Origin of the sequence: Dactylosporangium vinaceum, from assembly GCF_019904175.1 — a bacterium.
Classification (GTDB): domain Bacteria; phylum Actinomycetota; class Actinomycetes; order Mycobacteriales; family Micromonosporaceae; genus Dactylosporangium; species Dactylosporangium vinaceum.
In genome coordinates, this window is record NZ_CP061913.1 from 9303925 (window position 1) to 9531926 (window position 228002).

Annotated in this window: 208 protein-coding genes, 3 rRNA genes, 3 pseudogenes and 1 riboswitch (2 of these 215 only partly in view); of the genes and pseudogenes, 55 read left to right on the top strand and 159 right to left on the bottom strand. The window is 71.9% G+C overall.

What is annotated here, in order from left to right; genetic code table 11:
* The 4 genes from Dvina_RS41550 to paaI form a co-directional block, all read left to right on the top strand.
* On the top strand, positions 1 to 264 hold the end of the coding sequence (locus tag Dvina_RS41550) for a helix-turn-helix transcriptional regulator (protein ID WP_223095736.1). 576 nt of this gene lie to the left of the window's left edge; the window shows 264 of its 840 coding nt (coding positions 577-840); its start codon lies off the left edge, out of view; it ends in the stop codon at positions 262 to 264.
* Positions 265 to 371: 107 nt separating this feature from the next.
* Positions 372 to 2078, top strand: a complete 1707-nt coding sequence (gene pyrG, locus Dvina_RS41555) for a CTP synthase (RefSeq protein ID WP_223095738.1) — start codon at positions 372 to 374, stop codon at positions 2076 to 2078.
* Positions 2075 to 2665, top strand: coding sequence for an NUDIX domain-containing protein (locus Dvina_RS41560; protein WP_223095740.1), 591 nt, complete (start codon positions 2075 to 2077; stop codon positions 2663 to 2665). Before pyrG ends, Dvina_RS41560 begins: the two co-directional genes overlap by 4 nt.
* Entirely contained in the window at positions 2662 to 3087 is a 426-nt protein-coding gene (gene paaI / locus Dvina_RS41565; protein WP_223095742.1) for a hydroxyphenylacetyl-CoA thioesterase PaaI, read from the top strand. Before Dvina_RS41560 ends, paaI begins: the two co-directional genes overlap by 4 nt.
* Here paaI and Dvina_RS41570 read toward each other — a convergent pair.
* Complete coding sequence (locus Dvina_RS41570; RefSeq protein ID WP_223095745.1) at positions 3077 to 3832, bottom strand: AraC family transcriptional regulator; 756 nt, start codon at positions 3830 to 3832, stop codon at positions 3077 to 3079. The two genes, paaI and Dvina_RS41570, sit on opposite strands and share 11 nt — an antisense overlap.
* Positions 3833 to 3886: 54 nt before the next feature.
* On the opposite strand from Dvina_RS41570, the gene Dvina_RS41575 reads away from it, so the two are divergent.
* Complete coding sequence (locus tag Dvina_RS41575) at positions 3887 to 4852, top strand: zinc-binding dehydrogenase (RefSeq protein ID WP_223095747.1); 966 nt, start codon at positions 3887 to 3889, stop codon at positions 4850 to 4852.
* A 23-nt stretch (positions 4853 to 4875) separates the two neighbouring features.
* On the opposite strand, the gene Dvina_RS41580 is transcribed toward Dvina_RS41575, so the two are convergent.
* Both Dvina_RS41580 and Dvina_RS41585 read right to left on the bottom strand, forming a co-directional pair.
* Entirely contained in the window at positions 4876 to 5526 is a 651-nt protein-coding gene (locus tag Dvina_RS41580) for a response regulator transcription factor (RefSeq protein ID WP_380031264.1), read from the bottom strand.
* A 15-nt stretch (positions 5527 to 5541) separates the two neighbouring features.
* Positions 5542 to 6750: a sensor histidine kinase gene (locus Dvina_RS41585; RefSeq protein WP_223095751.1), complete on the bottom strand. Its 1209-nt coding sequence runs from the start codon at positions 6748 to 6750 to the stop codon at positions 5542 to 5544.
* Between the two features lie 132 nt (positions 6751 to 6882).
* Here Dvina_RS41585 and Dvina_RS41590 point away from each other — a divergent pair, with 132 nt between their 5' ends.
* Together Dvina_RS41590 and Dvina_RS41595 are read left to right on the top strand one after the other, a co-directional pair.
* The gene (locus Dvina_RS41590; RefSeq protein ID WP_223095753.1) at positions 6883 to 7617 is read left to right on the top strand and encodes an ABC transporter ATP-binding protein; all 735 of its coding nucleotides are present in this window, start codon (positions 6883 to 6885) and stop codon (positions 7615 to 7617) included.
* Positions 7614 to 9011: an FtsX-like permease family protein gene (locus Dvina_RS41595; RefSeq protein WP_223095755.1), complete on the top strand. Its 1398-nt coding sequence runs from the start codon at positions 7614 to 7616 to the stop codon at positions 9009 to 9011. The genes Dvina_RS41590 and Dvina_RS41595 overlap by 4 nt, the downstream gene beginning before the upstream one ends.
* A gap of 43 nt (positions 9012 to 9054) precedes the next feature.
* Here the strand turns inward: Dvina_RS41595 and Dvina_RS41600 are convergent, their stop codons facing one another.
* The 6 genes from Dvina_RS41600 to steA are packed head-to-tail and all read right to left on the bottom strand — an operon-like array spanning position 9055 to position 16811.
* Positions 9055 to 11190: a hypothetical protein gene (locus tag Dvina_RS41600; RefSeq protein WP_223095757.1), complete on the bottom strand. Its 2136-nt coding sequence runs from the start codon at positions 11188 to 11190 to the stop codon at positions 9055 to 9057.
* On the bottom strand, positions 11190 to 12278 hold the full coding sequence (locus Dvina_RS41605; RefSeq protein WP_223106004.1) for a glycosyltransferase family 4 protein: 1089 nt from the start codon (positions 12276 to 12278) through the stop codon (positions 11190 to 11192). Before Dvina_RS41605 ends, Dvina_RS41600 begins: the two co-directional genes overlap by 1 nt.
* Positions 12279 to 12280: 2 nt before the next feature.
* On the bottom strand, positions 12281 to 13858 hold the full coding sequence (murJ, locus tag Dvina_RS41610) for a murein biosynthesis integral membrane protein MurJ (RefSeq protein ID WP_223095759.1): 1578 nt from the start codon (positions 13856 to 13858) through the stop codon (positions 12281 to 12283).
* Positions 13855 to 14685 carry a hypothetical protein gene (locus Dvina_RS41615; protein WP_223095761.1) on the bottom strand — a complete coding sequence of 277 codons (831 nt, stop codon included), beginning with the start codon at positions 14683 to 14685 and terminating at the stop codon, positions 13855 to 13857. The genes murJ and Dvina_RS41615 overlap by 4 nt, the downstream gene beginning before the upstream one ends.
* The gene (locus Dvina_RS41620) at positions 14675 to 15622 is read right to left on the bottom strand and encodes a copper transporter (protein ID WP_223095763.1); all 948 of its coding nucleotides are present in this window, start codon (positions 15620 to 15622) and stop codon (positions 14675 to 14677) included. Before Dvina_RS41620 ends, Dvina_RS41615 begins: the two co-directional genes overlap by 11 nt.
* Before the next feature lie 16 nt (positions 15623 to 15638).
* The gene (steA, locus tag Dvina_RS41625; RefSeq protein ID WP_223095765.1) at positions 15639 to 16811 is read right to left on the bottom strand and encodes a putative cytokinetic ring protein SteA; all 1173 of its coding nucleotides are present in this window, start codon (positions 16809 to 16811) and stop codon (positions 15639 to 15641) included.
* A 200-nt stretch (positions 16812 to 17011) separates the two neighbouring features.
* Between steA and Dvina_RS41630 the strand changes: the two genes are divergently transcribed.
* Positions 17012 to 17230 (top strand): PASTA domain-containing protein, encoded by a 219-nt coding sequence (locus Dvina_RS41630; RefSeq protein ID WP_223095767.1) that lies wholly within the window; start codon positions 17012 to 17014, stop codon positions 17228 to 17230.
* Positions 17231 to 17457: 227 nt separating this feature from the next.
* Here Dvina_RS41630 and recN read toward each other — a convergent pair whose 3' ends face one another.
* Genes recN through Dvina_RS41650 form a run of 5 tightly spaced genes read right to left on the bottom strand, consistent with a single transcriptional unit; the run spans position 17458 to position 21754 of the window.
* Positions 17458 to 19215: a DNA repair protein RecN gene (gene recN / locus Dvina_RS41635; protein WP_223095769.1), complete on the bottom strand. Its 1758-nt coding sequence runs from the start codon at positions 19213 to 19215 to the stop codon at positions 17458 to 17460.
* Between the two features lie 38 nt (positions 19216 to 19253).
* Positions 19254 to 20147, bottom strand: a complete 894-nt coding sequence (locus Dvina_RS41640; protein WP_246655655.1) for an NAD kinase — start codon at positions 20145 to 20147, stop codon at positions 19254 to 19256.
* The gene (locus Dvina_RS41645; protein ID WP_223095773.1) at positions 20144 to 20959 is read right to left on the bottom strand and encodes a TlyA family RNA methyltransferase; all 816 of its coding nucleotides are present in this window, start codon (positions 20957 to 20959) and stop codon (positions 20144 to 20146) included. Before Dvina_RS41645 ends, Dvina_RS41640 begins: the two co-directional genes overlap by 4 nt.
* A 25-nt stretch (positions 20960 to 20984) precedes the next feature.
* Entirely contained in the window at positions 20985 to 21119 is a 135-nt protein-coding gene (locus tag Dvina_RS55415; protein WP_261960438.1) for a hypothetical protein, read from the bottom strand.
* Positions 21120 to 21175: 56 nt separating this feature from the next.
* On the bottom strand, positions 21176 to 21754 hold the full coding sequence (locus Dvina_RS41650; protein WP_223095775.1) for a hypothetical protein: 579 nt from the start codon (positions 21752 to 21754) through the stop codon (positions 21176 to 21178).
* 111 nt (positions 21755 to 21865) lie between these two features.
* Here Dvina_RS41650 and Dvina_RS41655 point away from each other — a divergent pair, with 111 nt between their 5' ends.
* Positions 21866 to 22207, top strand: coding sequence for an SCP2 sterol-binding domain-containing protein (locus Dvina_RS41655; protein WP_223095777.1), 342 nt, complete (start codon positions 21866 to 21868; stop codon positions 22205 to 22207).
* Between the two features lie 135 nt (positions 22208 to 22342).
* On the opposite strand, the gene Dvina_RS41660 is transcribed toward Dvina_RS41655, so the two are convergent.
* The 7 genes from Dvina_RS41660 to tyrS form a co-directional block, all read right to left on the bottom strand.
* Positions 22343 to 23344: an HAD-IIA family hydrolase gene (locus tag Dvina_RS41660; protein ID WP_223095779.1), complete on the bottom strand. Its 1002-nt coding sequence runs from the start codon at positions 23342 to 23344 to the stop codon at positions 22343 to 22345.
* The gene (locus Dvina_RS41665; RefSeq protein WP_246655656.1) at positions 23341 to 24669 is read right to left on the bottom strand and encodes a tetratricopeptide repeat protein; all 1329 of its coding nucleotides are present in this window, start codon (positions 24667 to 24669) and stop codon (positions 23341 to 23343) included. Before Dvina_RS41665 ends, Dvina_RS41660 begins: the two co-directional genes overlap by 4 nt.
* The gene (locus Dvina_RS41670; protein WP_223095781.1) at positions 24612 to 25847 is read right to left on the bottom strand and encodes a hypothetical protein; all 1236 of its coding nucleotides are present in this window, start codon (positions 25845 to 25847) and stop codon (positions 24612 to 24614) included. Before Dvina_RS41670 ends, Dvina_RS41665 begins: the two co-directional genes overlap by 58 nt.
* 785 nt (positions 25848 to 26632) lie before the next feature.
* Positions 26633 to 26749, bottom strand: a 5S ribosomal RNA gene (rrf, locus tag Dvina_RS41675).
* 120 nt (positions 26750 to 26869) lie between these two features.
* Positions 26870 to 29980 (bottom strand): 23S ribosomal RNA (locus tag Dvina_RS41680).
* 366 nt (positions 29981 to 30346) lie between these two features.
* Positions 30347 to 31861 (bottom strand): 16S ribosomal RNA (locus Dvina_RS41685).
* The 16S, 23S and 5S rRNA genes sit together here, the layout of an rRNA operon.
* A gap of 679 nt (positions 31862 to 32540) precedes the next feature.
* A complete protein-coding gene (tyrS, locus tag Dvina_RS41690) occupies positions 32541 to 33809 on the bottom strand; it encodes a tyrosine--tRNA ligase (protein WP_223095783.1) in 1269 nt (422 codons plus the stop codon).
* 97 nt (positions 33810 to 33906) lie between these two features.
* On the opposite strand from tyrS, the gene Dvina_RS41695 reads away from it, so the two are divergent.
* The 3 genes from Dvina_RS41695 (at position 33907) to Dvina_RS41705 (ending at position 37134) form a co-directional block, all read left to right on the top strand.
* A complete protein-coding gene (locus Dvina_RS41695) occupies positions 33907 to 34215 on the top strand; it encodes an antibiotic biosynthesis monooxygenase family protein (RefSeq protein ID WP_223095785.1) in 309 nt (102 codons plus the stop codon).
* 185 nt (positions 34216 to 34400) lie between these two features.
* Positions 34401 to 35804 (top strand): class I SAM-dependent methyltransferase, encoded by a 1404-nt coding sequence (locus tag Dvina_RS41700; RefSeq protein ID WP_246655657.1) that lies wholly within the window; start codon positions 34401 to 34403, stop codon positions 35802 to 35804.
* Between the two features lie 400 nt (positions 35805 to 36204).
* The gene (locus tag Dvina_RS41705) at positions 36205 to 37134 is read left to right on the top strand and encodes an NADP-dependent oxidoreductase (RefSeq protein WP_223095789.1); all 930 of its coding nucleotides are present in this window, start codon (positions 36205 to 36207) and stop codon (positions 37132 to 37134) included.
* A 368-nt stretch (positions 37135 to 37502) separates the two neighbouring features.
* Here Dvina_RS41705 and Dvina_RS41710 read toward each other — a convergent pair whose 3' ends face one another.
* Both Dvina_RS41710 and Dvina_RS41715 read right to left on the bottom strand, forming a co-directional pair.
* Complete coding sequence (locus tag Dvina_RS41710) at positions 37503 to 38264, bottom strand: SGNH/GDSL hydrolase family protein (RefSeq protein ID WP_246655658.1); 762 nt, start codon at positions 38262 to 38264, stop codon at positions 37503 to 37505.
* Positions 38265 to 38284: 20 nt separating this feature from the next.
* Positions 38285 to 38659: a winged helix-turn-helix transcriptional regulator gene (locus tag Dvina_RS41715; RefSeq protein ID WP_223095793.1), complete on the bottom strand. Its 375-nt coding sequence runs from the start codon at positions 38657 to 38659 to the stop codon at positions 38285 to 38287.
* 103 nt (positions 38660 to 38762) lie between these two features.
* On the opposite strand from Dvina_RS41715, the gene Dvina_RS41720 reads away from it, so the two are divergent.
* The gene (locus tag Dvina_RS41720; RefSeq protein ID WP_223095795.1) at positions 38763 to 39392 is read left to right on the top strand and encodes an NAD(P)-dependent oxidoreductase; all 630 of its coding nucleotides are present in this window, start codon (positions 38763 to 38765) and stop codon (positions 39390 to 39392) included.
* Here the strand turns inward: Dvina_RS41720 and Dvina_RS41725 are convergent.
* The 5 genes from Dvina_RS41725 to Dvina_RS41745 all read right to left on the bottom strand — a co-directional run bounded on the left by Dvina_RS41725 (position 39377) and on the right by Dvina_RS41745 (position 43188).
* Positions 39377 to 40132, bottom strand: coding sequence for an ABC transporter permease (locus Dvina_RS41725; protein WP_223095797.1), 756 nt, complete (start codon positions 40130 to 40132; stop codon positions 39377 to 39379). The genes Dvina_RS41720 and Dvina_RS41725 overlap by 16 nt on opposite strands.
* Before the next feature lie 85 nt (positions 40133 to 40217).
* The gene (locus tag Dvina_RS41730; protein WP_223095799.1) at positions 40218 to 41144 is read right to left on the bottom strand and encodes an ABC transporter ATP-binding protein; all 927 of its coding nucleotides are present in this window, start codon (positions 41142 to 41144) and stop codon (positions 40218 to 40220) included.
* A 141-nt stretch (positions 41145 to 41285) separates the two neighbouring features.
* Positions 41286 to 41888, bottom strand: coding sequence for a PadR family transcriptional regulator (locus Dvina_RS41735; RefSeq protein WP_223095801.1), 603 nt, complete (start codon positions 41886 to 41888; stop codon positions 41286 to 41288).
* Positions 41889 to 41962: 74 nt separating this feature from the next.
* Positions 41963 to 42568: a hypothetical protein gene (locus tag Dvina_RS41740; protein ID WP_223095803.1), complete on the bottom strand. Its 606-nt coding sequence runs from the start codon at positions 42566 to 42568 to the stop codon at positions 41963 to 41965.
* An 86-nt stretch (positions 42569 to 42654) separates the two neighbouring features.
* Entirely contained in the window at positions 42655 to 43188 is a 534-nt protein-coding gene (locus Dvina_RS41745) for a hypothetical protein (protein ID WP_223095808.1), read from the bottom strand.
* Between the two features lie 100 nt (positions 43189 to 43288).
* Between Dvina_RS41745 and Dvina_RS41750 the strand changes: the two genes are divergently transcribed.
* From Dvina_RS41750 to recQ, 3 genes are all read left to right on the top strand, one after another.
* Positions 43289 to 44272 (top strand): hypothetical protein, encoded by a 984-nt coding sequence (locus Dvina_RS41750; RefSeq protein ID WP_223095810.1) that lies wholly within the window; start codon positions 43289 to 43291, stop codon positions 44270 to 44272.
* Positions 44273 to 44330: 58 nt separating this feature from the next.
* Positions 44331 to 44687 carry a YciI family protein gene (locus Dvina_RS41755; protein ID WP_223095812.1) on the top strand — a complete coding sequence of 119 codons (357 nt, stop codon included), beginning with the start codon at positions 44331 to 44333 and terminating at the stop codon, positions 44685 to 44687.
* 86 nt (positions 44688 to 44773) lie between these two features.
* A complete protein-coding gene (gene recQ / locus Dvina_RS41760) occupies positions 44774 to 46597 on the top strand; it encodes a DNA helicase RecQ (RefSeq protein WP_223095814.1) in 1824 nt (607 codons plus the stop codon).
* Positions 46598 to 47878: 1281 nt separating this feature from the next.
* Here recQ and Dvina_RS41765 read toward each other — a convergent pair.
* From Dvina_RS41765 to Dvina_RS41780, 4 genes are all read right to left on the bottom strand, one after another.
* The gene (locus Dvina_RS41765) at positions 47879 to 48850 is read right to left on the bottom strand and encodes a DUF1152 domain-containing protein (RefSeq protein ID WP_246655659.1); all 972 of its coding nucleotides are present in this window, start codon (positions 48848 to 48850) and stop codon (positions 47879 to 47881) included.
* 24 nt (positions 48851 to 48874) lie between these two features.
* Positions 48875 to 49330, bottom strand: a complete 456-nt coding sequence (locus Dvina_RS41770) for a cupin domain-containing protein (RefSeq protein ID WP_223095817.1) — start codon at positions 49328 to 49330, stop codon at positions 48875 to 48877.
* A 15-nt stretch (positions 49331 to 49345) separates the two neighbouring features.
* Positions 49346 to 50479: a L,D-transpeptidase gene (locus Dvina_RS41775; protein ID WP_223095819.1), complete on the bottom strand. Its 1134-nt coding sequence runs from the start codon at positions 50477 to 50479 to the stop codon at positions 49346 to 49348.
* A gap of 61 nt (positions 50480 to 50540) precedes the next feature.
* Entirely contained in the window at positions 50541 to 51242 is a 702-nt protein-coding gene (locus Dvina_RS41780) for a hypothetical protein (RefSeq protein ID WP_223095821.1), read from the bottom strand.
* Between the two features lie 132 nt (positions 51243 to 51374).
* Between Dvina_RS41780 and Dvina_RS41785 the strand changes: the two genes are divergently transcribed.
* Positions 51375 to 52121 carry a C39 family peptidase gene (locus Dvina_RS41785; RefSeq protein ID WP_223095823.1) on the top strand — a complete coding sequence of 249 codons (747 nt, stop codon included), beginning with the start codon at positions 51375 to 51377 and terminating at the stop codon, positions 52119 to 52121.
* Here the strand turns inward: Dvina_RS41785 and Dvina_RS41790 are convergent.
* Positions 52101 to 54155: a transglycosylase domain-containing protein gene (locus Dvina_RS41790; RefSeq protein WP_223095825.1), complete on the bottom strand. Its 2055-nt coding sequence runs from the start codon at positions 54153 to 54155 to the stop codon at positions 52101 to 52103. The genes Dvina_RS41785 and Dvina_RS41790 overlap by 21 nt on opposite strands.
* 115 nt (positions 54156 to 54270) lie before the next feature.
* Here Dvina_RS41790 and asnB point away from each other — a divergent pair, with 115 nt between their 5' ends.
* Positions 54271 to 56154 carry an asparagine synthase (glutamine-hydrolyzing) gene (gene asnB / locus Dvina_RS41795; protein WP_223095827.1) on the top strand — a complete coding sequence of 628 codons (1884 nt, stop codon included), beginning with the start codon at positions 54271 to 54273 and terminating at the stop codon, positions 56152 to 56154.
* 22 nt (positions 56155 to 56176) lie between these two features.
* Here asnB and Dvina_RS41800 read toward each other — a convergent pair whose 3' ends face one another.
* From Dvina_RS41800 to Dvina_RS41830, 7 genes are read right to left on the bottom strand one after another with little or no spacing between them, the layout of a single operon-like run.
* Entirely contained in the window at positions 56177 to 56764 is a 588-nt protein-coding gene (locus Dvina_RS41800) for a DNA-3-methyladenine glycosylase (RefSeq protein WP_223095829.1), read from the bottom strand.
* Positions 56761 to 57417 (bottom strand): TetR/AcrR family transcriptional regulator, encoded by a 657-nt coding sequence (locus Dvina_RS41805; RefSeq protein WP_223095831.1) that lies wholly within the window; start codon positions 57415 to 57417, stop codon positions 56761 to 56763. The genes Dvina_RS41800 and Dvina_RS41805 overlap by 4 nt, the downstream gene beginning before the upstream one ends.
* Before the next feature lie 7 nt (positions 57418 to 57424).
* Entirely contained in the window at positions 57425 to 58957 is a 1533-nt protein-coding gene (locus Dvina_RS41810) for an MFS transporter (protein ID WP_223095833.1), read from the bottom strand.
* Between the two features lie 49 nt (positions 58958 to 59006).
* Positions 59007 to 60131: an o-succinylbenzoate synthase gene (menC, locus tag Dvina_RS41815; protein WP_246655660.1), complete on the bottom strand. Its 1125-nt coding sequence runs from the start codon at positions 60129 to 60131 to the stop codon at positions 59007 to 59009.
* Positions 60128 to 60949 carry a GNAT family N-acetyltransferase gene (locus Dvina_RS41820; RefSeq protein ID WP_223095835.1) on the bottom strand — a complete coding sequence of 274 codons (822 nt, stop codon included), beginning with the start codon at positions 60947 to 60949 and terminating at the stop codon, positions 60128 to 60130. Before Dvina_RS41820 ends, menC begins: the two co-directional genes overlap by 4 nt.
* Complete coding sequence (locus Dvina_RS41825; protein WP_246655661.1) at positions 60949 to 62016, bottom strand: M20 family metallopeptidase; 1068 nt, start codon at positions 62014 to 62016, stop codon at positions 60949 to 60951. Before Dvina_RS41825 ends, Dvina_RS41820 begins: the two co-directional genes overlap by 1 nt.
* Positions 62017 to 62063: 47 nt before the next feature.
* Entirely contained in the window at positions 62064 to 64775 is a 2712-nt protein-coding gene (locus Dvina_RS41830) for an AfsR/SARP family transcriptional regulator (protein ID WP_425516575.1), read from the bottom strand.
* On the opposite strand from Dvina_RS41830, the gene Dvina_RS54850 reads away from it, so the two are divergent.
* From Dvina_RS54850 to Dvina_RS41840, 3 genes are all read left to right on the top strand, one after another.
* On the top strand, positions 64698 to 64880 hold the full coding sequence (locus Dvina_RS54850) for a hypothetical protein (RefSeq protein ID WP_246655663.1): 183 nt from the start codon (positions 64698 to 64700) through the stop codon (positions 64878 to 64880). The genes Dvina_RS41830 and Dvina_RS54850 overlap by 78 nt on opposite strands.
* A 92-nt stretch (positions 64881 to 64972) precedes the next feature.
* Positions 64973 to 65344 carry a PH domain-containing protein gene (locus Dvina_RS41835; protein WP_223095841.1) on the top strand — a complete coding sequence of 124 codons (372 nt, stop codon included), beginning with the start codon at positions 64973 to 64975 and terminating at the stop codon, positions 65342 to 65344.
* Positions 65345 to 65419: 75 nt separating this feature from the next.
* Positions 65420 to 65599 carry a DUF4236 domain-containing protein gene (locus tag Dvina_RS41840; protein ID WP_223095843.1) on the top strand — a complete coding sequence of 60 codons (180 nt, stop codon included), beginning with the start codon at positions 65420 to 65422 and terminating at the stop codon, positions 65597 to 65599.
* A 193-nt stretch (positions 65600 to 65792) separates the two neighbouring features.
* Here Dvina_RS41840 and Dvina_RS41845 read toward each other — a convergent pair whose 3' ends face one another.
* Positions 65793 to 66236, bottom strand: a complete 444-nt coding sequence (locus Dvina_RS41845) for a hypothetical protein (protein ID WP_246655664.1) — start codon at positions 66234 to 66236, stop codon at positions 65793 to 65795.
* Between the two features lie 141 nt (positions 66237 to 66377).
* Here Dvina_RS41845 and Dvina_RS41850 point away from each other — a divergent pair, with 141 nt between their 5' ends.
* The 3 genes from Dvina_RS41850 to Dvina_RS41860 are packed head-to-tail and all read left to right on the top strand — an operon-like array spanning position 66378 to position 68319.
* Positions 66378 to 66746, top strand: coding sequence for a GntR family transcriptional regulator (locus Dvina_RS41850; RefSeq protein ID WP_223095847.1), 369 nt, complete (start codon positions 66378 to 66380; stop codon positions 66744 to 66746).
* Positions 66743 to 67624 carry an ABC transporter ATP-binding protein gene (locus Dvina_RS41855; RefSeq protein WP_223095849.1) on the top strand — a complete coding sequence of 294 codons (882 nt, stop codon included), beginning with the start codon at positions 66743 to 66745 and terminating at the stop codon, positions 67622 to 67624. The genes Dvina_RS41850 and Dvina_RS41855 overlap by 4 nt, the downstream gene beginning before the upstream one ends.
* The gene (locus Dvina_RS41860; RefSeq protein WP_223095851.1) at positions 67621 to 68319 is read left to right on the top strand and encodes a hypothetical protein; all 699 of its coding nucleotides are present in this window, start codon (positions 67621 to 67623) and stop codon (positions 68317 to 68319) included. The genes Dvina_RS41855 and Dvina_RS41860 overlap by 4 nt, the downstream gene beginning before the upstream one ends.
* Here the strand turns inward: Dvina_RS41860 and Dvina_RS41865 are convergent, their stop codons facing one another.
* The 10 genes from Dvina_RS41865 to Dvina_RS41910 form a co-directional block, all read right to left on the bottom strand.
* Positions 68320 to 69225 carry an NADP-dependent oxidoreductase gene (locus Dvina_RS41865; protein ID WP_223095853.1) on the bottom strand — a complete coding sequence of 302 codons (906 nt, stop codon included), beginning with the start codon at positions 69223 to 69225 and terminating at the stop codon, positions 68320 to 68322. It lies immediately after the preceding gene.
* Positions 69226 to 69274: 49 nt separating this feature from the next.
* Positions 69275 to 70705 (bottom strand): argininosuccinate lyase, encoded by a 1431-nt coding sequence (gene argH / locus Dvina_RS41870; RefSeq protein ID WP_246655665.1) that lies wholly within the window; start codon positions 70703 to 70705, stop codon positions 69275 to 69277.
* 38 nt (positions 70706 to 70743) lie between these two features.
* Positions 70744 to 71235: an arginine repressor gene (gene argR, locus Dvina_RS41875; protein WP_223095855.1), complete on the bottom strand. Its 492-nt coding sequence runs from the start codon at positions 71233 to 71235 to the stop codon at positions 70744 to 70746.
* Complete coding sequence (argF, locus tag Dvina_RS41880) at positions 71232 to 72140, bottom strand: ornithine carbamoyltransferase (RefSeq protein ID WP_223095857.1); 909 nt, start codon at positions 72138 to 72140, stop codon at positions 71232 to 71234. Before argF ends, argR begins: the two co-directional genes overlap by 4 nt.
* Positions 72137 to 73312, bottom strand: coding sequence for an acetylornithine transaminase (locus Dvina_RS41885; RefSeq protein WP_223095859.1), 1176 nt, complete (start codon positions 73310 to 73312; stop codon positions 72137 to 72139). Before Dvina_RS41885 ends, argF begins: the two co-directional genes overlap by 4 nt.
* Positions 73309 to 74205, bottom strand: coding sequence for an acetylglutamate kinase (argB, locus tag Dvina_RS41890; RefSeq protein WP_380028843.1), 897 nt, complete (start codon positions 74203 to 74205; stop codon positions 73309 to 73311). The genes Dvina_RS41885 and argB overlap by 4 nt, the downstream gene beginning before the upstream one ends.
* 245 nt (positions 74206 to 74450) lie before the next feature.
* Positions 74451 to 75626 carry a bifunctional glutamate N-acetyltransferase/amino-acid acetyltransferase ArgJ gene (argJ, locus tag Dvina_RS41895; RefSeq protein ID WP_223095861.1) on the bottom strand — a complete coding sequence of 392 codons (1176 nt, stop codon included), beginning with the start codon at positions 75624 to 75626 and terminating at the stop codon, positions 74451 to 74453.
* Positions 75623 to 76627, bottom strand: coding sequence for an N-acetyl-gamma-glutamyl-phosphate reductase (argC, locus tag Dvina_RS41900; protein WP_223095863.1), 1005 nt, complete (start codon positions 76625 to 76627; stop codon positions 75623 to 75625). Before argC ends, argJ begins: the two co-directional genes overlap by 4 nt.
* 45 nt (positions 76628 to 76672) lie before the next feature.
* Positions 76673 to 78079 carry a hydrolase gene (locus tag Dvina_RS41905; protein WP_246655666.1) on the bottom strand — a complete coding sequence of 469 codons (1407 nt, stop codon included), beginning with the start codon at positions 78077 to 78079 and terminating at the stop codon, positions 76673 to 76675.
* Positions 78080 to 78137: 58 nt separating this feature from the next.
* On the bottom strand, positions 78138 to 78569 hold the full coding sequence (locus tag Dvina_RS41910; RefSeq protein WP_281428418.1) for an organic hydroperoxide resistance protein: 432 nt from the start codon (positions 78567 to 78569) through the stop codon (positions 78138 to 78140).
* Between the two features lie 107 nt (positions 78570 to 78676).
* Between Dvina_RS41910 and Dvina_RS41915 the strand changes: the two genes are divergently transcribed.
* Positions 78677 to 79621 (top strand): AraC family transcriptional regulator, encoded by a 945-nt coding sequence (locus Dvina_RS41915; protein WP_223095868.1) that lies wholly within the window; start codon positions 78677 to 78679, stop codon positions 79619 to 79621.
* On the opposite strand, the gene Dvina_RS41920 is transcribed toward Dvina_RS41915, so the two are convergent.
* The 16 genes from Dvina_RS41920 to Dvina_RS41995 form a co-directional block, all read right to left on the bottom strand.
* A complete protein-coding gene (locus Dvina_RS41920) occupies positions 79572 to 82289 on the bottom strand; it encodes an AAA family ATPase (protein WP_223095870.1) in 2718 nt (905 codons plus the stop codon). The genes Dvina_RS41915 and Dvina_RS41920 overlap by 50 nt on opposite strands.
* Before the next feature lie 86 nt (positions 82290 to 82375).
* Positions 82376 to 83581 (bottom strand): hypothetical protein, encoded by a 1206-nt coding sequence (locus Dvina_RS41925; protein WP_223095872.1) that lies wholly within the window; start codon positions 83579 to 83581, stop codon positions 82376 to 82378.
* Positions 83582 to 83729: 148 nt separating this feature from the next.
* Positions 83730 to 84755: an NAD-dependent epimerase/dehydratase family protein gene (locus Dvina_RS41930; protein WP_246655667.1), complete on the bottom strand. Its 1026-nt coding sequence runs from the start codon at positions 84753 to 84755 to the stop codon at positions 83730 to 83732.
* Between the two features lie 9 nt (positions 84756 to 84764).
* On the bottom strand, positions 84765 to 85562 hold the full coding sequence (locus Dvina_RS41935) for a glycosyltransferase family 2 protein (protein WP_246655668.1): 798 nt from the start codon (positions 85560 to 85562) through the stop codon (positions 84765 to 84767).
* Positions 85559 to 86770, bottom strand: a complete 1212-nt coding sequence (locus tag Dvina_RS41940) for a nucleotide sugar dehydrogenase (protein ID WP_246655669.1) — start codon at positions 86768 to 86770, stop codon at positions 85559 to 85561. The genes Dvina_RS41935 and Dvina_RS41940 overlap by 4 nt, the downstream gene beginning before the upstream one ends.
* 174 nt (positions 86771 to 86944) lie before the next feature.
* Positions 86945 to 89419, bottom strand: coding sequence for a phenylalanine--tRNA ligase subunit beta (pheT, locus tag Dvina_RS41945; protein ID WP_223095874.1), 2475 nt, complete (start codon positions 89417 to 89419; stop codon positions 86945 to 86947).
* A gap of 1 nt (position 89420) precedes the next feature.
* Complete coding sequence (pheS, locus tag Dvina_RS41950) at positions 89421 to 90506, bottom strand: phenylalanine--tRNA ligase subunit alpha (protein ID WP_223095876.1); 1086 nt, start codon at positions 90504 to 90506, stop codon at positions 89421 to 89423.
* Positions 90507 to 90634: 128 nt separating this feature from the next.
* The gene (locus tag Dvina_RS41955; RefSeq protein ID WP_380028850.1) at positions 90635 to 91432 is read right to left on the bottom strand and encodes a TrmH family RNA methyltransferase; all 798 of its coding nucleotides are present in this window, start codon (positions 91430 to 91432) and stop codon (positions 90635 to 90637) included.
* A complete protein-coding gene (rplT, locus tag Dvina_RS41960) occupies positions 91419 to 91781 on the bottom strand; it encodes a 50S ribosomal protein L20 (protein ID WP_223095878.1) in 363 nt (120 codons plus the stop codon). Before rplT ends, Dvina_RS41955 begins: the two co-directional genes overlap by 14 nt.
* A 93-nt stretch (positions 91782 to 91874) precedes the next feature.
* Positions 91875 to 92069 carry a 50S ribosomal protein L35 gene (gene rpmI, locus Dvina_RS41965; protein ID WP_223095879.1) on the bottom strand — a complete coding sequence of 65 codons (195 nt, stop codon included), beginning with the start codon at positions 92067 to 92069 and terminating at the stop codon, positions 91875 to 91877.
* A gap of 221 nt (positions 92070 to 92290) precedes the next feature.
* Positions 92291 to 92890 (bottom strand): translation initiation factor IF-3, encoded by a 600-nt coding sequence (gene infC, locus Dvina_RS41970; protein WP_306425233.1) that lies wholly within the window; start codon positions 92888 to 92890, stop codon positions 92291 to 92293.
* 245 nt (positions 92891 to 93135) lie between these two features.
* Complete coding sequence (locus Dvina_RS41975) at positions 93136 to 93612, bottom strand: PH domain-containing protein (RefSeq protein WP_223106013.1); 477 nt, start codon at positions 93610 to 93612, stop codon at positions 93136 to 93138.
* Between the two features lie 25 nt (positions 93613 to 93637).
* A complete protein-coding gene (hisG, locus tag Dvina_RS41980) occupies positions 93638 to 94489 on the bottom strand; it encodes an ATP phosphoribosyltransferase (RefSeq protein WP_223095881.1) in 852 nt (283 codons plus the stop codon).
* 45 nt (positions 94490 to 94534) lie between these two features.
* The gene (locus Dvina_RS41985) at positions 94535 to 94798 is read right to left on the bottom strand and encodes a phosphoribosyl-ATP diphosphatase (protein ID WP_223095882.1); all 264 of its coding nucleotides are present in this window, start codon (positions 94796 to 94798) and stop codon (positions 94535 to 94537) included.
* Positions 94799 to 94863: 65 nt separating this feature from the next.
* Positions 94864 to 95850 carry a Gmad2 immunoglobulin-like domain-containing protein gene (locus tag Dvina_RS41990; RefSeq protein WP_223095883.1) on the bottom strand — a complete coding sequence of 329 codons (987 nt, stop codon included), beginning with the start codon at positions 95848 to 95850 and terminating at the stop codon, positions 94864 to 94866.
* A 61-nt stretch (positions 95851 to 95911) separates the two neighbouring features.
* Positions 95912 to 96472 (bottom strand): SigE family RNA polymerase sigma factor, encoded by a 561-nt coding sequence (locus Dvina_RS41995; RefSeq protein WP_223095885.1) that lies wholly within the window; start codon positions 96470 to 96472, stop codon positions 95912 to 95914.
* Between the two features lie 107 nt (positions 96473 to 96579).
* Here Dvina_RS41995 and Dvina_RS42000 point away from each other — a divergent pair, with 107 nt between their 5' ends.
* Positions 96580 to 97059: a hypothetical protein gene (locus tag Dvina_RS42000; RefSeq protein WP_246655670.1), complete on the top strand. Its 480-nt coding sequence runs from the start codon at positions 96580 to 96582 to the stop codon at positions 97057 to 97059.
* A 1-nt stretch (position 97060) separates the two neighbouring features.
* On the opposite strand, the gene ribH is transcribed toward Dvina_RS42000, so the two are convergent.
* From ribH to rpe, 7 genes are all read right to left on the bottom strand, one after another.
* Positions 97061 to 97537: a 6,7-dimethyl-8-ribityllumazine synthase gene (ribH, locus tag Dvina_RS42005; RefSeq protein WP_223095888.1), complete on the bottom strand. Its 477-nt coding sequence runs from the start codon at positions 97535 to 97537 to the stop codon at positions 97061 to 97063.
* On the bottom strand, positions 97537 to 98877 hold the full coding sequence (locus Dvina_RS42010; RefSeq protein ID WP_223095889.1) for a bifunctional 3,4-dihydroxy-2-butanone-4-phosphate synthase/GTP cyclohydrolase II: 1341 nt from the start codon (positions 98875 to 98877) through the stop codon (positions 97537 to 97539). The genes ribH and Dvina_RS42010 overlap by 1 nt, the downstream gene beginning before the upstream one ends.
* Positions 98874 to 99473 (bottom strand): riboflavin synthase, encoded by a 600-nt coding sequence (locus tag Dvina_RS42015; RefSeq protein ID WP_223095891.1) that lies wholly within the window; start codon positions 99471 to 99473, stop codon positions 98874 to 98876. Before Dvina_RS42015 ends, Dvina_RS42010 begins: the two co-directional genes overlap by 4 nt.
* A gap of 3 nt (positions 99474 to 99476) precedes the next feature.
* Positions 99477 to 100511 (bottom strand): bifunctional diaminohydroxyphosphoribosylaminopyrimidine deaminase/5-amino-6-(5-phosphoribosylamino)uracil reductase RibD, encoded by a 1035-nt coding sequence (gene ribD / locus Dvina_RS42020; RefSeq protein WP_223095893.1) that lies wholly within the window; start codon positions 100509 to 100511, stop codon positions 99477 to 99479.
* A gap of 121 nt (positions 100512 to 100632) precedes the next feature.
* A riboswitch (FMN riboswitch) is annotated at positions 100633 to 100780 on the bottom strand.
* A 216-nt stretch (positions 100781 to 100996) separates the two neighbouring features.
* Positions 100997 to 101881, bottom strand: coding sequence for a DUF4142 domain-containing protein (locus Dvina_RS42025; RefSeq protein ID WP_223095895.1), 885 nt, complete (start codon positions 101879 to 101881; stop codon positions 100997 to 100999).
* Between the two features lie 150 nt (positions 101882 to 102031).
* Entirely contained in the window at positions 102032 to 102982 is a 951-nt protein-coding gene (locus tag Dvina_RS42030) for a GGDEF domain-containing response regulator (RefSeq protein ID WP_246655671.1), read from the bottom strand.
* Between the two features lie 36 nt (positions 102983 to 103018).
* Complete coding sequence (gene rpe / locus Dvina_RS42035) at positions 103019 to 103678, bottom strand: ribulose-phosphate 3-epimerase (RefSeq protein ID WP_223095897.1); 660 nt, start codon at positions 103676 to 103678, stop codon at positions 103019 to 103021.
* Positions 103679 to 103833: 155 nt separating this feature from the next.
* Between rpe and Dvina_RS42040 the strand changes: the two genes are divergently transcribed.
* A complete protein-coding gene (locus Dvina_RS42040; RefSeq protein ID WP_223095899.1) occupies positions 103834 to 104379 on the top strand; it encodes a hemerythrin domain-containing protein in 546 nt (181 codons plus the stop codon).
* Here the strand turns inward: Dvina_RS42040 and Dvina_RS42045 are convergent.
* From Dvina_RS42045 to def, 3 genes are read right to left on the bottom strand one after another with little or no spacing between them, the layout of a single operon-like run.
* Complete coding sequence (locus Dvina_RS42045) at positions 104376 to 105866, bottom strand: RsmB/NOP family class I SAM-dependent RNA methyltransferase (RefSeq protein WP_223095901.1); 1491 nt, start codon at positions 105864 to 105866, stop codon at positions 104376 to 104378. The two genes, Dvina_RS42040 and Dvina_RS42045, sit on opposite strands and share 4 nt — an antisense overlap.
* On the bottom strand, positions 105821 to 106768 hold the full coding sequence (gene fmt / locus Dvina_RS42050; protein ID WP_223095903.1) for a methionyl-tRNA formyltransferase: 948 nt from the start codon (positions 106766 to 106768) through the stop codon (positions 105821 to 105823). Before fmt ends, Dvina_RS42045 begins: the two co-directional genes overlap by 46 nt.
* On the bottom strand, positions 106765 to 107313 hold the full coding sequence (gene def, locus Dvina_RS42055; RefSeq protein ID WP_223095905.1) for a peptide deformylase: 549 nt from the start codon (positions 107311 to 107313) through the stop codon (positions 106765 to 106767). The genes fmt and def overlap by 4 nt, the downstream gene beginning before the upstream one ends.
* A gap of 64 nt (positions 107314 to 107377) precedes the next feature.
* Between def and Dvina_RS42060 the strand changes: the two genes are divergently transcribed.
* Both Dvina_RS42060 and Dvina_RS42065 read left to right on the top strand, forming a co-directional pair.
* Positions 107378 to 109102 (top strand): ABC transporter ATP-binding protein, encoded by a 1725-nt coding sequence (locus tag Dvina_RS42060; protein ID WP_246655673.1) that lies wholly within the window; start codon positions 107378 to 107380, stop codon positions 109100 to 109102.
* Between the two features lie 319 nt (positions 109103 to 109421).
* A complete protein-coding gene (locus tag Dvina_RS42065; RefSeq protein ID WP_223095907.1) occupies positions 109422 to 110012 on the top strand; it encodes a P-loop nucleotide/nucleoside kinase family protein in 591 nt (196 codons plus the stop codon).
* Here the strand turns inward: Dvina_RS42065 and Dvina_RS42070 are convergent.
* From Dvina_RS42070 to pyrR, 12 genes are all read right to left on the bottom strand, one after another.
* Complete coding sequence (locus Dvina_RS42070; protein ID WP_223095911.1) at positions 109953 to 111857, bottom strand: primosomal protein N'; 1905 nt, start codon at positions 111855 to 111857, stop codon at positions 109953 to 109955. The genes Dvina_RS42065 and Dvina_RS42070 overlap by 60 nt on opposite strands.
* Positions 111858 to 112155: 298 nt before the next feature.
* On the bottom strand, positions 112156 to 113349 hold the full coding sequence (gene metK, locus Dvina_RS42075; protein ID WP_223095913.1) for a methionine adenosyltransferase: 1194 nt from the start codon (positions 113347 to 113349) through the stop codon (positions 112156 to 112158).
* A 128-nt stretch (positions 113350 to 113477) separates the two neighbouring features.
* A complete protein-coding gene (coaBC, locus tag Dvina_RS42080; RefSeq protein ID WP_223095915.1) occupies positions 113478 to 114701 on the bottom strand; it encodes a bifunctional phosphopantothenoylcysteine decarboxylase/phosphopantothenate--cysteine ligase CoaBC in 1224 nt (407 codons plus the stop codon).
* Between the two features lie 4 nt (positions 114702 to 114705).
* Entirely contained in the window at positions 114706 to 114975 is a 270-nt protein-coding gene (gene rpoZ / locus Dvina_RS42085) for a DNA-directed RNA polymerase subunit omega (protein ID WP_223095917.1), read from the bottom strand.
* A 184-nt stretch (positions 114976 to 115159) separates the two neighbouring features.
* On the bottom strand, positions 115160 to 115480 hold the full coding sequence (gene mihF / locus Dvina_RS42090; protein ID WP_190253177.1) for an integration host factor, actinobacterial type: 321 nt from the start codon (positions 115478 to 115480) through the stop codon (positions 115160 to 115162).
* A gap of 119 nt (positions 115481 to 115599) precedes the next feature.
* Positions 115600 to 116406, bottom strand: coding sequence for an orotidine-5'-phosphate decarboxylase (pyrF, locus tag Dvina_RS42095; RefSeq protein WP_246656656.1), 807 nt, complete (start codon positions 116404 to 116406; stop codon positions 115600 to 115602).
* A gap of 83 nt (positions 116407 to 116489) precedes the next feature.
* A complete protein-coding gene (locus tag Dvina_RS42100; RefSeq protein ID WP_223095921.1) occupies positions 116490 to 117488 on the bottom strand; it encodes a quinone-dependent dihydroorotate dehydrogenase in 999 nt (332 codons plus the stop codon).
* Positions 117485 to 120787 (bottom strand): carbamoyl-phosphate synthase large subunit, encoded by a 3303-nt coding sequence (carB, locus tag Dvina_RS42105; RefSeq protein WP_223095923.1) that lies wholly within the window; start codon positions 120785 to 120787, stop codon positions 117485 to 117487. The genes Dvina_RS42100 and carB overlap by 4 nt, the downstream gene beginning before the upstream one ends.
* Positions 120780 to 121892, bottom strand: a complete 1113-nt coding sequence (gene carA / locus Dvina_RS42110; RefSeq protein ID WP_223095926.1) for a glutamine-hydrolyzing carbamoyl-phosphate synthase small subunit — start codon at positions 121890 to 121892, stop codon at positions 120780 to 120782. Before carA ends, carB begins: the two co-directional genes overlap by 8 nt.
* Positions 121889 to 123118, bottom strand: coding sequence for a dihydroorotase (locus Dvina_RS42115; protein WP_223095928.1), 1230 nt, complete (start codon positions 123116 to 123118; stop codon positions 121889 to 121891). The genes carA and Dvina_RS42115 overlap by 4 nt, the downstream gene beginning before the upstream one ends.
* The gene (locus Dvina_RS42120; protein ID WP_223095930.1) at positions 123115 to 124029 is read right to left on the bottom strand and encodes an aspartate carbamoyltransferase catalytic subunit; all 915 of its coding nucleotides are present in this window, start codon (positions 124027 to 124029) and stop codon (positions 123115 to 123117) included. The genes Dvina_RS42115 and Dvina_RS42120 overlap by 4 nt, the downstream gene beginning before the upstream one ends.
* The gene (pyrR, locus tag Dvina_RS42125) at positions 124026 to 124595 is read right to left on the bottom strand and encodes a bifunctional pyr operon transcriptional regulator/uracil phosphoribosyltransferase PyrR (RefSeq protein WP_379993053.1); all 570 of its coding nucleotides are present in this window, start codon (positions 124593 to 124595) and stop codon (positions 124026 to 124028) included. Before pyrR ends, Dvina_RS42120 begins: the two co-directional genes overlap by 4 nt.
* 191 nt (positions 124596 to 124786) lie before the next feature.
* Between pyrR and bldD the strand changes: the two genes are divergently transcribed.
* A complete protein-coding gene (gene bldD / locus Dvina_RS42130; RefSeq protein ID WP_033356835.1) occupies positions 124787 to 125275 on the top strand; it encodes a transcriptional regulator BldD in 489 nt (162 codons plus the stop codon).
* 42 nt (positions 125276 to 125317) lie between these two features.
* On the opposite strand, the gene nusB is transcribed toward bldD, so the two are convergent.
* Positions 125318 to 125725 carry a transcription antitermination factor NusB gene (gene nusB, locus Dvina_RS42135; RefSeq protein WP_223106016.1) on the bottom strand — a complete coding sequence of 136 codons (408 nt, stop codon included), beginning with the start codon at positions 125723 to 125725 and terminating at the stop codon, positions 125318 to 125320.
* Between the two features lie 174 nt (positions 125726 to 125899).
* Complete coding sequence (gene efp / locus Dvina_RS42140; protein ID WP_223095932.1) at positions 125900 to 126457, bottom strand: elongation factor P; 558 nt, start codon at positions 126455 to 126457, stop codon at positions 125900 to 125902.
* Positions 126458 to 126645: 188 nt separating this feature from the next.
* Here efp and mptB point away from each other — a divergent pair, with 188 nt between their 5' ends.
* Complete coding sequence (gene mptB / locus Dvina_RS42145; RefSeq protein ID WP_223095934.1) at positions 126646 to 128004, top strand: polyprenol phosphomannose-dependent alpha 1,6 mannosyltransferase MptB; 1359 nt, start codon at positions 126646 to 126648, stop codon at positions 128002 to 128004.
* 90 nt (positions 128005 to 128094) lie between these two features.
* Here mptB and aroB read toward each other — a convergent pair whose 3' ends face one another.
* From aroB to Dvina_RS42225, 16 genes and pseudogenes are all read right to left on the bottom strand, one after another.
* A complete protein-coding gene (aroB, locus tag Dvina_RS42150) occupies positions 128095 to 129153 on the bottom strand; it encodes a 3-dehydroquinate synthase (protein WP_223095937.1) in 1059 nt (352 codons plus the stop codon).
* A complete protein-coding gene (locus tag Dvina_RS42155; protein WP_223095941.1) occupies positions 129150 to 129647 on the bottom strand; it encodes a shikimate kinase in 498 nt (165 codons plus the stop codon). Before Dvina_RS42155 ends, aroB begins: the two co-directional genes overlap by 4 nt.
* On the bottom strand, positions 129644 to 130822 hold the full coding sequence (gene aroC, locus Dvina_RS42160) for a chorismate synthase (protein ID WP_223095943.1): 1179 nt from the start codon (positions 130820 to 130822) through the stop codon (positions 129644 to 129646). The genes Dvina_RS42155 and aroC overlap by 4 nt, the downstream gene beginning before the upstream one ends.
* A gap of 69 nt (positions 130823 to 130891) precedes the next feature.
* On the bottom strand, positions 130892 to 131680 hold the full coding sequence (locus tag Dvina_RS42165) for a shikimate dehydrogenase (protein ID WP_223095945.1): 789 nt from the start codon (positions 131678 to 131680) through the stop codon (positions 130892 to 130894).
* Positions 131681 to 132877 carry an endolytic transglycosylase MltG gene (gene mltG, locus Dvina_RS42170; protein ID WP_223095947.1) on the bottom strand — a complete coding sequence of 399 codons (1197 nt, stop codon included), beginning with the start codon at positions 132875 to 132877 and terminating at the stop codon, positions 131681 to 131683.
* A 22-nt stretch (positions 132878 to 132899) separates the two neighbouring features.
* Positions 132900 to 133367, bottom strand: a complete 468-nt coding sequence (gene ruvX / locus Dvina_RS42175; protein WP_223095949.1) for a Holliday junction resolvase RuvX — start codon at positions 133365 to 133367, stop codon at positions 132900 to 132902.
* A gap of 271 nt (positions 133368 to 133638) precedes the next feature.
* Positions 133639 to 134043: a DDE-type integrase/transposase/recombinase gene (locus Dvina_RS42180; protein WP_223095951.1), complete on the bottom strand. Its 405-nt coding sequence runs from the start codon at positions 134041 to 134043 to the stop codon at positions 133639 to 133641.
* Between the two features lie 283 nt (positions 134044 to 134326).
* Positions 134327 to 134785, bottom strand: a pseudogene (locus tag Dvina_RS55855) (transposase); the annotation flags it as partial.
* Between the two features lie 159 nt (positions 134786 to 134944).
* On the bottom strand, positions 134945 to 137605 hold the full coding sequence (alaS, locus tag Dvina_RS42190; RefSeq protein ID WP_223095987.1) for an alanine--tRNA ligase: 2661 nt from the start codon (positions 137603 to 137605) through the stop codon (positions 134945 to 134947).
* Complete coding sequence (locus tag Dvina_RS42195) at positions 137602 to 137868, bottom strand: DUF6167 family protein (protein ID WP_223095989.1); 267 nt, start codon at positions 137866 to 137868, stop codon at positions 137602 to 137604. The genes alaS and Dvina_RS42195 overlap by 4 nt, the downstream gene beginning before the upstream one ends.
* Positions 137869 to 137924: 56 nt before the next feature.
* Positions 137925 to 138371 carry a DUF948 domain-containing protein gene (locus Dvina_RS42200; protein WP_223106017.1) on the bottom strand — a complete coding sequence of 149 codons (447 nt, stop codon included), beginning with the start codon at positions 138369 to 138371 and terminating at the stop codon, positions 137925 to 137927.
* 119 nt (positions 138372 to 138490) lie between these two features.
* Complete coding sequence (locus Dvina_RS42205) at positions 138491 to 139249, bottom strand: hypothetical protein (RefSeq protein ID WP_223096010.1); 759 nt, start codon at positions 139247 to 139249, stop codon at positions 138491 to 138493.
* Positions 139250 to 141201: 1952 nt separating this feature from the next.
* Positions 141202 to 142623, bottom strand: a complete 1422-nt coding sequence (locus Dvina_RS42210; protein WP_343217198.1) for a replication-associated recombination protein A — start codon at positions 142621 to 142623, stop codon at positions 141202 to 141204.
* Between the two features lie 44 nt (positions 142624 to 142667).
* Positions 142668 to 144497, bottom strand: coding sequence for an aspartate--tRNA ligase (gene aspS, locus Dvina_RS42215; RefSeq protein WP_223096014.1), 1830 nt, complete (start codon positions 144495 to 144497; stop codon positions 142668 to 142670).
* Positions 144498 to 144538: 41 nt separating this feature from the next.
* The gene (gene hisS / locus Dvina_RS42220; protein ID WP_223096016.1) at positions 144539 to 145864 is read right to left on the bottom strand and encodes a histidine--tRNA ligase; all 1326 of its coding nucleotides are present in this window, start codon (positions 145862 to 145864) and stop codon (positions 144539 to 144541) included.
* A 6-nt stretch (positions 145865 to 145870) separates the two neighbouring features.
* Positions 145871 to 146569: an MBL fold metallo-hydrolase gene (locus tag Dvina_RS42225; protein WP_223096028.1), complete on the bottom strand. Its 699-nt coding sequence runs from the start codon at positions 146567 to 146569 to the stop codon at positions 145871 to 145873.
* Positions 146570 to 146735: 166 nt separating this feature from the next.
* Here Dvina_RS42225 and Dvina_RS42230 point away from each other — a divergent pair, with 166 nt between their 5' ends.
* Complete coding sequence (locus Dvina_RS42230) at positions 146736 to 147647, top strand: peptidylprolyl isomerase (RefSeq protein WP_223096030.1); 912 nt, start codon at positions 146736 to 146738, stop codon at positions 147645 to 147647.
* Positions 147648 to 147702: 55 nt separating this feature from the next.
* Complete coding sequence (locus tag Dvina_RS42235) at positions 147703 to 148575, top strand: peptidylprolyl isomerase (RefSeq protein WP_223096032.1); 873 nt, start codon at positions 147703 to 147705, stop codon at positions 148573 to 148575.
* Positions 148576 to 148657: 82 nt separating this feature from the next.
* On the opposite strand, the pseudogene Dvina_RS42240 reads toward Dvina_RS42235, so the two are convergent.
* From Dvina_RS42240 to ruvC, 8 genes and pseudogenes are all read right to left on the bottom strand, one after another.
* Positions 148658 to 150913 (bottom strand): annotated as a pseudogene (locus Dvina_RS42240) (RelA/SpoT family protein); the annotation flags it as partial.
* A gap of 370 nt (positions 150914 to 151283) precedes the next feature.
* Positions 151284 to 151808 (bottom strand): adenine phosphoribosyltransferase, encoded by a 525-nt coding sequence (locus tag Dvina_RS42245; RefSeq protein ID WP_246655674.1) that lies wholly within the window; start codon positions 151806 to 151808, stop codon positions 151284 to 151286.
* Between the two features lie 72 nt (positions 151809 to 151880).
* Positions 151881 to 153053 (bottom strand): protein translocase subunit SecF, encoded by a 1173-nt coding sequence (gene secF, locus Dvina_RS42250; protein WP_223096038.1) that lies wholly within the window; start codon positions 153051 to 153053, stop codon positions 151881 to 151883.
* 2 nt (positions 153054 to 153055) lie between these two features.
* Complete coding sequence (gene secD / locus Dvina_RS42255; RefSeq protein WP_223096040.1) at positions 153056 to 154897, bottom strand: protein translocase subunit SecD; 1842 nt, start codon at positions 154895 to 154897, stop codon at positions 153056 to 153058.
* 91 nt (positions 154898 to 154988) lie between these two features.
* A complete protein-coding gene (gene yajC / locus Dvina_RS42260; RefSeq protein ID WP_246655675.1) occupies positions 154989 to 155336 on the bottom strand; it encodes a preprotein translocase subunit YajC in 348 nt (115 codons plus the stop codon).
* Positions 155337 to 155442: 106 nt separating this feature from the next.
* Positions 155443 to 156501, bottom strand: coding sequence for a Holliday junction branch migration DNA helicase RuvB (gene ruvB, locus Dvina_RS42265; RefSeq protein WP_223096042.1), 1059 nt, complete (start codon positions 156499 to 156501; stop codon positions 155443 to 155445).
* A gap of 245 nt (positions 156502 to 156746) precedes the next feature.
* Entirely contained in the window at positions 156747 to 157349 is a 603-nt protein-coding gene (gene ruvA / locus Dvina_RS42270) for a Holliday junction branch migration protein RuvA (RefSeq protein WP_223096044.1), read from the bottom strand.
* Entirely contained in the window at positions 157346 to 157858 is a 513-nt protein-coding gene (gene ruvC / locus Dvina_RS42275) for a crossover junction endodeoxyribonuclease RuvC (protein ID WP_223096046.1), read from the bottom strand. Before ruvC ends, ruvA begins: the two co-directional genes overlap by 4 nt.
* Before the next feature lie 140 nt (positions 157859 to 157998).
* Here ruvC and Dvina_RS42280 point away from each other — a divergent pair, with 140 nt between their 5' ends.
* Entirely contained in the window at positions 157999 to 158760 is a 762-nt protein-coding gene (locus Dvina_RS42280) for a 3-hydroxybutyrate dehydrogenase (protein WP_223096048.1), read from the top strand.
* An 11-nt stretch (positions 158761 to 158771) separates the two neighbouring features.
* Positions 158772 to 160694, top strand: coding sequence for a helix-turn-helix domain-containing protein (locus tag Dvina_RS42285; RefSeq protein ID WP_223106019.1), 1923 nt, complete (start codon positions 158772 to 158774; stop codon positions 160692 to 160694).
* A gap of 95 nt (positions 160695 to 160789) precedes the next feature.
* Here Dvina_RS42285 and Dvina_RS42290 read toward each other — a convergent pair whose 3' ends face one another.
* The 10 genes from Dvina_RS42290 to Dvina_RS42335 form a co-directional block, all read right to left on the bottom strand.
* Complete coding sequence (locus Dvina_RS42290; protein WP_343217063.1) at positions 160790 to 161401, bottom strand: TetR/AcrR family transcriptional regulator; 612 nt, start codon at positions 161399 to 161401, stop codon at positions 160790 to 160792.
* A gap of 60 nt (positions 161402 to 161461) precedes the next feature.
* Positions 161462 to 163069, bottom strand: coding sequence for an MFS transporter (locus Dvina_RS42295; protein ID WP_246655676.1), 1608 nt, complete (start codon positions 163067 to 163069; stop codon positions 161462 to 161464).
* A gap of 187 nt (positions 163070 to 163256) precedes the next feature.
* Positions 163257 to 164279 carry a branched-chain amino acid ABC transporter permease gene (locus Dvina_RS42300; RefSeq protein ID WP_223096062.1) on the bottom strand — a complete coding sequence of 341 codons (1023 nt, stop codon included), beginning with the start codon at positions 164277 to 164279 and terminating at the stop codon, positions 163257 to 163259.
* Positions 164276 to 165163: a branched-chain amino acid ABC transporter permease gene (locus Dvina_RS42305; RefSeq protein ID WP_223096064.1), complete on the bottom strand. Its 888-nt coding sequence runs from the start codon at positions 165161 to 165163 to the stop codon at positions 164276 to 164278. The genes Dvina_RS42300 and Dvina_RS42305 overlap by 4 nt, the downstream gene beginning before the upstream one ends.
* Before the next feature lie 85 nt (positions 165164 to 165248).
* Entirely contained in the window at positions 165249 to 165968 is a 720-nt protein-coding gene (locus Dvina_RS42310; RefSeq protein ID WP_223096066.1) for an ABC transporter ATP-binding protein, read from the bottom strand.
* Complete coding sequence (locus tag Dvina_RS42315; RefSeq protein ID WP_223106021.1) at positions 165965 to 166708, bottom strand: ABC transporter ATP-binding protein; 744 nt, start codon at positions 166706 to 166708, stop codon at positions 165965 to 165967. The genes Dvina_RS42310 and Dvina_RS42315 overlap by 4 nt, the downstream gene beginning before the upstream one ends.
* A 64-nt stretch (positions 166709 to 166772) precedes the next feature.
* Entirely contained in the window at positions 166773 to 167984 is a 1212-nt protein-coding gene (locus Dvina_RS42320; RefSeq protein ID WP_246655677.1) for a substrate-binding domain-containing protein, read from the bottom strand.
* 100 nt (positions 167985 to 168084) lie between these two features.
* On the bottom strand, positions 168085 to 169008 hold the full coding sequence (locus tag Dvina_RS42325) for an alpha/beta hydrolase family protein (RefSeq protein WP_223096068.1): 924 nt from the start codon (positions 169006 to 169008) through the stop codon (positions 168085 to 168087).
* Positions 169009 to 169061: 53 nt separating this feature from the next.
* Positions 169062 to 170273: a glycoside hydrolase family 5 protein gene (locus Dvina_RS42330; protein ID WP_223096081.1), complete on the bottom strand. Its 1212-nt coding sequence runs from the start codon at positions 170271 to 170273 to the stop codon at positions 169062 to 169064.
* A gap of 241 nt (positions 170274 to 170514) precedes the next feature.
* Positions 170515 to 171102, bottom strand: coding sequence for a TetR/AcrR family transcriptional regulator (locus tag Dvina_RS42335; RefSeq protein ID WP_223096094.1), 588 nt, complete (start codon positions 171100 to 171102; stop codon positions 170515 to 170517).
* Positions 171103 to 171188: 86 nt separating this feature from the next.
* Between Dvina_RS42335 and Dvina_RS42340 the strand changes: the two genes are divergently transcribed.
* Positions 171189 to 172559, top strand: coding sequence for an MDR family MFS transporter (locus tag Dvina_RS42340; protein ID WP_223096096.1), 1371 nt, complete (start codon positions 171189 to 171191; stop codon positions 172557 to 172559).
* On the opposite strand, the gene Dvina_RS42345 is transcribed toward Dvina_RS42340, so the two are convergent.
* From Dvina_RS42345 to Dvina_RS55860, 6 genes and pseudogenes are all read right to left on the bottom strand, one after another.
* Entirely contained in the window at positions 172556 to 173209 is a 654-nt protein-coding gene (locus Dvina_RS42345; protein WP_223096098.1) for a response regulator, read from the bottom strand. The two genes, Dvina_RS42340 and Dvina_RS42345, sit on opposite strands and share 4 nt — an antisense overlap.
* Complete coding sequence (locus tag Dvina_RS42350; RefSeq protein ID WP_223096100.1) at positions 173206 to 174222, bottom strand: sensor histidine kinase; 1017 nt, start codon at positions 174220 to 174222, stop codon at positions 173206 to 173208. The genes Dvina_RS42345 and Dvina_RS42350 overlap by 4 nt, the downstream gene beginning before the upstream one ends.
* 5 nt (positions 174223 to 174227) lie before the next feature.
* Positions 174228 to 175697, bottom strand: coding sequence for a hypothetical protein (locus tag Dvina_RS42355; RefSeq protein WP_223096102.1), 1470 nt, complete (start codon positions 175695 to 175697; stop codon positions 174228 to 174230).
* Between the two features lie 14 nt (positions 175698 to 175711).
* Complete coding sequence (locus Dvina_RS42360) at positions 175712 to 177331, bottom strand: glycosyltransferase family 39 protein (RefSeq protein WP_223096104.1); 1620 nt, start codon at positions 177329 to 177331, stop codon at positions 175712 to 175714.
* Positions 177321 to 178622: a glycosyltransferase gene (locus Dvina_RS42365; protein ID WP_246655678.1), complete on the bottom strand. Its 1302-nt coding sequence runs from the start codon at positions 178620 to 178622 to the stop codon at positions 177321 to 177323. The genes Dvina_RS42360 and Dvina_RS42365 overlap by 11 nt, the downstream gene beginning before the upstream one ends.
* Before the next feature lie 61 nt (positions 178623 to 178683).
* Positions 178684 to 179205 (bottom strand): annotated as a pseudogene (locus tag Dvina_RS55860) (GtrA family protein); the annotation flags it as partial.
* On the opposite strand from Dvina_RS55860, the gene Dvina_RS42375 reads away from it, so the two are divergent.
* From Dvina_RS42375 to Dvina_RS42395, 5 genes are read left to right on the top strand one after another with little or no spacing between them, the layout of a single operon-like run.
* On the top strand, positions 179168 to 179809 hold the full coding sequence (locus Dvina_RS42375) for a response regulator (RefSeq protein WP_223096111.1): 642 nt from the start codon (positions 179168 to 179170) through the stop codon (positions 179807 to 179809). The pseudogene Dvina_RS55860 and the gene Dvina_RS42375 overlap by 38 nt on opposite strands.
* Positions 179806 to 180591, top strand: coding sequence for a sensor histidine kinase (locus Dvina_RS42380; RefSeq protein ID WP_223096113.1), 786 nt, complete (start codon positions 179806 to 179808; stop codon positions 180589 to 180591). Before Dvina_RS42375 ends, Dvina_RS42380 begins: the two co-directional genes overlap by 4 nt.
* Before the next feature lie 34 nt (positions 180592 to 180625).
* A complete protein-coding gene (locus Dvina_RS42385) occupies positions 180626 to 182197 on the top strand; it encodes an FAD-dependent oxidoreductase (protein WP_223096114.1) in 1572 nt (523 codons plus the stop codon).
* Positions 182194 to 183324, top strand: a complete 1131-nt coding sequence (locus Dvina_RS42390) for a cytochrome P450 (protein ID WP_223096116.1) — start codon at positions 182194 to 182196, stop codon at positions 183322 to 183324. Before Dvina_RS42385 ends, Dvina_RS42390 begins: the two co-directional genes overlap by 4 nt.
* Before the next feature lie 31 nt (positions 183325 to 183355).
* Positions 183356 to 184051, top strand: a complete 696-nt coding sequence (locus tag Dvina_RS42395) for a Clp protease N-terminal domain-containing protein (RefSeq protein ID WP_223096118.1) — start codon at positions 183356 to 183358, stop codon at positions 184049 to 184051.
* Positions 184052 to 184065: 14 nt separating this feature from the next.
* On the opposite strand, the gene Dvina_RS42400 is transcribed toward Dvina_RS42395, so the two are convergent.
* The gene (locus Dvina_RS42400) at positions 184066 to 184677 is read right to left on the bottom strand and encodes a class I SAM-dependent methyltransferase (protein WP_246655679.1); all 612 of its coding nucleotides are present in this window, start codon (positions 184675 to 184677) and stop codon (positions 184066 to 184068) included.
* 129 nt (positions 184678 to 184806) lie between these two features.
* Here Dvina_RS42400 and Dvina_RS42405 point away from each other — a divergent pair, with 129 nt between their 5' ends.
* Positions 184807 to 185751: an AraC family transcriptional regulator gene (locus Dvina_RS42405; protein ID WP_223106023.1), complete on the top strand. Its 945-nt coding sequence runs from the start codon at positions 184807 to 184809 to the stop codon at positions 185749 to 185751.
* Here the strand turns inward: Dvina_RS42405 and Dvina_RS42410 are convergent.
* The 7 genes from Dvina_RS42410 to pgsA form a co-directional block, all read right to left on the bottom strand.
* Positions 185729 to 186484, bottom strand: coding sequence for a YebC/PmpR family DNA-binding transcriptional regulator (locus tag Dvina_RS42410; RefSeq protein ID WP_223096122.1), 756 nt, complete (start codon positions 186482 to 186484; stop codon positions 185729 to 185731). The two genes, Dvina_RS42405 and Dvina_RS42410, sit on opposite strands and share 23 nt — an antisense overlap.
* Before the next feature lie 2 nt (positions 186485 to 186486).
* The gene (gene pdxT, locus Dvina_RS42415) at positions 186487 to 187098 is read right to left on the bottom strand and encodes a pyridoxal 5'-phosphate synthase glutaminase subunit PdxT (protein ID WP_223096124.1); all 612 of its coding nucleotides are present in this window, start codon (positions 187096 to 187098) and stop codon (positions 186487 to 186489) included.
* A gap of 4 nt (positions 187099 to 187102) precedes the next feature.
* Positions 187103 to 187951 (bottom strand): pyridoxal 5'-phosphate synthase lyase subunit PdxS, encoded by an 849-nt coding sequence (gene pdxS, locus Dvina_RS42420; RefSeq protein WP_246656658.1) that lies wholly within the window; start codon positions 187949 to 187951, stop codon positions 187103 to 187105.
* A gap of 160 nt (positions 187952 to 188111) precedes the next feature.
* Positions 188112 to 188591: a hypothetical protein gene (locus tag Dvina_RS42425; protein WP_223096138.1), complete on the bottom strand. Its 480-nt coding sequence runs from the start codon at positions 188589 to 188591 to the stop codon at positions 188112 to 188114.
* Positions 188592 to 188601: 10 nt separating this feature from the next.
* Positions 188602 to 189729: a glycosyltransferase family 4 protein gene (locus Dvina_RS42430; protein WP_223096140.1), complete on the bottom strand. Its 1128-nt coding sequence runs from the start codon at positions 189727 to 189729 to the stop codon at positions 188602 to 188604.
* An 11-nt stretch (positions 189730 to 189740) separates the two neighbouring features.
* On the bottom strand, positions 189741 to 190661 hold the full coding sequence (locus Dvina_RS42435) for a phosphatidylinositol mannoside acyltransferase (RefSeq protein WP_223096142.1): 921 nt from the start codon (positions 190659 to 190661) through the stop codon (positions 189741 to 189743).
* On the bottom strand, positions 190658 to 191287 hold the full coding sequence (pgsA, locus tag Dvina_RS42440) for a phosphatidylinositol phosphate synthase (RefSeq protein WP_223096144.1): 630 nt from the start codon (positions 191285 to 191287) through the stop codon (positions 190658 to 190660). Before pgsA ends, Dvina_RS42435 begins: the two co-directional genes overlap by 4 nt.
* A gap of 190 nt (positions 191288 to 191477) precedes the next feature.
* Between pgsA and Dvina_RS42445 the strand changes: the two genes are divergently transcribed.
* A complete protein-coding gene (locus tag Dvina_RS42445) occupies positions 191478 to 193640 on the top strand; it encodes an elongation factor G-like protein EF-G2 (RefSeq protein ID WP_223096146.1) in 2163 nt (720 codons plus the stop codon).
* 52 nt (positions 193641 to 193692) lie between these two features.
* Here the strand turns inward: Dvina_RS42445 and Dvina_RS42450 are convergent, their stop codons facing one another.
* The 4 genes from Dvina_RS42450 to Dvina_RS42465 form a co-directional block, all read right to left on the bottom strand.
* Entirely contained in the window at positions 193693 to 194880 is a 1188-nt protein-coding gene (locus tag Dvina_RS42450; protein WP_223106024.1) for a cytochrome P450, read from the bottom strand.
* A gap of 194 nt (positions 194881 to 195074) precedes the next feature.
* Entirely contained in the window at positions 195075 to 196109 is a 1035-nt protein-coding gene (locus tag Dvina_RS42455; protein ID WP_223096148.1) for a DUF695 domain-containing protein, read from the bottom strand.
* A 60-nt stretch (positions 196110 to 196169) separates the two neighbouring features.
* A complete protein-coding gene (locus Dvina_RS42460) occupies positions 196170 to 198131 on the bottom strand; it encodes an acyltransferase family protein (RefSeq protein WP_223096150.1) in 1962 nt (653 codons plus the stop codon).
* 286 nt (positions 198132 to 198417) lie between these two features.
* Complete coding sequence (locus Dvina_RS42465; protein ID WP_223096152.1) at positions 198418 to 198687, bottom strand: TfoX/Sxy family protein; 270 nt, start codon at positions 198685 to 198687, stop codon at positions 198418 to 198420.
* 11 nt (positions 198688 to 198698) lie between these two features.
* On the opposite strand from Dvina_RS42465, the gene Dvina_RS42470 reads away from it, so the two are divergent.
* From Dvina_RS42470 to Dvina_RS42480, 3 genes are read left to right on the top strand one after another with little or no spacing between them, the layout of a single operon-like run.
* Complete coding sequence (locus tag Dvina_RS42470) at positions 198699 to 199280, top strand: phosphoesterase PA-phosphatase (protein WP_223096154.1); 582 nt, start codon at positions 198699 to 198701, stop codon at positions 199278 to 199280.
* A 53-nt stretch (positions 199281 to 199333) separates the two neighbouring features.
* Positions 199334 to 201460 carry a threonine--tRNA ligase gene (thrS, locus tag Dvina_RS42475; protein WP_223096162.1) on the top strand — a complete coding sequence of 709 codons (2127 nt, stop codon included), beginning with the start codon at positions 199334 to 199336 and terminating at the stop codon, positions 201458 to 201460.
* 50 nt (positions 201461 to 201510) lie between these two features.
* Positions 201511 to 201993, top strand: a complete 483-nt coding sequence (locus Dvina_RS42480; protein WP_223106025.1) for an HIT family protein — start codon at positions 201511 to 201513, stop codon at positions 201991 to 201993.
* Positions 201994 to 202169: 176 nt separating this feature from the next.
* On the opposite strand, the gene Dvina_RS42485 is transcribed toward Dvina_RS42480, so the two are convergent.
* A complete protein-coding gene (locus Dvina_RS42485; RefSeq protein WP_223096164.1) occupies positions 202170 to 204698 on the bottom strand; it encodes a VIT domain-containing protein in 2529 nt (842 codons plus the stop codon).
* The gene (locus tag Dvina_RS42490; RefSeq protein ID WP_223096166.1) at positions 204695 to 205330 is read right to left on the bottom strand and encodes a MerR family transcriptional regulator; all 636 of its coding nucleotides are present in this window, start codon (positions 205328 to 205330) and stop codon (positions 204695 to 204697) included. Before Dvina_RS42490 ends, Dvina_RS42485 begins: the two co-directional genes overlap by 4 nt.
* A 60-nt stretch (positions 205331 to 205390) precedes the next feature.
* On the opposite strand from Dvina_RS42490, the gene Dvina_RS42495 reads away from it, so the two are divergent.
* Positions 205391 to 205945 (top strand): cysteine hydrolase family protein, encoded by a 555-nt coding sequence (locus Dvina_RS42495; RefSeq protein ID WP_223096168.1) that lies wholly within the window; start codon positions 205391 to 205393, stop codon positions 205943 to 205945.
* Positions 205946 to 206122: 177 nt separating this feature from the next.
* Here Dvina_RS42495 and Dvina_RS42500 read toward each other — a convergent pair whose 3' ends face one another.
* Both Dvina_RS42500 and Dvina_RS42505 read right to left on the bottom strand, forming a co-directional pair.
* Entirely contained in the window at positions 206123 to 207472 is a 1350-nt protein-coding gene (locus tag Dvina_RS42500; protein ID WP_223096170.1) for a sensor histidine kinase, read from the bottom strand.
* A 28-nt stretch (positions 207473 to 207500) separates the two neighbouring features.
* Positions 207501 to 208157, bottom strand: a complete 657-nt coding sequence (locus tag Dvina_RS42505) for a response regulator transcription factor (RefSeq protein WP_223096172.1) — start codon at positions 208155 to 208157, stop codon at positions 207501 to 207503.
* A 98-nt stretch (positions 208158 to 208255) separates the two neighbouring features.
* Here Dvina_RS42505 and Dvina_RS42510 point away from each other — a divergent pair, with 98 nt between their 5' ends.
* On the top strand, positions 208256 to 209386 hold the full coding sequence (locus Dvina_RS42510; protein ID WP_223096174.1) for a LolA family protein: 1131 nt from the start codon (positions 208256 to 208258) through the stop codon (positions 209384 to 209386).
* Positions 209387 to 209405: 19 nt separating this feature from the next.
* Here the strand turns inward: Dvina_RS42510 and Dvina_RS42515 are convergent, their stop codons facing one another.
* The gene (locus tag Dvina_RS42515; protein WP_223096185.1) at positions 209406 to 210245 is read right to left on the bottom strand and encodes an MHYT domain-containing protein; all 840 of its coding nucleotides are present in this window, start codon (positions 210243 to 210245) and stop codon (positions 209406 to 209408) included.
* An 85-nt stretch (positions 210246 to 210330) separates the two neighbouring features.
* On the opposite strand from Dvina_RS42515, the gene Dvina_RS42520 reads away from it, so the two are divergent.
* Positions 210331 to 210531, top strand: a complete 201-nt coding sequence (locus Dvina_RS42520; RefSeq protein ID WP_223096187.1) for a hypothetical protein — start codon at positions 210331 to 210333, stop codon at positions 210529 to 210531.
* Between the two features lie 2 nt (positions 210532 to 210533).
* On the opposite strand, the gene Dvina_RS42525 is transcribed toward Dvina_RS42520, so the two are convergent.
* Positions 210534 to 210710: a hypothetical protein gene (locus Dvina_RS42525; protein WP_223106257.1), complete on the bottom strand. Its 177-nt coding sequence runs from the start codon at positions 210708 to 210710 to the stop codon at positions 210534 to 210536.
* 47 nt (positions 210711 to 210757) lie between these two features.
* Between Dvina_RS42525 and Dvina_RS42530 the strand changes: the two genes are divergently transcribed.
* Both Dvina_RS42530 and Dvina_RS42535 read left to right on the top strand, forming a co-directional pair.
* A complete protein-coding gene (locus Dvina_RS42530) occupies positions 210758 to 211846 on the top strand; it encodes a DNA glycosylase AlkZ-like family protein (protein ID WP_223096189.1) in 1089 nt (362 codons plus the stop codon).
* 36 nt (positions 211847 to 211882) lie between these two features.
* Complete coding sequence (locus Dvina_RS42535; protein WP_223096191.1) at positions 211883 to 213580, top strand: CocE/NonD family hydrolase; 1698 nt, start codon at positions 211883 to 211885, stop codon at positions 213578 to 213580.
* A 426-nt stretch (positions 213581 to 214006) separates the two neighbouring features.
* Here Dvina_RS42535 and Dvina_RS42540 read toward each other — a convergent pair whose 3' ends face one another.
* Together Dvina_RS42540 and Dvina_RS42545 are read right to left on the bottom strand one after the other, a co-directional pair.
* Positions 214007 to 215569 (bottom strand): DUF6745 domain-containing protein, encoded by a 1563-nt coding sequence (locus tag Dvina_RS42540; RefSeq protein WP_223096193.1) that lies wholly within the window; start codon positions 215567 to 215569, stop codon positions 214007 to 214009.
* A gap of 127 nt (positions 215570 to 215696) precedes the next feature.
* Complete coding sequence (locus tag Dvina_RS42545; RefSeq protein ID WP_246655681.1) at positions 215697 to 216095, bottom strand: hypothetical protein; 399 nt, start codon at positions 216093 to 216095, stop codon at positions 215697 to 215699.
* Between the two features lie 263 nt (positions 216096 to 216358).
* On the opposite strand from Dvina_RS42545, the gene Dvina_RS42550 reads away from it, so the two are divergent.
* Positions 216359 to 217375, top strand: coding sequence for a TerC family protein (locus Dvina_RS42550; protein WP_223096195.1), 1017 nt, complete (start codon positions 216359 to 216361; stop codon positions 217373 to 217375).
* 82 nt (positions 217376 to 217457) lie between these two features.
* Positions 217458 to 218450, top strand: coding sequence for a terpene synthase family protein (locus Dvina_RS42555; protein ID WP_223096197.1), 993 nt, complete (start codon positions 217458 to 217460; stop codon positions 218448 to 218450).
* A 36-nt stretch (positions 218451 to 218486) separates the two neighbouring features.
* On the opposite strand, the gene typA is transcribed toward Dvina_RS42555, so the two are convergent.
* Positions 218487 to 220349, bottom strand: a complete 1863-nt coding sequence (gene typA, locus Dvina_RS42560; RefSeq protein WP_223096199.1) for a translational GTPase TypA — start codon at positions 220347 to 220349, stop codon at positions 218487 to 218489.
* Positions 220350 to 220447: 98 nt separating this feature from the next.
* On the opposite strand from typA, the gene Dvina_RS42565 reads away from it, so the two are divergent.
* Positions 220448 to 221353, top strand: a complete 906-nt coding sequence (locus tag Dvina_RS42565; RefSeq protein WP_246656659.1) for a lytic transglycosylase domain-containing protein — start codon at positions 220448 to 220450, stop codon at positions 221351 to 221353.
* Positions 221354 to 221420: 67 nt separating this feature from the next.
* On the opposite strand, the gene Dvina_RS42570 is transcribed toward Dvina_RS42565, so the two are convergent.
* The gene (locus Dvina_RS42570; RefSeq protein ID WP_223096204.1) at positions 221421 to 221756 is read right to left on the bottom strand and encodes a hypothetical protein; all 336 of its coding nucleotides are present in this window, start codon (positions 221754 to 221756) and stop codon (positions 221421 to 221423) included.
* A gap of 37 nt (positions 221757 to 221793) precedes the next feature.
* On the opposite strand from Dvina_RS42570, the gene Dvina_RS42575 reads away from it, so the two are divergent.
* On the top strand, positions 221794 to 222345 hold the full coding sequence (locus tag Dvina_RS42575; RefSeq protein WP_246655682.1) for a TIGR03086 family metal-binding protein: 552 nt from the start codon (positions 221794 to 221796) through the stop codon (positions 222343 to 222345).
* Here Dvina_RS42575 and Dvina_RS42580 read toward each other — a convergent pair.
* The 6 genes in view from Dvina_RS42580 to Dvina_RS42605 are tightly spaced (at most 16 nt apart) and all read right to left on the bottom strand, a layout consistent with a single transcriptional unit that may run on beyond the window.
* Positions 222323 to 223189 carry an STM4011 family radical SAM protein gene (locus Dvina_RS42580; RefSeq protein ID WP_223096208.1) on the bottom strand — a complete coding sequence of 289 codons (867 nt, stop codon included), beginning with the start codon at positions 223187 to 223189 and terminating at the stop codon, positions 222323 to 222325. The two genes, Dvina_RS42575 and Dvina_RS42580, sit on opposite strands and share 23 nt — an antisense overlap.
* 16 nt (positions 223190 to 223205) lie before the next feature.
* Positions 223206 to 224528: an STM4012 family radical SAM protein gene (locus Dvina_RS42585; RefSeq protein ID WP_223096210.1), complete on the bottom strand. Its 1323-nt coding sequence runs from the start codon at positions 224526 to 224528 to the stop codon at positions 223206 to 223208.
* A complete protein-coding gene (locus tag Dvina_RS42590) occupies positions 224522 to 225316 on the bottom strand; it encodes an STM4013/SEN3800 family hydrolase (RefSeq protein ID WP_223096212.1) in 795 nt (264 codons plus the stop codon). Before Dvina_RS42590 ends, Dvina_RS42585 begins: the two co-directional genes overlap by 7 nt.
* Positions 225313 to 226365 (bottom strand): STM4014 family protein, encoded by a 1053-nt coding sequence (locus Dvina_RS42595; RefSeq protein ID WP_223096214.1) that lies wholly within the window; start codon positions 226363 to 226365, stop codon positions 225313 to 225315. Before Dvina_RS42595 ends, Dvina_RS42590 begins: the two co-directional genes overlap by 4 nt.
* Positions 226362 to 227312, bottom strand: coding sequence for an STM4015 family protein (locus tag Dvina_RS42600; RefSeq protein WP_223096216.1), 951 nt, complete (start codon positions 227310 to 227312; stop codon positions 226362 to 226364). The genes Dvina_RS42595 and Dvina_RS42600 overlap by 4 nt, the downstream gene beginning before the upstream one ends.
* An 11-nt stretch (positions 227313 to 227323) precedes the next feature.
* A protein-coding gene (locus tag Dvina_RS42605; RefSeq protein ID WP_246655683.1) for an AAA family ATPase crosses the window boundary here: on the bottom strand, positions 227324 to 228002 show its 3' portion. It continues 401 nt past the right edge of the window; 679 of the gene's 1080 nt are visible here — the last part of the coding sequence; its start codon lies beyond the right edge, outside the window; the stop codon is at positions 227324 to 227326.

The window sequence follows — 228002 nt, forward strand, 5'->3', positions numbered from 1 at the left end:
CGGGCCGCCGCGCTCGTCGCCGCGCTCGAGGCCGTGAGCAGCGAGTTCGTCACACTCTGGGCGGCGCACGACGTCGGGCTCGGCTACAGCGACCGCAAGCGCATCCAGCATCCCGAGGCCGGGGTCCTCCAGCTGTACTGCCAGACGCTCGTCGACCCCGCGAACGCCCACGTCCTGCTGGTGTTCACCGCCGCGCCCGGCAGCGAGAGTGCCGAGCGGCTGGAACTACTCAGCGTGGTCGGACAGGTCCGCTCGGACGTGTGACCGGTGTGACGTGCGGTGCGCCGTCGGCACCGCCGTTTACCTGGTGTTAGGCTGAACTCCCGTGGATCGCTGACTCGGCAGCGTGACGGACCCCACGGGAGCAGGCTTTGTCCTCATCAGCACGGACCGGTGTCAGCCGGCAGGCTAAGCACATCTTCGTCACCGGGGGCGTCGCCTCCTCGCTCGGCAAGGGCCTTACCGGCTCCAGCCTGGGCAGTCTTCTCAGCGCACGGGGTCTGCGGGTCGTCATGCAGAAGCTCGACCCCTACCTGAACGTCGACCCCGGCACCATGAACCCGTTCCAGCACGGCGAGGTGTTCGTCACCGACGACGGCGCCGAAACCGACCTGGACATCGGGCACTACGAGCGCTTCCTCGACCAGGACCTCTCGCGCAACGCGAACGTGACGACGGGTCAGATCTACTCGACGGTCATCGCCAAGGAGCGGCGCGGGGAGTACCTCGGCGACACCGTCCAGGTCATCCCGCACATCACCAACGAGATCAAGGCCCGCATCCGGGCCATGTCCGAGCCCAGCGGCGACGACGCGGCCCCCGACGTGGTCATCACCGAGGTCGGCGGGACGGTCGGCGACATCGAGTCGCTGCCCTTCCTGGAGGCCATCCGGCAGGTCCGCCACGACATCGGGCGGGACAACTGCTTCTTCCTGCACGTGTCGCTGGTGCCCTACCTGGCGCCGAGCGGCGAGCTCAAGACCAAGCCGACCCAGCACTCGGTGGCCGCCCTGCGCAGCATCGGCATCCAGCCCGACGCGCTCGTGTGCCGCTCCGACCGGGAGATCCCGGAGAAGACCAAGAACAAGCTGGCTCTGTACTGTGACGTCGACGCGGAAGCGGTCGTCTCCGCCCCCGACGCGCCCTCGATCTACGACATCCCGCGCGTGCTGCACGAGGAGGGCCTGGACGCGTACGTCGTGCGGCGCCTGGGCCTGTCCTTCCGGGACGTGGCCTGGAAGAAGTGGGACGACCTCCTGGACCGGGTGCACCACCCGCGCCAGACGGTCACCGTGGCGATCGTCGGCAAGTACGTCGACCTGCCGGACGCGTACCTCTCGGTCACCGAGGCCGTGCGCGCCGCCGGCTTCGCGCACCGGGCCCGCGTCGAGATCCGCTGGGTCCCCAGCGACGCCTGCACCACCCCGGCCGGTGCCGCCCAGGCCCTGGCCGGCGTCGACGGTGTCGTGATCCCGGGCGGCTTCGGCGTCCGGGGCATCGAGGGCAAGATCGGCGCGGCGCAGTACACCCGTGAGCGGGGCATCCCCACCCTCGGGCTGTGCCTCGGGCTGCAGTGCATGACCATCGAGGTGCTGCGGCACGTCGCCGGCATCGCCGGCGCGAACTCGGTCGAGTTCGACGCCGAGGCGAGCGAGCCGGTGATCTCGACGATGGCCGACCAGCACGACATCGTGGCCGGCAAGGGCGACCTGGGCGGCACCATGCGGCTGGGGGCGTACCCGGCGGTCCTGACCCCCGGCACCCTCACCGCCGACGCCTACGGCACCACCGAGGTCTCGGAGCGCCACCGCCACCGCTACGAGGTCAACAACGCCTACCGCGACGCGATGACCGGGGCCGGCCTGCAGATCTCCGGCACCTCCCCGGACGGCCGGCTCGTCGAGTTCGTCGAGCTGGACCGCGAGCAGCACCCGTTCTTCGTGGCCACCCAGGCCCACCCGGAGCTCAAGAGCCGCCCGACCCGGGCCCACCCCCTGTTCGCCGCCTTCGTCGGTGCCGCGGTCACCTACAACGCCGCCGACCGCCTCCCCGTCGAGCTGGAGACCGTTGACGCATGAGCAGTACATATGAGGTTCGCTCGCACACCGAGCGCTTACGCAACCGCGTCTTCTCGGTCGTCACCGACGCCGTGGAGATGCCCGGCGGCGAGGTCGTGGACCGCGACTACATGGTCCACATCGGCGCCGTCGGTGTGGTCGCCCTGGACGGCGAGGGCCGGGTGGCGCTGATCCGCCAATACCGCCCGGCCGTCCGCCAGGTCCTGTGGGAGCTCCCGGCCGGCCTGATCGACGTCCCCGGCGAGCCCCTGGTCGACGCGGCCGCGCGCGAGCTGGCCGAGGAGGCCGACCTGGTCGCGGCCCGCTGGGACCTGCTCGCCGAGGTCCACACCACCCCGGGCTGCTCCAACGAGAAGATCCGCCTCTTCCTGGCCCGCGAGCTCGCCCCGAAGCCCGACGGCGACGCCTACGAGCGCACCCACGAGGAGGCCGACCTCGAGGTCCACTGGGTCGCCCTCGACGACGCGGTGGCGATGGCGCTCAGCGGTGAGATCACCAACGCCGCCTGCGTCATCGGCGTCCTCGCCGCCGCGCAGGCCCGCTCGCGCGACTGGAGCAGCCTGCGCCCGGCCGCCGACGCCGAATGACGCCGCAGGAGCTGGCCGAGGCGTGTGCCTCCCGGCTGTACGCCGGGGACACCGCCACTCAGTCCCTGGGCATCACCATCGACGGTGTCGCCCCGGGCCGCGCCTCGGCGACGATGACGGTGACGGCGGCCATGCTCAACGGGCACGCGATAGGCCACGGCGGCTACGTCTTCCTCCTGGCCGACACCGCGTTCGCGTTCGCGTGCAACACGTACGACCGGGTCACCGTGGCGGCCGGCGCGGACGTGTCGTTCCTGGAGCCGGCCCGGGCGGGCGACGAGCTGACGGCCACGGCGGTGGAGCGCTCCCGCCGCGGCCGCTCCGGCCTCTACGACGTCACCGTCCGCCGCCGCGACGACACGGTCCTGGCCGAGTTCCGCGGCCGCTCGCGCAGCTCCGAACGGCCGATCATCACGGCGTGAACCGGCGCCTGTGCCGGCCCGGGGTGGTGCCCACGACGGCGGCGAACGCCGCGATGAAGCCGCTCGGGTTCGCCCACCCACACGCGTGGGCGACCCGGGTGGTGTCGTGCCCCTCGGCCAGCAGCACCAGGGCGTGGGCGATGCGCAGCTGGCTGCGCCACTCGTAGAACGTCAGCCCGAGCTCGCTCGCGAACAGCCGGCTCAGCGTGCGGGCGCTGGCCCCGACCCGATGGCCGAGCACGGTCAGCGAGCTGGTGTCGGCCGGGTCGGCGTCGAGGATCCGGGCGACGGCCCGCAGCCGGTCGTCGTGCGGCTCGGGCAGGTGGATCGGGTGCTCGTCGGCCGTGCGCAGCTCGTCGACGAGGACCCGGTGCAGCCGGCCGCGGGCGCCCCGGTCGAGCTCGCGCGGCCCGGTGAGGGCGAGCAGCACCTCGCGGGCCAGTCCCGAGGCGAGGAACACCGCCGGCCGGTCGGGTGCCCGCCGGGCCAGTGCGGCCGGGAGGAAGACGATCCGCATGTCGGTCTCGCCGTGGGCTCGGTGGTGGTGGGTGGAGTGGGCGGGTACCCAGGCGATGCGGTTCGCCGGCACGATCCAGGTGCCGCTCTCGGTGTGCACCGACAGCACGCCGCTTGCCGCGTACACGAGGTGGCCGCGCGGGTGCGCGTGCGCCGCGCTGGCCCCGCCGGAGGGCCACAGGTGCACACCGCCGGACGGCCAGATCCGCGATTGGCGGGCTACGGGCACAAGCTGGCATCGTAACGGTGGAACGCCACCCCGCCCATGGCATTTCGTTGGGGCATGCCTGAGAACATGCGAGCAGTGATCTGCGTGCGGCCCGGCGGCCCCGAGGTCCTGGAGCTGCACACCGTGCCGGTCCCGGCGGTCCGGGACGGCTGGAGCCTGGTGAAGGTGATGGCCGCGGGCCTCAACCGCTCGGAGCTGCGCACCCGGCAGGGCCACTCACCGAGCGTCGTCTTCCCCCGCGTCCTGGGCATCGAGTGCGTCGGCGTCGTGGCCGCCACCTCCGACCCCGCCCGGCCGGCCGGTGCCGCGGTCGCCGCCGTCATGGGCGAGATGGGCCGCGCCTTCGACGGCGGCTACGCCGAATACGCCCTGCTCCCGGACGACCTGCTGATGCCGATCCGCACCAGCCTGCCCTGGACCACGCTTGCCGCGCTGCCGGAGACATTCCTGACCGCCCAGGGCGCGCTCGACACCCTGGGCCTGTCACCGGGCGCGCGCCTGCTCATCCGCGGCGGCACGTCCTCGGTCGGCCTGGCCGCCACCACCATCGCCCACGCCGACGGCATCGAGGTCGCCGCCACCACCCGCCGCCCCGGCAAGGCGGCCGCACTGACCGGGGCGGGCGCCGACCACGTCCTCATCGACGACGGCGGTGCGCTGCGCCCGCCGTGGACGCCGACACACGTCCTGGACCTCGTGGGCGCGCGCACGGCGGTGGAGTCGCTGCACCTGGTCGCCCGCGGCGGCACGGTCTGCGTGGCCGGCTCCCTGAGCGGCTGGCTCGTCCCCGGCTTCGAACCCATCGCCATGATCCCCGCCGGCACCCGGCTGACCGCGTTCCACAGCGACGAGGCGAAAGGGACGGCCGGCGCGGCGGTACTGCAACGCGTCATCGACAACGTGGAGTCGGGGCGCTACCGCCCGAACATCGACTCCATCTACCCCCTGGCCGAAGCCGCCGCCGCGCACCACCACATGGAAACCGACCGGGCCACCGGCAAGGTCGTCCTGCATCCCTAGCCGCACTTCGTGCGAGACCGTCCCTAGCCTTCGGGGGCGGTGGAGCGCAGGTAGGTGAGGACGGCCAGGACGCGGCGGTTGCCGTCCTCGGGCTGGACGCCGAGCTTCACGAAGATGTTGCCGATGTGCTTGACCACGGCGCCGTCCGAGATGTGCAGGGCGGCGGCGATCTGCTGATTGGTGTCGCCGGCGGCCATGCGGGCCAGCACCTCGCGCTCGCGGGTGCTCAGGCTCGCCAGGGTGCCGGGCCGGCCGGCGATGGAGCGCTGGATCACCTTCGGGTCGATGACGACCCCGCCGCCGGCGACGAGCTCCAGGGAGTGCATGAAGTCGGCGACCCGCCCGACCCGGTCCTTCAGCAGATAGCCGACGCCGCCGGCGGCCGGCTCGTGCAGCAGCCGGGTCGCGTAGGAGTCGCCGAGGAACTGCGACAGCATCAGGATGCCGACCGCCGGGTGCCGGGAGCGGATCGCCAGGGCGGCCCGGAAGCCGTCGTCGGTGTTGTCGGGCGGCATGCGGATGTCGGTGATCACCACGTCGGGCGGCGCGGCGTCGACGGCCCGCAGGAGCCGCGGGGCGTCGTCCACGGCAGTGACCGCGTGCCCGAACCGCTCGACGAGCGCGGTCAGGCCCTCCCGCATCAGGGCCGTGTCCTCGGCGATGACCACACGCATGCCGCCCATTGTGGATCACGGACCGACCGGCACCTCGATCCGGATCGTGGTCGGGCCGCCGGCCGGGCTGTCGACTGTCAGCTCGCCGCCGAGGAGGGCGGCCCGTTCCCGCATGCCCAGGATTCCGGTGCCGCGGCCGTCCTCGGCTCCCCCGCGCCCGTTGTCGGTGACGGTCATCGTGAGCCGCGCACCGGCGGTCGCCACGCGCAGCGCCAGCCGGGTCGCGGCGGCGTGCTTGAGGGCGTTCGTCACCGCTTCGCTGGCCACGAAGTACAGCGACGACTCCACGGCGGCCGGCAGGCGCGCGACCCCGCCGGTGTCCACCGTCACCGCGATCGGCAGGCGCGCGCCGAGCTCGTGCAGCGCCGCGCCCAGCCCGTCGTCGACGAGGGTCCGCGGGCGCAGGCCGTGCACGGTGTCGCGCAGTGCGTCGAGAGCCAGCTCGGCCTCGGTGCGGGCGGCGTCGAGGCCGGCGAGCGCCGACTCGAGCTCGGCCCCGGCCGGGAGGGCGTCGCGCAGGTCGAGCTCGAGCAGGCCCAGCCGGAGGCTCACCACGCCGAGGTGCCGCTGGACGCCGTCGTGCAGGTCGCGCTCGATGCGCTGCCGTTCCCGCTCGAACCGGTCGAGCTCGGCGATCCGGGCCCGGGCGAGGTTCACCACCTGGGTCTGCAGCTCCTCCAGGCGCGGGGAGAGCAGCGTCGTGGCCAGCGCGGCCTGGGCACAGGCCAGCAGCACCCACCCGTAGGCCAGGCCCACCAGCGCGGCCAGGCCGGCCAGCGTGACCGCGGCCGCGCCGAGCCAGCCGGTGACCACGAGCGTGTCGGTGATCCGGACCGGCCGCCCGGCCGCGGCGAGCAGTGGCGTGGCGGCCGCGGTGAACGCGGCCGAGAACGCGAGGACCAGGACGAGCAGTGACATGAGCCCCGGCACGGCCTGGGCCAGCGCGAACCCGATCTCGCGCCACAGCAGCGGCGACCACAGCCCGCGCCGGCTCGGGCCCTGCGGGATTCGTCGGGCACCGGCGAGTACCACCAGACGCCGTTCCATGGCGGCCAGCACCGTCGCCCAGGCGGGGAACGTCAGCAGCAGCGGCAGGAACACCAGGCTGATCCAGACCACCATCGAGCTCACGAGCGTGTACAGCAGGCAGGTCCAGGGCCAGCGGCTGCGCAGGAGCCGCAGCGGCGAGCCCCGCAGCGCCGACCAGGCGCGGACGTGGGACATGAGCGCCAACGCTACGGGCCGCCGACCGGCGCCGACATGGCGGAACCGGGGGCAACGCGGTGGGGTTTTCCCTACGCCGGACGGCACCTCGCCGTAGTGCCCGCAGCCGCGGCATCCGGTGCGATGGGACGCATGACACCACCGGCGATCGAGGTCGAGGCGTTGGCCAAGACCTTCGGCAACATTCCTGTTCTGCGCGGCATCACGGCCGCGATCCCGGCCGGCGCGATGACAGCGATCGTCGGCCCCAGCGGCTGCGGCAAGTCGACGATGCTGTTCTGCCTGGCCGGGCTGGAGCGGCCCACCGACGGCCGGGTCACGGTGCTCGGCCACGACCTGTCGCGGCTCTCGGCCCGGGCGGTGGCCCGCCTCTACCGCGACCGCATCGGCTTCGTCTTCCAGACCTACAACCTCATCCCGTCGCTCTCGGCCCGCGAGAACGTGGTGCTGCCGCGCCGGCTGGCCGGTGGCCGGGTCGACCTGGCCGCGGCCGATGCGCTGCTGGCCGAGATGGGGCTGGGCGACCGGCAGCGGGTCGGTGCCGCGCTGCTGTCCAGCGGCGAGCAGCAGCGGGTGGCGCTGGCCCGGGTGCTCGCGACCGACGCCGGCCTGGTGTTCGCCGACGAGCCGACCGGCGCGCTCGACACGCACACCGCGGCCGTCGTGCTGGGCCGCCTGCGCACGCTGGCCGACGGCTCGAAGACGGTCGTCATGGTCACCCACGACCTCGACGCGGCAAGCCTGGCCGATCACGTCCTGGTCATGCGCGACGGCCGGCTGCCGGCCACGCTGAGCGGCCCGTCGGCCGACGAGATCCGCCGGGCGATGGTCCCGGGCGGCGCGCCGCTCGTGCGGGGCTCGCGATGATCCGCCTCGCCGTCGCCGAGCTGCGCGCCGACTGGCGCCTCTGGATCGGCCCGCTGATGGTCACCGCCATGGCCGCCGCCCTCATCGCGGTCGCCGCCGGGCACTGGTGGGCCGTCGACACGCCGGCGGTGGCCGCGGCCGCCGCGAAGGCGGGCACCACCGTCGGCGAGGTGCGCGCGGCCGCCTACATCCTCTACGTGTGCACCGCGCTCGCGGCGGTGGTCGTGCTCGGCACGGTCAGCTCGGCGACCATCGACGCGATGCGCGTGCGGATCGCCCGGTGGCGGCTCACCGGTGCGCTGCCGCTGCAGGTCGGGCTGGTCATCCTGCTGCACGTCGGCGCGCTCGGCGTCGTCGGGACGGCGGCCGGGTTCGCCGTCGCGCTCGTCGCGACCGAGCCGGTCGTCAACCTGCTCGTCGAGACGGCCACCGGCGCGCCGGCCCACGTGGACGCGGTGCCGGGGCTCCCCGTGCTCGGGTTCACCCTGGCCCTGACCGTCGCCGTCGGCCTCCTCGGCGCCGTCGGCCCGGCGCGCCGGGCGGCCCGGGTGCCGGCCGTCGAGGCGGTGCGGGCACCGGCGCCGACCCGGCACGGCATGAGCACCGGCCGCTGGGTCCTCACCGGGCTGGGCCTGCTCACCGTGGGCGGGATGATCGCCGCGTCCGTCGGGGTCGACAGCGCCCTGCACGGCGACCCCGAGCTGATCAACGCGGGCGCGAGCATCGCCGTCAACCTCGGGGTGGCCGTCGCCGTCACGATCGCGCTCGCCGCTCCGGCCGGGCTGTCGCTGATGATCCGGGTGTGGAGCGCGCTGGTGCCGGCCCGCCTGTCGACGCCCTGGTTCCTGGCCCGGCACTCGGCCGCGCACCGGATCACCCACAGCACCGCGGCGGTGATCCCGCTCATGATCGGCGCCAGCCTCTACGGGATCATGTTCGGCATCGCCGGCACGTTCCAGGCGGCGATCACGGCGAGCGGGTCCCCGGGCGAGATCAACACATTCGACACCTACCTGATGCTCACGCCGCTGGCGCTGCTCACCGCCGTCGGCAGCGTGGCCGTCGTCCTGCTCAACGCCCCGGCCCGGCGCCGGGAGTTCGCGGTGCTGCGGGCGGCCGGCGCGACGCCGCGGAGCATGCTGCTGATGGCCGCGTACGAGGCGGTGCTCTACGCCCTGACCGCGATGATCCTGGCCGCGGTGAGCGCCGTCGCCGCGGTCCTGGCCATCGCCGGCTCGCTGCGGGCCGCCGGCCTGCCGTTCACGCCCACCGTCGACGCCCGCCAGGCCCTCGTCCTGTGCGGTGCGACGCTCGTCGCGATGACGGTGGCGATCACGATCCCGGCCGTCTCCGCCGTCCGCGGCGGTGCGCGGGAGGCCCTCGCACCGCAGTGACAGCCGCGGCCGGCGAGCGGCGCGAGGGCCACCACGCCGCCGATCAGCTCTCCAGCGTCTCCTCGGCCACGCGGGGGGCCGGGGTGCGGTCGTCGGCGTGCTCCAGGACCCGCAGGCAGGACAGCACCACCAGCGGCAGGGCCGTGGCCAGGGCGGCGCCCAGGACGTTGAACGAGACGCCCTCCACGACGCCGGCCAGGAGGCAGGCGACGACCAGGCCGGTCAGGGCGGCCCGGACCGGGGAGAAGACGCCGAGCAGGCGGCGCAGGCCGCCCCAGTCGCGGAGCAGGACGAACGTCGCGTACAGCAGGCAGCCCAGCACCAGCGCCGTCAGCGGGCTGGTGACGGTGGTGACCACGTCGGCCTCGGCGATGCGGCGGGCGATGAAGCCCGCGGTGCCGTCCTTGGTGCGCACCAGGAGCCGGCCCACGGAGCTGCGCTGCTCCTCCGGGCGGAACAGGTCCAGGATGGCGAAGCCCGAGCCCACGAACAGGGCGGCGGCCGCGGCCCAGAGCAGGCGGGTGATGGTCAGCCAGCCGCCGACGGCCATCGCGGCGGCCACGCAGACGCCGGCGGTCAGGGCGACCGCGCCCGAGGCGTCGGCGCCGAGGTACGGGCTCCCGATCACGACCATTCCGACGGCGCCGATGACGGCCATGACGAAGGGGCGCCAGCGGCGTTCGAAGCGCTGGGCCAGGGCCGCGCCGCCGAGCAGGGCGCCGGTGACGAGCAGGCCCAGGCCGATGACCCCGACGCCGGCGTAGCGGCCGCCGACGACGGCCGAGTAGCCGGCGACGCCGTTGAGCTGCAGGCGCGACCCGGTGAGCACGTCGAACGCGACGGCCAGGGCGGCGACCGCGGCGACGCCGCCCAGCGGGGCGATGGCGCGGCTGCGGCGGGTCAGGAACGCGATCGCGAACGTGGCGAAGCCCATGACGGCCAGGGTGATCCCGCCGAACGCCAGGCCCGGGTGGGGCCAGCGCCACCACGGCAGGAGGTCGGCGACCAGGGCGGCCGGCACCGCGAGGGACGCGGCGATGAGCAGCACCTCGGCCGCCCGCACGACGGTGCGCGGGACGGGGCGGCGGGTCTGCGGCCCGGCCGGGCGGCGGGCCCGGCGCAGGAGCGGCACCACCGCCAGGAACAGCAGCAGCTGGGCGACGACGAGGGTCTGGAAGAAGTTGGTACCGACCCGGCGCTGCACCGACGCCTCCCGGTCCGCGTCGGCCAGGCGGTTGACCGCGGCCGTCACGTCCGCCGGGCGGCCGCTGTCGCTCGTGGCCGCGGCGGCCCCGGCGAAGACCGGCATGGGGCGGTCGAGGAGGGCCAGGGCGGTGGGGGCGAGGTCGACGACCTGGATGTACCCGGGGCGGGAGGTCGACGGGGAGGTCAGCCAGCCGCCGGTGTAGCCGGGGCCCTGGGCGATGGCCACGTGCAGCCGGCTGGTGGCGTCGAGGTCGGACAGGCCGGCCAGGACGACGACCGAGTGCTCGGGGCGGGCGGCGAGCACGCTGGCCAGCGCGGCGTCGGCGTGCCGGGCGTCGGCGGCCCGCGCGACGGGGTCGTTGCCGGCGATCTCGCCCACGTCGACGAGGGTGAGGGCGCAGGCGTCGAGGAGGCTGTCGTCAAGGCTCTCCGCGTACTTGTCGACCCGGCCGTAGGGGCGGGCGGCCGCGATCGCCGCGCCGGGGCCGATGGCGGTGGTGCAGCGCACGCCCTCGGCCAGCGCACCGGGCTGGGCACCCCAGTGCAGGTTGCGGTTGCGGCTGACGATCTCGGACTGGTCGGGCAGCGTCGCGCCGCTGCCGGGCCGGGTCCCGCCTTCGCGGGTGATCGGCACGTCGAGCTCGGGGCAGACCGGGGTGACCGCGCCCGGCGTGTACACGGCGAGGTTGCCGGCGCCGAGGGTGAGCCAGCCGTCACCGGCGCAGGTGATCCGCCGGGCCGAGCGCACGGAGAGCGCGCCGATCGCGCCGCCCTGGGCCATCTGCCACATGGCCGGGGTGTCGGTCGCGTTGACGTCGTCCCAGCGCAGCCCGGCGACCCCGACGATGATGACGTAGTCGGCGGCGGGCTTGGCCGGGGTGGCGGCCGGCCGCGGGATGAGCCCGGCGACGCCGAGCAGGCCGGCCAGCAGCGCCAGGAGCGCGGGGGCGAACCGGTGGAGCCACTGCCGCATCAGCCGGCCCCGCGGGCGCGCAGCTCGGCGTACACCGCCTCGGCCTGGTCCACGGCGTCGCGCTCGGTGGGCCAGGTGGCGGCGCGTTCGCGGCCCCGGCGGGCGAGCTCGGCCCGGGCCGCGGGGTCGTCGAGGAGCGCGACGACGGCGTCGTGGACGGCGTCGACGTCGGCGGGCTCGACGAGCCGCGCGGCCGTCCCCACGACCTCGGGCACTCCGCCGACCGCGGTGGAGACCAGCGGTACACCCGCGGCCAATGTCTCTTGGATGAACAGCGGCTGGCCCTCCCACACGCTCGTGGCGACCACGAGGTCGGCCGCGCCGAGGAGGTCCGGCACGTCGGTGCGGTGGCCGAGGAGGTGGACCGGCGCGTGCTCCTCGGAGATCCGCTGGGCCAGGGACATGTACGACGGGCCCGACCCCGCGATGGCGGTGAACGGTTCCGGGTCCCGGTCGCGCCAGCGGGCGGCCGCGGAGACGAGCGTCTCGAACCCCTTCTGCGGGTGCAGGCGCCCCACCGCGAGGACGAACGGCTGGCCCGGCTCGGCCCCCAGCTCGGCCCGGACCTCGTCGCGGGTCCGCGTGGGCGCTCCGGGCACCGGCGCCGGCACCTTGGCCGGGCGCACGTCGCGGGCGCCCAGCTCGGTGGCGCGTGCGGCGAGGTCGCTCGACACGGCCAGCGTGACGTCGGCGGCCCGGGCCACCCGCCGCTCGAGGGGGTGGTAGAGCCGCGCCCGCAGCCCGGTGGCCAGGACGAGGTTGTGCCAGGTGACGACGGTGGGCGTGCCCGCGGACCGCGCGAGCGCCGCGACGAGCCCGGCCCGCAGGCTGTGGGCGTGCACGACGTCGACGCCGCGCAGGGAGCGGCGCAGGGCCCGGACGGCGAGCACGTCGCCGGGCTGCGGGCTGGCCGGGATCTCGACGGGGACGAACGTCGCGCCGTGGCCGGCGAACCCGAACTGCTCGCCGGTCGCGGCCGGCCCGTGCACGCTTACCTCGTGCCCGCGCGCCACCAGCCCTTCGGCGAGCATCCCGACGTGCCGCCCGATGCCCCCGGTGCTGGAGGCCAGGACCAACGCGATACGCATGCTCACGACCGGCTCCCTCCCCCGATGCTTCCGGCGAGCCGCAGCAGGGTCCGGCGGTCCGCGGCCGCCACTGCGGCGAGGAACACCACCGCCACCACGGCTCCGCACAGCATGCCCTGCAGGACGGCCCCGCCGGCACCCGGGGTTGCCAGGTGGGAGCGCAGCGACAGCCCGGCCGCGGTGGCGACGGCGGCGGCCACGATGCACGTCGATGCCGTGCGTGCGGCTCCGGCCAGCGCCTCCCGCCCGGCCCGCCGCCCGACGGCGACGAGCAGCGCGGCGCCGAGGACGAGCATCCCGATCGAGTTCGCGGCGGCGACCGCGGCGACCCGGTCGGCGACCGGCAGCGCGGTGGCGAGGGTGAGCGCGGCGACCGCGGCGGCGGCCCAGCCGATGGCGGTGGCGACCGCGGCCGGGTACGCGTTCCCGCCGGCGTAGAGGGCCCGCGAGAGCAGCGCGAACAGCCCGTAGCCGAGCAGCCCCGGCGCGAACCAGGCGATCCCCGCGGCCAGTGGCCCCACGGCCGGCGGGTGCGAGGACGCGGCCGCGAGCAGCACGGCGATCGGCCGGGCCAGCACGATGAGCCCGGCCGCGCCAAGGCTGCACAGCATCACCACGACCCGCACGGAGGGCGCCAGCACGGCGGCGAACCCGGCCCGGTCGCCCGCGGCCCCGCGCTCGGCCAGCGCCGGGTAGCGGGTCGTCGCGACGGGTACCGCGAGCACCGCCCAGGGCAGCAGGAAGATCGTCTGGGCCAGGTTGTACACCACGATCGCCCCGGCGTCGGGGCTGTAGCTGACCAGGTTGATCGCCAGGCCGAGCACGAGCTGCTGCGTCCCGACGGTGACGATCCCGGCCACGACCAGGGGTTTCAGGGTCGCGATGGACCCGACGTCGAGCCGCGTGGCGACCCGGACGCCGAGCCCGAGCCGGCTGACCGGAGCCACCAGGCACAACGACAGCACGGCGACTGCGGCTGTCGTACCGCCGGAGAGCAGCAGCAGCTCGCGCCCGTCCACGGAGGCCAGGTCGGCGCCGCGCCCCGCCACGGCACCGAACGCGATGTACACCCCCATGACCGTGAGGCTCGACAGCAGCGGCGCGATGACCGGCCACGCGAACCGCCGGTACGTCTGCAGCGCCCCGGTCAGCACCACTCCCACCCCGTACAGCGGCAGCTGCGGCGCGAACACCCGCAGCATCCGCGCCCCGGCGTCGGTGACGTCGCCGCTCTGCCCGCTGGTGAGCAGCCCGACGAGCGGGTGCGCGAAGACCGCGACAAGCAGCGCGACGGGCGTGAGGATCACGACGACCCAGGTGAGCAGCGCCCCGACGGTCCGCCCGGCGGCGGCCCGGTCCTTCCCGGCCAGCAGCGGCACGACCAGGCTCGCCAGGGCTCCCCCAGCCACCAGCTCGAAGATGATGTTCGGGATGGTGTTGGCGGCCTGGTACGCGTCGCCCAGCCGAGTCGTCCCGACCGACGAGTTGAACACGAGAATGCGCGCAAATCCGGCAATCCTGGCCAGAATGGTGAGCCCGGCGACCAACGCCGCCGCGCCGAAGATCCGGCTCCGCGTCACCCGCGCGGATAGGGAGACGGCTTGCGCTTCTCGACCGGCGGCTCGGCCGGCTTGCGGCCCCACGTGTCGAGCCGGTTGAGGACCGGGTTGGCCTCGATGACCTTCGTGAACGACACCTTCTCGCTGGCCGCGGTGAGCGCGGCGATCCCGGCGAGGGCGGCGAGGCGGCCGAACGTGCCGGTCTTCGCGGTGTACGCGACGCCGAGCAGGGCGCCGAGCGCGTTGGCCCCGGCGTCGCCGAGCATGATCTCCTCGTCCAGGTCGGCCGGGAGCAGGGCCCCCGCCGCACCCAGGGGGCCGCTCGCGCCCAGGGGGGTGCCCACGAGGAATCCGGCCTTCAATGCCCGCCCGGGGCGCAGGTCGAGCAGGTTGAACAGGTTGGCCGCGCCCGCGATGACGCCGGCGCCGAGGAGCACGTCGACGCTCCGCCGGCGGGGCAGCAGGGCGGCCGCGGCCAGACCGGCCGCGCCGACCCCGGCGATCTTGACGAGGCCGCTGGTGACGCGGCCTTCCCGGAGGGCGCCCAGGTGGCCGCGGAAGCCCTTTGCCGCGTGCTCGGGGCGGCCGCCGACCAGGTCGTCGTAGAGGCCGACGGCGCCCGAGCCGAGGCCGGCGACGGCCGCGGCGGCCGCGTGCTCGGGGCGGTGGACGATGGCGCCCGCGGTCGCGCCCACGGCCAGGGCCGGGCCGCCGGCGAGCGAGACGGTCCGGCCGCGGAAGTTGGTGCGGCGCAGGGCCGGGCGGTCCTGCAGGGCGCGCAGGACCGCGCGCGCGACGCCGCCGCCGACCGGGCCGGCCAGGGCGCCCTGGATGAACTTACGAGCCATTTGTCACGCTCGCCGTCTTCGGCAGCAGGCTGTTGGCGCCGTCGCCGCTGCCGTAGTGGCCGTTCTTGCCGGCCAGCCGCTCGGTGAGGGCCATGACCGCGGCGACCTGGCCGTAGGCGGTGACGGCGTTGTCGACAGTCGAGATCGACTTGTTCACGGTGGCGTCACCGATGACGGCGGCGACCAGGCCGTTGGCCGAGAGGCCGGCCACGACGACGCGGGTGGCAAGGTCGAAGCGGGTGGCCAGGGTGAGCACGGCGGCGTTGCGGTCCTTGGCGTCCTTGCCGCTGGCCGGCGCGCCGGCGACGATGATCACCGCCTCGGCCGGGGTCTTGAAGTCGCCGTCGAGCCCGACGAAGCCGCTCGACTCGTAGCTGGACAGCACCGTGCGGGTGCCCTCGACCTGCGGCGTGCCGGACTTGCCGAACAGCACCGCGGCGAGCAGCGCGGCCGAGGTGTCGACGCCGTTGGCCTGGTTGGGCAGGGCACCGCTGACGCTCGGCGGGGCCGAGGACTCGGCCAGGTCGAGCAGCATCGCGCTGTTGGCCGGGGTGGTGAACTTCTCCTTGATCGTGACCGTGCCGACGACCTTGGCCCCGGCCGTGCCGAGCATTGTCGCGACGCCGTCGGTGGCGGTGTTCACGTCGCCGCTGTCGCTGCCGTCGAGCTTGACCAGCAGGACGTTCTTGTTGGCGAGCTTGCCGGCCAGCAGCATCGGCGCGACCTCGGTGGCGAAGTCGGCGTTCTTCTTCAGCTCGGCCCGGGACTGCTCGAGGTCGTCGCGCAGCTGCTGCTTGTCGTCGGTGAGCGTGTTGACCTGCTCGTTGAGGTTCTCGGTGAGCGGCCCGTTGGCCGCCGCGGTCCCGACGACGAGGCCGATCGCCAGGGCCAGGAACACCGCGGCCAGCGACACCACGTGGTACCGGAAGTTGATCACAGCTAAAGGAACCCGTCTACGAGAACAGCGTGAAGATCAGGTTGTCCCACCACTCGGCGATGACGCTGAGATACGCCCGGCCGATCGTGGTGACCGCGAGCGCGGCGGCCATGGCGGCGATCGCCGAGGCGAGCAGGAGGACCAGCGAGGATCCGGAGAGGCTCTGGCGGTACAGCCGGCTGACCCCCTTCGCGTCGACGAGCTTGCCGCCGAGCTTCAGCCGGGTCAGGAACGTGGACGCCATGCCGCCGCGGCCCTTGTCGAGGAACTCGATGAGGGTGTTGTGGGTGCCGACCGCGACAAGCAGCGACGCGCCCTTCTCGTCGGCCAGCAGCATCGCGATGTCCTCGCTGGTGGCGGCGGCCGGGAACGTGATCGCCTCGACGCCGAGCCGCTGGACGCGGGCCAGCCCGGGCGCGCGGCCGTCCGGATACGCGTGCACGACGACCTCGGCCCCGCACCGCAGCACGTCGTCGCTCACGGAGTCCATGTCGCCGATGATCATGTCGGGGGTGTACCCGGCCTCGGCCAGCGCGTCCGCGCCGCCGTCGACACCGATCAGGACGGGTTTGTACTCCCTGATGTACGGACGCAGCACATCGATGTCGGCCTTGTAGTCGTAGCCGCGCACCACGATCAGGCAGTGCCGCCCGGCGATCTGGGTCTGGATCTCGGGTACGCCCACGCCGTCGAGGAGGAGCGCCCGCTCCTGCTTGAGGTACTCCAGCGTGTTGGCCGCGAACGCCTCCAGCTGTACCGAGAGCCCCTGCCGGGCCCCGGCCATCGCCTCGGCGACGGTCTCGGCGTCCTGGCGCACGCCCTTGGCGACGGCCTCCTCGCCGACGAACACGGTGTCGCCCTCGATGCGCACCGATTCGCCCTCGCGGAGCCGGTCGAACAGCTCCTCGCCGAGGTCGTCGACGAGCGGCACGCCGGCCTTGATCAGGCCCTCCGGCCCGAGGTTGGGGTATCGCCCGGACACCGACGGCTTCGCGTTGAGCACCGCCGTGACCCCCGAGGCGGCCAGCGAGTCGGCCGCCACCCGGTCGAGATCCACGTGGTCGATGACCGCGATGTCCCCGGGCCGCAGTCGTCCCACCAGGCGCTTCGTCCGCCGATCGAGCCGCACCACGCCGGCGATGACACCCGGCTCGGCGGACCGGGTGCGGCGCAAGGTTGGAAGTCGCATCACACCCATCCTGGCATGGCCGCGTGCGGAAAGCCGCGTACGACATGTCCACGAGCAGGTGGTACGCCCCATTTCACGTCCCGGCGTGACGCCGGTCACCCTTTTCAGTCTGTCAATTGCCCGACACGGCGTGTGCGTATTTGCGACGCAGGGGCCGCGCTCAAGTCAGCGGAGAGGAAGCAAAGTGAGGGAGACGCCCGATGGGAACCATGTCGTCGATCCGCTTGACCCGCGTGCCAAATCTCGCCGGCCAGACCCCGGCCGAGGCGACCGCGGCCCTACGCGCCGCCGGACTCGAGCTCGGAGTGATCCGCGAGATCGGACCGGCGGGCACCATGGTCGTCCTGGAACAGTCCACCCTGGCCATGACCGTCGCGCCGGTCGGCACGAGGGTCAACCTGCTCGTCGGCCGGCGCTGAGCACCGGCGGGCCGGTTCGGCGATGACCAGCACCACCGCGGCGCCGGCGTAGGCGAGATGAGCCCGGGCCATCGCGGCCCACAGGCTCGCCCCGAGCGCCGTCCAACCCTGCAAGCGCGCCGCCGGGTATCCGTCCACCCCGGCGGCGAGCGAGGACGCCGATCGGCCCGCGGGCCTTCCCCGGCGGCCGCCGCCGCGACAGGCCGGACGCCGGGCGGCGGCGAGATCTACGCCCGGCTCTTTTCCCGATCCGCGACCGACAGCAGCTCCTCGGCGTGCGCGATCCCCAGGTCGGAGTCGGGCAGCCCGGCCAGCATCCGGGCCAGCTCACGAGCCCGGTCGGTGTGCTCCACGACGGTGACGCCGCTGGTGGTGACCGCTCCCCCGGTGTCCTTGGCGACCACGAGGTGCCGGTCGGCGAACGCCGCGACCTGCGGGAGGTGCGTCACGACCAGGACCTGGTGGTCGCGGGCCAGCCGGGCCAGCCGCTTGCCGATCTCCACCGCCGCGGTCCCGCCGACACCGGAGTCGACCTCGTCGAAGACGAGCGTCGGCGGCCCCCCGGCTCCGGCGAACACGACCTCGATCGCGAGCATCACCCGGGACAGCTCGCCCCCGGACGCCCCCTTCTGCAGCGGCTGGGCCGGTGCCCCCGGGTGCGGCAGGAGCCGCAGCTCGATGTCGTCGGCACCGTCGGGGCCGACGCCGCTCTCGCCGGCGGCGGTGGTCACGCTCGGCCCGTTGCCGACCGCCTTCGGCTGCACCACGACCTGGATCCGGGCGTGCGGCATGGCCAGCCCGGCCAGCTCGACCGTCACGTCGGCGGCGAACCGGCCGGCCGCCTCGTGCCGGGCCGCGGACAGCACCGCCGCCAGCTCCGCGACCTCGCCGTGCAGGCGCTGGCGCTCCCGGTCGAGCTCGTCGAGGAGCTCGTCGGAGCTGTCCAGCTCCGACAGGCGGGTGCGGGCGTGATCGGCCCAGGCCACGACGCCGTCGACGTCCTCGGCGTATTTGCGGGTCAGGGCCCGCAGCGCCGCCCGCCGCTCGTAGACCTCCTCGAGGCGGCCCGGGTCGGCGTCGAGCGAGGCCAGGTAGGTGCCGAGCTCGGTGGAGACGTCCCCGGCCAGGGTGGCGACCTCGTCGAGGCGCACGGCCAGGTCACCCAGGACCCGGTCGACGCCGGACTGGGCCTCCAGGGTCCGCCGGGCGGTCGCGATGAGGCTCAGCACGTCGGCCACGTCGTCGCCGCCGTCGCCGGTGCCGGACATCGCCACGTGCGCGAGCTGGGCCGCGGAGCGCAGGCCCTCGACGTGCTCGAGCCGCTGGGCCTCCTCGCGCAGGAGCTCGTCCTCGCCGGGCTGCGGGTCGACCCGGGTGATCTCGTCGAGGCCGAGCTTGAGCAGCTCCGCCTCCTGGCCGCGCTGCCGGGCGTTGGCCCGCCGGTCGGCCAGGTCGTCCTCGACGGCCCGCCACCGGTTGTACAGCTCCGCGAACTGCCCGAGCAGCTTCTCGTGCTCCGGCCCGGCGTAGCGGTCCAGCGAGCCGCGCTGCTCGGCCGGGCGCAGCAGCCGCAGCTGGTCGGACTGGCCGTGCAGGGCGAAGACCCGCTCGCCGACCTCCGACAGCAGCGACACCGGCACCGTCCGGCCGCCGACGTGGGCGCGGGAGCGGCCCTCGGCGGTAAGCGTGCGGCTGATCAGCAGGCTGCCGTCGTCGTCGACCGTGGCGCCGGCGTCGGCGATGCGGCTCTCCACCGCGGTCCGCACGTGGGTCGGCAGCGTCAGCCGGCCGTCGACGGTGGCCCGGCCCGGGTCGGCGCGCACCCTTCCCGCGTCGGCGCGGCCGCCGAAGAGCAGGTTGAGGCTTGTCACGACCATGGTCTTGCCCGCGCCGGTCTCGCCCGTGATGACCGTGAGGCCCGGGCCGAGAGGCAGGGTGGCGTCTTCGATCACGCCCAGTCCGGTAATGCGGAGTTCCTCCAGCACACGAGGAACACTAGCCGCGGGGTACGACAGTTCTCCACTCAGCCATGACGTTTTTGATGCCGCCACCCATCGACCGGCAGGCCGAACTTCGCCACGAGACGGTCCGTGAAGGCTCGCTCACGCAGCCGCACCACCCGGACGGGGAGGACGCCGCGGCGCACTGTCACCGTCGAGCCGGGAGCGAGGTCCATCACGCGCCGGCCGTCACACGACAGCAGCGCGAAGTGCGTGAACGGCTCCACGTTGACCGTGATCGTCGACTCCGGCGTGATCACCAGGGGCCGGCTGAACAGCGCGTGGGCCGAGATCGGCACGAGCAGCAGCGCCTCCAGCTCCGGCCAGACGACGGGGCCGCCGGCCGAGAACGCGTACGCCGTCGAGCCCGTCGGCGTGGCGCAGACGACACCGTCGCAGCCGTACCGCGACAGGGGCCGCCCGTCCACCTCGACGAGCAGCTCCAGCATCTTCTCGCGGGCGCCCTTCTCCACGGTGACCTCGTTGAGCGCCCAGGACTGCCCGACCAGCTGCCCGCCGTGCTCGGCGGTCACGTCGATCGTGAGGCGCTCATCCACCGTGTACGAACCCTCGACGATCTCCCGCACCGCCTTGTCGACGTCGCCGATCTCGGCCTCGGCCAGGAATCCGACCTTGCCGAGGTTGATCCCCAGCAGCGGCGCCTTGGCCGGGCGGGCCAGCTCCGCCGCGCGCAGCAGCGTGCCGTCGCCACCCAGGGCGAACACGATCTCGGCACCCTGCGCGGCCGCCTCCCCGCTGACCGGCACCGCCTGCGGGATCGCCAGATCACGGGCCTCGTCGGCGAGGACGCGGACGGTGAACCCGTTGTCGAGCAGGTCCTTGGCCACGGTCCGGGCGTGGTCGTTGTTGCTGGCTTTACCCGTGTGGGTGACCAGCAAAGCTTCCCGAACGCTCACGCCATCACCTCTCCCTCGACGACTTCCTGGACCGCCGCCGGGTCCACCGGCGGGGCGTCGCGCCGCAGCCACAGGAAGAACTCCACGTTGCCCTGCGGCCCCGGCAGCGGGCTGCGGGCCACGCCGGCGACGCCGAGCCCCAGCCCGGCGGCCGCGGCGGCGACGTCGAGCACCGCCGCCGTCCGCAGTGCCGGATCCCGGACGACACCGCGGTCGCCCAGCGCTTCTTTACCCACCTCGAACTGCGGCTTCACCATCGGCACCAGGTCACCGTCGGAGCCGGTGCAGGCGAGCAGGGCCGGCAGCACCAGCCGCAGCGAGATGAACGACAGGTCGGCCACCGTCAGGTCGCACGGGCCGCCGATCTGCTCCGGCGTCAGCGTGCGCACGTTCGTCCGCTCGATGACCAGGACCCGCTCGTCGGTCCGCAGGGACCAGGCGATCTGGCCGTACCCGACGTCGACCGCCGCCACCGCCGAGGCCCCCCGCCGCAGCAGCACATCGGTGAACCCGCCCGTCGAAGCGCCCGCGTCCAAGCAGCGGCGGCCCTCGACCGACAGGCCCGCGGGGGTCAGCGCGCCGAACGCGTCAAGGGCACCGGCGAGCTTGTGCCCGCCCCGCGAGACGTACTCGTCCTGCGCCGACTCCACCACCCGCACCGGGTCCGCGGGGTCGACCTGGGCCGCGGCCTTGCCCGCGGGGGTACCCCGCACCTCCACGCGACCCGCGGCGATCAGCGCCGCCGCCTGCTCCCGGGAGCGGGCCAGCCCCCGACGCACGAGCTCCGCGTCGAGTCGGTTCCGGCGCGCCATCTGCCAGCAGCTCCCTGTTTCCGAACTAACGTTCCTCGATCGTGCCGAGCGTCTCCTGCAGTGTGCGGTGCGCCTCGGCGTACACCGAAACCTGCTGCCGCAACGGAAGCGACGCTACCTCGCTCAACGCCGCAACCGCCGCCTCGACCCGGCCGATCACGCCGGTCCCGGGCGGCCCGGGCACCGGCGCAGGTCCGGGACCAGGGATCGGGGCCGTCACGACGCCGTCTTCCGGGGCCCGCGAGTGGCCTTCTTCACGGGCAGCTTGTCCGACGCCGGCCCGACATCGGAGGCCGCCGCGACCTGCTCGATGGCCTTCTTGGCCACGGCCTTCTTCGCGGGCGCCGTCTTGGCCGGCGGCACTGCGGTAGCCACCGCCTTCGCGGGAGCGATTTTCTTCGCCACAACCTTCCGTACGGGCGCCGGCGCAGCTTCGATCACTTCCGCGCCGACCGGCGGGGCCGGCTCGTGCGGCGGCGCGAGCGCGTTGACCGTCGCCTCCTTGAGCTGCGCCTCGAGCTCGTGCACCCGCGTCGTGAGCGCCGAGACCTCGTCCGCGGTGGCCAGCCCGACCGCGCCGAGCGCCCGGTCCAGCTCGTAGCGCACCAGCTTGGTCAGCGCCTCCCGGTTCGTCGACCCGGCCCTGAGCAGGTCCTCGGCCATCGACTGCAGCTGCTCAGCCGTCGCACCGCTCTTGCCGACCAGGCGCCGGACCGTCTTGGTCGCCTTTTTCGTGGTGGCCTCGGTCATGCCGTAGGCGAGCTCCAGATAGGCCCGCCATGCTTCCTGCGCCATATTGCGCCTCTCCTCCAGGTGGTGTACGCCATCACGCTACCGGGCGGGCCACGGCGACGTACGGTACCGTCACATTCCACGGCAGGCGTATGAGGACGGGATTTTCGCGCAATGGCAACGGTTGACGAGTGTCGGGCCGCCCTGTTGAAGCTCGCTGATCGGCTGGGCTCCAGCGCCGCCAACGGCGCCCGGGAGAAGCTCGACTTCGACCGTACCCTGGCCTGCCGCATCACCGACCTCGACGTGGCCTTCCACGGCCGCCTCAACAACGGCGAGATCACCGGCCTGACCGACGGCGACGATCCGCGCGCGAAGATCAAGCTGACCTCCTCCAGCGACGACCTCGTAGCCCTGGTCAACGGCCAGCTCAACGTCATGTCGGCGTGGACGAGCGGCCGCATCAAGATCGATGCCGGCGTGATGGATCTGCTGAAGCTCCGCAAACTGCTCTGACGCCCCGAACCCACTTCGGCCTGCCGCAGTGGTGCATGACGATATGTCGGGCGCTGCGCGCCTCGACATATCGGACTTATCGCCCGACGGGGTATTCGTCCGAATAGGTGGCTACCACGCCGAGGTTTTCGCAGCTCAGGTCAGTCGTAGCCACTGCAGCGCAGCGCGGGCGGCCTCGCCCTGCGCCACGACCGGACGGACCTCGCCGGCGGCCCACGCGACCTGGCACAGTGCCAGCAACGCGTCGACGGGCCGCCCGTCGCCCGCGAGCTCCCACTGCCCCGGCCGCTCCGACACGACCCATTGATCTTCGGTGGGTACCCCGCGCGCCGGCTCGAAAAGCCCGGCCAGGTCCGCGGCCACGAACGTCGGACGCCGCTCGACCGGAGCCGCCAGCAGCTCGGCCGCGTCGCTCACCCCGGTCAGCACGAACAGGCTGTCCATCCCCGCCCGATACGCGCCCTCGATGTCCGTGTCCAGCCGATCGCCCACGACGAGCGGCCGCTGCGCCCCGCGCTCCCGCGCCGACTCCAGGAACAGCGCCGGATCGGGCTTGCCGACGATCGTGTCCGGCGGCCGGCCGAGCGCGGTGGCCAGCGCTGCGACGAGCGCCCCGTTGCCGGGCAGCGGCCCCCGCGGCGACGGCAGTGTCCGATCGGCGTTGGTGGCGATCCAGGTCGCCCCGCCGCGAATCGCGACCGCGGCGTCACCGAGGTCCCGCATCCGCACATCCGGCCCGTACCCCTGCACGACGACCCGCGCCCGCTCGGCCTCCGCGACAGGCGTCAGCCCGGCCGCGGCCACCTCGTCCCGCAGCGCCTGCGCCCCGAGGACCAGCACCGGCGTCCCCGGCTCGAACCGCTCCGCCAGCAGCAGCGCCGTCGCGTGCGCCGACGTGACGACCTCCCGCTCCTCGGCCGGAATCCCGATCCGAGTGAGCAGCGCCGCGACGTCACCGGGCAGCCGCGAGGCGTTGTTCGTCGCATACGCGCTGGGGATGCCCCGCTCGCGCAGCTTCGCGCACGCCTCGGCAGCACCGGGGATGACCTGATCGACGAGGTACAGCACCCCGTCCAGATCGAAGATCACCAGGTCGTAGTGCCCGACCAGGTCATCCCCGGGCTGCCCGCCGGTCACGCCTTGTTCTTCCCGTCCGTGTCGCCCTTGTCGGCGGCCTCGGTGCGGCCCGGCGCGTCCGAGTCAGCCTCGTCGTCGGCCGCACCGCGCCCGGCACCGTCACCGTCGGCGTCATCGGCCTTGCGGGCCTTGCCGCCGTCCGCGTCGTGGTCGCCGTCCGCCTCGTCGTCGGCCGCACCGCGCCCGGCACCGTCACCGTCGGCGTCATCGGCCTTGCGGGCCTTGCCGCCGTCCGCGTCGTGGTCGCCGTCCGCCTCGTCGTCTACGCCGTCGTCGCCCCGGTCGTCTCCGCCCCGGTCGTCATCGTCGTAGTCGCCGTCTTCATCGTCTTCGTCGTCGTAGCCGTCCCGGTCCTCGTCATCGTCCCGGTCGTCTTCGCCGTCTTCATCATCGTCGTCGTCTTCGTCGTCGAGGTCTTCGTCCTCGTCGTCGTAGTCGTCGTCGTCGCGATCGTCCTCGTCGTCCTCATCGAGGTCGTCGTCGTCATCGTCGTCGTCATCGTCGTCGAGGTCTTCGTCCTCGTCGTCGTAGTCGTCGTCGCGGTCCTCGTCGTCGTCCGAGTCGTCCGCGTCCCGGTTGTCCTCGTCCTCGTCCTCGTCGTCGTCGGAGGCGGCCGGGCGGACGTCATCGCCGTCAGCCTCGTCGTCGTCCTCCGCGTCGCCGTCGAGAGTGATCCCGTCGAGCTCCAGCAGCCGCTCGGCCGCGTCGGTACGCAGCTCCTCGTCCAGGTCGGCGGCGCGCGCAAACCATTCCCGCGCCTCTTCCCGCCGCCCGGCCCGCAGGAGGGCATCGGCGTACGCGTATCGCAGCCGCGCGGCCCAGGGCGCCTCCGGAGCCGAGGTCAGCTCCCGCACCTGCAGCATCGCCACCGCAGCATCGGTCTGCCCGAGGTCGCCCCGGGCCCCCGCCGCCACGATGAGCAGCTCGACGATCTCCTCGGCCGAGAGCCGCTCCCGATCCGCGGTCCGGAAAAGATCGATCGCCTTTTCCGGCCGCCCGAGCGCCCGCTCACAATCCGCGATGACCGCGATGTGCGTCTGCTTTCCGGTCATCCGGTGGTACGTCCGCAGCTCACCCAGCGCCGTCTGCCACTCCCCCGCGTGGTAGGCCGCGAGCCCGGCCGCCTCCCGGACGACAGCGATCCGCGACGCCTTCCGCCGCGCGACGAGCGCATGCGCGAGCGCCAGCTCCGGGTCGTCGTCGATCAGCTGCCCCGCGGCGATGAGCCGGCGAGCAACCTCCTCAGCGACGGGCCGGGCGAGCGAGCTCAGCTCCGAGCGCACCTCACGGTCCAGCTCCGACGGCTCGATGTCGTCCGACAGCACCGGGTCCGCGACCCGGCTGACGGTCTCGTCACCGCTCTCGTCACTGCTGACGAACCCCGGGTCACTCGTCCGCGGCCGATACCCGCCGGCATCGGTGCGCCGCAGCCCCTCGGCCCGCTGGAAACCACCCGAGCGCCCGCCGGCGTCCCGATCGCGATCCCCCCGGAACCCGCCACCGTCACGCTGCTGGCCGTCCCGACCACGGAACCCGCCATCACGCGAACCGCCGTCACGCCCACGGAACCCACTGTCCCGGTCGCGATACGGCCGGTCCCCACGGGGAGCGCCACCATCGCGGTCACGGAACGGCCGATCCCCACGGGGAGCCCCGTCCCGGTCACGGAACCCGGAAGGCCGGTCCCCACGCGGAGCACCGCCGTCACGGTCACGGAACGGCCGATCCCCACGGGGAGCACCACCATCGCGGTCGCGGAACGGCCGATCCCCACGCGGAGGCCCACCATCCCGATCACGGAACGGCCGATCCCCACGGGGAGCACCACCATCGCGGTCGCGGAACGGCCGATCCCCACGCGGAGGCCCACCATCCCGATCACGGTACGGCCGGTCGCCACGGGGAGCACCACCATCGCGGTCGCGGAACGGCCGATCCCCACGCGGCGGCCCACCATCCCGATCCCGATAGGGCCGGTCCCCACGAGGCGCGCCGTCCCGATCCCGGAACCCGGAAGGCCGATCCCCACGCGGAGCACCGCCGTCACGGTCACGGAACGGCCGATCCCCCCGGGGGGCACCGCCGTCGCGGCTCTGGTACGGCCGGTCCCCACGCGGAGGCCCACCGTCACGGTCGCGATACGGCCGGTCTCCACGGGGAGCCCCGTCCCGGTCCCGGAACCCAGAGGGCCGATCCCCACGGGGAGCGCCACCGTCACGGTCACGGAACGGCCGATCTCCACGGGGAGCGCCGCCATCACGGCTCTGATACGGCCGATCTCCACGGAACCCACCGCCGGACCGGTCGCCGCCATCGCGGCTCTGGTACGGCCGGTCGCCACGCGGCGGCCCGCCATCCCGGTCACGATAGGGCCGATCCCGGAACCCACCACGGTCGCCATCACGGAACCCGCCACCACTGCTACTGCCGCGGTCCCGGAAGCCACCAGCGTCACGATCGCGGAAGGGCCGATCTCCACGGGGAGCGCCACCATCGCGGTCACGGAAGGGGCGGTCCCCACGGGGAGCGCCGCCGGCGTCACGGTCGCGGTACGGACGGTCCCCACGGGGAGCGCCGCCGGCGTCACGGTCGCGGTACGGACGGTCCCCGCGCGGAGCTCCGCCGTCGCGGAAGGGACGGTCCCCACGCGGAGCACCGCCGGCGTCACGGTCGCGGTACGGCCGGTCCCCACGGGGGGCACCGCCGTCGCGGAACGGCCGGTCGCCTCGAGGAGCGCCACCATCCCGGTCGCGGAAGGGCCGGTCGCCACGGGGAGCGCCACCGTCACGGAACCCCGAAGGCCGATCGCCGTCACGCCCGCCCCGGTAGCCGCCGGAGCCGCCACCATCCCGGTCGCGGTACGGCCGGTCTCCGCGCGGCGCGCCATCGCGGTCCCCGCGGTACCCGCCGCCGGCGGCCCGATCACCGCGGTAACCACCACGGTCGTCTCCGCGCGACCCGGACCCCGACCTGGAGCCGGAGCCCGATCGCGGTGCAGACCCCGATCGCGAGTCATCCCTGCGCGGCCGCCGTGGGCCGCCGTCCCGGCCCTCGCCGTCGCCGCCGTTCGGCATTGCGTTCACGACTCTCATCCTTCCCGACCGGGGTAGGCCCATGCACTTGACCCGGCAATCGGCCCAGCCACACGCGGCCGGCTTCACTGAAAGAGAACCCGGGCCGCGCCACATGCGCCTGACCTGGGCAGATAATCCCGGACCCGCGTTCGTATTCGCAGGGTCCGGAAACGAATCAAGGGCCGCCCAATAGGGCGACCCTTGATCGAAGTTAGTCCGGCGGCGTCCTACTCTCCCACACTCTCGCGGGTGCAGTACCATCGGCGCTGGAGGGCTTAGCTTCCGGGTTCGGAATGGGACCGGGCGTTTCCCCTCCGCTATGGCCGCCGTAACACTATGAACCTGTCAACCCCCGCACACCACCACAACCAGAACCCTGGCGGGTGGGTGCGATCTGGTATTGGTTCAGAATCACACAGTGGATGCAAAGCAGTCTCTACAACTCGAAGTGTAGGTCAAGTCCTCGGCCTATTAGTACCGGTCAGCTCAAACCTGTTACCAGGCTTCCACTTCCGGCCTATCAACCCAGTGGTCTCGCTGGGGGCCTTAACCCTCAAGGGGTGGGATACCTCATCTCGAAGCGAGCTTCCCGCTTAGATGCTTTCAGCGGTTATCCCTTCCGAACGTAGCCAACCAGCCGTGCCCTTGGCAGGACAACTGGCACACCAGAGGTTCGTCCGTCCCGGTCCTCTCGTACTAGGGACAGCCCTTCTCAAGTATCCTACGCGCACGGCGGATAGGGACCGAACTGTCTCACGACGTTCTAAACCCAGCTCGCGTACCGCTTTAATGGGCGAACAGCCCAACCCTTGGGACCTACTCCAGCCCCAGGATGCGACGAGCCGACATCGAGGTGCCAAACCATCCCGTCGATATGGACTCTTGGGGAAGATCAGCCTGTTATCCCCGGGGTACCTTTTATCCGTTGAGCGACACCGCTTCCACTTGCCAGTGCCGGATCACTAGTCCCGACTTTCGTCCCTGCTCGACCTGTCAGTCTCGCAGTCAAGCTCCCTTGTGTACTTGCACTCAACACCTGATTGCCAACCAGGCTGAGGGAACCTTTGGGCGCCTCCGTTACCTTTTAGGAGGCAACCGCCCCAGTTAAACTACCCACCAGACACTGTCCCTGAACCGGCTCACGGCCCAAGGTTAGATACCCAAATCCAACAGAGTGGTATTTCAAGCTTGCCTCCACCCCCACTGGCGTGAGGACTTCACCGGCTCCCACCTATCCTACACAATCGAATTCGAGTACCAATGTCAAGCTATAGTGAAGGTCCCGGGGTCTTTCCGTCCTGCCGCGCGTAACGAGCATCTTTACTCGTAGTGCAATTTCGCCGGGCCTGTGGTTGAGACAGTGGGGAAGTCGTTACGCCATTCGTGCAGGTCGGAACTTACCCGACAAGGAATTTCGCTACCTTAGGATGGTTATAGTTACCACCGCCGTTTACTGGCGCTTAAGTTCTCCGCTTCGCCCTCACGGACTAACAGGTCCCCTTAACGTTCCAGCACCGGGCAGGCGTCAGTCCATATACGTCGTCTTACGACTTAGCATGGACCTGTGTTTTTAGTAAACAGTCGCTTCCCCCTGGTCTCTGCGGCCACCAACCGCTCCACCAGCACGTGGTCTCACCATCGGTGGCCCCCCTTCTCCCGAAGTTACGGGGGCAATTTGCCGAGTTCCTTAACCACAGTTCGCCCGATCGCCTCGGTATTCTCTACCTGACCACCTGTGTCGGTTTGGGGTACGGGCCGCTCGAAACTCGCTAGAGGCTTTTCTCGGCAGCATGGGATCACTGGCTTCACCTGAACGGCTCCGCATCACGCCTCACCCTCATGTGCTGCGGATTTGCCTACAGCACGGGCTACACGCTTGCCCCGGCACAACCACCGGCCGGGTCCAGCTACCCTCCTGCGTCACCCCATCGCTTGCCTACTACCACCCGAGTTCCGAAACGCCGGCCATCCCCCCGAAAGGTTCAAGCCATTGTGACGTTAGTACAAGCAGGTTCAGCATGGACGCTTCTACGCGGGTACGGGAATATCAACCCGTTGTCCATCGACTACGCCTCTCGGCCTCGCCTTAGGCCCCGACTCACCCAGGGCGGATTAGCCTGGCCCTGGAACCCTTGGTCATCCGGCGGCAGGGTTTCTCACCCTGCTTTCGCTACTCATGCCTGCATTCTCACTCGCGTCACCTCCACGGCTGGATCACTCCGCCGCTTCACCGGTGACACGACGCTCCCCTACCCATCCACACACCTGGACCACGAAGGCCTAGTACACGTGTGAATGCCACAGCTTCGGCGGTGTGCTTGAGCCCCGCTACATTGTCGGCGCGGAACCACTTGACCAGTGAGCTATTACGCACTCTTTCAAGGGTGGCTGCTTCTAAGCCAACCTCCTGGTTGTCTATGCGACCCCACATCCTTTACCACTTAGCACACGCTTAGGGGCCTTAGCTGGTGATCTGGGCTGTTTCCCTCTCGACTACGAAGCTTATCCCCCGCAGTCTCACTGCCACGCTCTCACTTACCGGCATTCGGAGTTTAGTTGACTTCAGTAAGCTTGTAGGCCCCCTAGGCCATCCAGTGCTCTACCTCCGGCAAGAAACACGTGACGCTGCACCTAAATGCATTTCGGGGAGAACCAGCTATCACGGAGTTTGATTGGCCTTTCACCCCTAACCACAGGTCATCCCCCAACTTTTCAACGTTGGTGGGTTCGGCCCTCCACGCGGTCTTACCCGCGCTTCAGCCTGCCCATGGCTAGATCACTCCGCTTCGGGTCTAGGACACGCGACTGAACGCCCTATTCAGACTCGCTTTCGCTACGGCTCCCCCACACGGGTTAACCTCGCCACGTATCGCTAACTCGCAGGCTCATTCTTCAAAAGGCACGCCGTCACCCCTCACCCCAAAAGGCAAGGACGCTCCGACGGATTGTAGGCGCACGGTTTCAGGTACTATTTCACTCCCCTCCCGGGGTACTTTTCACCTTTCCCTCACGGTACTCGTCCGCTATCGGTCACCAGGGAGTATTTAGGCTTACCAGGTGGTCCTGGCAGATTCACGGCAGATTTCAGGAGTCCGCCGCTACTCGGGAACACACCAACACAGATCAAGAATTTTCGTCTACCGGACTCTCACCGTCTACGGTACAGCTTTCCAGCTGACTTCAACTAACCCTTGATTTTCTGACTGTGCGCAAGGCCGGCAGACCAAGCAAGGCACGTCCCACAACCCCAAACATGCAACCCCTGCCGGGTATCACACATGCCTGGTTTAGCCTCTTCCGCTTTCGCTCGCCACTACTCACGGAATCACATGTTGTTTTCTCTTCCTGCGGGTACTGAGATGTTTCACTTCCCCGCGTTCCCCCTCACTGCCCTATGTGTTCAGGCAGGAGTGACACCACATGACTGGTGCCGGGTTCCCCCATTCGGACACCCTGGGATCACAGCTCGGTTGACAGCTCCCCCAGGCCTATCGCGGCCTCCCACGTCCTTCATCGGCTCCTGGTGCCAAGGCATCCACCGTACGCCCTCAGCAACTTGACCACAAAGCAATAAAGATGCTCGCATCCACTGTGCAATTCTCAACCAACACCAGAACCCACACCGTCGTATCAGCCCAAGCCTTCGACATTCACATATCGTGGTCCTTGAACCGGTGCAGATCTCGTCTGAAACCAACCAACCACGTCACCGCGCTGATTGTTTCAGGACCCAACAGGGTGCCTATACGATCGCCACGAACCGCATACCAGAACCATTTCCACTCCAACCTCTCACGAGGCCGGCTGTACTCGATTCCGGGACCGTTGTCCGCAGGACCTTCGCCAGTGTCTCCGCCATTGAGCACCCCACCACCACATTCGGGCGGTGCGGGCTCCTTGCAGGCTTTCGCCTGAAGGTGCTCCTTAGAAAGGAGGTGATCCAGCCGCACCTTCCGGTACGGCTACCTTGTTACGACTTCGTCCCAATCGCCAGCCCCACCTTCGACGGCTCCCTCCACAAGGGTTGGGCCACCGGCTTCGGGTGTTGCCGACTTTCGTGACGTGACGGGCGGTGTGTACAAGGCCCGGGAACGTATTCACCGCAGCGTTGCTGATCTGCGATTACTAGCGACTCCGACTTCACGGGGTCGAGTTGCAGACCCCGATCCGAACTGAGACCGGCTTTTTGGGATTCGCTCCACCTCACGGTATCGCAGCCCTTTGTACCGGCCATTGTAGCATGCGTGAAGCCCTGGACATAAGGGGCATGATGACTTGACGTCATCCCCACCTTCCTCCGAGTTGACCCCGGCAGTCTTCGATGAGTCCCCGGCCGAACCGCTGGCAACATCGAACAAGGGTTGCGCTCGTTGCGGGACTTAACCCAACATCTCACGACACGAGCTGACGACAGCCATGCACCACCTGTGAACGCCCCCGAAGGACACCGTGTCTCCACGGCTTTAGCGCACATGTCAAACCCAGGTAAGGTTCTTCGCGTTGCATCGAATTAATCCGCATGCTCCGCCGCTTGTGCGGGCCCCCGTCAATTCCTTTGAGTTTTAGCCTTGCGGCCGTACTCCCCAGGCGGGGCGCTTAATGCGTTAGCTGCGGCACAGAGAACCGGAGAGGCCCCCCACACCTAGCGCCCAACGTTTACAGCGTGGACTACCAGGGTATCTAATCCTGTTCGCTCCCCACGCTTTCGCTCCTCAGCGTCAGTATCGGCCCAGAGACCCGCCTTCGCCACCGGTGTTCCTCCTGATATCTGCGCATTTCACCGCTACACCAGGAATTCCAGTCTCCCCTACCGAACTCAAGCCTGCCCGTATCAGCTGCAAGCCCACAGTTGAGCTGCGGGTTTTCACAGCTGACGCAACAAGCCGCCTACGAGCTCTTTACGCCCAATAAATCCGGACAACGCTCGCGCCCTACGTCTTACCGCGGCTGCTGGCACGTAGTTGGCCGGCGCTTCTTCTCCAGGTACCGTCACTTGCGCTTCGTCCCTGTCGAAAGAGGTTTACAACCCGAAGGCCTTCATCCCTCACGCGGCGTCGCTGCATCAGGCTTCCGCCCATTGTGCAATATTCCCCACTGCTGCCTCCCGTAGGAGTCTGGGCCGTGTCTCAGTCCCAGTGTGGCCGGTCGCCCTCTCAGGCCGGCTACCCGTCGTCGCCTTGGTAGGCCATCACCCCACCAACAAGCTGATAGGCCGCGAGCCCATCCCAGGCCGAAAAACTTTCCACAAACCACGATGCCGCAGTCCATGAATATTCGGTATTAGCCCCCGTTTCCGAGGGTTATCCCAAAGCCTAGGGCAGGTTACTCACGTGTTACTCACCCGTTCGCCGCTCGAGTACCCCGAAGGGCCTTTCCGCTCGACTTGCATGTGTTAAGCACGCCGCCAGCGTTCGTCCTGAGCCAGGATCAAACTCTCCAACAAAATCTGCGTTGGTGAATCAATCACCCGGCAACAAACTAGTTGTCACCAAAGGAATCCCAGACACACACTCCACATGTGGAGCCCATGCCACGGGGTAAATTTCAATTGGCACTGGCTTAACAAGCACCCTGTTGAGTTCTCAAACAACCAACACACACCGTTTTCACAAGCGATTGTCTCGCTCGCTGCTGCCCGGTGGCGCTTCGTACCGTTCTAGTCTAGCATGTCCGCTCTGCCGTGTCAAGTCCATCTTGCGGCACTCTGTCCGGTTTTGCGAACGCACAACAGCTCTTCCGGATACCCGGTTGAGTGTTGTAGGTTGTCGGCAGGACGTCCGCTGCGGCTCGCTTTCGCGACCCGCGGAGCTCGTCCGTGTCCCTGCCGGGGTCTTACTCTACCCGCTCCGCGTCCGACATCCAAATCGCGTCTGTCGTTCGTCTTGCGGGCACGATCGTTTCCCGGTCACCCGGTAGATGATCGCTTTTGGCTTCCGGCAGGACGCCCGCCGCGGCGCGACTCGCGCTCCGCTTTCTCGTCCGTTTCCCTGCCGGTCATCTACATTACCCGGCCTTCCGATCTCCACCAAATCGATCACTCTCTCTGGTGGCTGACCGGCGCGCCGGGCGCCTGTAGCGAGGACAGAAGTTACACGGCGCCCGGCGTCAGAATCAAATTGAGGTCACCCGGAAGCGAGCTCGACGCCCGCGAAGGTCCGCTTTCCCTTACGCAGCACCAGAAGACCGCCCGCGAGAGCGCGCTCGGCCGGCACGACCTCCTCGGGGTCGGACACCCGCTCGTTGTTCACGTAGGCCCCGCCCTCCGACACGGTCCGCCGTGCCTCGTTGCGGCTGGAGGCGAGCCCGGCCGCGATGAACAGCTCGGCCACCGTCGACCCAGGCCGAGCCTTCACCAGGCCCGCCTCGCTCAGCGCGGCCCGCAGCGTCGACGCCGACAGTTCGCCCAGTGAACCGCGCCCGAACAGCGCCTGACTCGCGGCGATCACCTGCGCGGTCTCCTCGGGCCCGTGCACAAGCTTGATCATCTCCTCGGCGAGGCGCCGCTGCCCGATCCGGGCCGCCGGCCGTTCGGCGGTCTCCTTCTCGATGGCCTCGATCTCCTCGCGCTCCAGGAACGTCAGCTTCCGCAGCAGGCTGCCGACGATCGCGTCCTCCAGGTTCACGAAGTACTGGTACAGCGCGTACGGACTCGTCAGCTCCGCGTCCATCCACAGCGAGCCGCCGCCGGTGGACTTGCCGAGCTTCTCCCCCGCCGCGTTCGTCAGCAGCGGCGTCGCCAGCAGGTGCACCGAGGCGCCTTCGACGCGATGGATCAGGTCGGTGCCCGCCGTGAGATTGCCCCACTGGTCGCTGCCGCCGGTCTGGAGCTTGCAGCCATACCGGCGGTACAACTCCAAAAAGTCCATGCCCTGCAGAATCTGGTAACTGAACTCGGTGTAGCTGATCCCGGCGTCGGAGTTGAGCCGAGCGCTCACCGCGTCCTTCGTGAGCATCTTGCCGACCCGGAAGTGTTTGCCGATGTCCCGCAGGAAGTCGATCGCCGACATCGACGCGGTCCAGTCGTAGTTGTTGACCATCCGCGCCGCGTTGCTGCCGGTGAAGTCGAGGAACGGCTCGATCTGCGCGCGCATCTTCGCGACCCACTCCACGATCTGGTCGACCGAGTGCAGCTGGCGCTCGGCCGATGGCCGCGGGTCGCCGATCAGCCCGGTCGCCCCGCCGACGAGTGCCAGCGGCCTGTGCCCGGCGAGCTGTAAGCGCCGCACCGTGAGGACCTGGAACAGGTGACCGATGTGCAGGCTCGGCGCCGTGGGGTCGAACCCGCAGTAATACGTGATCGGCCCCTTCGCCATCTCCTTGCGGAGTTCGTCGAGGTCGGTCGACAGCGCGATCATGCCGCGCCACTGCAGGTCTTCGAGCACATCGGTCATGGGCGCGATTGTCCCACCGTCGCCCGGGCCGGTCCCACCGCATTAGCCCTCACCAGGGTGGCGGGGTTTTGTCGTACCCGGCGGTTAGGGTGGGGTCATGGCAGTCGTGAAGATCAACGCGATCGAAATCCCCGAGGGTGCCGGCCCGGAGCTGGAGCGGCGGTTCGGCGCGCGCCACGGTGCGGTCGAGGGTCAGCCCGGCTTCCTGGGCTTCGAGCTGCTCCGCCCGGTCGCGGGTGAGACGCGCTACTTCGTCTACACGAAGTGGGAGTCCGAGGAGGCGTTCCAGGCGTGGTCCAACGGCGCGGCCAAGGAGGCCCACGCCGGCGAGCGGAGCCGCCCGGTGGCCAGCGGATCGAGCCTCCTGGAGTTCGAGGTCGTCCAGCACGCGGACCCACAGGTCTGACCATGCGCCGATTCGTCCTTTTCCCCGGCCGTCACCATCTGCTGACCCGCTTCCAAGGGGCCTATCTGCGCGGCCTTGCCAAGGGCGAAAACCTCGGCGTCAGTACGTCAAGTGCTCCGCCGCCCCCAGCCGCTCGACAATCGCCGGGCGAGGACCCCACCGGGCCGGCGACGATCGTCTGGGCGGTGACGAGCGCCAACCACCAGAACACGAAGCGCAACCCCGTCGCCTACGACCGCCGCGAGGCCGCGATCGAGCGCTTCAGCGTGCAGGAGGATCTCCGCTCCCTGGTGGTCCCCGTGTTCGACACCGCGCCGACGGACCGCTTCGCCGAGGTGACCATCAAGAGCGTCGAGTCCGTCCTCGGGCACCACCTGACCCCGCAGGACACCGTCGTGGCGTGCTCGACCCCTGAGGTCGCCGCGCTCTACGAGGCCCTCGGCTTCACCATCGCGCTTGTCGAGGCCGACCCTGCCGCCGCGACCACGCCTGAGCGGCCGTGGGACGTGCTGCTGCGGCTGGCGGGCGGTGACCCCGGCTGGCGGGAGCAGGCACACCCGGCGACGCTTGACGTGTACGACCGCTATCGGCTCGAAGAACAGATCTCGCTCGTCGTCAACGATCCGGTGGTCGGTGACGAGGGTGGCCTGACCGCGACGCGGGACTACCGGACCTACGCGGAGGCGTTCGAGGCCAGCGCCGCACGCAAGTGGGATCTGGTCAAGCGGCATGTGCGGCCCGGCCGGATCGTCGACGTCGGCTGCGGCGCCGGGGCGGTGCTGGGGCTGGCCGACCGCGAGCCGGCCCTGCGCGAGAGCGACCTGATCGGGGTCGAGGTCGCCCGCCACCTCTACGAGGAGTGCGTGCACCGCAAGGCCCAGGGCTGGTTCGCCAATCCCAACGTGTACTTCTACTGCCGCAACGTCCTCGGCGGCGCCGTCTTCCCGCCCCGCTCGATCGACACCACGCTGACGTTCGCGCTCACCCACGAGATCTGGTCCTACGGCCACCGCATGGACTCGCTGCGCGCCTTCGCCCAGGCCATCTACGACCACACCGTCCCCGGTGGCGTCTGGATCAACTCCGACGTCTGCGGCCCGGACAACCGCGAGCGCCGGGTCCGCCTGAGCCTGCAGGGCGCGCCCGCCCCGGCCGGCCCGATCGACAGCCTCGACCGCGCCGCGATCGCCGCCCACGTCGAGTCGCTCTCCACCCGGGCCCGGCTCGACCGCTTCGCCGCCGACTTCCACTTCCCGGTGCCGTACAAGGACCTCGACGACCCGGCCGACCCGGGCGCCGTCGAGATCGCGCTGTCCGACGCCATGGAGTTCCTGACCCACAAGGACTACCCCGACAACTGGCTCTCGGAGGCCCACGAGCAGTTCTGCGGCCTCGAGTTCGCCGACTGGAAGGCCCTGCTGACCGACATCGGCTTCGAGGTCGACCCGGCCTCCCACTCGTGGCGCAACGACTGGATCGTCGAGCACCGCATCAGCCCCTACGCCCAACTGTCCACACTCGACGGCCGCGAACTCGCCTGGCCGGACACCCACGTCCTCCTCGTCGCCCGCCGCCCCCTCAACACCTGAGCACCAGCCCGCCCACACCAGCCACCTCACCCACACCAGCCACGTCACCGACACAAGCCACGCTCAGCCACCAGCCGCGTCACCCGCACCAGCCACCTCGCCCGCATCACCCACCTCGCCCGCATCAGCCACCTGCCCGTGCGCATCACCCACTTGCCCGTTCGCGACGCCTGCCCGTCCGACTCCGACGACGCCCCGAGCGGCTGCCGGGGGGACTTGCCGAGCCACCGGGCCGCCCGATCACCACGTGTCGCCCGGCTCGACCACGCCGTGCGGCACCTGAGCCGCAAGGCGATCCGCGCGCCACACGCGGCTGGTGAGCGGTGGGCCCCGGCGGGGTAGGGATCTGCGGGCGCGGCCGATCCGTCGACGGGCACCTGACCAGAGTCTGGAGCACATCGTGAAGGCGTTGCAGTATTCCGAGTACGGGCCGTCGAGCGTCCTGCACGTCGTCGACGTGCCGGAGCCGCAGCCGGGAGCCGGGCGCATCCGGGTCGCGGTGCGGGCGGTCGGCGTGAACCCGTTCGACTGGAAGGTCCGCAGCGGGGCGTTCGGCGACACGACACCCAGCCGGCTGCCGGTGATCCCGCACTCCGACGTGGCCGGAGTGGTCGACGCGGTCGGCGACGGTGTCCAGGGCGTCGCGGTCGGTGACCACGTGTTCGGTGTCGCCGTCGGTGGCGGGGCGGCGGAGTTCGCCGTGCTGAAGGAGTGGGCGCAGATGCCGGTGGACATGTCGTTCGAGGAGGCGGCCGGCCTGCCGAACGTGGTCGAGACGGCCGGGCGCGCGCTGGGCCTGCTCGGCCTGGAGAAGGGCCAGACCGTGCTCGTGAACGGCGCGGCCGGCGGCGTCGGCATCGCCGCGGTCCAGCTCGCCGTCTCCCGCGGCGCCACGGTCATCGGCACCGCGAGCGAGCGCAACCACGACTTCGTGCGCCGGCTGGGTGCAACCCCCGTCACGTACGGTCCGGGCCTGCCCGAACGCGTCCGCGCCCTGGCCGAGACCGGCGAGGACGGCGCCGGCCGTGGCGGCGTCGACCTGGCCCTGGACACCGCCGGCCGCGGAGCCGTCGAGGAGCTCGTCACCCTGACCCCGACCCCGGCCGACGTGGTGAGCATCGCCGACTTCGAGGCCCCCAAGTTCGGCGCCCGCGTCACCGACGGCTCCGAGGGCCGCGCGTACGAAACCCTCAACGAGGCCGCGATCCTCTACTCCGAGGGCCAGTTCACCATGCCTGTCGAGCGCACGTTCCCCCTGGCCGAAGCCGCCGCAGCCCACGACCTGAGCGAGTCCGGCCACGTACGCGGCAAGGTCGTCATCACCCTCTAGTCCCCCGTCACCCGCCCCCGAGCCGTCGGAGCAGGCGCTTCCCGGGCCGCACGCACTCGCCTCGGTGCGGACCCGGGTCGGCACCGCGCGCCCGGGCAGCGTTGTTCGCGCGCGGCTGGGCCGGTGGCCGCGCAGCTGCGGAAGTCGAGCCAGGGCCGGCACCTCGCGCCCAGGCAGCGTTACGCGCGCAGGCGGACCGGTGGCGAGGCAGCGGCCGGGGTCGAGCCGGCGGCGAGGCAGCGATCGGGGTCGGGTCGGGGTCGGCACCTCGCGCCCGGGCGGCGTTGCGCGCGGGCGGACCGGCGGCGAGGCAGTGGCCGGGATCGGGTCGGGTCGCGCCGGTGGGTGGCAGTGGTCGGGGCGGGGGGTCAGGTTTCGAGGTGGACCGGGGTGGGGGTGGCGCGTTTGCATTCGCGGTTGTCGCCCGAGCTGCGGCCCAGGATGTGGCGGCCCGCCCAGGGGAGCATGTGGCGGCGGATCCAGGAGAGCTCGGCGGCCACGGCCCGGTGGCGGGGGCGGCGGACGGGAGGCGGGAGGGCGGCGTTCCAGGAGTCGTCGAAGCCGTCGAGGCCCAGGGCGTAGGCGAGGGCGTGGCCGATTCGCTCGTGGCCGGCGCTGTTGGCGTGCAGGCGGTCGTCGCTCCAGAGGCGGGGGTCGGAGGCTACCGGGTACGCGCCCAGGTCCAGCAGGATCGCCCCGCTCTGCGCGGTCACCTCGCGGATGGCGTCGTTCAGGGCCAGGACGCGGCCGCGTACCGGTTTGGCCAGCGGCATCACCGGGGCCGGGTCGGGCAGGGTGAAGGTGAGTACCGTGGCGCCCGCCCTGACCAGTGACTGCTGCATCATGAAGATGCCGGCGGACACCGCCTGCAGGTCGAAGGAGCCGCGCAGGATGTCGTTCATGCCGGCGACGACAGTGGCCAGGTCCGGCTTCAGGGCCAGGGCCGGCTCCAGCTGCTCGGCCTGGATCCGGGCCGTCGTGCGGCCGCGGACGGCCAGGTTGGCGTACTCCAGCGGGGCCGGGCGCTGGGCTCGGGCGACGTGCTCGGCGAAGCGGTCGGCCCAGCCGCGGTAGCCGCCGTTGCCGTCCGGGTCGTCCATGCCTTCGGTGGTGCTGTCCCCCACTGCCACATACCGGCGGTACGCCCGGGTCATGACGTGCGCATTTCGTAGGCGGTGCGGGCCGACTCGACGGCCGCCAGGTGCTGGCGCGCCCACTCGCGGCAGGCGTCCATCGCGGGCAGGAGCGTCCGGCCCAGGTCCGTGATCGTGTACTCCACCCGGGGCGGGTTCTCGGCATACGCGTGGCGGCTGATCATGCCGTCGCGCTCCAGGGCTCGCAGGGTTTCGGCCAGGACCTTGGCCGAGACCCGGCGCATCGGGATGCGCAGTTCGTTGAAGCGGCGCGGGTGGCCGTCGCGCAGGCAGGTGAGGACCAGGCCGGCCCACTTGTCGCCGATCTGGAACGGGGTGACTGACGACGGGCAGGCCGGGTCGAACAGGTCCGGCGGTAGCGGGGCGGGCATCCGGTCACGGTAACGCGGAACCCGACCCCGGCGCTGTGACGCAGGAGCCACTGGACGGCGGTTACGTTGCGGTTACCGCCGGGGTCGGTTCTACGGTCCGGGCATGAACTCAGTGGTGGTGTTCGGAGCGGGTGGGCGGGCCGGGCGGGCGATCCTGGCCGAGGCGCAGCGGCGCGGCGTCGCGGCGACCGCCGTGGTGCGGGATGTAGCGAAGTATCCGGATGTCCCGACGGCGGTGGCCGGCGACGCCACGGATGCCGAGGCCGTCGCCGCGGTGGCGCAGGGGCACACGGCCGCGATCGTCGCCGTCTATGCGGCGGAGGTCGGGCCGGCGGACCACGTCCGCAACGCCGAGGCACTGCTGGCCGGGCTCGAGCGGGCCGGGGTACACAAACTGCTGCTCGTGGGTTTGGCAACCACGCTGCGGGCCGGGCCGGACGCGCCGCGGATCTTCGAGGCGGAAGGGTTCAATGCCGAGTGGCTCGCGTTCTCGCAGGGGCGGGCGGGCGAGCTGGCGGTGCTGGAGCGGTACTCGGGGGCGGTCGACTGGGTGGTCGTCACGCCGCCGATGGCGCTCGTCGAGGGTGACGATCCGGGGTACCGGGTCCAGGATCTCGGCGGGCCGCTGACGTATGCGGGGCTCGCCAACGCGCTCCTGGAGGAGGTCGCCGCGGACCGTCACCATCGCGTCCAGGTCGGTGTGTCAGGACAGGAGGGCTACACCGACTTCTGATAGGACCTGAACGTCCGCGACGACAGCAGCAACAGGGCGATGGCCAGCAGCGCGAGGCCGCCGCCGTACTGCAGGGTGCGGGGCCAGTCGGGGGTGCCGGCCAGGGCCGGCCGGCACGCCTCGAGGGCCCAGTTGACCGGGTTGCCCCGGGCGATCGCCTGCATCCAGCCGGGCATCAGGCCGGGCACCATGAACGCCGAGGACAGGAACGTGAGCGGCAGGAGCAGCAGGGTGTTGAGCCCGATGATCGACTCGCGCTGCCGGACCAGCATGCCGGCGATGTTCGACAGCGTGCTGAAGACCACCGCGAGCAGGGCCGCGCCGGCGAGCAGCAGGAGCACGCCGGAACCGGTGAACTCCGCCCCGGCGGCCAGGCCCAGCAGCACGATGGCCACGGCCTGGAAGGTGACGCTCAGGGTGGTCTCGATGACCACGGCGTCGAGGATCGCGCCGCGGCGGGCCGGGGTGGCCAGGAAGCGGTTCATGGTGCCGCGGTCGATCTCCTCGAGGACGCCCATGCCGGACCACATGCTCGACGAGACGGCGGTCATCACCACGACCCCCGGGATGAGGTACGTCAGGTAGTTGCCGGAGCCGAAGCCGGGCAGCTCGACGATCCGGCGGAAGAGGTTGCCGAAGAGGAACAGCCAGATCACCGGCTGGATCAGGGTCGCGAGCAGGAACGCGGGCTGGCGGACGAACACCTTCAGGCGGCGGCCGGTCAGGTACATCAGGTTCATGCCGCCACCTCCGCAAGCTCCGGCGACGGCCTGAACTCCGAGCTGCGACACTGATGAGCGGCCACTCCGCTGCGCTCCGTACCGCTCATGCCGCCACCTCCAGGCGACGGCCCGCGTGCTTGAGGTACACGTCGTCGAGGCTCGGCCGCGCGACGGTCACTGTCGCCACGCCCAGGCCGCGGGACTCCAGCGCCGCGAGCGCGCCCGGCACCGCGGCCGCACCGTCGTCGGCCCGGGCCGAGAGGCGCCGGCCGTCGACCGTGAGCTCGCGCAGCCCGGGGAGGTGCAGCGGGCTCTTCGGGGGGTCCAGGAGCTCGATGAGTACCGAATCACCGCGCAGTTCGCCTTTGAGGTGATCCGGCGTGCCCTCGGCGACGACCTTCCCGCCGTCCACGATGGCGAGCCGGTCGGCCAGCCGGTCCGCCTCGTCGAGATAGTGCGTGGTGAGCAGGATGGCGATCCCCTCCAGGCTCCTGATCTCGCGCCACAGCACGGCGCGGCCCTCGGGGTCCAGGCCCGTCGTCGGCTCGTCCAGGAACAGGACCGCGGGCCTGTGGATCAGGCCCATGGCGACGTCGAGGCGGCGCTGCATGCCGCCGGACCAGCCGCGGGTCAGCCGGTTCGCGGCGGCGGTGAGGTCGAAGCGCTCCAGCAGCTCGTCGACACGGCGGCGCAGGGGGGTACCGCGCAGTCCGAACAGCCGGCCCTGAAGGGTGAGGTTGTCGCGGCCGGTGGCGGCCGGGTCGAGCCCGGAGCGCTGGGCGACGACGCCTATCACCCGGCGGACGCGTGCGGGGTCCTTCGCGACGTCGTGGCCCATGACCTCGGCGCGGCCGGAGTCGGCCCGGGCCAGCGTGGTCAGGATCTTGACGGTGGTCGACTTGCCGGCGCCGTTCGGGCCGAGCAGGCCGAGGATCTCTCCCGCCTCGACGTGCAGCGAGAGGTGGTCGAGGGCGCGGACGCCCTTCGGATAGGACTTGACGAGGTCGCGCGCCATTACGGCAGCGGACATGACGGTCTCCCGTTCGGTCGGGCCGAGCCCGCGGGAGTTCGCTATCCTGGCGGTTGCTGACACCGGCCGGCTTCGTTCCCGCGGATTCGGTTGAGGTCGTTCCCGGGTCGTGGTGTTCCCGCACCGCGACCCGGGTTTCTGCTAGTCGTGCCCCTCTTCGTGAAGACGGCGCCACATGTCGACACCGGACAGGGTGCCGTCCTCGATCTCGGCGACGAGACCGCGGACATAGTCGGCCTCGGCCCGCAGCAGTTGCAGTCCGAACTCGGCCTCGATGGTGAAGATCCGCGGTACGGCGCCGTGCGTGGCCGTGAGCTGCGCCTCCTCGGCCGCGATCTGGTGCGCGAGGATCTCCGCGCGCTTGTGCAGCAGGTATGCGGCCTCGTCGGGCGGCAGGACGCCGAGGACGGACAGGGCCGCCCGCAGCCTGGGGTACTCCCGCTCGGGGGCGCCCACCAGCTCCCGCAGCCAGTCCGCGCACTCGTCGCGGCCGGCTTCGGTGAGCGAGTACACCGTGCGCTCCGGGCGTTTGCCTTCTCGCGTGGTCTCGGCCGCCCGGATGAAGCCGTGCTTCTCGAGGTTGCCGACCACGGTGTAGAGCGAACCCCATTGGATCTTGAAGTCCTGCTCCTTGCCGCGGCCGCGCATCTCGGCCGCGATCTCGTACGGGTGCATCGGCCGCTGGTGCAGGGTGGCCAGGATGTGCAGCGCGAGCAGGTTGCCGACCTTGCGCCGTCTGGCCATGCTCACCCCCGCACACGAGTACTCGCCGACGAGTATAGGCACATACTCGTCGGCGAGTAAACGTCAAACAGGGCTCACGCCCCCGCGGCGAACGCCTGGAACTGGTCGGCGACGCTCGTGAGGTCCTCCTGCTCCGACGTGGAGGAGCCGGTCGACACCAGCCAGCGCCGCTGGGCCGGCACGAACGCGACCTTGATCGACGAGCCGTCCTCCCGCCACAGCTCGGCCGTGGTGTTGTCCTCGTCGAGCCGCCCGATGAAGTGGCGGATGTCGTCACCCGTCGGGTGGTGCGCCAGGGAGCCGTCCTCGGTGGTCATGCGCGGCACCGGCACCCGCAGCAGCCGCCGTGGCTGCCAGAGCGCCGCGGGCTGATGGCGCCCGGGCCGCTGGAAACAGAGCAGTTCGCACTCGTCGGCCAGCTTGTGGATGAAGTGGAGCGTCTCCCCCGGCGCGTCGCGGTGCAGCGCCAGCAGGACGTGCGTGTCGGTTCCGAAGACCGGCTCCGCCCACAATGCCGGATCGACCCCCGCCCGCACCTCGCGATTGAAGCGCTCCACCCCCGGATCGACGATCGCCCATCCGACGTCGCCGCGCCGCAACGCCTCGTACCGGTCGACACCCTGGTCAACCGTGATCGGCCGAGCTTCGTACCAGACACCAGCCTCGATCAACTCCGCCATGGAAAACCACCGTACGGAACCGTGAGAAACCCGTGCAACTCAGCCACGCAGGGTGCCGCCTCCATCACCCCTTTCCTGTTTCACCCTCAGTGATCGGCATTCTGCGCTATGTGGCGCTCGAGGACCACCTCGACAAGCCCGCCCGCCGCATGCGTGGTGATGATCAGCGGCCCACCCGTATCGCCTGGTAGATCGAGGATGACCGCGGTGAGCGGCAGCACCGCGACCCGCCCGTGGGCGGTCAGCCGCCCGGCCGGCTCGGCCCGTGCACCGGCGATGTCGGACCACAGGACCGTCACGGACGGGTGACGCTTCCGCAGCGGCCATCGTGGCTGAAACATCAAGCCGTCGTCACCAGGAGTAATCACTATCGGGACGCCGCCACCGAAAAGGAGCGCGACCGCCGCGCCCAGCTCCCAGATCAGCGCCGCCCGATCCATCGGCATTCGGCCGCACCAGCGCAGTGCACCGGAAGCCTCTGCGGCCGGCTGCCGCCGCCGCGCCCGCCGCCGGGCGAGCAGCACCGCAGTGCCGACGCCGACGCCGAGCCCGGCGAATCCCAGCGCGGCCGGCCGGCGCCCGAGCAGCGGCAGTGCGATGGGCACCGCGGCGGCGAGCACCAGCCACCAGCCGCGCCCCCGCACCCCGTCAAGGCTACGCGGAGGGACGAACATCACGCCGCCACGCAGCCGCGACCGCCGCGAACAGGCATGATGTGGCATGCCCTCCGCGCGCCTGCCCCGGCTGCTCACGGTGGCCACAGCCGTGATCCTGGCCGCCACCGCCTGCGGTGACCGGCCGGACCCGCCCGCCTCCGCGCCGCAGTTCGCCTCGGCGTCGCCGGCCCCGTCGTCCGCCTCCCCTGCGCCGTCACCCTCGCCGTCGACGCCGCCGGCCGGCGCCGCCCCGGTGGCGATCCCGGCCGGCGTGACAGCGGGGATCGTCGTCTACGACCGGGAAGCATCGGCATTCGTACTGCAGCAGAAGGGCGACTGGCGCTTCCGCTCGGCGTCGCTGGTGAAACTGCTGATCGCGCTCGACTACTTCTGGGACAGGGGCCCGGACTACTCGGTGCCGGGGCCCGACCAGCCGAAACTGCAGATCATGCTGCGCAGCAGTGACGACGCGGCGGCGACCGGGCTGTGGAAGGCCGACGGGCAGCGCGAGATCGTCAACCGGATGGTCAAGCGGCTCGGGCTGCACGACACCGAGCCGCCGCCGGTGAGCCAGCCGGGGTACTGGGGGTACACGGCGGTGAGCGCGGGCGATCTGGTGCGGGTGTACCAGTACATCCTGGACCGGGCGCCGGCCGCCGAGCGGGAGTTCATCATGGGCAACCTGCACCAGACGACGAAGTGCGGCACCGACCACTACGACCAGTCGTTCGGCATCCCGAGCGTGTTCAAGGCACCGCGGGCGGCGAAGCAGGGCTGGTCCGGGTTCGGCGACAACCCCGCGACCCCCTGCGTGGCCACCGCCGGCTACCCGGGCACCTCCGGTGCGTTCGTGCCGGCCGCCGCCCCGAACAAGCCCGACATGATGGGTGAGGTGCTGCACACGACCGGGACGGTGGGCGAGCACGACAGGTACATCGTCGCCGTGCTCTCGGTACACCCGGACGGATCGCAGTTCGCCAGAGCGGCCGCGAACCTCACGAGGATCGTCCGGGCCCTGCCGCTGCCGGACTCGACCAAACTCGTGTAGAGAAGCGGCGGGCGGCTCCGACCGTGTGCTGACAGCTTTCCTCGGAAGGGATATCGCCATGAAATACCTGCTGCTCATCCACATGAACCCGGACATCTGGTCGACCCTCACCCAGGCCGACATCGACGAGGTGATGACCGGGCACGACCAGTTCATCAAGCACATCACCGAGACCGGCGAGCTCATCCGCACCGACGCTCTCGCCGAGCCCGAGCAGAGCGCGGTCGTGCGGGTCCGCCAGGGGGCGCCAGCCGTGACCGACGGGCCGTACGTCGAGGCCAAGGAGTTTCTCGCCGGCTTCTACTTCGTCGAGTGCGAGACGAAGGAGCGCGCCTGCGAGCTGGCCGCGATGATCCCGGACGCGAAGTGGAACGCGATCGAGGTCCGCGCGATCGTGCACACCCAGGAGAAGTAACGCAGCGCGAGCGGGTGGTGGCCGATCCGTCATGGGGCGGATCGGCCGAACCGGTTTTGTCGGGGGTGGTCCGTAGAATCGCGGCCATGGAGAACGCACTCGATGTGTTGCGCAGGGTGTTCGGCTACGACGAGTTCCGCGGCAGCCAGCAGGACATCATCGAGCACGTGATCAACGGCGGCGACGCCCTGGTGCTCATGCCGACCGGCGGCGGCAAGTCGCTGTGTTACCAGATCCCGGCGATCGTCCGGCCCGGCACGGCGGTGGTCATCTCCCCGCTCATCGCCCTCATGCAGAACCAGGTCGACGCGCTGCGCGAGGTCGGCGTCAAGGCCGGGTTCATCAACTCCACGCTCGACTACGACATGCGGCGCACCGTCGAGGCCCAGTTCGTCGGCGGCGAGCTCGACCTGCTCTACCTGGCGCCGGAGGCCCTCGCGTCCCAGGGCACGATGCGTCTGCTGGAGCGGGGCAGGATAGGCCTGTTCGCGATCGATGAGGCGCACTGCGTCTCCCAGTGGGGGCACGACTTCCGGCCCGACTACCTCAACCTGTCGATGCTGCACGAGCGCTGGCCCGACGTGCCGCGGATCGCGCTGACGGCGACCGCCACGAGCGCGACGCACAAGGAGATCGCGACCCGCCTGGGGCTCGACGGCGCGCGCCACTTCGTCTCGAGCTTCGACCGGCCGAACATCCAGTACCGGATCGTCGGCAAGCAGGAGCCGCGCCGCCAGCTCCTCGACTTCCTGCGCGGCGAGCACCGCAACGAGGCCGGCATCGTCTACTGCCTGTCCCGCAACTCGGTCGAGAAGATCGCCGAGTTCCTCAAGGCCAACGGCATCCCGGCCCTGCCCTACCACGCCGGCCTCGACGCGCGCACCCGCGCGACGAACCAGGACCGCTTCCTCAAGGAGGACGGCCTGGTCATGGTGGCGACGATCGCGTTCGGCATGGGCATCGACAAGCCCGACGTCCGCTTCGTGGCCCACCTCGACCTGCCGAAGTCCATCGAGGGCTACTACCAGGAGACCGGCCGCGCGGGCCGCGACGGCGAGCCCTCGGTCGCGTGGCTGGCCTACGGGCTGCAGGACGTCGTCCAGCAGCGCAAGATGATCGAGACCTCCGAGGGCGACGCCGCCCACCGCCGCAACCTCGGCCAGCACCTCGACGCCATGCTCGCCCTGTGCGAAACCGTTCAGTGCCGCCGCGTCCAGCTCCTCGCCTACTTCGGCCAGGATCTCGGCAAGCCCTGCGACAACTGCGACACCTGCCTGGCACCCCCGGAGTCCTGGGACGGCACCGTCGCCGCCCAGAAACTGCTCTCGACGGTGTACCGCCTGGAGCGCGAACGCAACCAGAAGTTCGGCGCGGGCCAGTGCATCGACATCCTGCTCGGCAAGAAGACCGACAAGGTTGTCCAGTGGCACCATGACGAGCTGTCAGTCTTCGGCGTCGGCGCGGACCTCCGCGACACCGAGTGGCGCGCCGTCATCCGCCAGCTCCTGGCCCAGGGCCTGCTCTCCGTCGAAGGCGACTACGGCACCCTGGTCCTGACCGACGCCAGCAGCGAGGTCCTCGGCCGCCGCCGCACCGTCATGCTCCGCCGCGAACCCGACCGCCCCGTCTCCACCGCGAAGGCCGCCAAGACCGCCCGCGCCGAGGCCGCCGCCACCATGCCCGCCGAAGCCGCCCCGGTCTTCGAACACCTCCGAGCCTGGCGCGCCGCCACGGCCAAGGAACAGTCCGTCCCCGCCTACGTCATCTTCCACGACGCCACCCTCCGCCAGATCGCCGCCGAACGCCCCCGCACGCTGAGCCAGCTCTCCTCGATCAGCGGGGTGGGCGAGAGCAAACTGGCCAAGTTCGGCCAGCCGATTCTGGACGCCCTGGCCGAACTCGACGCCTGACCCCGCACCACCCGCAACCACTCGCCACCCGGGGCGGCCCTGACTGCCCGCCCCGGCCGACGCCCCCGCCCGCCTGCATCCACCACCGGCCCGCCTCGCCCCCGCACACACCATCACCCGCCGTGGCCGCCGCCGCCGTGGCCGCCGTAGCTCGTAGCCGTGGGCGCCGTGGCCGTTGTTCTTGGCCATGGCTGTGGCTCGCAGCCGCCGTGGCTCGCAGCCGTGGCCGCCGTGGCCGTTGCTCTTGGCCATCGCCGTGGCCGTGGCCGCCGTGCTCGCAGCGCCGTGGCTCGCAGCCGCAGTGGCCCGTAGCCGTGGGCGCCGTGGCCGTGGCCGTGGCCGTGGCCGTGGCCGTGGTGACGCTGCTGGCCGGCGTCAGTCGGTGCCGCCCCACCTCGGTGCCGGCCGCCGGTCCGCCTCCGTTGGCTTACATCGAGCGTTGTGAGCCGACCGCTGCGGTCCGACCGTGCCCGCCTGGACGCGCCACCCCCGGGAGCGCCATACCGCCCATCGGCCGCCTCGCCCGCGCGCACCGACACTCGCGATCAGTCGGCGCCCACCTTGATGCCCGACCCCGCCTGATGTGCGCCCGATCGGTCCTGGCGAGGCCCACTTCGCCTGGCCTGCATCGAGCACTGCGTGGCCGACCGCTACAGTCCGCTGTCTCCGATCCGAACCGCTCAACCGCCACCGGCCCCGGCCCCGCATCGGTCGCTGTGCACGCCTGGCCGCACGACCATCCGCGCGCATTGCCCGGGCGCACAGTCATCGGTCCGGCCTTGAGTGCATGCGACGACGGTGTCATCTCGGCTGAGTTCCTTGGCGTCGCCCTACCAGTGGCCAGTAGCCGGTTCGCATTCGTACATCATCCGCGCTGATCTGATGGCTGCTGTGCACGAGTTGGCGCTGTGGCTGGCGCTCTGTCCGACGCCGGCTTGCCGCGCCTCGGCTTGGTCGTCGGCACCGTCGGCGCCGTCGGGCGGAGCGCACGACACCTCGGCCGGCTGCCGTCGTTGCTGCGGAGCGGCTGCCAGAGCGCCGGGCATGGGCGGGAGTGGTCGTCGAGCATGTCGGGATTGGTGAGCGGGCTGTGGGACCTCACCGGCGGCTGGCGCATCGAGTCGCTGCCCACGGCGGAAGGGCCGGGCGCCCGATCGAACGCCCCCGCGGCTCGACCACGCCGGTGCGCTCGCGGCGGACACTCCTAAGCGCCGAACAACCGCGATCTCGTGAGTGCGGAGCGGATTCGTTGGAGTCCCGGCCAGGGTGTCGGGGGCGTGGTCAGTGGGGAAAGGCGCGAGGGATGCGGGCGGTGGGGAGGTTGTCGCGGTAGGACTGGATGCGGGTGATGACCTGGCGGCGGCCGATGGTGGGTTCGATGATGTCCAGGTAGAGGCAGCGGGCGGCCAGTTGGTCCAGGTCGACGGTGAAGTAGATGGCCATGAGGGGGTTGACGAACAGGTCGCCGTGGCGGGTTCGGGTGGTGAAGCGGACGTCGCCGAACGCGCCGCTGGTGGCGGCGGCGATCTGGCCCTGGACGATGCTCGGGCGGTCGGAGGTGTCGGCCTGGGCGTGGGCTACCGCGGCGCGGTAGAGGACCGCCTCCCGGCTGGAGTTGGGGATGGACAGGGCGCCCAGGTAGCCGCCTGTGCGGTCGAGGGCGGCCAGGTTCTCCAGGACCTCGACGTGGTTGACGCCGTCGTGGGCGTCGATGCCGAAGCCCAGGCTGGTGACGAGCTTCACCGGGACGTCCAGCCTGGTCACGGCGGCCAGGCTGGTGATGTCTTCCACCGGGGTGCCCAGGTCGCTTTCGTCGCCGCGCAGGAGGATGTCGGTCCCGCCGTCCACCAGTACCACCGCGTCGATGTGCAGCGCTTCGATCAGGTGCCGGTAAGCCTCCCGGAGGGGCTGGACGCCCTGGGGCGGGAAGGCGTGCACGGTCGGGGGGAGGTGCTGGGTGGCCAGCCAGCGGGCGAGGGTGCGCTCCGGGAAGTACCAGTCGGGGCTGCCGGACTCCGGACCCACCGCGGCGACGCCATCCGTGAGCCAGGCGTCGCGGTCGAGGAGTTCGAGCTGGGAGAACGACAGGCTGGCCAGGTGTACCTCCTTCCCGCCGGGCCAGAGCGCGAGGGCGAGGGGCAGCCCGGCGTACACGTCGAAGCCGCCGCCCGCCCCGGCGATGAGCACGCTGCGCGCGGGGGCGAGGGCGGCGAACAACGGCGGCACGGCAAGCGACGGCCCGGGATCGATCACCGCCCAATTCTGCCGCGGGCCGGGCTACCAGCAGGGGTCTCGGGAGGGGACGCGGTCCTGATCGGGCAGGCGGATGGCCGTCGACTGCGGTGGGTGGGCGTATTCGCGGTCCGTGACCGGGGCGCCCCACTCGGTGCCGGGGCCGTCCGGGTCGGTTTCGCTCGTGGAGACCAGGGCCACGAAGGTGGTCGGGGCGGCACCGTGCCAGTGCCATTCGCCCGGGGCGACAACGATGGTGTCGCCCGCCTTCACCTCGTGGACGGGGCCGCCGCGGCGCTGGACGCGGCCCGTGCCGTGCAGGACGTGCAGGACGCGGCCGTACGGGTAGCGGTGCCAGGCGGTGCGGGCGCCGGGGTTGAACTGGGCGTGGAACGTCGACAGGCGCGACGGCTCCAGTGTGGTGACGTCGCGGCCTATCCACGCCACGCCGGAGTAGCGCTGCTGCGGGGCCGGGCGGCTCGTGGCGGATGCTCGGATCACTTCCATGACGATGCGCTATCCCTTCTGGTACTCGCTCCAGGGCAGATCCCACGCCGTCCACCCGTCGCCGGGGTCGAGGGACACCTCGGTACCGTGCGTGGTGACCGGATCGCCGACGAGGACCTGGTCGTAGATCCACCGGGCGTTGTCGGTGGAGACGTTCGTGCAGCCGTGGGAGACGTTGCGCCGGCCCTGATCGGCGACGGACCAGGGGGCGGCGTGGATGTACTGGCCGCCCCAGGTGAGGCGCATCGCGTACTGGACCGTCGTCGTGTACTCCGGGGTGCGGAAGACGGCCGACGGCTCGCGGGACATGATGACCGTCGTGCCGCTCGACGTCGGCGTCGACGGCTTGCCGAGGCTGACGGGCATCGCGCGGACGAGGGCGTCGTTCGAGTACACCCGCAGCGTCTTCGTGCCGTTGTCGATGTCGATGGTCAGCTTGCGGCCGATCGTGACAGTCGCGGCGAAGTCGTCGTCCGCGTGACCGGTGCCGATGGGGACGCCGTTCAGGGCCTTGCGCGCGGTGATCTTCGTCCCGGGTTGCCAGTAGTGCTCGGGGCGGTACATCACCTGGCGCGCGCCGAACCAGTGCCAGGCGCCCGGCTGCGGCGGGTCGCTCGTGACGAACAGGCGGTGCTCGATCGCGGCGCGCGACGCCTGCGGGACGTCGGAGCCGAACTCGACGACGACAGGCATGCCCACGCCGTACGTGGCGCCGTTGGTGAGCAGGAGGTCGGAGCCGACCACCGGGCCGGTCGGCTTCTCGGCGGTGGTGAACGTGGTTTCCCGGGTGAGCGGCGGGCTGCCGGCGCCGGCGGCTGTCACCTTCGCCGTGTAGGTGGTGTTGTACCGCAGTGCGGTGGCCGGAATCCAGGACGAGCCGTCCGCGCGGGGTGCACCGGCGACCGTGTTGCCGGATGCGTCGACGAGCGTGACGGCGGTGATCCGGCCGTTGGCGACGGTGGTGCCGATCTCGGCGCTGACCGGCACCGCCGCGGCTCCGGCGGCGGGCGTCAGGCTCAGCGCCACCGGCTTCGGCGGCGGTGGTCCGGTCACGACGGCGGCCCGTGTCGGCGGTGAGCCGTGACAGGCCGTGAGCCCGGAGGCGACCAGGACCAGTGCCGCGGCAGTGTTTCGTGTGCGCATGCGGGCATCCTCGGGCCCGGGCGGGCGAGGGCGCGGCGGCAACCGGAGTGAGATCCCGGGTCTACATGGTGGCGTCGGCGATCTGGGTGGCCAGGGACTCCCACTTGGCGTACGCGTCGGGGAACGCCGAGCGCTGCACCATCTGCGCCGCCACCGTCACCGCGTAGTCGCCCCAGCCGGGGATGCCGGTCAGCGCCGAGTAGAACCGGCGGGCCGACTCGTGCGGGTCCATGAGCTGATCGACGCTGCCCCAGTTGGGGCGCTGCTGGAACAGGCCCACGGAGTCGTAGTCGTAGCCGACGCCCTGGTTGGGGCGGACCAGCGACTCCGGCAGGTTCGGGTTGGCCAGGTTGCGCAGGTGGCTCTCCTGCAGGGCGGTGGCGAGCGCGACGACAGCGGCCCGCTTCGGCAGCCGCTCGCGCTTGGCCACCTCGACGATCGCCAGCGCGTTGTCCATCTCCGACCGGGTGAGCCCGCCCACCGGCTCGGTCGAGACAGCGGTCGGGGCGGGGGCCGGAGACGGCGGTGCGGTACGGGTCTCGCCGCGCGAGGCGGGGGCCTCGGTCGAGCGTTCGGCGACGACGACCGGCTGGGACCGCACCGGCGGCGGCCCGGGGGCGGTGAGCGAGGCGGCCAGTGTGAAGGTCGCGACCGCAAGCAGTGCGACGGCCGCGGCGCCGCGCCGGGCGGCCGGGCGGTGCGGGGCCGGGGCCGCGTGGGCGAAGCGCCGCGGCCGCAGGTGACGGGGACCGCTGATGAGCATCCGGCGAGACTAGGTTTGTGCTGGTCCGCGGGTGATTTCGGGGATGGGAAACGGCGCCCGGGCACACCGCCCGGTAGCCGTTTCACCCGGGGGTGAGAGGGCCTCTGAGCGGCCTGTTTAGCGTCGGCTTCCATGTCGTACCTCTACCGATCGCGCCACACGCAGCGCCTGCTGAAGTCGCCGCGGCTCCCGGTCGCGGCGGCCTCGGCGGTCCTGGCGCTCGCGGCCGGCCTCGGCGCGACCGCGCTCGGCCATGACACGCCCCCGGCGGCCGCCGTCGCCGCCGCCCCGGAGACGCCGGCCCCCCGGGAGACGAAGACCGCGGCCAGCCGGGACAAGCGCCCCGAGCCCACGCAGGCGCCCGTCCCCGCCCAGCAGGACCTGCCGTACCAGTTCGCGTGGCAGGAGAACTTCTACTTCTGCGGGCCGGCGGCCACGCGGATCGCGCTGAGCGCCCGGGGGCTCACGCCGTCGCAGTCGCAGGTGGCGCAGGCCCTCGGCACGACCGTCAACGGGACGAACTCGTCGGCGGACACGGTGCGGGCGCTGAACGAGTACACCCAGAGCGGCTTCTACACCGCGCACTTCATTCGCGGGCAGGCCGCGTCGGAGGGCGACGTCGCCGAGCTCAAGCAGGCGGTCGTGCGCGCGGTCGGCCACGGGTATGCGGTGGTGGCCAACATCGCCGGGTCCACAGTGGACGACGGTGGGCACGGGCACGCGTATCCGGGCGGGCACTACCTGACGATCGTGGGGTACCGCGACGGCGGCGACACGGTGAAGATCGCGGACCCGGCCGACGCGCTGGGTGTCGGCTCCTACACGCTGAGCGTCAAGAAGATGGCCGACTGGATCGCCCTACGTGGCTATGCGGCGTGACGGCGGCGGGAAGGCCAGCACCGGCTGACCGCGCAGCGCGGCCGCCATCGTCTGGGCCACCGCCGAGTTGACGGCGCCGGAGATGCCGGCTCCGACGCGGTCGTTCGGGCTGTCGGTGTTGACGGCGATCCCGGCCGCGGCGATCTGCGGGGTGAAGCCGGCGAACGTCTCGGTGGCGTTGTTCTCGGAGCTGCCGGTCTTCCCCGCGACCGGGCGGCCGGCCAGGATCGCCGACACGTTCTCCGCGGTGCCGCCGTCACACCGGCCGGCCGCGGATGCCCGGCCGACCGGGCAGCGGGCCGCGTCGGTCGCCGCGGCGGCCACGTCCGGGTCGACCACCTGCCGGCAGCGCGGGTCGCCGGCGTCGAGGCGGCGGCCGTCGGGGTCGGTGATGGACAGCACGGGCAGCGGCTCGCAGTAGACGCCGCCGGCCGCCACCGCCGCGTAGGCGTTCGCGAGGTCGAGCGGCGTGGTCGAGGCCACGCCGAGCGTGAACGAGCCCCACTGGTCGGCCCGCCCGGCCATCGCCGCGTCGGCGGCGCCGCGGAACGTGATGCCCAGCCGCTGCGCCATCTCCACCACGCGCCGGGCGCCGACCTGCTGCTCCAGCCACACGAAGTAGGTGTTCACGGAGCGGCCGAACGCGTTCCACATCGTGCGGTCGCCGTCCATCCACGACGGGTTGTCGTTGCCGGGGCACCACCGGCCGCCGCAGGTGCCCGGGCCGCTCGCCGGCCAGATGCTGGCCAGCCGGCTGGGAGCCTTGAACCGGGTGCTCAGCGGCATCCCGGCGTCCAGCGCGGCAAGCATCGTGAACATCTTGAACGTCGAGCCGGCCTGGTATCCGGCCACCCCCGCCCCACCCGCGACGAGCTGGTTCACGGTGTTGTCCCGGCCCGGCTCGAGGCTGTAGTGGCGGTTGACGGCCAGCGCCTGCACCCGGCCGCTGCCCGGCGCGACCACGGCGATCGGCAGCGAGCGGGCATTGCCGTAGCCGTAGACGCCGAGCGACTGCGCGAGCGCGGCCGCCTGCACGCCCGGGTCGAGCGCGGTGACGATCCGGAACCCGCCGGTACGCAGCAGCTCGTCGCGCTCGGCCGGCGTGGCGCCGAACTCGGGCCGGCCGTTCCACCACTGGCGGAAGTAGTCGCAGAAGAAGCCCCAGTCGTTGTGCTCCGGCGCGACCGACGTGCAGTCGTTCGGGGGCCGCTGCTCGGCCAGCCGCAGGTCCGCCGCGGCCGCCGCGGCCGCCTCCGGCGCGGTGATGGCCCTGGTGCGGGCCATCGCGTCGAGCGTGTACGCGCGGCGCTCCAGCGCGGCGGTGCGGTCGCCGCTTATCGGGTTGTCGGCGTCCGGCGACTGCAGCAGGCCCGCCAGCAGGGCCGCCTCGGGCAGTGTCAGTGCGGCCGGAGACTTGCCGAAGTACGTCTGGGCGGCGGCCGCGATGCCGTACGCGCCGGCGCCGAAGTAGGCGATGTTGAGGTACCGCTGCAGGATTTCGTTCTTGCCAAGCTTCTTCTCGATGGCCTGCGCGTAACGCATCTCGCGCACCTTGCGCACGGGGGTGTCGGCGAGGGCGTCCAGGTGCTGCTGCGGCGTCAGGCCCGGGTCGTTCTTCAGGACGTTGCGCACGTACTGCATCGTCAGCGTCGACGCCCCCTGCTGCGCGCCGCCGCGGCTGTTGGAGACGAACGCGCGCGCGACCCCGCGGATGTCGACGCCGTGGTGCTCGTAGAAGCGGGTGTCCTCGGCCGCGACGACGGCCTGGCGCAGGACCGGGGCGACCTGGTCGAGCGGCACGTCCTGCCGGTTCTCGTCGTAGAACGCGGTGATGAGCGTCCGGCCGTCGTTGGCGTAGACGTACGAGATCTGGGCCGGCCGCGGGGTCGCCAGGTCGGTCGGCAGCGACTCCCACGTGTCGCCGCCGGCCCGGGCCGATCCACCGGCGACGATGGCGACGGGCAGGGCCGCGGCGGCGACCACCGTGCCGCCGAGCACGCCGCACAGCAGCAGCCGCGCAACCTTCAGGAGCATGGCGGGCGGCTACCCGTCGCCCCGGCGGGCGACACCTCACCCGCCGGGGCAAGAAAGGGATGGGCGGCGCCCCTGTGCGCTCTACCGGCCCGCCGATGCTGGTCGGCTGAACGGCATGTGCGGCTTCCTCATGTACACCGGCAACGACATCATCAGCGCGGAGACCCTCGGTGCCATGGAGCGGCGGCTCGGGCTGATCGAGCACCGTGGCCCCGACGACATGGCCCTCGAACGGATAGGCCCCGGCACCGCGGCCGGGTTTCGCCGCCTGGCCGTCATCGACCGGGAGGGCAGCCGCCAGCCGCTGCGATACATGGACCGCTGGACGCTCGTCTTCAACGGCGAGATCTACAACTACCGCAGCCTGCGCGAGGAGCTCATCGCCCAGGGCTTGACCTTCACCACCGACGGCGACGCCGAAGTGGTGGCCGCCGCCTTCCACGCCTGGGGTGAGTCCGCACTCGACCGGCTGCGCGGCATGTTCGCGTTCGCGCTGTGGGACTCGGTGGCGGAAACGGTGTACGCGGCCCGTGACCCGTTCGGCATCAAGCCCCTGTACTACCTCGTCACCCGCGACGGCGTGTGGCTGTCCAGCGAGAAGGCCCCGCTGCTCGACGAGGCCGCGCCCGACCTGGACCCCACCGCGCTCTCGCTGTACCTCACGATGCAGTACGTCCCCGAGCCGTACACCCTGCACCGCGACATCGCCCGCCTCCCCGCCGGCGCCCTGCTGACCAAGGAGGCCGGCCGGGCGCCGTTCGTTCGCCGCTACGCCCGCCCGACGTTTCGCCCCGATCCCGCGGCCGACGAGAAGGCCGTGGTCGCCGACCTGCGCGCGGCCCTGCGCGACAGCGTCCGCGCCCACCTGCAGGCCGACGTGCCGGTGGGTGCGTTCCTGTCCAGCGGCGTCGACTCGACGGCGATCGTGGCGCTGGCCGCCGCCGAGGTCAGCCCGATCCGGGCGTTCACGGCGGCCTTCGACGGCGACCCCGCCGGTGAGCTCGAGATCGCCGAGCGCTCGGCCCGCGAGCTCGGCGTGTCCCTGACCCCGTCGATCGTCCGCCCGGAGCAGGTCATGGCCGCCCTGCCCCGGATCGTCTGGCACCTCGGCGACCCGGTGGCCGACCCGTCGATCGTCCCGCTGTACTTCCTCTGCCGCACCGCCGCCGAGCACGTCACAGTGGTCCTCTCGGGCGAGGGCGCCGACGAACTGGCCGGCGGCTACACCATCTACCGCGAGCCGCGGTCGCTCTCGTTGGTCTCGTCCCGCGGCCCGGCGATCCAGCGGGCACTGCGCCGCGTGGCCCGGGCCATGCCGGAGGGCCTGCGCGGCAAGAGCTTCCTGGAGCGCGCGACGACACCCCTGCGGCAACGGTACTTCGGCAACGCCCGCGTCCTGGCGGAGTCCGACCGCACCAGGCTCCTGCGCGGCGCCCCCGCCGTCGGCCACGCGCACCTGACGGCCGCCCTCTACGCCGAGGTCCCCGACCTCGACCCGGTCACGACGATGCAGCACATCGACGTGAACACCTGGCTGCCCGGCGACATCCTCACCAAGGCCGACCGCATGTCGATGGCCCACTCCCTGGAGCTGCGCGTCCCGTACCTGGACCGCCGGGTCTTCGCGGTCCTCTCGACGCTCCCGCCGCACCTGAAGGTCCCGCGCCGCGGCCGGACCACGAAGTACGCCCTGCGCCAGGCCGTCGACGGCCTCGTACCGCCGTTCGTGAAGGACCGCCCGAAGCTCGGCTTCCCCACCCCGGCCCGCTCCTGGCTGCGCACCGACCTGGCGGAGTGGGCCCACCACATCCTGTCCACGTCCGGCGCGAAGACGCTACTGGACCTCGACTACGCCCACGGCCTGCTGCGCGCCCACGAGCGCGGCGAGGCCGACCACGCCCGCAAACTCTGGATCGTGCTGACCTTCTGCATCTGGCACAGCATCTTCGTGGAGGGCGTCGCGCCGTTCGACGGGTCGGTGCGGTCGCTGCACGGCTGAGGCCGGCCGGGCGCGGCGGCGCTCAGGCCTTGCGGGGTTTCGGGGTATGGCGCCGATAGTCGCTCACCGTCGGGTCCCCCGTGATCCAGAACCGCCATGGCACGTCGAGCGCGCCAGTCACCCCGACGCGGGGCCCGGTCGAGACGTCGGCGACGGGCGACGGTGGTGGGGTCAGATGGGAGTCCAGCAGATACGTGCCGTAGAAGTCGCGGTTGATGTCCAGCGCCGAGCACAGCCGCGCCGGCCCCCGGGCCAGCTCCGCGTCGGTGCGGGCCGCCGGCCGCCGGGATCGGGCGACCTCGAGACCCGAGACGACCGACCCGGCCCGCAGCAGGACCGCCGAGGCGGTGCCCTCCACGCCCGTGACGACATTCATGCAGTAGTGCATGCCGTAGGTGAAGTACACGTACGCGTAACCGGCCGGCCCGAACATGATCGTGTTGCGGGGCGTGCGGCCGCGGTGGGCGTGGGAGGCGGGGTCCTCGCCGGTGCCGGAGTAGGCCTCCACCTCGGTGATGCGCAGGGTCACCGCGTTCACCGCCAGGTGGCAGCCCAGCAGGGAGCGCGCCGCCTGGTCGACGGGGCCGGTCAGGCGGTCGAGGAGGCTCATGACGTGATCAGGCCGATGCGGTGCACCAGGTCCTCCACGGTGCGCTCGATCGGTGGCAGGGGGAAGCCGGGCAGGAACTGGCGGATGGTGACCGCGCCGTGCATCGACGTCCAGAGGGTCGTCGCGTCGGCCACCGGGTCGGTGCTCGCCGAGCGGCCCGCGGCCACGCACTCGCGCAGGCCCTCGACCAGGACCATGAACCCCTGGAGGTTCTGCTGCCACACGTCGGGGAGCTGGGACATGTCGGCCGGATACTCGAGCTGGCGGCGGGTGGTGCGCTGGCGGCCGAACAGGAGGCGGTACTGCGCCGGGTCCTCCATGCCGAAGGCGCAGTAGGCCCGGCAGCCGGCCACCAGGCGCTGCACCGGGTCGGTGGCGACCTCGGCCGCCGCGACGACCCGGGCGCGGAGGCGCTCGAAGGCCAGGGCCAGGACCGCGTCGATGATGGCGTCGCGGTCGGCGAAGTGGGTGTAGATCGACGGGGCCGAGATGCCGGCCTCGCGAGCCACGGAGCGCAGGGTCAGGGCCTCCTCGTTGCCCTCGCGCTCCAGGATGCGCTCGGCGGCGGTCACGATCTCGTCGCGCAGCAGGGCGCCCTCGCCACGGCGGTTGCGGGTCCGGCCGGTGGCCGAACCCGCAGATTCCGACTTCATCGTCCCATCATGCCGTCTGCAGCTCGGGCCGGCGCACAGCGGGGACTTCGGCGACCGTGAGCCGCGGCCGGACGAGGAGCACTGTCACCGCCATCACCAGGGCGAGGCCGGCGGCGATCAGCGAGCCCCGGGACATGGCGTCGGTGAATGCCTGGTCGGCCACCGCGATCACGTGCTGCGCCTGTGCCGCCGGGAGAGTGGCGGCGAAGCCGTGGGCGGTCGGCAGGTCGGTCCCGGCCGGGCCGAGGTCGGTGCCGACCGCCGAGCGGTAGGCGGAGGAGACCACGGTGCCGAGGACCGCGATGCCCAGGACGCCGCCGAGCTCGCGGATCACGCTGTTGAGGGCGCTGGCCATCGAGGCGAACCGGGCCGGGACGGAGCCGCTGATCTGCAGGCTGGCCGGGGCCATCATCATGCCCATGCCGAGGCCGATGATCCCGGTGCCGATCGCGACCTGCCAAAACTCGGTGTGCACGCCGGTCGCGGCCAGGACCAGCAGGCCCGCGGTGGCCAGGAACAGCCCCAGCGCGAGGGTGCCGCGGGTGCCGAGGCGGCGGCTGATCAGCGGCGAGGTCGCCGACGTGGTGGCCATCGCGACGGCGAAGGGCATCGCCCCGAGGCCGGCCACGAGGGGGCTGTAGCCATGGACCAGCTGGAGGTACTGCGAAAGCTCGAACAACGTCCCGAAGAGCACGAAGAACACCACGGCCAGGGACAGCGCGGCGACCGCGAAGGTGCGGTTGGCGAACAGATCCAGCCGGACCAGCGGGGCGGCGCTGCGGCGCTGCCACCAGACGAACGCGGCGACGAGCACGAGCGCCAGGCCGAACTCGCCGAGCGTCACGGTGTCGGCCCAGCCGCGGGCCGGGGCCTGGATCACGGCGTCGACGAGCGCGGCCACAGCGGCGGTGGACAGCAGCGCGCCCAGCAGGTCCAGGCGGCCGCCGCGGACCGCGGGCACCGGCGGGACCAGGGCGAGCACGGCGGCGATGGCGAAGGCGACGAGCGGCACGTTGATCCAGAAGGCGCTGCTCCAGGCAAAGTGCTCGAGGAGGGCGCCGCCGGTGACGGGGCCGACGAGCACGCCGATGCCGGCCGCGGCCGACCAGGCACCGAACGCCTTGGGCCGCTCGTGCGCCGGGAAGATGCGGACGATTATCGCGAGGGTGGCCGGCATGACGAACGCGGCGCCCAGGCCCATCACCGCGCGCCAGGCGATGAGCTGGCCGGGCGAGCCGGACAGGGCGGCGATCGCCGAGCCGCCGCCGAAGACGGCCAGGCCGCCGAGCAGCGCGGTGCGGGAGCCGAGGCGGGCGCCGAGGGTCCCGGCCAGGATGAGCGCCGAGGCGAAGACGAGCGTGTACGCGTCGGTGATCCACTGCAGGTCGGAGGTGCTCGCCTTCAGGGCGTGCGCCAGCGACGGCAGCGCGGTGTTCAGCACGGAGTTGTCGAGGGTGACGGCGACGAGCGTCAGGCTGAGCACCGCGAGAGCGGCCCAGCGACGAGGGTGGGCCGGAGGATCGACCACTGATGAGGACATGCCGGGGCTCCCTTACGGACGTTTGTTTACGCCCGTAAGGTTAGACCCGTCAGCTAACGCTTGTAAAGTTAATCCACTCTGTTTCCGTCGTCACAGCGTCGAGGACGTCCCGCAGCGGCTCCACGCCGATGCCGGGCCCGGTCGGGACCGGCACGTGGCCGTCCTTGAGGACGAACGGGTCGGTGATGTCCTGGGCGTAGTAGCGGTCCGAGGCCGAGGTATCGCCCGGCAGCGTGAAGCCGGGCAGCGCGGCGAGCGCGATGTTCGCCGCCCGGCCCAGCCCGGTCTCCAGCATGCCGCCGGCCCAGACCGCCACCCCGTTGGCCGCGCACACGTCGTGGATGCGCCGCGCTTCCAGGTAGCCCCCGACCCGCCCCGGCTTGATGTTGATGATCCGGCAGGCACCCATGGCGATCGCGTCGGCCGCGGCCCGGGCGCTGACGATCGACTCGTCGAGGCAGATCGGGGTGCGGATGAGCTCGGCCAGGCGGGCGTGGCCGCGGATGTCGTCCTCCGGCAGCGGCTGCTCGATGAGCAGCAGGCCGAACGGGTCGAGCCGGGCCAGCCGGTCCGCGTCCTGCAGTGTGTACGCGGTGTTGGCGTCGACCTGCAGCAGGACCTCGTCGCCGAAGCGCTCACGGACCGCCCGCACCGGCTCGACGTCCCACCCGGGCTCGATCTTCAGCTTGATGCGCAGGTAGCCCGACTCGAGGTACCCGCCGACGGCCTCCAGCAGCGCGGGGACGGAGTCCATGATGCCGACGGAGACGCCGGCCGGGACCTGGTCCTTGACCGCGCCGAGGAACGCGCCGAGCGGGAGGCCGGCCGCGCGCAGGTGGGCGTCGAGGACGGCCGTCTGCACCGCCGCCTTGGCCATCGGGTGGCCCTTGAGCGGCTCGAACAGCGGCTCCAGCTGGAACACGTGGCCGTCGAAGCGGCGCAGGAGCGGGATGAGGTAGCGCTTGATGAACGCCTGGGCCCCGTCGACGTACTCCGGCGAGTAGAACGGCCCGGTCAGCGCCACGCACTCGCCCCAGCCCTCGGCCGCGGCCGTCACCGCCCGCACGAGCAGCACGTCGCGGGCGTGCTCGGTCCCGAACGAGGTGCGAAACGGCGCCACCAGCGGCATCGCGATGCGGCGCAGCTCGATCCCCTGGAGTCTCAGGGTGCTCATCCCACACGCTCCAGGAGGTAGCGGCCGTCGCGGGTCATGCCGGCGATGCGGTATCCGGTCGCGAGCCGGCTCATGAGCGCGTCGCGCACCGCGACCCGCCACGCCAGCGCCGCCGCCCGGTCCCGGGACCGCAGCTGCTCCGCGTCGAGGGGGACGGCCACTGAGAGGACACCGGCCGGCTCGGCCGCGGCGTGCACCTGCGGCCGGCCGTCCGGCGCGCGGGAGACGAGCGGCACCGCTCCCTGCAGGTCGGCCGGCTCCACCCGCGGCCGATCCAGGTGCCAGACGACGAGAATCCGGTCGGTCAGGTCGCCGGCGTTGATGCCGTCCGTCATCGCGCCGTAGAACTCGGGGAGGTACTCGACCGCCTCGGCGCCGAGCTTCTGCAGGTTGAAGTAGGCGTTGCGCAAGATCAGCGGGTCGTAGGTCCAGTGCACCTCGCGCACGCCCCGGGCCAGCGTCCAGGCCCGCTGATGGAACTTCAGCGCCTGCCCGACGCCGTGGCCGTGGCCGTCGCGCTCCACGCCGGCCAGGTGGGAGTGCAGGTGGATGTGCTCACCGTGGCGGCCCCAGAAGCCGACCGACGCCCCGACGAGCGCGGCCCCGCGGTAGGCGCCGGCCACGTAGTTGCCCGAGTGGGCATACGTGCGCAGCATCGACGCCGAGCAGATCTCGGCCGGGTGCTCGGCCCGCCAGACCCGCTGCAGCAGCGCCGAGCACTCGGCCAGCTCGGCCGAGCCGGTCAGCTCGACCACCTTGACCCCGATGCGGTCGGCGGCGGCCGCGGCCTGCGTCCAGGCGTCGACGGGGGCTTCCATCACTCGGCCCGCCCGATGGTGGCGGTGAGCGTGCTGACCAGGGCGGCCCGGTCCGGCAGGCTGGACAACTCGATCCATTCCCCCTCCGCGTGCGCGTTGCCGCCGATCGCGCCGAGCCCGTCGAGGGTCCGCACGCCGATGCCGGCCGTGAGATTGCCGTCCGAGCCGCCGCCGACCGCCTCGCTGACGAGCCCCGGTCCCCCGAGCCGCTGCGCGAGGGCGAACAGCTCGGCCGCGGCCGTCTCCGGCATCGCCGGGCGGGCCGGGCCGGCCTCGACGTCGAGCCGCGCGCCTTCCAGGACCGGTTCGAGCGCGCGCAGGGCGGCGTCGACCCGCTCCAGCTCGGCCTGGTCGAACGAGCGCACGTCGACGCTGACCCGGGCCGCGGCCGGGATGGTGTTGCTGGTGGTGCCGGCGGTGGAGTCGGTCGGCGAGACGGTGGTGCCGCGCTGCGGATCGGCCAGGGCCGCAATCCGCAGGATCTGGTGCGACAGCTCGACACCGGCGTTGATGCCCAGGTGCGGCGCGTTGCCGGCGTGCGCGGCCCGCCCGGTGACCCGCACCGAGTAGTGCGAGATCCCCTTGCGGGCCACCTTGAGCCGGCCCTGGGTGCTGCCCTCCAGCACCAGGGCGCCGGCCGCGCCGCGGGCCGTGTCATGGATCAGCTCGGTCGAGGTCGGCGAGCCGATCTCCTCGTCGGCGTTGACGATCACCGCCACGCCGTCGAGGTCGTCGCACACGGCGAGGGCGTGGAAGAGGACGACCAGGCCGGCCTTCATGTCGACAACGCCGGGGCCGGTGGCCCGGTCACCGTCGACGCTGAAGGGCCAGCGGGCCAGCGTGCCGCGCGGCCAGACGGTGTCGTGGTGGCCGATGAGCACGACCCGGGACGGCCCGGAGCCGAAGCGCCACCGCAGGTGCGGCCGGTCGGCGACCACCACCCGTTCGGGGGACTGACCGGTGCAGCGGGTCCCGAGGGCGGCGACCACGTCCGCGCTGCGGGCCAGTGCGTCGGGGTCCGACGACGGGGATTCGACAGCAATCAGTTCGGCCAGATCGTCGAGCATCCGGGGGGCGGCGGCAGCCAGGTGCGCCCTTAAGGAGGAAAGCGCCGTCATCCCCTCACGGTAGCGGTCCACTCCCCCGGAAGCTTGGCCCGCACCACAGCGGCCTGCGCCGGATCGAACTCGTCGAGGATCTCCACACTGCGCCGCCAGGCGTCGGCGGCCGCGGGCGCGTCGCCCAGATCGGCGTACGCGTCGCCGAGGTGGCACAGCACACACGCCTGGCCGGACCGGTCGCCGAGCTCGCGGTACGCCCGCAGCGCATGCCCGAAGCAGGCGACCGCCTGGCGCGGGTCCCCGAGCCGGTGGTGCGCGTAGCCGACGGCGTCCCAGGTGCCGGCCTCACCGTGCCGGTCGCCGACCTCGCGGTTCTCCACGAGGGCGTCCCGGCAGAGCCGCAGCGCCTGCTGGTACTCCCCCAGCTGCCCCAGGATCCAGCCTGTCGCGTTCAGGGCGCGGGCCCGCCAGAGCTTGTCGCCGAGGCGCTCGAACAGGGCCAGGGCCTGCTCGCTGTGGCTCAGGGCGTCGCGGTAGCGCCGCTGCGCATGCTGCAGCCAGCCCAGCTGATAGTGCGCGCGGGCCAGCCCCGGCGCGTCGTCGAGCTGCTCGAAGAGGGACAGGGCGGTCCAGAGGTACTGATGGGCCTCGTCGAACCGGCCGATCCGGGCGTACACCTGGCCGAGCTCGCAGGAGGCCGCCCCCTGACCCGGGCGGTCGCCGAGGCGGCGCAGGGCCCGCAGCGCCGCCTCCTGGGTGGCGACCAGCTCCTGCCACTGCCCGTGCCAGTCCAGGAACGTCGTCATCGCCGCGGCCAGCCGCCACGTGTGCTCGTCCAGGCCCAGCTCGGCGGCGAGGCGGACGGCGGCCAGCAGCGAGCGGCACTCGTCGTCGAACCACGCCTGCGCCTCCTCCCGCGGCGGGGCCGGCACCGCGATCGCCGGGTGCCGGGCGGCCCGCGGCACCGGGTCCCGGGCCGGGTCGAGCCGCTGCGCGGCCGCCTGCGCGGTGGCCACGTAGTGCTCCAGCAGGCGGTTGACGGCGGCGGCCCGCCCGTCCTCGGCGTCGGCGGTCTCGACGAGCTCGGTGGCGTAGGCCCGCAGCAGGTCGTGGAAGGTGTACCGCCCCGGCCGCTGCTCCACCACGAGCCCGGCCCGGTCCAGCTCGGCCAGGCTGGTGCGGGCCTGCGGGACGGGGACGCCGGCCAGGCTGGCCACCGCCCCGATGCCCAGGTCGGGCCCGGGGCCGAGGCTCATCCGGCGCAGCACCGCGGCCGCGGCCGGGCTGAGCGCGCGGTACGACCAGGAGAACACCGCCCGCACGTCGGAGGCGGGGTCGGCCCCGGCGACCGCGTCGAGCGTCGTGCGGAAGCGGCCGAGCTCCTCCGCGAACGCCGACAGCGGCAGGTCGGGCCGGGTCGCGGCGCGGCCCGCGACGACGGCGAGGGCGATCGGCAGGCGGGCGCAGCGGGTGGCGATCCGCTCGACCGCCTCCGGCTCGGCCGCGACCCGCCGCGCCCCGAGCCGGCTGACCAGCAGGTCCCGGGCCTCGCCGTCGGTGAGCAGGTCGACCGGGACCGGCACCGCCCCCTCGATCGCGACGAGCGAGGTCAGCGAGTCGCGGCTGGTGACCACGACCAGGCAGCCGGGCGCGGCCGGCAGCAGCGGCCGGACCTGCTCGGCGTCGCGGGCGTTGTCCAGCAGGATGAGCACCCGCCGACCGGCGAGCTGGCTGCGCAGCAGGGCCGAGAGCCCGGCGAGGTCGGCCGGGATGCGCTCGGCCGGCACGCCGAGCGCGTCGAGGAAGCCGCGCACGGCGTCGGCCGGCGGCATCGGCGTGTCGGCGGGGTCGAAGCCGCGCAGGTTGACGTACAGCTGCCCGTCGGGGAACCGGTCGGCGACCCGGTGGGCCCAGTGCACGGCCAGCGCGGACTTCCCGACACCGGCCGTGCCGGAGACCACGGCGACGAACACGGCGCTGCCGGGCGGGGTCCACTCCGCGGGCAGCAGCGCATCGAGCCGCGCCAGCTGACCGTCCCGGCCGGCGAACGTGCGAACCGCCAGAGGAATCTGCGCCGGTACGGCCTGAGGCGCGACCTCCCGCGCCGGCTCCTCGGCCGCGACGGTGACGGTGGCGGCGGCCCGGGGCGCGTCGAGGTGCTCAGCCTGGCGCAGCATCGCCGACTCGAGCTCACGCAGGGCCGGCCCGGGCTCGATGCCGAGGTCGTCGCGCAGGGTCCGGCGGAGGCGCTGGAAGGTGCTCAGGGCGTCGGCCTGGCGGCCCATGCGGTACAGGGCGAGCATGAGCTGCCCGTGCAGCTGCTCGTCGAACGGGTGCTCGCGGGTCAGCTGCTCCAGCTCGGGCAGCAGCTGGGCGTGGTGGCCGAGGCCGAGCCGGGCCGCGAGCAGCGCCCGCTTGCCCTGCAGCCACAGCTGCCCGAGCCGCTCGGCCTGCTCCTCCAGCCAGGTCACGCCGGTCGCGTCGGCCATCGGCTGCCCGCGCCACAGGTCAAGGGCGCGCTGCAGATCGCGGGCCCGGACGGCGTCGTCGCCGTCGCGCAGCCCGGCCCCGATGAGCCGCTCGGCAATGGCGACGTCGGTCCCGTCCGGCCCGACATCGAGGACATATCCCGGCGGCCGCGAACGCACAGCCGCCTTGTCGGACAATGTCCGGCGTAAATACGACAGATGACTCTGCAGCGCGTTGACGGCATTCGGCGGCGCGGCGCCGTCCCACACCAGCTCGACCAGCCGGCCGGTGCTCACGACCTCACCGGCGTGCAGGCCGAGGATGGCCAGCACGGCCTTGCGGCGCAGCCCCTGCACCGCCCGGGCCTCGCCGCCGACCACCACGTCTATGGGTCCAAGTAGCCGAACCCGCACTGGCTGCCCCCCAACATGCGCGATTCGCGTCGAAACGATACACCGCGATGGGGTTTGCGGGTGCTGACTATCTTGGGGGCATGGCACAGCAGGCGAAATACGACCGCCGGGAGCAGTACGAGCAGATCGTCTCCGGACTGCTACCGGGCGAGACCATCATCGCCGTCTATGACGCGGTGGGGGTCGGCACCGGTTTCATCGGCCTCACCGACAGGCGGGTCATCATGCAGGACCGCTCGTTCGTCGGCAAGCGGGTCGCGATCACGTCGATCCCGTACGGCAAGGTGACAGCGGTCTCGGTCGTCAGCAACAAGTCGTGGGCGGGCAGCTTCTTCAGCAGCGGTACCATCGCGGTGCACGTCGGCACACACACGTACGAAGTGGACGTCCGCGGCGTCGAGAAGACCCAGCACATCCACAACGTGATCCTGCACTACGCCAGCAGCCACTAGCCCCCACCCGCAGCCGGCCGACCGCGTCCCGACCGACGGGGCCGGTGTCGCCTGACAGCCCCTCGGAGGACCTCGTTGCCGATCCTGTTTCGCAAGGCGCTCCGCATCGGACCACTGATCCTGAACTTCACCCCCAAGGGCTTCTCCTCGTGGTCGCTGAAGATCGGCAAGTGGTCCTGGAACTCACGCACCCGCGCCCACCGCTACGACCTGCCGGGACCGTTCTCCTGGCGCAGCAAGGGCAAGCGCGGCTGAGTTTCGCGCTTCGCTCCCCATCAGGGGAGTCCCTCCACCCGAACCCCCGCCCACACGTCGTTGCCGCCCGTGGGCAGAGGGGCCGGCTTCGCGGGGTGTGCGGCCTTCACGGACCGCACACCCTTCTCGTTTCCACCCGGAGCCGACATCGGGGCCGGGGTCGGCTGGCGGGAGGCCGCAGTCGAAGCGGCTCCTACCCGTGGACCGGCACCGCCGCGATGTGCAGCGAGGCGATCGGCAGGGTGCGCGGGTCGACGCTCCACTCGGCCGCGGTCCGGAAGACGTCGTTCTCGTCGATGAGGGCGTCCTCGTCGGACATGCTCACGTCCGCACCGTAGGCCCGGGCCCAGCGGTGCATCACGAGGCTGCGATCGGTCGCGAAGTACTGCACCTCGGCCCCGAGCCGCATCGACAGCGCCGCGATGCCGTTCCAGCGGAACAGCCACTTCCCCGCCACCAGGCACCACTTGTCCACGACCGCGACCACCACCCGGTCGTCGGTGAAGTGCGCCAGGTCGAGCCCGGTGCGTGGCTCCACCACGCCCAGGTCGCGCAGGTCCAGTGCATCCATAACGTGCGCCCACTCGGCCGCCACGGCCAGCCACGCCATCTTCGGCCCGAAGCCCGTCGTACTCACGCGGACAAACATAGCCCTTGACACCCGGGTTCGTCGGTTGCATGGTTAGTTACATGAGTAATGAACCCATGAGCCGATGGCCGGCCGACCGCGCCAGAACCGGCGCGGCGCCGTTCGCCCGAGCCGCCCCGGGCCGCGGCCATGGATGACGGGCGGCCGATCTTTCTCCAGATCGCCGAGCAGATCGAGAGCTCGATCATCGACGGGAGCCTGGCCGAGGAGACCCAGGTCCCCTCGACGAACGAGCTCGCCGCCTTCCACCGCATCAACCCGGCCACCGCCGCCAAGGGCGTCAACCAGCTCGTCGACGACGGCATCCTCTACAAGAAGCGAGGCATCGGCATGTTCGTCTCCCCCGGCGCACAGGCCAAGCTCCGGCAGCGGCGGCGCGACCAGTTCGCCGAGCAGTACCTCCAGCCGCTGTTCACCGAGGCGGCGAAGCTCGGCATCGAGGGCAGCGAGCTGCGGGCCATGATCGAGCACCACCTGACCAAGGAGCAGCAGGCATGAGCACTGTCGCCCGCGCCGACGGCGTCACCAAGCGCTTCCGCGGTGTCACGGCCCTCGACGGGGTCAGCTTCGAGCTGCAGCGCAACGGCATCTACGGCCTGCTGGGGCGCAACGGCGCCGGCAAGACCACCCTGATGCAGGTCATGACCGGTCAGCAGCTCCCATCGGCCGGCTCGGTCGAGCTCTTCGGCGGCCACCCCTACGAGAACGCGGCGGTCCTCGGTGAGGTCGCGTTCATCAAGGAGAGCCAGCGGTACCCGGACAACTTCCGCGTGCGCGACGCGCTCACCGCGGGCCGGCTGCTGTTCCGCTACTGGGACGAGGCTCTCGCCCGCTCCCTGGTGCGCGACTTCGACATCCCGGTGAAGCGCACCGTCAAGAAGCTCTCGCGCGGCCAGCTGTCCGCGCTCGGCGTGACCCTGGGCCTGGCCGCCCGGGCCCCGCTCACCTTCTTCGACGAGCCGTACCTGGGTCTGGACGCGGTCGCCCGGCAGCTCTTCTACGACCGCCTGCTGGCCGACTACGCCGAGTTCCCGCGCACCATCGTGCTCTCCACCCACCTCATCGACGAGGTCGCCGGGCTGATCGAGCACGTCCTGCTCATCGAGCGCGGCCGCCTGGTCCTCGACGAGCGCGCCGAGGCCCTCCGCGGCCAGGTCATCACGCTGACCGGCCCCTCCACCGCGGTCGACGCCCTGACCGCCAACACCGACGAGCTGCACCGCGAGCGCCTCGGCAATCTGACCCGGGCCACCGTCCGCGGCCGCGTCGAGCCGGGCGACGCCCGCGCCGCCGGTGTCGAGCTCCAGCCCGTCTCCCTGCAGCAGCTGGTCGTCCGTATCACCGCCGCCACCGTCCAGAAGGAGCCAGTGCCGTGAACCGCATCGTCTCGATCGCGCGCATGCAGACGCTGGGCCGGCTCGACGCGCTGGTCTGGCCGCTCGGCGTGCTGCTGATCGCCTTCACCATCAACATCCTGATCTTCGCGAGCCTTCCGCACGGCATGCTGGAGACCGACCCCATCAGCGGCGCCCTGGCCAGCATCTACATCACCTGCCTTGCCTTCGGCGCGGTCGCCGTCAACCAGCACTTCCCGCTGGCCCTGGGCCTGAGCGTCACCCGCCGCGAGTTCACGCTGGGCCTTGGCCTCTTCGCCGCCGTCCAGGTCGTGGCCTACGCGATATTCCTGGTCGTCATGCAGGCCATCGAGGACGCCACCGACGGCTGGGGCCTGCACCTGCGCTTCTTCGGCCTGGGCGTCATCGACGAGCACGCCGTCCCGGTCCAGTTCGCCATCTACGCCGTGCCGATGCTGGCCATGACCCTTCTCGGCACCACGGCCGGCGCCCTGTACATGCGCTGGCGGGCCACGGGCCTGATCACCGCGGCCATGCTCGTCCTGCTGGTCCTGGGCGGCGCCGCGGCGCTCATCGGCCACTACGACGGCTGGCCGGCCGTGGGCCGCTGGTTCGTCCACTCGAGCCTGGTCACCCTGACCGCCGGCTGGCCGCTGCTCCTGGTCGCGCTCCTGGGCGCCGGCTCCTGGGCCGCGCTGCGCCGGGCCACCCCGTAGTCAGGGGCGCAGGATCAGCTTGCCGGTGGTGTGGCCGGCCTCGCCGATCGCGTGTGCCCGGCCCGCCTCGGCCAGCGGGAAGACCTGCTCGACAAGGACCCGCAACTCCCCTTCCAGCGCGTGGGCGGCAAGCACGTCGAGCCCCGCGCGGTCCGGCTCCACGAGCATGAGGACGCCCTCGACGTCGACGACGGCCTGGGCGTCCTCGCTGTTGAGCGCCACGATCAGGCCCTCGGGCCGCAGGGTGGCCGCCAGCTCGGGGATCCGGCCCCCGACGGTGGCGAGGACCACGTCGATGTCCTCGAGCGCCGAGTAGTCCTCGGTGTGGTGGTCGAGCACCTGGTCCGCGCCGAGCGAGCGGACCAGGTCGTGTTTGGCGGCGGATGCGGTACCGATGACGTAGGCCCCTCGCATCTTCGCCACCTGCACCGCGAGATGCCCGACCCCACCGGCCGCCGCGGGGATCAGGACTCGCTGCCCGGGCAGCACGGCGGCGGTCTCGACCAGGGCCTGCAGCGCGGTGAGCCCGGCCAGCCCGAGCCCGGCCGCCTCCTCGAACGTGAGGTTCGGGGGCTTGCCGGTGAAGTGCCGGGCGGGGCCGGTGACGAACTCCGCGTACGCCGCCGCCTCCTGCGGAAACCACGGCATCCCGAACACCTCGTCGCCGACCGCGAAGCGCGTGACCCCGACCCCGGTGGCCGCCACGATCCCGGCGACCTCCCACCCGACGGTGAACGGCGGCGCCCCGAGGGAGCCGCCGTTCGTCCGCGCCTTCCAGTCGACCGGGTTCACCCCGATCGCGCGGGTCTCGACGAGGATCTCGGTGGGCCCCGGCGCGGGGGCCTCGACCTCGACGAGCCGCAGCACCTCAGGGCCGCCCAGCTCATCCTGAGTGATCTTCCGCATGCCCGAATTGTCCCAAGAGCCGGGACTCGAGACATCCGGAACCGCAGCTTCAGTCGCGCGGGATGACCTGCTCGCCCGACCAGTCGCGCCAGCGGTCCAGCTTGTCGGCGGCCACGTGCAGCTGCTCGGCGACCGGGCCTGGGCCGGTCGAGCCCGGGGTGATGCGGGCGGCCAGGGCCCCCGGGACCGAGAAGACCTCGCGCACCGACGGGGTCAAGTGAGGGCTGACGGCCAGGAGGTCCTCGTCGCTCACCTCGTCCAGGCCGATGTCGCGGGCCGCGGCGATCACGACGAGCTGGCCGGTGATCTCGTGCGCCTCGCGGAACGGCACGCCCTGGCGGACCAGCCACTCGGCGACCTCGGTGGCCAGCGTGTAGCCGATCGGGGCCTGGGCGGCCAGGCGGTCCACCCGCACCGTCATCGTCGAGATCATCCCGGCCAGGGCGGGCAGGACGAGCTCGAGCGTGTCGACGGCGTCGAAGACCGGCTCCTTGTCCTCCTGCAGGTCCCGGTCGTACGCGAGGGCCAGGCCCTTCAGCATCGCCAGCACGCCCGTGAGGTGGCCGATCAGGCGGCCGGACTTGCCCCGGGCCAGCTCGGCGATGTCCGGGTTCTTCTTCTGCGGCATGATCGACGAGCCGGTGGCGAACGCGTCGTCGAGCTGGACCCAGCCGAAGTTCGGCGTGGTCCACAGGACGACCTCCTCGCCCAGGCGGGAGAGGTGCACGCCGGTCAGGGCGGCGACGAAGAGGAACTCGGCCACGAAGTCGCGGTCGGCCACGGCGTCGATGGAGTTGGCGGCCGCGTGCTCGAAGCCGAGCTCCTTCGCCACCTGGGTCGGGTCCAGCGGAAGGGACGAGCCGGCGAGCGCACCGGCGCCGAGCGGGCTGACCGAGGTGCGGGCATCCCAGTCGCGGAGCCGGTCGAGGTCGCGCAGCAGGGCCTGGACGTGGGCCAGGAGCTGGTGGCCGAACGCGATCGGCTGGGCCGGCTGGAGGTGGGTGAAGCCGGGCGCGGGGGTGTCGATGTGCCGGGCCGCCTGCTCCATGAGGGCGTCGGCCAGCTCGACGATCCGGCCGGCGACTCCCCGCGCGTGGTCGCGCAGGTACAGCCGCAGGTCGGTGGCGACCTGGTCGTTGCGCGAGCGGCCGGCCCGCAGCTTCCCGCCCAGGGTGCCGAGGCGCTCCAGCAGCCCGCGCTCCAGGGCCGTGTGGACGTCCTCGTCGTCGACCGTGGGGCGGAAGTCGCCGGCGGCGCAGGCGGACTCGAGGTCGTCCAGGGCGGCGAGCATGCGGCCGAGTTCCTCGGCGTCCAGCAGCCCGGCCCGGGCCAGGACCCGGGCGTGGGCCCGGGAGCCGGCGAGGTCGTACGGGGCCAGGCGCCAGTCGAACTGCACGCTCACGGACAGGCGCGCCAGGGCCTCGGCGGGGCCACCGGCGAAGCGCCCGCCCCAGAGGCGGGTAGGAGTTTCAGAAGCCACGCAGAAGATCCTTCCACAAGCACGAAGTCAGGGGCCCGTCAGCCGAGCTGAGCCCACTCGCTGAGTTTCGCGGCCAGCAGGTCGCCGGCGGACGGGTGGGCCGGGTCGGGCGCCTGGCGAGCGACGACGAGGATGGTGTCGTCGCCGGCGATCGTGCCGACGATGTCCGGCAGCCCGGTGCGGTCGATGGCGCTGGCCAGGAACTGCGCCGCCCCCGGCGGGGTGCGCAGCACGACCAGGTTGCCGGAGCAGTCGACGCCGGTGAGCAGCTCGCGCAGCAGGCGCATGAGCCGCGGCGGGGCCTGCTCGGCCGGGCGCAGGGCGCGCTCGCCGTCCTCCGGGATGAGGTACGCCCCGCGCACCTTCACCGCCCGCAGCTCCTCCAGGTCTCGCGAGAGCGTCGCCTGGGTCACCTGGAACCCGTCGTTGGCCAGCCGGTCGGCGAGCTCGGTCTGTGAGTGCACGGCCTCGCCGCGGATGATCGACGAGATCCGGTCGAGCCGGGCCGCCTTGGTGGTGGGCGCGCTCATCGTCGCTCCACTAAGAAGGCCAGCAGCGCCTTCTGCGCGTGGAGCCGGTTCTCGGCCTCGTCCCAGATCGCCGACTGCGGCCCGTCCATGACCTCGGACGTGATCTCGTCTCCGCGGTGGGCGGGCAGGCAGTGCAGCACCACGGCGCCCACCTTCGCATTGCCGAGCAGCGAGCCGTTTATCTGGTACGGCAGGAAGGGTGTCCGGCGGTCGAGCCCGTCGGCCTCCTGGCCCATCGAGACCCAGGTGTCGGTCACGAGCACGTCCGCGTCCTTGGCCGCCTCGGCCGGGTCGGGCAGCACCTCGACGACACCGTGCGTGCGCGCGGCGGCCAGGACGGCCGCGTCGGGCTCGAACCCGGGCGGACCGCAGAGCCGCACGCGCATGCCCGCCAGGGTGCCGGCCAGGGCATAGGAGTTCGCCATGTTGTTCGCGGTGTCGCCGAAGTACGACAGGACCCGCCCTTGCGTGTCGCCGAGGCGCTCGCGGACCGTCTGGAGGTCGGCCAGCAGCTGGCAGGGGTGGAACCCGTCGGTCAGGGCGTTGACGACCGGCACGTCCGACCCGGCCACGAGCTCGGCCAGGCGGGTGTCGGAGCCGGAGCGGATGACTATCGCGTCGACGTAACGGGACAGGACCTTCGCCGCGTCGCCGATGGTCTCGCCCCGGCCGAAGTGGGTCGTCGTCGCGTCGATGATGAGCGGGGCGCCGCCGAGCTGGGCGATGCCCACCTCGAACGACACCCGGGTGCGCAGCGACGGCTTCTCGAAGATGACCGCGACCGCCTTGCCGGCGAGGTTGCGAAAACCCGTGCGGTCGGCCTTCATCGCCGCCGCGAGCTGGAGCACCTCGAGCTGCTCCGCCGCCGACAGGTCGTCGTCGCGCAGGAAATGCCGCACGCTCATGACGGCTGGACCGCGGTCAGGGCCGGGCCGAGCGCGGCCACGAACGCGTCGGCCTGCTCGTCGGTGAGGATCAGCGGCGGGGCGATGCGCAGCACGTCGGGCTGGGCGGCCTGGGCCAGGAAGCCCTTGTCGCGCAGCAGCCCGGCGAGCGCGCCGGCCGCCGGTCCGCGCAGCACGACGCCGAGCAGCAGGCCGGCGCCGCGGACACCGGTGACGAGCGGGTGGTCGAGCGCCTCGACGCCCTTGCGGATCCGCTCCCCGAGCCGCTTGGCCGCGTCGAGGAGGTGCTCGGACTCGATGGTGTCGAGCACCGCCAGGGCGGCGGCGCAGCAGACCGGGTTGCCGCCGAACGTCGAGGCGTGCTGGCCCGGGCCGAGCAGTGTCGCGGCGTCGTCGAACGCGATCATCGCGCCGAGCGGCAGGCCGCCGCCGAGGCCCTTCGCGAGCGTGACGACGTCGGGCCGGACGCCTTCGGCCTGGTGGGCGAACCAGTATCCGGTGCGCCCGATGCCCGTCTGCACCTCGTCGAGGGCGAGCAGGGCACCGTGCGCCGACGTCAGCTCACGGGCCGCCGTCAGATAGCCGGTCGGGGGTACCACCACACCCGACTCGCCCTGGATCGGCTCCAGCAGCACCATGGCCGTCGCGTCGTCGACGGCCGCGGCGAGCGCCTGGACGTCACCGTAGGGCACGTGCACGACCTCGCCGGGCAGCGGCAGGAACGGCGCCTGCTTGGCCGGCTGCCCGGTCAGCGCCAGGGCGCCCATCGTGCGGCCGTGGAAGCCGGCCTCGGCCGCGATGATCTTCGTGCGGCCGGTGCGGCGGGACAGCTTGAACGCGGCCTCGTTGGCCTCGGCCCCGGAGTTGCCGAAGAACACCGCGCCGGGGCGGCCGGCCAGCGCGAGCAGCCGCTCGGCCAGGGCGACGACGGGCGGCGAGGCGAACAGGTTCGACACGTGACCGAGGGTGGAGATCTGCTCGGTGACCGCGGCGACGACCGCCGGGTGGGCGTGGCCGAGCAGGTTGACGGCGATGCCGCCGAGGAAGTCCACATAGGAGCGCCCGGCCTCGTCCACGACCGTCGCGCCGCTGCCGCTGACCAGACCGAGCTGCGGCGAACCGTACGTGTTCATGACCGACGTCTCGAACCGGGACACCAGAGAACCACTCATTGCGCCACCACCATTGTCCCGAACCCCTCCGACGTGAACACTTCCAGCAGCAGCGAGTGCGGCACCCGCCCGTCGACGACGTGCGCGGCCGGCACCCCGCCCTTGACCGCCCGCAGGCAGGCCTCCATCTTCGGCACCATCCCCGCCTCCAGGCTCGGCAGCAGCTCCGCGAGCTCGTCCGCGGTGAGCTGGGCGATGAGCGACTCCGGGTCCGGGTAGTTGCGGTACAGGCCCTCGACGTCGGTCAGCACCACGAGCTTGCGCGCCTGCAGCGCGACGGCGAGAGCGCCGGCCGCGGTGTCGGCGTTGAGGTTGTGCAGCACCCCGTCGGCGTCCGGGGCGACCGTCGACACGACCGGGATGCGCCCGGCCGCGATCAGGTCGGCCACGGCCGAGACGTTGACGTGCTCGACGTCGCCGACCTGGCCGATGTCGACGGGGGCGCCGTCGACGATCGCGGGCCGGCGCACGGCGGTGAACAGCCCGGCGTCCTCGCCCGACATGCCGACGGCGTGCGGGCCGTGCTCGTTCATGAGCCCGACGAGCTCGCGGCCGACCTGGCCGACGAGCACCATGCGGACCACGTCGGCGGTCTCCGGGGTGGTGACCCGCAGGCCGCCCTTGAACTCGCTGGCGATGCCGAGCCGCTTGAGCATGGCCGAGATCTGCGGCCCGCCGCCGTGCACGACGACCGGCTTGATCCCGACGTGGCGCAGGAACACCATGTCCGCGGCGAACGCCCGCTTGAGCTCATTGTCGATCATGGCGTTGCCGCCGTACTTCACCACGAGCGTCGAGCCCGAGAAGCGCTCCAGCCACGGCAGCGCCTCGATGAGCGTATTGGCCTTGCCGAGCGCGATCCCCAGATCCCGCCCGTTCATACGCCCCCTCATGAGCCCTCCGCTTCGCTCCGGGCCCATGAGCCCCACTGCGCTTGCTGATGAGCGGCCTCTCCGCTGCGCTCCGAACCGCTCATGAGCCCTCCGCTTCGCTCCGGGCCCATGAGCCCCACTGCGCTTGCTGATGAGCGGCCTCTCCGCTGCGCTCCGAACCGCTCATGAGCCCTCCGCTTCGCTCCGGGCCCATGAGCCCCACTGCGCTTGCTGATGAGCGGCCTCTCCGCTTCGCTCCGAACCGCTCATGAGCTGTAGGCCGAGTTCTCGTGGACGTAGCCCATGGAGAGGTCGTTCGTCCAGATGGTGGCCGCCTCGATCCCGGCGTGCAGCTCCACGGTGACGGTGACCGCCCGCCCGCTGAGGTCCACCTTGGACCGGTCCTCGCCGGCCGCGCCGCCCTTGCAGATCCAGACGCCGTTGATGGCCACGTCGACCTGGTCCGGCTCGAACCGGGCCGAGGTGGTGCCGATCGCGGCCAGGATGCGGCCCCAGTTGGGGTCGTTGCCGAAGAACGCGGTCTTCACGAGGTTGTTGCGGGCGATCGACCGGCCGACCTCGACCGCGTCGGCGGCCGTGTCGGCCCCGGTGACCTCGATCGCGATCTCCTTGGTGGCGCCCTCGGCGTCGGCGATGAGCTGGCGGGCCAGGTCGGCGCAGACCGCGGTGACGGCCTCGGCCAGCTCGTAGGGCGTCGGCTCGATCCCGGAGGCGCCGCTGGCCATGAGCAGGACCGTGTCGTTGGTGGACATGCAGCCGTCGGAGTCGATGCGGTCGAAGGTGACGGCGGTCGCCAGCCGCAGCGCGGTGTCGAGCGTCGTCGCGTCGGCGACCGCGTCGGTGGTGAGCACCACGAGCATGGTGGCCAGGCCGGGCGCGAGCATGCCGGCGCCCTTGGCCATCCCGCCGACGGTGAAGCCCTGGCCGCTGTGGACGGCGGTCTTGGCCACGGTGTCGGTGGTCATGATGGCCTGGGCCGCCGCGGCGCCGCCGTCGCGGGACAGCGCCCGGGCGGCCGCATCGACGCCGGCCAGGAGCTTCGGCATCGGCAGCCGCTCGCCGATGAGCCCGGTGGAGCAGACGGCGACGTCACCGGCGCCGACCGGGAAGCGGGAGGCCCGCCCGGACAGCACGGCCGCGGTGCGCTCGGCGGTGGCGTGGGTGTCCTGGAACCCGGCCGGGCCGGTGCAGGCGTTGGCGCCGCCGGAGTTGAGGATGACGGCCCGCACGATGCCGCCCTTCAGCACCTGCTGGCTCCACAGCACCGGGGCGGCCTTGATGCGGTTGCCGGTGAAGACGGCGGCGGCGGTGGTGTCGGGCCCGTCGTTGATGACCAGGGCCACGTCAAGCGCTCCGGCCACGGCCTTGAGCCCGGCGGGTACCCCCGCCGCCCGGAAGCCTTTCGGCGCGGTCACGGTCATGGCGCGATCCCGTCGACGGCGAGGCCGGCCACCTCGGGCAGGCCCAGCATGATGTTCGCGTTCTGCACGGCCTGCCCCGCCGCGCCCTTGACCAGGTTGTCGGTCGCGGAGACGACGACGATCCGGCCGCTGTCCACGTCCACGGTGGCCTGCAGGTGCGCGGAGTTGGAGCCGAGGGTGGCGCCGGTCTGGGGCCACTGGCCCTCGGGGAGCACGTGCACGAACGGCTCGCCGTCGTAGGCGGCGGCCAGGACTTCGCGCGGGTCGGCGCCGGTGAGCGCCCGGGCCGTGACCGTGGCCAGGATGCCCCGCGGCATCGGGGCCAGGATCGGGGTCATCGACAGCGTGCGGGCCCCGCTGGCCTGCTTGATCTCGGGGACGTGCTGGTGGGCGCCGACCTTGTACGGCGACATCGACCCCATCACCTCGGAGGCCAGCAGGTGCTGCTTGGCCGAGCGGCCCGCACCCGAGGTGCCGGAGGCGGCGACCACGACGACGTCCTCGGGGTCGGCGACCCCGGCCGCGATGAGCGGGGCCAGCGCGAGGATGGTGGTGACGGCGTAGCAGCCGGTGTTGGCGACCCGGGTCGACGCGGCGATCCGCTCCCGCTGGCCGGGCAGCTCGGGCAGGCCGTAGGTCCAGGTGCCGGCGTGCGGCCCGGAGTAGTACTGCTCCCACTCGGCGGCGCTGCGGAGCCGGAAGTCGGCCCCGATGTCGACGACCTTCACCGACTCGGGCAGCTGAGCCGCGAGGGCGGCCGACTCACCGTGCGGGAGGGCCAGGAAGACCAGGTCGGCGTCGGCGAGCGCCTCCGGCCCGGTCGGGGCCAGGACGACGTCACGGAAGGATCGCACGTGTGGGTGGACGGTTGCGATTGTCGATCCGGCCTGCGCGAACCCGGTGGCGGTGGCGAGCTCGAGGTGCGGATGGCCGGCGATGAGCCGTAGAAGCTCACCGCCGGCGTAGCCCGAGGCCCCCGCGACGGCGACACGTATTCCCATACGCTCGACTGTATCTCTATGCAGGAGCCTGTTTCAAGCAGGTAACTAGGCGCCCTTGAGACTCAGGTCGTCCAGGACGAACGCCGTGGCCAGCTTGCTGCCCTCGACACCGGTGAACGTAATGGTCACCGAGCCGGAGCCGTTGACGGTGAGTGTCTTCTGCGAGTAGCCGCCCGTCGCGCTGGCGTTCGAGTACGTGGCGAGCGTCGTCCCGCCGGCCGCGACCGTGAGCTTGTCGTATGCGGTGCTGCCGGTCTCGTCGGTGTCGACCAGGAGCCAGAAGCTCAGCGTCGCCCGGGCACACCCGGACGGGATCGTCACCGTCTGCGACAGGGTGTCGGTGTGCGCGGTGCCGTACCCGTCGAGCCACGCCTTCCAGGATCCGGCGTGCGCGGGCTCCGACGTGTCGTTGGTCACCACGCCCGAGCTGGCCGTCCACGCGGTCGCACCGGACTCGAAGCCGGGGTTGGCGAACAGCTCAGCGCCGGAGCAGCCGGTGCCCGGCGGCGTGGTCGTGGGCGGCGGTGTCGCCGTCCCGGTCCCGGCCAGCCAGGCGGTGGCATTGAGCGCCAATGCGGCGTTGGTACCGGCAGTGTCGTTCCACCCGTCGTAGAGCGTATTGCCGCTCTGCCCGGTGCCGTCGTCGATCGGCGAGCTGTCGCCCCACACGGCCACCCGCCCCGCACCGAAGGTGGACGTCGTGAAGAACGCGCCGGTCGTGCCGCCGGGGGTGAAGCCGCTGCGGTACACCAGGCCCTTGACCGAGGCGTTGTCCGCCGGGTGCAGCGTCTGCGTGGAGCCGTTGCGGATGATGCTGCCGCGGACCTTCCCGAACGACCCGTTGATCACGGGGTCGGTCGTGCTCGAGATGGCCACCGGGTTCTCGGTGCCGATGTTGTTGACGTCGATGCTGAACCCGAAGGGGTCGGTGTTGTCGACGCCGTTGTTCGTGAGCAGGTCGTTGCCGATGCGCACCGAGTCCCAGCCGTCACTGTTGCGGTCGCTGGCGGTGTGGTCGACGATCAGGAAGAACCCGCCACCGGCCTGGATGAACCTCATGATCGCGGTCTTCTCGGCCGCGCTGAGCGGCGAGTTGGGCTCCGGCATCACGAACTCGTCGAAGTTCTTGAGGTCGAGTGCCCCCGACCCGCCGTAGGTGATCGTGTTGCCGGCGGGCAGCGTCTTGAGGCTGTACTGCCCCGTCCGCTGCAGCGCCACGCCCCAGGCCGACAGTGCGCCGGTCCAGGAGGTCTCACCGCTCGGGTTGCCGTTCTGCGCGAGCGGGTCGGGCTGCGCGGTACTGATGATCCAGTCGGCGTTCCCCGCCGTCTCCGCCTTGGTGTTGTCGAACAGGACTCGGTGCACGGCGGCGGCCTGCGATTCGGCCGCCCCTGCCACATAGGTGATGCCCGCCGTCATGAGTGCGACGGCGAGCAGGGCACGTTTCAACACTGCTACCTCCGGGGTGAGGAATCGGAGGAAGTCTATGTAAACATTGATGTCACCAGTATTAACGCGCGGGTAAGGCTAGGGTCCGAAGCTCGACCCGGATGTTGCCCCGCGTTGCCCGGGAGTACGGACAGACGTGGTGCGCCTCCGCGACGAGCCGCTCCGCGGTGGCGGGCTCCACGTTCGGCAGGCCGACGAGCACCGTGGCGGCCAGGCCGACGTTCCCGTCCTCCTCGTTGCCGATGCTGACGCGCACCGTGACGGTGGAGTCCGACACGTCGGCCTTCGCCGGCCGGGCGATCAGCCGCAGGGCGCTGTGGAAGCACGCCGCATAGCCGGCCGCGAACAACTGCTCCGGGTTGGCGCCCTCGCCGGTGCCGCCGAGTGCGGGTGGCATGGCCAGGTCGAGGTCGATGCGGCCGTCCGCGGTGGTGACGTGCCCGTTGCGGCCGTCGCCGGTGGAGAGGGCCTCGGCGGTGTAGAGCACTGTGATCGTCATGCCTGGAGCGTATGGAGGCCGCGAGCGCCGCTCCATGGCTCACGATCTCGGTTTCATGTCCGATCGTCTCGTTGGCGCTCGCAGGCCGATACGCTCTGACCGTGGACGTGCTGAGTGACACCATCGTGGTCATGCGCACCGGGCGGCCGCACTCCGCCCAGATCCGCAAGTGCGCGCCGTGGGGGGTGCGGGCCGAGCCGTTCCACGGGGCCGGCTTCCACGTGGTGCTCGAGGGCACCTGCTGGCTGGTCCCGGCGGACGGCGCGCCGATCGCCCTGGGGCCGGGTGACGTGGTGTGCCTGCCGCACGGCCGCGGCCACGCGCTTGCCGACAGCCTCACGACCCCGCTGACGGACGTTCCCTCGGCCTCGCTGGCGGCGATCAGGCCATATGCGGATGCCGGGGCCGGGACCGCGACGGTCCTGCTGTGCGGTGCCTACACGCTCGACCGGACCCGGCCGCACCCGCTGTTCGCGGAGCTGCCCGACGTCATCCACCTGCCGGCCCGGCTCGGCCACCACTCATCGCTGCACGCCGCCGTCGGCCTGCTCGCCGCCGAGGTCGGCCGCCCCGGCCACGGCACCGAGGCCGTCGTGGCCGCGCTGCTGGACATGATGCTGCTGTACATCCTGCGGTCCTGGCTCGAGCGGCAGGACCCGGCGACCGGCTGGGCGGCGACGCTGCGCGATCCGGCCGTCGCCGCGGCCCTGCGCCGGATCCACGAAGATCCCGCCGGGCCGTGGACCGTCGAGACGCTCGGCGCCGCGGCCGGACTGTCCCGGGCGGCGTTCTCCCGCCGGTTCACCGCGCTCGTCGGCCGGCCGCCGCTCGGCTACCTCACCTGGTGGCGACTGACGCTTGCCGCCCGGCTGCTGCGGGACGGCGACCAGCCGGTGCAGGCGGTCGCGCGGCGCGTCGGATACACCTCGGAGTTCGCGTTCGCCAAGGCGTTCAAGCGGGAGCACGGCGTGGCACCCGGCCGTTACCGCCGGGCGCTCACTCCGGGTCCAGGAACCGGGCCAGCTGGGAGCGGTTCCGGACGTTGAGGCGGCGGTACAGGCGGGTCAGGTTGGCCTCGACCGCCTTGATCGACAGGAACAGGGCCCGGGCGATCTCGCGGTTCGTCGCGCCCGCGCGGACCAGCTCCACGATGCGGCGCTCGGTCTCCGAGAGGCCGGCGCCCCGGCCGCCGTCCAGGCGGGCCAGGTCGGCCGCGGCGACCTCGCGCCACGGGTGGGCGTCGGCGGCGCCGTAGCGGCGCACCGCCTCCGACAGCGCGGCGCGCGCGGCCCCGCGGCGGTGGGCGCGGCGCTCCAGGCCGCCGAGCGTGTAGTACGCCCGGGCCAACTCCAGCGGGTACGGGTGGTCGGGCCACTCCTCGATCGCCCGGTGCAGGGCCTCGGCGCCCTCGCGGGCCTCCCCCGTCGCCGCCGTCAGCACCGCGCGGGCCCGGGCCAGGCCCAGGAAGACCACCTGGCGGTCCAGGTGGCGGGCCCGCTGCTCGACCTCGTCGAGCACCGCGGCCGCCTCCGCGCGGGCGCCCGCGCCGACAAGGGCCTCGACGAAGTCGGCGTGCCACGGCAGGACGCCGGGGTCGAGCCGGCCCAGGCGCTGGTCCAGGGCGTACGCCTCGCGCATCGCCTCGGCCGCGGCCACCGGGTCGCCGCGGAGCATGTGGACCAGGCCGCTGATGGCGTAGGCGAGTTTGATCCAGTCCTCGTCCCCGGCGGCCAGACACGCGGCCAGGCCCCGGTCCGAGTAGCCCGCGGCCGCGGTGGCGCTGCCGCCGGCGTACTCCACCAGCGCCGCCACCAGGTACCCCGGCCCGGGGGTGGTCTCGACGTCGACGTAGAGGCGCACGCAGTCGCGGCCGGCCACGAGCGCGTCGGCGCAGCGGCCGGCCCGCCAGTAGATGCCGGCCACCGAGACCAGCACGGCGGCCAGGTCGCGGACGGTCCCGGCCCGCTCGACGGCGATCCGGAGGGCCTCGATGCGGCGCACCGCCTCGGCCGTCTCGCCCTTGAACAGCCGGCTCATTGCGGCCACCTGCCGGGCCGCGACTGTCGCCGGGGTCAGTGACAGGCCACGGGCGAGCTTGCCGGCCCGCTCGAGGTACTCGTCCCCCTCCGTCCCCAGCAGGATGTTGCCCCGCCAGCTGAGGACCTCGACCAGGCGCTCCATGTCGCCGCAGAGCTCGGCGGCCTCCTCGGCCCGCTTGAGCTCGGCCAGCGCCGCCTCGCCGTCGCCGTCCCAGTAGGCCTTGACCGCCTTGTAGAGCCGGACGTGGGCCAGCAGGTCGGGGGTGTCGACGGCCTCGACGAACGCGGCGTCGAGCAGCGGGCCGGAGTTGGAGTGGTCCTCGCCCGACATCTCGACGAGCAGCAGCCGGGCGCCGACCCGGGTGCGCCGGTCGGCGGCGTCGCGCAGGGCGGCCGCGGCGTGGCGGCGGGCGTCGGCGGGCGAGCCGGCGGAGTACGCGTACTGCGCCGCGCTGAGCCGGCGGACCGCGGCGACCCCGGGGGTGGCGCGGGGGGTGCGGTCGGCGGCCAGGGCGGCGAGGTCGGCGGCCATGGCCGGGGCGCCGCGCAGGCGGGCCGCGGAGGCCGCGTCGGCCAGGCACTCGGCCAGGCCCTCATCGGGCTCGGGGCGGGCGGCGGCCAGGTGCCGGGCCCGGTCCACCGGGTCGGTGACGGTGTCGGCCAGCCGCTCGTGGGTCTCCCGGCGGGCGGCGGCCGTCGCGTCCGCGTAGACCATCTCGCGCAGCAGCGGGTGCGAGAACCGTATGGCGCCGTCCGGCTCGACGTGCAGTACCCCCGCCGCGATCCCGGCCTCGACGTGCAGCTCGGCGATGCCGCAGGCGCCGAGCAGGGCCAGGCTGGGGCGGGCCGCGGAGGCGACGACGAGCAGCGCGGGCCAGTCGTCGGCCGGCAGGGTGGCCAGGCGGGCGGCGAGCAGCTCGCGGAGGCGGTCGGGCACGGGCAGGGGGTCGGTGACCGGAAACGAGCTGCTGCCGATGGCCCGGCCGAGCTCGACGGCGTAGAGCGGGTTGCCCGCGCTCGCCTCGAAGATCCGCTGGACGTGGGCCCGCCCGGCCTCGGCCCCGAACCGCGCGCGCAGCAGGTCGGCGATGTCGCTCTGGGGCAGCGGCGGCACCGGCAGCGTCACGCTCGGTGGCGGGCACAGGTCGAGCCGGGTCGGGGCGCCGCCGTCGGGCACCCGCTCGGCCGCCAGGACCTTGACCGGCACCTCGCCGAGCCGGCGGGACACGAACCGCAGCACGCCGGCGCTGGGCTCGTCGATCCACTGCACGTCGTCGAGGATGAGCAGGATCGGCCGGTCGGCCGCCAACGCCCGGAAGAGCTCGAGGACCGCCAGCCGTACCGCCAGCTGGTCGTGCGGCGTCGCCGGCAGGGCGCTGCGCAGCAGGGCGCCGTCGAGCGCGGCCCGCAGGTGGGCCGGGAGCAGGTCGGAGGCGTCGGGGGCACCGTCGAAGAGGTCGACCAGGGCCAGGTACGGCAGGTCCGCCTCGGCCTCGGCGGCCGCCGCGCGCAGCACCAGCGCCTCGGTCTCGGCCGCCGCGAGGGCGTCGAGGATCGTGGACTTCCCGATGCCCGCCGGGCCGCACAGCACGACGCTGCCCCCCGCCGCGAGCCGCTCACGGGCATGGCTCAGCAGATCGGCCCGGCCGATGGGTGCCGACGGGGTGCTCACCACGACGCCGAGTCTCTAACGAACGCCCGTTCGTCGCAACGGCCGGAGAACGGGGCAAGACGGTAAGATGACGCCGGATCGACTCCGGATCATCGCAACCGGGCGCAGGGCAGCACCGCCTCCCACCCGAGCACCGGCCATGCGGCGATGTGGACGCTCACGCGCGCCAAACCGGGCCGGACAAGGCATTCCGCCCGCCCCTGCGCCACCGCCGCCCCCCAGCGCGGGCTGCCGTCCCGGGGGCTCGCGGGCCGGAAGTTGGCCGCGAGCACGACTGTGAGAAGTGTCGCGAACACGACAAGCGGGACCTTCACCGAAACGCAACCCAGGGCTCTTCCCGAGCGTTGGACCCCGGCCGCCAGCACCACCCCGGCCGCGAGGTTCGGCAGGCTGATGAGCACCAGGTACCGGTCCTCCCCGAACCCGTGGGCACCGAGCTGCACGGCCCCGGCGAGCGCCCCGAACCCGGCCAGCGCGGCGGCCAATCGCAACTCTCGGTAGCACCGTGACCACAGCGCCAGTCCGGTGAGTGCGACCGGAATGAGCAGGCCGATGGCCGTCACCGCCCGGTGGCTCCATGCATCATCTGAGATTTCGAGCCACGCCGGACCGAGGAAGGACCGCGGCACACCCCACCGCAGGTACATGGCGGCCACCGTCACCGGGTTGTGCTCGGGCCGCTCGCCGAGCCCTCGCCGGGTCGCTCCGGTGAGCAGCGGGACGAGCTGCAGGAGGCTGCCGGGGATGACGCCGAGCAGCTTCCAGGCCCACTCGCGGTTGCGATATCTGACGAGACCGACGAACGCCACCGCGGTCAGCAGGACGCCGAGCATCGAGTTGAGCACCGCGAGGCCCGCCAGCCCGACGGCCAGCGGGCTCGCTCGCCTCCGCAGCAGCATCCAGAGGCCGGCGTAGACGAGCGGAAACTGCAGCTGGGCGAGCGCGTTGGGCACGAACCCCATGGGCAGCGCCGCGGCCACCCCGATCAGCGCCGCCGGCAAGGCGTCCAGCCGGGACCGCGCCGCCCGGAACACCGCCAGCCCGAGCGCGCTGGTGATGCCCGCGTCGATCACCGCGTTCAGCGAGGCCGCCCACGCGACCGGGAACAGCGCGATGAACGCCCAGCACAGGCGCGCGACGATGTGGAAATACCCGTTGAAGGGCGTCAGGATCGCCTCGTACCACGGGAGGTTCAGCGCGTCGGTGAGGAAGTTCTGCCCGTCCTCGGCCCAGAGCGAGTCAAGCGCGCCGGGCTCGCGGGTCCGGGCGAGCCCGAGCAGCGCACCCGCCAGCACTACCGCGAACCCCGCCGCGGCCCGGGGTGGCACTGCCGCGCGAGGCGGCTGGCGTGCTGGTTCACGGCTGAGGTCGGTTGCGACGGTCACGCCGGTACAACGAAAAAGGGCCCCGCCGAGCGGCGGGACCCTTCGTCGAAACCAGCCTTTACAGGCGGCCTTCCTTGACCGCCTCGGTCACCCACGGGATGACCTCGTCGAGCATCTCGTCGAGCGAGGTCGTGGCCTCGAACCCGAGCACCTCGCGCGCCTTGGTGACGTCCGGGACCCGCTTCTGGACGTCGTACTCGTACGGGTCGTCGGAGACCACTCGCAGCGGCACGTCCGCGCCCTTGATCTTGCGCCAGATCACCGCGGCCAGGTCCAGCACCGTCGTCGACTCGGCGGTCGAGATGTTGAAGTCCTGGTTGGTCGCCGCGTCCGACTCCATGCAGGCGATGATGCCCTTGGCCAGGTCGCCGCCGTACGTGTAGTGGCGGACCTGCTCACCGGAGCCCAGGATGTGCAGCGGGTCCTGGCCCTTGACGATCTTCTGGACCAGGTCGGGCACGACGTGCGACATGGCCAGCTTCACGTTGCCGGAGAGAACCTCGACCTCGCCGAGGGCCCGGCCCTCGCCGACGCCGACGCAGTTGAACGGGCGCACGATCGTGTAGGGCAGCTTGTACTGGTCCCACGCGGCCTTCGCGAAGTACTCGACGGCCAGCTTCTGGAACCCGTAGGAGGACAGCGGCGGTGGCACCTCGCGCTCGTCGCCCTCCTTCGACGGCCAGTGCGTCGTGGACTCGAAGACCATCGACGACGACATGTACGTCATCTTCTTCAGCGTCCCGTGCTGGTGCGCCTTGATCGCGGCGTCGCAGGACGAGGCCATGATCCGCTCGTTGCTGGCCAGCAGGTCGTACGCATACGCGTGGAAGTACGAGATGCCGCCGATGAGCGCGGCGCCCGCGATGAAGTGCTCGCAGCCGTCGAGCAGGTCGGTGACCAGGTCGACGTCGCGGGCGTCACCCTCGACGAAGCGGTAGTCCGGGTGGGAGTCGTAGCTGCGGGTGACCGGACCGTACTTCGAGTAGTTGTCCAGGCCGACCACCTGGTAGCCGCGGGCGAGCAGCTCCTCGACGACATATCCACCGATGAAGCCGGCCGAGCCGGTGACCAGGACCTTTGCCACGAATACTCCTTATCCTTGATGAGCCGTCGAACTCTCACGGGCGGCCTGCGCGTCATCCCGCGCGGCCGTGGAAGCCGGGCGTTTCGCCAGCTTCTCCACACTCAGTCTGGGGCCGAACGCGAACCAGTACCACTTGAGGTAGCTCGGCATGAACCGGCCCACGTCGAACCGGGACTCGCCGAGCTGCCGGTCGAGCCAGATCGTCGGGATCTCGGCCACGGGCAGCCGCAGCCGGGTCGCCTTGGCGGTCAGCTCGATGCCGATCTCGAAGCCGGTCTTCGACTCGATCCCGACCTGGCGCACGAACTGTGTCGAGTACGCCTTGAAGCTGTTGGTGGCGTCACGGGTGCCGACGCGGGCGAACCAGTGCAGCGTGCGGCCGGCGTTGCGCGACAGCATCCGCTTGAACCGCGGCCCGCCGACCTGCTGGCCACCCGGCATGTAACGCGACGCCGCCGCGACCACGACCCCGCGGTCGACGAGCCGGGCCAGGTCCTCGATCTGGCGCGGGTCGTCGGAGCCGTCGGCCATGGTGACGACGGCCACGGGGGCCCGGGCCACGTCGATGCCGAAGCGGATCGCGTTGGCCGGGCCGCGGCCGTAGGTGTTGAGCACCGGCCGGACCCGCGGGTCACGGGCCTGGACCTCCAGCGCGAACGGCACTGTCGTGTCATCGGGCATGTCGTGCACCACGAGCACTTCCGCCGGCATCATCACTTCGCGGAGGATGCGCTCCAGGCAGCGGACGATCGCCTCGCCCTCGTTGTAGACCGGGATGACCACAGAGATCTGTGGCGTCAAGCTCATATACGCACGCCCTTGTTCGTCACGCCCCACATGTCGGCAACCGGAATTTCGGTCTGCAGGTCACGGTACTCGGGGTGAGGAGCGGCGATGATGAGCAGGTCCGCGCGGGTGAGGACCTCGTCGAGCGGGACGAACCGGTCGTCCTTGACGTACGGGTCGGAGCACAGCGTCTCCTTGGCCCGCAGCATGACGACCTTGCGCAGCTTGTAGGCGAGCGACTCGCGGATGTCGTCGCTGCCGCCCTTGAACGCCATGCCCAGGATGCCGACGGTCATCTCCGACAGGTCGAAGCGCTCCTGGAGCTTCGACACGACGTACAGCGGCAGGCCCTCGTTGATGAGCATCGCGCTGTGGCCGAGCACGAAGTTGTTGTTGTTGAACGCCGCCAGCTGCATGGTGTCCTTGAGCAGGCACGGCCCGGCCGCGAAGCCGGCGCCGGGCATGTCCGTGGCCCGGGGATACTGGAAGCGGATCGCGTGGCGGATGCGCTCGAAGTCCAGGCCGAAGTCGTTGGACATCATCCAGAACTGGTTGGCCGCGGCGAACTTGATGTAGCGCCAGGTGTTGGTGAAGAGCTTGGCGAGCTCCGCCTCTTCCGGCTCCAGGACCACGATCTGGTTGGCCAGGTTGCGGAACAGCTTCTCGGCCCGCTCGGTCGCCTCCGGCGTGCGCGCGGCGACGATCTGCGGCAGCTCGAACAGCTCGGTCATCGCCTTGCCCTCGGCGATGCGCTCGGGGCAGAAGGCGACGTCGGCGTTCACCCCGAGCTTCTTGATCAGCTTCTCGGTGAGGGCCGTGACGCCGGGGTGGACGGTGCTGCGCAGCACGATCAACTGCCCGTCGCGCAGGTATTCCGCGCAGCGCTCGATCGCCTTCGGCACGGCCGCGATGTTGGGGTTGAGGTGCTCGTCGACGGGCGTGCCCACGATCACGACGAGGTTCTCGGCCGAGGCGACGCTCGCCGGGTCGGTGCTCGCCTTGAGCCGGCCCTCGGCCACGGCCTTCGCGAGCGGCTCGGCCGCACCCTCTTCGTCGAACGGCAGGGTGCCGCTGTTGACCACGTTGACCGCGGCCTCATTGATGTCGTACAGGGTCACCTGCAAGCCGCGGGAGGCCAGCGCGATCCCGAGTGGGAGCCCCACCCGGCCGCAGCCGCCGATCACCACGACGTCGGTGGTGAACCCCGCCGATGCATTGACGTCTGTCACGCTCTGCCCCTTCGATCGGCCTTATATAGAGGAACGCCGCCAACAGCAATAGGCGCGCCGACGGTACCACCTCCGGCCCGGCCGTCCCCCATCGAGCATTACGCACAGTGTCTGATAACGGATACAGGTGACGGCGGCCACATCATTGAGGTGCGACCGCCGTCAACAGTACTGTCACGCTCCGCGCAGGACCGCCCCGAACCGATCGGCGGCGACGGCGACGGCGGCGTCCCGGGCGGCGAGAGCCTCCTCGCCGGTGAGCGTGCGGTCCGGCGCACGGAACGTCAGCTTGTAGGCCAGGGACTTGCGGCCCTCGCCCAGCTGCGCCCCGGAGTACACGTCGAACAGCCGCAGCGACTCCAGCAGCGTCCCGGCGCCCTCGGCGAGCGCGGCCTCGACCGCACCGGCCGGGGTCGCGCCGTCGACGACGAGCGCCACGTCGATGAGCGCCGCCGGGAAGTTCGACAGCCGGGGCGCGATGGACACGCCCGGGATCGGCACGGCGTCCAGGTCCAGCTCCATCGCGACGGTACGGCGGGGAAGGTCCAGATCCGCGCATACAGCCGGATGCAGCTCGCCCGCGTGCCCGACGACGACGTCACCGACGAGGAGCGCGGCGCACCGGCCCGGGTGCCACGGCGCCTCGGCCGCGGCCCGGACGGTCAGCTCCACGCCGGCCGCCGCGGCGGCGATCCGGGCCGACTCGACCGCGTCGGCCCAGTCGGCCGGGCGCCCGCCGCCCCACCAGCCGGCCGGGTCGGCCTCGCCGGCGATGACGGTGGCCACGTGCCACGGTTGGTGCGGCAGCAGCCGGTCGACCGCGGCGAACTCCTCCGCGCTCGGTGGGCCGTCCACACCGTGGGCCGGCGCGATCGGCAGCGGGCCGTCGGGCAGGAACACCGGCCCGATCTCGAACAGCGCGAGGTCGCGCAGGCCGCGCCCGAGGTTGCGGCGCAGGGCGGCCAGCAGCGGCGGCAGCAGCGACGTGCGCAGCCCCGGCTCCTCGTCGGAGAGCGGGTTGCGCAGCAGCAGCATCTCCCGCCGCGGGTCGCCGTCCGGCACGCGCAGCGCGTCGAGGGCCGCGGAGCCGACGAACGGCCAGCACAGCGTCTCGACGTACCCGGCGTCGGCGAGCGCCCGCCCGACGGTCCGGCGGCGGCGCTGACCGGCGGTCAGGCCGCGGCCCGGCGGGGCGATCGGCAGAACACTGGGGATTCGGTCGTACCCGTCCAGGCGCAGCACCTCCTCGGCGAGGTCGGCCGGGTCGTTCAGGTCGTGCCGCCAGCTCGGCGGGGTCACGGTGAGCCGGTCACCGTCGGCCACCACCTGGGTGCCGATCATCGCGAGGATCTCCAGCACCCGCTCCGGCGTGTAGTCGACGCCGGCCAGCTGCGAGGGGCGCTGGACCGACATCGTCACCGGCGCGGGCGGGACCACGGCGTAGATGTCGGTGACGCCCGTGGAGACGGTGCCGCCGCCGTACTCGGCCAGCAGCGCCGCCGCCCGCGCGCACGCGGCCGGGGTGATCTGCGGGTCGACGCCACGCTCGTAGCGCTTGCCGGCCTCGCTCGGCAGCTTGTGCCGGCGGATCGTGCGGGCGACCGAGCGCGGGTCCCAGTGCGCGGCCTCGAAGAGCACGTCGACGGTGCTCGCCGAGACCTCGGTGGTGGTGCCGCCCATGACCGCGGCGAGCGAGACGACGCCGGTGCCGTCGGCGATGACGATGTCCTCGGGGTCGAGGACCCGGCTGACGCCGTCGAGTGTGGTCAGCTTCTCGCCCTGCTGCGCGCGCCGGACGACGAGTGGGCCCGTGAGCCGCTCGAGGTCCCACGCGTGCATCGGCTGGCCCATCTCGATCATCACGTAGTTGGTGATGTCGACCGGCAGCGAGATCGAGCGGATGCCGGCCGTGGCCAGGCGAGTCTTGATCCACTGCGGGGTCGCCGCGGCCGGGTCGACACCGCGGACCGCGACGGCGGTGAACCTGTCGCAGGCAACGGTGTCGAGGACCTCGATCGGGTAGGCGTCGCTGCCGTCGCCGTCGATCGGCAGGACCGCCGCGACCGGGTCGCGGTAGGCGCTGCCGAGGGAGTGCGACAGTTCACGGGCGATGCCGCGGACGGAGAAGCAGTACCCGCGGTCGGGCGTGATGTTGATGTCGACCACGACGTCGTCGAGGCCCACGATCGGGCGGGCCTCGTCGCCCGGCTTCGCGGACTGCTCGGCGAGCACGATGATCCCGTCGTGGTCATCGCTCACGCCGAGCTCCTGGCCGGAGCAGATCATGCCGTTGGAGATGTGGCCGTAGGTCTTGCGCGCGGCGATCTTGAAGCCGCCGGGCAGCTCGGCCCCGGGCAGCGCCACGACGACCAGGTCGCCCTGGGCGAAGTTGCGCGCGCCGCAGATGATCCCCTGGGGCTCCGGGTTGCCGACGTCGACAAGGCAGTACCGGATGGGCTTCTTCAGCCCTTGCAGTTCCTCGATGTTCTCGACGCGGCCGACGACGAGCGGGCCCGTGACGGAGGCGCCGGCGTCGAGCAGCTCCTCGACCTCCAGACCGACCTTGACGAGGGCCTTTTCGAGGCCGTCGGCGTCGAGATCGGCCGGCAGATCGACGTGCTCGCGCAGCCAGGAAAGCGAAACGCGCACCTCAGGCCTCCCATCCGAACGCCCGCGCGTAGCGCACGTCGCCCTCAACCATGTCGCGCATGTCGGCGGCCTCGTTGCGGAACATCAGAGCCCGCTCGATGCCCATGCCGAACGCGAAGCCGGAGTACTCCTCCGGGTCGATCCCGCAGGCACGCAGCACCCGCGGGTTCACCATGCCGCAGCCGCCCCACTCGACCCAGCGGGGGCCGTCGCGGTGCTGCGGGAACCACAGGTCGATCTCGGCGCCGGGCTCGACGAACGGGAAGTACGACGGGCGGAGCCGGGTGCGGGCCTGGTCACCGAAGAGTCCCTTGACGAAGTTGTCGAGGGTGCCCTTGAGGTGGCCCATGGTGATGCCCTTGTCCACGACCAGGCCCTCGACCTGGTGGAAGACCGGGGTGTGGGTGGCGTCGAGCTCGTCGGTGCGATACGTGCGGCCCGGGCAGACGATGTAGATCGGCGGCTTGCGGGTCGTCATCGTGCGCGCCTGCACCGGCGAGGTGTGCGTGCGCAGCACGATCCGCGAGTCCTGATCCTGGTTGGGCGCACCGGCGGCCACGAAGAAGGTGTCCATCATGGACCGGGCCGGGTGATCCGGGTGCATGTTGAGTGCGTCGAAGTTGTACCACTCCCACTCGACCTCGGGGCCCTCGGCGACCTCGTAGCCCATGCTCACGAACAGGTCGCCGACCCGCTCCATGATCTTGGTCAGCGGGTGCTGGGCGCCGGTCGGGCGGCGGGCGGCCGGCAGCGTGACGTCCACGGCCTCCTCGACCAGGACCCGCTCCTCCCGCTCGGCGGTGAGGACGGCGAGCCGCGCGTCGAAAGCGCTCTGGATGGCGACGCGGGCCAGGTTGACCCGCTTGCCGGCGTCGGCCTTGGCTGCCGGGGGCAGGCCGCCGATCTCGCGCCGGGCCAGGGATATCGGGGCCTTGTCGCCGAGGTGCTGGTGCTTGAGCGCGGCGAGTGCGTCGAGGTCGCCCGCTCCGGCGAACGCCTTGTCGGCCGCGGCGACCGCGTCGTCGAGCGCGCCCTGGTCGAGCAGCGCGGCCTGTTTCGGATCGTACGGATCATTGCGGTACGTCATCGGACTCTTCCCACGGGAGATTGGCCTCGGACAGTGTAGAGAGGTCCGCCCGCCGGCCGTGGGAAGGTGTCAGGAGGTGGCGCTTCCCGACTGCCCACCGCATCCGGCGGGCCGCATAAAGGAAGACATCACTCCACACTCCTCATCGCTTTCGCGGAACTGTACAAGCATACGGCCGCGGCCGCAGCCAGATTCAGGCTCTCCGCTCCCCCGTAGAGAGGCACGCGGACGCGGAGATCGGCGGCGAGGTCCCTGGGCAGGCCGTGCGCCTCGGAGCCGAACAGCCAGGCGGTCGGGCGGTGCAGATCGGATAAGTCGAACAAATCCGATTTGCCGTAACCATCCGCCGCCAAGACCTGCAGGCCGGCGGCTTGCAACGTGGCAATCGCTGCCGCAGTGTCCCGGGCCCGGACGATGTCGACGTGGAACAGGCTGCCGGCACTCGAGCGCACGGCCTTGCCATTGTAGGGGTCGACGGTGTCCCCCGCGAAGATGACGGTCTTCGCGCCGGCGGCGTCCGCGGTGCGCAGAACGGTGCCGGCGTTGCCGGGGTCGCGGATGTCGACGCAGACGGCGACGAGCCGGGGCTTGCGCGCGAGCGCCTGTTCGAGCGGGACATCGCGCTGCCGGCAGACGGCTACAAGACCCTGTGGCTGCACGGTGTCCGCGAGCGCTTCCATCGCGGCGTCGTCAACCAGCGAGGCGGACCACTCGGGATGGCGGGCGGCCGCGTCGGCGGTGGCGAAGAGCTCCGTCACGACTCCGGCTCGGAAAGCCTCGCGGACGGCCTGGGGGCCCTCGGCCAGGAAGCGGCCGGTCTCGTCCCGGTCACGGCGGCGATGCAGGCGCCGAGCAGCGACGACCCGGGGCGTTCGAACGGTGAACACCCCGGGTCGCGAGCTCGACTGCGGATCAGGCGGCGGCAACGGCCGTCTTCGCCACCTGGACCAGGCCGGTGAAGGCCTTCTCGTCGCTGACGGCGAGCTCGGCCAGGATCTTGCGGTCCACCTCGACGCCGGCCAGGCGCAGGCCCTGGATCAGGCGGTTGTACGTCATGCCGTTCGCGCGGGCCGCGGCGTTGATGCGGGTGATCCACAGCTGGCGGAAGTCACCCTTGCGGTCGCGACGGTCGCGGTAGGCGTACTGCATCGAGTGCAGCACCTGCTCCTTGGCCTTGCGGTACAGGCGCGAGCGCTGCCCACGGTAGCCGCTGGCGGTCTCCAGGACGGTGCGGCGCTTCTTCTGGGCATTTACTGCCCGCTTCACGCGTGCCACGGTTCTAACTCCTCAGGCGAGACCGGCCTCGGGGCGCTGCCCCATCGCGGGCCGGTCGAAAGTCAAGAAAGATTGGGGGGACGACGCCGAGGGTTATCGGCCGAGCATCTTGTTGATGCGGCGGGTCTCCGACGGAGCGAGCTCCACGCTGCCGGTGAGGCGGCGGGTGCGCTTGCTCGACTTGACCTCGAGGAGGTGGCGCTTACCGGCGGGCTCGGCGAGGTACTTGCCGCGACCGGTGACCTTCACGCGCTTCTTCATCCCGGAGTGCGGTTTGAACTTCGGCATGGCTGATGTTGCCCTTCAATCGCAGCGCCGCGCAGCCGGGCACCCGCGCAGTGCAGGAGCCGCCCGCACGACGCGGTGGTGGACACGGTGGTGCTACGCCCCGGGCCGTTTGTGAACGGCCCGGGCGTCAATTCACCCAGTCCGACTCGATGATGCTTCGCAGCTGTCGAATCGGACCGGGGCCCGAGTGGTGCGCGGCCCCGGTGTGCGGGCCGGATGGATCAGGCCTGGTCGGCGGTGACCGGCTCCGGCAGCTCGGCGACTGGTTCGCCCTCCCCGCCCGTGCCGTCTTCCGACTTCTCGCGGCGCTCGGTGGCCGCGGCCTTCACGTTCCGGTGCGGTGCCAGGACCATGATCATGTTGCGGCCGTCCTGCTTGGGCGAGGACTCGACGAAGCCCAGCTCCGAGATCTCCTCCGAGAGCTTGCGCAGCAGCCGGAAACCAAGCTCCGGGCGGCTCTGCTCGCGGCCACGGAACATGATCGTTACCTTGACCTTGTCGCCCGCCTTGAGGAACCGCACCACGTGACCCTTTTTGGTCTCGTAGTCGTGCGGATCGATCTTCGGGCGGAGCTTCATCTCCTTGATGACGGTCTGCTGCTGGTTACGCCGGGCTTCCCGGGCCTTGAGCGCGCTCTCGTACTTGAACTTGCCGAAGTCCATGAGCTTGCAGACGGGCGGGCGGGCCATGGGCGCAACTTCAACCAGGTCCAGGTCCACGTCGGCGGCCAGCTGGAGTGCGCGCTCGAGCGGGACGATGCCCACCTGCTCGCCCTCCGGGCCGACCAGCCGGACCTCACGTGCCCGGATCTGCTCGTTGATGCGTGGCTCGACGGTGATGGGGCCTCCTCGATAGGTACTTCAACTCATGCGGCCGACCACACCCGCTTGAGGTCCGCGCTGGAGACGCCAAAAACCCCCGCCGCGCATACGCAGGCGAGGGCCGCTCGACGAGTTGCCGGAGCAACTCGCCGGACCGGACCCGGCCGCCGTGTCAGCTGCGCGGGTGGGAGCTTGACGCTCCGCTTCGAACACCCCGATGTCGGTCGGGATGCGGTCGACGTCGTCTACTCTACCACGGCCTTGGGGTCAACCGCGGCCGGCGTCCGGCTGGCCGTGTGGAGAGCGCGCAGCGCCCGGGCCGCCTTGACCGCGTAGTCCTTGTCGGACATCTGCACCGCCATGACCGCGACCCGCTCGTCGTCCTGCAGGTCGAGGGTGAGCCAAGGGGCGCCGCGGCCGAACGTCACCGCGCGGACCACGTCCCACGGCAGGTCGTAGGAGCCGATGATGTTGCGCACCCGCACACCCTGCGCGTCGGCCTCCACCCGGGGCCGGGTCATCAGCAGGATGCCGGCGGCGGCGCACAGGCCGAGGCCGATCATCGCCGCCTGGTCGCCGCGCTGGAAGTAGCCGGGGCCGTCGCCGGTCTTGCCGTGCAGCCCGAACGCGATGAGCGTGAAGACCACCACGACCACCACGGCGAGGACATAGGCGATGATCCGGGCCCGCTGCGGACGGGCGACGACGGGGGCCGATTGCACGCTGCTCACGGCCCCCAGTCTGCCACTACAACCGGCAGGCGTGGATTCCGGTCACCAGGATGGCCCGGGCGCCGATCGCGTAGAGCTCGTCCATGATCCGGTGGACCTCGGCCTGCGGGACCATCGCCTGCACGGCGAACCAGCCCTCGCGGTGCAGCTTGGAGATCGTCGGCGACTCGATGCCCGGGGTCAGCGCGACAGCGGCGTCGAGGCCGTCCTGCTGGACGTCGTAGGCGAGCATGACGTACTGCCGGGCCACCAGGACGCCCTGGAGGCGGCGGAGCAGCTGCGGTACACCCGCCGGAAGCTCGTCACCGGCCCGCCGGATGAGCAGCGCCGACGACTTCATGATCGGCTCGCCGAGCACGTCGAGCCCGGCCTGGCGCAGCGTCTTGCCGGTCTCGACCACGTCCGCGACGACGTCGGCGACGCCGAGGCGGATGGCGTTCTCCACGGCGCCGTCCAGCCGGATGATCGACGCCTGCACGCTGTGCTCGGCGAAGTAGCGCTCCATGACGCCCGGGAAGGCGGTGGCGACCCGAAGCCCCTCCAGGTCGGCCGGGCTGGTGCCCTTCAGCGAGCCCGGGACGGCGGCGAAGCGGATCGTGGCCCGGCCGAAGTTGAGGTCGAGCACCTCGACGGCCGGGCTACCGGCGTCGACGAGCAGGTCACGGCCGGTGATGCCGAGGTCCAGGTCGCCGGAGCCGACGTACGTGGCGATGTCGCGCGGGCGCAGGTAGAAGAACTCGACGCCGTTGGCCTCGTCGAGGCAGAGCAGATCCTTGGGGTCGGAGCGCTGGCGGTAGCCGGCCTCCTGGAGCATCTGGCTGGCGGGCAGGGCGAGGACGCCCTTGTTGGGCACGGCGATTCTCAGCATTGCGGGGTCTCCTGACGGGTGGCGGACGGTGCTCGCGGGCGGCGTCTACAGATGTCGGTAGACGTCGTCCAGCGACAGCCCGGTCGCCAGCATCAGGCACTGCACCTGGTACAGCAGCTGCGAAAGCTCTTCCGCGGTGCGCTGCGGCCCCTCGTGCTCGGCCGCCATCCAGCTCTCGGCGGCCTCCTCGACGACCTTCTTGCCGATGAAATGCACACCCTTCTCCAGCGCGGCGACGGTGCCGGATTCCGGGGTGCCGGCCGCGGCCTTGGCGCTCAGCTCGGCGAACAGCTCGTCGAAGGTCTTCACGGGGACGGATTCTCGCAGGCCCGCGCCCGGAAACGGAATCCGGTTACTGACAGGCGTGTCGCGCCTCACCCCACGGTGAAATCATGGTCGTCGATCCACTCCTCGGACCCGTCCTTCTCGGAAACCACAAACCCCTCGACGGTGTACCGCCCGGCCGGCAACGTCAGCTGGAGGCGCGCCTCGCCCAGGGCCGGCGCACCCGCGCTGAGCTGCACCGTGCGCTCGTCGACAAGCTCCCCGGCGGCGTTGCGGACCCGCAGGTCGAGGGTGCCCTCGACGACGACCCCGGCGAGGTACACCGTGAACGTCTTGCCCACCACGGCGCCCTCGTCGGGCTCGATGACCCACACCGGCCCCTGCAGCTCGGCCAGCAGGCCGGGCCGCATGACGCCGCCGGTGTCGACGGCGCCCCAGAGGCGGGGCTGCGCCCGGCCGTCGACCAGGAGGCGGATGCCGTCGGCGTGCTTGATCGAGGTGTACGTCGCCGCCGCGGCCACGGTGTAGAGCAGCTGCTGCACGGCCAGCTTCGGATCGTCGGGTTTCGCGCCGACGCCGCCGAGGTCCACGGTGACCTGGGCCTGGCTGATCGTGACCCGGTTGACCTTGACGGTGCCCGGCCACAGGCTGCGGTAGTCGGGGTCCTTGGCCCGGCCCAGCAGCGACAGCTCGACGGCGGCCTCGATGCGACCCTCGTCGGTCATCGCGGTGGCGGGGAGGAACTCGCGGTACAGGCGGCCGTGGTTCGTGAAGTAGGCCGGCAGGCTGATCGTCGCCGTCGTCGCGTTCAGGCTGGGCCGTGGCGAATGCCCGGCCCCGCCGGCGGCCGGCAGATTGTCCCGCGGCGCGCGGTTGACCTGCACGGCCACCACGCCGGCGGCGATCGCGGTGGCGACGGCGGCGACGGTGCCCACGATCGTCCACAGGCGGCCGGTCCACGCGCGGGCGGCGCGGGCCCGGATGCGCGGCAGGGCGTCGGGCGACGGCTCGACCTCGTCGGCCCGGGCCCGCAGCGCCTCCCGCAAGCGATCCTCAGGAGTCCGACCGGGCCTCACGACGTCACCTCCGCGCGCTCCGGCGCCGGCGCGAGGCCCGTCTCCCTGTGCTGGCTCACGATCACAGCGCCTCTTCCAGTGTCTTGCGCAGCGCCTGCATCCCGCGGGACACGTGGCTCTTGACGGCGCCGCGGCTGCAGCCCATCGCGTCGGCCATCTCGGCCTCGGTGAGCTCGGCGTAGTACCGCAGCACGATGGCCTCGCGCTGGCGGGTGGGCAGGCGCCGTACCGCCGCGAGCACTTCCCGGTGCCGCAGCAGGCTCAGCGCCCCCGTCTCGGCGCTGACCACCACCTGCGGCCCGTCCGGCCCCTTGGCCACGTGGCGCTCGACGACCCCGCGCTTGCGCAGCGCCGACCGGGCCCCGTTGAGCACGCTGGTCCGCAGATACGCGAGCGCTTTGTCCGCGTCGCGCAGGCGCCCCCACCTGCGGTGCAGCGCCACGTACGCGTCCTGGACCACGTCCTCGGCCACCGCCTCGTCGTGCAGCAGCAGCACCGCGAGCCGGACCAGCCCCCGGTAGTGGGCGGCGAACAGCGCCCCGATGGCGTCGTCGGCGCTCAGGTGGTGGAGGTCGTCCACCTCCGCGCCGCGCGCCGAATCGCCGGGGGTCGCTGCCTGCACGGGCCCACGGTGCCATGCCGCGGCCGCGGTTTCGGCTGTCACGCCCAGACGACGCGCGGGTCCGCCCATCGGTTTACCGGGCCGATCACGTGGTTACCCTGTCGGGCGTGACGACTTTCACCGACGAAGAGTGGGGCCTGCTCGTCGGCCTCCCCCAGTCCGTCCTGATCGCAGCCTCTCAGGCCGAGCACGACAGCGCCCGGCGCACCCGTGAGGAGTGGGCGGCGGGCATGACCGCCATCGCCGACGGCCGCGGCTCGTCGAGCGAGCTCGTGATGTCGGTGGCGTCCGAGGTGGTGGCCCGTCAGGGTGACATCACCGAGGGCGAGGAGCCGCCGATCATCGAGTTCCCGGACCGCGACGCCGGCCTGGCCGACGTCATCTCCCGCGCCGGCGCCGCCCACGAGCTCCTGGCGGCCAAGGCGGAACCGGCCGACGCCGAGGCGTACCGCTACTGGGTCGTCACCCTGGCCGACACGGTCGTGGGCGCGGCCAGCAGCGGCGGTGTCCTCGGCATCGGCGGCGAGCAGGTCACCCCCGCGGAGCGCTCGTTCCGCGACCAGCTGGCCGCCGCGCTCGAGGTGTAGATCAGGACTTCGCGACGAGGCGGAGGGCCACAGCGGCGTCGAGGGCGGCCAGGGTCGCCCCGTAGCCCTTGTCCTCCGCCGAGTCCGGGAACCCGGCCCGGGCCCGGGCCTGGTCGAACGACTCGACCGTGAGCACCCCGTGGGCGACAGGCGTGTTCTCGTCGAGCGCCACCCGGGTGAGGCCGTCGGTCACCGACTGGCAGACGTAGTCGAAGTGGGCCGTGTCGCCGCGGATGACGACGCCCAGGGCCACGACCGCGTCGAATCGGTGGGCCAGAGCCTGCGCCAGGACCGGCAGCTCGACCGCCCCGTCCACCCGGGCCACCGTGATGTGGTCGACGTTCGACGCCTCGCCGGCCTCGATCGCCCGGTTGAGCATGTGGTCAACCAGCTCGGCGTGCCACCGCGTGGCCACGATGCCGAGCGTCAAACCCGTGCCGTCCACCCGTTGCAGTACGGGCGCCCCGATACCTGCCATTACGCCAGTCCCTCCGCAACCTCGTCGAGCTCGTCCAGCAGGTGCCCCATCCGGTCCCGCTTGGTGCGCAGGTAGCGCACGTTCTCGGGGTGCGGCCGGGTCGGCAGGGGCACGCGACCCAGTACGGACAGACCGTACCCTTCCAGACCGGCATGTTTGGCCGGATTGTTCGTCAGCAGCCGCATGGTTTTGATACCGAGGTCGACCAGGATCTGAGCGCCGGTCCCGTACTCCCGGGCGTCCGCGGGCAGCCCGAGGTCGAGATTGGCGTCGAGGGTGTCGCGGCCGAGGTCCTGCAGTTGGTACGCCTGCAACTTGTGCATCAGCCCGATGCCCCGGCCCTCGTGGCCGCGCATGTAGAGCACGACCCCGCGACCCTCGGCGGCGACCATCTTCATGGACGCCTCCAGCTGCGGGCCGCAGTCGCAGCGCACCGAGCTGAACACGTCGCCGGTCAGGCACTCGGAGTGCACGCGCACGAGGACGTCCTCGCCGTCGCCGAGGTCGCCGTAGACCAGGGCGATGTGCTCGCCGGTGCCGTACTTCTGCGTGTACCCGACCGCCTGGAACACCCCGTGCTCGGTGGGCAGCCGCGTCTGCGCGACCCGGTCGATCTGCTCCTCGGTGTGGCGCCGGTGGGCGATGAGGTCGGCGATGCTGATCAGCGCCAGGTCGTGCTCCTCGGCAAACTTGCGCAGGTCGGGCAGGCGCATCATGGTGCCGTCGTCGTTGACCATCTCGCAGAGCACGCCGGCGGGGCGCAGGCCGGCCATGACGGCCAGGTCGATGGCGGCCTCGGTGTGCCCGGCCCGGCGCAGGACCCCGCCGTCCTTGGCCCGCAGCGGCACGATGTGCCCGGGCCGGGACAGGTCCTCGGGGCCGGTCTCGGCCGAGGCGAGCAGCCGGATGGTGCGGGCCCGGTCGGCGGCCGAGATGCCGGTGGTGCCGCCGAAGCGCGCGTCGACGGTCACGGTGTAGGCGGTCCCGCGCCGGTCCTGGTTGGTGCGGTACATCGGCGGGAGGTCGAGCCGGTCGGCCTCGGCCTCGGTGATCGGCACGCAGATGTAGCCGGAGGTGTAGCGCACCATGAACGCGACGAGCTCCGGCGTGGCGAACTCGGCCGCGAAGATCAGATCGCCCTCGTTCTCGCGGTCCTCGTCGTCGACAACGATGACCGGCCGCCCAGCCGCGATGTCCTTGACGGCCCGCTCGATCGGGTCGAGATCGGTGATCGGCCCGTTCGCGGCACCGCCGCCGCTTCGCTCCGGCGCCACCGTGAGGCGGGGTGCGCCCGGCGCCTCCCGATGAGCGCCATCTCCGCTCCGCTTCGAGGCGCTCATGACTGCGACGCTTTCCCGAGCAGCTTCTCCACGTACTTCGCCATGATGTCGACCTCCAGGTTGACGCGCTCGCCGACGCCCTTGGCGCCGAGCGTGGTGAGCTTGAGCGTGGTCGGGATCAGGCCGACCGAGAACGTGTCGCCGGTGACGGCCATGACGGTCAGCGAGATGCCGTCGACGGTGATGGAGCCCTTCTCCACGACGTAGCGCCCCAGCCCCTCCGGCAGCGCGAACGTCACCGTCTCCCACTGGTCGCCGGCCTCGCGCCCGATGATCTCGCCGACCCCGTCGACGTGCCCCTGCACGATGTGCCCGCCGAGCCGGGTGGCGACCGTCGCGGCCCGCTCCAGGTTGACCGCGGAGCCCGCCCGCAGCGCCCCGAGCGTCGAGCGGGTGAGCGTCTCGCCCATGACGTCGGCGGTGAACACTCCATCGGCGTTGTCGACGACGGTGAGGCAGACCCCGTTGACGGAGATCGAGTCCCCGTGGGCGGCGTCGCCCGTCACTGTCGCACCGCGGATCGACAGCCGGGCGGAGTCCCCCAGCGTATCGATCCCGACGACCGTCCCGAGCTCTTCGATGATGCCGGTGAACACTGCTCACGCACCTTTCACTGTTGCCGTCAGGCGCACATCGGGCCCGATCATGGCGAGGTCGACAACGTCGAGCGTCAATGCCTCGGCGATGCTGGATATTCCGGCGGGGCCCAGGGCGGCCGGCCCGGCCCCGAGCAGCTTGGGCGCGAGGTAGGCGACCACCCGGTCGACGAGCCCCCCGGCCAGGAACGCTCCCGCGAGCGTCGGCCCGCCTTCGAGCAGCGCAACCCGCACGCCGCGCGCATAGAGCTCGCGGAGCATGGCCGCCAGGTCCACCGTCCGGCCCGCTCCCGGCTCGACGAGCCAGGTCGGGGCCGAAGCGTCAAAGACCTTCGATCCGGCGGCGGTATCCCGGGCGCCCGCGACGACCACGCGAAGCGGCTGCCGGGCGGCGAGCTCGCCGAGTGGGGAACGCACCGTGAGCTGCGGATCGTCGGCCCGGACGGTGCCGGCGCCGGCGATGATCGCATCGACCTGCCCGCGCAGGCGGTGCACGTCCGCCCGGGCCGCCGGCGACGTGATCCACTTACTGGTCCCGTCAGCGGCGGCCGACCGCCCGTCGAGCGTGGCCGCGAACTTCCAGATCACGTAAGGAGTGCCGCGGGACACGGCGGTGAGCCAGCCCTCCATGGCTTCCCGGGCGGCCTCCTGCAGTGTCACCCCGAACTCCACGGCGACACCGGCGGCGCGCAGCGTCTCGGCTCCGCCCGCGGCCAGCGGGTTGGGGTCGGCGACGGCCACGACGACCCGGGCGACGCCCGCCGCGACGAGGGCCTTGGAGCACGGTCCGGTCCGGCCGGTGTGGTCACACGGTTCGAGCGTCACGTACGCGGTGGCGCCCCGAGCCCGCTCCCCCGCCATCTGCAGCGCCCTGACCTCGGCGTGCGGCCCTCCGACGGGCGCCGTGCGCCCCTCACCGGCGACGGTGCCGTCGGCCGCCACGATCACGCAGCCGACGTTGGGGTTGGGGCTGGTCTCGCCGAGGCTCAGGCGCGCGAGCTCGATGGCGCGTCGCATGAACGTCTCGTCGTCAGCCATGGCCCTCTCCCGCGTGGTCAGTGATCACACGCGGGGGGACGCCGACGGATCCCGGCACTGCGGCCAGGGAGCATACAGCGACCCACCGAAACCCGCCCAAAAAGGACAGACTCCGGATCCCGCGCGCTGAACTCCCATCCGGACTTTGACCGTCGGCCCTGGACTCACACCAGGTCCACCGGCCGATGGCTTCGACCGGGTCGCGGGCTTCCGTCCCTCTCGGAACGGTTACCGCCGGTTCGGAATTTCACCGAGCCCCGCCAGCGCGTGGTGGGTACGTAACCCGAGTCTTGCACAGATTCCGCGGTCCTTACCGTCCTGCGTTTCGGGAGATGTGTCACAGCCCCGCTTCAGACCGCCCCAAGCCCGCGACGGCCGCCCAGGGCTCACCCTGCCCGACGCCTACCGTGCGGCACCGGCCGCCGGATGACCGCATGGGCGGCCCGGCGTCAGCCGGAGCCGCCCATGCGCGGGCAACGGACCGCCTACGGCACGGTGGTCGGCAGGGTCAGCGGGCCCGTCGGCAGCGGGAAGCGGGTCGGCCAGGAGGTCGGCAGGATCGTCGGCCACAGGGTGAGCGTCGGGCGCCCCGTGGGCCGGGTGCCGGTCGGCGTCGGGCGGACCGTGTGGGTGCGGGTCGGCGTGGCCGTCGGGGTGGCCGTCGGCGTGTGGCGCGGGCGGGTGGTCGGCCAGGCCGTCGGGTGGGTCGTCGGGCGATGCGTCGGGCGGTCCGTCGGCCACGGGTCCGGACGGCCGGTCCAGGTCGGCCACGGGTTGGGCCCGTGGGTCCAGGTCGGGCCGGGATCGGGGGTCGGGAAGTCGTTGCTGTTGCCGGTGCCGCAGGACAGGTTCTTCACGTTCGTCGCGGCCATCGCCAGGTGTTTGCGCAGCGTCGGCAGCGTGTCCCGGGCGAACGAGCGCAGCTTCGAGTTCTGGCCGTCGGCCGCCTCGCGCTCGAACAGGCCGACGTCGGCGCCATGGTCGGCGTACATGGTGGGCGCGTACGAGCAGTCGAACGCCGAGCCGGACAGCCCCGACCAGATGCCGATGATGGCGCGCTGGACGCTGTCGGGCTTGTCCGGGGCGGTCAGGCCGAGGTCCTCGGCCAGGGTGGCCAGCCGGTCGCCGGCTTTCGTATGGTCGGTGACCATTTGCCGGCCGAACGACCGTAGGGCGGAGTTCGTGGCCTGGTCGGCCGCGACCTTCCCGCCCGCTACCTCATAGGCGCTGCCGTGCCCGGCGGCGTCGACGAACATCTTGTCCATCGACGACAGATCCTTCGCGGCGGCCTGGGCCGGCGCGGGTGCCACAGCGGCGGCGAGCACGGCCGCCGCAGCGGCGGCGACTTTGATACTGAACAGGACGCGCATGGCGCCCTCCAATCGTGGAGACAGAGCGTACGTCGCCACTCTCAGTAATCAAGCCGCCACAAATCTTCGATTCCCCCGAAGTTGCACCCCGCTGGCAACCGCCGCCGCCGTGACGGGCCGGGCGCCGCCGGCCCCGACGGCACCGGGCGTCTAGAGGTCGACGGTGCTGCGGCGGTCGACGGCCACGTAGTTGCCGTTGTGCTTCTTCGCGACCTTCTTCATCTCCGTGGCGATGGCAATGATCTCGCGCGGGTCGGCGAAGCCGCTGTCCTGGGTCACCACGGCCACGCCGATCGAGAGGGTCACCAGGTTGGGGTGCTGGACCTCGCCGGTGCGGGAGACGACCTCGATGTAGCCGCGCTCGGCGTCGATCGGGTCGTAGAGGGCGTCCGCGGCCGCGCTGTAGGCGAGAATGGCGTTGGTGGTGAGGTCCTTCAGCTGCTCCGGGGCGCAGACCAGGAGGAAGTCGTCGCCGCCGATGTGGCCCAGGAAGGCCGGGGGCAGGCCGACGTCGACAACGGCCCGGTGCAGGGCGCGGGCCAGGGCGATGATGAACTCGTCGCCGCGCTGGAAGCCGTAGACATCGTTGACCGGCTTGAAGCGGTCGATGTCGACGTGGGACACGGCGAAGTCGGTGCCGGCCCGGGCCCGGTCGGTGATCTCGCGCAGGATGCGGGTGTTGCCGGGGAGGCCGGTGAGCGGGGAGACCTCGCGGTTCTCCTGGTTGCGGCGCAGCGTGGAGCGCACCCGCCAGACCAGCTCCATCGTGTCGAACGGCTTGACCAGGTAGTCGTCGGCGCCGGCCTGCAGGCCGATGACCTTGTCCGCGGTCTGGCCGCGGGCGGTGAGCAGGATGACCGGCATCGAGGCGGTCATCGGGTCGGCCCGCAGGCGGCGGGTCAGCTCCAGGCCGTCGAGCTGCGGCATCATCCAGTCGACGACGGCCAGCGCGGGCTTGTACTCCTGGATCATGGCGAGCGCGGTGGCACCGTCGTTGGCCACCATCACCTCGAACCCTTCCAGGTCGAGGTTCACCTTGATGAACCGGGCGATGTCGTTGTCGTCGTCGACCACCAGGATCAGGTCGCGTTCGCCCACCACAGTCCCGTCCGAAGAGTCCGAAGAGCCGGAAAAAACCTACGACGCCAGAGCCCGGAGCTTGCGTACGGCCGCGGCCGGGTCGTCCGCGCCGTACACCGCGGTGCCGGCGACGAACGTGTCGGCCCCGGCCTCGGCACAGGCCGCGATCGTATCTTCGGCCACACCGCCGTCGACTTCAATGCGCAATTCCAGGTGACCGGTGTCAATGTGGCGACGGGCGGTGCGGACCTTGTCCAGCAGCTCGGGCAGGAACGCCTGGCCGCCGAAGCCGGCCTTGATGGTCATGATGAGCAGCAGGTCGAAGTGGGGCAGCAGCTCGAGGTACCCCTCCACCGGCGTGTCGCGATCGATGGCCAGCCCGGCCCGGCTCCCGGCCGAGCGCAGATCCTTCGCGATGGCGGCGGGGTCCGCGGCGGCCTCGGCGTGGAACGTCACGTTGTAGGCCCCGGCCTCGGCGTAGCCGGTCGCCCACCGGGCCGGGTCCGCGATCATGAGGTGGCAGTCGAACGGGAGCGTCGTCGCCTTGCGCAGGCTCTGCACCACCGGCAGCCCGATCGTCAGGTTGGGCACGAAGTGGTAGTCCATGACGTCCACGTGCAGCCAGTCCGCGGCCCCTTCGACGGCCCGGGCCGAGTCGGCGAGCCGGGCGAAGTCCGCGGCGAGGATCGAGGGCGCAATCAGCACGTTGTCCGGCACAGCGTGATGGTAGCGGCAATCGCCGGGCCGCAGGCCGCGTAGCTCCGCTTCGCACGGGCCGGCAGCACCCCGCGGTCCCGGGCCGCACCGGCTACACGGAAGATCACCGGGGAGTTGCGGCCTGGGCGCCGTCCACGGCTGCCAGAATGTCGGCCATGGATGTCGTCGAGGCGATCGTCGCCGATCACGTGCGGTTCGAGTCCCTCCTGCGCGTGCTGCGGGCCCGCGACACCGACGCCGAGGCGGTGCGGACCCGCCGCCGGCAGGCCCGCACCGAGCTGGCCCACCTGCTCGTCGGGCACGCGCAGGCCGAGGAGTCGCAGGTGTACCCCAAGGTCCGCGAGCTCGCGGGCGGCGGCGACCACGTCGCGCACGGCGCCGACGAGCACGTCGACGGCCACCGCAGGCTGCTCGCGCTGCTCGACGTCGAGGACGTGCTGGCGCCCGCGTTCGACCGGGCCGTGGGCAAGCTGGCCAACTCCCTCGCCCACCACCTCGACGAGGAGGAGCGGACGCTGCTCAACGACGCCCGGCTCCAGCTCGACCCGGCCACCCGCGCGGCCCTCGGCGTCGCCTGGACCGCCGAGCGCGACCGGCTCATCGCCGCGGGCTGCGGCGCTCGCGAGAAGGTCGCCGCCCTCATCCCCGACGCGAGGCCGCCCCACCAGCGCGACCCGCTGCACCACGACGCTCTGGGCTAGCCCGGACCGCGCCGCAGCAGCGCGATGAACATGGCGTCGGTCCCGTGGCGGTGCGGCCACAGCTGCACCGTCGGGCCCGTCCCCGTCTCGGGCAGCGACGGCGGCAGATACGGCCGGGCGTCGACGAGGTCGACCTCGATCGACGAGCGGCGGGCCGCCTCCGTCACCGAGACCTCCGTCTCCGCCTGGTGCGGCGAGCACGTGACGTAGGCCACGACGCCGCCCGGGCGGACCGCGCGGAACGCCGCCTGGAGCAGCTCGCGCTGCAGCTTCGTCAGCGGCGGTAGATCCGACGGCTGCCGGCGCCAGCGGGCCTCGGGGCGACGGCGCAGGGCGCCCAGACCCGTGCAGGGCGCGTCGACCAGGACCCGGTCGAAGACGCCCTCGGGCAGGTCGGGGTCCTTGCCGACGTCGCGGCCGTCGGCGTTGATCGTGTACACCGGCAGCCCGTCGGTGGCCTTGGCCACGAGCGCCGCCCGGTGGTGGGTCACCTCGACGGCCGTGAGGTGGGCGCCGCGCTGCGCCGCCAGCGCGCCGAGCAGCCCGGCCTTGCCGCCGGGGCCGGCGCAGAGATCCAGCCAGCGCTCGTCGGGGCCGGTGATGGCGGCCTGCGCGAGCACTTCTGCGACAAGCTGGCTGCCCTCGTCCTGGACGTGCGCGCGGCCGTCGCGGATCGCCGGGATCGCGGCCGGGTCGCCACCGCCGGCCAGGACCACCGCGAACGGCGAGTAGCGGCCCGCGGTGGCCCCCCGCAGGGATGCGGCCAGGTCGTCGCGGCCGATCAGGCCGGGGCGGGCGCAGAGATGCACCGGCGGTGGGAGGTTGTCCGCGTCGAGCGCCAGTTCGGCCTCGTCGAGCGAGCCAAGGGCGTCGGCGAACGCGTTCACCACCCACGCCGGGTGGGCGTGGACAAGCGCGGCCCGGGCCACCGGGTCGGCCGGGGCGAGCCGCTCCAGCCACGCTGCCCGGTCGGACTCGGCCACCCGGCGCAGGACCGCGTTGGCGAACCCGGCCGCGCCCGGCACCAGCGAGCGGACCAGGTCGACGGTGGTGGCCACGGCGGCGTGGGCGCCGACGCGCATGTGCAGCAGCTGGTAGGCGCCGATGCGCAGCGCGTCGCGGACCGGCGGGTCGATGCGCTCGACCGCGCGGTCGGCCGCGGCGGCGATGATCGCGTCGAGGGTGCCGGTCTGGCGCAGCGAGCCGTACGTCAGCTCCGTCGCGAACGCCGCGTCGCGCCCCGTCACCCCGGTTTCCCGCAGCAGGCCGGGGAGCACCAGGTTGGCGTAGGCGTCGTCGCGGTGCACGGCCGCGACCGCCTCGTACGCGGCCTCGCGGGCCGGGTCGATGGCGGGCCGCCCGCCGCGTGGGGGCCGGTTGAGCCGATCGTCGCGCCCACCGGCCGGCCGCTGTCCCGGGCCGCGCCGCGGTATCGGGCGGGTCAAGAGACGAGCTCCCCGGACTCGACCCGGGCTCCGCGCGCCCATGCATCGGCCGGCATGGCCTTCTTACCGGGCGCGGTCACGGTGCCGAGCACGACAGGCACGGTACCCGTCCCGACGAGCACCCGGTTGCGCTCCACGACGACCGCACCCGGCCCCGGCGCGGGCGGCCCACCGGTGATCACCGTCGCCGCGGTCAGCGGCGTGACCGGCCCCAGCTTGAGCCGCTCACCGCGGAACGTCGTCCACGGCCCCGGCGCCGGCGTGCACGCGCGGACCCGCCGGTCGACCGCGAACGCGGGATCGGACCAGCGCACCTGGGCGTCCTCGACCGTGAGCTTCGGAGCTGTCGATATGCCTTCCTTCGGCTGCGGTACCGCCGTCAGCGCCCCGCTCGCGATCCCGTCCAGGACCCGCACGAGCAGCTCCGCGCCCGCCGTGGACAGCCGGTCGAGCAGGTCGCCGGAGGTGTCGCGCGGCCCGATGGGCTCGGTGAGCGTCCCGAACACGGGGCCCGTGTCCAGGCCCTCCTCGAGCAGGAACACGCTCGCCCCGGTGATCTCGTCGCCGTGCAGCACCGAATGCTGCACCGGTGCCGCCCCGCGCCAGGCCGGCAGCAGCGAGAAGTGCAGGTTGACCCAGCCGAACCGCGGGATGTCGAGCGCCGGACGCGGGACCAGCGCCCCGTACGCCACCACCGGCGCGCAGTCCGGCTCCAGCGCCCGCAGCCGCTCCTGGAACTCCGGCTCGCGCGGCTTCGCCGGCGTCAGCACGGGAATCCCGCGCTCCTGCGCCCAGGCGCTGACCGGCGACGGCACCAGCTGCCGGCCCCGCCCCGCGGGGGCATCGGGGCGGGTGACGACCGCCACGAGCTCGTGCTCGGAGGCGGCGATGGCATCGAGGGCGGGCAGCGCCACGGCCGGCGTCCCCGCGAAGACGAGCCTCACCGGATGCCGAACAGGCCGTGCGGGCTCGCCTTGACCACCGGCGGCGTCTCGGGGTTGTACCACTCCGCCGCCCGGATCTCCTTCATCGCCTGCTTGCGCCGCTCGGAGTCGAGCCGGTCCACGAACAGGACCCCGTCGAGGTGATCCGTCTCGTGCTGGGCGCACCGGGCCATCAGCCCGGTCCCGACGATCTGGATCGCCTCGCCGTGCTGATCGAACCCCTTGGCGATGACGTTCTGCCGGCGTTTCGTGTCGACGTAGACCCCGGGGATCGACAGGCACCCCTCGGGGCCGTCCTGCTCCTCCTCGTCGGGGAACTCGAGCACCGGGTTCACCAGGTGCCCGACCACGTCGTCGACGTCGAACGTGAACACCCGCAGCCCGACGCCGATCTGCGGCGCCGCCAGCCCGGTCCCGTTCTGCTGGTGCATGGTCTCCAGCAGATCCCCGACCAGCTTGCGCAGCTCCTTGTCGAAGTCGACAACCGGGTCGGCAGCGGTGCGCAACACCGGATCGCCGAACAGACGGACGGACTGGACGGTCAAGCGGCACCTCGGCAAGGAAGATCGGCTGAAATCGGCAGCTCAAAGTCTAAGCTAGCGTTGGAGCGTGTCCGAAACGCCTCGCGTCTCTCTGCGGTCACTACTGCCCTACCTCCGCGATCACCGGGCCACCCTCGCCCTCGTCGGTGTCCTCTCCCTCTTCGGCGCGGTCACCACGCTCGCCCAGCCGCTGCTCACCCGGCAGGTCCTCGACGGGCTGCAGGCGTCGCAGAAGATCGCCGGCACCGTCGCCCTGCTGGTCATCGTGCTGGCGGCGGTCGCCGTGCTCAACGCGGTCCGGGACTACCTGCTCCAGCGCACCGCCGAAGGCCTCGTCCTCGGCTCGCGGCGGCGGCTGACCCGGCACCTGCTGCGGCTGCCGATCAGCGAATACGACAGGCGGCGGACCGGTGACCTGCTCTCGCGGGTCGGGGCCGACACCACGCTGCTGCGGGCCGTCGTCACGTCCGGGCTGTTCGAGACCGTCACCGGGGCGGTCATGGTGGTCGGGGCGACGGTGGCGATGCTGCTGCTCGACTGGGTGCTGTTCCTCACCGCCGCGCTCGGGCTCGCGCTGGGGCTCTCGATCGCCCTCGTCTTCTCCCGGCGGGTTCGGCCCGCCTCGGAGGAGGCCCAGGCCCGCATCGGTGAGATGACGAGCGCTGTCGAGCGGGCGCTGTCGGCTGCCCGGACCATCCGGGCCAGCAACGCCGAGGACCGCGAGATCGCGACCGTCGAGTCGAGTGCCGAGGAGGCGTACCGGGCCGGCGTCCGCATCGCCCGGCTCCAGGCGATGATCGGGCCGGCCAGCATCGCGGCGATCCAGGGTGCCTTCCTGCTGCTGCTCGGCGTCGGCGGGGCGCGGGTGGCGGCCGGCACGATCTCCGTCGGCGACCTGGTGGCCTTCGTCCTTTACCTGTTCTTCCTGGTCATGCCGCTGGGGCAGGCCCTGCACGCGTACACCCAGCTCCAGACCGGGCTCGGGGCGCTGCAGCGGATGGAGGACATCCTGGCGGTACCCCTCGAGGCCGACGCCGGCACCGCGACGCCCGCGAGCACGCCGGCGGCGGTGGTGTTCGAGCGCGTCACATTCGGCTACGACCGGAGCCCGATCGTGACCGACGTCTCATTCACTGTCGCCTACGGCACCCGCACCGCCCTGGTCGGCCCGTCCGGTGCCGGCAAGTCGACGCTGCTGCAGCTGGTCGAGCGCTTCTACGACGTCACCGCGGGCACGATCCGGGTGGCCGGGGCCGACGTGCGCGAGCTGCCCCGGCAGGTGCTGCGGGCCCAGCTCGGCTACGTCGAGCAGGAGGCACCGGTGCTGGCCGGCACGCTGCGGGAGAATCTGCGCCTGACCGTGCCGGCGGCGACCGAGGCGCAGATGCTGCAGGTCCTCGCGGCGGTGAACCTGACGGAGATCGTCAGCCGCACCCCGGAGGGGCTCGACGCCCAGGTGGGCGAGGGCGGCGTGCTGCTGTCGGGCGGTGAGCGGCAGCGGCTGGCCATCGCCCGGACCCTGCTGGCGGCGCCCCCGATCCTGCTGCTGGACGAGCCGACGTCGAACCTCGACGCGCGCAACGAGGTGGCCCTGCGCGAGGCGATCGACATGGTGGCCCGCGACCGGACGATGATCGTTGTCGCGCACCGCCTCTCGACGGTGGTCGACGCGGACCAGATCGTGGTGATGGACGGCGGCCGGGTCGCCGCGGTGGGCCGGCACGAGGAGCTCCTGGAGATCAGCCCGCTCTACCGCGAGCTCGCCACCAACCAGCTCCTCGTGGCGCCGTGAGCGGTAACGAGCGAAGCGAGTTGGCCGCTCACCAAGCAGCACAGTTCGGCGCCGGCGCCGGAGCCTGCGGAGGCGCCGTGAGCGGTAACGAGCGAAGCGAGTTGGCCGCTCACCAAGCAGCACAGTTCGGCGCCGGCGCCGGAGCCTGCGGAGGCGCCGTGAGCGGTAATGAGCGAAGCGAGTTGGCCGCTCACCAAGCAGCACAGTGTGGTGGCGGTGCCGGAGCCTGCGGAGGCGCCGTCGGTAAGGAGCGAAGCGAGTTGGCCGCTCACCATCAGCACAGTTCGGCGGCGGCGCCGGAGCCTGCGGAGGCGCCGGCATGAGCGCGCCCGCGTGGGTGGTGGCCGGGCCGCCCGGGGCCGGCAAGTCGACGGTGGCCAACCTGCTGCTGCGGCTGCTCTCCCCCACTCCGGCGCTGCTGGACAAGGACACCGTCTACGGCGACTTCGTGGCGGCCACGCTGGAGGCGGCCGGGCGCCCGGCCGGCGAGCGCGAGGGGCCCTGGTACGACGCGAACATCAAGGTGCACGAGTACGCCGGGCTGGCCGCGACCGCCCGGGAGATCCGCGGCCACGGCTGCCCGGTCCTGCTCTCGGGGCCGTTCACCGGCCAGATCCGCGACCCGGTGCGCTGGGCCGCGTTCGTCTCGGCGCTGGGTGGCGACCCCGTGACGCTCGTCTGGGTCCGCTCCGACCCGCAGACCCTGCGGCAGCGGCTGCTGGAGCGCGGCTCGCACCGCGACGGGCAGAAGCTGGCCCGCTGGCCGGAGTTCCTGGCCGCGATCCCGCCCGGCCGCGCACCGGCCGTGCCGCACGTCGAGGTCGACAACCGGGCCGGCGCGCCGCCGCTGCTACAGCAGATCGAGCGGATCCACCTGAATCTTGACCGGATCGGCGGCCTTCCGGACTGAGCGGGCCCCGGCCGCCGCCTTCAGCGCCAGCGCGAGCGCCTTGCCGGCCGAGCGCGTGGTGCGCACCAGCATCCGCTCCTGACCCTCGGCCGCCGGGACCGGGCCGAGCACCTCGGCGCCCGGGGGCAGCTCGGCCAGCGCCAGCAGCTCGGCCACGGCCGCCGGCGGCCCGGTCAGCGCGGCCATCCGCGCGGCCGGCGGGAAGCCGAGCTCGCGGCGCTCCGCCAGTTCGCGGGCGGCGAGCCAGGCCGGGTCGAAGCGCAGCAGCGCCTGCACCGCCACCAGCCCCCCGTCGGCGACCACGACGACCGGCGCGCCCGGGCGCGCGAGCGCGGCGGCGGCGAACCACCGGCGCAGCGCCTCCTCGGTGCCCCGCAGGTCGGCCCGGGTCAGGAACGCCCACGCGTCAAGCAGCAGCACCGCACCGAAGCCGCCGTCGGCGAGCGGTTCGGCGCCGGGCGTGGAGACGACGAGCATGGCCTCGTGCGGCACTGACGTGAGGATGCCGTCGCGGCCCGAGGTGCGCACGGGCGTGTCCGGGAAGGCGCGGGCCAGCTCCTCCGCGGTCCGGCGGGCCCCGATGACGGCCGCCCGCAGCCGCCGGCTGCCGCACTCGGGGCAGGCGTGGTCCGCCGCGGGCCGCCCGCACCAGCGGCAGAACGGCACACCGTCGGCGGCCGGGAGGGCCAGCGGGCCCGAACACACCACACACCGGGCCGGCGTGAAGCAGTCGGCGCAGGAGACGGCCGGCAGGTAACCGCGCCGCGGGACCTGGATCAGCACCGGGGCGCCGCCGCTCAACGCCTCGCGGGCCGCTCGCCACGCGATAGTGGGGAGCCGGGCCGCGGCCGCCTGCGGGTCACGGGCGCGCTCGTGCTCGCCGACGGTGAGGACCCGGGGCATCAGGCGGCGCAGCTCGTCCCGGGCCGCGCTGACGTCGATGGCCCAGCCCGTTTCGACAAGCTGCTGGGCTTCGGCGGTACGTCCGAACCCCCCGACGATCGCCGCGCAGCGCTCCTGCTCGGCCCGGGCGAGCAGCACCTGGCGGGCGTGCGGATACGGTGCCCGCTGGTCGCTGTGCAGGTCGTCGCCGTCGTCCCAGATGGCGACGAGGCCGAGGCCGGCGACCGGGGCGAACGCGGCCGCGCGGGTGCCGATCACGATGCGGGCGCTCCCGCGGGCGACGGCCAGGAAGCGGCGATAGCGCTCGGCCGGCCCGATTGCGGCCGACAGGGCGACGTGGTGGCCGGGGCCGCCCAGGACCGCCAGCAGTGCGGCGTCCAGCCGGTCGAGGTCGCGGGCGTCGGCCACCACGATCAGGGCCCCGCGGCCGGCGGCGAGGGTTGTCGCGGCCGCCTCGGCCAGCCGGGCCGGCCAGTCCTCGCCGGGCAGGGCGGTCCAGACGGCGCGCGGGGCGCGGTCGTCGGCGAGCGCGCGCAGCAGCGCGGCGCCGGCGGTGTAGCGCGACCAGGGCTCTCCCGCGACGGCCCCGGTGAACGGCGGTGGCGGCTCGGCCGGGGGGGCCGACTCGACCTTCGCCTGGCGCGGCGGGATGGCCAGGCGCAGCACGTCGGAGAGGGTGCCGGCGTAGCGGTCGGCGACCTCGCGGGCCAGCCGGGCGACCTCGGGCGTGAGGACGCGCTCGGGTGAGATCACCCGGTCCAGGAACGAGAGCCGGCCCTCGTGCTCGCTGCCGGCCGCCCGCTCCAGGACAAAGCCGTCGACGAGCTGGCCGGAGAAGCGGACCTTGACGCGTGTGCCGGGCCGGGCGCTGTCGGCGGCGTCGATCGGCACCAGGTAGTCGAAGGGGCGGTCGAGATGCGGCAGCGGGCTGTCGACGCACACGCGGGCGATCGGCAAATCGTCGGTGGCGCGTTTCGGCGGGGCCGCCTTGCGGGCCGCGCGGGCCTTGCCGCCGGCATTTCCGGCAATGCGCTCGGCGGCGGCGCGCGGCTTTAGTGCCGACTCCGGGAAGAGTCCCGGTTCAATAGGCTCGGATCGATCGGTTGAGCGCACGACTTCTGGGCGTGAAGGTGAATGAATAGACTCGGGTGGATTGCCGCCAGGTGGCGGAAATGACGAAGGCCGATCAATCCGGGATCCGGGCTGATCGGCCAACGTCAGAAAACGTTTCGAAAATGCGTCAGGCGCCGGCGGCGGACTTGAGCTCGGCCGTGCGGGAGGCCTGCTCCCACGTGAAGCCGGGCAGTTCGCGGCCGAAGTGACCGTAGGCCGCCGTCTGCTGGTAGACCGGCTTGAGCAGGTCGAGGTCGCGGATGATGGCGGCCGGGCGCAGGTCGAAGACCTCGTTGATGGCCTTCTCGATCCGCTCGACCGGCACGACCTCGGTGCCGAAGGTCTCGACGAACAGCGACACCGGGTGGGCCTTGCCGATCGCGTAGGCGACCTGCACCTCGCAGCGCTCGGCCAGGCCGGCGGCGACGACGTTCTTGGCCACCCAGCGCGTCGCGTAGGCGGCCGAGCGGTCGACCTTCGACGGGTCCTTGCCGGAGAACGCACCGCCGCCGTGGCGGGCGTAGCCGCCGTAGGTGTCGACGATGATCTTGCGGCCGGTCAGGCCGGCGTCGCCCATCGGGCCGCCGATCTCGAAGCGGCCGGTCGGGTTGACCAGCAGCCGGTAGCCCTCGGTGTCCAGGCCCAGGCCCTCCAGCTCGGGGGCGATGACGTGCTCGCGCACGTCCGGGGTGAGCAGCGAGTCGAGCGAGATGTCGGGGGCGTGCTGGCTGGACACCACCACGGTGTGCAGGCGGACCGGCTTGAGCCCGTCGTACTCGATGGTGACCTGGGTCTTGCCGTCCGGGCGCAGGTAGGGGATCGTGCCGTCCTTGCGCACCGCGGAGAGCCGCCGGGCCAGGCGGTGGGCCAGGGCGATCGGCAGCGGCATGAGCTCAGGCGTCTCGCTGCACGCGAAGCCGAACATCATGCCCTGGTCGCCGGCGCCCTGCAGGTCGAGCGAGTCACCGCCGGCGCCCTCGCGCACCTCGATCGCCGAGTCGACACCCTGGGCGATGTCCGGCGACTGCGCGCCGATCGACACGCTCACGCCGCACGAGGCGCCGTCGAAGCCCTTCTTGGACGAGTCGTAGCCGATGCCCAGGATCGTCTCGCGGACGATCTTGGCGATGTCGGCGTAGGCGCTGGTGGTCACCTCGCCGGCGACGTGCACCTGGCCAGTGGTGATGAGCGTCTCGACGGCCACGCGGCTGCGCGCGTCCTGGGTGAGAAGCGCATCGAGAACGCCGTCACTGATCTGATCGGCGATCTTGTCGGGGTGGCCTTCAGTGACCGACTCTGACGTGAACAGGCGGCGTGCCAATGGTGCTCCTCAGGGGGATGCGGCGGACGACAGGATGAGTTTCGCCAGAGTGTACGACCTTGCTCTAAAGCGGCGGTCGACGGTCCGGCGGGTTTCTGGGCGCCTCGTCGCGCCCGGCACGTCATCGATCAGGCAAAACGGGCGATCACGCGATCCCAAATCCTATCCGCCAGATCGTCTTTGGGCAGCTCCGGCAGGTCGTCACGGGTGCCGTCGGCGCCGAGGATGACGGCCTGGTTGTGCTCGGCCCCGAACGTCTTGTCGACCCCGACCTCGTTCACCACGATCAGATCGGCCCGCTTGCGCAGCAGCTTCTCCTGGCCGGCCGCGAGCGCGCGGTCGAGGCCGGCGGTCTCGGCCGCGAACGCGACGAGCACCTGCCCCTCGGGCTTGGCCGCGCCGAGCTCGGCGGCGATGTCGGGGTTGGTGACCAGCTCCAGCACGGGCGCCGCGCCGTCGACCTTCTTGATTTTGGTCGCGGAGAGGCTGGCCGGGCGGAAGTCGGCCGGAGCGGCCGCCATGACCACGGCGTCGGCCGCCTTGGCGGCGGTGACGACGGCGACGCGCAGCTGCTCAGTGGTCTCGACCCGCACCACGTCGACCCCGGCCGGGTCGGCCAGTGTGACGTTCGCCGCGATGAGCGTGACCCGGGCGCCACGGGCCACGGCGGCCCGGGCCAGCGCGTATCCCTGCTTGCCCGACGATCGGTTGCCGATGAAGCGCACCGGGTCGATGGGCTCGCGCGTCCCGCCGGCGGTCACGACGACGTGCCGCCCCGCCATGTCCGGGGAGGTGCGTCCGCGGGCGAGCAGCCGGGTCGCGGCGGCGAAGATCTCGGCGGGCTCGGGCAGCCGCCCCTTGCCGGTGTCGGCGCCGGTCAGGCGGCCGACCGCAGGCTCGAGGACCACCGCGCCGCGGGCCCGCAGCGTGGCCACGTTGGCCTGGGTCGCGGGGTGCTCCCACATCTCCGTGTGCATGGCCGGGGCGTAGAGCACCGGGCACCGGGCGGTGAGCAGCGTGTTGGTGAGCAGGTCGTCGGCCAGGCCGTGCGCGGCCTTGGCGAGCAGGTCGGCCGTGGCCGGGGCGATGACGACGAGGTCGGCCTCGCGGCCGAGGCGGACGTGCGGCACCTCGTGGGCGCCGGTCCAGACGTCGGTGCTGACCGGCTGGCCGGACAGGGCGGCCCAGGTGGCCTCGCCGACGAACGTGAGCGCGGCGGCGGTAGGGGCGACCCGCACGCGGTGACCGGACTCGGTCAGCAGCCGCAGCAGCTCACAGGCCTTGTAGGCGGCGATGCCGCCGGCGACGCCGAGGACGACCCGAGGCCGTTCCCCGGCGCGCTGGTCAGACATGCGATCAGGCGACTTCTTCGATGCGCTCGGCGGTCAGCAGCCCGCTGTTGATCTCGCGCAGGGCGATGGAGAGCGGCTTCTCCTGCGGCGTGGTCTCGACAAGCGGGCCCACGTACTCGAGGAGACCCTCGCCCAGCTGGCTGTAGTAGGCATTGACCTGGCGGGCACGCTTCGCCGCGAAGATCACCAGGGCGTACTTCGACGTCGTCTTCTCGAGCAGCTCGTCGATCGGCGGGTTGGTGATCCCCTGCGGGTCTGCCACGGTTCCGGCCACGAAAACAACCTCAAAACTTTCGGAGTGGATAGCTTGGCGAGCGTCGGAACGGCTCGCGAACCGGTCAACCTTACCAGACCTGCGGTTATACCACCGCATCGCGAACATGCCGACGCGCCCGGACGGATGTCCGGGCGCGTCGAGGTCGTGCGTGTGCAACCGGTCCGGGGGGACCGCCGGGGCGTCACTTGCCGCCGGCGAACTCCCCGAGCAGGGCCTTCCGCTGCTGGTCACCGAGGCCGCGCAGGCGGCGGCTCTCGGCGATCTTCAGCTTCTCCATGATCTGCGTTGCCCGGATCTTGCCGATGCCGGGCATCGCCTGGAGCACGGCCGACACCTTGAGCTTACCGACGACATCGTCGGACTCCGCACGGTCGATCACGGCGGCAAGCGTCGTCTTGCCCTGCTTGAGTTGCTCCTTCAGCTCAGCGCGAGCCTTACGGATCTCAGCCGCCTTTTCCAAAGCGGCAGCGCGCTGTTCCGGGCTCAGTGACGGGAGCGGCACCAGGTCTCCTCAGGTCCCTTGAAAAAAGTGTTGATGGTCTAGCGCCGGGAAAACTAGCGGTCAGAAGCCATTTCGGCAACGTCAGAAGACAAGATCGACGCCTTGTGAAGATTCGGTGATCACGCAGTGACCGCAATTGCGGACGCACAGGAATCACGCGCGCGCTCCGCCGCGGCCCGCAACGCGGCCTGATCCGGACCCGCCGAGAGGACCTCACGGGACCACGAGGGCAGAACGAGATCGAGCGCGTTCCCGAATACGGCGCGCAGATCCTCGGCCTTCCCGCCCTGCGCCCCGAGACCCGGCGCGAGGATCGGTCCATTGAGATCGATCAGCCTGTGACCGGTCGGGCCGACCGTCGCCCCGACCACCACGCCGACGTCCCCCATGGGGCTCACACCCGCATTGACCTGGGAAATCTCGTCGATGATGGTCTGCGCGACGGTCCGCCCGTCGGCCGCGACGGCCCGCTGGACGGCCGCACCCTCGGGATTCGAGGTGAGGGCGAGCACGAACGCCCCGAGGCCGTTTTCGCGGGCTTTCCCGACAAACGGGCGAAGCGCCCCGAAGCCCAGGTAGGGACTCACGGTGACCGCGTCGGCGCAGAGCGGGGAGGCCGGATCGAGGTACGCGTCGGCGTACGCAGCCGCCGTGGAACCGATGTCACCCCGCTTGACGTCGAGAATTACAAGACTTCCGGAGCCCCTCAACTGTCGGATAACCGACTCAAGCACGGCTATGCCCCTGGAGCCGAAACGCTCAAAAAAGGCGGACTGGGGCTTGATCGCCGCAACCCGTCCGGCCAGGGCCTCACCGACCGTCCGACTGAACGCTTCCAGGCCCTTGACATCGTCCGAGAGGCCCCAGGAGGCCAGGAGGGAGGGGTGCGGATCGATCCCGACGCACAGCGGCCCCAGGGAGTCCATGGCGGCCCGTAGGCGGGCGCCGAAGCCGGCGCCGGCCGGCACCGTCTCCCCCGGCGAGACCTGTGTCGCCTGACCGCTCTCTGTCATGTGACGCTCCTCGTCGCTGCGACCGCACCCCGGACGAGCGCTGGGCCGCGGTAGATGAATCCGGTGTAGAGCTGGACCAGCGCTGCGCCGGCGTCGAGCATCCGCTGCGCGTCGTCGGGGCGGGTGATGCCGCCCACACCGATGACCGGCAGCCCGCTCTCCTTGGCCACGAACCGCACGACCTCCAGGGCCCGCGGGGCGAGCGGCCGCCCGCTGAGGCCGCCAGCCTCGGGCGTGTCGACCCCGGGGCGCTCGACAGTCGTGTTCGTCGCGATGAGCCCGGCCACGTCCAGGCCGAGGCAGACGTCCAGGAGGTCACCCAGGGCCGCGTCGGTCAGGTCGGGTGCGACCTTGACCAGGATCGGCACCGGGCCGCCGAGCGTCAGGGCCTCGGCGCGCAGGGCACCCAGCAGGGCCGACAGGTGCGCCTTGTCCTGCAGCTCGCGCAGGCCCGGCGTGTTGGGCGAGCTGACGTTCACGGCGAAGTAGGAGCCCAGGCCGTACAGCTGCCGAAAACTGTGCACGTAGTCCTCGACGGCACCCGTCAGCGGCGTGACCTTGCTCTTGCCCAGGCTGATGCCCAGCGGCACCGGCAGCGGGCCCAGCGCGCGCAGCCGGGCCGCGAGCGCGTCGGCGCCGGCGTTGTTGAAGCCCATCCGGTTGACGATCGCCTTGTGCTCGGGCAGCCGGAACAGCCGCGGCCGCTCGTTGCCCGGCTGCGCGTGCCGCGTGACGGTGCCGACCTCGACGAAGCCGAAGCCCAGCCGCGGCCAGGCCCCGAGCGCGCGGCCGTCCTTGTCCATGCCCGCGGCGAGCCCGACCGGGTTGGGGAAGTCGACCCCGAACACGGTCCGGCGGGCGCCCGGCGGGCTGTACGGGCGCCGGGCCCGCGGCAGCCGCGCCAGGGCGCGCAGGGTCCGCTCGTGCACCGACTCGGCGTCGCCGCCGCCCAGCCGGAACAGCACCGGGCGGACGATCCGCTCGTAGGTCGTCACCGCGCTTCCCGCAGGGCCGCGTGCAGCTCCTGCAGCGGCCGCACCGACATCTCCCCGCGGATGAGCGCCTCCACGCCCATCACCGCGGCCGCCGCACCCGGCAGCGTGGTGATGCACGGGATGTCGGCGACCACGGCCGCGCTGCGGATCTCGTAGCCGTCCTGCCGCCCGCTGGAGCCCTGCGGCGTGTTGATGACCAGGTCCACCTCGCCCGCCGCGATGAGCGCGACGGCGTTGCGCCCGGCGCCCTCCTCGAAGTGCTTGGGCACGATCTCGCACGCCACGCCGTAGCGGCGCAGCACCTCGCCGGTGCCGGCGGTCGCCACGATCTTGAAGCCGAGGTCGGCCAGACGCTTGACCGGGAAGACGATCCCGCGCTTGTCCCGGTTGGCCACGGTGACGAGCACGGTGCCGGAGGTGGGCAGCGAGCCGTACGCGGCCGCCTGCGACTTGGCGAACGCGTGCCCGAAGGACGGGTCGATGCCCATCACCTCGCCCGTCGACTTCATCTCGGGGCCGAGCAGGTTGTCGACGCCCTTGCCCTCGGCGGTGCGGAACCGCTTGAAGGGCAGGACGGCCTCCTTGACGGCGATCGGGGCGTTGTCCGGCAGCATGCCGCCGTCGCCCTCGGCGGGCAGCAGCCCCTCCGCGCGCAGCTCGGCCACGGTGGCGCCGAGCGCGATGCGGGCGGCCGCCTTCGCCAGGGGCACCGCCGTCGCCTTCGACACGAACGGGACCGTGCGCGAGGCCCGCGGGTTGGCCTCGAGGACGTAGAGCACGTCGTCCTTGAGCGCGTACTGGACGTTGAGCAGGCCCTGGACCCCGACCCCGCGGGCGATCGCCGACGTGTAGCGGCGGACCTCGGCCAGGTGCGAGGCGGCGAGCGTGATCGGCGGCAGCGCGCACGACGAGTCGCCGGAGTGCACGCCGGCCTCCTCGATGTGCTCCATGACGCCGCCGAGGTACACCTCGCCCGTCGCGTCGCACAGCGCGTCGACGTCGATCTCGATGGCGTCGTCGAGGAACCGGTCGACGAGCACCGGGTGGGCCGGCGAGATCTCGGTGGCCCGGCCGATGTAGTCGCGCAGCGTCGGCTCGTCGTAGACGATCTCCATGCCCCGGCCGCCGAGCACGTAGGACGGGCGCACCAGCACCGGGTAGCCGATCGCGTCGGCGATCAGCTTGGCCTCCGGGAACGTGGTCGCGGTGCCGTGCTCGGGCGAGCGCAGGCCGGCCTCGGTGAGCAGCCGCCCGAAGCGGCCGCGGTCCTCGGCGAGGTCGATCGCGGCGGGTGAGGTACCCACGATGGGGACACCGGCCCGCTCGAGGCGCTCGGCGAGCCCGAGCGGCGTCTGGCCGCCCAGCTGCACGATGACGCCGACGACCCCGGGGCCGCCCGCGTCCCGGCCCGAGCTGTCCTCGGCGTGCACGACCTCGAGGACGTCCTCGAAGGTGAGCGGCTCGAAGTACAGGCGGTCGGCGGTGTCGTAGTCGGTCGACACGGTCTCCGGGTTGCAGTTGACCATGACGGTCTCGAAGCCCTTGGCCCGCAGCGCCATGACCGCGTGCACGCACGAGTAGTCGAACTCGATGCCCTGGCCGATGCGGTTGGGCCCGGAGCCGAGGATGAGCACCTTCGGCCGGTCGGACGGGGTGACCTCGGTCTCTTCCTCGTAGGTGCTGTAGTGGTACGGCGTGCCGGCGGCGAACTCGGCGGCGCACGTGTCAACGGTCTTGTAGACCGGCCGCAGGCCGAGGCGGTGGCGCAGCGAGCGCACCCCGTCCTCGCCGGCGAACTCGGGGCGCAGCGCGGCGATCTGACGGTCGGACAGCCCGGCCCGCTTGGCCCGGCGCAGCAGTGGCCGGTCGAGCACGGCCGCGTCGACGATCTCGGCCCGCAGCTCCACGAGTGCGGCCAGCTGGTCGACGAACCAGGGGTCGTAGCCCGACACCGCGGCCACCTCGGCGACGGAGTGCCCCTGACGCAGTGCGAGCTCCGCGGTGTACAGGCGGCCGTCGTGCGGGATCCTGAGTGCGTCCAGGGCCGATCCGCCGGTCTTGTCGGGGACGGTCCAGAAGCCCGCGGCCTTCGTCTCCATCGAGCGCATGGCCTTGCCCAGCGCCTCCTGGAACGTCCGGCCGAGCGACATCGCCTCGCCCACCGACTTCATCGTGGTGGTGAGCTCCGCGTCGGCGCCCGGGAACTTCTCGAACGCGAACCGCGGGATCTTCACGACCACGTAGTCGAGTGACGGCTCGAAGGCGGCCGGCGTCTTGAGCGTGATGTCGTTGGGGATCTCGTCGAGGGTGTAGCCGATGGCGAGCTTGGCGGCGATCTTCGCGATCGGGAAGCCGGTGGCCTTGGACGCCAGCGCGCTGGAGCGCGAGACCCGCGGGTTCATCTCGATGACGACGAGGCGCCCGTTCTCCGGGTTGACCGCGAACTGGATGTTGCAGCCGCCGGTGTCGACGCCGACCTCGCGAAGGACGGCGATGCCGAGATCCCGCAGCCGCTGGTACTCCACGTCGGTGAGCGTCATCGCCGGCGCCACGGTCACCGAGTCGCCGGTGTGCACGCCCATCGCGTCCACGTTCTCGATCGAGCACACGACGACGACGTTGTCGTGCTTGTCGCGCATGAGCTCGAGCTCGTACTCCTTCCAGCCGAGCACGCTCTCCTCGATGAGCACCTCGTGCACCGGCGACGCAGCCAGGCCGCCACCGGCCAGCCGGTCGAGGTCGGCCGGCGTGTGGGCCATGCCCGAGCCGAGGCCGCCCATGGTGAACGAGGGCCGGATGACGACCGGCAGCCCGAGCTCGGCGACGGTCTCGTGCACCTCGTCCATCGAGTGGCAGACCCGCGAGCGGGGCGTCTCGCCACCGGCCCGGGCCACGATGTCCTTGAACAGCTGCCGGTCCTCGCCGCGGCGGATCGCGTCGATGTCGGCGCCGATGAGCTCGACGCCGTACTTCTCCAGGACCCCGGCCTCGTGCAGCGCGACGGCCGTGTTGAGTGCGGTCTGCCCGCCGAGGGTGGCCAGCAGCGCGTCGGGGCGCTCCTTGGCGATCACCTGCTCGACGAACTCGGGCGTGATCGGCTCCACGTATGTCGCGTCGGCGAACTCGGGGTCGGTCATGATGGTCGCCGGGTTGCTGTTGACCAGGCTGACCCGCAGCCCCTCGGCCCGCAGCACGCGGCAGGCCTGGGTGCCGGAGTAGTCGAACTCGCAGGCCTGCCCGATGACGATCGGGCCGGAGCCGATGACGAGTACGTGCCGGAGATCGGTGCGCTTAGGCATTGGTCTGCATCAGCTCCGCGAATCGATCGAACAGGTAATCCGCGTCGTGCGGCCCCGCTGCCGCCTCCGGGTGGTATTGCACGGTGAAGGCCGGGGTGTCGAGGCAGCGCAGGCCCTCGACCACGTTGTCGTTGAGGCAGACGTGGCTGACCTCGACGGCACCGAACTCGGTGGTGACTTTCTCGTCGAGCGGCGCCTTGACCGCGAAGCCGTGGTTGTGGCTGGTGACCTCGACCTTGCCGGTGGTGCGGTCGAGCACCGGCTGGTTGATGCCGCGGTGGCCGTAGCCGAGCTTGTAGGTGCCGAACCCGAGCGCGCGGCCCAGGATCTGGCTGCCGAAGCAGATGCCGAACAGCGGGATCCGCTCCCCCATGACCGCCCGGGCCAGCTCGACCGGGGCGTCGGCGGTGGCCGGGTCGCCGGGGCCGGGCGAGAAGAACACCGCGTCGGCGCCGAGGGCCTTGATGTCCGCGAGGGTCGCCGAGGCCGGCAGCACGTGGGTGGTGACCCCGCGGGCGGCGAGGCGGCGGGGCACGTTGCGCTTGATGCCCAGGTCGATCGCCGCGACCGTGAGCCGGTGCTCGCCGACGGCCTCCACGGTGTAGCGCCGCGGCGTGCTGACCTCCGCGGAGAGGTCGGCGCCGAGCATCTCCGGCTGCTGGCGGACGCGCTCGAGCAGCCCCTCGGGGTCGTCGTCGACGCTCGACACCCCGACCCGCATGGCACCCCGCTCGCGCAGGTGCCGGGTCAGGGCCCGGGTGTCGATGCCGCTGATCCCGACGACGCCCTCGGTCGCGAGCCGGTCGTTGAGGCTGCCGGTGGCCCGCCAGTTGGAGTAGGTCCGGGACGGGTCGCGCAGGACGTAGCCGGCGACCCAGATGCGGTCCGACTCGTCGTCCTCGTCGTTGATGCCGGTGTTGCCGATCTGCGGCGCGGTCTGGACGACGACCTGGCGGTGGTAGGAGGGGTCGGTGAGCGTCTCCTGGTAACCGGTCATACCGGTGTTGAAGACCGCCTCGCCGAACGTCTCACCGACGGCGCCGAAGGCCTCTCCGCGAAACGTGCGCCCGTCTTCCAGTACAAGCAAAGCTTCTCTGTGCTTCACCGTGTCGCCTTTCCGTTCAGCACCGTCGGCTCGCCGCGCAGGTAGGTCGCCTCGATGCGGCCGCGCAGCTCCATACCGGCGTAAGGGGTGTTGCGTGAGCGGCTGGCCAGTGCCGTCGGGTCGACGGTCCAGCGCACGCTCGGGTCGAAGATCGCGATGTTGGCCGGCTGCCCGACCTCGATGGCCGCCCCGTGACCGGTCAGACCGGCGATGCGGGCCGGCGCGGCCGACATCCAGTCGGCGATCCGGTCCCACTTCGGGCCCATGGTCTGCACCACGATCGCGAGCGCGGTCTCCAGCCCCAGCATCCCGGGCCGGGCGTACGCCCACTCGCACTCCTTGTCCTCGACGCTGTGCGGGGCGTGGTCGGTGGCGACGACGTCGATCGTGCCGTCGAGCAGCCCGGCCCGCAGGGCCAGGACGTCGGCCTCGGTGCGCAGCGGCGGGTTGACCTTGAAGACCGGGTCGTACTGGGTGGCCCGGTCCTCGGTCAGCAGGAGGTGGTGCGGGGTGACCTCGGCGGTGACCCGCCAGCCCTTGGACTTGGCCCAGCGGATCAGCTCGACGCTGCCGGCGGTGGAGACGTGGCAGATGTGCAGCCGCGCGCCGACGTGCCCGGCCAGCAGCACGTCGCGGGCGATGATCGCCTCCTCGGCGACGGCCGGCCAGCCGGTGAGCCCGAGCCGGGCCGCGACCTCGCCCTCGTTCATCTGTGCGCCGGTGGTGAGCCGGGGCTCCTCGGCGTGCTGGGCGATCACGCCGTCGAACGCCTTCACGTATTCGAGCGCGCGGCGCATGAGCCGGGGGTCGCTGACGCAGTGGCCGTCGTCGGAGAAGACCCGGACCCTGGCCGCGGAGTCGGCCATCGCGCCGAGCTCGGCCAGCTGCTCCCCGGCCAGGCCGACGGTGACGGCGCCGATCGGCTGGACGTCGACCAGGGCGGCCTCGCGCCCGAGCCGCCAGACCTGCTCGACGACGCCGGCGGTGTCGGCGACCGGCGAGGTGTTGGCCATCGCGCAGACCGCGGTGTATCCGCCGAGCGCCGCGGCCCGCGAGCCCGACTCGACGGTCTCGGCGTCCTCCCGCCCCGGCTCGCGCAGGTGGGTGTGCAGGTCGACCAGGCCGGGCAGGGCGACGAGCGCGCCCTTGCCGGCCTCGTCGATCGCGACCACCCGTCCGTCCTCGATGTGGATGTCACCGAGCTGCGTGCCGCTGATGACCGTCATGATTTGCCTCCGAGCAGCAGGTAAAGGACGGCCATCCGCACGGAGACGCCGTTGGCGACCTGTTCGACGATCGTGGAGCGGGCCGAGTCGGCCACCTCGGGCGCGATCTCCATGCCGCGGTTCATCGGCCCGGGGTGCATGACGATCGCGTGCTCCGGCAGGCGGCGCATGCGGGGCACGTCGAAGCCGTACCGCCGGGAGTACTCGCGCTCCGAGGGGAAGTACGCCTGGTTCATCCGCTCGCGCTGGACCCGCAGCATCATGACCACGTCGGCGTCGGGGACCACCGCGTCGAGGTCGTAGCTGGTGCTCGCCGGCCACGACCCCACACCGACCGGCAGCAGCGTCGGTGGTGCGACGAGCGTCACCTTCGCCCCGAGCGTGTGCAGCAGCTGCACGTTGGAGCGGGCGACCCGCGAGTGCAGCACGTCGCCGACGATCACGACGTTGAGCCCGGCCAGGCGCTTCAGGCGGCTGCGCATGGTGTACGCGTCCAGCAGCGCCTGCGTCGGATGCTCGTGGGTGCCGTCGCCGGCGTTCACCACGCTGCCCTCGACCCAGTTCGCGAGCCGGTGCGGGGCACCGCTGGCCGGGTGGCGGATCACGACGGCGTCGGCGCCCATGGCTTGCAGCGTCAGCGCCGTGTCCTTGAGACTTTCACCCTTGGAGACGCTCGAGCCCTTGGCCGAGAAGTTGATGACGTCGGCCGACAGGCGCTTGGCCGCGGCCTCGAACGAGATCCGGGTGCGCGTGGAGTCCTCGTAGAACAGGTTCACCACGGTCCGGCCGCGCAGCGTGGGCAGCTTCTTGACCTCGCGGGCGGCCAGGCTGGCCATCTCCTCCGCGGTGTCGAGCACCCGGGTAGCGGTGGCCGCGTCGAGGTCGGCCGCGCTGAGCAGGTGCTTGATCATGCCCGGTCCCCCTTGCTCTTGATGACCACGCCGTCGCTGCCGTCGGTCTCGGCGATCAGCACGCGCACGTTCTCGTCCATCGCGGTCGGGATGTTCTTGCCGACGTAGTCGGCCCGGATGGGCAGCTCGCGGTGGCCGCGGTCGACGAGCACGGCCAGCTGTACGGCGCGGGGCCGGCCGAGGTCCTTGAGCGCGTCGAGCGCGGCCCGGACCGTCCGCCCGGAGAACAGGACGTCGTCGACCAGGATCACGCGGCGCCCGTCGAGGCCACCGGGAGGGATCTCGGTGTGACCCACAGCACGCGTCGCGTGCAGTCGCAGATCGTCCCGGTAGAGCGTGATGTCCAACACACCCACCGGGATATCAAGGCCCTCGAAAGCCGCGATCCGGGCGGCCAGGCGGCGAGCCAGCGGAACGCCGCGAGTAGGTATGCCCAGCAGCACCGTTTCCGCTGCACCGGACGTCTTTTCCAGAATCTGATGGGCAATCCGGTCAACCACACGGGCGACATCTGCCGCCGTTAGTATGGTTTTGCCCAGCTCAGTGCCGGTTGTCGGGGACGACAAAACCAGACCTCCTTCCCCGCCTCACCGGACGGGTCGTTAAAGGACGTCGAACGTCAACTACCCTAACAACCGCCCTGACCAGGGCAACGGAAGGGTCTCAGAGACTTGACCACGCGTCGCGCGCCAGTTACGGTCACGCTCCGTAGCGATCGCTGGGGAAACCCCTCAGGCCAGTGACTGGGAGTGTCCGTATGCCGTCTGAGTACGCCAAGTCTCTTGGTGCTCGCCTGCGCTCCATCCGACAGCAGCAGGGGCTGTCTCTGCAGGGTGTCGAGGAGAAGTCGGCCGGGCGCTGGAAGGCCGTCGTCGTCGGGTCGTATGAGCGTGGCGACCGTGCCGTCACCGTCTCTCGCCTGGCCGAGCTGGCCGAGTTCTACCGCGTGCCCGTCGCCGAGCTGCTGCCCGAGGGCAGCGGAGTCCGCCACGAGCCCACCAACAAGATCGTCCTCGACCTGGAGCGCCTCTACGACGCCGGCGCCGAGGACCTCGCCTACGTGGCCCGTTACGCCCGGGCCATCCAGCAGCAGCGGGGCGACTACAACGGCCGCGTGCTGTCGATCAGGGCGGACGACCTCCGTGCCCTGGCGATCGTCTATGACGCCTCGCCGTCGGGCCTGGTCGAGCGCCTCAACGAGCACGGCGTGCTGGTCACCGACCCGCGGAGCCTGTTCCAGAGTTGAGATTGCGAAAAGGGGCCGCACCCGGTCGGGTGTGGCCCCTTTTCATGTCGCGTAGTCGGCTATTCGCCCGAGGATGCCGTTGAGGAAGCGCGGGGAGTCGTCGGTCGACAGCGTCTCGGCCAGCTCCACCGCCTCGGTGATCGCCACGGGGTTGTCGATCTCGTCGTTGTACAGCAGCTCGTAGACGGCGATGCGGGCCAGGTTGCGGTCGACCACCGGCATCCGCTCCAGCGTCCAGCCCTCGGCGTAGCTGGACAGCAGCTCGTCGATGCGCGCGGAGTGGTCCTCCACCCCCTCGACCAGCCGGACCGTGTACGGCAGGTAGCCGGGCTTCGGCTCGTCGAGGTTTGCCACGTAGGCGGCCAGGACCGACCCGCGCTTCTCGCCGCGCAGATCGGCCTGGTAGAGCACGTCCAGGGCCCGCTTGCGGGCCTTGCGGCGGGCGGTCATCTGGGCGGTGACGTCACCGCCCAGGAACGAGCCACCGGTCGACACGTTCGTCACCGTGCCGTCCACGACGCCGTCGTTGAAGTCAGATGAGGGCACGACGCCTCCACTTCGCCCCGGCGCCGCTGCCCGAGCCGTCCGTCCCGGTGCCCGGCCCCGTCGCGAGCTCCGGACCGGTCACGCCCGGCCCAGGTAACGGCTGTCGCGGGTGTCGACTTTGATCTTCTCGCCGGTCGAGATGAACAGCGGCACGTTGACCGTCGCCCCGGTCTCGACGGTGGCCGGCTTGGTGCCGCCGGTGGAGCGGTCACCCTGCAGGCCCGGCTCGGTGTAGGTGATCTCCAGGACCACCGAGGTCGGCAGCTCGACGTAGAGCGGCGCCTCCTCGTGCGTGGCCACGGTCACCTCGGCCTCGGGGAGCAGGAACTTGCTCGCCTCGCCGACGACGCCGCCGGGCACCGTGATCTGGTCGTAGGTGTCCAGGTCCATGAACACGTAGTCGTCGCCGTCCGCGTAGAGGTACTGCATCGTGCGCTTGTCGACGGTGGCCGTCTCGACCTTCGTGCCGGCGTTGAACGTGCGGTCGACCACCTTGCCGGAGAGCACGTTCTTGAGGGTGGTCCGCACGAACGCGCCGCCCTTGCCCGGCTTGACATGCTGGAACTCCACGACGGTCCAGAGGTCGCCGTCGAGGTTGAGCACCAGGCCGTTCTTCAGGTCGTTCGTGGTTGCCATGTGTATTGACGTCGCTTTCGTCACGGCCGGCGGCAGCCGGGGAGAATGAGAACCCGCCGTCGGCGGGGAAAAAGCCCGGTGAAGTCTACCGGGAGGCCGGAAATCGCGCGACGCAGTGTACTGCTGCCATCGTCTTCCGTTCATAAATCGTTCGCCCTGGGGACACCTGACTCTGCCAGCGTGCCCGGGTGGGAAGACCGGACCTCCTCAACCGTACCCTCGGCTTCGCTGGATCCGTCGCGATCGCGGTGGGCGGTCTGGCTGCCGGGGCGCTTCCCAAAACCGGCGATGACCTGGACACCTGGCCGGTGGTCCGGGAGTTACGGTCCCTCCCGCTGGTGGCGATCGCGGTCGCCTACGTCGGGGTGGCCCTCCTGTGCGGCGCGTGGCTGCGGCTGCGGCGCACCCTCGACGAACACACCCCCGGCGACCTGGCGCGCACGCTGCTGTGCTGGGCCGGCCCCCTGGTCCTCGTCCCGCCGATGTTCAGTCAGGACGTGTACAGCTACCTGGCGCAGGGCGCGATGGTGCACGAGGGGCTCGACGCGTACAAGTTCGGCCCCTCGGCTCTCGGCGGCCAGTTCGCCCAGGAGGTCCCGCACATCTGGCAGAACACCCCGGCCCCCTACGGCCCGCTGTTCCTGCGCGCGGCATCCGCCGTGGTCAACGTCACAGGTCCGCACATCATGTGGGGCGTGCTGGCCTTCCGCGTGATCGCGCTCATCGGCGTCGCCCTGGTCGTGCTGTGCCTGCCCGGCATCGCCGCCCGCTTCGGCGTCCCCGCCCAGCGCGCCCTCTGGTTCGGCGCCCTCAACCCGCTGCTCCTGCTGCACCTGGTCGCCGGCATGCACAACGACGCCATCATGGTCGGCCTGATGGTGGCCGGCCTCTACGCCGCGATCCGCAACCACCCGGCCCTGGGCGCCGCCCTGATCGCCGCGGCCGCCCTGATCAAGGCGCCGGCCGCCCTGGCGCTGCTCACCATCCTGGTCATCTGCCCGCGCGCCTGGCTGCGCATCGGGCTGGGCGCGGGCGCCTCGGCCGTGGGCCTGCAGCTGGCCTCGGGCCTGAGCACCGGCTGGCTCGGCGCCATACGCACCCCGACGTCGGTCCGCAACGGCCTGTCGGTCAGCACCGACCTGGGCATGCTCCTGAGCGCCCTGGGCTGGCCGGAGCCGATGCAGATCATCCGCACGGTGGCCGCTGTCGCCGGCTGCCTGCTGGCCGGCTGGGCCCTCCTGCGCGCGCCGAACCCGATCGCCGGCCTCGGCCTGGCCCTGTGCTCGATCATCCTGCTCGGCCCGGTGGTGCACCCGTGGTACCTGCTGTGGGCCTTCGTCCCGATGGCCGCGGGCCTGCGCCGTATCCCGCAGGCGGCGGTGTGGGGCTCGGTGGGGCTCTCGCTGTTCCTGCTGCCGACCGGCGCTCCGGCGTTCCCGGCCGCGGTGGTCGCCGCGAGCGTCGGCACGGTAGCGGGCCTGCTCTACCTCCGGATGCGCCCCCCGGTCCCGGCCGCACAGCTCACGCCGGCCGTCGCCGCCACCTGACGCGCCGGCGCGAGACCTGGCGATTCGCCCGGTTTGCCACTTGAATCACCGTGCGCACAATCCGGCACACCAGGCACCGGGGACGTGGAGTTACTTCGCGACTGCCGCGTACGCCGCATGCAGCAGATCGTCGGACGGTCCCTCCAGCGTGCCGGGCTCGGCCAGCCCGTCGAGCACCACGAACCGCAGCATCGCCCCGCGCGCCTTCTTGTCGACCCGCATCGCCGCGTGCAGCTCCGGCCAGGCCGAGGCCGGGTACGCGGTCGGCAGCCCCAGCCGCTCCAGGATCGCCCGGTGCCGCGCCGCTACCGACGGGTCGAGCCGGCCCGCGAGGCGGCCCAGCTCGGCGGCGTACACGAGGCCGACGCTGATGGCGTGGCCGTGCTTCCAGCGGTACTGCTCCCGGCGCTCGATCGCGTGCCCGAGCGTGTGCCCGTAGTTGAGGATCTCGCGCAGCCCGCTCTCCCGGAGGTCCTGCGAGACCACGCGGGCCTTCACGGCGACCGAGCGCTCGATCAGCTCGGCCAGCACGGGGCCGGCCGGCTCCAGGGCGGCGGCCGGGTCGGCCTCGATCAGGTCCAGGATCACCGGGTCGGCGATGAAGCCGCACTTCACGATCTCGGCCATCCCCGCGAGCAGGTCGTCCGGGCCGAGCGTGTCGAGCGCGGCCAGGTCGCACAGGACTCCGGCGGGCGGATAGAACGCGCCGACCAGGTTCTTGCCGGCGGCCGTGTTGATGCCGGTCTTGCCCCCGACAGCGGCGTCGACCATGCCCAGCAGGCTCGTGGGTACCGTCACCACCCGCACCCCCCGCAGCCAGCACGCGGCCACGAAGCCGGCCAGGTCGGTCACCGCACCGCCGCCGACGCCCACCACCGCGTCGGAGCGGGTGAACGCGGCCGCGCCGAGGGCGTCCCAGCACCGGGCGGCCACCGCGACGTCCTTGCCGGCCTCGGCGTCCGGCACCTCGATCGGCAGCACCTTCGCCCCGGCCGCGGACAGCGCCGCCTCGACCCGCTCGGCGTGCGCACGGACCGGACCGGCGAAGATCACCGCGACCTGCGCGGCCCCCTTGACCAGGTCGGCCACCCCGTCGCTCGCGCCCCGGCCGATCCGCACGGCGTAGTCGACGACGTCGACGGTCTTCACAGCCGGGCCGCCAGGTCGGCGGCGATCGCGTCCGGGTCGAGCCCGTCGGTGGCCACTGTCACGGTGGCGACCTCCTCGTAGAGCGGGCGGCGCTGATCGAGCAGGTGCTTGAGCGTGGCCCGCGGGTTGATCGCGAGCAGCGGGCGGCCGGCGCCGAGGCCGACCCGCGACAGCGCGTCGGCGAAGCCGACCTCCAGGTAGACCACGGTGTGCCCGGCGAGCGCCTTGCGGGTCTCCGCGGCCAGGATCGCGCCGCCGCCCAGCGCGAAGACGCCGTCGAAGCTCTCCAGGGTGGCCGCGACAGTGGCCCGCTCCAGGGCCCGGAAGTGCTCCTCGCCCTCGTCGAAGAAGATCTCCGGGATGGGCTTGCCGGCCTCCGCCTCGATGGCCGAGTCGGCGTCGAGGAACGGCACGCCGAGGCGCTCCGCGAGCAGCCGGCCGACGGTGGTCTTGCCGGCACCGGGCGCGCCGACGAGCACGGCCCGCGGGCTCACCGGATGACCAGGTTGTCGAGGTAGCCGGCGAGGTTGCGGCGGATCTCCGGTACCGAGTCGCCACCGAACTTCTCGAGGGCGGCCTCGGCGAGCACCAGGGCCACCATCGCCTCGGCGACGACCGCGGCCGCGGGCACGGCGCACACGTCGGAGCGCTGGTTGATCGCCGTGGCCGCCTCGCCGGTGGTCACGTCGACGGTCTGCAGGGCCCGGTTGAGCGAGGAGATCGGCTTCATCGCGGCCCGCACGCGAAGGGGCTCACCCGTCGTCATGCCACCCTCCAGGCCGCCGGCCCGGTCGGTGATGCGCCGGACGCCCTCGGGCGTGTTGATGATCTCGTCGTGCGCGACCGAGCCGCGGGAGCGGGCCTGGGTGAACGCGTCGCCGATCTCCACGCCCTTGATGGCCTGGATCGACATCAGCGCCGTCGCCAGCCGGGCGTCGAGCTTGCGGTCCCACTGGACGTGGCTGCCCAGACCCGGCGGCACGTGGTACGCGAGGACCTCGACGATCCCGCCGAGCGTGTCGGCGTCCTTCTTGGCCGCGTCGACCTCCTCGACCATGCGCGCGCTCGCGTCCGGGTCGAGGCAGCGCAGCGGGTCGGCGTCGATGCGCTCGAAGTCGTCGGGGGTGGGCAGCAGGCCGGGCTTGGCCGCGACCGACCCGAGCTCGATGACGTGCGAGACGATCTCCACGCCCAGTGCCTGGCGCAGCAGGGCCTTGGCCACGGTGCCGACGGCGACGCGGGCCGCTGTCTCCCGGGCGCTGGCACGCTCGAGGATCGGCCGGGCGTCCGTGTGTCCGTACTTCTGCATGCCCGCCAGGTCCGCGTGCCCGGGCCGGGGCCGGGTCAGCGGGGCGTTGCGGGCCTGGGCCGCGAGGAGCTCCGGATCGACCGGGTCCGGCGCCATGACCGTCTCCCACTTGGGCCACTCGCTGTTGCCGACCCGGATCGCGACGGGGCTGCCGAGCGTGAGCCCGTGCCGGAGCCCGCCGATGAACTCGACGACGTCCTGCTCGAAGCTCATTCGGGCACCGCGGCCGTAGCCGAGGCGTCGACGGGCCAGCTCAGCCGCCACGGACGCACTCGTCAGCTCGACCCCGGCGGGCACGCCCTCCAGGATCGCCACGAGCGCCGGGCCATGCGATTCCCCAGCAGTCAACCAGCGCAGCACGCCCGCAAGTTTGTCACGCAGCCCCGTGGTCCCGGGTGCCCGGGCCGCGCACATCCCACCTTCTGGCGCTCAGCGCAGCGCGGCCCGCATGGCGGCGACCGGCGCCTTGGCCGACGTGAACAGCTCGAACTGATCGACCGCCTGCCACAGCAGCAGATCCAGCCCGGAGACGATCGGGCACCCCGCGGCCTGGGCGGCGGCGGCGAGCGGCGTCGGCCACGGGTCGTAGATGGCGTCGAAGACCACCGGCCGGCCGGAGAAGTCCGCCGTCGCCAGGTGGTCGGCCGCGCCCTTCGGGACCGTGGAGATCACGACCGGGGCGGTCGTCGCCTCCGCGGCGGCCGACCAGGGCGCCGCCGTCAGCTCGACGTCGAGCGCCTCCGCGACCGGGCGCAGCTCGTCAGCGGCGGCCGGGCGGCGGGTGTACACGGTGACGTCGGCGGCGAGGCTGGCCGCGGCCGCTATCGCCGCGCGGGCCGTGCCGCCGGCGCCGAGCAGGGCCAGTCGCGGTGTGCGGGCCACGCCGGCCTCGAGCAGGGCGCGGACCATGCCCGGGGCGTCGGTGTTGTACGCGTGCCACCCGTACGGCCGCCGCACGAGCGTGTTGGCCGCGCCGATCGCCGCCGCGAACGGGTCCACCAGGCCGGCGACCGCGAGCGCGACCTCCTTGAGCGGCATGGTCAGCGAGAGCCCGGCCCACTCCGGCCCGAGCGACTCGACAAGGCCCGGCAGCCCCGCCTCGTCACACTCGATGGCGGTGTACTCCCAGCCCGCCAGCGAGGCCGCGGCGTATCCCGCGTTGTGGATCGCCGGCGAGCGCGAGTGGCTCACCGGCGATCCGAGCACGGCTGCCCGCAACTACTTCACGCCGTTCTTCTGCGCCTGGTCCCACAGGGCCTGGAACTCCTTGTACGTCTTGGCGTACGCGGTGTTCCCCTGCGTGTCGATGGCCAGGAAGTAGAAGAAGTCGTGCTTCGGCGGGTTCATGGCCGCGGACAGCGCGCTGGTGCCCGGGTTGCTGATCGGGCCGCGCGGCATCCCGGGGAAGTCGTGCGTGTTGTACGGGTTGTTGCGGTTGTGGATCTCGGAGTTGAGCAGCTCCGTCGACGGCTTGGCGCCCTTGTTCGTGATCTTCAGGTAGTAGTTCACCGTGCTGTCGACCTGGAGGCAGTTGCACGGGAACTTGCCGGTGTAGACCCGGTTGTACAGGACGCGCACGATGCCGGCCTGGTCCTTGTCGAGGCCCTCGACCTGCGCGATCGAGGAGGCGACGAGTGCCTCGTAGGGCGAGATGTGCAGCGCGCTCTGGACCGTGTTCACGAAGTCGATCTTCTCGACCTCCTGGTTGAACCGGGCCACGATGAGCTTCAGGATGCCGGCGGCGTCGACGTTCGGCGGGAAGTCGTAGGTCGCGGGGAACAGGAAGCCCTCGATGCCGGGGTCGCGCGGCTTGCCGTCCTGGCGGGCGTACCAGACGTCGCCGACGCCGAGCGCCTTCGGGTCCTTGGCCGCGGTCTCGAAGTCCGCGTAGGGGATCTTCGTGACCTCCTCGAGCTTCTTGAACGTCTCCTGCCAGGTCAGGCCCTCGGGCAGCGTCACCTTGTTGATCAGGCGGCTCTTCGGGTCGAGCAGCAGGGTGAGCGCGGCGGTGGCCTTCATCTGCTTGCGCAGGTTGTAGAAGCCCGGCTGCAGCTTGCGGCTGCGGTCGTCGTTCTTGGCCGCCTCGACGAACGCCTTGGCGCTCTTGACGACGTCCTTCTGCTGCAGCGTGTCGGCGATCTGCGCGGCCAGCTGGCCCTGCAGGATCTCGACCGTCACCTCACCGGTGCCGCCCCCGTTGTAATCGGGGGCGCTGAACATGTCCTTGACCTTGTCGATGCCGACGTACACGCCGAGGGCGAGGCCGCCGAAGACCACCAGGATCAGGAAGAAGGCGAGGAAGGTCCGCCCGCCGCGGCCCTTCTTGTTCTTCTTGCCCTGGGCCTCGGAGGCGCGTCGCCGCCCGTGGTGCCGGGGCCGCTCCTCGTCTTCCCAGTGGAGATCCAGCTCGGACATCTGTACTCAGCCTCCTGGGCGCTCAGCCACGAACTGCTCCGGCACGTCTGGCGTCGAGCCAGCGCTGCAGGATCTCCACGGCGGCCGCCTGGTCGACGACCGCGCGCTGGCGTCTGCCTCGGACGCCGCGCTCGGACAGCCTACGGGTTGCCATTGCGGTGGACATCCTCTCGTCCGTCAGCAGGACGGGCACCGGTGCCGCCAGCTCCGCCAGCCGGTTCGCGTATTGCCTGATCGAAGCGGCCGCCGGCCCCTCTTGCCCGGCCAGGTTGATGGGCAGGCCGACGACGAGTTCCACTGCTTCGTACTCACCGGCGTGACGCAGGATCTCCGCCATGTCCGACGGGACCTTGTCCGGCTCGGTGTGCTGATCACGGGCGACGGTGGCCACGGGGCTGGCGAGAATGCCGTCCGGGTCGCACACGGCCACACCGACGCGCACCGATCCCACGTCGATGCCGAGGCGACGTCCCCGGGTCCACTGCTCCACAAGCGCACGATAGCCGCTTCGAGCACCTCGCCGCGCGATCCCCCGTCCGCGGAAGTCCCCTGCAAGTGATGCCTAAGGCGCACTTAAACCGTTGGCCGCACAGGGTTTCCCGCCCCGTGCGCACGGCGTCACCGTCCGACACGCCGCCGGCCCTGCTTGTCATCCGTTCGGCGGCGATGTCCGGCTTTTCGGATATTCGAGAAGTGGCACGCGCGGCGCGATGCCGCGATTTCGTGAAATGTCCGATAAGTCGCGGTGCGGAGCGCCCGACTTATCGAGCCGTGGGGAGATCGGTGATCCAGGTGGCGATCTTCAGCCGGGCCTCGGTGCGAGTGCGGAACTGGTAGCGGTGGATGTGCTCGACCTTGATGGTGGAGAAGGTCGCCTCGGCCACGGCGTTGTCGAAGCACGACCCGACCCGGCCCATCGACTGGCGCACCTTCCAGCGGGCGCACGCCCGGCCGAAATCGGCCGAGCAGTATTCGCTGCCCCTGTCGCGGTGGAAGATCACTCCGGCGACATCGCCGCCGCGGGTGACCGCGGCCATGTTCAACGCGGCGACGACCAGGGCGGCGTCGTGGTGGGCGCTCATGGCGTAGCCGAGGATGCGCCGGGAGCGCAGGTCGATGACGGTGGCCAGGTAGAGCCCGCCCTCGCCGGTGACGATCTCGGTCATGTCGCCGCACCCGGCCCGTCCGGCGCGGGCGCAGCGAACTTCCGCTTGACCAGGTCCGGGGCGGCCGGCCGCTTAGAACCATGACTCGGACACCTCCAAGGCCCGGCAGGCCACCGCGTCCGGCACGTCGCGCTCGGTCCTCTGGGCGGCAATGAAGACGGCCACGCTCACCGGCCCGCTCGTCCTCGCCCAACTGCCCGGCAGCCGCCTCACCACGAACCACCCGATCCTGCTGCACCCAGTTGGCCAGGGTGCCGCTGTTGATCCCCAGATCACGCGCTATCTGGGCGAGCGACTTCCCCGTCTCCCGCACGATCCGGACCGCACCCGCACGGAACTCCGGATCGAACCGGCGTCTCGTGTCAGCCATGAACCTCTGTCCCTCAAGTCCAGGCCTCCGGGGCATCGGTAGTGGGTTCGGGCTGCGCGGATGAGTGTGCGGAGGGTGACGATGGCCGCGGCGAGGGAGTGGTAGAGGTCGAACGGCGTCTGCCGCAGCCGTTGAGCCAGGGGGCTTCCACGAACCCAGCGGCGGCCGGCGTGGACGCGCGCGGGTCGGCTCCGGCGGGCGGTACGGCGGCGCCGGCCGGGATCGGGTCGGGGCGGAGTTGTGACCGGCGTCCGGTGAACCGTGACGGCGTGCGGCCAGTAGCCCGGTCCGACCTGGGTGACGACGAACGTTTCCGGCCCGCTGTGGCCACGGCCGACCGGTGAGCGTCAGTCGTGCGCGCCGCACGGTCATCCTGGGGCGCGGCGTGGCGGGCCCGAGGCCGGCGGCGGCTGGGCTCTTGGCGCCGCGGACCCGAAGGGGCCAGGGCCAGCGAATGCTGGGCCCCGGCCCCGGTGTCTGGCGGGAGCGGCGGTCCGCAAGTGACGCGGACCCGAGGAAAGGTTCTGCTCTTTACAGCGCTTTCTCCACCGCGGTCAGCAGGTTCGGCGCCTCGGCGGCGGGCACGCCGCCGCCCTGGGCGAGGTCGGCGTTGCCGCCGCCGCGGCCCGACAGGGCGCCCTTCACCAGGTCGCCGGCTTTCAGGCCGCGATCCTTGCCGGCCGCGTTGACCGCCACGACCAGCGACGCCTTGCCGCCCGCCCGCGCGGTCACGGCCACGACGGCCGGGCGGTCGGCCGGGATGCGGCCGCGGATCTCCTGGACGAGCGTGCGGACCTCGTTGGCCGACGTGCCCTCCGGAGCCTCGGTGCCGACGAACGCGATGCCGTGCACGTCGCGGGCCCCCTCCGCGAGGGCGCCCGCGCCGGCCAGGACGACCTGGGTGCGCAGCTTCTCCAGCTCGCGCTCGGCGTCGCGGAGCTGGGCGACCGTCTGCTCGACGCGGTCGGCCACCTGGTCGCCGGGCACCCGGAAGAGCTCGGCCAGGCGGGACACGAGCAGGTGCTCGCGGGCCAGGTGGCTGAACGCGTCCAGGCCGACGAGGGCCTCGACGCGCCGTACACCCGAGCCGACCGACGCCTCGGAGAGGATCTTCACGAGGCCCAGCTGCGCCGAGCGCTCGACGTGCGTGCCGCCGCACAGCTCGCGGGCGTAGTCGCCGACCTCGACGACCCGGACCTCGTCGCCGTACTTCTCGCCGAAGAGGGCCATGGCGCCGATCTTGCGCGCCTCCTCCTGGGAGGTGATGAACGCGTGCACCGTCAGGTCGCGCAGGAGTACCTCGTTGACCTGCTGCTCCACGTCGTGCAGGACGCTCGCCGGGACGGCCGCCGGGGTGTTGAAGTCGAAGCGCAGCCGGCCCGGGGCGTTGAGCGAGCCCGCCTGGGTCGCCGACTCGCCGAGGAAGTTGCGCATCGTCTGGTGGATCAGGTGGGTCGCGGTGTGAGCCCGGGAGACCGCGCGGCGGCGGTCGATGTCGATCTCGGCGAACGCGGTGTCGCCGGGGTGGACCTCACCGGCCACGACCCGGGCCCGGTGCACGATCAGGCCGGGCAGCGGCGACTGGACGTCGAGCACCTCGACCCGGCCGCCGCCGAGCGTGATGAAGCCGGAGTCGGCCAGCTGGCCGCCGCTCTCCGCGTAGAACGGGGTCGCGTCGAGGACCACCGAGACCTCGTCGCCCTCCCCCGCGACCTTCGCGCCGAGCAGCGAGCGGACCCGCGACTCGCGGACCGTCTCGCGGTAGCCGGTGAACTCGACCGGGCCGCCGTCCTCCAGCGCGGCGCGGTACACCGAGAGGTCGGCGTGGCCGGTCTTGCGGGCCTTGGCGTCGGCCTTGGCGTTGGCCCGCTGCTCGGCCATGAGCCGGCGGAAGCCGTCCTCGTCGACCGCCAGGCCCTGCTCGGCCGCGATCTCCAGGGTCAGGTCGATCGGGAAGCCGTAGGTGTCGTGCAGCTGGAACGCCTTGTCCCCGGCCAGCAGCTTGCCGCCAGTGGCCTTCGTCTCGGTGACGGCCAGGTCGAGGATCGTGGTGCCGGCGTTGAGGGTCTGCAGGAAGCGCTCCTCCTCGCCGTACGCGTACTGCGAGATCCGGTCGTACTCCTCGGCGACCTCGGGGTAGGACGGGGCCATGCAGTCGCGGGCGATCGGCAGCAGCAGCGGCAGCGCCGGGCCCTCCTGCCAGCCGAGCAGCCGCATCGAGCGGATTGCGCGGCGCAGGATCCGGCGCAGCACGTAGCCGCGGCCCTCGTTCGACGGGATCACGCCGTCGGAGATGACCATCAGCGCGGTGCGCACGTGGTCGGCGATGACCCGCAGGCGCACGTCGTCCGGGTGCGACTCCGCGGCGACGTGGGAGACGGCCTGGCCGTAACGCTTGCCGGTGAGCTCGGCCGCCTTGGCCAGGATCGGCTTGACCTCGTCGATCTCGTACAGGTTGTCGACGCCCTGGAGCAGCGAGGCGATGCGCTCCAGGCCCATGCCAGTGTCGATGTTCTTGTTCGGCAGGTCACCGACGATGTCGAAGACTTCCTTCGACTTCACGTTGGTGATCTCGTGCTGCATGAAGACGAGGTTCCAGTACTCCAGGTACCGGTCCTCGTCGACCTCCGGGCCGCCGGACTTGCCGTAGGCGTCGCCGCGGTCGTAATACAGCTCGGAGCACGGTCCGGCCGGGCCGGGGATGCCCATCGACCAGAAGTTGTCCTTCTTGCCGCGGCGCACGATCCGCTCGGCCGGCAGCCCGGTGCGCTTCCAGATGTCGATGGCCTCGTCGTCGTCGAGGTAGACGGTGGCCCAGATCTTCTCCGGGTCCAGCCCGAAGCCGCCCGCCTCGACCGGCTTGGTCGACAGCTCCCAGGCCAGCTTGATGGCGCCTTCCTTGAAGTAGTCGCCGAAGCTGAAGTTGCCGTTCATCTGGAAGAACGTGCCGTGCCGGCTGGTCTTGCCGACCTCGTCGATGTCGGGGGTGCGGATGCACTTCTGCACACTCGTGGCCCGCGCATAGGGCGGGGTGCGCTGCCCGAGGAAGAACGGCACGAACTGGACCATGCCGGCGTTGATGAACAGCAGGTTGGGGTCGGCGATGGCCGGCAGCGGGGCCGAGGGGACGACGGTGTGCCCGTTCGTCTCGAAGTGGTTGAGGAAACGTCGCTTGATCTCGGCGGTTCTCATCCGTGCTGCCGGCCTTCCGGGTATAGATCTTCGTCAAGGGTCAGGTGGTCGGAGAACGCCGCTTGGATCTCGGCCTCGCGCTCGGCCATGCCGTCACGCACGTCGTCGACGAAGCTGCGCACGCCGGCGGCGATCCCCGCGGCGGAGTCGCGCGCCGACGCGGCGAGGCCCTGCGGAGTGAAGGCCTGCGCCTTCTTGGTGACCGCCCGGACCACCAGCGCCCCGACGGCGAGGCCGATTCCGAGCCACAGCAGACGCCGCATGGCTCAACCCTTCCCTATCGTGTTTTCGGTGGTACTTCCAGTAAGTGGTGCGGTGCTCAGGTGCGCTTGCGCCGCTGCTTGATCTGCTCGCGGACCTCGGCCTCGTCGGCCGCGCTACGGCGGTTCGCGGCCGCCTTGCGCACCCCGTAGCCGAACGCGGCCACCTTCACCAGCGGGTTGGCCGCGGCCGCGCTGACCACCGTTGACAGGTTCGCAACATTCGCGCTGACGTGCGACACGTTTTCGGTGATGGTGTCGATCCGCGCGAGCTGCATGTTGACGCCGTCGAGCGTCGTGTGCACCTGCGTCAGCGCGACGTTCACATTGTCGATGGTGGTGTTGACCCGCTCCAGCATGGGCGTGGTCTGATGCGCGGCGTCCTGCAGCGCGCCGGTCGCCGCGTCAATCGTTTTCCGCAAGCGCAAAATCGGCACCGCGAGCACGAGCACGAGCACAAAGAACCCACCCGACGCCACCAGCGCCGCAATACCGCCCAGGGACACGGTCACGCCAAGCCTCCTCAACCCGCATGAATGCGTGATTCCAACGGAGGAACCCTACCCTCCGTGATGCATTGCCGCGCTTCGACCGGCGCACTTGTGCGCTTTCGTTCGCGGTATCGTCACGGGCCCGGTTGCCCACCGCCGCCGGGGTCGTAACTTATGCGGTTGAAAACTTTGATCGTGGTGACGGCGAGCGGACAGATCGTGGTCGGCGCCCCGTTGCCGTCCCCTCCGGCCGGCGGCTGCGATACCGCCGCCGACGGCGCTTTGGCCGACGCCTTCCCGGTCGGCGTCTTGGCCCCACCGGTCGCCGCGGGCGGCGCCGGGCTGATCGTCGGGCGCGCTCCCTTCACGTCGCAGACGGCGGCGCGGACCCAGAGGTCGAGTACGTACTCGTCGCGCTGCCAGCAGGTCTCGATACCGTCCACGCCCGCGGCCTGGCAGTCCGGGATGTCCCACTCCACCCACCCGGCGTCGCGCAGCTTCCCGACGAACGCCCGGTTGGTCTCGTCCGGCCCTCGCGCCGACTCCCACGTACGCTGCCGGGACCGGCACTCGTTGATGCACCACCGGCTCCCGACGGCCCCGTCGGTCGGGTTGCGCGCGGCCCACTCGGGCAGGTTGAGCTCGTCGAGCTCGGCGAACACCGGGTCCCGCGACAGTTCCCGGATCACGAAGAACGCGACAGGTGCGCCGATGACCGCCAGAACCAGGAAGATGATCGTCGCGTACCGCAGCTGCCGAACCCGCTTCACCTGCGCCCGCTGGAGCAGCCCGAACGGCGCGACCTGCGTGGCACCCTCCCAGTCGACGACCACGGGCGAGGTGGCCTGCCCCCGGTACGTCACCGGGTTCGGGTCGAAGCGCGCCAGGTCCACGAACGGCTTCGCCGGCGGCCCGTCCCCGAGGAACTGCCCACCGGGTGCCCGCCCGTTGCCGAACGGCCCCTGACGCCCGGACGCGCCACCGGCTCCACCGGGCCCGCCGGGTCCGCCCGGCCCACCGCGGCGCCCGCCCGGCCCGCCACGCCCACCGGCTCCGCGCCCGTCAGGCCCACCGTGGCGAGGCCCGCCACCGCGAACGTCACCGGTGCGCGGCTCACCACCCTTACGCACGTCACCGGTACGCGGCTCACCCCCGCGCACGTCACCCGTGCGCGGCTCGCCTCCACGCACGTCGCCGGTCCGCGGCTCACCACCCTTACGCACGTCACCCGTGCGCGGCTCACCTCCACGCACGTCGCCGGTCCGCGGCTCACCACCCTTACGCACGTCGCCGGTGCGGGGGTCGTTGCCGCGCACGTCGCCGGTGCGCGGGTCGTTGCCGCGCTCGGGCATGCGCTGGCCGGGGGCCTGCGGGGGCGGTGGGCCCGGAGCCTGGGGTGGCTGGGGCGTGGCTTGGAAGGCCGCGTACGTGTCGGGTTCGGCGGCGTGGCGGCGCCCGCCACGCCCGCCGTCGGCCGGACGTTCGGCCGGGCGCTCACCGGGGCGCTCCGAGGGCCGGCCGGGTGGCGCGGACGGTGGAGGTGTGCTGTCTCCCTGGCGCGGCTCAGGCAGGGCGTGCGCGGCCCGGCGGCTCCCGGTCGGCGACTCCTGCTCGGCCTCGCGCGCCCGGCGACGGCCCCGGGACATGGGCATCTCAGCAGGCGGCGGCGCACCGGGCGGCGCGGACGGCGCGGAGGACCCGGCCGCGGGCGAGCCGTCGGCCCGGGCCAACCCGGACTGCGCCGACGATCCGTCCGCGGGCCCGGCGTCGGCCCGGCCGAATCCGGACGGCGCCGACGATCCCGGCTCGCCCGGGAATGCGGTGTCCGCCCGCGCGAATCCGGGCGGCGTCGACGATCGGCCCGACGAGGTATCCGGCCGGGCGAATCCGGGCGGCGGCGCGGCGGCGGCGGTTGCGATCGGAGCGGCCGGACCGTTCGGGCGGGACGGACCCTGCGACACGGAGCCCGGCGAGCGGGAGGGGCCCTGCGGCGCGGAGCCGGTCGAGCGAGAGGGGCCTTGCGGCGCGGAGCCGGGCGGCGGGGCCGGCGATCCGGACGGGCCGAGGGTCGCCGCGGCCGTGGCCTCCCACGAGGCGGCCATCTCACGCGCGGAGCGCCGCCCGCGGGGCGACCCGTGGTGCTCGGTGTCGCGACCGCCGCGGCCCGTCTCAGCGCGCGACCCGGACGGTCCGCCGCGCCATGGCTCGCTGTTCTCGGCGGGCCGGGCGGCGGCCGGGCGGGAGCCGGACGGGGACTCGCTCCACGGGTCCGCGGGTGCGGCCGGGCGGGAGCCGGAGGGCGACTCGCGGCGTGGGTCGGCCGCAGTGGCGGGGCGGGAGCCGGAGGTGGACTCGCGGGCGGCGTCGCGGGGCAGGCGCCAGACCTCCGTCGCCTCGGGCTTGGCCGGGGGCTTGGGAGGCGCCGGCGGTGGGGGTGCCGGCGGGCGGGTCTGGGTGTCGGCCTCGCGCAGGACGTCGCGCGGGGGGCGCCAGGTGGGCATGGCCTCGGTGTTCGGGCCGGCCTCGGGCGGGGCGAACCGGGCGGGCGGAGCCTCCGGCTCGTCGCTCGGGCGGGATCGGGAAGACCGGGACCGGGCGTGCTGGGACGGGTCGCCGCCGCGGGACTGGGGCGGGACCGGTCGGCGGGGATTCACTCCGTCGAGTACGTCTGCGGGGGCGGCCGAGGATGAACCGCCGAGGCTCGGAGTTGTCCGAGGGTCGCCGGCGAACTCGTCGGACTGCTCGCTGCCGGCACTGCGGAGCTCGGCCAGCCAGCCGAGTTCGGCGTCCGCGGACGGGCCCGGGTCGGCCTTGCCGCGGCCGCGCCGCTTCTTGGCCTCGTCAGTCACCGGTGCCGCTCCTCCGTGCTGTTCGGTTCCGAAGCGTCACCCGCCCCAGGAGAACCAGATGCCCCAGTCCCCCGCACGATACGCCGCAGTTTCGGCAATCGTTCCGCCACCGCGCGCTCTGCGCCATGCCCCGTGGGGCGGTAGTACTCCCGGTCGCGGACCCCTTCCGGGGCGTACTGCTGCTGGACCACGCCCCGGGGGTCGTCGTGCGGGTATTTGTACCCCTTCCCGTGCCCGACCCGGCTCGCCCCCTTGTAGTGCGAATCGCGTAAATGCGCAGGAACTGCACCACCGTGCCCGGCTCGCACATCCTGCATCGCGGCGCCGATCGCGGCGACCACCGCGTTCGACTTCGGGGCGAGCGCGAGATGGATGACGGCCTGGGCGAGGACGATCTGGACCTCGGGCAGGCCGACGAGCTCGACGGCGTGGGCGGCGGCGATGGCGATCGGCAGCGCGGTGGGGTCGGCCAGGCCGATGTCCTCGCTGGCCGAGATGACCATGCGGCGGGCGATGAATCGGGCGTCCTCCCCCGCGGTGATCATGCGGGCCAGGTAGTGCAGGGCGGCGTCGGCGTCGGAGCCGCGGATGCTCTTGATGAACGCGCTGACGACGTCGTAGTGCTCGTCGCCGTCACGGTCGTAGCGCAGCGCGGCGACGTCGACGGCCTTCTCGGCGGTGGCCAGGTCGACGGCGGGCATCCCCTGCGCGATCGCCGCGCCCGCGGCCGCTTCCAGGGCCGTGAGGGCTTTGCGGACGTCGCCGCCGGCCAGCCGTACCAGATGGGCTTCGGCATCGTCGTTGAGGGCCACAGCGCCGTCCAGCCCGCGGGCGTCCGCCACCGCACGGCGCAGCAGGGTGCGCACGTCGTCGTCGGTCAGCGGCTGCAGCGTGAGCAGGACGCAGCGCGACAGCAGGGGCGAGATGACCGAGAAGTACGGGTTCTCCGTCGTCGCCGCGAGCAGTGTCACGGTGCGGTCCTCGACGGCGGCCAGCAGCGAGTCCTGCTGGGTCTTGCTGAAGCGGTGGACCTCGTCGATGAACAGCACGGTCGGCGGGCCGCCGCGGCGGCGCTCCTTGCGGGCGGTGTCGATGACCGCGCGGACGTCCTTGACCCCGGCCGACAGGGCCGAGAGGGCGACGAAGTTGCGGTCGGTGGCCCCGGCGACGAGGTGGGCGATAGTGGTCTTGCCGGCGCCGGGCGGGCCCCAGAGGATCACCGACATCGGCGAGGCGCCGCCGACGAGCTGGCGCAGCGGGGCGCCGGGCGCGAGCAGGTGCTGCTGGCCTACGAGCTCGTCGAGGCTGGCCGGGCGCATCCGCACCGCGAGGGGCGCGTCGGCCGCCACGTCGGTGAAACCACCGGTGACGGCGCCGCCCCCAGCTGGGGAAACGTCGCCGCCACCGGTTGGTTGCACCTCAAACAAGCCGTCCACGGCCCCCGACCCTACAGGTCGGTAACCTACTTCGACCGCTCGACCGGGACCTGGTCGGTCGCGGTCGCCGGAGGCGCGGCCTTGGGCTTGGCGTCGACGCCGGCCTCGGCCCGCTGCTCCTTGGTGATCGGGGTCGGCGCGCCGGTCAGCGGGTCGTAGCCGCCGCCGGTCTTCGGGAACGCGATGACCTCGCGGATCGAGTCGGCCCCGGCCAGCAGCATGCAGATGCGGTCCCAGCCGAAGGCGATGCCGGCGTGCGGCGGCGGGCCGTACTTGAACGCCTCGAGCAGGAAGCCGAACTTGTCGGCCGCGTCCTCGGCGGTGATGCCGAGGATGTCGAAGACCCGCCGCTGGACGTCACCGCGGTGGATACGGACCGAGCCGCCGCCGATCTCGTTGCCGTTGCAGACGATGTCGTAGGCGTAGGCGAGGGCCTCGCCCGGCGACTCCTCGAACCGGTCGATCCACTCCCGGTTGGGCGAGGTGAACGGGTGGTGCACCGCGGTCCAGCCCTTCGCGCCGCCGCCGGTGCCGCCGGCCTCGGGGTCGGTGGGCTCGAACATGGGCGCGTCGACGATCCAGCAGAACGCCCAGGCGCTCTCGTCGATCAGCTTGGCCCGCTTGGCGATCTCGACGCGGGCCGCGCCGAGCAGCTCCTGGGCCTCGCGGCGCTCGGTCGAGGCGGCGAAGAAGACGGCGTCGCCGGGCTTGGCCCCGACGAAGTCGGCCAGGCCGCTCAGGTGCGACTCGGAGAGGTTCTTGGCCACGGGGCCGCGGGCCTCGCCGGTGGAGGCGTCGAGGACCACGTAGGCCAGGCCCTTCGCGCCGCGCGCCTTGGCCCAGTCCTGCCAGCCGTCGAGCTCCTTGCGGGTCTGCGCCGCGCCGCCGGGCATCACGACCGCGCCGACGTAGCCGCCCGCGTCGATCGCGCCCGCGAACACCCGGAACTCGGTGCCGCGCAGATACTCCGTCAGCTCGGTCAGCTCCACCGAGTAGCGCAGGTCGGGCTTGTCGGAGCCGTAGCGGGCCAGGGCCTCGTGCCAGGTCAGGTGCGGGATGTCACCGACGATCTCGTGCCCGGCCAGGTCGGACCAGAGCGACCTGACGATCGACTCGCCGAGCTCGATGATGTCGTCCTGGGTGACGAACGACATCTCGATGTCGAGCTGGGTGAACTCCGGCTGGCGGTCGGCCCGGAAGCCCTCGTCGCGGTAGCAGCGGGCGATCTGGTAGTACCGCTCCAGGCCGCCGACCATCAGCAGCTGCTTGAACAGCTGCGGCGACTGGGGCAGCGCATACCAGGTGCCGGGCTGCAGCCGGACCGGCACCAGGAAGTCGCGGGCGCCCTCCGGGGTGGACCGGGTCAGGGTCGGCGTCTCCACCTCGACGAAGTCGCGGTCGGCGAGCAGGTTGCGGGCGATCTGGTTGGCCCGGCTGCGCAGCTTCATGGCCTTGTGCGGGCCGGAGCGGCGCAGGTCGAGGTAGCGGTACCGGTAGCGCACGTCGTCGCTTGCGGCCTCACCGTCGTCGATCGGCAGCGGCAGCGGCGCGGCCTCGGAGAGCACCTCGAGGCCGCTCGCGACGACCTCGATCGCGCCGGTCGGCAGGTCGGGGTTCTCGTTGCCGGCCGGCCGGGCCCGCACCTCGCCCACGACGAGCACGCAGTACTCGTTGCGCAGCGCGTGCGCGGCCTGCATCTCCTCGCGGAAGACCACCTGGACCACGCCGGAGGCGTCGCGCAGGTCGACGAAGATGACCCCGCCGTGGTCGCGGCGGCGGGCCACCCAGCCGGCCAGCGTCACGGTCGTTCCGGCGTCGGTGGCCCGCAAAGAGCCGGACTGATGGGATCGGATCACGGGGTCTCCTTCGGCGAACTACGCAAGACGCCCACATTCTTTCACTGCAGCCGCGGCGCCATGTCCTCGGCCGGGGGTATCCACCCTTCGCTGGACGCGGGCGCCTGGTCACCGGAGCGGATGTCCTTGACCTGGTCGCCACCTTCCGTCGAGGCGCTGGCCGGGAACCAGACGTAGGGGATCCCGCGCCGCTCGGCGTAGCGGATCTGCTTGCCCAGCTTGGCCGGGACCGGGGCGACCTCGGTGGCGATCCCCCGGGCGCGCAGGTTCGCGGCGATGCGGTTGCTGGCCGCCCGCTCCTGCTCGCTCCACAGCGCGACGAGCACGGCTGTCGGGGTCGGCCGGCTGACGCTCAGCTCACCGGCGTCGAACAGCAGGCCGAGCAGGCGGGAGACGCCGATGGAGATGCCGACGCCGGGAAAGACGTCCTTGCCCGCGCTGGCGAGGTTGTCGTAGCGGCCGCCGGAGCAGACGGAGCCGTACTGCTCGAAGCCGACGAGCTCGGTCTCGTAGACGGTGCCGGTGTAGTAGTCGAGCCCGCGGGCGATCTTCAGGGTGGCCTCGACCAGGCCGGGGCTGTGCTCCCGGGCGGTCTCGACGACCGCGGCGAGCTCGGCGACGCCCTCGTCGAGCAGCGGGTGCTCGACGCCGAGCGCGCGGACGGCGTCCGCGAAGGAGGCGTCCCCGGCCCGGATCTCGGCAAGCGCGAGGCACGCCTTGGCCTGGGCCTCGGTCCCGCCGGCGCTCACGATCATCTGGGCGACGGCGTTCGGCCCGATCTTGTCCAGTTTGTCGACTATTCTGAGGATTTCCTCGGGATCCTCCAGGCCAAGGCCGCGGTAGAACCCCTCGCAGAGCTTGCGGTTGTTCACCATGATCTTGACCGGCGGAATCGGCAGCGAGCGCAGCGCGTCGCCGATGACCAGGGGAATCTCGGCCTCATAGTGGGGCGGGAGGGTGTCCCGGTCGACGATGTCGATGTCGGCCTGCAGGAACTCGCGGTAGCGACCGGCCTGCGGCTTCTCCCCCCGCCAAACCTTCTGGATCTGGTACCGCCGGAAGGGAAACTGCAACTTACCGGCATTTTCCAGCACGTAACGGGCGAACGGAACGGTCAGATCGAAGTGCAACCCGAGGGCCAGCTCATCCTCACCCTCCCCGGCCTGGAGGCGCCTGAGGGTGTACACCTCCTTCGAGGTCTCGCCCTTGCGCAGGAGCTGGTCGAGCGGCTCGACGGCCCGGGTCTCCAGGGAGGCGAAGCCGTAGAGCTCGAAGGTGCGCCGCAGCCGGTCGAGCACCTGCTGCTCGGCGACGCGCTGGCCCGGGAGCCACTCGGGGAAGCCGGACAGCGGAGTAGGTCGGGTCATGGGTGTCTACCAGCCTTTACGCGGCGCGTCGAGCGCCTCACGGAGATAGGGGTTGCGGGCCCGCTCGCGGCCGATGGTCGTCTCAGGGCCGTGGCCGGGCAGCACGACCGTCTGGTCCGGCAGCGTCAGCACCTTGTCGCGCAGGCTGGCCATCATCTGGTTCATGCTGCCGCCGGGCAGGTCCGTGCGGCCGATCGAGTCCTTGAAGAGCACGTCACCGGAGAAGCACAGCGGGGCGCCGCCCGCCCGGCCGTCGGCAGTCGGGACCCGGAACATCACCGAGCCGCGGGTGTGGCCGGGCGCGTGGTCGACGGTGAGCTCCAGCCCGGCGATCTTCAGCACCAGGCCGTCCTCCAGCGGCGCCACGTCCTCGGGCTCACTCCACTCCAGCCGCCCGCCGAACAGGGCGGTGAGGTCGGTGCTGAGGCCCTTCGCCGGGTCGGCCAGCATCTCGGCGTCCTCGGGATGGATGTAGGCGGTGATGCCGCGCGCGCCGCAGACCGGCGTCACGGAGAACGTATGGTCGAGGTGACCATGCGTCAGCAGTACCGCGGCGGGCTGGAGCCGATGCTCGGCGAGCACCTCGTCCAGCCGGTCCGTCACCCCGATGCCCGGGTCGATGACCACGCACTGCTCGCCCGGCCCGGGGGCCACGACGAAGCAGTTGGTCCCGAACGCCTCGGCGGGGAACCCGGCAACCAGCACGGCGTTCCTCCCTGTCGATGTCCTGCCAATAACCAGCTAGACCCTATCCGGAGGTCAGCCCCAGCGAACCGTGACCGGGCGGCGACCCGCATTCCGGGTTCTACCCGTACACTCTGGCGGGCGTGTGACATGGCACCCAAATGTTTTTTCCTGGAGGGGAGCACAGGTGGCTTCCAGTAAGAGCCGGCAGCGCGCTCTGGCGCGGGCCAAGACCGAACGGCAGATTGCCCGGAGGGCGGCCGCGGCGCGGCGCCGCCGTCAGTGGCAGGCGGGCATCGGCAGTGCCGTGGTGCTCGCACTGTTGGTCGTGGTCGTGATCTGGAAGACCGGCGGCTTCTCTCCCGCTCCGGCCTCAGCGGACCGGTGCGCCTACACGGGCGCGGACGCGGCGACCGGCCTCGTCGACGTCGGCAAGCCGCCGACGAAGGACATCGTCGAGAACGGTGTCAAGACGATGACGATCACGCTGGGTCAGGGCAAGGTCACGGCGAAGCTCGACCCGAGCAAGGCGCCGTGCACCGTCAACAGCTTCACGTACCTGGCGGGCAAGAAGTTCTTCGACAACACCACCTGCCACCGCTCGACGGACACGCTGCTGCAGTGCGGCGACCCGTCGGGCACCGGCAGCGGCGGCCCGCAGTACCGCTTCCCGGACGAGAACCTGCCCCAGGCCGCGGCCCCGTCGACCGACCCGAGCGCGAGCGCCTCGGCCGACCCCGCGGCGCAGACGGCGGCGACGGCGCTCTACCCGGCCGGCACCCTGGCCATGGCCAACTCGGGCGCCAACACCAACGGCAGCCAGTTCTTCCTGGTCTTCAAGGACGTGCAGCTCCCGCCGAACTACACCATCTTCGGCACCATCACGGGCGGCCTCGACGTCCTGCAGAAGATCGGCGCGGCCGGCAACGACGGCTCGAACTCGGCCGGTGGCGGCAAGCCGAACCAGGAGGTGAAGATCAGCTCGCTGACCGTCACCGACACCGACCCTGGCGCCGCCGAGCCCGTCCCCTCGGTGAGCACGTCGGCCCCGGCCTCGGCGGCCCCCTCCGCCACCAGCAGCGCCCCGGGCAACTCCTGACCGGCGTGATCCAGTCCCCGTTTCATCCATCCCTGTTGAGCAAGGAGTACCAACCGTGACCACCAACCGGGACCGTCAGCGCGCCGCCGCGCGTGCGCGGCTGGAGCGGGAGATGGCCGAGCGGGCCGAGCAGTCCCGCGGCCGGCGCCGTAGGAACACGATCATCGCCGCCGGAGCGGGCGCCCTGATCGTGGTGCTCGCGGCCGCGTGGGTGGTCATCGCGCTGACCGGCGACGACAAGAAGCAGGCCGCCGCCGACCCGTCGGCCTCGGCCACCCCGACCAAGTGCACCTGGCTGCCGCTCGTCGACCCGAGCGCCAGCGCGTCGCCGGACCCGGAGACCGCGAAGAACACCAAGGACGTGGGCACGCCCCCGGCCACCGGTGAGGCCCGCACGGGCACCCAGACGATGACGCTCGACACGAGCGTCGGCACCGTCAAGATCGAGGTCGACACCGCTCACGCGCCCTGCGCCGCGGAAAGTTTCACGTACCTGGCCAGCAAGAATTTCTTCAACGACAGCATCTGCCACCGGCTCGTCGTGCAGAACATCTACGTCCTGCAATGCGGCGACCCGTCCGGCACCGGCTACGGCGGCCCCTCCTACCGCTACGCCGAGGAGAACCTGCCGACCGGCAAGCGTCCCGCGTACGGCCGCGGCGTCGTCGCGATGGCGAACACGGGCCAGCCCGCCTCGACGGGCAGCCAGTTCTTCATCGTGTACAAGGACATCGCCAAGCTGGACGCGAACTACACGGTCATCGGCCGCGTCACCGAGGGCCTCGACCTGATCCAGAAGGTCGCGGACGCCGGCGTCATCCCGGACCCGTCCGCCCCGGCCCCCGACCCCTCCACCGGGCCGAGCGACGGCAAGCCGAAGACCGAGGTGCGCATCAAGAGCCTCACGATGAGCGCCCCGGCCCAGTAACACCCGCCGGACCGCAGAAGGCCGCCCACCACACCGGTGGGCGGCCTTCGCCGTCTGTGACGCCCGCGGCGGGCGGTGGTGCTCAGGCGCCTGAGGTGACCCGGTAGGCGTCGTAGACGCCGTCGATGCGGCGGACGGCGGCCAGAAGGTGGTTGAGGTGCTTCGGGTCGGCCATTTCGAAGCTGAAGCGGCTGATCGCCACCCGGTCGCGGGTCGTGGTGACCGTGGCGGAGAGGATGTTGACCTTCTCGTCGGACAGGACGCGGGTGACGTCGGCGAGGAGCTTGTGGCGGTCGAGGGCCTCGACCTGGATGGCGACCAGGAACGTCGAGGCGCTCGTCGGCTTCCAGCTCACCTCCAGCACGCGCTCCGGCTGCTCCTTGAGGTCGCCCGCGTTGGCGCAGTCGTCGCGGTGCACGGAGACGCCGCCGGAGCGGGTGACGAAGCCGAAGACGGCGTCGCCCGGCACCGGGGTGCAGCAGCGGGCCAGTTTGATCCAGACGTCGTCGACGCCGAGGACCTCGACGCCCGGGTCGCTGGCGGCGGTGCGGGGCCGGGCGGGCCGGGTCGGGATGGCGGTCTCGGCGATGTCCTCGACCGCGCCCTCCTCGCCGCCGTAGCCCTGCACGAGGCGCTGGACGATGGACTGGGCCGAGCTCTGGCCGTCACCGACCGCCGCATACAGCGCGGCCACGTCGGCCAGGTGCAGCTCGCGGGCGATGGTCATGAGCGACTCGGAGGTCAGCAGGCGCTGCAGCGGCAGGCCCTGCTTGCGCATGGCCTTGACGATCGCCTCCTTGCCGGCCTCGATCGCCTCCTCGCGGCGCTCCTTGTTGAAGTACTGCCGGATCTTGGTCCGGGCCCGGGGGCTCTTGACGAAGCCCAGCCAGTCCTGGGTGGGGCCGGCGGTCTCGGACTTGGACGTGAAGATCTCGATGACGTCGCCGTTGGACAGCGTGCTCTCCAACGGCACGAGCTTGCCGTTGACCCGGGCGCCGATGCACTTGTGGCCGACCTCGGTGTGCACGGCGTAGGCGAAGTCGACAGGGGTCGAGCCGGTGGGCAGCGCGATCACGTCGCCCTTCGGCGTGAAGACGTACACCTCCTGGCTCGAGAGGTCGAAGCGCAGTGCGTCGAGGAACTCGCTGGGGTCGCTCGCCTCGCGCTGCCAGTCGAGCAGCTGCCGCAGCCAGGTCATCTCGTCGATGTGCGCGGGCGGCCCGGCGATCGTCGCGTTCTTGGTCTCCTTGTAGCGCCAGTGCGCCGCGATGCCGTATTCGGCCGTGCGGTGCATGGCGTAGGTGCGGATCTGCAGCTCGACGGGCTTGCCGGTAGGCCCGATGACAGTCGTGTGCAGCGACTGGTACATGTTGAACTTCGGCATGGCGATGTAGTCCTTGAACCGGCCGGGGACCGGCTGCCAGTTCGCGTGGATCACGCCGAGGGCCGCGTAGCAGTCGCGGACGGTGTCGACCAGGATGCGCACGCCGACCAGGTCATAGATGTCGCCGAAGTCGCGGCCGCGGACGATCATCTTCTGGTAGACGGAGTAGAGGTGCTTCGGCCGCCCGGTGACCTCCGACTTGATCTTCGAGGTCCGCAGGTCGTTGGCGACCTTCTGGGTCACGCTGCGCAGCAGGGAGTCGCGCTGCGGGGTGTGCTCCGCGATGAGCCGGCTGATCTCGTCGAAGCGCTTGGGGAACAGCGTGCGGAACGCCAGATCCTCGAGCTCCCACTTGATCGTGTTCATGCCCAGCCGGTGCGCGAGCGGGGCCAGGATCTCCAGCGTCTCCTTGGCCTTCTGCTCCTGCTTCGGGCGGGGCAGGAAGGTCAGCGTGCGCATGTTGTGCAGCCGGTCGGCCAGCTTGATCACCAGGACCCGCGGGTCCTTGGCCATCGCCACGACCATCTTGCGGATCGTCTCGGCCTTGGCCGCGTCGCCCAGCTTGACCTTGTCGAGCTTCGTGACGCCGTCGACGAGCAGCGTGACCTCGCCGCCGAAGTCGACCTGCATGCGCTCGATGGTGTATTCGGTGTCCTCGATCGTGTCGTGCAGCAGGGCGGCGACGAGCGTGGTCGTGTCCATGCCCAGGTCGGCGAGGATGGTGGCGACGGCGAGCGGGTGCGTGATGTAGGGGTCGCCGGACTTGCGGTACTGCCCCTTGTGGAAGTGCTCCGCCATGTCATAGGCCCGCTGCAGGAGACGCACGTCGGCCTTCGGGTGGCTCGCCTTGTGCTGGGCGATCAGCGGCTCCAGGACCTCGCTGACCGACGGGCTCTGCCAGGGCGCGTTGAAGCGGGCCAGGCGGGCGCGCACGCGGCGGCCCGTGGGCGCGGCGCCGACGAGGCCGGCCATCGTGCCCGTGACGCCTGTCGCGGCGTCGGTCAGGTCCTCGGTGTCCTCGCCCAGGATCTCCTCGGGCGTGCGGCGCTGGGCCGGCTGGTCGGAGGCGCGCCGTTGGGGCGTGCCCGGCGGCGTCGGGAACTGCAGCACCACGCCGCCGGCCTCCGCCGTCTCCGGCGCGGCTGCTTCGCGGGCGTCCTGCGGTTCATCCTGCACGTGGTCGACCGTACCCTCAATGGGGGGTGCGATGTCGCCGGTCACCGGCCGCTCCTCATCGCCGACAACGTTCCGAACCGCAAGCTTACCCGCCCCCGCCGACAATTCCCGTCAGCGGAGGGCTCGGAGCAGCCTCGGAAAACGCCCCTCAGACGGTCAAGAGGGCATGAATCGGGCGTCCCGCCAGCTTCGCCCGCCCCTCCAGGAACGCCAGCTCCAGCAGGACGCTGAAGCCGCTGACCGTGCCGCCGGCCTCCTCGACCAGTCCGAGCGTCGCCGCGGCGGTCCCTCCGGTGGCCAGCACGTCGTCGACGACCAGGACCCGCTCCCCCGCGATGAACGCGTCGGCGTGCACCTCCAGGGTCGCCTCGCCGTACTCCAGGGCATAGGTCGCCGCGACGGTCTTGCGGGGCAGCTTGCCGGCCTTGCGGATGGGGACAACACCCTTGCCCGTCGCATAGGCCACCGCGGCGGCGATCACGAAACCGCGCGCCTCGATCCCGGCGACGACGTCGAAGCTGTCCGCGCCCTGCTCGGCGATGATCGCGTCGATCGCGGCCGCGAAAGCCGGGCCGTCGGCGAAGAGCGGCATGAGGTCCTTGAACAGCACCCCCGGCTTCGGAAAGTCCGGGACATCCAGCACCTTGCTCGCGACCAGGTCGGCGATCTCCACCAATGCTCCCTCACGCAAAAAATCACGGGCGCCGCAGTACCAGCGACGCCCGTGATTTTTGCAGTTGTACGACTAACGCCGTGCGCCGCCCCCGCCGGGCCGTCCACCGGCGCGGGGACGCTTGCCCTGGCCCGGCCGGGCCGCCGGGCGCGCACCCGGCCGCGGGGCCGCACCGGCCAGCTCCGAGCGCTCGACCGACTTCGCCGGGCCGCCGACCGGCACCCCGTCGCTGTCGCGCGGCGGGTTGGCCGCGCGGGCCGCCGCCTCCTTGGCCAGCGCCGCCCGCTTGCCCTTGACCCGGTTGGCGTGCTGCTGCAGCCGCGGCTCACGGCTCTTGAGCTCGGCCAGCACCGGGGTGGCGAAGAAGATCGACGAGTACACGGCGACGCCCATACCGATGAACAGCACCAGGCCGAGGTCCTTCAGCGTGCCCGCGCCCAGCAGGCCGGCGCCGATGAAGAGCAGGCCGCCGACCGGCAGCAGCGCCACCAGACCCGTGTTGATGGAGCGCATCAGCGTCTGGTTGACGGCCAGGTTGGCCGCCTCGGCGTAGGTCGTCGTGCTCGACCCCGTGATGCCCCGGGTGTTCTCCTGCACCTTGTCGAACACCACGACGACGTCGTACAGGGCGAAACCGAGGATCGTCAGGAAGCCGATGACCGTGGACGGCGTGACCTCGAAGCCGACGAGCGAGTACACGCCGCCGGTCAGGATCAGGTCCAGCAGCAGCGACGCGACAGCGGCGACGGCCATCCGCCACTCGAAGCGCGCGATGAGGTAGACGAGCACCGCGGCGAGGAAGATCGCGAGGCTCAGCGCCGCCTTGTTGGTGACCTGGCCGCCCCACGAGGTGCTCACCGCGCTGTCGCTGATCTGCTCCGGCGTGATGTTGAAGTGCTTGGCGACCGCGTCCTTGATCTGGGTCTGCCGCTGCGCGTCGGTGATCAGCTCGGTCTTGATGACGTACTGCGTGTCGCCCATGGTCTGGCCGGTCTTGACCGAGACGCCGGCGTCGGTGAACGCCTGCTCGACCTCGTTCAGCGTGCCGACCTTGACCGGGACGTTGTACTGGTTCCCGCCCTCGAACTCGATACCGAGCGTGAAGCCACGCACGAACATGCTCGCCACCGCGATGATGATCGCGATGCCGGCGACGGTGAACCAGAGCTTCCGCCGGCCGACGATGTCGACGTCGGCTTCACCGCGGTACAGCCGGGCCGCAAGACCCCTTCCGCTGCCAGCCATGGTCAGGCCTCCTTCGGGCGGTTGCGACGGGTGGTCGGCACCGGCTCGGTCCTCGTCCCCTCGAGCACGCGGCCGAGGCCGCTGACCCGTGGCGACAGGAATGCTTTACTGCGGGCGAAGAGCGTCATGATCGGGTGTCGGAACAGGAACACGACCAGGAGGTCGAGGATCGTCGCCACACCCAGGGCGAAGGCGAAGCCCTTCACCGAGCCGATCGAGACGAAGTACAGGATCGCCGCGGCCATCAGCGTGATCGTGTTGGCCGAGATGATCGTGCGGCGGGCCCGGACCCAGGCCCGGGGCACGGCGCTGCGTGGACTCCGGCCCTCATGGATCTCGTCCTTGAGCCGCTCGAAGTAGATGACGAACGAGTCGGCGGCCACACCGAGCGAGACGATGAACCCGGCGAAGCCGGCCAGGCTCAGCGTGAAGCCGACCGAGCGGCCGAGCAGGACGATCGACATGTAGACAAGCACGCCGGACAGCACCAGCGAGAGCATGATGACCGCGCCGAGCAGGCGGTAGTAGAAGAACGAGTACAGCACCACCAGGAGCATGCCGATACCGGCGGCGAGCAGGCCCGCCTCGAGGTGCGAGCTGCCCAGCGTGGCCGAGATGCTCTGCGCGTCCTGCGAGGTGAAGGAGAGCGGCAGCGCGCCGTACTGCAGCTGGCTGGCCAGCAGCTGCGCCTCCGACTTGGTGAAGGTGCCGCTGATCGTCGCGTCGCCGGGGATGACGTTCTGGATCACCGGGGCCGAGACGACCACGTTGTCCAGCACCACGGCGACCTGCTTGCTGTCCTGGCCGTTGTTGTACGCCACCCGCGTCAGGTCGGTCCAGGCGTTCTGCCCGGTCCCGTTGAACGACAGGTTGACCGTCCACTTGCCGTTCTGCGAGTCGATGCCCGAGTTGGCGCTCTTGACGTCGGTGCCGAGCACCTTGGCCACGTCGAGCTGGTACTTCGTGCCCGGCTCACAGGCGACGGCGGGCTCGGTGGCCTTGCTGATCGACCCGACCGGCCGGTTCTTCAGCATGTCGCAGGTGATGTACGGGATGTTGTACTGGATCGACGCCGGCAGATCCGCGACTTCCTGCGGGGTCAGGTTCTTGAACGGCGTGTAGAGCGCGGCCTTGCCCTGGTCCTTGGTGAAGTCGACGGGCGCCTGCTCGGCCAGGGCGGCGGCCCAGGCGGCCTGCCCGACCTTGTTCTGCAGGGCGGTGCGCCGGGTGGCCAGGTCCGCCGCCACCGACTCCGACGGCTTGGCGCTCGCCGCGGCGGCGGCCGACTGCGAGCCCGACGCGGAGGGAGCGGCACTGGTGGCCGACGGCTGCCCCGCAGAAGTGCTGGCGGACGGCTGGCCGGTCGCCGAGGCGGCGGTCGACGGCGGCGTCGAGGCACCCGTGGAGGCCGACGGGGTGGCCGAGGCGGACGGCGTGGCACCGGTGTCGCCGGTCGAGCCCAGCACCATGCGGAAGCGCAGCTCCGCCGTCTGGCCGATCTGCTTCAGCCGGTCATCGCTCTTGCCCGGGAGGGAGACGACGATGTTGTTGTCGCCCTCGACCACGACCTCGGCCTCGGCGACACCCAGGCCGTTGACCCGCTGGTCGATGATGCTCCGGGCGGTCTCCATCTGATCCTTGGTGGGCTTCTGACCGCCCTCCAGGTTCTGGGCCTGCAGCGTGACCGTGGTCCCGCCGATCAGATCAAGGCCGAGCTTGGGCTCGAGCCGGTTGCGCCACCCACCGCTGCCACCGAACCACACGAGGGCGGCGAGCACGATGAAGATGGCGGCAAGCACGGCGAGCTGGCGGCTCGGGCGCATCGGTGCCTGAGGTTGTGCCACGGCTGTCGGGTCTCCCTACACGACGCCGGCGAGGGTCGCGCGGCGTGAATGTTTCATGGCGGGGCTATGGCGGGGCTGGTGAGCGGGACTTTCAGTCGGCGTCCGGCTTGACGACGGACTCCTCTTCGACGGCCGGCTCTTCTTCGACGGCCGCCTTCTGGTTCACCTTGCCGATCGCGGCGCGGGCGTACTTGGCGGAGACACCCGGTGCGATCTCGAGCATGACGAAGTCGTCGGCGACCTCGGTCACGATGCCGTAGAGCCCGCCGACGGTCACGACCTCGTCGCCGAGGCCCATCGTGGACTGCATGTCCTGGACCTCGCGGCGGCGCTTCTGCTGCGGCCGGATCATGAGGAAATACACGAAGGCGGCGAAGGCGACGACCACGAGGAGCGGGAGTGCCGAGCTGCCGCCCGAGGCTTCCGCGGCATAATTCACGATTATGGGCCTTCCCGGTCGAGTTATCTGAAGTCCGCGCAGCGGATCGCGGCGAGTCTAGTCGGTGTGGCGGATACCACGGCGACCGGCGTCAGTCACGGTCTAGTCACAAATCGAACAGACCGGGCGTTGAAGACAAACCGCCAGCTGGGTTTCCGCCCCCGACGGTACCAGCGGGACCTGGGATTCCAAGATGCTGCCATGCGCCGGCGGTCGCGATACGACCACGCGGAGTACGGGCCATCAGGCCGGATCGCAGCAGGAAAGGCTCGCAGACTTCCTCGACGGTGTCCGGCTGCTCACCCACCGCGACGGCGAGGGTGGAAAGTCCCACCGGCCCGCCGCCCTGGCGCAGCAGGGCCAGCAGCACCGCCCGGTCGAGCCGGTCCAGGCCCAGCTCGTCGACGTCGTAGACGCGCAGGGCGGCCCGGGCCGCGGTCAGGTCCACCACGCCGTTGCCGCGCACCTCGGCATAGTCGCGGACCCTCCGCAGCAGGCGATTGGCGATCCGGGGGGTACCGCGAGAGCGCCGGCCGATCTCGACAGCGCCCTCGTCCGTGATCGGCACGTCGAGAATGCGGGCCGACCGCGCGATGATCAGCTCGAGCTCGTCCGGGTCGTAGAAGTCCAGCTGGCCGACGAAGCCGAACCGGTCGCGCATCGGGCCGGTCAGCAGACCGCTGCGGGTCGTGGCCCCGACGAGCGTGAACGGCTCCACATCGAGCGGGATCGCCGTCGCGCCCGGGCCCTTGCCGACGACCACGTCGACCCGGAAGTCCTCCATCGCGCTGTAGAGCAGCTCCTCGGCCGGTCGCGCGATGCGGTGGATCTCGTCGATGAACAGCACGTCGCCGAGGCTCAGGCTGGTCAGGACCGCGGCCAGGTCACCGGCCCGCTCGATGGCCGGCCCGCTTGTCATCCGCAGCCCGGCGCCGAGCTCGGCCGCGACGATCATGGCCATGGTCGTCTTGCCGAGCCCGGGCGGGCCGGAGAGCAGGATGTGGTCGGGCGGGCTGCCCCGGCGCAGAGCGCTCTGCAGCAGCAGGTCGAGCTGCTCGCGGACCCGGTGCTGCCCGATCAGCTCGGCCAGCCGCTTGGGCCGCACCGACTGGTCGGCGACCATGTCCTCGTCCGAAGCAAACGCACTGACCAGCGGATCGGTCATGCCCCCTCCGCTCCGCTCCGGGCGCACGACCGTCGAGCTGCGCCTATTGTGACCGGCCCCTCCGCAAGCTCCGGACCAGTCATGCCCCCTCCGCTCCGCTCCGGGCGCACGACCGTCGAGCTGCGCCTATTGTGACCGGCCCCTCCGCAAGCTCCGGACCGGTCATGCCCCCTCCGCTCCGCTCCGGGCGCACGACCGTCGAGCTGCGCCTATTGTGACCGGCCCCTCCGCAAGCTCCGGACCGGTCATCGAATCGTGCCCAGCATCCGGATCGCCTGCTTGAGCAGGACGGGTACGGCCGGGGCGGTCTGCCCGTCGAGCTGCTCGGCGACGGCCGCCACGGCCTGGTCGGCCTGCTTCTCGTTCCAGCCGAGCCCGACGAGCGCCTGGCGGACCTGGTCATGCCACACGGCACCGCCGGCGATCAGGCTGCCACCCGACCCGGGCAGCGCGCCGATCTTGTCCCGCAGCTCCAGCACCAGCCGCTCCGCGCCCTTCTTGCCGATGCCCGGCACCTGCGTGAGCGTGGACGTGTCGGCGGCACCTATCGCGCGGCGTACGACTTCGGGGGCGTGCACGGCCAGCACCGCCTGCGCCAGCCGCGGGCCGACGCCGGTGGCGGTCTGCAGGAGCTCGAACAGCTGCTTGGCCTCGTCGTCGGCGAACCCGTAGAGGGTGAGCGAATCCTCCCGCACCACGAGCGACGTGGCCAGCCGGGCCTCCTGGCCGACCCGCAGCTCGGCGAGGGTGTGCGGGGAACACTGGACGGCCAGCCCGACCCCGCCGACCTCGATCACCGCGCCGTCGGGCGACACCGCCGCCACCTTGCCGCGCACGCTCGCGATCACCGGGTCCTCCTCAACGCCGCGCTGATGCGCTCGCGCGCACCGCCTCGCCACACATGACAGATGGCCAAGGCTAAAGCGTCGGCGGCGTCGGCCGGTTTAGGCGCGACCTCCAGCCGCAGCAGCCGGGTCACCATCGCCGTCACCTGGGCCTTGTCCGCCTGCCCGTTGCCGCTGACGGCCGCCTTGACCTCGCTCGGCGTGTACATCTGCACGGGCAGCCCGGCCCGGGCGGCGGCCAGGATCGCGACCGCCCCGGCCTGCGCGGTGCCCATGACGGTCCGCACGTTGTGCTGGGAGAACACCCGCTCGACGGCGACGCTCTCGGGCTGGAACTCGGTGACGAGCTCGGCCAGCCGCCGGTCGAGGTTGAGCAGCCGCAGGGACAGGTCGAGGTCGGGCTCGCTGCGCACGACCTCGTAGTGCACCAGCTTGCACGGGCGGCCCGGCGAGCCCTCGACCAGCCCGACACCGCATCGGGTAAGCCCCGGGTCGACACCCAGCACGCGCACCGCCACTCCCCTCAAACGTGTGTTCGACACACTATCGGACGACCGGCGCGCGCCGATCGACCGACACACACACCGAGTGCGGTAAAGGTATGTGGGTAAACCCCATGGGACGCGCTCGTGAAGGCTCGTACGTTTCCGCCATGACGACGGAGCATGTGGTCGCGCTCGATCTGCGGGGCCGCACCGCGATGGTGACGGGCGCCGGCAGCGGGATCGGCCGCGCGGTCGCGGTGCGACTGGCCGCGGCGGGCGCAAAGGTCGTTGCGGTGGACCTGTCGTTCCAAGCCACAGGCGATGATGTCGTACCGGTGGAGGCCGACCTGTCCGACCCGGCCTCCGTGGAGCGGGTCCTGCGCGACCACGCCGACGTCGACGTCCTGGTCAACAACGCCGGACTGCAGCACGTGGCCGCGCTCGAGGAGTTTCCGCCGGAGCGCTTCACCTACATCCAGTCGGTAATGGTCGAGGCACCCTTCCGCCTGGTCCGGGGCGTGCTCCCGCACATGTACGCCGGGAACTGGGGGCGGATCGTCAACATCTCCTCGGTACACGGGCTGCGCGCCTCGCCGTTCAAGGCGGCGTACGTCACCGCCAAGCACGCGCTCGAGGGCCTGTCCAAGACGGTCGCCCTGGAAGGCGCGCCGCACGGGGTGACGGCGAACTGCATCAACCCGGCGTACGTGCGCACGCCGCTCGTCGAGGGCCAGATCGCCGACCAGGCGCGGACCCACGGCATCCCGGAGTCCGAGGTCGTCGAGAAGATCATGCTGACCAGCGCGGCGATCAAGCGGCTGATCGAGCCGGCCGAGGTCGCGGAGCTCGTCGCGTACCTCTGCACCGGCATGGCCGGGTTCATCACCGGCACTTCGCTGTCGATCGACGGCGGCTGGACCGCACACTAGGTCAGGTGACGATGCCCGCGTACGACGCCGGGAGCGGTCGGCTGGAATACCTCGAGCTGCTGGCCCGCGAGGCGGCCGCCGTCGAGTTCGAGGGCCCGCTCGTCGCCGCCCGGGGCGCCGGGCTCCCGCCGGACCGCATCGCCGAGCTGGAGCAGGCCAAGGTCGTCGCGCTGCGGGTGCGCGCACTGCTGGAGCGGCGCCGGCGGCGGGAGGAGGAGCTCTCCGGGCTCTTCGACACCGCCAGCGACCTGGCGGGCCTGCGCGACCTCGACGCCGTGCTGGAGGCCATCGTCCACCGGGCGCGGACGCTGCTGGGGGCCGACGTGGCGTACATGACGCTCAACGACGAGGCCCGCGGCGACACCTACATGCGGGTCACCGACGGCTCCATCTCGGCCCACTTCCAGGCGCTGCGCCTGCCCATGGGCGCGGGGCTCGGTGGCCTGGTGGCGCAGACCGGCAGCCCGTACGTGACGGCCGACTACCCGCGCGACGCCCGCTTCCGCCACACCGGCGACATCGACGCCGGCGTGGGCGAGGAGGGCCTGATCGCCATCCTGGGCGTGCCGCTGCGCCTGGGCGCCCGGATCATCGGTGTCCTCTACGCCGCCAACCGCTCCGCCCGCCCGTTCGCCCGTGAGGAGGTGTCGCTGCTGGTCTCCCTGGCCGCCAACGCCGCCGTCGCCATCGACACCGCCCGCCTGCTCGGCGAGACCCAGGAGGCCTTGGCCGAGCTCTCCGCGGCCAACAGCGTCATCCGCGCCCACAGCGACTCGGTCGAGCGCGCGGCCGCCGCCCACGACCGTATGACCGCCCTGGTCCTGCGCGGCGCGGGCGTCGAGGACGTGGCCGCCGTGGTCGTCGAGGTCCTGGGCGGCTCCCTGCTGGTCCTGGACGCCGAGGGCCGCACCCTGGCCCGTGTCGGCGAGCTGACCCGCCCCGACGCCGCCGCGATCGCCGAGGCGCTGGCCGCCTCCCGCACCGAGGGCCGCAGCGTCCGCCGTGGCGAGCTCTGGGTGGCCGCGGTGGTGGCCGGCGCCGAGAACCTGGGTGCCCTGGTGATGCGCCCCGACGCCGCGCTCGTCGACGCCGACCAGCGCATCCTCGAACGAGCCGCCGTCGTCACCGCCCTGCTGCAGCTCTTCCGCCGCACGGTGGCCGAGGCCGAGGGCCGGGTCCGCGGCGAGCTCCTGGACGACGTCATCACCCGCCCGGTCCGCGACGCCGACGCCCTGCGCACCCGGGCCAAGCGCCTGGGCGTCGACCTGGACGCTCCCAACGTCGTGGTCGCGATCGGCGCCGACGCCCTGACCGGCGGCTCGATCCGCCAGCGGGCGGTGTCCTGGGCCCAGACCTACGCCCACACCCGCTCCGGCCTGGCCGCCGCCCGCGACGGCCACGTGGTCCTGCTGCTCCCCGGCGACGCACCGGGCGACGCCGCCCGCGCGGTGGCCCGCGACCTGGGCAAGCTCCTGTCCCGCCCGGTCACCGCCGGCGCGGGCGGCCCCGCCACGACACCCGAGTCCATCGCCGCCGCCTATCGCGACGCCGACCGCTGCGTGACCGCCCTGACCGCCCTGGGCCGCACGGGGACCGGTGCGAGTACCGCCGAACTGGGCTTCGTGGGTCTGCTCCTGGGCTCGGCCCCCGACGGCCGCGACCGCGACGTGCAGTCCTTCCTGGCCGCCACCATTGGCCCGGTCGTCGACTACGACACCCGTCGCGGCACCGCCCTGGTGAAGACGCTGGAGGCGTACTTCGGCGTGGGCGGCAGCCTGGCCCGCGCGGCCGAGCTCCTGCACGTCCACGTGAACACCGTGACCCAGCGCCTGGAGCGCATCGCCCAGCTCCTGGGCCCCGACTGGCAGAAGCCGGAGCGCGCCCTGGAGGTCCAGCTCGCCCTGCGCCTGCACCGCCTCTCGGCCTCGTCCTGACAGCAGCACATCAGCGGGCCGGAAACGGGGCCGCCCCGCCGGCCGGGGGTGCCGGTGGCGGGGCGGGTCGTGCAGGTCGTGCGGGTGGTGCGGGCTCAGGCGTGCGCTCCGCGGAGGACGAAGTCGACCAGGTGCTCGGCGAAGTGCTCGTCGGGCACGTTCGGGTTCCAGCGGAGCATGTTCTGAGCGATCGTCGGGCCGGAGAGGCACAGGAGCATCATCTCGATGTCCAGGTCGGCGCGGAGCTCGCCCGACTCGATGCCCCGGCGCAGGACCGAGCGCATCAGCTCGCGGCGGGGCTCCGAGACGGCCTGGTGGACGCGGGTCATCTCCGGGTTGCGGTACAGCTCGGGCATCAGGCAGGCGGTGACCTTGCCGTAGTCCGTCATGCGCTTGTTGCGCATCGCGGCGATCAGCGTGATCAGGTCGTCGCGGACCGACTCGCCCCGCAGCTCCGGCAGCGGGCCCTTCATCGCCGTGACCGCGTCGATCAGCAGCGCCTCCTTGTTCGGCCAGCGGCGATAGATCGTCGCCTTGCCGACGCCGGCCTTCGCCGCGACCGCCTCGATCGAGATGGCGTCCGCGCTCTGACCGGCGCTGAGGAGGTCGAACACCGCTTCGACGATGGCCTCGTCGACCCGGGCGCTGCGGGGCCGACCGGGACCTTTGCGGTCCTGGTCAGGCGCCACGTCCGCGCTGAGCGTCATGCTCTCCATTGTTACCGACTTTTCACACCGAGGCTACTCACCGGTTTCCTACCGTCCCCGTCACTCGCCTACCGCCACGAGCTCCACACCCTGCTCCTCGGCCAGACCTTCGGCGTTGGTGGGTGCGGGCGCGCCGGCCGGGCGCTTGCCGGGCAGGCCGAGCACGGCGACGAGCGCGCCGAGCAGGGCGAACACCGCCGAGCCGATCGCCGCGAAGTGCATCGCGGTGATGAAGGCGTCGTTGGCGTGCTGGATCAGTGCCGGCCCGGCGGGCCCGGCGTGCGCCGCCACCCCGTATGCACCGGAGATCGACTCGTTCGCAGCGTCGCGCGCCGCGGCCGGCAGTCCGGTCGTGGCCGACTCGACGTGGCTGCGGTAGACGGAGGAGATGACAGCCCCGAGGGCGGCCACGCCGAGGGCGCCACCGACCTGACGAATGGTGTTGCTGACGGCCGATCCGACGCCGGCCTTCTCGCGGGGAAGCGCGGACATGATCGATTCGGTCGCGGGCGGCATCACGTTGGCCATGCCGACGCCCATCAGGAAGAACAGCGCGCCGACGATCCAGATCGGGGTGTCGGCCTGGATGAACATCCACGCGGACAGCCCTACGGCCACGAGCAGCAGGCCGGTGGTGCCGACGGCCTTGGGGCCGAAGCGCTTCACCATGGCGGCGCTGCGCGGAGCGAAGATCATCTGGGCCACGGCGAAGGGCACGAACAGGGCGCCGGACGCGAGCGGGCCGTAGTCACGGACCAGCTGCAGGTAGAAGGCGCTGATGAACATGATGCCCATGGCCGCGAAGAAGACCAGGCCGATCATGGCGGTCGAGGTGCTGAACTGCCGGTTGGCGAAGAGCTTCACGTCGAGCGACGGGAAGGCGATGCGCCGCTCGTAGAGGGCGAACGCGGTCAGGACCAGCACCGACGCGGCAAGCGTGCCCCAGGACTCGACGTGGCCGAAGCCGTGGTCGCCGCCCTCGATCACACCGTAGGTCAGCAGGGTCAGGCCGATGATCGACAGCAAAACGCCCACGTAGTCGATGCGGCCGGGCTTCGGGTCGCGCGACTCCGGGATGAGGGTGTTGACCAGGACCAGGCCCACGACGACGATCGGGACGTTGATCAGGAAGACGGAGCCCCACCAGAAGTGCTCCAGCAGCAGGCCGCCGACGATCGGGCCGATGGCCACGCCCAGGCCGACCGCGCCGGCCCAGACGCCGATCGCGCGGCCGCGCTCCTTCGGGTCGAAGACGTTGGCGATGATCGACAGCGTGGACGGCATGACCGCCGCGGCGCCGAGGCCCATCAGGGCGCGGGCCCAGATCAGCTGGTCGGCCGAGCCGGCGTACGCCGACACCAGCGACGCGATCCCGAACAGCGCCAGGCCGACGGTCAGCGTGATGCGGCGGCCGAGCCGGTCGGCCAGGATGCCGGCGGTGAACAGCAGGCCGGCGAAGACGAGGGTGTACGAGTTGATCGCCCACTCGAGCTGGCTCTGGGACGCGCCCAGGCCCTTCTGCGGGTCGGCGATGGTGCGCATGGCGACATTGAGGACGGTGTTGTCCAGCACGACGACGAGCAGGCTGATGACGAGCACGCCGAGGATCGCCCAGCGGCGAGGATGTCCGGCGTTGGCTGGTGCAGGTGCTTGGGTGGTTGCGCTCACGATGCTGATCCCCCTGGCCGCAACGCGGTCCGCCGACAGCGGGCCGCGTCGGAACGCGATAACGATACGGAACTGTTCCGTATCAACGTAGACCCCACCACGCCGATACGGAACCGTCTCGTATTCAAAAGTGCGGCCCGTCACATCATCGTCATAAACGGAATAACCCAGCCCCCGGCGCGCAGCGCTAGGACCGCCGCGCGGGCATCCAGCGAGCGAGGGGCCCGAGCCGGGTCCGCAGCCCCGCGAGGCCGCCGGGGAAGAAGTACACGGCCAGGATGAATATTCCACCGAGGACGAACAGCGGCTGCGACAGCGGGCCGGGGAACGAGTCGCCGAGCGCGGCCAGCCGGAAGTCCAGGTACGTGAACAGGAACCCGCCGAGCAGCGGCCCCCAGCGCGTCCCGGGGCCGCCGAGCACCACCATCACCAGCAGGGTCAGCGTCTGGTCGGAGGCCGCGATGTGCGGGGTCGCCCCGCCGATGAGCAGCGCGTACATCGCGCCCGCGAGCCCGGCCAGGCCGCCGGCGACGGTGAAGGCGAAGAGCTTGTAGCGGTACGGGTCCAGGCCGAGCACCCCGACCCGGCGCTCGTCGTCGCGGATCGCCGCGAGGACCCGCCCGGCCGGCGAGCCGGCGATCGAGTGCACGACGAGCACCGTGACGACGAGGACGCCCAGGGCGAGCCAGTACAGGTTGACCGTGTTCGCCACGCCCACCAGGAAGTGCGGCACCTTCTCGGTGGCCATCGGCAGCCCCTCCTCGCCGCCGGTGGCGCCGCCCGGGTTGCGGCCGATCGTGATCGCGGCGACCTGCGCGAACGCCAGGGTCACCATGGCAAAGGCGATCCCGCCGGTGCGCAGCGCTACCGCGCCGAGGAGCGCGGCCAGGGTGGCGGTGCCGACGACGGCGAGCAGGATCGCCGTCCACAGCCCGTAGCCGGCCTTGGTGACGAGGACGTCGGTGCCGTACACCCCGGCCGCGAAGTACAGCGCGTGGCCGAACGACAGCATGCCGGTGCGGCCGAAGAGCAGGTCGTACCCCATCGCCAGCGCGCCGAACACGAGGCAGAGCGCCAGCAGCTGCAGCGTGCCGGGGGCGTTGACCGCGGAGTCGAAGAGGCCCGGAAGCCTCAGGCCGCAGTACGGCAGCGCCGCCAGGACCACCAGCGCGACGAGTGGCCCGCAGCGGCGCAGGAGTGCCCAGTTCATGAGGTCGCGACCTTCCCGGTGATCCCCTGTGGACGGACGAGCAGCACGACCGCCAGCAGCGCGACGACGCAGATGTCGCCCAGGCCCGGCGAGGTGTAGTTGACGAACTGCTGGAGCAGCCCGACGGCGACAGCGGCGTACGCCGAGCCGGTCACCGAGCCCATGCCGCCGATCACGACGACGATGAACCCGAAAATGAGCAGGGAGCTGCCGCCGGTCGGTGAGATCGCCCCCGTGTAGACGCCGCCGAGCGCGCCGGCCAGGGCCGCGGCCGCGCCGCCGAGCGCGAAGACGAGCGTGAAGGCGCGGCGGACGTCGATGCCGAGCGCGGTGACCATCGAGCGGTCCTCGACGCCCGCGCGAATGACCAGACCGATCCGGGTGTACTTCAACAGCGCCAGCAATCCCAGCAGCACCACGACCGCGGCGCCGATCAGCAGGAACCGGTCGTTCGGCACGCGCGCCCCGGCGATCGTGGTCAGCCGCTGGGTCCACTGTGGACGCGGATACGGCTTTGGGTCGCTGCCCCACGCCGCCTGCAGCAGCGCCACCCCGGCCAGCGAGAGGCCGACGGTGACCAGGACCTGCTCGATCGTGCGGCGGTAGAGCGGCCGGATCAGCACCAGCTCCACGAGGGCCGCGACGACGGTCCCGCAGACGACTCCGAACAGCACGGCCAGGACGAACCCCCAGCCGCTCCCGCCCGCACCGGGCAGGTTGGTCGCGGCCCACCACGTGCCGTAGGCGCCCACCGAGAGGAACAGGCCGTGGGCGAAGTTGAGCACGTCGGCGAGGCCGAAGACCAGGGCGAGCCCGGAGGCGACGAGGAAGTAGAGCGCCGCCAATCCGAGACCCGTCAACGTGAGCAGCACGAACGTGCTCATGCCGTCACCTCCGCTGCGCTCCGGCGCCGGCCTGAGCCAGCACTGCGCCGATGATGAGCGGCCACTCCGCTGCGCTCCGTACCGCTCATGACTGGTGGCCCTTTCCGACGCCGAGGAGCGCCTTCGTCTTCTCGGTGTAGTCGAGCAGGTCGGTGGCCGGGCCGGTGTAGGCGACCCGGCCGGCGGCGATGACCACGGCGTCGCGGGCCAGGCGGCGCACGACGGCCAGGTTCTGCTCGACGAGCAGCATCGGCACCACCTGGGCGACCGCGTGCAGGGCGGCCGCGACCTCGCCGACCACCTTCGGCGCGAGGCCCTTGGTCGGCTCGTCGATGAGCAGCAGCCGGTTGGGGTTGAGCAGCACCCGGCCGATCGCGAGCATCTGCTGCTGGCCGCCGGAGAGGGTGCCGGCCCGCTGCTTGCCGCGCCGCTGCAGCTCGGGGAACAGGCCGTACACGCGCTCGTAGTCGGGTGCGGCGCCGGGGCGCTCGGCCAGGCGGAGGTTCTCGGCCACGGTGAGGCCGGCGAAGACACCGCGGTCCTCGGGCACGTAGCCGAGCCCGCCCCGCACCAGCTCGAACGTCGGTCTCCGGGTGATCGGGGCGCCGGCGAAGCGCACGTCGCCGGTCACCTCGGCCCCGCGCGGCAGCAGCCCGAGGATCGCCTTGAGCGTTGTGGTCTTGCCGACGCCGTTGCGCCCGAGCAGGGCCGTCACGCCCTGCGGGGCCACGCCGAACGTGACGCCCTGCAGGATGTGCGAGCCGGCGATGCGCACGTCGAGGCCGGCGATGTCGAGGATCGTCACAGCTTCTCCCCCAGGTACGCCTCCTGGACGGTCCGGTCGGCCATCACGACGTCCGGGGTGTCGCACACCAGCAGCGCACCGTGGTGCATCACGGCGACCCGGTCGGCCAGGTCGAGTACCACGTCCATGTGGTGCTCCACCATGAGCACGCTGCGCTTCTCCTCGCGGGTGAGCGTGCGGATCAGGGCGACCAGGCCGGGCACGTCCTCGGCGCTGACCCCGGCCATCGGCTCGTCCAGCAGCAGCACCCGTGGCTCACCGGCGAGCAGCAGCGCGATCTCGAGCTTGCGCTTCTCGCCGTGGGCGAGGGTGCCGGCGAGCGCGTCCGCGCGGTCGTCGAGCCCGACCCGCCACAGCACCCGGTCGGCCCGCTCGGCCACGTCCCGGTCGCGGCCGGGCAGCGGGAAGGGTCGCATCGAGCCGCCCCGCCGGGCCTGCACCGCCAGCCGGACGTTCGCCGCGACGGAAAGGGCATTGAAGACCGAGGACGACTGGAAGGTACGTCCAAGGCCCCGCCGAGCCCGCCGGTGCGGGGGCAGCCGGGTCACGTCCTGCCCGTCGAGCGACACCGAGCCGTCCGACGGCTTGCGCAGCCCGGTGATCAGGTTGAACAGCGAGGTCTTGCCGGCGCCGTTGGGCCCGATCACGGCCAGGAACTCGCCGGCGGCCAGGTCGATGGAGACGCCGTCCACGATGGCGACCCCGCCCACCTTCCAGGTCAGGCGGCGCGTGCTCAGCAGGCCGATGGCCGGGGCGTCCGCGTGGACACTCCCGGCCACCGGTACGGGTGCGCTCGACAACCGCTCAGCCCTTCATCTGCGCGACCGGCGGGGTGGCGTCGGCCGGGTCCAGCGCTTTGATCAGGTCGGGCTTGAGGTCGGTACCGCTGCCGCTGAACTTGCCTTGGAACATCGGCTGGAGCAGCGCGTGGTCCTCTTTGCGGACGGTCAGCCGGCCCTTGACGCCGTCGAAGGAGTACCCCTCGAGCGCGGTGACCATCTTGTCGACGTCGTCGCCGCCCTCCTGGGCCGCCCGCACCACCATCTGGGCCGCCGTGAAGCCGTCCGGGTTGAAGAGGTCGATCTTGCCGCCGCTCACCCCTTGCCGGAGGGCGGCCGTCGCCGGGTTGTCGCTCGCACCGTCGAAGTAGTGCGCCAGCAGCGAGATCTTCCCGCCGGCCGCGCCGAACGTCGGCCAGGACGCGCGCTGGTCGATGCCGGTGACGACGAGCGCGGAGCCGAGCACGCCCTGCTGGTCGAGGGCCTGCCACATGGTGGTGGCGGTGGTCCCGGCCCAGGCCACGAAGATCATGTCGGCCTTCGCGTTCTTGGCCTGGACGGCGAACCCGGTGAAGTCGGTGGCGTTGGCCGGCACCGCGAGGGTGTCGACGGTCGCCCCGGCGCCCCCGATCACGGCCTTGACGGCGTCGGCGTTCGACTTGCCGAAGGCGCCCTCCTGCGTGAAGACGAGGACCTTCTTGCCCGAGGGCGCCGGCAGGTAGGACTTGGCCGCGAGGACGTCCTGGTAGGACTGGCGCCCGGAGCGGAAGGTGTACTTGTTGATGCCTGTCACGGCGTCGGTGGCGGCCGGGCCGGAGATGAACAGGACCTTGTTCTGGGCCGCGAGCGGGGCCATCTGGGTCGCGACGGCCGACGAGGTGCTGCCCGCGAGGATCTTGTACCCCTGGCCGATGAGGTCCTTGCCGGCCGAGACGGCCTTGGCCGCGTCACCGGCGTCGTCGGCCTCCTTGACCTCCACGGGCCGGTTGCCGACCTTGCCTGTCCCCTTCGTCGCGAACGCCAGGCCGGCCTTCCAGCCCTCGATGTACTGCTTGCCGTAGCCGGCGAGGGGGCCGGTCTGCGAGTAGACGAGCCCGACCTTGATCGGGGCGCCGTCGCCGGCCGGCTCGTTCGCGGCCTCCTGGGGGCTGCTGCACGCAGACGCGAACGCCGCGGCGACCGAAAGTCCCAGCACCGCGACCAACACCCGCCGCGGCGTATATGTCTGCCTACTCAACGCTTCCTCCGTGTGAACGCCTTGTTAAGGGTGTTGCACACGCTAGGAGTGGCGTGACACACGTCGCTATGTGGCCGGGCCACACAGAATCGGCGAACTCCTATGGGGCCGCTCGATCGAGGAACGCCTGGAGCGTCGGGAGGAAGCCGGGCGACAGCTGCTCGAAGCGCGGCCGATCATCCCGCGGAGGCACCGGATACAGCATGTGCCCGACCCCGGGCAGCACCGCCACCCCGTTGGTGCCGCGATGCCGGCCCGGCAGCCGCTCCCCCAGCACGACGAGGCTCCGCTCGACGGGAACGTGCTCGTCGTCGGCCCCGAAGAACGCCATGAGCGGGCACTGCACGAACGGCAGCACGGCGGCGGGGTCGAAGGCCAGCATCCGGGCGAAGAACCCGAGCTCCTCCACGGTGTCGTACGGCCTGTCGCACACCACCGCCGCCCAGTCCTTCCCGGCGAGCTCGTGCTGGTCGGCGTGTACCTCGGCGGGGTCCTCCCCGGCCCGCAGCCGGGCCGCACGCTCGTCTGCCCAGGCCAGCCCGGCCTCGACCGACCCGCCGGACAGTCCGCGGCGGCGCATGACCCGGGCCAGCAGCGCGCGCTCCTGCTCCTCCGCGCCCACGTAGGGCCCACCGATCGTGATCAGGAAGTCGACCTGCTCGGGCCCGGTGACCGCGGCCAGCAGCGAGGCCCAACCACCCTGGCTGTACCCGATCAGTCCGGCCCGCTCGACCCCGGCCTGCTTGCGCAGTGCGGTCAGGGCGGCCAGCCCTTCGGCGGCCCGGTCGGCGAGTGTCTGCCGTCGCCAGTCGCCGGGCGATCCGCCACAGCCCGGCTTGTCGTGGCGGAGGGTGGCGATGCCGTGCCGGGCGAGCCACTCCGGCAGACCCTGCCAGGCGAACCGGTCGGCCGGCCCGGAGCCGTCCGACAAGACGAGACCCCCGCGGGCGGGCCCGACGGGGGTGCAGAGGATCGCGTTGAGCGGCCCGGCCGCGCTCTCGACAGCTGTATCGACTTCGACCATTGGATCGGCCCTCCCCCCGCGCCAATCTAGCAGCGGGAGGAGGGCCGCGCTGGTTACCGCCCGGCGGCGGCCAGCGGCGCCTGGTAGGTCTTCAGCAGCGCCGCCTTGTCGGCGTCGACAGTCGTCCAGTCGTCCTTCAGGACCCCGCCGGTGTCACCGGAGTTCGGGTTCCAGGCCCAGTACGTGTAGCTGAGCCCGTTCTCCTTCAGGTACGCGACGAGGTTGCGCTGCCAGATCCCTTCCAGGTCCCGGTTGCCCTGGGCGTCCTTCTCGGCCACCGAACGACCGCCGAACTCACCCATCAGCACCGGAGCGGTGCCGCTCTTGACGAGGTACCCGAACTGCTTGTCCCACAGCGCCGGCATGTTGGCCGGGAACGCGGGGTCGGTGAACCACTGCTGCGACCAGACCTTGGGGCTGTAGTCGTGCGCGGAGTACACCAGCTTGGACTGGTCGGAGAGCTTCACCGGGTGGTCCTTGGCGCCCTGCAGGTTGCCGCCCCACCAGTACCCGTTGCCCTTGTAGGACTCGATGCCCTCGACGACGATGAGCCAGTCGGGGTTGGCCTTGAGCACCGCGTCACCGGCCCGCTGCGCGGCGGCCTGCCAGTCGGTCCTGGCGTTGCCGTCGCCCCAGGTGGCCTCGCCGTGCGGCTCGTTGTGCAGGTCCGCGCCGACGACGAGCGGGTTGTCCCGGTAGTGCTTGGCCAGCATGACCCAGTCGGCGATCCAGCGGTCCTCACTGACCTTGTCGGTGTACCAGAGGTTGCTCTGGCCCTGCGACGTCGGCCGGTGCCGGTCGAGGATGACCATCATGCCGCGCTTGGTGGCCCCTTCGACGACCCGGTCCATGATCTGCGGCCCGGTGAGCCCCTTGAGCTGCGGGTTGAGCGCGTAGTCGACACCGTTGGGCTTCGATGCCGCGTCGAACAGCTCGTTGCTGAACGGCAGCCGCATCGAGTTGAACCCCTGCCCGGCCATCTGGTCGAGCATGTCGTCGAGCTTGCGCGACCAGAGCCCGTGCGGCGCAAAGGTGTTGGTCTCCAGCCCGAACCAGTTGACGCCGGTGAACGTCACCGTCTCCCCCCGGGCGTCGACGATCTTCGACCCTTCGGCGTGCAACGGCATCTGCAGTCGCTGCCCGGCCCGGGCCGACTCGGGATGGACCGTCCGGTCCCGGTCCCGGCCGAGCACCGGCACGAGCGCGATCCCGGCAACCACGACTACGACGAGCGCGGCGATCCAGTAGAGGCGCGTACGACTCATAGAGCTGACCTGTCCTCACACTTGACGGCGGAGCAGGTCCAAACCTTACGGATTACCGACATTTCCGGTCAGCGTACGAATGCCGGTTTTATGCCTCCTGCATTTGCGCGACCCCGACCCGCCGGCGGCGCGCGATCGCGCCGGAGCCGGCCGGTGCGCAGCGCGGAACCTGGTGCGGGACGACCGGCCCCGCGCCCGGCCCGGCGCTTTCCGGTAGGTGGCACCGGCCGGACCGCGGCGGTCAGGCCGGGCGGGCCACCAGCGGGAGGAAGAGCTCGTCGACGATGGCCCGAATGCGAGCCGGGTCGACGGGTTTCAGGTCCATCAGCAGGTCGTGGCGAACCAGATCGAAGGGCATCGCCAGCACCGCGGGCGGGATGGCCGCCAGGTCGATCTCGCCGCGGTCGTGGGCCTTCTGGTAGATGGTGGAGATGCGGATCAGCCGCTGATCGCCGAGCATGCGGTCGCGGACCTGGGACGGGGTCAGGCCCGTGCCGGCCAGCAGCCCCGAGAAGGCGGCGGCCGCCGTGATGGCGAAGAACGCCGCCCGCGCCTCGCCCATGCCGGTCAGCGCGGCCAGCAGGTCGCCGCGCAGCGTGCCCGTGTCCGGCAGCGCCACCGGGTGGGACGTCCGGTAGTGCTCCAGCGCGGCCAGCACGAGCTCGTCCTTGTTGGCCCAGCGGCGGTAGAGCACGGCGATGCCGGTGCCGGCCCGGGTCGCCACCGACTCCATCGTCAGCCGCGCATAGCCGGCCGCGACCAGCTCGTCCCAGGCGGCGTCCAGGATGGCGGCCTCCAGCTCGGGACCGCGGCGGCGTTGGGGCGTCATGCCGCCAGTATAGGGAAGGTTTGCATTTCTTATTCTCGAGCCCTACCTTCTTAAGAGATGGATTCCTCTCTTACGTGGAGTGAGACATGACCGTGACCGAGACCGCCGAGGCGAAGCTGTCGCCGACGGTGAAGCGTGCCCTGCTGGCGCTCGTCGTCGGCGGGATGGCGGCGATCCTCGACTCGACGATGGTGACGCTGGCGATCCACACGCTGGTGGTGAAGCTGGACTCGACCACCGACGCGATCCAGTGGGTCACCACCGGCTTCCTGCTGGCCATGGCCGTCGCCATCCCGATCACCGGCTGGGCCGAGCGGCGCTGGGGCGGCAAGCGGGTCTGGCTGGCCGCCCTGGTGCTGTTCGTGCTGGCCTCGGTGCTCTGCGCGGCGGCCTGGAACGACGTCAGCCTGATCGGGTTTCGGGTGCTGCAGGGCTTCGGCGCCGGGCTGATCTTCCCGCTCATGCAGACCCTGGCCGTGCGGGCGGCCGGTGGGCGGGTCAGCAGCCGGCTCATGGCCGCGGTCAGCATGCCCATCGCCCTGGGCCCGATCCTCGGCCCGGTGGTCGGCGGCCTGATCCTCAACTGGCTGAGCTGGCGGTGGCTGTTCCTCATCAACGTGCCGGTGATCGCGGTCGGGCTGTGGCTGGCCGCGCGGTTCCTGCCCGACGACCGGCCGGCCGAGCAGACGGCCGCCCGCCTCGACTGGGTCGGGCTGGCGCTGCTCGGGCCGGCGCTCGCGGGGATTCTGCTCGGGCTCTCGCAGCTCTCGGAGAAGGGCGGGATCGCTCACGCCGGGGTACTCGTGCCGCTGCTGGGCGGGGCCGCCCTGCTGGCCGCATTCCTCGCTGCACCGCGGGAGATCGTCGACGTCCGGATCATGCGGAAACGCTCGCTCGGCAGCGCGTCAGCGGTGCTGTTCACGGCGGGCGCGGCGATGTACGCGGCCATGTTCCTGATCCCGCTGTACTACCAGCAGCTGCGCGGCGACAGCGTGCTCGACGCCGGGCTGCTGCTGATCCCGCAGGGCGTGGGCGCCCTGCTGGCCCGGTTCCTGGTCGGCCGGCTCGTGGACCGCTTCGGGGCGCGGGCGGTGACGGTCGGCGGCTTCCTGCTGACCGCTCTGGCCACCGTGCCGTTCGCCCTGGCCGGCCCGGACACCGGCCCGTGGTGGCTGGGCGCGGTCCTGCTGGTCCGCGGCCTCGGCCTCGGCACCCTGCTGATCCCGCCGATGTCGGTCGCCTACCGCGACACCGACCGCGCCGACATCCCGCACGCGACAATGAACACCCGGATCGTCCAGCAGGTCGGCGCCTCGTTCGGCACCGCGATCGTCGCCGTCGTCCTGCAGTCGCACATCAGCCACGGCGCCACGACGGCGTTCCAGGCCGCATTCTGGTGGTCGATCGGCATCACCGCGGTGGCCGTCCTGCCCGCGGTCGCCCTCCCGAAGCGCTAGCCGACCCACTCGGCCGCGCGGACCACGGCCTCCAGTTTCGAGCGGGCGCCCATCTTCGACAGCAGGTGGCGGACGTGGCTGCGGACGGTTGTGTAGCTGATGGAGAGCTCCCGCGCGATCTCGCGGTTGTCTCGGCCCTCGGTCATCAGCGCCAGGATCTCGCGCTCGCGGGGCGTCAGGCTGTCCAGGCGGCGGGCGTGCTCCTCGGTTCGCTGGGCCTGCTCGCGGCGCCGGGCCAGGAGCCTGGCCAGCTGGCGGGCCGGGACCAGGATCTCGCCGTCCACGGCGCGGCGGACGGCTTCGGCCACGTCGGCGCCGCCGGCGCTCTTCACCAGGTAGCCGGCGGCGCCGGACTCCAGGGCGGTCAGGATCACGCGGTCGCTCTGGTCGGCGCTCAGGAAGACCACTGCCACGTCCGGCTGGTGGGCGCGGAGTGCGGCCACCGCCTCCGCGCCCGTGCCGTCGGGGAGCCAGAAGTCGCACAGCACCACGTCGATGCGCTCGACGTCGGCCAGGTGCTCCACCTCACCCACGCGGCCGGCCAGTGCGACCACGCGCAGTTCGGGGTGCTCGTTGAGCAGGACGGCCAGGCCCTCGGCGACGACCTGATGGTCCTCGACGATCAGCACACGGAACGGCGGATGACTCACGGTCCTGCCCCCTTGGACTCGAGATCGGCGCCGCGCGGCACCCAGAACGTGACGGTCGTGCCGCGGCCCGGCAGGCTGCTGATGCGGAACCAGCCGCCGGCCAGCGCGGCCCGCTCGCGCATGAGCAGCAGGCCCAGGTGGCCGGGGTCGGTGTGCAGGTTCTCGGCGCCGACGCCGTCGTCGATGACGCGGACCAGGTAGCCGCCGTCCTCCTCGCCGAGGATCACCGTGCAGCGGTCCGCGCCCGCGTGCTTGCCGACGTTCGCCACCGCCTCCTGCAGCATCCGGAACAGCAGCAGCCGCGTCGGCAGCGCCGGCTCGGCCCGCAGCAGCGACTGCACCCGCACCACGATCGAGTGCTCGTCCGCGAGGTCGTCGAGCAGGTCGGAAACGGCGGCGGCCAGCCCGTCGTCGGCCAGGCGCGGCGGGCGGAAGTCGAAGATCAGCCGGCGCAGCCGCGCGGCCGCCTGGACCAGCGAGTCCTCCAGCCGGTCGAGGATGGCCAGGTCCGAAGGGTCGTGCAGGCGCCGGCGCAGGTGCTGCAGGCGCAGCGTGGCCGCGGTGATCACCTGCAGGCTGTCGTCGTGCACGCCGGCGGCGATGCGGGCCCGCTCGCGCTCCTGGGTCACGATCACGTCACCCAGGAGCTCGCCCTGCTCCTGGCCGGTGAGCGTCAGCCGGGCGATGCGCTGCTCCAGACCGGCCCGGACGGTGCTCCCGCGCTCCTCGACGGCGAGCGACAGCATGCCGCTGGGGTCGCCCTCCAGCGTGCGGACCTGGACGTCGACCGGGAGCGTCTCCCCGCCGGGCCGCCGGATGACGGCCGGGACTGCGCCGTCAGCGGCGCCGAAGACCGGGGCAACGGCGAAAAGCTCGGCGGTTGTACTGCCGAACAGCGCGGCCGGGTCGCGCCCGAACAACGTCTCCGCGGCGCTGCTGGCCAGCCGGACGACCCCGGAGGCGTCGAGGACGAGCAACGCCTCCGGGGCGGCGCGGAACGCCTGCCAGTACACCGGCCTCAGTTCTCCAGATCCTTGGGGACCACGTACGGCTTGGCCGACGGGATGTCGACCGGGCCGCCCGACTTGTCGACCTTGAAGTTGACCGTGGCCGTGGCGTCGCTGCGCTGGCCGTGGAGCTGGAAGACGACGGTGTCCTCCGTGTCGCCGGGCACCGTGTATTGCCCGACCGCCCGCGCCGCGCCCTTCGCGTCGACCCGGAACGCGGCCACGAGCTCCGGCTTCGCGCCCTTGGCCGTCTTCACGGTGACGTGCACGGCCTCGTTCGGCGCGAACTGGGTGGCGTAGAAGTTGACCACCGTGCCGGGCAGTCCGCCGTATGCGTTGGTGCGGGCCTGCGGCGTGAACGGCAGGATCGTGAAGCCGCTGGAGACCGAGGCCCGGCTCTGCTCGCCGGTGAACACCAGCGACTGCGCGCCCTTGAGCTGGAACGGCATGACGATCCCGGCGCCCTTGAACGTGCCGGCGTCGTCGGTCTGGACCGCCATGACCGGCTGGCCGCCGGCCGCGTTCAGGCGCACCAGGACCCGCTCGCCCGGGGCGAAGCCGCCGCCGGAGAAGGTGATCTTCTGGGTGGCCTTGACCGCGTACGGGGCGAGTTTGATTGACGGGTACAGCCGCAGCACCTGGAACGGTGCGCTCGCCGCGGCCCCACTGGTCTTGCCCACGACGACCAGACTGGTCGTGCCGACCGCCGTGACGCCAACTCTGATCGGCGTCTTACCCACGGAACCACCCTCGTCGGCCTTGAGGGTGAGGTTGGGGTCGCCGTTGATCCGGCCCCAGAACACGTTGAGCTGCTCGCCCGGCGCGAAGCCCTTGGCCGTCAGGGTTATCGTGTCGCCCGGCTTGCCGACGACCGCCGAGAGCGTCGCCTGGCCGGCGCCCTGGGCGACCGCGGCGTCGGCCTTGGCCACCTTGTCGCCGCCGCGGGCCTGGGCGGTGACCTCCTGCACGGGCGTGGTCATCGTGTTCGGGAACGTGAAGTTGGCCGTGAACACGCCCCACTTGCCGGCCTTCGCGGTGGCGACCTGCTTGGGCTTCGCCGCGGCGGCCCCGCTGGGCGGCCGCGCCTGGCCCGGCTGCTGCGGAGCCGAGGACGGGCCGAGGTACACGTCGACCATCGAGCCCTGGTCGAAGCCCGAGCCCTGCACCGTCACCGTGCCGCCCAGCCGGACCAGGCCCGGGTTCAGGGTGATCATCGCGGCGCCGCCGCCCTGCACCATGACCCCGTTCAGGTCGATAGTCGGCGCCGGCGGGGCCTTGGTCTGCACCTGCGTCGGCTCGGCGTCGCCCTCGCCCAGGCTCGGGGTCTGGATGCCGAGCGCGGGCAGCAGCGAGCGGCCCAGCATGACCAGGAGGAACGCGGCCGCGGCGGCCACCAGCAGCCGCTTGCGGGAGATCTTCGGGCGCTGTCGTTTCTTGCGCCGCGGACCGGTCGCGGCCGGCCGGCGCTTCAGGGTCTGCATTGTCGACACTCCAGCTAGGACGAGTTCCCGATCTTGACGATTGACAGCGAGACGTCGCCCCGGGTGGCCTGCCAGACGGTCTCCCCGTGCTGGTCGATCGCCTCGATGATCCAGGTCTCGCCGCCGCGCTGGAGTGCGTCGCGCATCTTGTTCGACATCACGACGTAGTCGACGTTCTCCCAGCTGGAGTGGAAGACCTTGTCCCGCACGTCCGGGTCGGACGTGGCCTTGTAGTGCGGGTGGGCGTACCTGTACGCGGGCTTGCTGTCGTGCAGCGCCACCCAGATGTCGTCATCGATGATGAGGCGGGCGCTCGTCGGGACGTTGTGCTTGATCCACGCGACCTGCTGCTCCTGCAGGCGGGTCAGCGGGAGCCGATAGGCGTCGCTGAACTCCAGTTCGCCCTTCGCGTTGTACTTCACCATGAACCCGCCCGGCATGACGAGCACCGGCACCAGGAGGCAGGCCACGAGCACTGCCGCGCCGCCCTGGTTGGTGCGCCGGGTGAGCCAGCCGAAGAACATGCCGAGGTTCAGCGCGAACAGCGGCACCATCGGCGCGATGTAGAAGTCCAGCAGGGCGCTGCGGCTCAGGTAGAACCCGTACCCGAGGGCCATGATGGCGCAGGCGAGCATCGGCGTGCGCAGCCGCTTGTTGCGCCGGCCCGAGATCAGCGCGAGGACCGTGGCGGCGGCGCCGGCGATGAGCAGGTACCGGTCCTTGAACAGCCAGCTCTGCTGCAGCAGATACGTGAACGAGAGGCCGGTGGAGCTGTTGGAGTTGCGGTGCAGCTGCCACCAGATCGTGTTGAGCAGCGACACGTGGCCCTGCAGCTGGTTGTTGTCCGGGTTGAACCGGAAACCCTCCGGGAACAGCTCGTTCTTGATCTGGGCGAAGAGCAGGTAGGCGGCGACCGGGACCAGCACCGAGAACCACCAGAAGCTCACCCCGAAGCGCCGGTTGGGCTGCTCCCGGATGCTCTTGTGCAGCAGGTACGCGCAGCCCGGCAGCAGGAAGACCGCGTTCTCCTTCGTCACCAGCGCGACGCCGAAGCAGGCGCCGGCCCCCATCGCGGTGACGATCCGCCGGTCCTTGCGGGCCAGCAGGTAGAGCCCGAACAGGATCCAGAACATCATGAGGTTGTCGAGCAGGACCTGGCGCTGGTAGTACACGCCGAGCGGGGAGAGGTTGAAGACGAACACGGCCAGGAACGCCGCCGACTTGCTGCCCGTGAACCGGCGCACGACCTCGAACATCAGGAACACCGACGCCAGGTGGACGATGAGCATCAGCACGCGGCCGGTGTTTATCGCGTTGCCGAAGGCGCCGAAGCCGCCCGGCAGGACGCCGACCCAGCCGGCCAGGGCCAGCCAGCCCATCGGGGCGTGGTCGTAGAAGTACGTGTACGGGGAGAGCTTGCCCTCCTTCAGCACCGACCAGGCCTGCTCCATGTAGATGCCCTCGTCGGTGAGGTACAGCGGGTAGCGGAACATGTTCCAGCCGTGGCTCACCGCACCGATGAGCAGGCACACGGCGATGAGGAGCTTCGGTGCCTTGCCCGGCTGGGCGGCAGTACCCCCGCCGGACTTCGCGCCTTTGCTCTTGGCTTTCGGGGCCAGGACGTCAGCCGACATTCGTCAGCTCCGGTGCCTCGGTGCGGTGGGCGCCGACGTGCGCGGTCTTCTCCCAGTTGGTCGCGCCCTTGAGCTGGCGGTAGAGCGCCCGGCCGGCCGCGTAGGACAGCACCATCTGATACGGGAACCAGGTGATCGCCATCTTCACGACGGTCCCGGGCCCGGCCTTGAGCCCGTGTGCGCCGGTGAACTCGTAGAGCCCCACGACCGACATCACGAAGTGCGCGCCGAGCAGCAGCACCGGCAGCCAGGACAGCATCGCCACGGGGACGGGGACGCTCAGCACGAACGCACTGAGCAGCGCGACCGGCAGATAGAACCCGAGCATCGCCTGGACGTGCGGGAAGGCGAGGGTGTACCAGGCCAGGAAGCGCTGGCGCCGGTTGGGCATCAGCTTCCAGGTGCCCTTGCCGAGGGTCTGCATGAAGCCCTGACACCAGCGGGTCCGCTGCTTGATGAAGCTCTGCAGCGTCGGCGGGGTCTCCTCCTTCGTGACGTACCGGTCGTCGTAGACCACCCGGACCTTCTCACCCATGCTGGACACGCGCAGGCCGATGTCCGCGTCCTCGGTCAGGTTCGTCTCGTCCCAGCCGCCGAGGCGCTCGATGAGCTCCTTCTTGAAGAAGACCGTGTTGCCGCCGAGCGTGATGGCGCCGTTCTTGGCGTGGTAGTGCAGGCGGCTGCGGAACCAGAAGAAGTACTCCAGCACGTTGAACGTCGAATACCAGTTGGAGTCGAAGTTCATCAGCTGCACGCCGGCCTGCACCACGCTGACGTCGTCGCTGAGCATGATGGTGTTGACGATGTCGAACAGCTGCGGCTCGACCTCGTCCTCGGCGTCGAAGATGGCCACGATCTCGCTCGTCGCGTGGCGCAGCGCGGTGTTGAGCCCGTGCGGCTTGTTGATCGGGCCGTCGTCGAACACGATCACGTCGACGTTGCCGCGCCCGGCCGCGCGCAGCGCGTTGACCTGGGCCCGGGCCTGCTCGATGGTGCCCACGTCGTCGGCCGAGCAGACGACCAGGATCTGCACCAGGTGCGGCGGGTAGTCAGCGGACGCGGCGCGGGCGATGGTGTGCTGGATGACCGCCTCCTCGTGACGAGCCGGGAGGATGGCGGTGAAGGAGAGCTCGGGCGTAGCACGTTGATCGGGCACCCGGGCCCGGGCGTCCGCCTCGGGCTGGTCCCACGTGTAGATCATGAGATACAGGGCGTGGGCCGCCTGCACCGTCAGCACCAGCGAGATCAGGGTGAGGACGGCCAACACCAGCTGCTCCATCGGTGCGTTCACTCCAAATCCACTTCGAGCTGACGGCGAAGTTGACCCCGAAGCCGGCCACGATGCCGACCAGGTTCGCCGGGAGGTAGTGCAGGCCGAGGCCGACCAGCAGCTGGACGACGATCACGTTGACGGGCAGGGCGGCCAGCCCGGCGAGGCTGAAGTAGGCGAACCGCGACAGCGACAGCTTCTTGCGGTCAGGCGGCACCTGCCCCGGCGGTTGCGACGCGGTCGGCCGGCGGCGGCTCCGGAATGTCCACAGTTCGTGCAGGATGTAGTTGGTCACGAGCGCGAGCTCGACCGAGGCCACGGTCGCGGGCAGCAGCGCGAGCCCCAGCCGGCCGTGCAGCGTGAGCAGAGCGACGTTGTTCACGACGACACCGCTGACTCCCACCAGGGAGAACCGGCTCAGCCGGTGCAGGTACGGCATCACGCTCACAACCGTGCCGACCGCCGGGGGCCGGGGCATCACGCCGCGGTGCTGCCGGGGCCGCCACCTTCGGGCTCCCCCGTTTGGCGTAGACCATCTGCACCGCTTGTGGGTAGAGCGGGCGGCGATGAGTACCCGAGTGTTGATCGCGGACGACCACGCCATGGTGCGCGAGGGGCTGTTCCGGTTCCTGTCGCTCAGCGAGGACCTGGAGCCGGTCGGCGCGGCGGCCGACGGGCAGCAGGCCGTGGAGCTCGCCCACGCGCTGCGGCCCGACCTGGTGCTGATGGACCTGCTCATGCCGGTCCTCGACGGGGTGAGCGCGACCGCGGCCATCCGCCGGGAGCTGCCGGGCGTCGAGGTGATGGCCCTGAGCGGATACCTCGAGCCCCAGCTCATCGCCGATGCGCTGCACGCGGGCGCGGTGGGGTACCTGCTGAAGGACACCGACGCCGACGAGCTGCACCGGGCCGTCCGGGCCGCCGCCGCCGGCCAGGTGCAGCTGTCCCCGGCCGTCGCCGCCCGCCTCGTGCACGACGTCCGGGTGCCCGCCGGGCCGGCGCCGCTGACCCGCCGCGAGGAGGAGGTGCTCGTCCTGCTGGCCCGCGGCCGGGCCAACGGCCAGATCGCCCGGGAGCTGCACATCGCCCCGCAGACGGTGAAGACGCACGTCAGCAACATCCTGCAGAAGCTCGGCGCGTCGAGCCGGACCCAGGCCGCGCTCTACGCGATGCGGACCGGCCTGATCCCGATGAACGCCCCGTCATGAACGCGGCCTTCGTCCTGGACTCTCGCGGGTCGCTCGTGGCCGGGGTCGACGACCGGGTCGACCGCGCCGTCGCGCTGCGCGCGATGGCCTCCGGCCGGCCGGTGCGGAAGCGGCGCGTCACCTACCTGCCCGTGGCGGGAGGACTGCTGGGCGCCCGCTCGCGGCTGAGTGTGCTGCGGCGGTTCGTACCCCTGGCCGAGCTGGTGCTGGCCGAGCGGGCGCGCCTGGCCCGCGACCTGCACGACTCGGTGGTGCAGACGCTCTACGGCATCAGCCTCGGCGCCGACACCGCAGCGGAGCTGCTGCACGGCAACCCGGCCCACGCCGGGGAGTCGCTCGCCTGGATCAAGGAGACGGCCACCGCCGGCCTGAGCGACATCCGTGGCATCATCCTTCGGCTGCGGTCCGACGCCGATGCCGGGCTCATCGCGACGCTTCGCAACGCGTTCAACACGCCGGGCCTGCACCTCGAGCTCGACGCCGACGCGGTCATGAGCCCGCCGGTGGAGGAGGCGCTCTACCGCATCGCGCTGGAGGCCCTCGGCAACGCCGCCCGGCACGCCGAGGCCGCCCGGGTCACGGTCCGGCTGGCCGCTGAGGGCAGGCGGGTGGTGCTGGAGGTCGCCGACAACGGGGTCGGGTTCGTGCCGTCCGCGGCGTTTCCGGGACGGCTCGGGCTGCGCTCGATGCGGGAGCGCGCCGAACTGCTGGGCGGGACCCTCGACATCCGCAGCGCGCCCGGGGCCGGGACGGTGGTCCGGGCCGCCCTTCCCGCCGGGTGAGGGTGCCCGGCCCGGCGGCGGCGACGGTTGACGCATGCGGGTTGTCGTCGACCTCACGAAGTGCCAGGGGTACGCCCAGTGCGCATTCATGGCCCCCACGTCCTTCCAGATCCAGGGTGACGAGGGCCTGCTCTACGACCCCGAGCCGGACGCGGCCGACGAGCTGCGGGTCCGGCGGGCCGCCGCCGCCTGCCCGGTGCAGGCCATCCAGCTCGACCGCCTGGCCGAGGACGTGCCGCGGGTGCCGCTGCGCAGCGCGCCCCCGGGCCGGATCGTCATCGTCGGGGCCTCGCTCGCCGGCCTGCGCGCGGCCGAGGCGCTGCGCGAGGAGGGCTACACCGGCCGGCTCACACTTGTCGACGACGAGCTGCACGGCCCCTACGACCGCCCGCCGCTGTCCAAGTACGCCCTGGCCGGCCGGGTCCGCCCGGACGCCACCGGCCTGCCCCACCGCCCCGACCTCGACGCGCAGTGGCGGCTCGGGGTCAGCGCGCTCGCCCTCGACCTGCCCGAGCGCCGGGTCCGGCTCAGCGACGGCTCGTCGGTGCCCTTCGACCGCCTGCTGATCGCGACAGGCGTGCGGGCCCGGCCGTGGCCGAACCCCGCCGAGGCCGCGCTCGACGGCCTGTTCGTCCTGCGCACCCGCGACGACGCGGTCCGGCTGCACGCGCGCCTGGCCGCCCGCCCCGGCCGGGTCCTGGTCGTCGGGGCCGGGTTCACCGGCTCCGAGGTCGCCTCCACCTGCCGGGTCATGGGCCTGGACGTCACCGTGGCCGAGGCCGCCCGCACTCCGCTGGAGGGCGCGCTCGGCTCGGCCATCGGCGCCGTCGCCGCCGACCTCCAGCGCGAGCACGGCGTCGACCTGCGCTGCGGCGTCACCGTCGAGCGCATCGAGGGCGACGGCCGGGTCGAGCGGGCACACCTCTCCGACGGCAGCGTGCTCGACGTCGGCCTGGTGGTGGCCGCGCTCGGCGGGGTCCGCAACGTCGAGTGGCTGCAGCACTCCGGCCTCGCCGTCGGCCCGTGGGGGCTCGCCTGCGACGCGGGCTGCCGTGCGTTCGACGTCAACGGGCTCGTGACCGACGACATCTTCGTGGCCGGCGATGTGGCCCGGGCGCCGAACGCGATGTTCGGATACCAGTTCCTGGCCCTGGAGCACTGGGCGAACGCGGTCGCCCAGGCCGAGGTGGCCGCCCACAACATGGTGAGCGACGAGACCGACAGGTGGCCGCACCTGCACATGCCGCAGTTCTGGTCGCTGCAGTTCGGCACCAACATCAAGTCAGTGGGCGTGCCGACCTTCGCCGACCAGGTCGTCATCACCCAGGGCTCGGTGGCCGAGCGGCGCTTCGCGGCGGCGTACGGGTACCGGGGCCGGCTGACCGGGGCCGTCACCTTCAACCACGCGAAGTGGCTGCCGTTCTACGAGCGGCTGATCGAGCAGGCGGCGCCGTTTCCGCCGGACTTCACAGTTGTCGACGGGCCGGACGACCGGCTCCCGGTGCCGTCCGGCGTTCCCGACCGGGCACTGCTGGCGCGCGACGCGACGGTGGTGGTCACCGGGCACCGGCCGACGACGGTGGCGTACAGCGGCGGTGCCCGATGACCACAGCCGTCGGCTCGGTCTTCAGCGCCGTCCTGGACCCGGTCAACCGCCACGACCCGTATCCGCTGTTCACTTCCCTGCGCCGGGAGCCCGTGTCGGTCACCGCGGACGGGCGGTATGTCGTCTCGACGTTCGACGCGGTCTCGGCGCTGCTGCCCGACCCACGGCTCAGCTCCGCTGGCGCCGTGACGGACCTGGTCGGGCTGCCGCCGAGCTTCCTGATGCAGGACCCGCCCGACCACGACCGGCTGCGACGGCTGGCGTACCGGCCGCTGGGCCCGCACTGGGTGGCCGACCTGGAGCCGAAGCTCGTCGCGCTGGCGGGCGAGCTGGCCGGCGACCTGCGGCCGTCCACTGTGGATATCGTCGACGACTTCGCGTACCCCCTGCCGATCCGCGTGATCTGCACGCTGCTGGGCGTCCCGCTCGCCGACGAGCCGCGGTTCCGGGTGTGGATCGACAGGGCTCTGACCGCGGTGCAGCCCGATCGGGGCGCGCTGGAGGAGCTGGCCGAGTACATGAGCGAGCTGACGGCCGCGCCCGGCCTGCTGCGGGACCTGGCCGCCGACGGCGGGATGTCCCGTGCGGAGCTGGTCAGCACCGCGATGCTCCTGCTCATCGCCGGCCACGAGACGACAGTCAACCTGATCGCGAACAGCGCCCTGGTCCTGCTGCGCCGGCCGCTGTGGTGCGACCGCCTCGTCGCCGAGCCCGGCCTGGAGATCCGCTTCGTCGAGGAGGTACTCCGCCACGACCCACCGGTCCAGATGCTCACCTGGCGCACGGCCCTGGACGACATCCCGGTGGCCGGCACGACGATCCCGCGTGGCGCCTCGGTGACGCTGCTGCTCGCCGCCGCGAACCGGGACCCGGCCCGGTTCGCCCACCCGGACCGCTTCGACCCGGACCGCCGCCCGGCCCCGCACCTGGCCTTCGGGGCCGGCATCCACTACTGCTTCGGCGCCCCGCTGGCCCGGCTGGAGGCGCAGGTCGCGCTGCGCACGCTGGCCCCGATCCTGGCCGGGGCGCGGCTGCTGGAGGACCCGCCGGAGTACCGCCTGAGCGCGGTCCTCCGCGGCCCCCGCCACCTCCGTGTGGCGCTCGACCCGCCGTCAACCTTGAGTTGACGATGCCGTAGCGTCAACCTATGGTTGACGCATGCCTGAACCCGTCACCACCACCGTGCGGCTCGACGACCTGATCGAAGCCATCAAGCGAACCCACCCCGCCGCGCTCGACCAGCTCTCGGGGGCGGTGCTGGCCGCCGACCACCTGGGCGAGGTGGCCGACCACCTGATCGGGCACTTCGTGGACCAGGCCCGCCGCTCCGGGGCATCCTGGACGGAGATCGGCCGCAGCATGGGCGTCACCAAGCAGGCGGCCCAGAAGCGGTTCGTCGCCCCCGAGTTCAACGCGGCCCAGGAGTTCGGCCGCTTCACCGCCCGGGCCCGCACGGTCGTGGTGGCCTCGCAGGAGGAGGCCCGCACCCGCGGCAACGACCACATCGGAGTGGCGCACCTGGTGATCGCCCTGGTCGCCGACCCGACGGCACTCGGCGCCCGGGCCATCGCCGCACAGGGGGTCGCCCTGGACACCGTCCGCGACACCGCCGCCGCGGCACTGCCCGCCCCGGCCGCCACGGTGCCGGCCCTGATCCCGTTCGACGCGCAGGCCAAGAAGGCTCTCGAGCTGACGTTCCGGGAGGCGCTGCGGCTGAGCGACGAGGCGGTGGGCACCGAGCACATCCTGCTGGCCCTGCTCGAGCTCGAGGGTGACGCCGGCGTCCTGGGCGGCCTCGGCGTGACGAAGGCGGCCGCCGAGGCCGCCCGCACCGCGGCCCGGGCCGGCGAGTGATCACCCGGTGATCGTCACGCCGCCACCTCGGCCCGGTAGAAGGCGACGGGGCCGAAGCGGGTGCGGCCGCGCCCGTTCTCCGCGGCGTCGGTGAGCCCCGCCTCGAGCATCGCGGCGAGGACGTGGTCGGCGCCGGTGGCGGCCAGCCGGCGGCTGCGCGGCGCGTGGGAGCCGGCGATGTCCAGGACGTGCAGCTGCCCTCCGGGGCGCAGCACCCGCCGGACTTCCCGCAGCGCCCGGCGGTGCTCGTCGTCGTCGAGGTGGTGCAGCATGAGTGAGGACACGACCCTGTCGACGCTCGCGTCGGGCAGGGGCAGCCGCCCGGCGTAGGCCGGCCGGTAGTCGATGTGCAGGCCGGCCCGGGCGGCCTTGCGACGGGCCCGGCGCAGCGACCCGGCGTCGGGGTCGATGCCCGTCGCCTCGACGCCGGGGTGCCGGCGGACAAGCGCGCTCAGCAGGGTGCCGGTGCCGCAGCCGATCTCCAGCACCCGCTGGCCGGGCCGCAGCTCGGCCCGCTCGATCAGCTCCCGGTGGACGCGGGCCACGCCGGCGAGCCGGCAGAACGGATCGTAGAGGGGCAGCAGCCAGCGCAGGCCCATCGCGGGCAGGTACGCCTGTTCGGTCATCTCGAGCTCCCGGAGTCGCCGCATTGAGGTCGTACGCTCAGCCTCATGCCTGGAGAGCGGGGAGACATCGGTGGATCTGCGGGCGCGGTCCGGCGATCTTCGGTTCCGGTCGGGCGGACCGGGGACGGCGTGCCGGTCTACGGGATCAGCCGGGCGCCGGGTGCGACGCCGGTGGCGGCGGCTCGGCTGCCCGGGGCGGTGCCGGAGGCCGGGCTCGGTCCGCACGCGCACGACTTCCTCATCCTCGGCTACGCGCACCGGGCCGACACCACCGTGCTCGTCGACGACCGCCGGTGGCGGCTGACCGACGGTGACCTGTTCCTGCTGGCGCCGGGGCAGGTCGTCGGGCTCACCGCCGATCGCCCCCTCGTCGACGACGGCTGGGTGACGTGGTTTCCCACCGACGGTGCCCGCCTGGGCGCCTACGGGTCGTGGCGCTCGCATCCGCTGCTGGCGCGGTTCGCCCGCGGCGCGGAGCGGGTCCAGCGGCTGCGCGTCCCGCCGGCCGAGCGGCCCGGCTGGATGGCGGCGTTCGCCGCGCTCGACGCGGAACTGCGCGAGCGGCGCGACGGCTACCCGGAGGCCGCCCTCGCCCACCTGACGCTCCTGCTGGTCGGCGCGGCCCGGCTCGGCGCCGCCCCGCCCACCGGCCGGACGGGCACCTGCCACACGGCCGACGAGCCGCTGATCACCGCGGTCTTCGAGGTCATCGAGCGGCGGTACCGGCAGCGGCTGTCCCTCACCGACGTCGCCGCCGAACTGGCCCTCACCCCGGGGCACCTGACCACCGTCGTGCGCCGGAAGACCGGCCGGACGGTGCAGCAGTGGATCACCGACCGGCGGCTGCAGGAGGCCCGGGCGCTGCTGTCCGAGACTGACCTCACGGTGGCCGCCGTCGCCCGCCGGGCCGGCTATCCGGATGTCAGCTACTTCATCAAACGCTTCCGCGACGAGCACCGGGTCACGCCGACCCAGTGGCGGGCGGGCCCGGGCCACGAACGGGCGATGGCGCCCCGCAGCAGCGGGGCGCCATCGGGAAGTGCCGGGTGGCCTACGCCTCGACCAGGGCCATGACCTCGTCGGACACGTCGAAGTTGGCGTATACGTTCTGGACGTCGTCGCAGTCCTCCAGGGCGTCGATCACCTTGAAGACCTTGCGGGCGCCCTCCTCGTCCAGGGGGACGGTGACGCTCGGGACGAAGGAGGACTCGGCGCTCTCGTAGTCGATGCCGGCGTCCTGCAGCGCGGTGCGCACCTGGACCAGGTCGGTCGCCTCGCAGATGACCTCGAACGCCTCACCCAGGTCGTTGACCTCCTCGGCGCCGGCGTCCAGGACGGCCAGGAGCAGGTCGTCCTCGGTCAGTTCGCCGGCCTTCGGCACGATGATGACGCCCTTGCGGGTGAACATGTAGGAGACGCTGCCCGCGTCGGCCAGGTTGCCGCCGTTGCGGGTGAGGGCCACCCGGACCTCGGTCGAGGCGCGGTTGCGGTTGTCCGTCAGGCACTCGATCAGGATGGCGACGCCGCTGGGGCCGTAGCCCTCGTACATCGCGGTCTGCCAGTCGGCGCCGCCGCCGATGAGGCCGGAGCCGCGCTTGACCGCGTTGTTGATGTTGTCGTTGGGGACCGAGTTCTTCTTGGCCTTCTGGATGGCGTCGAAGAGGGTCGGGTTGCCGGCCGGGTCACCGCCGCCCGTGCGGGCGGCCACCTCGACGTTCTTGATCAGGCGGGCGAAGAGCTTCCCACGCTTGGCGTCGATGACTGCCTTTTTGTGCTTGGTGGTCGCCCATTTAGAGTGCCCCGACATGCCTAACCCTCCGTCGTCTTACCCGCCTCGCGCACCATCTCCACGAAGTACCGATGGACGCGTAGGTCGCCGGTGAGCTCGGGGTGGAAGGCCGTCGCGAGCAGGTGCTGCTGCCGAACCGCGACAATCCTACCGGCGGACGGGCCATCATTCACGCGGCCCAGTACCTCAACCGAGTCGGAGACCTCCTCGACCCAGGGCGCGCGGATGAAGACGGCGTGGAACGAACCACCGTCGATGCCCGAAATGTCGACGTTGCCCTCGAACGAGTCGACCTGGCGGCCGAAGGCGTTGCGGCGCACAGTCATGTCAATGCCGCCGAACGGCACCTGATCGGCCCGGCCGTCCAGGATCGTCGTGGCCAGCATGATCATGCCGGCGCAGGAGCCGTAGGCGGGCATGCCCGCGGCGATGCGCTTCTGCAGCGGCTCCAGCAGGCCGAACTCGACGGCCAGCTTGCTCATCGTCGTGGACTCGCCCCCCGGGATGATCAGGGCGTCGACCGAGTCCAGCTCCTCCGGGCGGCGCACGGGGCGGCCTATCGCATCGAGATCGGCCACGGCGTGCAGGTGTTCGCGGGTATCGCCCTGCAGGGCGAGCACACCGATGATCACGCGCTCACCAGCCGCGTTCGGCGAGGCGGTGCGGCTCCGGGATCTCGTCGACGTTGATGCCGACCATCGCCTCACCGAGGCCGCGGGAGACCTTGGCGATCACGTCGGGGTCGTCGTGGAAGGTGACGGCCTTGACGATCGCGGCGGCCCGCTGGGCCGGGTTGCCGGACTTGAAGATGCCGGAGCCGACGAACACGCCCTCGGCGCCGAGCTGCATCATCATCGCGGCGTCGGCCGGGGTGGCGATGCCGCCCGCGGTGAAGAGCACGACGGGCAGCTTGCCGGTCTCGGCGACCTCCTTGACCAGCTCGTAAGGCGCCTGCAGCTCCTTGGCCGCGACGAACAGCTCGTCCTCGGGCAGCGACGTCAACCGGCGGATCTCGCCGCGGATCTTGCGCATGTGCGTGGTGGCGTTGGAGACGTCGCCGGTGCCGGCCTCTCCCTTCGAGCGGATCATGGCCGCGCCCTCGTTGATGCGCCGCAGCGCCTCGCCGAGGTTGGTGGCGCCGCACACGAACGGCACGGTGTAGGCCCACTTGTCGATGTGGTTGGCGTAGTCGGCCGGGGTGAGCACCTCGGACTCGTCGATGTAGTCGACGCCGAGCGCCTGCAGGACCTGGGCCTCGACGAAGTGCCCGATGCGGGCCTTGGCCATGACCGGGATCGACACGGCGGCGATGATGCCGTCGATCATGTCGGGGTCGCTCATCCGGGACACGCCGCCCTGGGCGCGGATGTCGGCGGGGACCCGCTCGAGCGCCATCACCGCGACGGCGCCGGCGTCCTCCGCGATCTTGGCCTGCTCGGGGGTGACGACGTCCATGATGACGCCGCCCTTGAGCATCTCGGCCATGCCGCGCTTGACGCGGGCCGTGCCGGTGACCGGCGAACTGGGTGAGGACACGACGACGCACTCCTAACAGGAAAGACAGGATTCACCCGCAAGTTTACGCTTCGGCCGTGCGCCGTCCCCACGGCCAATGGGAACCCCGCGGCCCACAAAAGCGCGGCGGTCAGGGCAGCGAGGGGTCGTCCACGTCGAAATACGCGGGAACCGGGTGTTTTCTGGCCAGGCGAAACAGCCGGACCATGCGCCGCCTGCGTACCGCCAGTGCGTCGCGCACCACATCGTTGTGCACCTGGCGCGCCAGCGCCACCCGCCGGCTGACCTGCACCAGCGACTCCTCGACATCGGCCGGCGGCACCGCGGCACCGCCGAAGCCGCTGCGCAGGTGGCGGGTCAGGTCGTTCTCGGCCACCTCGCGATCGTCCGGCTGGGCGTCCAGGGCGATCTTGGCGGCGTACATGAGCGTGGGGAGCTGGGCGGCCTCGGCCAGGGCGACCGCGGCGGCGGCCCGGCGGACCAGGTGGGCGTCGAGCGTCGCGTATGCGGCGGTAGCCCGCGCGTGGAGCCGGTCGACCCGGGCCGCCAGCCAGGTGACGTAGGTGGCGACGGCGACGACGGCGGCCACCACTGTGATCACCCACCACATGCGCCGCAGCCTACGGGACCGACTCCTCGACGGTCGCTCCGGCAACCTCGATCGCGGTGGAGTACACCTCCAGGACCCGCTCGGCGACGACCGGCCAGTCGTAGGCGGCCACCACCTCGCCGCCGCGGGCGGCCAGCGCGGCGCGCCGGGCGGGGTCGTCGAGCAGCTCCCCCGCGGCCCGGGCCAGGGCGGCCGCGTCGCCGATCGGGAACAGCGCGCCGGCCGCGCCGCCGTCGAGCACCCGGCGGAACGCGTCGAGCTCGCTGGCCAGCACCGCGGTCCCGGCGGCCATCGCCTCGGTGAGGATCATGCCGAAGGACTCGCCGCCGGTGTTGGGGGCGACGTACAGGTCGACCGAGCGCAGCATCCGGGCCTTGTCCTCCTCCGACACCTTGCCGAGGAAGGTCACCCGGTCCCGGAACGGGAAGTCCTCGAGCACGTCGTCGGGGTCGCCCGGCCCCGCGACAAGCAGCCGCAGGCCGGGCCGCTCGGGCGCCAGTGCGGCGAACGCCTCGAGCAGATACCTGAAGCCCTTGCGGGGCTCGGTGAAGCGGCCGATGAAGCCGAGCGCGCCGCCGTCGCCGGGCCAGCCGTCGAGGGGCACGGCGCCGCGGTACTTCGACGCCTGCACCCCGTTGGGGATCTCCCAGGCGCTGCCGCCGAGGTGCTCGACCTGCACCTTGCGGGCCAGCTCGGACACCGCGATCCGCCCGGTGATCTTCTCGAGGACCAGCTGCAGGACGCCCTGGGCGGCGGCCAGCGCCCGGGAGCGGGTCATCGCCGTGTGGAAGGTCGCGACCACCGGCCCGCGGGCCGAGAGCACGGCCAGCATCGACAGGCTCGGGATCAGCGGCTCGTGCACGTGCAGCACGTCGAAGCGGCCGTGGGACAGCCAGCGCCGGACGCGCGACGCGGAGATGAGTCCGAAGGACACCCGGGCGACGGATCCGTTGTACGGCACCGGCACCGTGCGCCCCGCCGGCACGACGTAGGGCAGGGTCATGCCCTCCTCGTCCCCGGGCGCGAGGACGCTGACGTGGTGGCCGAGGGCGATGAGCGTCTCGGCGAGGTCGCGGACGTGGTTCTGCACGCCGCCGGGCACGTCGAACGAGTACGGGCAGACAATCCCGATGCGCAACGCAGCTCCCCTCAGGCCACGGTGCTGACGGCCGGCTGATCGAGCCAGAACCGCTGGAGCATGTGCCAGTCCTCCGGGTGGCGGGCGATGCCCTCGGCGAACGTGTCGGCGACCCGCTGGGTGACGATCCTGACCCGGGTGCCGAGGGAGCCCTCGTCGGTGCCCGGCATCGGGATCGGGCCGGCGAGGTACCCGGCCGCCGCATCCGCATCGAACCACATGTCCACCACGTACAGGGGCGCGCCGGTCCGCAGGGCGAGCAGGGCCGGCCCGGCGGGCATGCGGGTGCGCCCACCGAAGAACTCCACGTCGACCCCGCGCGGGGTCAGGTCGCGGTCGGCGAGCAGCGGCACCACCGCCGCGTCGCGGGTCAGCCGCTCCTCCAGGACGTCGAACGTCGGCCGTTCACCTCCGGTCAGCGGCAGGATCTCCATGCCGAGCGAGCGTCGGAAGGCCAGGAACTTGAGGTACACACTCTCGGGTTTGAGTCTTTCGGCAACGGTCGTGATCGGCCAACCCTTGGCCGCGACCCACGCTCCGGCGGCGTCCCAGTTGCCGGCGTGCGGCAGTGCGACGACGGAGCCGATCCCGGCCTCGTGGTTCTGCCCGAGCAGCTCGCCCCGCTCGAGCCGGAAGCCGCTGAGGATCTGCTCCCTGGTCCGTCCGGGCAGGCGGAACGCCTCCAGGTAGTACCTGGCGTAGGAGCGCAGCGCGCGGTGCAGCAGCGCCGAGAACTCCTCCTCGGGCATGTCGGGACCCACGACCCGGCGCAGGTTCTGGGCCAGCGTGGCCGTCCCTCTACCCGGTTTGCCGCGGCGATACCCCCGGTGGCCGTTCGCGGCCGCGGCGGCGAACAGCGGCCACACGGCCCCGTGGGGCAGTCGGGGCAGCAGGTTGAACGCAGCGCCGTAGCCGAGCTCGACCAGGTTCACTGCGCATCGGCCCCGGCCGGGGCGTGGGCCTGGCGATACACGGTGCCGACGCGCTGGCCGATGGTCACGATCGACAGGGCGCCGAGCAGCCACATGACGACCTCCAGGCCGTAGGGCACCCCGAAGGTCCACAGCAGCCCGCCGATACCGATGCCGACGAGCCGCTCGGCCCGCTCGATGATCCCCACGTTGCAGGTGAAGCCGAGGCCCTCGGCGCGCGCCTTGACGTAGGAGACGACCTGGCCGGTGAGCAGGCACAGCAGGGCGGCGGCGACCACGCGGGGCTCGTGCTGCGTCGCGTACCAGTAGGCGACCGACCCGAAGACGGCCCCGTCGGCGATGCGGTCCATCGAGGAGTCCAGGAGCGCGCCGAACTTGTTGGTGATGCCGCGCTGGCGGGCCATCGCGCCGTCGAGCATGTCCGTGAAGCAGCTCAGCGTGATGATGACGAGCGCGATGAAGAGGTGACCCCGCGTAGCGAAGCCGAGGGCGCCGACGAGCACGCCGAGGGTGCCGATCACCGTGACGGCGTTCGGGGTGACCCCGGCCCGCAGCAACGCCGCGGCGACCGGGTCCAGGATGCGGGCCAGTCCGGCCCGGCTGACTACGCTGAGGATCTTCGCCATGGCGCCTTCACGATAACGGGGGCGGAGCTTGCCGGATACCGGCACGTGGGACTGCTCACGATGCTTCAGTAAACCGGAGTCGTGAGGACGGACGGCCCTTGTGTCGGTGAGGTTTCGGGTGTGGGATCGGTGAACAGGTGGTGACTGTGAGACTGCTCACAGGCATAGCGAGACTTTCAGGAGGCGCGTGATGGCGCAGAAGGTCCAGGAGAAGGGTGTCACCGGCTCGGTGCCGGTGGTTGATGACCCCGGCAGGGTACGCAACGTGGTGGTCGTCGGACACTCCGGCGCCGGGAAGACGACGCTTGTCGAGGCGCTGCTCGCCGTGACAGGCACGATCACCCGGGCGGGCGCGGTGACCGACGGCACCACGGTCACCGATCACGATCCCGCGGCGCAGAAGCAGCAGCGCTCGGTGACGCTGTCCTGCGCGCCGCTGCTGCACGAGGGCGTGAAGGTCAACCTGCTCGACACGCCGGGCTACGCGGACTTCGTCGGGGAGCTGCGCGCGGGCCTGCGGGCCGCCGACGCCGCCCTGTTCGTCGTCTCCGCGGTCGACGGCATGGACGCGGCCACCGCCGCGCTGTGGGAGGAGTGCGCCCACGTCGGGATGCCGCGCGCGGTCGCGGTCACCCGCCTGGACCACCAGCGGGCCGACTTCGACGAGGCACTGCAGATGTGCCAGGAGGTCTTCGGCGACAACGTGCTGCCGCTGTACCTGCCCATGCTCGGCGACGACGGCACGAGCACCGCGGGGCTCATCGGCCTGATCACCCATCGCGTGTTCGACTACTCGAAGGGCTACCCGCCGGAGGTCCGCGACCCCGAGGCCGAGCACCTGCCCGCGATCGAGGAGTCCCACAACGCGCTGCTCGAGGGGATCATCGCCGAGAGCGAGGACGAGTCCCTCATGGACCGCTACCTCGGCGGCGAGGCGATCGAGACCAGCGTGATCATCGACGACCTGGAGAAGGCGGTCGCCCGCGGCACGTTCTACCCGGTGGTGCCGGTCTGCGCCGAGACCGGGGTCGGCCTGGACGCGCTCCTGGAGGTGCTCGTCAGCGGCTTCCCGTCGCCGCTGGAGCACACGGTGCCGCCGGTGACCGACGTCGATGGCGAGCCGCGCGAGCCGCTCACCTGCGACCCCGAGGGCCCGCTGGTGGCCGAGGTCGTGAAGACCACCATCGACGCGTACGTCGGGCGGGTGTCGCTGGTCCGGGTGTTCTCCGGCACCCTGCGCCCGGAGACGCCCGTGCACATCTCCGGGCACGGCATGGCCGAGCGCGGCCACCCCGACCACGACGCCGACGAGCGCTTCGCCCACCTGTTCTCACCGCTCGGCGCCAACCTGCGCGAGGTGCCCTTCGCCGTCGCCGGAGACCTGGTCGCGGTCACCAAGTCGGGCACCGCCGAGACCGGCGACACGATCTCCGGCAAGGACGCCCCGATGCTCATGGCCCCGTGGGAGATGCCGGAGCCGCTGCTGCCGATCGCGATCGTCGCCCGCACCCGCTCCGACGAGGACTCGCTCGCGAAGAACCTGAGCCGGCTGGTCGCCGGCGATCTGACGCTGCGCCTGGAGCGCAACGCCGAAACCCACCAGCTGGTGCTGTGGTGCATGGGTGAGGCGCATGCGGACGTGGTACTGGACCGGCTGCGGGCCGGCGGCACGGAGCTGGACACGGAGCCGGTCAAGGTCGCCCTGCGCGAGACGTTCGCCGCGCCGAGCCAGGGCCACGGGCGGCACGTGAAGCAGTCCGGCGGCCACGGGCAGTACGCGGTCTGCGACATCACGGTCGAGCCCCTCCCCCGCGGATCGGGCTTCGAGTTCGTCGACAAGGTCGTCGGCGGGGCGGTCCCCCACAACTACATCCCTTCGGTGGAGAAGGGCGTGCGCACGCAGATGGAGCGCGGGATGGTCGCCGGCTACCCGGTGGTCGACGTCCGCGTCACCCTCGTCGACGGCAAGGCCCACTCGGTCGACTCCTCCGACGCCGCCTTCCAGACGGCCGGCGCGCTGGCCCTGCGCGAGGCCGCCGAGCAGGGCCAGACGACGCTCCTGGAGCCGATCGACGAGGTGACGATCCGGGTGCCCGACGAGTTCGTGGGCGCCGTCATGAGCGACCTTTCCGGCCGCCGCGGCCGGGTGCTGGGCAACGAACCCGACCCCGAGGGCCACGAACGCACCCTGGTGCGAGCCGAGGTCCCGGCGACCGAGCTGGTCCGCTACGCCGTCGAGCTACGCGCCATGACCTCCGGCTCCGGCACCTTCACCCGCACCTTCACCCGCCACGACCCGATGCCCTCCCACCTGGCCGACGCCGTCAAGAAGGAGCACGCCGCGGCCCGCTGACCCCAGTCGGGACCACGCCCGCCGCGGCGACCGCGGCGGGCGCGCGTGGCGGCTATCGACGGCTGCTCGACACGGCGCTGCCGAGCTGCACCGGCAGCGCCGTGAAGCCCTTCAAGCTCAGGCTGTCGCGCCGCCGCACCCCCTCGCCGAGCGCCAGGTGCGGGAAGCGCGCCGCCAGCGCCGGGAACGCGACATGCGCCTCCAGCCGGGCCAGCGGCGCGCCGAGGCAGTAGTGAATCCCGCCGCCGAAGGACAGGGGCGCGTTGTTCTCCCGGTCCAGCCGCAGCTCGTCCGGCGCGTCGAACCGCTCGGGGTCACGGTTTCCCGCGCCCAGGTAGGCCACGATCCGCTCGCCCGCCTCGACCGTCCGCCCGGCGACCTCGACGTCCTCCACGACCACCCGGCTGACGAGCTGCACCGGGCTGTCGTAGCGCAGCAGCTCCTCCACCGCCGGCTCCGGCCGCTGACCCGCCGCGGCCAGCGCGCCCGGCCGGTCCAGCAGCGCGACGAGCCCGTTCGCGAGCAGGTTGGTGGTCGTCTCGAACCCGGCCGCGAACAGCAGCGCGGCGTTGCTGAGCACCTCGTCGTCGGTGAGCCGGTCGTCGGCCGCCTGGGCCTGGGCGAGCGCGCTGAGCAGGTCGTCCCGCGGCTCCTTGCGCCGCTCGGCGAGCAGCCCCGCCAGGTACTCCCGGATCTGCGCCGCCGCCGGGTCCGCCTTCTCCAGCACCTCCGGCGTGAGCACCTCGAGCACCTGCGTCCAGTCGTTGACGAGCCCCTGCAGCCCGGCCCGGTCGGCGGCCGGCACCCCGAGCAGCTCGCCGATGATCGCGATCGGCAGCGGGAACGCGAACTCGGCCACGAAGTCCACCGCCCCGTCCGCCGCCTTGAGCGCCATGGCGTCGAGCAGCTCGCCGACCACCCGCTCGACCGCCGGCCGCAGCGCCACCACCCGCCGAGCGGTGAACGCGGAGCTGACCAGCCGGCGCAGCCGCGTGTGGTCCGGCGGATTGAGCGTGAGCATGCTGGTGAACAGCTGCATCAACGCCGGCCGTGCGCGCCAGTCCGGAAACCCGACGAACGCCAGCATGTCCGGCGGCATGTGCGCGAGCCGCCCGTCGCGCACGACTGTCTGGCAGTCGCCGTATCCGGTGACGACAAGCGCCCCGTCCTGCGCCCGCACGATCGGCGAGATCTCCCGCAGCCGCGCGTAACGCGGATAGGGGTCCTCCCGCCCCGTCATCGTGGTGAGCTCGTCCAGCAGCCGGAGCACTTCGTCGTTCTGCACGATGTCTGCCACCCCACAACCCTATCCACGCCAACGACACCAACCGATGCCCTCGCCACCACTGCCCGGCCCCGGCCGCCCGGCCTCAGCGGAGCGGGGCGTCAGACAGAGCCGACCTCAGGCGGAGCCGACCTCAGGCGGAGCGGGCCTCAGCGGAGCCGGCCGATGCGCTCCAGGGACGGGTCGAAGTGCCGTTCGACGCGGGCCCGGCCGTCCTTCCACCAGCCGGCCGCCTCGGCCAGGTCGTCGGCGGCGGGCGAGTCGGCGTCCACGTAGTAGTGGAGGGTGCGGGTGCCCTTGCTCGTCTCGTGGGCCAGGAGCACGCCGTCGGGGCCGGCCGCGGTGGTCAGGGCGGTGTCCTCGAACTCGCGCAGCGCGGCCAGGGACTCGGCCTCGGGGAGCCCGGCGGAGTTCTGGTGCTGGTAGGGCAGCGACACCGCGACATGCGTGTCGAAGCGCGGCCAGCGGACCGGGCGCAGCGGGCGCTGCACCGTGGCGATGAGCGGGCAGCCGTCGGGGAGCTCGGCGCGCAGCAGTACCCACTGGGGCGTGCGGTGCTCTTCGCGCAGTGCGGCGACCGCGGCGGCGAGCTCGCGCGGCTCGGCGGCACCCGGCGGGGGTGTGCTCTCCCAGGCGATGTCGCCGATCCACTCCTCGACGCCGTTCTCGCCCAGCAGCCAGTCGAGCGTCAGGAACGTGACCCGGCCGCGGGCCTCGTCATTGAGGATGCGGAAGCCCGGGTGGTACGCGACGACGGACAGCTCCGGCGAATCCTCTTCCCGGCGGAAGGCGAAGCGGAGCTGGGTCAGGTCCAGCTGCACGCCGTCACCGAGGCCGATGGTGTTGCTCAGGATGTCGGGGTCGGGCTGGCGGGCCGTGTGGTACTCCCACGTGGAGTCGGCCGGGGGCGCGGCGGCACCCCACCGGGCCGCGACCGGGCGGAGCTCGGCGACGCCCGCCGCCGAGACGACAAGGGCATGCCTGGCATCGGTACCGCGAGCGAACTCCCACTCCAGCCCCGGGTGGATGTCCTGCACGCGCCGGGAGAACTGCGGGGTGAGCACCGCCCAGTCCCCGGAGGCGATAGCCGCCTCGACGTCGGCCCGCACCGTCGGCCACCACGTCCAGAAGTCCACGATCGCGCTGCTGTCGCCCGAGTTGCGCTTGGAGCGCCCGAACACCACGCCTCACCTTAGCGCCCACCCACACCCGAGGCGGTGCTGCGCCGGAGTCCGGACCCCTGCTCAGACCGGCAGGGCGGCGTCCAGGAGCGGGGTCAGCAGGCGCACGTAGGTGGAGGTGACGTGGCTGCCGTCGCGATACACCAGAGTGTTGCCGACGACGGCCGGGCACACCTCTGCGGTGCAGAACCAGGTCGCCGGGTCGATCACCGCAGTGGCCGCGGCTGCGGTGATCGCGGCGCGGCGGGCCGGATACAGCGCCGTTTCGGCCGTCAGCGCGCAGCGGTCGACGGCTGTCGGGTGGGCGGCGACGCAGTCGGGGACGCTCACGCCGCGCGGGTCGGGCGTGTCCTGGAGGATCACCGTTCGTGCGGCCAGGCGGTCCGCGGTCGCCGCCAGCGCTGCGGCCCAGGCCGCGTCTGTGCCCGCCTCCGTGTACGTCCGGCTCGACAGCAGCACGAGCGTCGGGTGCAGGCCCTTGATCCGCGCGAGGGCGTCCTCCCGCCAGGCGGTGCACTCACGGTACGGGCGGCGCGTCCCCAGCTTCGTGGTGACCACGGCGGCGGGAGTGCAGCCGCTCTTCGTGAACACGGCCAGGCGCCAGTGCCGGCGCTTCGCGATGCTGTCGACGGCGGCGAACCACTGCTCGGTGTGGGAGTCGCCGAACAGGACGACAGTCGCCGTGGCGTCCGGGTCGCCGTGGCGGTCGCAGCCCTTGGCCACCGCGGTCCGGGTCGTGGTCTCGTCGAGGGAGGCCAGGCAGGCGCGGTCCTCGGGCGGGGTGTCGCGGGCCGCGGTGGTGACGGGCGGGGTGAGGTTGCGGGGCACGAGCCTGGTCCGGGCCGCGGTCTCGATGAGCGCCAGCAGCGCCGGCCCGGGGTCCGGCTGCGCGGTGACGGCCTGCGCGGTGTCCCGGGCGGTGCCCTCCCCCGGCACCCGCATCGGCAGCCCGAGCACGATCACCGCGGCGCCGACGGTGACAGCGGTGGTGGCCGCGCCCAGGACGAGCCCGCGCCGCCGCAGCCGCAGCGGCCGCTCGACCACGCGCAGCGACAGCCAGGCCGGGAGCGCCGCGGCGCCGGCGACAGCGATCCGGGTCCACGGGCCGGCCCCGAAGTGCGCGGCGAAGACCAGGGCGGGCCAGTGCCAGAGGTACCAGCCGTATGACAGCCGCCCCAACCAGCCGAGCACCCGCGTGCCCAGGAGCCGGTTGCGGCCGTCCCCGGCCACGACCAGGGCGGCCCCGAGCACGGGCAGCAGAGCGGCCCACCCCGGAAAGACCGTTCCGCCGGTGTACTGCCCCGCGCACCCGGCGATCAGCGCCAACCCGATCCAGGCGGCCCTGGCGGGCAGTCGGCGCCCGACGAGCGCGAGGAGGCCCCCGACGGCCAGCTCCCACGCCCGCGACTGCAGCCCGAAGTACGCCCACGGCGGCGTCGCGACCGCCTGCCACGCCGAGACCGCGAAGGAGCCGGCGGCCAGTGACCCGAGCAGCAGGACCGCCCGGCGCCGGGTCGCCGCGAGGATCAGCAGCAGCGGCCAGAGGAAGTAGAACTGCTCCTCGACGCCCAGGGACCAGAAGTGCTGGAGCGGCGACGGCTCGCGGGCCGCGTCGAGGTAGTCGGTGCCCTGGACGGCGAGGCGGATGTTGAGGGAGTACGCGGCGGTGGCGATCGCGTCCATACTCACCGCCCGCGCGGCCTGCGGGGCCAGCCAGGCCCAGGCGGCGACGACGGTGGCGACCGTGGCCGGCGCGGCCGCCGGGAGCAGCCGGGCCATCCGCCGCGCGTAGAAGGCGGCGAACCGGATGCGGCCGGTGGTGCGCAGCTCCCGGAAGAGGTGCCCGGTGATCAGGTAGCCGGAGATGACGAAGAAGACGTCGACGCCTACATAACCCCCGTCGAGGCCCGGCACCCCGGCATGGCCGAGGACGACGAGGAGGACGGCGACGGCGCGCAGCCCCTCGATGTCCGGCCGGAAGTCCCGCCGCCGATCACCGGCCGACCTTGCCCGCGCGGTCTCCACCGGCTTGGTTGGTGCGAGTGCTGACCGGCGGCCGGCTCGTTGGTTCGGTGTCGGGCGTGGGCGGCGAGGGGCTTGCTGCCCGGCCGCCGTGGTCAGGGCTTGGCGCTGCGGGGCGGCCGGGGTTGGCGACAGGGGCTGCGGGGTGGCCTTGGTGGGGTGGTGGTGGCGGCCGGGGGTGGTGGGCGGCGATTGGGTGGCGGCCGGGGGTCGGTGGTGAGCGGCTGCCGGGCGCACCCCGGTACCGTAGCCAATTCGGACCTTTATTGCGATTCCCGGAGTAATCCTCTCATCTTGGGAACCATTCGTCGATCCGGGCGGGCTCGGCGAGTACAAATGCCGCGGTTTTCTGCTGTCCCATGGTGAAGGGGCGGGTTCCCGGTCGCGCCAGGGCCGCGTCGCGGTCGGCCTTGCCGACGCGGACCAGCAGGTCGGAGCCGTAGACACCGGCGACGATCCGGCCCGCCCGCAGGAATACCAGGCCGCCGAACATGCGCTTGCTCGTCACGTCCGGGCCCAGGCGTTCCTGGAGGCGGGCGGCGAGAGCCTCGTCGTACATTTGGTGATTTTATGTCTTCGCAGCGGCTCGCCCGCTTCTTCACCGAGGCGTTCGCGCCCGCGGTGCTCGTGTCGGTGCTGCTCGTGCTGCTGGGGGTGCACGCCGAGCCGGGGCTGGGGCGCGGGCTGGCGCTCGGGCTTGTCGCGGCGCTGTTCGAGAGCGTGTTGCCGTTCCTCTACATCCTGCGCGGGGTGCGCAGCGGGCGGCTCTCCGATCACCACATCGGCGACCGGCGCCAGCGGCTGGTGCCGCTGCTTGTCGGCCTGGGGTCGGTGATCGCCGGGTTCGTCGTGCTGCTGCTCGCCCACGCGCACCGGGAACTGCTGGCCGCCGTGGTCGCGGGCGGGGTCGGACTGCTGGTCGCGGCCGTCATCAACCACTGGTGGAAGATGTCGATCCACACCGCCGTGGCGGCCGGCGCGGTCGTCATTCTGATCATGGTGTACAGCGGGATACTCCTCGTCACCGCACCACTCGTCGGGGCCATCGGGTGGTCGCGGGTGGCGCTGAAGGACCACACCGTGGCCCAGGTCGTGGTCGGCACCGTCGTCGGCGCGGTCGTGGCCGGTGGGGTGTTCGGCGGGTTGCGCTGAGTGGGTCGATAGCATCGGTGTGAAACCTGTCGCGTCGTTCTTGGGAGCAGCCCGTGTCCGCAGTGCGCTCGAATGCCGAAGCCCCGCCGCGCATCGTGGTCCCGGCGGGCACGACGGCGGCCGCCGCGGTCGCCGCGGCCGGGCTGCCGACAAGCGGCCCCAAGGCGATCGTGGTGGTCCGCGACGGCACCAAGCTGCGGGATCTCGACTTCGTCTTCGACGCCGACACCGAGGTCGAGGCGGTCGACATGTCGAGCCCGGACGGGCTCAACGTGCTGCGCCACTCCACGGCGCACGTGCTGGCGCAGGCCGTGCAGGACGTGTTCCCCGAGGCCAAGCTGGGTATCGGCCCGCCGATCGAGAACGGCTTCTACTACGACTTCATGGTCGGCAAGCCGTTCCAGCCCGACGACCTGGCCAAGCTCGAGAAGCGGATGCAGGAGATCATCAAGGCCGGCCAGAAGTTCCGTCGCCGCCGCTTCGAGTCCGTCGCGCAGGCCAAGGCCGAGCTGGCCGACGAGCCGTTCAAGCTGGAGCTCGTCGACGTCAAGTCCGACTCCGGCGCGTCCTTCGACTCGGCCGAGGCGATGGAGGTCGGCGGCGGCGAGCTGACCATCTACGACAACCTGGACCCGCAGTCGGACAAGGTCTGCTGGTCCGACCTGTGCCGGGGCCCGCACCTGCCGTCGACCCGGTTCATCCCGGCGTTCAAGCTGATGCGCAGCGCGGCCGCCTACTGGCGCGGCTCGGAGAAGAACCCGCAGCTCCAGCGCATCTACGGCACGGCGTGGCCGACGCGGGATGCGCTGAAGGAGTACCAGAAGCTGCTCGAGGAGGCGGCCCGGCGCGACCACCGCAAGCTCGGTGCCGACCTGGACCTGTTCAGCTTCCCGGACGAGCTCGGCTCCGGCCTGGCCGTGTTCCACCCCAAGGGCGGCATCATCCGGCGGGAGATGGAGCAGTACTCCCGGCAGCGCCACCACGAGTCCGGCTACGAGTTCGTCAACACGCCGCACATCAGCAAGGCGAACCTGTTCCAGACCTCGGGCCACCTGCCGCACTACGCCGACACCATGTTCCCGCCCATGGAGATGGAGGGCGCGGAGTACTACCTCAAGGCCATGAACTGCCCCATGCACAACCTGATCTTCCGGGCCCGCGGCCGCTCCTACCGTGAGCTGCCGCTGCGGCTGTTCGAGTTCGGGACCGTGTACCGCTACGAGAAGTCCGGCGTGGTCCACGGCCTGACCCGGGTCCGCGGCATGACGCAGGACGACTCGCACATCTACTGCACCAAGGAGCAGATGGCGGACGAGCTGAAGTCGCTGCTCCAGTTCGTCCTGGACCTCTTGCGCGACTACGGCCTTGACGAGTTCTACCTGGAGCTCTCCACCCGCGACGACTCCCCCAAGTTCATCGGCGACGACGCCGACTGGGAAGAGGCGACCGCCGCCCTGCAGACCGCGGCCGAGGCCTCCGGCCTGGAGCTCGTCCCCGACCCGGGCGGCGCGGCCTTCTACGGCCCGAAGATCTCCGTGCAGTGCAAGGACGCGATCGGCCGCACCTGGCAGATGTCGACGATCCAGGTGGACTTCAACCAGCCGAAGCGGTTCGGCCTGGAGTACCAGGCTTCGGACGGCTCCCGCCAGCAGCCCGTCATGATCCACCGGGCCCTCTTCGGCACGATCGAGCGCTTCTTCGGCGTCCTGGTCGAGCACTACGCCGGCGCCTTCCCGGCCTGGCTCGCCCCGGTCCAGGTGGTCGGCATCCCGATCCGCTCGGACCACGCCGACTACCTGTTCGACTTCGCCGACCTGCTGCGCAAGGAAGGCATCCGCGTCGAGGTCGACCACTCCGACGAGCGCATGCAGAAGAAGATCCGCAACGCCCAGCAGCAGAAGATCCCGTTCATGGCCATCGCCGGCGACGACGACGTCCCGAACGGCACTGTCAGCTTCAGGTACCGTGACGGCTCCCAGCGCAACGGCGTCCCACTGGCCGAGGCGGTGGCCCACGTCGTGGAAGTTGTCCGCTCCCGCACGAACATCGGCCCGTCGGCCCCCGCTGCCGCCGCCGATTCGTCGCCTGCCGCGGGGTCTCCTTCGTCTTCCGCCGCGGGGTCTCCTTCGTCGCCTGCTGCGGGGTCTCCTTCGTCGCCTGCTGCGGGGTCTCCGGAGTGACGAACCCTGGGGAGCCGGACGAACTGGAGCGCTTGTGGACGCCGCATCGGATGGCGTACATCAAGGGCGAGGATCGCACCGACGACCACGACGAGCCGACCGGGTGCCCGTTCTGCCAGGCACCCGGCCTACCACCGGACGAGAGCCTGGTGGTGGCCCGCGGCGAGGTCGTCTACACGATCCTGAACCTCTATCCGTACAACCCCGGCCACCTCATGGTCGTCCCCTACCGCCACGTAGCCGACTACACAGACCTGACGCTGCCCGAGACGGCCGAGGTAGCGTCGTTCACCCAGACAGCGATGCGCGCGATCCGCAGGGTGAGCGCGGCCCACGGCTTCAACCTGGGCATGAACCAGGGCTCCGTAGCCGGCGCCGGCATAGCCGCCCATCTGCACCAACACATCGTCCCCAGATGGGGCGGCGACACCAACTTCATGCCGGTGGTGGGCCGCACCAAGGTCCTTCCCCAGCTCCTGACCGACACCCGCAAGCTCCTGGCCGAAGTCTGGACCTCCGCCGAGGCCGCCTAGCCTCCTCTGCTCCTCCCCTCCGCCACGGTGATCTTGTTATCGATGGCGACGTCGTTCGCGGCCGATCCACCCGCACCCCCACCCCGTCGGCCGCTTTCGATGACGGTGCCGGCTGTCGGCGTTTGGCGGGTCCGGGCCGCTGGATCTGGGCGGCCCGGACCTGACGGGTGAGTCGGTCAGCGCTTCCAGAAGGCTTTGCGGGGCGGCTGGGAGGCGGTAGCGCCTGCCACTCGGTCCAGTTCTGTCAGGGCCAGCTCCCAGAGTTCGGTGAAGGGGCGGGTGGCGAGGGACTCCCGGGTCAGGGCGGCGGTCAGGGTACGGAGGTCGGGCAGGTTCAGGGCGGCCAGGCGAGAGGCCAGGTCTTCCAGCAGCTCGCGGCGCTCGTACTCGGGGCGGCCCTCCGCCTCGCGCAGGCGGGCTGCCTCCTGGGCGGCCAGGATCTTGGCATCGACTCCGCCGCCGGCGAAGTCGTCGGCCTCCCTGTCCATGTCGGGCATGGTGATCCGGCGCGCGTAGCCGCGGCCCCGGGGTGGTGCGAGCTTGCGCTGGGCCGGAGCGCCGCTGACCGGGGGCGGCGGGGGCGCCATCGGGCTCAGGTGGGGGGCGGACATCGGGGCCGGGGGCGGGGAGGCGAACGGGGCCGCACCGGCGGGGGCTCCCGGGGCCGGGGCTCCGGCGGCTGCGGTGGGCTGGGCGAGGTAACCGCCGGTCGGCATCGGGGCCGACAGCGGCTTCATCGTCGGGAGCGGTACTGGTCGCGGGGGCTCCCAGCCGGCCGGGCTCTCCACCGGCTGCGTCACCTGGCGCGGGTCGCCGCCCTCGGTGACGACGCGGCTGTCGACGGCCACGAACGCGGTGAAGCGGCACAGCACCCCGAACCGCAGCGAGAGCTGGGTGATCCGGTGCTCCAGCGGGACGCCGGCGATGTACTGGTCCTCCAGGTCGCGCAGCAGTGAGCGGGCCCAGACTGCCGTGAGGGCGGTGTTGTCGTGCCGTTCCGCGGGCACCGTGGCCGACCACGGGCGGCCGTCGCGGGTCGTGCCGCGGACCGTGAACGCGCCGGCGACCGGGCCACGGTAGCGGCCGGCGACCACGTATGGCACGCCCGGGAAGATGTCGGGCAGGCGGGCCGGGGTACGGGTGTCGGCGAGCAGGGTCAGGCCCTCCGCTTCGATCTGCACGCCGGTGACGACCGGGGCGCCGATCCGGCGGTGGATGCTGTCCATCGCCTCGTCCAGCCGGTCCTCGCTCTCGACCAGCTCGCACCGGCCCCCACCCGCGATGGCGAGACGTCCCAGGAAGCCGGCGTTGACGGCCTGGTCGATGCCGACCGTGTGGACGCGGGTGCCGTGCAGCGACGACGAGATCGTGTGGAGGATCTGGTCCTCGTTGCCGACCTGACCGTCGGTGACCAGGACGAGCACGCGGTCGCGGGTGCTGTCGGAGCCCAGCAGGCGCAGGCCCTCCACCAGCGGCTCGAGCAGCTCGGTGCCGCCCCGGGCGTCGACCCGCGCGAGGTGCTCGACGGCGCGGTAGCGGTTTCTGTCGGTGCCGCCGACGAGCCCCGATCCCAGCGACTGCGGCGTCTCGACGCGATCGTCGAAGGCCAGCACGGCGAACCGGTCCTGGGCGCCGAGCGTGTCGACGATCCGGGCCGCGGCGCGGCGGGCCGCCACCATCTTCCAGCCGCCCATGCTGCCCGAGCGGTCCAGCAGGAGCACCACGTCACGCGGGCGCGGCGGCGCGTCGGGCTCGGGTGGGAGCACCGTGAGCCGGTACGCGCCCTCCGCCTCCTCGCTGCCCTCCTCGCGCTCGCCTCGGGCGTCGATGCTGGGGTCCGTGCTGGTGCCGGTGCTGGCGTGGAGGTCTGCCTGGGTGTCGGGAACGAGGGCCAGGCTCTGCGCGCCTGGCCCGTAGGCGAGGCGCAGGATGAAGTCGCGGTTGGCGCGATCGCCTGGCAGTACCGACAAGTGGGTCTCTGCTGTTGTGCCTTCGGCCTGGGCCACGGCGTGCAGGCTGGAGCGGACGTCGCCGAGGGGCAGGCCCGCCGGGTCGATGTCGACGTCGATCGACAGGCGCAGGGGGTTGGGGAAGCCGGGGAGCAGGACCGGCGGGGTGATGCGGGAGGCGTCGGGGACCGCGTCGGTGTCCAGGGCGTGGCCGTCGCCGACACTGTCACCGTCGAGCGGGGCGCCCGGGATGTATCGGGGGGCGACGACGAGCGGAAAGCGGTACGTCGCCTCGCCGTCCTCGAACGCGAGCGGGCCGACGATGGAGAGCTTCACGCTGACCCGCTCGCCGGGCAGGATGTTGCCGACGCGCATGGTGAACACGTCGGGCCGCTCCTCCTCGGCGATCGACGCGCGCCGGCCGGCGGCGATGGCGTTGTCGTAGGCCTCGCGGGCGGCGCCGCGCTCCTGCAGGTCGGCCTGGACGGTCCGGCCGTCGGCGGTCATGGCCATGCTCGTCACGGCCGTGCGGTCGGGGAGCGGGAAGATGTACGTCGCCTCGAGTGGCTCGCGGTGGACGTTGACGAACTCCTGCGTGAGATCGGTGCGGGCGACCAGGCCGGTGATCGCGGCCCGTACTTCGAGCCGGTCGAGCGGGAGGTTGCCGCGCTCGGTGCGCAGTGCACCCAGGCCGGCCTCGTCCGCGGGCGCGGCGGCCGTGCGCGCCTCGTCGTCGGTCATCGTGGCGAGTCTCATGTGGCGTTCCCTCTCCTCGTCGTCGTCTCGTCCGGTGTGACAAGTCCCCGGGTCGCGAGCAGGTCCATGAGCTCGCGGGCCGCGTCCCGGATGGCCTCGAGGTCGTGCTCGTCGGGTGCGCGGTGCAGCAGCAGTACCGCTCCCCCGCCCAATGGCACCCCGCTGAGCAGCCCCGATGCCGTTGGCGCCGATGTTGGCGGGGGCGCCGGGCTGGGCTCCTCGGCCGACTTTGGTCTGTGATGCTCCGGCTTGTCGGGCACGTATTCGACAGGCATCTGCGTCCAGAAGCGCCGCGGGGTGCCCTTGCGTGGAAGCTCCCCCAGCTCGGCGATGCGCTGGAGCACATCGTCCGGCGCTTCGGCCAGCTCGGCCTGTATCTCGGCGATCTTGTACCCCTGCGACTGGCGTCGTTTGACGGCCACCAGTTGGCTGAGGTGTCTAGGCCCGTACCACGCCGTCCGCCCGCGCATGACGGGCCGGTCGACGAGGCCGATCGTCGTGTACCACCGCACGGCGCGGGCGTCGGGGACGTCCCGCACCCTTCCGTTCGGCGCGCCCGCATAGGTGGCGCCGCCGAGCACTTCGGCTACGCGGCCGATGAGTTCGTCGAGCGTCCATTCCGAAGCGGTCATGGGTCCAATGGTGACACTGTCACGTTGACAGTGTCAAGGTCCCGAGTCTAGGCTTCCGGCATGACGAAGTTCTCCGATCGTCCGAACACTGCTTTGCTCGTGATCGACGTGCAGAACGGCAGCACCAGCGGTGCGTACAACCGTGACGGTGTCATCGCCAACATCAACGTGCTGGTGGACAAAGCCCGGGCCGAGGGCGTGCCCGTGGTCTGGGTTCAGCACGCCGACAAGCACATGCCGCGGGACAGCGAACAGTGGCAATACGTGCCGGAGCTGGTGCGGCGCGAGTCGGAGCCCCTGGTGCACAAGGGGTATTCGGACTCGTTCGAGGACACGGAGCTGGAGCGGCGGCTGGCCGAGCTCGGCGTCGGGCGGCTGGTGGTGACCGGGGCGCAGACGGACATGTGCATTCGGGCGACGCTGCACGGGGCGCTGGTGCGGGGGTACGACGCGGTGCTGGTCGGGGATGCGCACACGACGGAGGACCTCACCGCTTATGGGGCACCCTCGCCGGAGCTGGTGATTGCCCATACGAATCTGTATTGGGCCGAGGAGCGGGCTCCGGGGCGGCGGGGCGGGACGGTCGAGACCAAGGAGGTGAGCTTCGGCCGGTGAGCTTGGGCTGTGGTTTGAGCGACATTGGTGAGCGGCTGAGAGCGCGATCGAGTGCTCGGCGCTGTTCGCAGGTCGCCGCGCGCACGGGGATCGATGCGGCGGGGCAAGGCGCACAGGCCTGGCTCGGCGACCCAGGCGGGGTGCGGCGGGATGTGAGAGGGCGGGCCGCGGTGAGGTCTACATCGTGCTGTCGGGGAGGCGGGGTAGGCGGACTTCGGCGCGTACGCCGGGGCGGGCGTCGGTCAGGCGGACAGTGCCCCCGTGGCGGCGGGTGAGTTCGCGGACGATGGCCAAGCCCAGGCCGCTGCCCCCCGCGTCGCGGGCGCGGCCGTCGTCCAGGCGGGCGAAGCGGTCGAAGACGCGTTCGCGCAAGGGGGCGGGGATGCCCTCGCCGTTGTCGGTGACGGTGATGAGGACCTCGTTGGCGCCCTCGGGTTCGACGGTCAGCGTGACGTCGGTGCGGGCATGGCGGACGGCGTTGTCGACCAGGTTCAGGACGATGCGGTGCAGGGCGTCCGGGTCGCCCTCCGTCCACAGGGACTCGCCCGGGGCCAGGGTGACAGTGTCGTAGCGCTTCGCGAACGGGGCCAGCAGGGTGCGCAGCTCGACCGGTTCGACGGCGGTCCGGCGGTGGTCGGAGGCGTCGGCCCGGGCCAGCAGGAGCAGGTCCTCGACCAGGCGGGACAGGCGGTCCAGGTCGGCTATGACGTCGTCGGAGACGGCGGCCCAGTCGCCGAGCTTCTGGGCCACCTCGATCTGGATCCGGATCGAGGCGAGTGGGCTGCGCAGCTCGTGGGCGGCGTCGGCGATGAAGCTGCGCTGGCGGGCCCGGGAGACGGCCAGGCGGTCGAGCATGTGGTTGAGCGTGATGGCCAGGCGCTGGATCTCGTCGCTGGAGGGCGGGACCGGGAGCCGCTCGTCGGTGGCGGCGCCCGTGATGCGCTCGGCGCCCAGGCGGAGGCGGTCGACCGGGGCCAGGGCGGCGCCGACGACGCGCCAGGCGATGGCGACCAGCACGACGATCAGCGTGGGGTACGTCAACCAGAGCGCGTTCTTCAGAAGGTCCAGGCTGCGGTGGTAGTCGGCCAGGGGCACGGCGACGAGGATGATCCGGCCGTCGGGGACCTGGTGGGCGGTCACCCGCAGCGTGTCCGGCTGGACGGCGCGGTCGCCCGGCACCTCCACACGGTCGCCGCGGAGTGCGTTGTCGATCTCGGAGCCACGCAGCAGCGGTACGAACAGATCGGCATTTCGATCACCGGCCACGACCGTGTGCTTCTCGGGCTCGATGATCTGCACGACCTGGTTCGCCGGGGCGGGCAGGGTCTCCGGGAGGCGGCCGCCCTCATCGAGCAGGCTGGCGATCTCGGCGGTGGTGGCGTCGGCGGAGCGGTCGAGGGAGCCGCGGAAGCTGTACGTCATCGCGAACGCCATCGCCGCGCCGGCAATGCTCAGGCCCACCACGAGGCCGGTGGTCCCGAGCAGGACCAGGCGGCCACGCAGCGACAGGGACGCCCACCACCTCATGCCGAAACCTCGCTTCGCCCCGGACCTGTCACGTCCGCAGCCTGTAGCCGGCGCCGCGGACCGTTTCCAGGAGGTCCCGGCCCAGCTTGCGGCGCAGGTAGCCGACGTAGACCTCGACCGCGTTCGGCGCCGTGTCGATGCTCGCGTCCCAGACGTGATCCAGGAGCTCCGTCTTGGAGACGACCTGGCCGGGGCGGCGCATGAGGTACTCCAGCAGGGCGTATTCGCGGGCGGTGAGCACGATCTCCTCGCCCGCGCTCATCACCCGGCGGCGAGCCGGGTCGAGGCTGAGCTCGCCGACCGTGAGCACGCTCGGGCGCTCGGGCGCGCCGCGGCGCAGGAGGGCGCGCAGGCGGGCGACCAGGACGACGTAGGAGAACGGCTTGGTCAGGTAGTCGTCGGCGCCGCAGTCGAGGCCGTCGGCCTGGTCGTACTCACCGTCCTTGGCCGACAGCATCAGCACCGGCACCCAGTTCTTCTCGGCGCGGAGGGTCTGGACCACGCGGTACCCCGACAAACCGGGCAGCATGATGTCCAGGATCACCGCGTCGTAGCCCCCGTGCCGGGCCATTTCCAGGCCGTTCGGGCCGTCACCGGCCACGTCAACGGCGAAGCCTTCCGCCTGCAGGCCCCGCTGTAGAGCGTTGGCCATGCGCATCTCGTCCTCTACCACCAGCAGCCGCACGCGTTACAGCGTGGCATGCTCGGCTGTGGCGCGGCACAGACGGTCTCAGCGATGTCACAGCCGGGTCGAAGCACCATGTATGCAGGAGGTGCAACCAAATGCCTAACTTCACGTCACGACCCGTCCTTCGGTGGGCGGTGCCCGCGGTCGCTGCGGTCGCTGTGGTCGGTGCGGGCGTGGCAGCGAAGACCCTCGCGGTCGCCGCCGAGCCCGACCTGCCCCCGCGCACCGCAGCGCAGCTGCTGGTCGACCTGCAGACAGCCCAGCTGGACGGGTTGTCCGGGACGGTCGTCGAGCGGGCCGACCTCGGTCTTCCGGCGATCCCGCTGCTGACCGGCGACCAGAGCGCCAAGCTCATGTCGCTGGCGTCCGGCAAGCACACCCTGCGTGTGTGGTACTCGGGGCCCGACCGGGCCCGGGTGTCACTGCTGGGCACGCAGGGACAGAGCGACATCATTCACAACGGCAACGACACCTGGATCTGGGACTCCCAGGCCAAGGAGGCGCAGCACTTCGCCGGCAAGCCGGGGGCGGCCGCCGACAAGGGCGCCGTGCCGTCGCCGACCGACATGCCGACCTCGCCGCAGGAAGCCGCTGACCTGGCCCTCAAGGCGCTGGACCCGACCACGCAGATCTCCACGGGCACGTCCGCGAAGATCGCCGGTCGCAACGCCTACGAGCTCGTGCTCCGCCCGAAGGACACCGCGTCGCTCGTCGGCGAGGTTCGCCTGGCGATCGACGCTCAGGAGAAGCTGCCACTGCGGGTGCAGGTCCTGCCGCGCGGCTCGGCCAACCCGGCGTTCGAGGTGGCGTTCACCTCGGTGAACTTCGCCCGGCCGGACGACGCCGAGTTCAAGTTCAACCCGCCGGCCGACACCAAGGTGACCGAGGGCAACCCGGCCGCCAAGGACGCCGAGAAGCAGGGCGGCGAGTGGCAGAAGCAGCACGGCAGCGATGCTGACAAGCCCAAGAGCACGGTTATCGGTACCGGCTGGACCTCGGTCCTGGTGCTGCGCTCTTCGGACGGGGCTGCGGGGGCGGCCACGTCGGACGAGCAGAAGAAGGCGCAGGACGCGATCAGCCAGCTGCCGACCGGCAACGGTGGCCGCACGTTCAACACCAAGCTGCTCAACGTGCTGTTCACCGACGACGGCCGGGTGCTCATCGGCTCGGTGAACCCGGAGCGGCTGGCTCAGGTCGCCGCCGACCCGGCCGCCGCGCTCAAGTAACTGCCGGCAACAACACCGCTCAACGGTGGGAAGGGACCGCGGGCTCGCCGCGGTCCCTTTCGCGTCCCCGGGCGAAGGTCGCGAGGGAGTACATGTCGCGGGCCTGGCTCAGCAGCGCTTCCTCGCGGGCGGTGTCCTGGCGGACGGTGAACCCGACGGTGGAGTACGCCAGGCCGGCCAGCAGCACGCAGGCCAGCACGCAGACCGGGGCGAGCATCGCGAAGAGGGTGACGCCGGGGACGGCGGCGGTGGTCGGCGCGGGCGTCACCCGCAGGGCGGCCATCACGATGTAGTGGGTGCTGCCGACCGCGAACGACATGATCACCGTGGCGCAGACCATCGACGGGAGACCACGGACCACGCTCACGCACCACAGCGTCACGATGGCGCTGACGATCGCCGCGCCGAGCCCGATCAGCAGGGTGCGCGGGTCGAACGCGACGACGCCGGCGACCCGCATCGAGAGGGGCCCGGTGGCGTACACGGCCGTGAGCCCGATCCCGGTGAGGACCCCGGCCGGCAGGATCTTGCCGACGCTCGGCGGCCCGAAGCCGACGAGGTACAGGCCGAGGCAGTAGACGACGACGGCGATCCCGAACCCGAGGGCCGTGGTCAGGATGTCGTACCGCACGACGGTTTCCGGCACATCGACGCCCAGCATCGCCATGAAGTGCGGCACCCAGGTCCCCGAGCCGCCGATCGCCAGCGCCGCCAGGGTCAGCCAGCGGGTCCGGCGGGCGCCGGTGAAGGCCCGGGAGCGGCTGGTCAGGAACGTGCCGAGCAGGCCGCCCAGCATGGACATGGCCAGCGCCAGCGCGGGCGTGATCCAGCCGTAGGCGAATTGGTCAACCGAGGTCACCCGGAGATTGAGCCAGCCCGATCGCTGAGCCGGGCGGACACGTTGTCCGGGGTTTGCCCGTTCGGGGCACGGGTAGCCCGTTCCCATGACGGAACCCGATCACTCGCTCATCGGCTCCGGCGCCGCCGGCCGGGCCACCGAGGGCGAGACCGACGCGGCCCTGAACGCCGAGCGCGAGTCCGAATGGGCACCGCCGGACACGCCGCCCCGGGACGCGACAACCCCGCCGGACATGGACGAGGTCCCGGAGATGCCCGACCCCGACGGGTCGCACCACCAGATCTAGGCTCAGCCGTACAGGTGCCGGGTGGCCTCCAGCTGCTCGCGGCTCGGCCCGTTGTCCAGCGCGGTCCGCGGCGCGTCGGTATCCTCGACCTCCACCATGTCCTCGGGCCGCACGCGCTCCGGCAGCTCACCGAACCGCGCATGGCGCAGGAACGCGAGCTCGTCGTCGTTGAACTCCATAACTCGATGGTGCGCGTGCAGGTCAAGGACCCGCAAGAATGGCGGCCATGACCAAGTCGCCCGCGGTCTGCCGAGCCCAGGTCCTCGCGTACCGCACGGTCGCCAACGATCTCCACGAGCGCCACGACGGTGACCCGACCGGCCTGGCCGTCCTCGCCCTCGGTGTGCCGAACGTGCCCGCCGGCTCGGCCCGCCAGGCGCTCGCGGCCCGCTGCACCGACCCGCGCGGCGGCGACCTGACCCTGGCCTGGAGCACCCGCGGCGCCCCGCACCTGCACCGCCCGGCCGACCTGCCGGACCTCGCCGGCGCGCTGTGGCCGCTCTCGGACGCCGACGCCGCGGCCCGGTACGCGACAGGTCAGCTGCCCAAGGCCGCGGCCGAACTGGGCCTGGCGGCGTTCAGCGCGACGGCCGCGGCGCTGCGCGAGGTGGTGCGCAGACCGACGGCCAAGGGCGAGGTGAGCCGGGCGGTCTCCGATCTGGTGCCCCCGGAGCTGACCTACGACTGCAAGCCATGCGGCGCCCGGCACATCTCGGGCGGGCTGTTGCAGCTCGCGGGCCTCGGCGGCGGGGTCCGGCTCGAGGAGGACGCGGCCAAGACCGTGCTCGCACCTATCGCGCCGCGGCCGAAGCAGCCCGCAAAGGCGTCCGGGACTGCCGAATTCATCAAGGTGTACCTCCGCCTGCTCGGACCCGCGACGCCGGGCGACGTGGCCAAGTACCTCGGCACGACAGTGAGCGCCGTCAAGCCCGTCTGGCCCGAGGACCTCGCCGCGGTCAGCGTGGACGGGAAGACCGCCTGGCTGCCGGCGGAGGACCTGGACGGCCTGCTCGCCGCTGCGCCGGTCGAGGGCGTGCGCCTGCTGCCGCCCTCGGACCCGTTCCTGCAGGCTCGCGACCGGTCCGTGCTGGTGCCGGACAAGGCGCAGGCGAAGGAGGTCTGGCGGATGCTCGGCAATCCCGGGGTACTGCTTGTCGACGGGGACATCGCGGGGACGTGGCGGGCTCGGGCCGTACACCAGCGGCTTGAAGTGTCGGTGACGCCTTGGACGTCGGTGTCCGCGGCCTCGGTGCAGCGCGAAGCGGAAACGGTGGCCGCCGTGCGCGGGCTCGGGTCGGTCGAGGTGCGGCTGTAACGTCGTTCGGCGGGAGTGACGGTACTGTCGGGACGCATGAGGCTGGATCCGGTTGGGCGTTGGCTGAAGCTGCCCCCCGCAGTGACCGCACGGGTCGCGGTGACGAAGGCGATCCCGGTCCGCATGCGCGACGGCGCCAACCTGCGCGCCGACCACTACGCGCCAACGCTCGACGCCCAGCTGCCGACGGTGCTCGTCCGCACCCCGTATGGCCGCGGCGCGCCGACGAGCATCCTCTGCCGGGCCGTCGCCCGGCGCGGCTTCCACGTGCTCATCCAGTCGTGCCGCGGCACCGCCGACTCGGGCGGCACGTTCGAGCCGCTGGCCCAGGAGCGCGAGGACGGCCTGGACACGCTCGACTGGCTGCGGGCCCAGCCGTGGTACGACGGGCGCCTGCTCACCTACGGCCCCAGCTACGTCGGCTTCGTCCAGTGGGCCCTGGCCGCCGAGGCCGGCGACGAGCTCAAGGCCATGGCCACCGTCGTCACCGCCTCCGACTTCGGCCCGCCGACCTACGCCGGCGGCGCATTCTCCCTCGACACCGTCCTCACCTGGTCCGCCCTGCTGGAGGCCCAGCGCGGCCCGCGCCTCGAAAACGCCGTCGAGCTCCTGCGCGGCCAGCCCCGCCTCCAGCGCGGCCTGGCCCGCGTCCCGATGGTCGAGGCCGACCGGGTGACGGTCGGCAACGAGATCGAGTTCTTCCAGCGCTGGCTGGCCGAGGCGGACCCGGCCAACCCGTACTGGACCCAGCGCGGCCACGCTCATCGCCTGCCGAACGTCACCGCTCCGGTCCTGATGATAGGCGGCTGGTACGACATCTTTCTGCCGTGGCAACTGGCCGACTACACAGCGCTACGAGCCGCGGGCCGGCATCCGCACCTGACCATCGGGCCGTGGCACCACGGCAGCGCCGGGCTGTTCCAGCAGTCGGCCGCCGAAGCCGTCGCCTGGTTCCGCGCCCACACCGGCGGGCCCGAACAGATCCGTGACCACCCGGTCCGCGTCCACGTCGGCGGGGCCGACGGCTGGCTGGAGCTGCGCGACTGGCCGCCGCCGAAGAGCCGGCTGCAGCGGTGGTACCTCGGGAAAGCCGCGACCCTCACCGCGGACGCCGCCGAGCTGCCGGCCCTTGACGAGGACGTCTGGCCGACGCCTGACGGGACGCCCGACCCCTCCCCGACCGCCGTCGGCGACCTCCTGGACTCCTTCATCTACGACCCCAAGGACCCGACTCCCGCGCTGGGCGGCCCGCGCCTGGTCGGCAAGGTCGCCGGCCGCCGCGACAACGGCCCCGTGGAGGCCCGCCCGGACGTCCTGACCTTCACGTCCGAGCCCCTCACCGCGCCGCTGTTCGTGGTCGGCCCGGTGACCGCGGCCATCACCGTCCGCGCGACGACCGCGGGCCGCGACGAGGACACGCCGGCCCCGCACTTCGACGTCTTCGTCCGCCTGTGCGAGGTGGACGAACAGGGCCGCTCCTGGAACATCTGCGACGGCCTGGCCCGAGCCCGCCCCGACCACACCCCGGGCACTCCCGTCCACGTAGACCTCTGGCCGACGGCCTACCGCTTCTCCCCCGGCCGCCGCGTACGCATCCAGATCAGCGGCGGCGCCCACCCCCGCTTCAGCCGCAACCCCGGCACCGGCGCACCCCTGGGCCACGAGCTCGAACTCCGCAAGGTCCGCCAGGAGATCCTCACCCCGTCCTTCGTGACCCTCCCCCTGGCCCCGTAACTCACCCACCAGCCGCCCGAACCCGCTCGCGAGTCGCCAAGCGCCGACGGCCCACCCGACCGGAAGACAGCCACGCACCACCGCCCACTCAGAGCCGGTGTTTGCATCAGCCCGACGAACACCGCGAAGAGCAGGCAACCCGGCCGGCCAACGGTTGCACCAGCGGTCAGGCCGCCGACGAAACGTCGCGCCAACCAACGGACGAGCCAGCAAGCCAGTGCGGGCCGATGAGCAGCCCGATCCCGCATCCGGCGCAGAGCGTTGGGCGGGGCGCAGCCCAGTCCGCGTCCGCGACAACCGACGGCCGATTCGATGGCGAGCAATCCGGCGACGAGCAGGTCGGGCGCCGGGCAAGGTCGGGTGGCGGGCAGGTCCGGCGATGAGCGGGTCGGCAGTGGGCGGGTTTGGCGGTGGGGGTAGGCAGGGTCAGGTTTGGATGGACGGGTGGTACTCGGCCTCGGTCAGGCCGAAGGTCCAGGCGACCCCCTCACGGGCGGTTCGGGTGGTCGGGGGGACGCGCAGCCAGTAGATGCGGCTCGTGCCGTCCGGTTCCGGGGTGCTGTTGACGACCTCGACCATGACCAGGGGTTCGTCGTCGGCGAAGTTGAGGCGCCACAGGGTGCCGGCCTCGTCCTGGTTGACGCGGCGGGCGCCGGCCTCGCGGAGGTAGCGGTCGTAGCCGTAGTGCTCCAGCATCACGCGGCGCAGTTCGGCGTTGCGTTCGTCGGCGATCTGGCGGTAGGTGAGCCGGCTCAAGCGCTCCACGAGGTCAGACGGGATGGGCATACCGCGCCAGGCGTGCATGGCGTATCCGTCGGTGTAGTGCAGCGCCGGGGCGTCGGCGGCGTGCAGGCGGCCGATGTTGTCGCGGTGCACGGCGTCGGGGCGGTCGGTCAGGATGGCGATGTTGGCATACGGCCACCACCAGCCGGCCGAGCGCGCCACCCCGGCCAGGCCCGCCAACCGCTGCACCGCGTGCAGCGCGGCCTCACCGATACCGGCGCCGTCCCCCGCTGTGGCCCAGACCGCCCCGACCGGGCCCGCACTGAACACCGGCTCCGGCTCATCCCCCGCGGCCGGACCACCGGCGGACGCCGAGGACCCCGCGGGCCCATCGGCCGCGGCACCGTCGGCACCGGCCTGAGCCGCCCGGGCCATCTGCGCCGCCCAGGCCGCCGCGCCCACCGGCCCGGCGCTGAACATCGACTCCGGCCCGGCCGAGCGCACCGACGAGGAGCCGTCCGACGGTGAGCCGGGAAACGCCGACCCGCCGACGTACGTGAACGAGCCCGAGGAAGGCGCCGGGCCGCCCTGCGGCGCGGTGGACGACCGGCCCGCGGTGGCGGTGCCGGAGGAAGGGCCCGCAGCGGTGGCGGGTGCCGGGGCGCCCGTCGGCAGTGGGGGCGCGGCGGAGGCGTCGAACGCGGCCAGCCAGCCGGCGTCGTGCTGGCCGCCGACCGCGTCCAGCAGGACCGCGCGGGCGTGCACCGGGAGCTCGCCGCGGAGGTGGGTGCGCAGTGGTGTGGCGATGCGGTCGTTGACCAGGCGCCACACATCGGCGCCGCACGCCGACCAGAGGGCGGCCCAGCCGTCGGGTCCCAGCAGGTCGTGGGCCTCGGCGCGGGCGGCAGCCCAGGGGTTGGTGCGGATCGCGGCGCGGACCGACGGGCCCGCGCTGCCGTGGACCGGTGGGCAGCCCTGCGCCCGCAGGTCGGCCTCGATCGCGGCGTCGGCCGGGTCGATCGGGGTGCCGGGGAGGCCGCGGCGGCCGGTGAGCAGGGCGGCGGCCCGGGCTCCGGCGCGCGGGGAGGCGAACCAGACGATGTGCCGGGGCGCGGGCAGCCCGGCCGAGCGGTACGCCAGCCGGACCGCATCGGCGGCGGCCTGGCGGTCGGCCGGGGCGGTCGACAGCCCCGCGGCGAGCCACTTGGCCGACACGGCGCCCTGTGCGGCCGCCCTGGACTCGGCGGTGGCCAGCTCCGTCGTCATCGCGCCGCCCTTCGATGCAGCGAACCGGCAGAACCGGGCGCCCGAGTCACGAACCGCAGGTCCACGGGTCGAGCGGTGGTCGCAGCCGCCGCTGTCCACGCTGCGGCAGAAGATGTGGTGGCAGGCATCAGTCGGCCACATACCGGTAGGCACCGGGCAGGTACTCCCGCTGGCGGACAATCCGGTATGAGCCCGCCGGAATCGTGATGGTGCCGTGCTCCTCGTGGACCACCCGCGCCCGTGTGATGATCTTCACAAACAGCCGGTCGACGTCGTCGCGGTCGGCTAGGAGGACGGTGTCCGGGCCGACGATCACATGGGCGTGTCCCGTCGCCTCGCCGCGGGCCAGCACCATGCGGCCCGCGCGGTCACGGGGTGCGGGAACAGCCGTTCCGGGCACTTCCCCGGCCGAAACGGGCACCAACAGAACGTCACCTTGCCGATACATGGAGCACTCCCATCGGACGGCGCGGACATGAGTGAGCGGCGAAAGAAACCCCGCCTCACCCTCGACGCCCCAGACCATAGACGGGGGGTACGACATTTTTTGCGCCCCCGCGGGGCCTGGCGTGACGGCCTGGTGGACAATGGTTGACGAGCAACAGGAGGGGAGTATTCCCCCGCGACGGTCGTCGTCAGCACGGTGCCCCACGCACGTGGGGGTCCACACCCGGCGCCGTCGGTCATCCGGCTACTGCGGGTGGCGGAAGAGACCTCCGGTGTCAACTACACAGCCCACGCGTCCCTCAGGGTCGGCGTGGCCTGTGGTGTGTCTACCGGAGGAAATACGTGGATGTTGCCGGCTGGATCTGGACCGCGACTCTCGTCGGGCTGGGCGCCATACTGCTGTTCGATCTCGCCATCGTCGCCCGCCGCCCTCATGAGCCGTCGATCAAAGAGTCGACCATCTGGGTCACGGTCTACGTCGGGCTCGCCCTGCTCTTCGGCCTGTTCGTGCTGGCCAATTGGGGTGGCGGCTACGCCGGTGAGTTCTACGCGGGCTGGCTGACGGAATACAGCCTGTCCGTCGACAACCTGTTCGTCTTCGTGATCATCCTGTCGCGCTTCAAGGTCCCGCGGCAGTACCAGCAGAAGGTCCTCCTGATCGGCATCGCCCTCGCGCTCGTCATGCGCGGCGGGTTCATCGCGGTGGGCTCGGCGGCGATCAGCCGGTTCTCCTGGGTGTTCTACATCTTTGCCGCATTCCTCGTATACACCGCGGTCAAGCTCGCCATGCAGGGCGAGACCGATGAGGGGGACTTCAAGGAGAACGCGCTGATCCGGTGGTCGCGGCGAGTGCTGCCGATGACCCCGCAGTATCAGGAGTCCCGGCTCACTGCGCGTGACGAGCGCGGCCGTCTGCACATGACCCCGATGATCGTGGTGCTGATCGCGATCGGCACGACGGATCTCATCTTCGCGCTCGATTCGATCCCGGCGATCTTCGGCCTGACCGCCGAGCCCTACCTGGTCTTCACGGCCAACGTGTTTGCGCTGATGGGACTGCGACAGCTGTACTTCCTGATCGGCGGACTGCTCGACCGGCTCGTCTATCTTTCCGTCGGCCTGGCCGTGGTGCTCGGGTTCATCGGTGTGAAGCTGTTCCTGGAGGCCCTCGCCGACAACAACCTGCCGTTCATCAACGGTGGCGAGCCCGTCGGGTGGGCGCCGCACATCGGCATCGAATTGTCACTCGCCGTCATCATCGGCACCCTGGCCATCACGACCGTCGCGTCTCTGGTCAAGTCGCGTCACGACGCGCGTGCAGCCATCGCACAAGCGGACAAAGCTCACAAAATTCCTTAAAGCCTCGCCGGGGCTCGCTTTACGCGTCAATCAGCGCGAACATGGGGTACCACGGCGGGGCAGGTGATGCATCTTGCATGAAATGACGCAGCGGGGCCAGCTCTCGGCTCCCGCGGTGCTGTGCCCGTTCACGCCGCGGATCTCGCCCCACGCCGACTCGGTGCAGCGCTGGTCGCTGCACTGGGCGACCCGGCACGGCCTGCTCGACCGGCCCGGGGCCCGCGCGACATTCGCGCGGGCCCGCTTCGCCAACCTCATGTGCCGGGCCCACCCGGACGCCGGCGAGCCGGAGCTGCGGCTGGCCACGGCCTGGCTGATCAGCATCTTCGTCCTCGACGACCTGCTGGAGCGGGCCCTCGTGCGCGACCCGGAGCCGGCCCGCGCGGCCGTCACCGAGGTCGTGCGGCTCCTGCGCGACCAGCAGCCGGAGCCGGTCTTCGGCACGGCGCTGGGCCGGCCCCTCGCGGGGGCGCTCGGTGAGGTCTGGAAGCGGACCGAGCCGCGGGTGAGCCCGCAGTGGCGGGAGCGCTTCGTCGGGCACGTCGCCGACTACCTGGCCGGCACGCTCTGGGAGGCCGGCAACCGGGCCGCGGACCGCCCGCCGCTGCTCGACGAATACCGCCGGATGCGCCACCACAGCGCGGCCACCGACATGTTCTTCGATCTCATCGAGCCGATGCACGGGTTCGAGCTGCCCACCGGCCTGCTCGACGATCCGGACTTCGCGACCGCGCGACGCACCGCCGGTACCGTCATCGGGATCTTCAATGATCTGATCTCGTGGCCCAAGGAGGCCGCGATCGGCGACCACCACAACATCGTCTTCTCGTTCCAGCGCGAGCACCGCCTGCACCTCGCGGAGGCGGTGTCGGCGGCGGTGGCCGAGCACGACGCGTGCGTGCTGGAGTTTCAGGTCGCCCGCGACCGGCTCGAGACCCGCTGGTGGAGCGACCCGACCTGTGCCACCGGCATCGGCGACCTCGTGCACTGGATTCGCGGCAACGTGGACTGGTCGATGGAGTCGGGCCGGTACACCCCGGCGGAGATACCGGCCCCACGCAGCGCCGGCGATTAGGACCGCGACACCGCGGCCCCAATCGGCGCCGGCCGACTACGAGTGCGCGCGCTTGCGGGCCACGCGCTCGCGGTCCTTCTGATCGAGCATGACCTTGCGGATGCGGATCGCCGCCGGCGTGATCTCCACGCACTCGTCCTCGCGGCAGAACTCCAGCGCCTGCTCCAGCGAGAGCTTCCGCGGCGGGATCAGCTTCTCCGTCTCGTCGGCGGCCGACGAGCGCATGTTGGTGAGCTTCTTCTCCTTGGTGATGTTGACGTCCATGTCGTCGGCGCGGGAGTTCTCGCCGACGATCATGCCCTCGTACACCTCGGTGGTCGGCTCCACGAACATCGAGCCGCGCTCCTGCAGGTTCATCATCGCGAACGGCGTCGCCACGCCCGAGCGGTCGGCGACGAGCGAGCCGGTGGCGCGGGTGCGCAGCTCGCCGTACCAGGGCTCGTAGGACTCGAAGACGTGGTGCAGGATGCCGGTGCCGCGGGTGTCGGTGAGGAACTCGGTCCGGAAGCCGATGAGCGCGCGCGCCGGGACCAGCCACTCCATGCGGATCCAGCCGGTGCCGTGGTTGACCATCTGCTCCATGCGCCCCTTGCGCGTGGCCAGCAGCTGCGTGATCGCCCCGAGGTACTCCTCCGGCGCATCGATCGTCAGCCGCTCGGTGGGCTCGTGGACCTTGCCGTTGATCTCGCGGGTCACGACCTGCGGCTTGCCGACCGTCAGCTCGTAGCCCTCGCGCCGCATCTGCTCCACGAGGATCGCCAGCGCCAGCTCACCGCGGCCCTGGACCTCCCAGGTGTCGGGACGCTCGGTCGGCAGGATGCGCAGCGACACGTTGCCGACGAGCTCGCGCTCCAGGCGGTCCTTGACCAGGCGGGCGGTGACCTTCGTGCCCTTCTGCTTGCCGGCCAGCGGCGACTGGTTGGTGCCGATGGTCATCGAGATGGCCGGCTCGTCGACAGTGATGCGCGGCAGCGCGATCGGGTTCTCGGCGTCGGCAAGCGTGTCGCCGATCATGATCTCGGCGATGCCGGCGACGGCGATGATGTCGCCCGGGCCGGCCTGCTCGGCGGGCTTGCGCTCCAGACCGTCGGTCATCAGCAGCTCGGAGATGCGCACGCTCTGCTGGGTGCCGCCCTCGCGGCACCAGGTCACCGTCTGCCCCTTGCGGATCGTGCCCTCGTGCACCCGGCACAGCGCGAGGCGGCCCAGGAACGGCGAGGCGTCCAGGTTCGTCACGTGCGCCTGCAGCGGGGCACCCTCGTGGTAGGCCGGCGCCGGGATCGTGTCCAGCAGCGTCCTGAACAGCGGCTGGAGGTTGTCGCTGTCCTCCGGCACGGTGCCGTCCTTGGGCTGCGCGAGCGTGGCGATGCCGTCGCGCGCACACGCGTACACAATGGGGAAGTCGATCTGCTCTTCGTCGGCGTCGAGGTCCAGGAAGAGCTCGTAGGTCTCGTCCACGACCTCCTTGATCCGGGCGTCGGGCCGGTCCACCTTGTTGATCACCAGGATGATCGGCAGGCGGGCCTTGAGCGCCTTGCGCAGCACGAACCGGGTCTGCGGGAGCGGGCCCTCGCTGGCGTCGACGAGCAGGATGACGCCGTCGACCATGGTCAGGCCGCGCTCGACCTCACCGCCGAAGTCGGCGTGGCCGGGCGTGTCGATGATGTTGATCGTGACCGGGTCGCCGTCCTGGGGGACGTAGCGCACCGCGGTGTTCTTGGCGAGAATGGTGATGCCCTTCTCGCGCTCGAGGTCCATCGAGTCCATGACCCGATCGGTGAGCTCGGCGCGGGCGTGGAACGCCCCGGACTGCCGCAACATCGCGTCGACGAGCGTGGTCTTGCCATGGTCGACGTGGGCGACGATAGCCACATTGCGGAGATCTGAGCGGGTCTGCATGACCCCTATTGTTCCAGGCCCTCGGGCAAACTTTTTCGGGGTCCCGCGCGTCTATGGTTTACCGCTAGCCTGGCGGCCACGGGGAGGTACAGGTGTCGATGAGCCATTACGACGATGACAGCACCGCCGAATTCGGGGCATATGACGCATATGACCAGGAGCCGCCGCGCCGGAGACGCAAGGGCGGCGTGATCCTGCTCAGCGCCGCCGTGGCGGTGGTGCTCCTGGGCTGCGGGATCATCGCGGCCCTGGCCAGGGGCAGTTTTGACGGCGGCAAGCCGGCCGCCCAGGAGCAGGCCGGAGACGGTTCGAGGCCCATTTCGGCGTACTCCGCGCCGCCCGCCACCTCCGAAGCGCCGGTCGCGGTGGTGGCTACCAGCTCGGCTCCGCCGACACCCACGAAGTCACCGTCGAAGACGGCCACGAAGGCGCCGACGAAGAAACCTTCACCGAAGGTTACGGAAACCGTCACCCCGCCGGCACCGCCGCACAACACCTGCACACCGGTGCGCGGGACCAACCAGCTGCCGAAAGAGACGGTCAAGGGCTACCTGGACGCGGCCGCGGCCAAGCACTTCTGGGGCAGCAAGACGGATCCGGACTACGAGCAGATCCAGGTCCCGACCCGCCTGCTCTACGCCGTCGCCGAGCAGGAGAGCGGCTGGCAGACCGACATCAAGGCGTGCGACGGTGGCCTGGGTGTGATGCAGGTCATGCCCGACACCATGAAGTTCGTCAACCAGCGGTTCGCGACAAGCTGGGACTACACCGTCCCCCAGCAGAACGTGATGTGCGGCGCCAACTACCTGGCCTGGCTCATCGCGTACTTCGGCCCCAAGGTCGGCACCTACGACATGACCGACCCGAAGCTGCTGGGCGCCGTCATCTCCGCCTACAACTGGGGCACGGGCGGCGTCGACTACGCGAACGGCGTCTACCCCAACCCGCAGTACGTCCAGAACGTCAAGGCCCTCATGACCGCCAGCCGCGCCGGCAACTACTGACCGGCGTCACGCCCGGTGCGGGAGGCCGGCGATCGGGTGACGAACCCGCGCCATCGCCGGCCTCGGATCACGAGTCCTCGGGGAACGTGGACGGGCCCACGTCGGTGTAGCGGCCGGTGTCGGCGTCCCACTCGAACTGGCGGCCCTCACTGCCCTCGGCGACCAGCTTGCCGAACTCCGGGTAGCGCTCGGTCAGGAACTCGAGGTCGGGCATGAGCAGCTCGCCCGCGTCGGCCAGCTGCTCGTCGGTCTCGTCGCCGACGAGGAGGTTCCAGCCGCTGGCCCGGCGCCCGTCCGGGGACGGCGGCAGCGTGGCGTCCTCCGGGTCGTGGTACACGTAACCGGGCACCAGTGACTCGTCCTCCATCAGGCGCCGCGACGTGAACGCGATCAAGTTACCCATGCCGACCAGTATGGCGGCTGAACCTTGGAGGTTTCCGGTGGCCACTGCCGCAACGGAGCACCGCGAGACCGCCGCCCACTTCACCGCGCTGGTGCGCGGCACGACCGACTGGTCAGCACCCGCGCCGGTCCCGGGGTGGGTGGCCCGCGACGTCGTGCGTCACCTGATCGAGTGGCTCACCGACTTCGTGCGGTCGGGCGCCGGCGTGACGCTCGCGGCCGGCCCGTCCGTCGACACCGACCCGGTCGGCGCGTGGGAGGCGCACGCGGCCGCGGTCCAGGCGCTGCTGGACGACCCGGAATCGGCCGGCGTGATGTTCACCAACCCGCACACGGGCTCGATGCCGCTGCCCGACGCGATCGCGATGTTCTACACCTCCGACGTGTTTCTCCACACCTGGGACCTGGCCCGGGCGACCGGGCAGGACGAGCGGCTCGACGGGCAGCGGTGCGCGGCGATGCTGGAAGGGATGCTGCCGATGGACGCGCTGCTGCGCACCAGCGGCCAGTACGGCCCGCGCGTCGAGGTCCCCGACGACGCCGACCCGCAGACGAAGCTCCTGGCGTTCATCGGCCGCGATCCGCGCTGAACGCGTGCGGGATCCGCTCCAGGATTCCGCCGGCGAACACGTCGTAGAGCGGCAGCGTCTCCAGGTGGACGTACCCGATGTGGCAGTCGCACACCCCGTTCGGGCACGGCCGCGGCCCGCGCCGGGCCTGCCATGAGCCGTCGTAGAGGTTGCCGAGCGGCTCCGGCACGAAGTGGCAGCGCCTGACGGTCCCGTCGCCCAGCACCGAGATCGCGTCGGCGCCGGTCCGGCAGGCCGCTCCCAGCGAGCGGTGCGGCCTCACGCTGTAGCCGAACAGCGGGTCGACAGCGGTCCAGGCGGCCTCCTCCGCGGCCGAGTACGTATGCCCCTCGGCGGCGTTCACCCAGCAGTACACCTGCGGATCCAGGCGTTGCCGCAGCTCCAGGGCGGCGGCGTGGTGCTCGGGCAGCCCGACGATCCCGACGGAGTGGCGCAGACCGTGCCGGCTCAGGGTGGTGCAGGCGGCGAGGAAGCGCTCGATCGTCGTCTGGCCCGGGTGGAACGTGCACCAGAACGCGAGCTTCGAGGGGTCCGCGGCGCCGAGCCACCCGTCGAGGCGGGCGGCGAGGTTCGTCTGGATCGCCACCCGGCCGACGTGCTCCAGGCGGGACAGCTCGACGAGCGCGGTCCGGTACCAGCTCCGCGTGAGCCCCTCCCCCCACGGCGTGAACAGGACCTCGACCGGCTCGTCGGCGGCGCGGACCCAGGCCGTGAACCGCTCGAGCGCGGCCCGATCCGCCCGCAGCCGCTCCGGCGGGTCCCGGCGCTTGGCGAACGGGCAGTACGGGCAGTCGTAGTTGCAGCTGGCCAGTGGCCCCCGGTACAGGATCCGCAGGGTCGTCATCGCGGCACGTCAGTCTTCATCGCGGCACGTGCCCGGTCATCGCCGCCCGCACGCCTGTCGAGATCAGCCACGGGCCGATCGCGTCCGAGTGCGCCAGGCCCTCGGCGGTGAGCCGGTGGCCCTCGGCATAGCCGGCCGCCCGCAGCCGATCGAGCGCCGGGAAGTCGTCGTCGACGGCGGTGCCGAACCGCGCCGCATACGCCGCCGCGTCCACGCCCTCGGCCCGCAGCAGCGACTTGAGCAGCCACCGCCGCCGCTGCTCACCGGCGTCGAGCGCGAACCCGACCTCGGCCACGTCGAAGTCGCGCTCCGGCCGCCCCAGATAGTCGGCCAGGATGCCCCGCACCGACCTGACGCTCACCGCGTAGTCGAACGAATAGTGCAGGCGTGTCGTGTAGGACCGGGCGCCGCAGCCGAGACCGACCATGCCGTCGTCCTGGCAGCAGTACTCCCCGGCCGCGTCCTGAGCGTCGCCCGCCGGGGAGCCGCCGGCCCGCCGGAACTGCCGCATCGAGAGCTGCTCGTAGCCCTCCGCGGCCAGCCGCGCCACGGCGTGCCGGTACAGCCCCAGTCGCTGCGCATCCCACGCCGGATCGGCCCCGTCGCCGGCCCGGCGCCCGAGCCCGGTCAGCGGCCGCACGTACAGCGGGTACAAATACAGCTCCTCCGGCGCCCACCGCAGCGCCGCGTCGAGCGAGGCGTCCCACGTGGCCCGGGTCTGGCCGGGGATCCCGTAGATCAGGTCGATGTTCAGCGCCATCGCCCCGGCCGCGCGGATCGCGTCGAGGGCCCGCTCCACCTCGGCCCGGCGCTGCGGCCGCCCGGCCGCGTGGGCCTCGGTGTCGAGGAAGCTCTGCACGCCGATGGAGATCCGGCTCGCACCGCGCGCGCCGAGCACCGCCAGCCGGTCGGGGGTCGCGGTGGAAGGCGACGTCTCGACCGACAGCGGCACACCGCGCAGATCGACCCGCGCCGCGTCCTCGAGCAGGTCGAACAGCTCGGTGAGCTCGGGCGCGGTGAGGTACGTCGGGGTGCCGCCCCCGATCGCCGCCCGCGCATAGCGCGCGTCGGGAATCACCGCCGCGACCCGCCGGGCCTGCCGCCGCAGCTGCGCGAGGTAGGCCGCGACCTGCTGCTCCGGCGGGTTCGCGCGGGTGAACAGGTTGCAGAAGCCGCAGCGCATCTCGCAGTACGGCACGTGCACGTACAGCAGCAGGTTCGCCGTGTCCTCGCCGGCCCACACCGCGTCGAGACGCGGTCGCGGGTCGAGCTTCCGATAAGCGGTCTTGTGGGGGTACGCGTACAGGTACCCCTGATACGCCGAGCCCAGATTCACCATGCCCCGGCCTCCAGCGTGCACTCGGCATACGGCACCGTCCACACGACCTCGTGGGCGAGGCGGTGCCCGACGTGCCCGTCCTCGCCGTATGCGGTGCCGTGGTCGCTGCACACGATCACGTGGCACGGCCGCCCGCGCCCGGTCGCCAGGTGCAGCAGCTCGGGGATGTGCCGGTCGACGTACTCCAGCGCCGCACCGTGCGACGCCACCGAGTCCTCCGCGGCGCCGTCGAGGTAGTGCCGGTTGGGCTGGTGCAGCGCCGCGACGTTGATGAACGTGAACAGCGGTCCGGCCGCCGGCTGCACCGCCGCGAGCCGCCGCAGCTGCGCCTCGAAGCAGCCCGGCGCGGTGACGCCGAACTCGGGGGCCCAGTGGGCCTCGTCGAACAGCCCCGGCAGCACGCTGCCCTGCGGGGACGTCATCGCGAAGAAGCCGACGCCGCCGATGCAGATGGTGTGGTAGCCCTCCGCCCGCAGCCCGCTCACCACGTCCGCCGCGTCGAACTCCCAGGTGTCCTCGCCGACGGTGGTGCTGCCGGGGAACCGGGCCGCGAACGGCCGCGGGTGCGGGCCGGGCCCGGCCGGCGTGGGCAGGAACCCGCCGAAGAACGCGTGGTGCGCCGCATACGTGAACGACGCCGGCGTGTGCCGCCGCTGCCACTGCCCGCCCGGCAGCACCTTCGCCAGGTTGGGCGTGCGCCCGCCCGCGAGCAACTGCGCCGCGACGTCGAAGCGCAGCGTGTCGAGCGTGACGAACAGCAGATCGTGCGTCCCCAGCAGCGCCTTCAACCCGCCACCCCCACGGCCGGGCGCCACGAGCCCGAGACGAGCGCCTCGACCTCGGTGGCGTAGGTGTCGCGGCCGTCGACGAGCAGGCCGGGCAGCAGGTCACCGAAGGCGTTGACCTCGGCGACGGCGTGGTCGCGGTACCCCGGCGCGAACATCAGGTCGACGCCCACGTGCAGGCTGCCCGGGAAGCACGCCGCGGCCCGCTCGCACGTCGCCAGCGCCGCCGCCCACCGCTCCCGCCCCGCCGCCGCCCGCACCCCGGCCAGGTCACCGCGCGCGTTGCCGAGGTGCAGGTTGGTCAGCGGCGTCCGGCCGGTGCGGACCACGACGTGGGCGGCCCGGCCGGCGATGGCCACGACCCGCAGGTCGAAGACGCGCCCGTCGTGCCCGGCCTTCGGGAACCAGCGCTCGACGTGCAGCCCGTCCGCCCCGAGCCGGTCGACGATCGCGGCGATGGTGCGCTCGTCGGTGTACCGGTGCACGCGCAGCTCGTTGAAGAGCCGCCCGCCGTCCAGGGCGGCCGAGGTGTAGGCGCTGACGCGGGCCCGGTCGAAGGCCAGCGCGACCACCCCGGACGCCGAGCTGCCGTGGGCGGGCTTGACGAAGACCCGGCTCCAGCCGGCCGCGCGGACCTGCCCGTAGTCACCGGCGGCGAACCCGTCCGGGACCGGCACGCCACGGTCGCGCAGGAGCGCATGGCAGCGGCGCTTGTCGAACATGATCGCGAGCTCGTCAACGGGTGTCGTCAGCGGCCCGGCCGCCGCGCGCTCGACCCGGCGGGCGGCGGCGACGAACCCGGCATACCAGGCGGCGAGCCCGACGACCTCGCCGTGCGCGGCCGGCCGGTCGGCGCCGCGCAGGAGCCGGTCGACCTCGGGGTCCTCGCCCGGCGACTCCAGCCGTACCAATGCCGAGGGTTGCATCTCGAAATCGCCGGCACACACGTCCCGCCAGCCGACGACCGCTGGCGCGGGCCGGCCGGCGGCCACGACGGCGGCGCGGAACAGCTCCACCCGCCGGTGGCCCGGGATGCCGACGACGGTGATCATTCCGCGACCGAGACGTATCGGAAGCCGCCCTCGTCGATGTCCTGCAGATCGGAGACGTCGACCCGGACGGTGGGCAGCTCCTCGGCGAAGCGGGCGGCCATCTCCGCGGACATGAAGTGGTGGGACAGGTCGAGCGTGCGCAGGTGGGTCAGCGGCTGGCCGAGCAGGAGCGCCTCGGCCCCGGCGTCGGACAGCGCGCCCATCGACAGGTCGAGGCTCTCCAGCCGGGCGACCACCGGCGCCGCGGCCAGCGCCGTCGCGAGGTCGTCGGCGATCTCCGCGTTGCGCAGCGCGAGCCGTTTCAGCGCCGGCAGCTCGGACCCGGTCATGATCGGCGCGAGGTCGTCGACGACCGCGTCCCCGCCGTATTCCCGCGTGCCCAGCCACAGCTCCAGGTCGGCCAGCGCCGGGAACGACGAGTCGTTGAAGCCGCGGATGAAGCTCGCCGGCAGCCCGCCGCTCTCCACGCACAGCTCCCGCAGCCGCCGATGCCGCACCGGGGCCAGGCTCAGCCCGTCGGCCCCGCGGATGTGCAGCACCTCCAGGGCTGGGAACGCACCCAGCAGCGGTGCGTACTCCCCCTGGTTGATCCAGGAGATCTCGCACTCCTCATACGTCATCTCGCCGATGAACAGCGCCCGCAGCCCGGTCAGCCGGTCCCGGTTGTGGATCAGCAGGTCCAGCGGCGGCCCGGAGTCGTGCGGCTCGCCCCAGGACCCGATCAGCAGCGCCGTGACGTTGTGCGCACCCACGGCGTCGAAAAGCGCGTCGAGCGTGTCGACGAGCTGCTGCTCATCCGAGTCGTAGCCGATCCCGATCCGATACGCGGCCCGCTCCCCCGGTCGCGGCCGCTGATGCTGCGCGCGCCCCGGCCGGCTCCGCCCGGCGAGCTCGAACCGCCGCACGGGCAGCCCGGCGAACGTGGTGAGGTTGCTGCCGATCGTCATGGCCCCGGACGCTAGCAGTACCCTCCGACACTTTTTCCGGCATCGGCCGGGAGCAGCGGCGACGCCAGGTTCCAGCCCGCCGCGAGCAGCTCGTCGCAGGCGTGGACGGCCCGCGTGAGGCGCTCGCGGTACGGGCCGGTCAGCTCGATCCACGGGACGCCCCGCGCCTGCAGCTCAGCGCGGAACCGGCCGGTCATCCACGGCCGCAGGTGCTCGCCGTCGCGCATCCCGTCGTCCTCGAACGGCACGCCTTCGTCACTTGTCAGCAGGTAGAGCGCCGGTTTGCGGGCGGCGGCGCGGACCGCCGGCGACGCGCTGCCGAGGTAGCGCTCCTCCCAGACCGATGTCGCGAAACTGTCGGTGTCGCAGACCAGAATGGGGCCGCCGGACCGGGCCGCGGCGTCCTCCGCGGCGTTCTGCTCGCGGGCGACGGTGAGGAAGTCCTCGCGGGTCCACACGAGGTCCGCCATGGTCCGGCCCGGCGCCAGCGCCCCCATTTTCAGGGAGGTGAGCGTGCGTCCGTACTCCTCGACCCAGCGGGTGCCGGCAAACGCCGCGCCGCGCAGGCGAAGATGCGCGGCCAGGGCCCGGGCCAGGGTGGTCGTGCCGGTCGACTCCGCCCCCACGACGACCACGCGCCTGACGAACCAGGCCCGCACCGGCGGGGCCAGCATCGCCCAGTTGGCCACG

What these genes read in the sequence shown, in the direction of transcription:
- Dvina_RS41560 (WP_223095740.1), top strand. Translation starts at nt 2,075, where the DNA reads ATGAGCAGTACATATGAGGTTCGCTCGCACACCGAGCGCTTACGCAAC.
- paaI (WP_223095742.1), top strand. Translation starts at nt 2,662, where the DNA reads ATGACGCCGCAGGAGCTGGCCGAGGCGTGTGCCTCCCGGCTGTACGCC.
- Dvina_RS41575 (WP_223095747.1), top strand. Translation starts at nt 3,887, where the DNA reads ATGCCTGAGAACATGCGAGCAGTGATCTGCGTGCGGCCCGGCGGCCCC.
- Dvina_RS41580 (WP_380031264.1), bottom strand. Translation starts at nt 5,526, where the DNA reads ATGCGTGTGGTCATCGCCGAGGACACGGCCCTGATGCGGGAGGGCCTG.
- Dvina_RS41585 (WP_223095751.1), bottom strand. Translation starts at nt 6,750, where the DNA reads ATGTCCCACGTCCGCGCCTGGTCGGCGCTGCGGGGCTCGCCGCTGCGG.
- Dvina_RS41590 (WP_223095753.1), top strand. Translation starts at nt 6,883, where the DNA reads ATGACACCACCGGCGATCGAGGTCGAGGCGTTGGCCAAGACCTTCGGC.
- Dvina_RS41595 (WP_223095755.1), top strand. Translation starts at nt 7,614, where the DNA reads ATGATCCGCCTCGCCGTCGCCGAGCTGCGCGCCGACTGGCGCCTCTGG.
- Dvina_RS41600 (WP_223095757.1), bottom strand. Translation starts at nt 11,190, where the DNA reads ATGCGGCAGTGGCTCCACCGGTTCGCCCCCGCGCTCCTGGCGCTGCTG.
- Dvina_RS41605 (WP_223106004.1), bottom strand. Translation starts at nt 12,278, where the DNA reads ATGCGTATCGCGTTGGTCCTGGCCTCCAGCACCGGGGGCATCGGGCGG.
- Dvina_RS41615 (WP_223095761.1), bottom strand. Translation starts at nt 14,685, where the DNA reads ATGGCTCGTAAGTTCATCCAGGGCGCCCTGGCCGGCCCGGTCGGCGGC.
- steA (WP_223095765.1), bottom strand. Translation starts at nt 16,811, where the DNA reads ATGCGACTTCCAACCTTGCGCCGCACCCGGTCCGCCGAGCCGGGTGTC.
- Dvina_RS41630 (WP_223095767.1), top strand. Translation starts at nt 17,012, where the DNA reads ATGGGAACCATGTCGTCGATCCGCTTGACCCGCGTGCCAAATCTCGCC.
- Dvina_RS41645 (WP_223095773.1), bottom strand. Translation starts at nt 20,959, where the DNA reads ATGGCGCGCCGGAACCGACTCGACGCGGAGCTCGTGCGTCGGGGGCTG.
- Dvina_RS41650 (WP_223095775.1), bottom strand. Translation starts at nt 21,754, where the DNA reads ATGGCGCAGGAAGCATGGCGGGCCTATCTGGAGCTCGCCTACGGCATG.
- Dvina_RS41655 (WP_223095777.1), top strand. Translation starts at nt 21,866, where the DNA reads ATGGCAACGGTTGACGAGTGTCGGGCCGCCCTGTTGAAGCTCGCTGAT.
- tyrS (WP_223095783.1), bottom strand. Translation starts at nt 33,809, where the DNA reads ATGACCGATGTGCTCGAAGACCTGCAGTGGCGCGGCATGATCGCGCTG.
- Dvina_RS41695 (WP_223095785.1), top strand. Translation starts at nt 33,907, where the DNA reads ATGGCAGTCGTGAAGATCAACGCGATCGAAATCCCCGAGGGTGCCGGC.
- Dvina_RS41715 (WP_223095793.1), bottom strand. Translation starts at nt 38,659, where the DNA reads ATGCCCGCCCCGCTACCGCCGGACCTGTTCGACCCGGCCTGCCCGTCG.
- Dvina_RS41720 (WP_223095795.1), top strand. Translation starts at nt 38,763, where the DNA reads ATGAACTCAGTGGTGGTGTTCGGAGCGGGTGGGCGGGCCGGGCGGGCG.
- Dvina_RS41725 (WP_223095797.1), bottom strand. Translation starts at nt 40,132, where the DNA reads ATGAACCTGATGTACCTGACCGGCCGCCGCCTGAAGGTGTTCGTCCGC.
- Dvina_RS41730 (WP_223095799.1), bottom strand. Translation starts at nt 41,144, where the DNA reads ATGTCCGCTGCCGTAATGGCGCGCGACCTCGTCAAGTCCTATCCGAAG.
- Dvina_RS41735 (WP_223095801.1), bottom strand. Translation starts at nt 41,888, where the DNA reads ATGGCCAGACGGCGCAAGGTCGGCAACCTGCTCGCGCTGCACATCCTG.
- Dvina_RS41740 (WP_223095803.1), bottom strand. Translation starts at nt 42,568, where the DNA reads ATGGCGGAGTTGATCGAGGCTGGTGTCTGGTACGAAGCTCGGCCGATC.
- Dvina_RS41750 (WP_223095810.1), top strand. Translation starts at nt 43,289, where the DNA reads ATGCCCTCCGCGCGCCTGCCCCGGCTGCTCACGGTGGCCACAGCCGTG.
- Dvina_RS41755 (WP_223095812.1), top strand. Translation starts at nt 44,331, where the DNA reads ATGAAATACCTGCTGCTCATCCACATGAACCCGGACATCTGGTCGACC.
- recQ (WP_223095814.1), top strand. Translation starts at nt 44,774, where the DNA reads ATGGAGAACGCACTCGATGTGTTGCGCAGGGTGTTCGGCTACGACGAG.
- Dvina_RS41775 (WP_223095819.1), bottom strand. Translation starts at nt 50,479, where the DNA reads ATGCGCACACGAAACACTGCCGCGGCACTGGTCCTGGTCGCCTCCGGG.
- Dvina_RS41780 (WP_223095821.1), bottom strand. Translation starts at nt 51,242, where the DNA reads ATGCTCATCAGCGGTCCCCGTCACCTGCGGCCGCGGCGCTTCGCCCAC.
- Dvina_RS41785 (WP_223095823.1), top strand. Translation starts at nt 51,375, where the DNA reads ATGTCGTACCTCTACCGATCGCGCCACACGCAGCGCCTGCTGAAGTCG.
- Dvina_RS41790 (WP_223095825.1), bottom strand. Translation starts at nt 54,155, where the DNA reads ATGCTCCTGAAGGTTGCGCGGCTGCTGCTGTGCGGCGTGCTCGGCGGC.
- asnB (WP_223095827.1), top strand. Translation starts at nt 54,271, where the DNA reads ATGTGCGGCTTCCTCATGTACACCGGCAACGACATCATCAGCGCGGAG.
- Dvina_RS41800 (WP_223095829.1), bottom strand. Translation starts at nt 56,764, where the DNA reads ATGAGCCTCCTCGACCGCCTGACCGGCCCCGTCGACCAGGCGGCGCGC.
- Dvina_RS41805 (WP_223095831.1), bottom strand. Translation starts at nt 57,417, where the DNA reads ATGAAGTCGGAATCTGCGGGTTCGGCCACCGGCCGGACCCGCAACCGC.
- Dvina_RS41810 (WP_223095833.1), bottom strand. Translation starts at nt 58,957, where the DNA reads ATGTCCTCATCAGTGGTCGATCCTCCGGCCCACCCTCGTCGCTGGGCC.
- menC (WP_246655660.1), bottom strand. Translation starts at nt 60,131, where the DNA reads ATGAGCACCCTGAGACTCCAGGGGATCGAGCTGCGCCGCATCGCGATG.
- Dvina_RS41820 (WP_223095835.1), bottom strand. Translation starts at nt 60,949, where the DNA reads ATGGAAGCCCCCGTCGACGCCTGGACGCAGGCCGCGGCCGCCGCCGAC.
- Dvina_RS41825 (WP_246655661.1), bottom strand. Translation starts at nt 62,016, where the DNA reads ATGCTCGACGATCTGGCCGAACTGATTGCTGTCGAATCCCCGTCGTCG.
- Dvina_RS54850 (WP_246655663.1), top strand. Translation starts at nt 64,698, where the DNA reads ATGACTCTGCAGCGCGTTGACGGCATTCGGCGGCGCGGCGCCGTCCCA.
- Dvina_RS41835 (WP_223095841.1), top strand. Translation starts at nt 64,973, where the DNA reads ATGGCACAGCAGGCGAAATACGACCGCCGGGAGCAGTACGAGCAGATC.
- Dvina_RS41850 (WP_223095847.1), top strand. Translation starts at nt 66,378, where the DNA reads ATGGATGACGGGCGGCCGATCTTTCTCCAGATCGCCGAGCAGATCGAG.
- Dvina_RS41855 (WP_223095849.1), top strand. Translation starts at nt 66,743, where the DNA reads ATGAGCACTGTCGCCCGCGCCGACGGCGTCACCAAGCGCTTCCGCGGT.
- Dvina_RS41865 (WP_223095853.1), bottom strand. Translation starts at nt 69,225, where the DNA reads ATGCGGAAGATCACTCAGGATGAGCTGGGCGGCCCTGAGGTGCTGCGG.
- argR (WP_223095855.1), bottom strand. Translation starts at nt 71,235, where the DNA reads ATGAGCGCGCCCACCACCAAGGCGGCCCGGCTCGACCGGATCTCGTCG.
- argF (WP_223095857.1), bottom strand. Translation starts at nt 72,140, where the DNA reads ATGAGCGTGCGGCATTTCCTGCGCGACGACGACCTGTCGGCGGCGGAG.
- Dvina_RS41885 (WP_223095859.1), bottom strand. Translation starts at nt 73,312, where the DNA reads ATGAGTGGTTCTCTGGTGTCCCGGTTCGAGACGTCGGTCATGAACACG.
- argB (WP_380028843.1), bottom strand. Translation starts at nt 74,205, where the DNA reads ATGAGGGGGCGTATGAACGGGCGGGATCTGGGGATCGCGCTCGGCAAG.
- argJ (WP_223095861.1), bottom strand. Translation starts at nt 75,626, where the DNA reads ATGACCGTGACCGCGCCGAAAGGCTTCCGGGCGGCGGGGGTACCCGCC.
- argC (WP_223095863.1), bottom strand. Translation starts at nt 76,627, where the DNA reads ATGGGAATACGTGTCGCCGTCGCGGGGGCCTCGGGCTACGCCGGCGGT.
- Dvina_RS41935 (WP_246655668.1), bottom strand. Translation starts at nt 85,562, where the DNA reads ATGAGCTTGACGCCACAGATCTCTGTGGTCATCCCGGTCTACAACGAG.
- pheS (WP_223095876.1), bottom strand. Translation starts at nt 90,506, where the DNA reads ATGACGTACCGCAATGATCCGTACGATCCGAAACAGGCCGCGCTGCTC.
- rpmI (WP_223095879.1), bottom strand. Translation starts at nt 92,069, where the DNA reads ATGCCGAAGTTCAAACCGCACTCCGGGATGAAGAAGCGCGTGAAGGTC.
- hisG (WP_223095881.1), bottom strand. Translation starts at nt 94,489, where the DNA reads ATGCTGAGAATCGCCGTGCCCAACAAGGGCGTCCTCGCCCTGCCCGCC.
- ribH (WP_223095888.1), bottom strand. Translation starts at nt 97,537, where the DNA reads ATGGCAGGTATCGGGGCGCCCGTACTGCAACGGGTGGACGGCACGGGT.
- Dvina_RS42010 (WP_223095889.1), bottom strand. Translation starts at nt 98,877, where the DNA reads ATGAGCGCCTCGAAGCGGAGCGGAGATGGCGCTCATCGGGAGGCGCCG.
- ribD (WP_223095893.1), bottom strand. Translation starts at nt 100,511, where the DNA reads ATGGCTGACGACGAGACGTTCATGCGACGCGCCATCGAGCTCGCGCGC.
- Dvina_RS42025 (WP_223095895.1), bottom strand. Translation starts at nt 101,881, where the DNA reads ATGCGCGTCCTGTTCAGTATCAAAGTCGCCGCCGCTGCGGCGGCCGTG.
- Dvina_RS42040 (WP_223095899.1), top strand. Translation starts at nt 103,834, where the DNA reads ATGGATGTCGTCGAGGCGATCGTCGCCGATCACGTGCGGTTCGAGTCC.
- Dvina_RS42045 (WP_223095901.1), bottom strand. Translation starts at nt 105,866, where the DNA reads ATGGGCGCGCGGAGCCCGGGTCGAGTCCGGGGAGCTCGTCTCTTGACC.
- Dvina_RS42065 (WP_223095907.1), top strand. Translation starts at nt 109,422, where the DNA reads ATGAGCGCGCCCGCGTGGGTGGTGGCCGGGCCGCCCGGGGCCGGCAAG.
- coaBC (WP_223095915.1), bottom strand. Translation starts at nt 114,701, where the DNA reads ATGTCTGACCAGCGCGCCGGGGAACGGCCTCGGGTCGTCCTCGGCGTC.
- pyrF (WP_246656656.1), bottom strand. Translation starts at nt 116,406, where the DNA reads ATGGACTCCCTGGGGCCGCTGTGCGTCGGGATCGATCCGCACCCCTCC.
- carB (WP_223095923.1), bottom strand. Translation starts at nt 120,787, where the DNA reads ATGCCTAAGCGCACCGATCTCCGGCACGTACTCGTCATCGGCTCCGGC.
- Dvina_RS42115 (WP_223095928.1), bottom strand. Translation starts at nt 123,118, where the DNA reads ATGACGGTCATCAGCGGCACGCAGCTCGGTGACATCCACATCGAGGAC.
- Dvina_RS42120 (WP_223095930.1), bottom strand. Translation starts at nt 124,029, where the DNA reads ATGATCAAGCACCTGCTCAGCGCGGCCGACCTCGACGCGGCCACCGCT.
- bldD (WP_033356835.1), top strand. Translation starts at nt 124,787, where the DNA reads ATGCCGTCTGAGTACGCCAAGTCTCTTGGTGCTCGCCTGCGCTCCATC.
- nusB (WP_223106016.1), bottom strand. Translation starts at nt 125,725, where the DNA reads ATGACCGCCCGCCGCAAGGCCCGCAAGCGGGCCCTGGACGTGCTCTAC.
- efp (WP_223095932.1), bottom strand. Translation starts at nt 126,457, where the DNA reads ATGGCAACCACGAACGACCTGAAGAACGGCCTGGTGCTCAACCTCGAC.
- mltG (WP_223095947.1), bottom strand. Translation starts at nt 132,877, where the DNA reads ATGTCCGAGCTGGATCTCCACTGGGAAGACGAGGAGCGGCCCCGGCAC.
- Dvina_RS42180 (WP_223095951.1), bottom strand. Translation starts at nt 134,043, where the DNA reads ATGACCGAGATCGTCACCGGCGAGGGCGGGCTCTACCTGGCCACCGTC.
- alaS (WP_223095987.1), bottom strand. Translation starts at nt 137,605, where the DNA reads ATGAGAACCGCCGAGATCAAGCGACGTTTCCTCAACCACTTCGAGACG.
- Dvina_RS42195 (WP_223095989.1), bottom strand. Translation starts at nt 137,868, where the DNA reads ATGCGGCGTCTGCTGTGGCTCGGAATCGGCCTCGCCGTCGGGGCGCTG.
- hisS (WP_223096016.1), bottom strand. Translation starts at nt 145,864, where the DNA reads ATGACCCGACCTACTCCGCTGTCCGGCTTCCCCGAGTGGCTCCCGGGC.
- secF (WP_223096038.1), bottom strand. Translation starts at nt 153,053, where the DNA reads ATGGCTGGCAGCGGAAGGGGTCTTGCGGCCCGGCTGTACCGCGGTGAA.
- ruvB (WP_223096042.1), bottom strand. Translation starts at nt 156,501, where the DNA reads ATGACCGATCCGCTGGTCAGTGCGTTTGCTTCGGACGAGGACATGGTC.
- Dvina_RS42280 (WP_223096048.1), top strand. Translation starts at nt 157,999, where the DNA reads ATGACGACGGAGCATGTGGTCGCGCTCGATCTGCGGGGCCGCACCGCG.
- Dvina_RS42285 (WP_223106019.1), top strand. Translation starts at nt 158,772, where the DNA reads ATGCCCGCGTACGACGCCGGGAGCGGTCGGCTGGAATACCTCGAGCTG.
- Dvina_RS42290 (WP_343217063.1), bottom strand. Translation starts at nt 161,401, where the DNA reads ATGACGCTCAGCGCGGACGTGGCGCCTGACCAGGACCGCAAAGGTCCC.
- Dvina_RS42300 (WP_223096062.1), bottom strand. Translation starts at nt 164,279, where the DNA reads ATGAACTGGGCACTCCTGCGCCGCTGCGGGCCACTCGTCGCGCTGGTG.
- Dvina_RS42305 (WP_223096064.1), bottom strand. Translation starts at nt 165,163, where the DNA reads ATGAGCACGTTCGTGCTGCTCACGTTGACGGGTCTCGGATTGGCGGCG.
- Dvina_RS42325 (WP_223096068.1), bottom strand. Translation starts at nt 169,008, where the DNA reads ATGGTCGAAGTCGATACAGCTGTCGAGAGCGCGGCCGGGCCGCTCAAC.
- Dvina_RS42330 (WP_223096081.1), bottom strand. Translation starts at nt 170,273, where the DNA reads ATGAGTCGTACGCGCCTCTACTGGATCGCCGCGCTCGTCGTAGTCGTG.
- Dvina_RS42335 (WP_223096094.1), bottom strand. Translation starts at nt 171,102, where the DNA reads ATGACGCCCCAACGCCGCCGCGGTCCCGAGCTGGAGGCCGCCATCCTG.
- Dvina_RS42340 (WP_223096096.1), top strand. Translation starts at nt 171,189, where the DNA reads ATGACCGTGACCGAGACCGCCGAGGCGAAGCTGTCGCCGACGGTGAAG.
- Dvina_RS42355 (WP_223096102.1), bottom strand. Translation starts at nt 175,697, where the DNA reads ATGCAGACCCTGAAGCGCCGGCCGGCCGCGACCGGTCCGCGGCGCAAG.
- Dvina_RS42360 (WP_223096104.1), bottom strand. Translation starts at nt 177,331, where the DNA reads ATGTCGGCTGACGTCCTGGCCCCGAAAGCCAAGAGCAAAGGCGCGAAG.
- Dvina_RS42375 (WP_223096111.1), top strand. Translation starts at nt 179,168, where the DNA reads ATGAGTACCCGAGTGTTGATCGCGGACGACCACGCCATGGTGCGCGAG.
- Dvina_RS42380 (WP_223096113.1), top strand. Translation starts at nt 179,806, where the DNA reads ATGAACGCGGCCTTCGTCCTGGACTCTCGCGGGTCGCTCGTGGCCGGG.
- Dvina_RS42385 (WP_223096114.1), top strand. Translation starts at nt 180,626, where the DNA reads ATGCGGGTTGTCGTCGACCTCACGAAGTGCCAGGGGTACGCCCAGTGC.
- Dvina_RS42390 (WP_223096116.1), top strand. Translation starts at nt 182,194, where the DNA reads ATGACCACAGCCGTCGGCTCGGTCTTCAGCGCCGTCCTGGACCCGGTC.
- Dvina_RS42395 (WP_223096118.1), top strand. Translation starts at nt 183,356, where the DNA reads ATGCCTGAACCCGTCACCACCACCGTGCGGCTCGACGACCTGATCGAA.
- Dvina_RS42400 (WP_246655679.1), bottom strand. Translation starts at nt 184,677, where the DNA reads ATGACCGAACAGGCGTACCTGCCCGCGATGGGCCTGCGCTGGCTGCTG.
- Dvina_RS42410 (WP_223096122.1), bottom strand. Translation starts at nt 186,484, where the DNA reads ATGTCGGGGCACTCTAAATGGGCGACCACCAAGCACAAAAAGGCAGTC.
- pdxS (WP_246656658.1), bottom strand. Translation starts at nt 187,951, where the DNA reads ATGGCCGAGATGCTCAAGGGCGGCGTCATCATGGACGTCGTCACCCCC.
- Dvina_RS42425 (WP_223096138.1), bottom strand. Translation starts at nt 188,591, where the DNA reads ATGTGGTGGGTGATCACAGTGGTGGCCGCCGTCGTCGCCGTCGCCACC.
- pgsA (WP_223096144.1), bottom strand. Translation starts at nt 191,287, where the DNA reads ATGGCGAAGATCCTCAGCGTAGTCAGCCGGGCCGGACTGGCCCGCATC.
- Dvina_RS42445 (WP_223096146.1), top strand. Translation starts at nt 191,478, where the DNA reads ATGGCGCAGAAGGTCCAGGAGAAGGGTGTCACCGGCTCGGTGCCGGTG.
- Dvina_RS42450 (WP_223106024.1), bottom strand. Translation starts at nt 194,880, where the DNA reads ATGACGGGGCGGGAGGACCCCTATCCGCGTTACGCGCGGCTGCGGGAG.
- Dvina_RS42465 (WP_223096152.1), bottom strand. Translation starts at nt 198,687, where the DNA reads ATGTACGACGAGGCTCTCGCCGCCCGCCTCCAGGAACGCCTGGGCCCG.
- Dvina_RS42470 (WP_223096154.1), top strand. Translation starts at nt 198,699, where the DNA reads ATGTCTTCGCAGCGGCTCGCCCGCTTCTTCACCGAGGCGTTCGCGCCC.
- Dvina_RS42480 (WP_223106025.1), top strand. Translation starts at nt 201,511, where the DNA reads ATGGCGTACATCAAGGGCGAGGATCGCACCGACGACCACGACGAGCCG.
- Dvina_RS42485 (WP_223096164.1), bottom strand. Translation starts at nt 204,698, where the DNA reads ATGAGACTCGCCACGATGACCGACGACGAGGCGCGCACGGCCGCCGCG.
- Dvina_RS42490 (WP_223096166.1), bottom strand. Translation starts at nt 205,330, where the DNA reads ATGACCGCTTCGGAATGGACGCTCGACGAACTCATCGGCCGCGTAGCC.
- Dvina_RS42495 (WP_223096168.1), top strand. Translation starts at nt 205,391, where the DNA reads ATGACGAAGTTCTCCGATCGTCCGAACACTGCTTTGCTCGTGATCGAC.
- Dvina_RS42500 (WP_223096170.1), bottom strand. Translation starts at nt 207,472, where the DNA reads ATGAGGTGGTGGGCGTCCCTGTCGCTGCGTGGCCGCCTGGTCCTGCTC.
- Dvina_RS42510 (WP_223096174.1), top strand. Translation starts at nt 208,256, where the DNA reads ATGCCTAACTTCACGTCACGACCCGTCCTTCGGTGGGCGGTGCCCGCG.
- Dvina_RS42520 (WP_223096187.1), top strand. Translation starts at nt 210,331, where the DNA reads ATGACGGAACCCGATCACTCGCTCATCGGCTCCGGCGCCGCCGGCCGG.
- Dvina_RS42525 (WP_223106257.1), bottom strand. Translation starts at nt 210,710, where the DNA reads ATGGAGTTCAACGACGACGAGCTCGCGTTCCTGCGCCATGCGCGGTTC.
- Dvina_RS42530 (WP_223096189.1), top strand. Translation starts at nt 210,758, where the DNA reads ATGACCAAGTCGCCCGCGGTCTGCCGAGCCCAGGTCCTCGCGTACCGC.
- Dvina_RS42535 (WP_223096191.1), top strand. Translation starts at nt 211,883, where the DNA reads ATGAGGCTGGATCCGGTTGGGCGTTGGCTGAAGCTGCCCCCCGCAGTG.
- Dvina_RS42540 (WP_223096193.1), bottom strand. Translation starts at nt 215,569, where the DNA reads ATGACGACGGAGCTGGCCACCGCCGAGTCCAGGGCGGCCGCACAGGGC.
- Dvina_RS42545 (WP_246655681.1), bottom strand. Translation starts at nt 216,095, where the DNA reads ATGGTCTGGGGCGTCGAGGGTGAGGCGGGGTTTCTTTCGCCGCTCACT.
- Dvina_RS42555 (WP_223096197.1), top strand. Translation starts at nt 217,458, where the DNA reads ATGACGCAGCGGGGCCAGCTCTCGGCTCCCGCGGTGCTGTGCCCGTTC.
- typA (WP_223096199.1), bottom strand. Translation starts at nt 220,349, where the DNA reads ATGCAGACCCGCTCAGATCTCCGCAATGTGGCTATCGTCGCCCACGTC.
- Dvina_RS42565 (WP_246656659.1), top strand. Translation starts at nt 220,448, where the DNA reads ATGAGCCATTACGACGATGACAGCACCGCCGAATTCGGGGCATATGAC.
- Dvina_RS42570 (WP_223096204.1), bottom strand. Translation starts at nt 221,756, where the DNA reads ATGGGTAACTTGATCGCGTTCACGTCGCGGCGCCTGATGGAGGACGAG.
- Dvina_RS42580 (WP_223096208.1), bottom strand. Translation starts at nt 223,189, where the DNA reads ATGACGACCCTGCGGATCCTGTACCGGGGGCCACTGGCCAGCTGCAAC.
- Dvina_RS42585 (WP_223096210.1), bottom strand. Translation starts at nt 224,528, where the DNA reads ATGGTGAATCTGGGCTCGGCGTATCAGGGGTACCTGTACGCGTACCCC.
- Dvina_RS42595 (WP_223096214.1), bottom strand. Translation starts at nt 226,365, where the DNA reads ATGATCACCGTCGTCGGCATCCCGGGCCACCGGCGGGTGGAGCTGTTC.
- Dvina_RS42600 (WP_223096216.1), bottom strand. Translation starts at nt 227,312, where the DNA reads ATGACGATCGGCAGCAACCTCACCACGTTCGCCGGGCTGCCCGTGCGG.